Origin of the sequence: Streptomyces sp. NPDC059743 (assembly GCF_042732975.1) — a bacterium.
Lineage (GTDB): Bacteria > Actinomycetota > Actinomycetes > Streptomycetales > Streptomycetaceae > Streptomyces.
On sequence record NZ_JBHWGS010000002.1, the window covers coordinates 283,007 to 448,010 of the forward strand.

A 165,004-nucleotide genomic window follows, 5' to 3' on the forward strand; every position below is an offset into this window, starting at 1 on the left:
TGCTGCGGGCCACCGCCGAACGCATGGATCCCGGAGGCAAGGGCGTCAATGTCTCGCGGGCCGTCGCCGCGGCCGGCCGGCGCACCGTCGCCGTACTGCCGCTGGGCGGTGCGCCGGGCGCGCTCGTCGCCGAACTGCTCGCCGGGCAGGGCATCGAGGTCGCGCCGGTGCCGGTCGCGGGCGCGACCCGCTCCAATATCGCCCTCGCCGAACCCGACGGCACTCTGACGAAGATCAACGCGCCGGGTCCCGAGCTGACCTCCGTGGAGTCGCAGTCGCTGCTCTCCATGATCCGTACGCATGCTGGCGCCGCCGCGTGGATCGCCTGCTGCGGCAGCCTGCCACGCGGGCTCGCGCCCGAGTGGTACGCCGAACTGGTCGCCCGCGCGCATCTCGCCGGGGCCAGGATCGCGCTGGACACCTCGGGGCCCTCCCTGCTGGCGGCGCTGCGCGAGCGGCCCGATGTCGTCAAGCCGAACGCCGAGGAGCTGGCCCAGGCCGTCGGACGCCCTCTCGCCACGGTCGGCGACGCCGTCAAGGCGGCGGAGGAACTGCGTACGTACGGTGCCAGGACTGTCCTCGCCAGCCTGGGCGCCGACGGCCAGCTTCTGGTCTCGGACGCGGGGACCTGGTTCGGCTTCGCCGCCGTCACCGCTGTCCGCAGTAACGTCGGTGCGGGCGACGCCTCGCTGGCCGGCTTTCTGGTGGCGGGCGGCGAAGGCCCGGAGGCGCTGGCGTCCGCCGTGGCGCACGGCGCGGCGGCCGTACGGCTACCGGGGAGCGTGATGCCCTCGCCCTCGGACCTGGACCCGTCGGCGGTCACGGTGACCGCCGACATACCGGTGGACCGCCCACTCACGGAGCCCGCCTCATGAGCCGTCTGTCGTGTCTTCCCTTTCCCTTCCCCTCTCCCTGCCTTCCCTGTGTCTCCGAGCAGACAGTCCAGAAGCAGACAGTCCCCAACCAGACAGCCCAGCAGACAGTTCTCAAGCAGATATGCGAGCGAAGGAGCCCGCGATGAGCGAGATGATCACCGCGGACCTGGTCGACCTCGACCTGGCCGCCGAGACGAAGGAAGCCGCGGCCCGCTCGCTGGCCGAACGGATGGTGAGCCTGGGCCGGATCACCGACCTGGACGGCTTCCTGGCCGACGTGGCCGCGCGTGAGGCACAGATGCCCACCGGCCTCGACGGCGGGATCGGCATACCGCACTGCCGGAGCGCCCATGTGACGGAAGCCACCCTGGCCTTCGGCCGCTCGGCGCGAGGCATCGACTTCGGTGCTCCGGACGGTCCGGCGGATCTGATCTTCCTGATCGCGGCGTCGGCCGGTGCCGACGACGCCCATCTCACGATCCTCTCGGCCCTGGCCCGCCGTCTGATGGACGAGGACTTCACGACCACGCTGCGCACGGCCGAGGACGCGACCACGGCGGCAGCCCTGATCCAGGGCGATGCCGAGTCCGGTGACGCCGAGTCCGGTGACGCCGAGCCGGAGCCCGCACCGGCCTCGCCCGCCGAGCCTGCCGCAGCGCTGACCGGACCGGACTCCGAACGAGGGAGCGGCCCGGACGAGCCCGCCATCGGCCCGGACACTCCGGTCGCTGAGCCGGGCGCAGCCGTCGCCGAGCCGGACGCCCTCGCCGCCGATCGCGTCTTCCGGATTGTCGCCGTCACCTCCTGTCCCACCGGTATCGCGCACACCTATATGGCCGCCGAGGCCCTGGAGAAGGCCGGACAGCAACAGGCCGACGTCGAGGTGGTTGTCGAGCCACAGGGATCCGCCGGTTTCAGTCGGCTCGATCCCGCCGTCATCGCCGCCGCCGACGGCGTGATCTTCGCGCACGATGTGCCGGTACGGGAGAAGGAACGGTTCGCTGGAAAGCCCACCGTCGATGTCGGCGTCAAGGCCGGTATCAACCGGCCCGCCGAACTGATCGCCGAGGTCCGCGCCAAGGCCGACCGCGGCGAGATCACCGCCTCGGCCACCGGCACCGGAGCGGACGCCGGTTCCGGAGGCTCGTACGCCACGCCCGTGGACGGCTCCGGCGAGCCCGGTGAGGGCTACGGCACCAAGCTCCGCAAATGGCTGATGTCCGGTGTCAGTTACATGGTCCCGTTCGTGGCCGCGGGCGGGCTCCTGATCGCCCTCGGCTTCGCCATCGGCGGCTACACCGTCAACACGGCGCCCTCCGTCGCCGAGCACTTCGTCTGGACGGACCACACAAGCTGGGCGGCCCTGCTCTTCCAGGTCGGCGGTCTGGCGTTCACCTTCCTCCTGCCCGTCCTCGCGGGCTATATCGCGTACGGCATGGCCGACCGTCCCGGTCTGGTGCCGGGCTTCGTCGGCGGCTCCATCGCCCTCACCATCAACGCGGGCTTCCTCGGCGGTCTGGCCGCCGGTCTGATCGCCGGCGGCACCGTGATGGCCATCCAGCGGGTGCGGGTGCCCGCTCCGCTGCGCGGGATCATGCCGGTCGTCGTGATCCCGCTGATCTCCTCGGCGGTCGTCGGCTTTCTGATGTTCCTGGTGGTCGGCAAGCCCATCGCCTCGCTCCAGAAGGCGCTCACCGACTGGCTGTCCGGCCTCTCCGGGGCCAACGCGATCATCCTCGGTGTCGTACTCGGCCTGATGATGTGCTTCGACCTGGGCGGCCCGCTCAACAAGGTCGCTTACGCCTTCGCCGTCGGCGGACTCGCCAACCCCAACGAGGGCAGCCTCAAGGTCATGGCCGCCGTGATGGCCGCGGGAATGGTCCCGCCGCTCGCGATGGCCCTGGCCACGGCCGTACGCGGCAAGCTGTTCACCCGTACCGAACGGGAGAACGGCAAGGCCGCCTGGGTGCTCGGTGCCTCCTTCATCACCGAGGGCGCGATTCCCTTCGCCGCAGCCGATCCGCTACGGGCGATCCCGTCGGCGATGGTGGGCGGCGCGGTCACCGGCGGGCTGTCGATGCTCTTCGAGTGCACCCTGCGGGCACCGCACGGCGGCATCTTCGTGATCCTGCTGATCGGCAATCCGGTCCTCTATCTGATCGCCATCGCGGTCGGTACGGCGGTGAGCACCGGGTTGGTCGTTCTGCTCAAGGCAGCCCGGAAGACGGGCCGCCCGGACCAGGGCGAGGACGCCGCCCGAGCCGAGGACGGTACGGCCGGTGGAGCCGGGGCGGAGGCCAAGGTCCCGGTGGCTGTCTGAGCCGGCTCCGTACGCTCGTACGGCCCTCCTCAGCCGCCTCGACAGCTACTGCGGCTCACCGGGCTCCGCCGGATCACGTTCCATTCCTCACGCCCTCTCCACGCCGTCTCACAGCACCCGCGCGCGAAGCTCCATGGCTTCGCGCGCGGCGCTTTCCGCCTCGTACACCTCGCACATGTGCCGGCCGTCCGGCGTCGCGGTGTGCTCCACCTCCCAGAGGCTCATCTCGCTGCCGTCGATCAGCAGGAAGGCGTGCTCGTAGAGCGTGAATCCGGCGTCCTTGCCGCCCTCGACCTGGCACTGCCGCCCGAAGACCTGTGTGATGTGGTGCGCGAAGGCCGTCCGAAGCAGTCGCGCGGTCTCCTCGCGGGGCCGGTCGGCGTTCTCCGCCCGGCGCAGCACCCGGCGCGCGTGGTCGGGGGAGTTGTCCGGGAAATATCTGCGGGGCCGACGCACCGGAGGCAGCGCGCGCAGCCCACGGAGCAGGGCGAGATGGGCATCGATCTCGGCCGTGCGCTCGGACTCCAGCTCCGCGAGCAGACCGGCCGCGACATCGTCCATGGACGTTCTGTCGCCGGGCGGTACAGCCTCCGGTCCTGCTGCCATCGGCGGTAACCCATCGGGTCCGTCGACGGCGAGCCGCTCCGCCTCCGGACTGCTGGGACGGCAGAGCCGGGTGGCGGCGAGCCGCACCTCGGACTCTTCTCCGTACAGCTCGTGCAGCCGCGCGCCGTCCCGGCCGGTGTTGTGCACCAGCTCCCACAGGGTCAGCGAACTGCCGTCGTTGAGCAGATAGGTGTGCCGGTAGGTCTCGCGGTGCAGCCCCGCACTGTGGTGCGCGGAACACAGCGAGCTGGCGTGCGCCAGCGCACTGTCGAGCTTTTCGACCAGTGCGTCGGGCAGGTCGAAGGAGTTGAGTGCCCGACCCAGGAGTCGCTCGAGGTGCGTCTCGGTTGTCTCGTAGGGATCGTTCAAGATGGGTCTCCAGGCCGTCGCCACATGTCACTTGGTGATTGCATAACGTAGCGCCTAGGGCTGACATCGCGTCCCAGGTTTGGGAAAACGAAGGGGGCGTACGTGAAGTTCCCGCGCGCCCCCTATCAACTCGGCCTCTGCGCCCGTCAGTCGAGCCCGTACAGCTCGTCGTACGAAGGGAACGTCCCACCGGGTCCCCGGACACTCTTCGCAGTCTGTACGGCCCGCACGATTGCCCTGGTCACCACGTCCGCGCCCGCCGCCAGCACCTCGTTGAGGGCCAGCGGATCCTCCTTGGCGAGAGCCCGCCGTCCCGTCGAGAGGGCGAAGACGGTGTCCCCGTCGTTGAGGAGATGCACAGGACGGACGGCGCGCGCGATACCGTCGTGCGCCGTCCCCGCGAGCTTCTGCGCCTGGGCGCGGGAGAGTTCGGCATCGGTGGCGACGACGGCGAGCGTGGTGTTGAGCGGCGCCGGACCGTTCTGCTCGCGCAGCTCGGCCAGCCGGAGCTGGGCGGCCACATGGACGTCGGGTCTCGGATACTCCGTACGACCGCTGAAGTAGCGCCCGTACAGCACGCCCGTCAGCGGATCGACCGCCGAGCCCGCCGCGTTGGCCACCACCAGGGCCGCGACGGTCACTCCGGAGTCCAGGACCGTGCTCGCCGTTCCGATCCCGCCCTTGAGCGGCCCGACGACGGCGCCCGTACCCGCGCCCACGCTGCCCTCGGCGACCGGTGCCCCGCTCGCCGTGAAGGCCGCCGCCTCCACCGCCGCACGGCCCGTCGCGGCGTCCGGGCGTATCCGCCAGTCACCGCCGCGCCCCAGGTCGAAGACACCGGCCGCCGGGACGACCGGCACCACCTGGGCCGGATCGGGACCGACCCGGACGCCGCGCTTGCGCTCCTCCAGCCAGGCCACCACTCCGGACGCCGCGTCGAGTCCGTACGCGCTGCCGCCCGTCAGCACGATGGCATCGATGCGCTCGACGATATTGCGCGGGTCGAGAGCATCCGTCTCCCGGGTGGCCGGGCCCCCGCCTCGCACGTCCACGGCGGCCACCACTCCGCCCTGCGGGGCGAGGACGACCGTGGTGCCGGTGAGCGCACGGCCCCCAGCGACACGGGCGTGTCCGACCCGCAGGCCCGCCACATCGGTCAGTGCGTCATTGATTGCCATGAACCCCATCCGTACCACGCGTCCCTCGGGAGGCCGCGAGTGTCACTCCGACCGCCACCATCACCGTCGCCACCAGCCCCGCGACGATAAATCGTCCAGGACCCGACGAACGTACATGCGATGGACGCCACCACCGATACCGGCCGCGCGAGTTGCCTCGCTTTCCGGTCCTGAAGTGACGCACAGGCGGCAACCGGACCGTGCGGGCCACCGGACCGTGGTTGGGGGCGCCCTGGCGCGCCGGCCGATATCAGGGACCCGGCGGACTGGAGGGACGGGCGGCGGGCCGGCGGGGCGCGCGCCGTGCCTCCGGGGACCGGCTGCCCGGCCCGCCCTCGCAGGAGCCTCGGTGCGGACCGCACGCCCGTACTCTGGAGGTATGAGCACCGCCTCCACCCCCGAGCCGCGCGCCGCGGAGCAGTCCTCGCCGCCACGTCCACCCGGCCCGCCCCGGCCGCATCCGGCGTTGATCTTCGACGATCCGCTGGACCAGCAGTCCTCGGACGACACGGACGGCGGCTGGGGAGAGCGGCCCGCCGGGAGCGGTGACAGCGCCGCCGATCTGGCCCGTTTCCTGGACGAGAAGCCGCCCCACCACCTCTGACCGCCACCGCCGGCCCCGGCCGTCAGGCCCTGGAAGGCCGGGCCCTGTCCGGCCGGTCTTCGCGGGTCTACGAGGAGCTCTGCCCGGACCCGCCGCGCTGGGCGACCAGAGCGTCCCTGATCTCCTTGAGCACCTCCAGCTCGCTGACCTCCATGACCTCCTTGACTTCTTCCTTGGCGGCCTGCTGCCTGGCCCGCCTGGCGAGATACCTGGCCATCGGCAGGACCATCAGGAAGTACACGACGGCCGCCGTGATCACAAAGGTGAGGACCGCGCTCAGCACCGTGCCCCACATGATCGGAATTCCGGTGACCACCTCGCCCGCGGCGTTCGTCTCGCAGGGCGATTGGATGCACGAGCTGTACTTGTTCAGATCCTTGGTGCCGAACGCGCCGACCACCGGGTTGATGATGCCCTTGACGACCGAGTTCACGACATTGGTGAACGCCGCGCCGATGACAACGGCGACCGCGAGGTCGATCACATTGCCGCGCATCAGGAAGGCCTTGAAGCCCGCCAGCACGCTCTCCTTCTCCTTGCTCACGAGTGAGCCTTTCTTCACATGGGCGGTTCGAGTGACAATCTGCTCCGCAACCTAAGGCAGCGCGTGCCCACGCTGTCCAATCCGCCCACGCGATCAGGCGACGCCACAGCTCGCCAGTGCGACTCAACAGGCCCCGGCCCGGCACCGGATGGCTTCGCCCCCGCCAACTCAGCACACCGCCACCGCCAGCCGCGAGGTGGCGCTCGCCGCTGCCAGCACCGCGGCGGTCGCACGCGGCACGGACAGCACGACCAGTGCTCCACCGTCCGAAGAGAATTCCCGCGTCTTCGGGATCTCTGCCACCCGGACTCCCGTCGCCACTACCCGGGCCTCGGGCTCGCCGTCCATCACTCCCGCCGGCCCCGGCGCGATCGCGGCTGCCGCGATCACATCGACCCGGTCGCCACGCCGCAGCAGCCGGACCGTCTCCGCATCCGCGATGCGCACCGCCGTGGACACCAACTCGCTTGATCGACCGGCGGGTTCTCGCCCGGACGACGAGGGCGGCGATGCGGCCACGGTGTCGCCCGCAGGTCGCGCACGCCCTTCCGTATCGGCCGAGGCACCGACCGCGCCGCTCGCTCCGGTGGCGGCCAGCGCGGCGGCCGTCATCGCCAGACCGGCCGCTGTCGTGCGCCGCCGCCTCAGCAGCGCCCAGCGCAGCCGCTGTTGGGAGCCGCGCACCCGCAGCGGACCGAACGGCGGCACACCGCGAGGCTCCGGCGCGGAGGGTGGAGGAAGAGGGAGTGGCAGGGAAAGGGCAGGGCGAGAGGCTGGGGCAGCGGCGCGGACAGCGGGAGGAAGGGACGGATCACACGAGCCATGCGAGTCGTGGGAGTCGTGCGAGAAGGAATGGGACATGGCAACCACCGCCTGACGTGAGGAGTTTCGCGATCGCTCCTCACGATCCACGGTCCGCCACGATCCCGCCGAGGCCTGTGGACGGTCCGCCGATTGTGGACAAGTCCGCCACCCGCACGGGTGGTTGCCGCCCTCGCCCGCCCGAATCCGGTTCCTCCGCGCATGGTTCGCGGAGGACCGGGGCAACTCGGGATCAGGGCAGTTTGAGCCCGGTGTCGATCCCGTCCAGCGCATGCGAGCAGAGACAGTCCCGCGTCTCACTCGGCTGCAGTCCGCCCACCGCGTCGAAGAGCACGGTGCGCAGCCGGTCGACATTGGCGGCGAAGACCTGGAGGACCTCCTCGTGGGAGACCCCCTCGCCGGTCTCCGCTCCCGCGTCCAGATCCGTCACGAGCGTCATGGAGGTGTAGCACAGGCCCAGTTCACGAGCGAGCACGGCCTCGGGATGACCGGTCATCCCGACGACCGACCAGCCCATCGCCGCATGCCACTGAGACTCCGCCCGAGTCGAGAACCGCGGCCCTTCGATGACCACGAGCGTCCCGCCGTCCACCGGCTCCCAGTCGTGCGCCCGCGCCGCCGCGAGCGCCGCCCGGCGGCCTTCGGGACAGTAGGGGTCGGCGAGCGAGATATGGACGACCTTGGACGCGCTGCCGTCCGGCAGCGGCACTCCGTCGTAGTAGGTCTGTGTCCGTGCCTTCGTACGGTCCACGAGCTGATCGGGTACGAGCAGCGTGCCCGGCCCGTACTCCGTGCGCAGCCCGCCCACCGCGCACGGGCCCAGCACCTGCTTCACACCGACGGAGCGCAGCGCCCACAGGTTGGCGCGGTAGTTGATGCGATGCGGAGCAAGGCCGTGCGAGCGGCCATGACGAGGCAGGAACGCCACCTGTCGGCCGGCGATCTCGCCGAGGAAGAGAGAGTCGCTGGGCGGTCCGTACGGAGTGTCCACCTGGACCTCGGTCACGTCCTCCAGAAAGGAGTAGAAACCTGAGCCACCGATCACACCGATCTCTGCGTTCGCCATCCGATCACAGTAGCGGCCCCGTCACAGGCATACGCGAAGGACCCCGGCCGTAGGAGAACGGCGGGGTCCCGGCGAAGAGAGGAAACGACGCGAAAGGCAGGACGCGGATCAGGCGGCGGAGGAGCCGCTGGAGCTGCTGCTCGACGTCGAGGAGCTGGAGCCCGAGCTCGATCCTGAGCCGGTGCTCGAACCGGACGCGGAGGAACCGGAGGTCGAGGAGGAGGCCGCCGCCGCGGCCTTGGACTCGGACGACGACTTCGTACTCGCGGAGGCCGAGCCCGACGAGTTCGCCGAAGCGGGCGCGCTGCTCGACGACGAGCCACGGCTGTCGTTGCGGTAGAAGCCCGAGCCCTTGAAGACAATGCCGACCGCGGAGAACACCTTCTTCAGGCGTCCCTGGCAATTCGGGCATACGGTCAGGGCGTCATCGGTGAATTTCTGCACCGCTTCAAGGCCCTGGCCGCACTCGGTGCACTGGTACTGATAGGTCGGCACTTGCTCCTCCTGGCACTCTCACTCAATGAGTGCTAACGACGCTCCATAGTGACGTATTCCGCGCGATCAGTCCACTGCCACCGGCTCGCGGTGACTCATCCCACGCGCGGCGACTCGTCCTAAGGCCTTCGGGGCCAGTCGGGAGCGGAGTACCACCAGGGTGGCGAGCGCCAGCACCGTACCAACCAGCGGCACCATGAATCCGGCGCTCGCGCCATGTGCGTCGGCGAGCCGACCCGCGGCGGTCACGGCCGCGGCCTGGCCCAGCGCTACCGCGCCGGTCAGCCAGGTGAACGCCTCGGTACGGGCCGAGGCGGGCACCAGCGACTCGACCAGTGTGTAGCCCGTGATCAGCGCGGGCGCGATACAGAGCCCGACCAGCAGTCCGAGCCCGGCGAGCAGCGGCGCCGAGTTCACGGCCCACAGAGTGGAGGCGACCAGAGTCAGTCCCGTGTATCCGAACAGCAGCCTGCGCCGCGGGCCGGCCTTCCAGGCGGCGGCGCCGCAGACGATCCCGGCGAGCATATTGCCGGCGGCGAAGATTCCGTACAGCACACCGTTCACTCCGGGGGCACCGATCTCCTCGGCGAACGCGGTGAGGGAGACCTGCATTCCGCCGAAGACCGAGCCGATGCCCAGGAAGGCCACGACCAGTACCCGTATCCCGGGCACGGACAGCGCGGACGTACGCGGCTCTCCCGGGGCTTCGGCGCCGCGTCGGCCGGTCCGAGGTTGCGTTCCGCGCTGGGCGGCGAAGAGCAGGCCGCCGACCAGGGTGAGCGCGGCTTCGGCGATCAGTCCGGCCGCCGGGTGTATGCCGGTGCACAGTGCGGTCGCGAGCACGGGCCCGATGACAAAGGTGAACTCGTCCGTCACGGATTCGAAGGCGGTGGCGGTCGGCAGCAGGGAGGAGGTTCCCGATGTACCACTGAGCAGGGCGGCCCAGCGTGATCGCACCATGGGGCCGATCTGCGGGACGGAGGCGCCGGTGGGCACGGCGGCGATGAACAGCGCCCACAGAGGAGCGTCCGCCAGCGCGAGCACGATCAGCGCGGCAGCGGAGACGGTGTGCGTCAGCACGCCCGGTACCAGTACCGCGCGCTGCCCGAACCGGTCCGCGAGCCTGCCGCTCTGCGGGGCGAAGACGGCCATGGAGACACCGGTGACGGCGGCGACGGCCCCGGCGGTGCCGTACGAACCGGTGGTGTGCTGGACGAGCAGGACGATACCGATCGTCAGCATCGCGAAGGGCTGTCGAGCGGCGAAGCCGGGCAGCAGGAATGTCCAGGCACCGGGCGCACGCAGGAGCCGCCCGTACCCGGGACGGCGCGGAGCGTTCCGCGTGCGCCGCGTGAGTCGCGTCTTACGGGGTATGGCGGGCTCGTCGGTGCCGACCGTGTTGCGGGACACGGTCCTTGCCTTTCTGCCGCCTGGTAGCGCGCCCCCGCGGTCACGGGGGCAGCCGAGAGCTGTCCTCTTGCGCGGAACTGCGGTAGATACCAGGGCCCACTACGGGAAGCGCCACGGCCGCCATACGGTCGCGCCAGCACTGCGTCAGGCAGAGGTGGTCGATCAGTCAGGTGCGCCTTCACCATACAGGTACGAGCATCACGCGCCCTCGGAATCCCCAATTACCGGCCACCCGCGCCTGCGATTGCACGAGCTCACTCCCACGCCCGCCACTCATAGGCCACCCACCACTCACCCGCCATTCGCCCACCACTCACCCGCGATGACGACAGCCCCGCCCGGTCATCCCGACCTTCCGCCGATCCCCGCGCCGGTTCCCGCACCCGTACCCGAGCCGTTCCCGCCGCCCGTACCACCGCCCGGACCCATGCCCGTACCGGAAGACGTCCCCGTCCCCAGCCAGCCGGCCAGCTTGCCGCCCTGCGCCACCGCCCGCAGCCGCCGTTCCGCCGCGTCCCGTACCGGATCCGTGGCCACCACCAGCAGCTCGTCACCACGGCGCAGCACGGTCGCGGGCGACGGCACGAAGCTCTTGCCGTCCCGTACGACCAGCGTCACCGCCGATCCCGAGGGCATCCGCAGCTCGCCCACCTCCACACCGTGCATCTTCGACCGCTCCGGGATCGCCACGGAGAGCAGATGGCCGCGCAGCCGCTCCAGCGGAGCCGACTCGATGCCCAGATCGGAGGCCGCGGCGGTGCTGCCGAGCCGCAGCGCCTTCGCCAGCCAGGGCAGCGTCGGGCCCTGCACCAGCGTGTAGACCACGACCAGGATGAAGACGATATTGAAGATCCGCAGGCTGCCCTCGATCTGCGACACCATGGGGATCGTCGCCAGAATGATGGGCACCGCGCCACGCAGCCCGGCCCATGACATCAGCGCCTGTTCCTGCCAGGGAATACGGAACGGCAGCAGGCTGATCAGCACGGACAGCGGCCGTGCCACCACGGTCAGTACGAGTCCGACGATCAGCGCGGGCAGGAAGTCGTCGCCCAGTTCATGCGGTGTCACCAGCAGCCCGAGCAGGACGAACATACCGATCTGCGCGATCCAGCCGAGCCCTTCCGCGAAGCCGCGGTTGGCCGGGGCGTGCGGCAGTTTGGAGTTGCCGAGGATCATCGAGGCGACATAGACGGCGAGGAAGCCGCTGCCGTGTGCCGTGGCGCCGAGCGCGTACGCCGACACTGCGATGGCCATCACCGCGATCGGATAGAGCCCGGAGGCCGGCAGGGCGACATGCCGCAGCCCGAAGGCGCCCGCGAAGCCCACCGCCAGCCCGATGCACGCGCCGATGGCAAGTTCGAGGGCGATCACGCCGACGAGTACGTACCAGTGCTCGACCGGACCGGACGCGGAGAGCGCGACCACGATGATCACCACAGGCGCGTCGTTGAAGCCCGACTCCGCCTCCAGCGCTCCGGCCACCCTGGCCGGCAGCGGCACCTTGCGCAGTACGGAGAAGACCGCCGCGGCGTCCGTCGAGGAGACGACCGCGCCGATGATCAGCGCCTGCCGCCACTCCAGGCCGACCAGATAGTGCGCGGCAGCGGCCGTCACGCCGACGCTCACACCGACACCGACGGTCGACAGCGCGGCGGCGGCGGGCAGCGCCGGCCTCACTTCTTTCCACTTCGTGCCGAGACCGCCCTCGGCGAGGATCACCACAAGCGCGGCATAGCCGATGACTTGGGTCAGTCCCGCGTTGTCGAATTTGACATGGAAGATGCCGTCCTGCCCTATGACGACCCCGATGCCGAGGTACAGAAGCAGGCTGGGGAGGCCGCTCCGGGACGAGATCCGTACGGCCGCGACCGCGATCAGCAGCACGAGTGAGCTGACGAGCAGGAGTTCATTGAGCTGGTGGACAGTCAGCGGCCGATCCTTCCCCTCGCGCACGCCGGATCGTTCCTCCGGCGGCCAGTACTTCGTTACCTTACCTAATCTTTAACGTTTTCTTGACGCGTTCGATCGCCTGTGCGAGCGCGGATGTGATCCGAGTCGCCATAGCGCGCGAATTCCGGCAAGATCCCGGCCGGAACCCTGTAGGAATCCCGCTTGTATCCCTGTGTGGTCGTCCGATGAGTCGCACTACATGACACCGCGTCGGGGGCAGGGAACGCCTGCGCCTATGGTTGCTCCAGCATTCCAGGACCACCCTGCCCCTCGAAGGACAGCGATGCCCGCCAACACAGCCCCCCCTTCCGTCAAAAAGAAGGGGCGACGCGCCCGTCTGATCGTGATCGTCCTGGTGCTGGCGCTTGTCGCGGGTGTCGGCTACGGCGCGTACTGGGGCGTCGGCACGGTCCGTGCCTCCTTCCCCCAGACCACGGGATCGATCCAGCTCAAGGGCCTCTCCGGACCCGTGGACGTACGGCGGGACAGCTACGGCATCCCGCAGATCTACGCGAACTCCGACGAGGACCTCTTCCGCGCCCAGGGCTTCGTCCAGGCGCAGGACCGCTTCTGGGAGATGGACGTCCGCCGCCATATGACCGCGGGCCGGCTCTCCGAGATGTTCGGCTCGGGACAGGTCAAGACCGACGCCTTCCTGCGCACCCTCGACTGGCGCGGAGTGGCCCAGCGCGAGTACGACACCGAGCTCTCGGACGAGACCAAGAAGAACCTCCAGTCGTACGCGGACGGCGTCAACGCCTATCTCGAAGGCCGCGACGGCAAGGACATCTCGGTCGAGTACGCCGCGCTGAACCTCACCAACGACTACAAGCCCGCGAAGTGGACGCCGGTCGACTCGGTGGCCTGGCTCAAGGCGATGGCCTGGGATCTGCGCGGCAATATGCAGGACGAGATCGACCGCTCACTGCTGACGAGCCGGCTGAGCGAGAAGCAGATAGACGAGCTGTACCCGTCGTACCCGTACGACCGGAACAAGCCCATCGTCAGCGAGGGCGGGATCGACCCGATAACCGGAAAGTACGACCCGAAGGCCGAGCCCAGCGCCACGGCGCCGGGCAGCACGACCGACGGCACAGGCACGAGCGCAGGCACAGGCACAGATCCGGGCATCGGCACAGGCACCGGTACGGGAACAGGGACCGGTACGGGCACCGGCACCGGCAGCTCCGTAGGCACCGCCCTGAACAGCGTCAGTGACACGAGCGCGACCGGCGACAGCGCGACCGCCACCAGCGCCGCCGGCGCCACCGCGAACTTCAACTCCCAGCTCGCGGCCCTCTCCGGCACCCTCGACGAGATCCCCGCCCTGCTCGGCCCGAGCGGCAACGGCATCGGCTCCAACTCCTGGGTCGTCTCCGGCACGTACACGACCACCGGGAAGCCGCTGCTCGCCAACGATCCGCACCTGGCCCCGCAGCTCCCTTCGCTCTGGTACCAGATGGGCCTGCACTGCCGCAGCGTCTCGGAGACCTGCCAGTACGACGTCGCGGGCTACACCTTCTCCGGAATGCCCGGCGTCATCATCGGCCACAACCAGGACATCGCCTGGGGCTTCACCAACCTCGGCGCCGATGTGACCGACCTCTATCTGGAGAAGGTCGACGGCGGCTCGTACCAGTACGGCGACAGCGAGAAGCCGTTCAAGCTCCGCGAGGAGACCATCAAGGTCGCGGGCGGCAAGAGCAAGAAGATCACCGTCCGCTCCACCGACCGCGGTCCGGTGGTCTCCGACCGCGACACCGAGCTGGCGAAGGTCGGCGAGAAGGCGCCGGTCGGCGATGTCGCTCCCGACCGCGGCGACGGATACGCCGTCTCGCTCCAGTGGACCGCGCTCCAGCCGGGCAAGTCCATGGACGCGGTCTTCGAGATCAACAAGGCCAAGGACTTCACCCAGTTCCGCAAGGCGGCCGAGCACTTCGACGTTCCCTCGCAGAACCTGATCTACGCCGACACCAAGGGCAACATCGGCTACCAGGCGCCCGGACGCATCCCGATCCGCGCCGAGGGCGACGGCCGGATGCCGGCTCCCGGCTGGGACCCGAAGTACCAGTGGAAGGGATACATCCCCTTCGACCAGCTCCCGTACGAGTACAACCCGCAGCGCGGCTACATCGTCACCGCCAACCAGGCCGTCGTCGACGCCAAGAAGTACCCGTACCCGCTGACCGAGGACTGGGGCTACGGCGCCCGCAGCCAGCGGATCAACGACCTGATCGAGTCGAAGATCAAGGACGGCGGGAAGATCTCCACCGCCGACATGCAGACCATGCAGATGGACAACAGCAGCCAGATCGCCAAGCTGCTGGCGCCGATCCTGGTCAAGCTCGATGTCAAGGACCCGGCCGTACGCGAGGCGCAGAAGCTCCTCGAAGGCTGGGACTACACCCAGGAGCCCGACTCGGGAGCCGCCGCCTACTTCAATGCCGTCTGGCGCAATGTCCTCAAGCTCGCCTTCGGCAACAAGCTGCCCAAGGAGGTACGCGTCAAGGGCCAGTGCCTCAGCGTCCGTCCCGCCGACAGCACGGGCCCGCTGGACGATCTCGACCAGCGCGTGAGGGAGTGCGGCCAGCGCGATCGGGACCTGGCGCAGCCGGACGGCGGGGACCGCTGGTACGAGGTGGTGCGGCGCATCATCGACGACGAGGACAATCCCTGGTGGAGCATCCCGGCCAGCCGCAGGGACTCGGCCGGCACGACCCGCGACGAACTGCTCCAGCGCGCCATGGCCGATGCCCGCTGGGAGCTGACCGCCAAGCTCGGCAAGGACGTGTCGAGCTGGACCTGGGGCCGACTGCACCAGCTCACACTGGACAACCAGACGCTCGGCACCAGCGGGCCCGGCTTCCTCAAGCAGATACTCAACCGCGGTCCGTGGAATCTCGGCGGCGGCGAGGCTGCGGTCAACGCGACGGGCTGGAACGCGGCGGGCGGCTACGAGGTCATATGGGTGCCGTCGATGCGGATGGTCGTCAATGTCGGTGACTGGGACAAGTCCCGCTGGATCAATCTGACGGGCGCCTCGGGGCACGCGTACAGCGCGCACTACACCGACCAGACGAGCAAGTGGGCCAGAGGCGAGCTGCTCGACTGGTCCTACGGCGTCAACGCGGTGGAGCGCACCACGACCGACACTCTGACGCTGACGCCCTAGCGGTGACAGCGTGAGTCCCGGCGTGAACGTGAGCTCCTGCGTGAACGTGAGCCCAGGCGTGAGCGCGAACTCCCGCGTGACGGGCGCTGGGCGGTGTCAGCCTCCGTGCCGGCGCTGCCCGTCGCGTGTCCGTCCGTCCCGTGTCTGCCCGTCCCGTATCGGTGCGGACCGTATCTGCCCGTCCCGCATCCGTATGGACCGTACGTCGAAGCGCAGGACGCCTCCCGGCGTCACCACCGCCTGTACGGGACGGTCGTGCGGCTCCTCCGGGACCCGCGCGACCACCTCGTTGTCGTACAGCAGGACGGCCAGGGCCGGCTCGGCGCCCGCCTCGGCCAGCCGGCCCAGCACCCGGTCGTACGAGCCGCCACCGCGTCCCAGCCGCATACCGCGCCGGTCCACCGCGAGGCCGGGCAGCAGGACGACCTCCGCGTCCAGTACGGCGTCGGGACCGAGCCGTACACCGTCCGGCTCCAGCAGTCCCCGCCGCGCGCGTACCAGCCGCTCCGCGCCCTCGTACGGCGCCCAGTCCAGGTCGTTGTCCGCCATCAGCACCGGCAGCAGGACCCGTACGCCCCGCGCGCGCAGCGCGTCGAGCAGCGCGCGCGTCCCGGGCTCGCGCCCTACCGACACATACGCGGCGACGGTGCGGGCACGGGCCAGCTCCGGCAGCTCCAGGGCGCGCTCCGCGAGAACCGCCGCGGCTCTGCGCGCGTCTTCATCGGACAGCAGCTTCCTCGCGGCGAGAAGTTCGCTCCGCAGCGCGTCCTTTCCGGGCATGTCATCCCCCATCAGACATCACAAACCTCTCGTATGAGTACGGAAGAGGCGAAAGTTAACCAGAGCATCATCTTCCGCCCATACGCAGCAGATAGTGTGTTCGGCATGACTCAGTCGCCCTCCCGGGCCAGCTCCGCCAGGATCAGCAAGGCTGTCATCCCTGCCGCCGGCCTAGGCACCCGGTTCCTGCCCGCCACCAAGGCAACTCCTAAGGAGATGCTGCCGGTCGTCGACAAGCCGGCGATCCAGTATGTGGTCGAGGAGGCCGTGGCAGCCGGTCTCTCCGACGTGCTCATGGTGACCGGTCGCAACAAGCGTCCTCTTGAGGACCACTTCGACCGGAACTACGAGCTGGAAGAGGCGCTCACCCGCAAGGGAGACCTCGAACGCCTCGCCAAGGTCCAGGAGTCCAGCGACCTCGCCACCATGCACTATGTGCGTCAGGGCGATCCCAGAGGCCTCGGCCACGCCGTCCTCTGCGCGGCTCCGCACGTCGGCGACCAGCCCTTCGCGGTCCTGCTCGGCGACGACCTGATCGATCCGCGCGATCCGCTGCTGGCCCGGATGGTCGAGGTCCAGGAGCGTGAGGGCGGCAGTGTCATCGCCCTCATGGAGGTCGATCCGTCGCAGATCCATCTCTACGGATGCGCCGCGGTCGAGCCCACGCGCGACGCCGATGTGGTCAAGGTGCACGATCTGGTCGAGAAGCCCGACGCCGCCGACGCGCCCAGCAATTACGCGATCATCGGCCGCTATGTCCTCGATCCCGCCGTCTTCGGGATACTGCGCAAGACCGCGCCGGGCCGTGGCGGCGAGATCCAGCTCACGGACGCGCTTCAGCAGCTCTCCGCGGACGAGAAGGTCGGCGGGCCGGTCCACGGCGTGGTCTTCAAGGGCCGCCGCTATGACACCGGTGACCGCGGCGACTATCTCCGTGCCATTGTCAGACTCGCATGCGAACGTGAAGACCTGGGCCCGGACTTCCGGACCTGGCTCCGCGGTTATGTCGCGGAGGAGATGTAGCACTTGATGTAGCACTTGACGAGGAGATACGGCACTTGAGCAGCACGGCGGAATCGGCACCGGCGGCCTACGGCCACGAGCGGCTCTGGTCGGTGGACGACCATCTCGCGGACATTCTCGCGGCGGTGCACCCGCTCGATCCCATCGAGCTGCAACTTCTCGATGCGCAGGGCTGTGTCCTCGTGGAGGACATCACGGTGCCGGTGGCGCTGCCGCCGTTCGACAACAGCTCCATGGACGGCTACGCGGTCCGTACGGTCGATGTCGCGGGCGCCACCGAGGAGTTTCCCGCCGTGCTGACCGTCGTCGGCGATGTCGCGGCGGGCAGCGGCGCCCTGCCCGAGGTCGGCCCCGGGCAGACCGCCCGGATCATGACCGGCGCCGCGCTGCCGCCGGGCACCGAGGCCGTCGTTCCGGTGGAGTGGACCGACGGCGGTACGGGCGGCGGCGCGGCCACCTCGATGCGCCCGGCCGGCGAGGCGCCGGACGGCGCGAGCGGCGAGGTGCGGGTGTACCGCCCGGTTGAGGCCGGCGGCCATGTACGCGCGCGCGGCAGCGATGTGCAGGCGGGCGATCTGGCCCTGGAGGCCGGTACGGTCCTGGGCCCGCCGCAGATCGGGCTGCTGGCCGCCATCGGCCGCGGTTCGGTACGGGTCCGCCCGCGCCCGCGCGTGGTCGTGCTCTCCACCGGCAGCGAGCTCGTCCAGCCCGACGAGCAGCTCGGCGACGGCCAGATCTACGACTCGAACAGCTTCGCGCTCACCGCGGCGGCCAGGGACGCGGGCGCCATCGCGTACCGGGTGGGCGCCGTCACCGATGACGCGGACACCCTGCGCGCCACCATCGAGGACCAGCTCATCCGCGCCGACATGGTGGTCACCACGGGCGGCGTCAGCGTCGGCGCGTACGACGTCGTCAAGGAGGCGCTCTCCTCCGTAGGAGACGAGGACGAGGACGGCGGAGGAGTCGATTTCCGCAAGCTCGCGATGCAGCCGGGCAAGCCGCAGGGCTTTGGTTCGATCGGCCGGGAGCACACTCCGCTGCTCGCCCTTCCCGGGAATCCGGTCTCGTCGTACGTCTCCTTCGAGCTGTTCGTACGTCCCGCGATCCGCAGGCTGATGGGCCTGGAGGAGGTGCACCGCCCGAAGGTCCGCGCCACGCTCGCGGCGGACAAACCGCTCTCGTCGCCGGCCGGCCGCCGTCAGTTCCTGCGTGCCGCGTACGACGCCGAGGCGCGCTCGATCACTCCGGTCGGCGGCGCCGGATCGCATCTTGTCGCCGCACTTGCCCATGCCGACGCGCTGATCGTCGTCCCGGAGGACGCGGTCTCGGTCGAGCCCGGTACGGACGTCGATGTGGTCCTGATCGGCTGATGCGCCCGTGTGGCGGTACCGTGTCTGCCCACACAGGCCCTGACGGGCCCGGACCGGGAGCGCCACAGCGAATGACTGTGTTTTCCCGGGGGGAGACCCCCGGACCCTCTCAGCAGGGCGGCTTGACCCATGTCGACGAGTCGGGCGCGGCCCGTATGGTCGATGTCTCGGCGAAGGAGATCACCGCGCGCACCGCACGCGCGAGCGGCCGGGTGCTGGTGTCGCCGCGCGTCGTCGAACTGCTCAGGGGCGGAGGAGTACCCAAGGGCGACGCGCTCGCCACCGCCCGTATCGCGGGCATCATGGGCGCGAAACGGACTCCGGAGCTGATTCCGCTCTGCCATCCGCTGGCCGTCTCGGGCGTCACGGTCGACCTCGCGGTCACGGACGACGCCGTCGAGATCCTCGCCACGGTCAAGACCACGGACCGTACGGGCGTCGAGATGGAGGCGCTGACGGCTGTGTCGGTGGCCGCGCTTACCCTCGTGGACATGGTGAAGGCGGTCGACAAGGGCGCGGTCATCACGGACGTACGGGTCGAGGAGAAGACCGGCGGCAGGTCGGGCCACTGGACCCGCCGCCCGGAGCCACCGGGCGCCGCGACGCAGGGCGAGGCGGACGGGGCGGAGTCATGAGCGCGCGGGCGGGTGAGAGCCCGGAGAACGCTGTCCCGGGAGGCGTATCCGGCGCCGCATCCGACGCCGGTGAGCCGGTGGTACGGAGGCCGTCGGCCACGGCGCCGGAACCGACGGCCACGCAGCCGACGCGTCGGAGGACCTATCGCGCGCTCGTCGTCACCGCGTCGAATCGCGCCGCCGCCGGTGTCTACGCCGACACGGGCGGCCCGATCCTCGCCGAGGGCCTCACCGCGCTGGGCTTCTCCGTCGACGGACCGGAGGTCGTCCCTGACGGAGAGCCCGTCGAGCGGGCCCTGCGCGCGGGCGTCGCCGCCGCGTACGACGTCATCCTGACCACCGGCGGTACGGGCATCTCGCCCACGGACCGCACCGCCGATGTCACCCGGCGCGTGATCGACTACGAGATCCCGGGCATCCCCGAGGCGATCCGCGCCGAGGGCGCCGTGAAGGTTCCGACCGCCGCGCTCTCGCGTGGCCTGGCCGGTGTGGCCGGGCGGACCTTGATCGTGAACCTGCCGGGCTCGACGGGCGGCGTACGCGACGGTCTCGCCGTGCTGAACCGGCTGCTCGTCCACGCCGTGGACCAGATCCACGGCGGCGATCACCCTCGTACCGATCAGCACCGTACCGATCAGCCTCGTACCGATCACTCCGGTACCGATCGCCCCCGTACCGATCAACTTGGTACCGATCAGCTCAGCACCGATCACCCCCGTACCTCCGGATGAACCCGTCGTGGCCCGTGACGCTGGTGGACGGCGATATCGCCCTCCGCCCGATAAGGCTGCGCGACCAGCGCGCGTGGCGTGAGGTGAACCGGCGGAACCGCGACTGGCTGCGGCCCTGGGAGGCGACGATCCCGCCGCCGCCACCGGGCGGCCCGGTCGCCCAGCGTCCCACCTACCGTCAGATGGTCCGCCATCTGCGCGCCGAGGCCGGCGCGGGCCGGATGCTGCCGTTCGTGGTCGAGTACCAGGGACGGCTCGTCGGCCAGCTCACCGTCGCCGGGATCACCTGGGGATCGATGTGCTCGGGACATGTCGGCTACTGGGTGGACCGCGAGGTCGCGGGCCGTGGCGTGATGCCGACCGCCGTTGCGCTCGCCGTCGACCACTGTTTCCGTATGGTCGGACTACACCGTGTGGAGATCTGCATCCGCCCGGAGAACGGGCCCAGCCGCCGGGTGGTCGAGAAACTCGGATTCCGCGAGGAGGGACTGCGCCCGCGCTATCTGCATATCGACGGGGCGTGGCGGGACCATCTCGTGTTCGTGCTCACGGCCGAGGAGGTGCCCGAGGGACTGCTGCGCCGGTGGCGGCAGGCACGACCGGGAACGCATAGAAAATGAAATACTTGTTCGATAGTGATCGACATATGGCTATAAACTGATCTGAACAGTCACAAAAAAAGTCCGTGATATCAGCCAGATCGTGCGACACACCGGCTCAATTGGCCGATGCCCTGATGCGAACCCCTCTACGGTGTGAACCGTGAGCAGCAGCGGCCTCATCTACGCAGTCATCGTCGGGGCCTGGGCCGCCTACTTGGTGCCGATGTGGCTCCGCAGGCAGGACGAGCTCAATGAGGCACGTCCGACGGAGCGCTTCAGTACCGCCATCCGGCTGCTGTCCGGAAGGGCGGCCATGGAGCGCCGTTACGCCAAGGAGCTTCAAGGGCGCGCCGCCGAGGAGGCGGGGTCCGACGGGGAAACGGACGCCGGCACGGAGTCGATGAGCTCCGTCGACGTCCGGGCCTTCGCCGCGCCTCCGGCCCGTACGGAAGCCCGGATGGAGATCCGCGCGGACGTCCCCGCACCGGCCAGGTCCGTACCCGCACCGTCGCGCAAGGCATCCAGGCCCGCACCGGCACGTCCGGCGCGCGCCTCCGCGCCTGCCCGGCGCGCGCGCCCTTCGGGAGCCGCGGCCGAACGCGCCCGGCGCGCGCAGCGCTTGCAGGTCCTGGCGCGCCGACGGCGTACCACCGTGGTCCTCTTCCTGACCTTCACGTTCGGCACGATCGTCGCGGCGGTCGGCGGACTCGGCTTCCTCTGGGCGCCGGCGGTCCCGGCCGTACTGCTGAGTACGTACATCGTGCATCTGCGCGCCCAGGAGCGGAGGCGCTTCGCGTTCACGATGGACCGGCGCAGGGCCGAGGCCGCGGCGCAGCGGCTCCGCGAGAACCGTCCGCGCCGCCATCTGCCCTCGACGGCGGCCGTGGGCGAGCCCGACGAGGAGCCCGAACCCTGCCCCGAACCGGAACCGGCGCCCACGGTCTCGCCGCAGGAGGCGGGCCGCCGCGCCCTGGTGGAGCAGACCGACCACGCGGAGTGGGTGGACCAGCAGCGCGAACGCGGCCCGGCGAGCGGCGAGAGCTGGGAACCGGTCCCGGTCCCGCTCCCCACCTATGTCACGGCCCCGGTCGCCCCACGCGCCACCAGCGGCGTCGAGGTCGGCGACCCGGAGACCTGGAGCGCGGCCCGCTCGTCCACCGCGGAACCGACCCCGGACACCACGGCCCCACCCCGCACCCCGCCACCCCGCCGCTCCCGCGACCGAGGCAGAACCCCTCTCTTCGACCAGTACGACGAAGACACCCGCCCCCGCGCCGCCAACGAGTAACCCGGCCCCGCCCCCACCCGTGACCAGCCCCCCAACGGATTTCCGAGCACGGCGACGGGAGTGCTAAGGTTTCACTCGTTGCAAGGGCCTGTGGCGCAGACTGGTAGCGCACCTCGTTCGCATCGAGGGGGTCAGGGGTTCAAATCCCCTCAGGTCCACAACAAGGGCCGTTCACGAGTCAGCTCGTAAACGGTTGACGGGATCCCGTCCGATCACTTCGATCGGGCGGGATCTCTGCGTTCTCACCCATGCCGTGCAGCGACTTGAGGACCGTGACTTCCGGAACAGCGACGAATGGGCCGACTCCAGCGGCGGCACTATGAGTCGGCGGTGCTCTCCCAGGCGGCGGTGACGCACCCTTCCTCCCAGTGCCACCATCCCTTCGCCGCGCCGTGTTCCAGAAGCTTGCGGATCTGCGGCAGGTCCGCCTCCGGCGGGACGTCCAGCGCCACCATCCGGTACCGCTCGATGCCCTCGCCCGTCGTGCCGAGTTTGTGGAAGATCTCCAGCACGCTCTGCCGGGCAGCGGCCGAGCCACCGTCCTTGAGAACGATCAGCCGGATCGTGCAGTTCTGCGAGGCCTGAACCGTCTTTCCAGCCCAGCGGACGCCTTCGTCGTCGATCTCCACTCGGATGATGTCGTCGCTGGCGACTCCGCGCACAAACCACGGAGTGTTGTCCAACCGCACCGTTCCATCGCCGAGGTCGATCGCCCACAGGCTCTCAACGCTCGCCGGCGGCCAGCCATCCTCGTCCACGTCCATCCGGAAGTGGACCTTCACATGGTCATCAGTAATACCCGTCACGGGACCATCATCCTCACTGCCCCGCTCCCGGAAGGCCGGATGATCACATCCGATGAAGGTGACGGCGACATGCAGCCACTGTGGCTGAGCGACACCCCGGCTTCTGCCGAGCTGTGGGCTCGTCTGCTCGCCGAGCACAGCACCTCAGGCCTTTGGCCTCTTCTTCTCGACGCCTATGCCCCAGGCGACGCCGAATTCCGGCCCTGGGCGTCCGGCGAACTGTTTCCTGAGAGCATGTCCTCTCCCCACGCGCACGACCCGGCCGATCTCCTGGCGCTGTGGTGGAGCGCGTACACGAAGACCGACGAGCACTATGACCTACTGACGCTGGACGAACGTCTTGCCGTCATCGCACCGTTCGGGCGGACCTTGCCAAGTCCAGTGCTCAGCCACGAGCCCGTGATGGGTGCTGATGAGATGGCCACAGAGTATGCGCGGGTCTTCGCCGACCAGCATCCCCAGTCGCGCCTCGGGCTCGTCGCCGCTGCCTGCGGCGCGGACGCCCTCACCGCTGCCGGCTGGGGCGGTCCCGCCAACTACGACAACGACACGGCCAAATTCTCCGCCGTCGTACGAGACTGGGAGCGCCGCTTCGGCGCACGCGTCGTAGCCGTCGGCTTCGACACCCTCCACCTCAGCGTCGTGGCACCCCCGATGAGCGCCGAGGGCGCCCTCCTGGTCGCTGCCGAGCACTTCGCCTTCTGCCCGGACAACATCTGGCAGGGCTCCCGTCCCCACACCCTGGACGCCTACGCGGAGCGCATCGTCGGGATGAACAGCTGGGACTTCTGGTGGGACTGACCCCCACGGCGGGAGCGCAGGGAACGATCACCTGAGCCCCGGCTTTTGAGGGATCTCCGGTGATGTCAACCCAGTTCGCGGGCACCTGGCAACGCGGCGCATGCGTCCACCAAGGTGTCAGCCCGGAGTCGGAGTTCGAGGGACTCCACCCCTACGACGATGACGCACACCTCGTCGCCGCCCACGGCCCGGGCCAGCCGCACCTCGACAGACGCTTCCGTACCGATCAGGGGATACGAATACCAGCGATCTGGCTTCTCGTCGTCGGTCTCCCCGACCCCGAGGCCGATCGTCTCCCAGTCTGTCTCGTCGAAGGCGTACCCCACGTAGTGCGACAGCAGTCCCAGGAAACCGCGCAGGTTGTGACCCCAGATCCACCCAGAGACCGGCTCTGCCATCCCCACCCCACCCCTCCGCCGACGACAGCATCGCAGACCTCGCCGACCAGCCGGCGCAGAGTGCGGGCGACGTTGGTCACGGCACCTGGGGTTCGTCAATCACAGCGGCTACGGCTAATGCCACGAGATGGTCCGTCCAGCAGTCGGACTCCTTGGTTGCGACCTCCGCACCGCACCCGCTGCATATGAGATTGGGGCCGTCCTGGCCGGAGAGTCCGCAGCAACCAGCGAGGCGCCGATGATCGGGATGGCGCTCCGTCCCGGGAACGTCATCCGGGTGAAGGATCAGAAGGCTGGCATCGAAATTGACCTTGAAGGTTCCCGGGGCCATCCGCGGCGAGACGACCTCGTGGACCGTCGGCCGCTGTGAACCCCGCAGCGGTTCTCCCGGTTCCAGCTCATTTGTCAGAACCTGCCGACAGTTGACGCAGCGAAAAATGGTCACGCGGCCATTCTCCGCTCCCTTGCACCCAGCGAGATCCGGCCGATGGCTCGCGGTCTCGCCCATATCGGACTTCAAGGGTAACGATCACTTCGCACACGCGGAACGATCTCCAACACGTCGCATTGACCCTGATCAGGCCCACTCGTGAACACCCCACAGCACGGCAGTTCATGAGATCCCGGTCAGACGGTCACCGTCGGGCCGGGATTTTTTGTGTCCGGAGCCGGGCGGCGGGGCGGCTGGGGTGGTGCGCCCCCTTGTGCGCCTGGGGGTGTTTCTTTGCGCCGGGGGGTTGAGGGGGATTCGGCTTTGCGAGGTGTGTGAGGCGCGGGACAGTGAGGGGATCAAAGGGGGAACAATATGACTACTCCGCCTGTGGATGACGGCAAGGGTGTCGGGGAAGACGGTGCGCCGCGTGTGCCGCGGCAGTTGGGAGAGCCGGAGGATTCGGTTGGGGGGCCGACGCCGCGGGTAGGGGAGGATCAGAACGCCGCCACCCGTTATATGTGCACCGGAGTGCGCCTCTACGAGGGCTTCGCGCGCACCGTGATGAACGAGATGAGCCAGGAGCGGATCAAGGCGCGGGCTCCTTCGTACGGAGTCGATCTCGACCAGGTGCGCGAGCACGCCGAGGACTCGCTGCGTGACCTGCGGGAACGGGACCGGTATGTCGCCGCGGCGTTTGTGCTCTCCCTGGTGCTGGCACCTGCGGCCACCGTCATCTACGGCCTCATGTCGGGAGTCATGGGTGGCGGCCTTCAGCAGCGTCTGCCGCTGAAGGGCCGCCTTCCGGCAGGCTCGGCGGGCCACGCGTATCTGACCAAGCCCTCGGACTCGGTGGTCACGACCGTTCTGCGTCCGCTGGTCTTCCAGCTCCTGATGCTGTTCATCGCCTGCTTGATCGGCCAGAACGTGCTGTGGGTGGTGCCGAACCTCGTCATGTCGTACCTGCTGGGCCTGGTACTGCTGGTCGGCTGTCCCTGGTACTTCACCTACCGGCAGCGCGACGCGGCCTGGAAGGTGGTCAGGGAATGGCTGCGGCCCGGTTCCGCACTCATCGGCAGCGAGGCCGCCGATGACACCAATCTGATCGTCTACAGCGGTTTCACGCCGTTCGTCGGGGCCGGAGTGCAGTCCAGCTCATGGTCGTTCGCGACCCGACTGGTGCCGAAGGGCTCGACGCCGGGCAGCGCCGTGAAGCCGCCTCCGGTGCCGTTCGGATCGTCCGAGCTGGTGGAGCGGCTCGGCGCCGATCTGCTGGAGCTGCGCGCGCAGTCCCCGGTCTCGTCGGACGGCATCGCGGGCATGCAGATCCGCGAGAAGGTCTTTGTGCACGGCTCGGAACTGCTGAACACCAAGCTGCTCCGCCGCGCCGAGATCTGGCCCGGCCGAGGCGCGGGAGCGGGCAGGAAGCGGCCCACCGGCCAACTCCCGCAGGAGACGGTCGAGTCCGTACGCGGACGCATCGACGGACCGGTCAGGCACTGTCTGTCCGTACAGATCCGGAGCTGGGGTACGGATCTGGTCCTCACCGTCTTCGTCCAGATCGCGGTGAACGGCGGGACGCTCTATCTCCAGACGGACACCAGGGTGCTGCCTCCGGTCAAGGAGGAGTTCCGGGTGGCCGACTCGCTCAGCGCGGTGGAGAGCGACGAGGAGAAGTGGCGCAGGATCGGCGACGCGCTGCTCGCCGCCGGCTCCGTGTCGCTGGCCTCCATGCCTCATGTCATCGCGGAACTGCGCGCCGGCCGGAGGCTGGAGCGGTGGGAGGAGGCCCAGCGCTGGGCCATCCGCCACGACGCGCGGTACGACTACGGCGCGCGCCTCAGTCTGCGCGAGGCCGCCGCGTCGCCCAACTACCGCAACTTCTTCCAGTTCGTGGATGTGACCAGGGCGGGCAAGCAGGTCGAGCTCCAAGTGCTCGGCTCCGTCATGAACTTCCTCGCGGACCACGGCCTGGACACCAGCGATCTGGACGCCCGCAGAACGATGATCCTGAACAACGGCGTGATGATGTACGGCGGTTCCGTGACCGGCAGTATCGCCGCCGGAGCCGGCGCGGCTGCCACGAGCACCGGTCTCGCGGGCGGCGGACACGGCGCGGCGGGCCCGGCCGGCGCGGTCGGCGCGACGGGCTGATGAGACAGCCGGAAAGGGAAGGATTTCCATGGGCGAGGGCCCGCAGGTCAACGAAGGCATTGTGCTGAGCGGGAACGCGCAGGTGCGTGACAGCGCTCTGGCGGCGGGCCGGGGAGCGACGGCGACCACACACAACACGGGCGCGGACGCGGCCACCGTGAGCGCCGAGGCCGTACGCGCGGCTCTGGAGACGATCGCCGAGCTGAAGCGCCGTCTGGACGAGCCAGCTCCGGGCGCGGGTACGGGCGGCGCGAGTACAGGCAGCGCGGGTACGGGTACGGGCGCGGCGGCGGACGTGGAGCTCTCCGCCGAGCGGAGGCAGGAGGCCAGGGCGGCGGCGGACGCGCTGGAGGAGGAGCTCGCGGCCGGTGAGGTCGACCAGGAGCGTGTCACCGGGCGCCTGGAGCGGCTGCGTACCGCCGTGGGCAACGCGACGGCGCTGCTCGGCCTGGTGGCCTCCGCGCAGGAGAGCATCCGGGCGATCGCGGGCGGCTGATCACGGATCGCTGACTATGGGCCGCTGACGACCGGCGGCTTCACGGACGGTCCGGGCCGGTCGGTTCCGTACGGGCTACGAGCCCGGCCCGGCCCGTACGGAACCGACCGGAACCGACCGCCCAGGCACAGGCAGCCATCCGCAGGGACGGCCGCCACGGGCCGGTCGGCTCCGTACGGGCCGGCTCCGCCCGGAGATATCGATAAGTCTCGTACTGAGGAACGAAATTGATGAGGTAATGGCCCGAAGAAGCCACCGTATTCGCCCACTTGGGTGACGCGGACTCACGGAATTTCTCCATGGGCCACTACTGTGCCGGAACATGACCTCTGCCAATACCGCGTCGGGCCGCGCCCAATATGCGGCGCTTCTGGGCACCCTCTCGGTGATTCCCTGGACCAGCGATCCCTCCAGCAGCGAGCGCAACGCACCTTTTCTGCTTGCCTATTCGCTCGGTGACGGCCGTGGCGGTCCTGAGGCTGGAGAAGAGGCGATGCGCGCGGTTCTCCATGAGGTCGGGCTGGATCCCGGTGGCGATCTGGTCGATGTCGCGGACGCGCCTCATGTCTCGATCAAGCTGTTGGTGGAGGCCGGGCGGGCCGTTCTGACGATGCCGTATCTGAACGCGCAGTGCCCTGTCCCACCGGAATGGGAGCGGGACGCGCGGCAGCACGGACAGGTCTATTTCCTGGTCGCCACCCGTCCCTGGGCGGACGGTACGCCGGGCAGGCCGATGACCGAGGAGCGGTTGCGCGCCTTTGTCGGAGACGCGGACACGCTCGCGGGCGCCGCGCACTGTCTCGTACCGATCAGCAGTCTGCGCGGCTGAGGCGGAGCGGCCATCATGACGACTGTATTGGCCCGTGGCCATGGCTCATCGGTCGAGGAGACGGCCGACCGCACCGACGAGGTATGGGGCGGCACCCGGGCGTTCGCGCTGTTGCTGGTGATCACCGGTGGTGCGGGACTGCTGGCCGCATGGGTCATCACTCTGGACAAGTTCAAGCTGCTCGAAGACCCGAACTTCACGCCGGGATGCAGTCTCAATCCCGTGGTCTCCTGCGGCAACATCATGAAGAGCGAGCAGGCGTCGGTCTTCGGCTTCCCGAATCCGATGCTCGGGCTGGTCGCTTACGCCGTGGTGATCGCCATCGGTGCCGGGCTGCTGGCCGGAGCGCGTTACCGGCGCTGGTTCTGGCTCGGAATGAACGCGGGCACGCTCTTTGGTGTCGGGTTCTGCACCTGGCTCCAGTACCAGTCCTTGTACAGCATCAACTCGCTCTGCCTGTGGTGCTCTCTGGCCTGGATCGCCACCATCGTGATGTTCTGCTACGTCACCGTGCACAACGTCGAGCACCGGATCCTGCCCGCTCCCGCCGGTCTGCGCGGTGCGCTGAGCGAGTTCCACTGGGCGCCGCCCGTGCTGTGGATCGGCGTCATCGGGATGCTCATCCTGACGCGCTGGTGGGACTTCTGGACAAGCTGAGCACGTAGGCAAGTTGAGTGGAAGTCCGGGCCCTCGCGGGCCCGGCAGCATCCGGCAGAAAGGCGCTACGGAGGGCTCACCGGAGGGCTCAGAAGGCCCAACGGACGTCGAGAGCCCAACGGACGGCCCTACGGAGTCACTTGCCGAGCGAGAGCCCGCCGAGCAGCTTGCCCGCGCCCGCAACCGCGCCCGCTCCCTTGTCCGTTGACTTGGCGGCTCCCTTGCCCTTGCTCGCCCCCTTGCCCTTGCCGGCGCCCTTCCCCTTCCCCGTGCCCTTCTTGTTCAGCCCGTCCGTGGTCTTCTTCACCGCGTTGATGACCGAGCCCTCGTTCTCCGTGTCCAGCGCATTGGTCTTGAGCGGCGATCCGTCACGCAGTCCGTTGCTGGCCACGGCGTCCAGAGCGCCGTTCAGGCTGGACGGAGTGAGTGGGGCATCGGCGGCGAAGGCCGGGGCGGCGGCACCCAGGGCCATGACGGAACCGGCGACGACCGCGGCGATCTTCATGGGCTTCATATCGGGAATCCTTCTCTCAGCGGTGTCGGATGACGGAACAACTCTCGTTTCGCACAGGCCTCTTGGGAGTTTTCCCGAGGCGGCCTCGTCATGAGTAACGATTCCTCGGCGCGGCGGAAACTCCGTCAGGTGCGAATTCTGGACGGGCCACCCGAATGAAGGGGACCCGACTGTTCCTCGTATCGAATGTGCCTCCGCGTCGTTGAGGGCGGAGATCCTCGGCGAAGGTCCTCGGAGGCAAAGCAGAAGAGCCGCTCCGTCCCCGAAGGGACGAGCGGCTCTCGCGTGTGACGTCTCAGGCGACGGCGAATCCGGTCACTTGTTGAGGCAGACGTTCCCGAAGGTCGGGTTGAGCAGACCGATGATGTCGATGGTGTTGCCGCAGAGGTTCAGGGGCACGTGGACCGGAATCTGGATGATGTTGCCGGACAGAACGCCCGGGGAGCCGACAGCCGCGGCCTGCGCGTCGGCGTCGGCGAAGGCGACGCCGGAGGTGCCGGCGACAGCGGCGGCGGCCGCGGTGGAGAGAACAACAGCCTTGGCGATACGCGACATGGAGAAGCGCTCCTCGGTACGTAATGAGATGGCATAAACGCCGGGCGCGTTTGCCCGACTTATGCATCAACGTCTGACTGGACCATCGGTTGCGCACCCGAATGAGTGACGCTCCCCCAGGAGCGCGCCCGCGTCTGGTACCGGAGGCGTACCCCGGCGACCGTACTCCGGAGTGTTCTTGTACGGTCAGCACCTTTCAGCGCGTCTGACGTGATTTTCACTCCGCCCTCTGTAAAGGTGCCTTCTTGTTTCGGTCTTCGAGACGGAGAGCACATATGCGGAATTCGGCGGTTCTTGCTGTGAGACGTGGCTGGGTATGCGGTCTGCTCTTTCTCGCGGTGTCGGCGGTGGCTTTTTCCGCCGCACCGGTGACCGGGGCCGGGGCCGAGGAGGAATCCCGTATTCCCTTCGGTCGGCGCTATCACGTGGTGCAGCACGGAGGTATCGCGCGGGCGGCCAATTCGGCTGTCTCCTGCCGGACCGTGACGGCGAAAACTCCTCGGGCCTGTGTATCCGCCCGCGCCGGTGCCGCCGCGGCCAATCAGCGCTTCGAGATGTTCTACGCGGATGTCGACAAGGACCCGAACACCTACAACTCCACGCGGGCCAGGCTCCGGCTGCCCGCGGGCTCCCGGGTCAGTTACGCGCGGCTGTACTGGGGCGGGAATCTGCTGGTCGGAGAGCAGAAGCCGGCCAGGGACAACGGCCAGGTGCTGCTCGCGGAACCGGGCGGGCAGTACAAGTGGGTACGCGCGGACTCGGTGGTCGGGCACCGTACGGGCGATGGCGCGGATGCCTTTCAGGCATCTGCGGATGTGACGCCTCTCGTCAGGACCAGCGGTCCCGGGATGTACACCGTGGCGCAGATCAATGTGGCCATGGGACGTTCCGAGGTCGGTGCCTGGGGCGGCTGGAGCCTGGTCGTCGCCTATGAGAAGGACGACGCCCCGCTGCGTCATCTCTCGCTCTGGGACGGATTCGAATCGGTCGGCACGGACAGTACGGACCGCACGGACAGTACGGACAGTACGGACCGCACGGACGGGACGGACAGTACGAACCGGACGCAGCTACGTATCGATGTCGGTTCGCTGCGTGTGCCGGCGCGAGCGGCCGGACGGCTGGGAGTCGTCGCGTACGACGGCGACCGCGGAATCCGCGGCGATTCGCTGACCGCGCAAACCGATCGCGGCAAGCGAGTGACGCTCTCCAACAAAGCTAATCCATCAGATGATGTGATGAATTCCAGTATTACGGAGTTCGGTGCGTCAGTGAAGGAAAGACAACCCTCTTATGTGAACACTCTTGGCTATGACGCGGACGTGTTCGACCTGCGTGGTGCTTTTGTCTCTGGCGGTGATCGGCTTAGCGTTCGATTCAGCAGTAAGCGTGACTCCGTCTGGCTGGGTGCGTTTTTCGTAGAGGCGGATGCACGGAGTTGACGCCGGGCGACTCCAGCCCGCTCCAGAGATCGCTTTTCTGTAGTGACGAGTGGAAAGAGTTGCGCGTGCAGGCACAACGGCACCGTTCCGGGACCGGCTTCACAGCACTCCATCTCGTTCAGCCGGTCGACGGCGGAGTGGCCCGTGTGGTCCTCGATCTGGTCGGCGCCCAGGTGGGCGCCGGAGTCCGCGTCGCCGTCGCCTGTCCGGCGGAGGGCCCGCTCGCCGAGGCGGCGGGCCGCCGAGGCGCCGAGGTCCATGTCTGGCGGGCCGGCCGCAGCCCCGGGCCGGGACTGCTGGACGAAGTACGGCAGGCCGGGCGGCTGGTGGAGCTGATCCGACCGGATCTGCTCCACGCCCACAGCGCCAAGGCCGGCCTCGCGGGACGGCTGGCCGTCCGGGGCCGGGTGCCTACCGTCTTCCAGCCGCACGCCTGGTCGTTCGAGGCGGTCGGCGGAGTGACCGGCCGGCTGGCCAGGCACTGGGAACGGTGGGCGGTCCGCTGGACCGACCGTGTCGTCTGCGTCAGCGAGGCCGAGCGGCGCACCGGTGAGCGCGCCGGAATCCACGCCTCCTGGTCCGTCGTCCACAACGGAGTCGACGTCGGACGGTTCGCAGGCTCGTACGGAAGCGCCTACAGCGCGGCGGCCCGTGCCTCCCTTCCTCTGCTCGCCGCGCTGGAGCCGACCGCTCCCGTCGTGGTGTGCGTAGGACGGCTGTGCAGGCAGAAAGGGCAGGACATCCTCCTGCGGGCCTGGCAGCCGGTCGTACGGCAGGTGCCGCAGGCGCGGCTCGTGCTCGTCGGCGACGGTCCCGACGCCGACGAACTGCGCGCCACGGCTCCGCCGTCGGTTCTCTTCGCCGGCGCCGTACCGGACACCGCGCCCTGGTACCGCGCGGCCGATCTGGTCGTCCTGCCGTCCCGCTGGGAGGGCATGGCGGTGGCGCCGCTGGAGGCCATGGCCAGCGGCAGGCCCGTCGTCCTCAGCGATGTGGACGGTGCCCGCGAGAGCCTGCCGCCCGGCCGTGAAACCCTCTGTCTCACCCCGCCCGAGGACCCGCCCGCGCTGGCCGCCGCCGTGAGCACCCTGCTCCGCGACGGCTCACTGCGCGAAACCATCGGCCGCCAGGGCCGGCAGCACGTACTCAGCACCTATGACGTGCGGCAGACCGCGCAGGCCATCGCGGACGTGTACCGCGAAGTCGCCGCCGTGCCGCGCCCCGAGCGCAGGGAGCCGATCCCCCAGTGACCACGGAAAGCACCAGCGTGCCGCCGCCCTCCGGGCCCGTCAGGGCTACGGGACAGCGCATCGGGCGCGTCTCCGTCGCCCCTCCCCGGGACACCTCCGACCGCGTCGCGCCACCGCCGCGGCGCCCCGCGAGCAGACCGCCCGGCTCCGGGCCGCTGCCGCTGCTCGTGGTGGACGCGCTCGCCGCCGTACTGTCCGCCGCCGTCCTCGGCGACGAGCGGCGCGACGCCGTCCTCGCCGTCCAGCTCGTCGTCTCGGTGACCGCGCTGAACGCGCTCGGCGGGCTCTACCGGCCCGGCGTCGTCCTCTCGGCGCTCGACCAACTGCCCGCGCTGGCCGCCCGTATCGCCGCCTCGTGGTGCGCCGCCGCGGCCGTGCTCGCCGCGTTTCTGCCCGCCCGCGCCCTGGGCATCACGGCACTGCTCGGCGGAGCCTTCGTACAGCTCGCCCTGACATGCGGCGGACGCTCGCTCGTTCACGCACGCCGGCGCGCGACGGCGCGCAACCGGCTGCGGTCCGCGCTGGTCGTCGGTACGGGCCTGGCGGCGCGGCGGCTGACGGCGCTGCTCGTCCAGCATCCCGAGTACGGACTGCGGCCCGTCGGGATTGTCGCTCCGACCCGGGACGACGGCCCGAACGGCGGTCGCGGCGGCGGTGGTACGGACGCTCCCGCGCTGCCGGTGCTGACCTCCGCCGAGGGCATCCACCGGGCCGTCATCCAGAACGGCGTCCAGGAAGCGCTGTTCATCGACTCCGGCCACGGAGACGCCGGTTCGGGCCCGGGCTCCGGTCCCGGTGTCGGTGCCGCTCCGGGCGTCGGTCCCGGCGACTATCTCGACGCCGAGTTCCGCGATCAGACCTTCGCGAGGCCCGGGTTCGGCGGCTCGCGCGAGAGTACGGACCGGTCCGCCCTGGTCGCGCTCTTCCACGAGTACGGCTGCGCCACCTCGTTCATCGGCGCGGGACCCTGGGACACCACCGCTCCGGCGCCCGGCATGGGCCGGCATCTGTGGGGATTCGCCTGGCGCCGGGTGGAGCCGCCGGCCGCGCGCCGCCGCGGCACGGTCGCCAAACGCCTGCTGGACGTGGCGATCGCGGTGCCCGTCCTGCTGGCGATCTCGCCGGTGCTGCTGATCTGCGCCCTGGTCGTACGGTTCGGCGACGGTCCCGGTGTGCTCTTCCGCCAGGAACGGATCGGGCAGAACGGGCGGCCCTTCACGCTGCTGAAGTTCCGTACCCTGCGTCCGGCCGACGACCACGAGGCCGCCACCCGCTGGAACATCGCCAACGACCTGCGACTGAGCCCGGTGGGCGGCTTTCTGCGCCGTACGTCGCTGGACGAGCTCCCGCAGCTCTGGAACGTACTGCGCGGTGACATGAGCCTCGTAGGCCCCCGGCCGGAACGGCCCTTCTTCGTCGCCAACTTCAGCAAGACCCATCCCGGCTACGCGGCCCGGCACCGGATGCCCGTCGGTATCACCGGGCTGGCACAGGTCCACGGACTGCGCGGCGACACCTCCATCGAGGACCGGTCCCGGTTCGACAACCACTACATCGACCACTGGTCGCTCTGGCAGGACGTGTGCATCCTGCTGCGGACCGCGGCCTCCCTGGTCCGTCCGGCGGGAAGCTGATGGCCGCCGACGCCCTCGGCGTCCTGCTGCCGGCCGCGCGCCGGCCGCGATCCGCCGCCCAGACGGGTCCGGTGGGCGCGGCGGGTCGGGCGGGCGCGGCGGCTGCGGCCGGCTTGTGGTGGAGGTTCTCGCGCCGGTACGCGCCGGTGCTGCCGGCCGTGGCGGTCGTCGCGCTCATCGCCGTACCGGCGGCTCCGGCGGGCGACGGCTCCGCCGGATCGGGCAGCGTCGCGGACGCGGCCTCCGCGCTGCTCGTCCTGTACTGCCTGGTACGAGTACTGCGCGAGCGGGCCCGGCCGTTGACCAGGACCGCCGCGCTGGTGCTGGGACTTCCGGTGCTGGGAGTGACCGTCGCCGCCCTCACCTCGCACGAGCCAGCGGCCACCCTGCCCGGTCTGGCGCGCTATCTCCAGATCTTCGTACTGGTGCCGGGCGCGCTGCTGCTGCTGATCCGCGACCGCGCGGACTTCCGGCTCGTCGCCGGTGCCGTCGTCGCTCTGGCGCTGGTGCAGGGCTCGATCGGCGTGACGCAGTATCTGACCGGCACCGGCGCCTCGTACATGGGCGAGAACATCCGCGCGGTCGGCACCTTCGGAGCGACCGATGTGATGGGCATGGCGACCGTCGTGGCGTACGGACTGGTCATCGCGGTCGGATTCGCGCTGGCTCCGGTGCGCGGCGTACAGGGCCACGGAGTACAGCGCCACGGCGTACGCGGTCCCGGTCGGCAGCGGGCCGTCGCGCTGGTCTGCGCCGGGCTGCTGACCGTACCGCTCGCACTGTCCTTCAGCCGTGGCGCCTGGATCGCCACGGCTGTCGCCGTCGTTCTCCAGCTCACGCTCTCCGGAGTGCGCAGGGCCGCCGTGGCCGCGCTCGCCGCCGGAGCGCTCGGCGTGGTCCTCGTCGGCGGACTCGGTATCGGCTCGCAGATGATCGGCGAGCGTCTCGACAGCATCACCCAGGTCACCGACGCGCCCGACCAGTCCGTCGCCGACCGGTACATGATGTGGGCCGCCGCCGCCGACATGTGGCGGGAGCGGCCGGTCACCGGCGTCGGGCTGAAGGGCTTTCCCGCCTACCGCGACAGCCATGCCTCCCTGGGACTGTCCTCGGGCAGCGACACGGCGGGCGCGGGCCTCGGCTTCCAGCGCCAGCCGCTGCTCTCCCCGCACAACATGTATCTGCTGGTGCTCAGCGAGCAGGGCCTCCTGGGGATCACGGCGCTGGCGGGAAGCTGGGCCGCGCTGCTCGTCCTCGCGCTGCGCCGGCTGCCCGGTCCGCGCCACTCGCGGGCGGGACACCGCGGCGGCGACTGCGCGCTCGCCGTCACCGGACTGCTGGTCTGGCAGCTCGTGGACTTCGGCTACGCGGACATCGGCGGGCCGTCCACCGTACTGACGGCCTTGATGTTCGGGCTGGCCGCGTGGTGGGCACTGGGGCCTGCCCGAGGCAGGGACCGTGACCGTGAGACCGGGAGCGGGGCTGCCTCCGCGTGACCGATACGAGGAAGCCTCTGCCCGCGGTGCCCCCGCCCGCATCTCCGCCGTCCCCGTCCTCCTCCTCCGCGGGACCTCCTCCGCAGGCCTCCCCGCCGGAGTCCGCACCGATCATGCCGCCGGTCGCGCCACCTGCCGTGCCGGACAAAGCCGAGCAGCGTCCCGGCGCTCGCGGTGCCTTCTCCTCCGGGCGGTTCCTGGCACGGGCCGCGTTCCTCACCGCCCTGCTGACCGCCGCCGGAGCCCTCCTCGGTCTCCTCCGCGACCAGACCATCGCCCATCTCTACGGTGCCGGCCCCGACACCGACGCCTTCCTCGTCGCCTGGACCGTCCCCGAGGTCGCCGCCACGCTCCTCATCGAGGACGCCATGGCCCTGATCCTCGTACCGGCCTTCAGTCTGGCGCTGGCCCGCAGGGTCACCGAACCGCCGCCCGAGCAGGATCCCGTACTGCTTCTCATGCGGACGACCCTGCCCCGGCTCTGTCTCGCCCTCAGCGCGGGCGCGGCCCTGCTGATCGCCGCCGCGCCCTGGGTGGTGGCCGTCCTCGCGCCCGGTCTGCCCGAACCGCGGCTGGCCGTCGACTGCACCCGGGCGACGGCGACCTGCGCCTTCACCTTCGGCATGGCTGGATACTGCAGCGCGGCACTGCGCGCGCACGGCAGCTTTCTCGCGCCCGCGATGATCTACGCCGTCTACAACACCGCCATCATCACGACGATGCTGGTGGTCACCGACCGCTGGGGAGTACGGGCCGCCGCCGCCGGTGTCGCGTTCGGCGGAGTGCTGATGGTGCTGGTCCAAGTGCCGTTCCTGTGGCGCAGGCTGACGGAGCGCCGGCCGGTCGCCGACAGCGGTACGAAGGACGGCGGAAGCGGACCGCCCGTCGCGCTCGCGCTGCTCGCGCCCGTCGTCGTCTTCGCGCTCAGCAGGCAGTCGCAGGTCCTCATCGAGCGTTTTCTCGCCGCGCCGCTGCCCGCCGGAGCCATCTCGCATCTCAACTACGCGCAGAAGGTCGCGCAGATCCCGATGACGCTTTCCATGATGCTGTGCACCGTCACGTTCCCGGTGATCGCCCGTGCGATGGCGGCGGGCGAGACCGACCGGGCGCGGCGCCGTGTCGAGCGCGATCTCGCACTGGCCGGGATGATCGTGCTGGTCGGAGCCGCCACCGTGATCGCCTGTGCGCCGCAGATCATCGAAGTGCTCTTCCAGCGCGGCGCCTTCGACCGGGCCGACACGGCGGCGACCGCCGATGTGATGCGCGTCTACGCACTCGGTCTGCTCGGCCACACGCTCGTCGGCGCGCTGGTGCGCTGCTACTTCTCCGCCGCGCGCCCGCTCTGGTTCCCGGCGCTCGCCATGCTCACCGGGCTCGCCCTGACCACGGGCGCGGGCGCCCTGCTGGTCGAGGTCTGGGGCGTGCTCGGTATCGCCGCGGCCAACGCCCTCGGTATCTCCCTCACCGCCGCCCTGATGCTGCACGGCGTCGGCCGCCACAGCGTGCCCGTCGACATCCGCGCCATGAGCGGCGGCCTTGTCAAGCTCAGCTCCGCCGCCGCGGCGGCCACCGGCTCCGGCTGGCTCTGCGGAAACCTCATTCCCTCGCCCGTACTGGGCGCCACGGCGGCCTGTGCGGCCGTCGCCGCCGTGTTCCTCGTCATCGCCCGCGCCCTTCAGGCGCCCGAGATCGACACCATCCTCCGCCCTCTCACACGAAAGCTCGCACATGCCCGCTGACACGGTGTCCCCAGGCCCCTTGTGGGCAGCCATGTACCACTCCGTCGCCGACACCGCCGACGACCCCTATCAGGTGACCGTCTCACCGGCCCGGCTCGAACGGCAGTTGCGCTGGCTGAGCCGGCGCGGACTGACCGGCGTCGGCATGGAGCGGCTGCTGCGCGCACACGCCGAGGGCCGCGGCGCCGGACTCGTCGGACTCACCTTCGACGACGGATACGCGGACTTCCTGGAGCGTGCCGTACCGCTGCTGCGCGGATACGGCTTCACCGCCACGGTCTTCGTCCTGCCCGGCCGGCTCGGCGGTACGAACGAATGGGACAGCCTCGGCCCTCGTAAACCTCTGCTCACCGCGGACGGTATCCGCGAAGCCGCAGCGGCCGGTATGGAGATCGGCTCCCACGGACTGCGCCACACCGATCTCACCAGGGCCGACGACGAGCTGCTCGCCGCCGAGACCGCGCGGAGCAGGGAGCTCCTGCGGGCCCTGACCGGTGCCGAGGTGGCCGGCTTCTGCTATCCGTACGGCACGGTCGACGCCCGTGTCATCAGCGCCGTACGGGCCGCCGGCTACACCTACGCCTGCGCCATCAGTCCCGGGCCGCTGACCGGGATGCTCGCCCTGCCGCGCGTCCATGTCGGCGAGAAGGACACCGGACCGCGGCTGTATCTCAAACGGCGGCTGCACCGCTGGCGCCGCGAGCCCGTACCGGCCGCGGAGTACGCCGCGTACACCGACGCCCTGGTCGGCACGGGCGGGAGGACGGCACCGTGAGAGTGCTGCACATCATCACCGGCCTCGGAATCGGCGGCGCCGAGCAGCAACTGCGGCTGCTGCTGAGCCGGCTGCCGACCGAGAGCGAGGTCGTCACCCTCACCAATCCCGGTCCGGTCGCCGAGGGCATCGTCGCCGACGGCGTGCCCGTCACGGATCTCGCCATGACCGGCAACAAGGACCTCGGCGCGCTGCCCAGACTGACCAAGCTGGTCAAGCAGGGGCGGTACGACCTGGTGCACACGCATCTCTACCGGGCCTGTCTGTACGGGCGGTTCGCGGCCCGGCTCGCGGGCGTACGGACCATCGTGGCCACCGAACACTCCCTGGGCGCCGTCCAGATCGAGGGCAGACAGCTCTCCACGGGCGCCCGCGCGCTCTATCTCGCGGGCGAGCGCCTCGGCACCACGACGGTCGCCGTCTCCGCCACCGTCGCGCGCCGACTGGAGCGCTGGGGAGTGCGCCACGACCGGATCCATGTCGTACCCAACGGCATCGACGTCGGGCGCTTCGCCTACGACGAGAACGCACGGCGCGCCGCGCGGAGCCGTCTCGGGCTGCCGCTGGACGCCTTCGTGGTGGGCGGTGTCGGACGGCTGACTCCCAGCAAACGCTTCGACACGCTCGTACGGGCCGTCGCCGAACTGCCGCGCGCCCGGCTCCTGCTGGTGGGCGACGGACCGGAGCGGGAGCGGCTGCGACGGCTGGCGCGGCGCTGGGGAGCGGCCCACCGGATCCTGCTGCACGGCGCGTGCGAGGATCCGCCGCGGGCCGTTCCCGGGCCGTTGCCGGGCGGTCCGTCGAGCGGTCCGTCGGGCGATCCGCCGGACGGACTGTCAGGCGAGCTGTCGGACGTGCTGTCGGACGGGCCCTCGGCAGAGCCCGCCCACGCGCCCGATCTGCCCTCGCTGCTCGCCGCCATGGACGTCTTCGTGTCCACCTCCTACGACGAGGCCTTCGGGCTCGCCGTGGTGGAGGCCCTCGCGGCCGGGCTGCCGGTCCTCCATGTCACCTGTCCCGCGCTGCACGACCTGCCCGCCGACGATGCGCCGGGAGCGCGGCAGATCAGCGGTTCCTTGCCCGAACTGGTCGCCGAGCTGCGGCAGTTCGAGGAGGCGTTTCCGCGTCGGCTGCCCGTGCCCAGGGCGGCGCGTCACTACGACATCTCCCACAGTGCCGAACAACTGATGACGGTGTACGGGCATGCCGTGCGCGGTACGGCCCCCACCCGAGAGGTGAGTTGCCCATGAACCAGTCGAGTCCTCCGCGGCGCCGGGCCGCGCGGCGCATCCCGGTGTCGGCGAGGCTGAAGGCGCTGCCCGTCTGGGGGATCGTGCCGGCGGCGGCGCTGAGCGGCGCGCTGGCCGGAGGCGCGTACGGACTGCTCCGTACGCCCGAGTACACGGCCACCAGCTATGTCCTGGTCGTACCGACGCAGAAGTCCGATCCGGCCGCGGCTCTCGGCTTCGCGACGGCGTACGGACGGATCGCCTCCCAGGTGGCGCTGCTCGGTGACGCGCCGGTCTGGTCCGGTGTATCGGCGGAGATCCTCAAGAAGAGTGTGCGGACGGCCACTTCGCCGGACGCTCCGATGATCTCCGTGACGGCGACCTCGTCCGAGGCGTCGACCGCCGTGAACATGGCGGACGGCGTCGCGCGCTCCCTGGTCGTCAACGGCACGCACTTGCAGGGCAGTACGAACGTACGAGTGCTCCAGTTCTCCCGGGCGGTCGAGCCGACCAGTCCGGTCTCGGCGTCCGCGTCCCTGGCGGCCCTGGTCGGCGCGAGCGCGGGCGGGCTGCTCGGCGGGCTCGGGCTGCTGGTGCGGCCGAGGCGGCGGGCCGAGCAGGTCCAGGTGACCGTCCCGGGCCCGGCGACGGCATCCCAACCACAGCCGGAGACAGTCTGATGCACACCGAATCGAGACGGGCAACCGGTATGCCCTCGTCGGCGGCCCGCACGCGCTCCGCCGCCGCGTCGCCGGCGTCCTCCGGGTCCCCGGCGTCCGCTGCGTCCGTCGCGTCCTCTGCGTCCTCCGTATCTTCCGTTTCCTCCGTGTCCCTCACCTCCTCCTCACCTTCGGCACCATCCGCCTCGTCCGTCTCCGGGTCCGTGTTCACCACGGAGGTATGCCGGGACTTCGGCCGCTTCACCGCGCTCGCGCCGGACTGGCACGCGCTGCACCGCCGTTCCCGTAACGCCACTCCGTTCCAGAACCACGCCTGGCTGCGCTCCTGGTGGGTGTCGTACGGCACGCCCGGACGGCTGCGGATCGTTCTCGTACGCCGGGCCGGGCAGTTGGTGGCGGCGGCGCCGCTGATGCTGGTCCACCGTCCCGTTCCCGTCCTCGTACCGCTCGGCGGGACCATCTCCGACTTCTCCGACGTCCTGCTCGACGACCGCTGCTCCGAGGCCGCAGCCGCCGCGCTGGCCAGGGCGCTGCGCGAGGTGGCCCGTACGTCGGTGATCGATCTGCGGGAGGTACGGCCGGGCGCCGCCGCCGAGCGTGTGGTCGCCTGCTGGAGCGGGCCGCGCCGACGGCTGGCCGACTCGGTCTGTCTCGAACTGCCCGCCGTTCCCATGGACGAACTGCTCGGCAGGCTCGCCTCCTCGCGCGCCCAGCGCTTCCGCGCGAAGCTGCGCAAGCTGGACTCGCTCGGTATCGACGAGCGGGTGGTGCCCGAGGACGAGATCCCGCTCGCGGTCGCCCGGCTGCTGGAACTGCACCGGCTCCAGTGGCAGGGCCGCGGTGTCACCGCCGAGCACCTCAGTACGCGCTTCGCGGAGCATCTCAGCCGGTCGGTACGGGCGATGGCCGGGTCCGGCGATGCGCGCGTGACCGAGTTCCTGCTGGCCGGAGAGGTGCTGGCGGCGGATCTCACCCTGATGTCGGGGACGCTGGCGGGCGGCTATCTGTACGGGGCCGATCCCGGGCTGCGCGCCAGAAAGGTGGATGTGGCCACCATGCTGCTGCGGAGCGGCGCACGGCAGATCAGCGGGAGCGGGCGCACCACGCTGAGCATGCTGCGCGGCAACGAGCCGTACAAGCACCACTGGCGCCCGGAGACCGTGCGCAATCAGCGGTATCTGCTCTCCCGGCCCTGTCTGGAGCCTTCGCTGCGGCTGCTGATCGGACACGCGGCGGCCCGGGGACGGGCCGCCGCGCTGGTCAAGCGGATGCGGCGGAACTGAGTCTCGGAGCCGTGGGACCGAGGTTCAGGAGCCGAGTCTGCGCCACCAGGTGAGTGGGATGCAGACCTTGCCGCCGAGCCATCTCTCGATCCAGGGACCGAAGTGCATCGGCGTACAGGCCGGCGGACGAGCGGGCGCCGGGGCCGGTGCGGGTGCCGGAGCCGGAGCGGCTACGGGCGCGGCTGCCGCAGTGGGCGTCGGGGTGGGCGTCGGAGTGGGCGTCGGAGCCGGCGCGGGCTCCGGCGCCGGCGTCTCTTCGGCCGTCGGAGTCGGCGTCTGAGTGGGTGTGGGTGCCGGAGTGGGTGTCGGTGTGGGTGTCGGCGCCGGTTCCGGCACCCGGCCGTAGAGCATGGACCGGTACACCTTCGACGACTCGGGATTCTCGTCGCACTGCCACACGCCGTGCGGACAGTAGTCGGTGACGGTGTTGTAGAGCGGTTTGTATGTGTCGATCCACTGGAGCATGCGTCGCATGTACTCGGGGTTGTCACCGTTACGGAAGAGGCCCCATTCCGGATAGGAGATCACCTTTCCATGCGCGGCGGCGAAGTTCACATGGTGCCGGAGTCCGAAGGGCTCCTCGACCTGTTCGTCGAAGGTCCGGCCCGGCGGCTGGTCGTACGAATCCATGCCCATGATGTCCACGTAGTCGTCGCCCGGGTAACACGCGGTCCAGGGAATGTCGTCCAGTCCACGGTTGGGCGCGAAGTCGAAACGGAATTTCTGCCCGGGGACCGCGCGCATGGCGGTGACGATGCGCTGCCAGTATCTCTTCCACGCCATCGGCGCGGGCCCGCAGCGGTGGGTGTAGGTGTTTCCGTTCATCTCCCAGCCGAGCACGATCACCGTGTCCGGGACACCGAGGCCGACCAGGCGCCGCGCCAAGGTCCTGAAGTGCTCGTCGTACAGGCCCGCCGCGCCCATGAACAGCTCACGGCGGACCTGCGCGTCACGGACACGGCCCTCGGTGCGCTCCAGCATCGGGACATTGAGCACGAACAGCCGGTCGTCCCGCGCCTTTCGCCATTCGGCCCAGTCCGCCAGGAATTCCGGCGCGCCCTCGATGTTGGACCACACGTCCCCGGGCAGATAGCTGTGCCCGACGCGCAGTTCCGTACCGCCCAGCCATTTCTGCATGGCGGCCATGCGCTCGACGCCCTTCGGGCCGAAGTCGAGATACGCGCCGGTCGCGGGAGCGGGTGCCTGCGGAGGCTTGTGCGTGGCCGCCGTGTCCGGATCTTTCGCGTCACTCGGAGCGGACAGCGCCGCGCCCGAGGAAAGGAGACCGGCCATGACCACACCCAGACACGTGGCGGTCAGCCGTCGACGTCGATGGGACATATAGAAGCTCCTTGCGAGTTGAGCTCTTTTCCGTGGCCGCGAGCCGTGGTCACGCTCCTTCAAAAGTACTAATAAGCCGAACGAGAACCCGGCCTGGCGTTCTATTAGTCCGTTCGTGAATTTCATCCCCCGCTTGGGCCATCGAATTGGGCCATCGAATGAAGGACACCACTGTGCCGAGCTTTGACACCCGCGTTCCCGCCGTACTCATGAGGCTCGACCAGAATCCTTTCCACCATGGGACGCTGGGCGCCGTCCGGTCTCTCGGCCGGGCCGGGATCGAGGTGCACACGGTGGTCGAGGCCGCGCGCGGTCCCGTCGGCCACTCCCGCTATCTGCGCCGTACCCACCCAAGACCCGACGGCTGCCGGGATCTGGCGGAGATTCAGCGACTGCTGCTCCAGGTCTCCGACCGGCTCGGCACACCGGCCGTGCTGATTCCCATGGACGATCTGAGCGCCATCACCGTCGGACAGCTCCAGTCCCGTCTGACCGGCCGTTATCTGCTGCCTGAACAGCCGTCAGGACTGCCGGAGCGCGTCGCGGACAAGGCGGAGCTGGTCGGTATCTGCCAGGAGCTCGGGATTCCGCATCCGCGTACGGTGATTCCCGGCTGCGCGACGGAGGCGGCGGACGCCACCGGTGCGCTCGGGCTGCCGTTGGTGGCGAAGTGGAGCAGACCGTGGCTCCTTCCCGAGGCGGCCGGGCTGCGCAGCACCGTGCTCGTACGCTCCGCCGACGAGGCCCGTGAGCTGTACGGACGCAGCGCCGAGGCGGGCAGCAGACTGCTGCTCCAGGAGTTCCTGCCGCACGGCCGAGGCCTGGACTGGTTTTTCCACGGATACAGCGGCGCCGGCGGCGAGTGCCTGGTCGGAGCGGCCGGCCGCAAGGAGCGGTCCTGGCCGGTCGGAGCCGGGCTGACGGCGGTGGGCACCTGGCTGCCCAATCCGGCCGTGGAGCGGACGGCCCGTCAGATGGTCTCGGCGCTCGGCTACCGAGGGATCCTCGATCTCGACTTCCGCCGTGACACCGCGACGGGCGCCTACCATCTCCTCGACTTCAATCCCAGGCCCGGCGCGCAGTTCCGGCTCTTCACCGACCGGTCCGGCACCGATGTCGTACGGGCGCTGCATCTCGATCTCACCGGCCGGGCCGTGCCCGTACAGGCCACGGCGCACGGCAGGACCTTCGTGGTGGAGAACTACGCGCTGCTGTCGGCGCTCTCCGTCCTGCCCTCGGCCCGCGCGCGGCGCGCCGATCGCGCCGCCGCACACGCGGATGGGCGGTCCGGCGCGGCGGACCGGTCCATGGCGATGGAAGCCGCGTGGTTCGCACTGGACGATCCGCGGCCCGCGTACGCCATGGCCGTCGCCTGGGGTCTGCACGCGGTACGCAGAGGACGGCGCGGACTCGGGCGTCTGCTCGGAGGAATCGCGACCGACCGGCGCAGAGGCGACTTCGGGCGCCACGATCCCGCGCTGCCGAGGACGACTCCGGTGCTCAGGCGCGGACGCAGCCCAGCCGCCACCGCGCAGGGCGTCCCGGTGTCGCACCGGCCCTGACGACCGGGACGGCCTGCCACCGAGCGCCTTCTCGACGGACCGTCACCTACCGCACAGCAGACCCGACCGATCACCACGACTGACCATCCCGGCACAGAGAGCGGAACACATTGATGTACGACCTGGTAGTGGTGGGCGCAGGCCCCTATGGACTCTCCATCGCCGCGCACGCCGCCGCGGCCGGACTCGATCTACGGGTCTTCGGCAGGCCGATGGCCTCATGGCGGGACCATATGCCGCCCGGGATGTATCTGAAATCCGAACCGTGGGCGTCGAATCTCTGCGATCCGCAGGGCACGTTCGGTCTGGCCGACTACGCCGCCACCCAGGGAGTGGAGGTACGGCACGGCGTTCCGCTGCCCGTCGGCTTCTTCGCCTCGTACGGACTGTGGTTCGCGGAGCGCGCGGCGCCGCCCGTCGACGAACGTATGGTCACGGCCGTCCAGCCCGTCCTGGGCGGATTCCGGCTCTCCACCGAGGACGGCGAGAGCGTGCTCGCCCGTACGGTGGCGCTCGCGATCGGTGTGATGCCCTTCATCGACATTCCCGCGCCGCTGCACGCGCTGACACGGGAGCAGGTGACGCACAGCAGCCACCACGCGGATCTGACGCGCTTCGTGGGACGGGACGTGACCGTCATCGGCGCGGGCCAGGCGGCCCTGGAGACCGCCGCGCTCCTCGCCGAACAGGGCACCGCCGTCAGGGTGGTGGCCCGGTCGGGCAGGCTCAACTGGAACACGCTGCCGCCGCCGCTGGACCGCCCGGTCAGGGAGACGGTCCGTATGCCGCACACCGGACTGGGCTGCGGATGGAAGAACTGGCTCTACGCGGAGACTCCGGGCCTCTTCCGCAGGCTTCCCGCGCAGACGCGGGCGCGTGTCTTCACCTCGGCGCTGGGACCGGCGGGCGCGTGGTGGCTGAGGGAGCGGTTCGAGTCGGCGGTGGACGTCCGGCTGAGTGAGAGTCTGGCGAGCGCGGACCCGATGGACAACGGCGGCGTACGGCTCGAACTGGTCGCCACGACGGGCCGGGTGCAGACCGTGGAGACGGACCATGTCATCGCCGCCACCGGCTTCACTCCGGGACTGGAACGGCTCGGTCTCCTCGACGGCGGACTGCGGGCCGGGCTGGCGACGGTCTCGCCCAGCACCGCGCCCGAGGCGAGCCCGCTCTTCGAGTCCTCGCATCCGGGACTCTTCGTCGCCGGGCTGCTGAGCGCGCCCTCGTTCGGCCCGTCGATGCGCTTTGTGTACGGGGCCACGTACACGGCCGAGCGGCTGGTACGGGGAGTACGGCGACGGCTCGGATCGCGGGGCGGATCGCTCGGTACGGTCCGGCAGCGGCAGGCGTCGCCCGCTTCGGAGCCGATGCCGGCAACGGCCGGGAAGTCGCTGCTGAGCTGACGTGGTGTCAGAAACTGGTGCCAGAACCTGCGCGCCCTGGTCCGTCGGCCGGGAGGATCCGCCGCGATTCTCCCGGCCGGCCGGATACGTCGGTCGTCCGCAGTCGGCTGCGGTCAGCCGCTGTTGGCCGCGGTCAGCGGCGGGCGCGCGCGGTGCTGCGGCGGTACAGGATTCCGCCGCCGAGCATCAGACCCGCGCTCAGCGCCGCCATGCCGAGCAGACCGGCGTCACTGCCGGTGGAGGCGAGCTCCGCGACCGGCGCGGGAGAGTCGGGCCGGGAGTGCGTGGCGGGAGTGACCGTGTCAGGAATGGCCTTGTCGCCCGGCGGTGTACCGGGCACGGGCGGTGTCCTGTCCGTACCGTCGCCCGGCTCGTTGCCCGGCTCGTCGCCTCCGGGAGTGCCGGGAGTCTCGGGTGTTCCGGGAACCTCGGGCGCTCCGGGAGTCTCCGGGAACTGCGGCTCCTCATGGACGTCGGGGAGCGCCACCGGCGAGCCGTTCGCGCACCGGTTGCCGAACGCCGGGTTGAGGACGCCGACCAGATCGACGGAGTTGCCGCAGACGTTCAGCGGGATGTCGATCGGCGCCTGGGCGATATTGCCCGAGCCCACGCCCGGCGATCCCTTGGCGATGGCAGTCGCCTTGGCGCCGGTGGACTCCTTGTGCGGGTGCGCCTGTTGGTGCGGGTGCGTCTCGTGGCGCTGCGGGGCGTGAGCGGGCGCGTCCTCCGGCGGGGCCACCGGAGCGTGGTCCGGCCCTTCGGGGACGGAAGGCGCCCGGTCGTCGTGCCGCGCAGGAGCCCGGTGCTCCTGATGCGACGAGGATCGCTCGTGCGCCGCCGAATGTCCCGGCCGGCCCGACGTATTGACACAGCCGTTGCCGAAGGCGGGATTGCCCACTCCGACGACGTCCACGGTGTTCCCGCAGACATTGACCGGGACCTCAATGGGTGCCTGGACACTGTTGCCCGACAGCACACCCGGTGATCCGGCGGCCACCCCGTCGCTCTCCACCGCGATGGCGTAGCCACCGCCCAGGGACAGCACGCTCGACGCCGCCGCGGCGGCGAGCAGCCCTTTGCTGATGAGGTCTCGCATTTCTCTCTTCTCCTCCTGCTGTGACATCGGGGCCTGCTGAGACCGGTCCCGAAGCAGGGAGAACCCCACGCTTCGGGACCGGACGGCGCAGCGTCAGTCGGCGTTGATACAGGTGTTGCCGAAGGTGGGGTTCAACAGGGCGAGGATGTCGATGGTGTTACCGCAGAGGTTGATGGGAATTTCGACGGGCACCTGGACGACATTGCCCGAGAGGACACCCGGGGAGCCGACAGCGACTGCCTCGGCCTCGGCGTCGGCCATGGCCGGGGCGGCGGCGCCCATCGTCATGAGCAGACCTGCGACGATGGTTGCGGCCTTCTTGCACTTCATCGTGAGCCCTTTCCGCAGCGGCGAATCCGTCCGCACGACTGTCGTGGCACGCGGGCATCGTTTTCTCAGCCCTCACGTCCGCTGCTGGAACACCAACGATGAGGCGCGCGGCAAGGAAACTGTCCTGTTTTATGGCTTTCTCTGGTTCACTCGATTGCCCCGTGAATGGATTCGGGATTTTCGTTTAGGCATAAGAAGAGGCTTTTCGTGGAATACGGCGACGGGCCGGCCGGGGCCCCATTGCCCCGGCCGGCCCGTCGGCCCGGAACGCTCTCCGGGCGGTGGTGCGCGGTGCCGGTCAGCTGTTGCCCGCGCCGTTGCCGGACAGGACCGGGATGTCGTCCAGGATGTGCGACAGCGGCTCGTCGCCCTTGGCCTGCGTGGAGTTCTCCGCGCACTGCTGGTTCTGCGGCGAGGCCAGGACGTTGACGTCCTGCACGGTGATCGGAATGGCACCGACGAGAGAGCCCAGATTGGCCTTGATCGGCGCACCGACACAGAGCTTGTTGAGCGAGCCCTGGACCAGTTCGAGCTGCGGGCTCATCTTGCCCTTGGTGGAGGAGTTGCCGAAGGCCTGCTTGGCACCGTTGCCGCTGAACGACGTGGTGCCGTGGTCGTCGCCGATGGCGAGCGCGGTGGGCGCCGCCGCAGCCGACATGCCGACCACGGAGGCGGCGACGGCGGCGCCGGCCATAATCTTCTTGATCACGATGGGGTCCTTTTCTCAGGAAATGCAGGTGGGGCGACCTGGACAACCGCATGTCAGCGGTTTGGTTCCGCTGCTTCACTCGATCGGCTAGTTGATCGTCGGTAATAGACCATTGGGGTGAAGGGCCAGAACCAAACACACGGTGGGAAGTTGCTCAGGGGGCCCCGGAGTCTTGGGGCATCCGTCAGAATGGGGACTCATCGTGATGATCAAGAAGGTCGTGGCCGGCGCGGCCGTCGCCGCCTCCGTCGTCGGCGTTTCGGCCGCCGCCGCTCCGCAGGCGCTCGCCGTCGGCAATGACACCGGCACCACCTCCCTCAGCGGCAACGGCGCCTGGCAGGCCTACGGCAACTCGGCGACGTACGGCCACATGAGCCCGCAGATGGCGCTCATCCAGGGCTCGCTGAACAAGCCCTGTATCGGTCTGCCCGCCAAGCTGAACGCCGGCTCCCTGCTGGGAGTTGTGCCGATCTCGGTCCAGGACATCAATGTGCTGTCGTCGCCGCAGAACCAGCAGTGTGTCGAGAACTCGACGCAGGCCAAGGGCGACGAGCCGCTCTCGCACATCCTGGACAACATCCCGATCCTGTCCGGCAATGGCACGGGCAACAACTGAGAAATCGGCCGGCCGACCGGACCGCCGCTGAAATCCCGCGGCGGTCCGGTCTTTTTCTCTGTTTCTCAGTTAATGCGGTACGCCGTTCGAGGGAACGGCCGCAACTATTCCGTCCTTCGGCGGTTGAGCAGTCGGACTCCACCGGTGGAGTCCGACTTTCCGGAAAGGCATTTACATGAAGAAGCTGTGGGCAACCGCCGCTGTAGCGGCCACGATCGTCGGGGCGTCCGCCGCCGCCGTGTCGCCGGCCCTCGCGGTCGGTGACGACCAGGGCACCACGTCGTTCAGCGGCAACGGTGCCGAGCAGGCCTTCGGCAACTCCGTTACCAAGGGCGACATGAGCCCGCAGCTCGGCCTGGTCCAGGGCTCGCTGAACAAGCCCTGCATCGGTCTGCCGCTCAAGGCCAACGTGGGCTCTCTCGTCGGTCTCATCCCGGTCACGGTCCAGGACATCAACGTCCTGTCGTCGCCGCAGAACCAGCAGTGTGTCGAGAACTCGACGCAGGCGAAGGGCGACGAGCCGCTGTCGCACATCCTGGACGACATCCCGGTCCTGTCCGGGAACGGTGTCGGCAACAACTGACGCCCTCGGAGGCCCGGTCCGGCAGTACGCCGGACCGGGCCTCCGTCATGAGGTGGGTAGGGTGCCGGAGTGCTCACTGTGACATCCGTGAATGTGAATGGCCTCCGCGCCGCCGCCAAGAAGGGTTTCGTGGAGTGGCTGGCGGAGACCTCCGCCGATGTGGTCTGCCTCCAGGAGGTACGGGCCGAGCCGGGCCAGTTGCCCGAGGCCGTCCGGGAGCCGGAGGGCTGGCACGTCCTGCACGCTCCGGCGGCGGCCAAGGGCCACGCGGGTGTCTCGCTCCTCTCGCGCCGGGAGCCGGAGCGTACGCGGACCGGATTCGGCAGCGCCGAGTTCGACACGAGCGGGCGGTACGCCGAGATCGAGCTGCCGGGTACCACGGTGGCCAGCCTCTATCTGCCGTCGGGCGAGGTGGGCACCGAGCGGCAGGACGAGAAGGTCCGGTTCATGGACGAGTTCCTGCCGTATCTGGCGCAGCTGAGGAAGCGCGCCGCCGCCGACGGCCGTGAGGTGCTGGTCTGCGGAGACTGGAACATCGCCCACCAGGAGGCCGACCTCAAGAACTGGCGCGCCAACAGGAAGTCCTCCGGATTCCTGCCCGAGGAGCGCGCCTGGCTGACCCGGCTGTACGAGGAGACCGGCTGTACGGATGTGATGCGCGCCCTCCATCCCGGCCAGGAGGGACCGTACACCTGGTGGTCCTACCGCGGCCGTGCCTTCGACAACGACTCGGGCTGGCGTATCGACTTGCAGGTCGCCACGCCCGGTCTGGCCGGGCGTGCCGTCAAGGGCTGGGTGGAGCGCGCGGCGGCGCACGAGGAGCGGTGGAGCGATCATGCGCCGGTGACGGTGGTCTACGAGAGCTGAGGTCCGGCGTCGGCGCGCAGCCGGCGGTCCAGGGCCATCGAGAACTCCGCCTCGACGATGCTCTTGGCCAGCGGGCGGAGTTTGGCGGAGTCCGCCGCGGTGGTGTGGGCGGTGAGGACCGCGCTGAAGAGCTCCGCCAGGGCGTCCGCGTGGGCGCGGACCTCGCGGGCGGTCTCCAGGATCGCGGCGAGCGGCACTCCCTCACGGACCAGGGCCGCGGAGACTTCCAGCAGCCTGCGGCTGATGTGGACGATCTCGTCGCCGTCGGTGGCCAGATAGCCGAGGGCGAGTGAGGCGGCGAGATTCTCGGCGGTGGCCTCGCCCTCGAAGTAGTCCGCGAGTTCCTCGGGCGAGAGCCGTACCGGAGTCTCCTCGGTGGGTTCACCGAGGCCCAGAACCTCGCCCACATCGCGTCCGCTCTCGAAGGCGGTGGCCAGGTCGGCGATGCCGGTCAAGGTGTGGCCGCGCTCCAGCAAGGCCGCGATCGTACGGAGCCGGGCCAGATGGTGGTCGTCGTACCAGGCGATCCTGCCCTCGCGGCGCGGTGGCTGTATCAGTCCGCGCTCACGGTAGAAGCGCACGGTGCGGACGGTGATGCCCGCCTCACGTGCCAGCTCCTCCATGCGGTACTCCATACCGGGCAGCTTATGTCGTACCGCCGGTAACTTGTTTCCGTCGGCCCCCTACCCATGAGTACGGAGCTGCTCTACGCTCCGGATTGCGCCAGTGATCGCTGGCGTGGTTCGTGAATGTCCGGCGGCAGGAGGCGGTATGGGCCAGCACGTACGCGTGGCGGTGGTCGGATCCGGATTCGGTGGCCTCGGGGCGGCGGTCCGGCTGCGCAGAGAAGGGATAACCGACTTCGTCGTACTGGAGCGGGCGGGCTCGGTCGGCGGGACGTGGCGGGACAACAGCTATCCGGGATGTGCGTGCGATGTGCCGTCGCACCTCTACTCGTTCTCGTTCGCGCCCAATCCCGACTGGCCGCGCGCCTTCTCCGGGCAGCGGCACATAAGGGCCTATCTGGAGCGGATCGCCGACGCCTTCGGACTGCGTCCGCATCTGCGGCTGCACCACGAGGTCCGGCTGATGCGCTGGGACAACGACGCCCTGCACTGGGAGATGGAGACCTCGCGAGGAACGTTCACCGCGGAGGTGGTGGTCTCCGCGGCCGGGCCGCTGTCGGATTCCCGGATCCCGGAGATTCCCGGACTCGCCGGATTCCCGGGCAAGGTCTTCCACTCGGCGCGCTGGGACCACGACTACGAGCTGCGCGGCAAGCGCGTCGCCGTGATCGGCACCGGTGCCTCCGCGGTCCAGATCGTTCCCGCGATCCAGCCCGACGCCGGCAGGCTGACGCTCTTTCAGCGGACGCCGCCCTGGGTGATGCCGCGCGCGGACCGCGCGATATCCACGGCCGAGCGCCGACTGCACCGGGCACTGCCCTTCACCGGGACCGTACGGCGCAAACTGCTCTGGGGCATCAGGGAGTTGCAGGTCCAGGCCTTCACCAAGCGGCCGAATGAACTCGGGCTCGTCGAGGCCCTCGCCAGGGCCAATATCGCGAAGGCGATCAAGGATCCCGCGCTACGGGCCGCGTTGACGCCCTCGTACCGCATCGGATGCAAGCGCATCCTGCTCTCCAGCACCTACTATCCGGCGCTCGCGCAGCCCAATGTCGAGGTGGTCACCTCGGGCCTCGCCGAGGTGCGCGGCTCGACGCTGGTCGCCGCGGACGGTACGGAGTGCGAGGCGGACGCGATCATCTTCGGGACCGGCTTCCATGTGACGGACATGCCGATCGCCGAGCGGGTCGTCGGCGCCGACGGGCGCACGCTCGCCGAGAGCTGGCAGGACGGTATGGAGTCGCTGCGCGGCGCGACCACGGCCGGCTTTCCCAACTGGATGACGATCATCGGCCCCAACACCGGCCTCGGGAACTCCTCGATGATTCTGATGATCGAGGCCCAGCTCACCTATATGGCCGACTATCTGCGGCAGCTCGACGGCCTCGGCGCCGTCGGCGGGCGCGCGGCGCTGGCGGCCAGGCCCGCGGCCGTACGCGCCTGGAACCACCGGGTGCAGGAGCGGATGCGGCGGACCGTGTGGAACACCGGTGGCTGCACGAGCTGGTATCTGGACGCCAACGGCCGCAACACCACCATCTGGCCCGGTACGACAGCGGAGTTCCGCAGGGCCACGCGCCGCGTCGATCTCTCGGAGTACGAGGTGATCCGCGCCGCGGGACCGCATATGGACGTCGCGGCGCGCACCGGCGGGACCGGCGCGCGGGAGGCCGTCCGATGAGCGCGACCGAGGTGACCGCCGTCTCCGCCGACGGATCCCGTGTCCATGCCGAGGTGTTCGGCGCCGAGGGCCGACCCGCCGTCGTACTGGCCCATGGCTGGACCTGCTCCATCCGCTTCTGGGCCGCGCAGATCGAGGACCTCTCCGCCGACCACCGGGTGATCGCCTACGACCAGCGCGGACACGGCCGTACGCCGCTGCCGGGCCGGAGCGGATACTCCACCGAGGCGCTCGCCGACGATCTGGAGGCGGTGCTCGCCGCCACGCTGGCGCCGGGCGAACAGGCCGTGTTCGCAGGGCACTCGATGGGCGGGATGACGCTGATGGCCGCCGCGCGCAGGCCCGTTTTCCGGGAGCACGCCGCCGCCGCGCTGCTGTGCAGCACGGGCAGTTCGCGGCTGGTCGCCGAGGCGCTGGTGGTGCCGATGCGCGCCGGGCGCGTACGGACGAGGCTCACCCGGCTCGTCCTCGGCGCCCGCGCGCCGCTGGGCCCCGTCACACCGCTGTCCAAGCGGATCCTGCGCTACGGGACGATGGGCCCGGGAGCCGCGCCCGAGCGGATCACGCGGTGCGCGAGGATCGTGCACGCCTGTCCGCGCGTCTCCCGGGTCGCCTGGTCGCGGGTGCTCGGCGAGCTCGATCTCGACGCGGACGTAAGGGAGTTGACGGTGCCCACCGCCGTACTGGTGGGCACCGCGGACCGGCTGACTCCGCCGGTCCAGTCACGGGCGCTGGCCGCCGCGCTGCCCGACTGCCTCGGTCTGACCGAGCTGACCGGGACCGGACATATGACACCGGTGGAGGCGCCGGAGGCCGTCACGGCCAGGATCCGTGAGCTGGCCGCCGCCTATGTCGGAACGAATGTCCCCACGAAGGAGGACGCGGCATGAGCCGGGGCCGGGACCTCGAAGGGCAGGTCACGGTGGTCACCGGCGCGGCGCGCGGTGTCGGCTGTCTGTCCTGGACGGACACCGACATGGTGCGCGGCGCCGGCCCGCAGTCGGTACGGGGCTGTCTGCCGGGCCTTGTCGCGGCGGTCGGCGTGCGGGAGACGAGGCGCGTCGGACCTCGTATGGCCGCGGTGCGCAAGGGACTTGTGGGTGCGGGCGGCGCGGCCGACGAGCGTGAGCGCACACAGCGTGACTGATCGAAATGCGCGGAATGTCGTGGCATGTAAGTCTGGTCGAGGCCCCACCCCACACCCCCCACCTCTACCAGGAGTTGAAATTCCATGGGTATTTCCGACCAGTTCAAGGACAAGGCGCAAGAGCTCGGAGACCGGGCGAAGGCGCAGATGGGCGACAACCAGCGGGACGACCAGTCGGCGCGTTCACAGCAGGGCCGTCAGGGCCAGCAGGGCCAGGGCCAGGGCCAGGGTCAGGGTCAGGGGAACCGGCACGGGCAGCAGCCGGGCCAGCCGGGCCAGCACGGTCAGTCGGGCCAGCGCAACCCGCAGGGCAATGACCGTGCCCAGGACCGCGACAACCAGCCGCCCCGCAGGGCGCAGGACGCGCACGACGACCTCGACGACCACGACCGCTTCGACGCCTGAGCGATTGGCCTGAGGGCCTGAGGGCCTGACAAGAGGCGCATCCGGTTCACCGGGTGCGCCTCCTGTCTGTGCGCCTGCTGTTTCTCGGGTTCTGCGCTCCCGCTGTTCCTCGGGCTCTGTGTTCCCGCTTCTGTGCTCCCGCCGTTCCTCGGGCGGCGGTCAGCCGGTCCTGCGCGGTGGCAGCGGAGGGCGGCGCAGATCGGGCACGGCTCCGTATCCCGGCGGTGCCGAGGCCGGATGTCCCGCCAGCAGATCCAGCGCCACCCACACCGCGTCGTCGAGCTGGGCGTGCCGGCCCTCCGCCCAGTCGAGAGGCGTGCGCAGCGCCTCGATGTCGGGCTCCACACCGTGGTTCTCGACGGACCAGCCGTACGCGTCGAACCAGGCCGCGTTCATCGGCACCGTGATCACCGTGCCGTCGGCGAGGCGGTGGCGTCCCGTGATGCCGACCACTCCGCCCCAGGTCCGCTGGCCCACCACCGGGCCCAGATTCAGCAGCCGGAAGGCGGCGGTGATCATGTCGCCGTCGGAGGAGGTCGCCTCGTCGGCGAGCGCGACGACCGGGCCGCGCGGCGCGTTGGAGGCGTACGAGACGGGCTGGGCGTCCCGCGTCAGATCCCAGCCGATGATCTTGCGGCTGAGCTTCTCCACCACCAGCTCGCTGATATGGCCGCCCGCGTTGCCCCGTACGTCCACGATCAGCGCGGGCCGTGAGACCTCAAGACGCAGATCGCGGTTGAACTGCGCCCAGCCCGAGCCGCCCATGTCGGGGATATGCAGATAGCCGCACTTGCCGCCGCTGATCTCCCGTACCACCGCACGGCGTTTGGCCACCCAGTCCTGGTAGCGCAGCGGGCGTTCGTCGATGAGCGGTACGACCGCCACGCGGCGGGAAGGGCCCTTGCGCCCGGCAGGCTGGAAGGTCAGCTCGACCGTGGTGCCTCCGGCGGCGGCGAGCAGCGGATAGGGACCCGCCACCGGATCGACGGGCCGGCCGTCGACATGGGTGAGGACCGCGCCCGCGCGGATACCCGTACCGGCGAGCGGTGAGCGGGCCTTGGAGTCGGAGGAGTCGCCGGGCAGGATCCGTTTGACCACCCAGGCGCCGTCCCGGCAGACCAGATTGGCGCCGAGCAGTCCGATCGGGCGCTGGTAGTGCGGCGGGCCCTCGTTGCGGCGGGCGGGTGTGACATACGCATGGGAGGTGCCCAGCTCGCCGAGGACCTCGCGGAGCAGATCCGCGAACTCGTCGGGAGAGGCGACCCGTTCGACCAGTGGACGGTACTGGGCGAGGACACCGTCCCAGTCGATACCGCACATCTCCGGCTCCCAGAAGTACGCGCGGATGATGCGGCCCGCCTCGTCGAACGCCTGGCGCCACTCCGCGCCGGGATCGACGTCGTGCAGGATCCGGCGCAGATCGAGGAAGACCGTCGAGTCGCTGTCGCCGGGCTCGGTGGCGGGCACGGCCCGTAGCTCGCCCTCGTCCACGACCACCAGCCTGGTGCCGTCACCGCTGACGGCGAACCAGTCCAGATGGCCTACGAGTTCGCTCTTACGGGCCTTGACGATGTCGAAGTGTTCCAGGGTGGGACGGCCCGACAAGTCCGCGGGATTGGCGAAGGTCTCACCGAGCGCGCCCGAGATCGGCCAGCGCAGCCAGACCAGCCCGCCGCCGCTGACCGGGCGCAGCGCCGAGTACTTGGACGCGGTGACCGGGAACGGTGTGACCCGGTCCGCCAGGCCCTCGACCTCGACCGTGACCGTACCGTCGCCGGACTCGCCGTCCGCCGGATCGAGCCCGCCGGCGGCCGGGCGGCCCTCCGGGGAGAGCGCGAAGGGCGACGGAGTCGCGGAGGAGAGCGGTACGAGATAAGGACGGCAGCCGAGCGGGAAGGAGAGGTCGCCGGTGTGCACGTCGTACACCGGGTCGAAGCCGCGCCAGGACAGGAAGGCGAGATAGCGGCCGTCGCTGGTGAAGACCGGATTCTCGTCCTCGAAGCGGCCGTTGGTGACGTCCACGATCGTACGGGCGAAACTTCCGGCGATCTTGGCGAGCTTGATCTGGCGCAGGGAGCGGCCGATGCCGGGATGGGACCAGGTGAGCCAGTCGCCGTCGGGCGAGAAGGCGAGATCGGCGACGGGGCCGTTGACGGAGTGGATGAGCTCGGTGACGCGGGCGGGTGCCGGGGCGGGTGTGGGTGGGGGTGTGGGTGCCGGGTCCGGTGCGGTGTTTTCTGCGGGGTCCGGGGTGGGTGCCGGTGGCGGTGTCGACTCGGCGTTGTGGTCCGGGGCGGGAGTCCCCTCGGGGGGTGTGGGCGAGGTGTCCGCCGCTTCGGCCTCGGGTGGCTCCTCCTCTTCCTCCGTGACATCTATGAGCAGCAGCCTCCCGTCGTGGGAGGCGATCGCTATCCGCCCGCCCTCCGGGTCGGCGACCATCTCCAGCACGCGGCCGAGCTGTCCGGACGCCAGTCGGCGCGGCGGCCGGTCGCCGCTCGCGCGTGGCAGATACGCGATCTCTACGGCGTCCTCGCCGTCCGCGTCGGTGATGTACGCGACCTGGCCGCCGCTGCCGAGCATCTCGGGGAATCTGACGCGTACGCCATGGGTGTCGGCGATCGTACGGGCCGGGCCGTCGCGGTGCGTGAGCCAGTACAGGCTGCCGCGTACGGAGACGGCGCTCGCCCGGCCCGTCGTGTCCACGGATATCCCGTTCACATGACTGGCCGCGGGAACCTGGTAGCCCCGGCGTCCCGCGCGCTGCCCGCCGAGCCGTACGTCCAGCTTGCGCGGCACCGAGTCGGCGGTCAGCGAGTCGACCAGCCAGAGATCGCCCGCGCACTGGTAGACCACCCGGTGGCCGTCGGACGACGCGTGACGTGCGTAGAAGGCGTCGTGATCGGTGTGGCGGAGCAGATCGGTGCCGTCGGGACGGCAGGAGTAGAGATTGCCGACGCCCTCGTGGTCGGAGAGGAACGCGATACGTCCGCCGACGAACATCGGGCAGTCGAGATGGCCTCGGAGATCCGCGAGCAGCCGCTTGCCGTGCAGCCAGAGCCGGCCCGTCGCGCCGCCGCGGTACCGCTTCCAGGCGGCCGGCTCGTGCGGTGGCTTGCCGGTGAGCAGGAGCGTACGGTGCTCGCCGTCGATGTCCGCGACGGCGATGTCGTTGACCGGGCCCCAGGGCAGCGCGCCGCCGGGAGAGCCGTCCGTGGGGAGGCCGTAGGCCCAGGCGAAGTACGAGAACGGCTGGCCGTGCGAGGAGACGGCGAGGATCTGGGATTCGCCGTCGTCGTCGGGAGGCGTCCAGCCGCAGACGCGGGTGTCGGTGGCGCCCCAGTAGGTGAGCCGACGGGCCGGACCGCCGTCCACCGGGGCGAGATATATCTCCGGGTCGAGGCTGCGCCAGGTCGTGTAGGCGATGCGGCGGCCGTCGGGCGAGAAGCGGGGATGACCGACTCTGGTGCGGTCGACGGTCACGCGCCAGGCGCGTTCGGGCCGGTGCCCGGCCGGTGCGAGGGGAGCGACCCAGAGGTCGTCCTCGGCGGCGAAGCACAGCAAGTCGTCGTGCAGGTGCGGGAAGCGAAGATACGCGACGTCGTCACTCACCCCCCAATGCTGCCCTGTTTGGCCCCGTTCCGCCTCTGCGCCTCTGCGCCTTCCGGCTGGGGGTCGTGGTTCTGGGGTGCGTTTCGGCGCGGACCGGTTTTTGTGTGCGGGTTGTCGGTCGCTGCCGTTCAGGATGCGCCTGCGGCGCGGGGTGCGGTGGGTGGGTGGTGCGGGTGCCGGGGCACTCCGGAGGTGCATGTCCGGACGGCATGATTTACGCCGCGTGCGGGTCGGTTGTTGGGTGCGGGTTTCGTGTGCGGCACAAATCACGCTTTAGTGTCCGGACACGCACCTCCTCCGACCCCGACCCCCTCCCGCCCGGCCCCCGGCTTTCCGTTTGGTCCGGGCCGCCTATCCAGCCCGTCCGGCGTTTGAGGACGGAACGGCCAACCCCGGCACCGGGTTCCCAGACGGTGGGGCCAAAATCCAGCCCGTCCGGCGTTTGAGGACTGTGGCGGAGGCCACAAGCGAAACGGGTTCGTTTCGGTGGGGGGCGGGTTATCTTCGTACTGTACGAAACCGTTTCGTTCGGGAGGTTGGGCATGGCACGCAGCAGGCTTACGCCAGAGCGCGAAGCCGAGCTGTACGGCGCCGTGCTCGATCTGTTGCGCGAGGTGGGTTATGACGCCCTCACCATGGACGCCGTAGCCAGCCGTACCCGGTCCAGCAAGGCCACCCTCTACCGCCAGTGGGGGAGCAAGCCCGAGCTGGTCGTCCGTGCCATGCGGCACAACAAGCCGGTCAGTCTCGAACAGGTTGACACCGGTTCGCTCCGCGGCGATTTCCACGCGCTGCTGGCGGCCAACGACGACTGCCGGATGGAGCAGGACTCCGCGCTGATGCGAGGCCTGTTCCATGCCGTCCACAACAACCCCGATCTCCACCAGGCGCTCCGCGAGCTGCTGATCGAGCCCGAGATCAACGGACTCCATACGCTGCTGCGACGCGCCGTGGACCGTGGCGAGGTCGCCGCGGACAACCCCGCGATGAAGTACGTCACGCACATGCTGGTCGGCGCTTTCGTCGTCCGGCAGTTGGTCGAGGACCGGTCGCCGGACCGGAGCTTCATCAGTTCGTATCTCGACGCCGTGGTCCTCCCCTCCCTCGGCGTCTGACCGTCCCCAGCAGGACCCTCCCCTCACCTGACGAGTGCCGCTCTCGCCGTCGGGCCGGCTCCCCATGCCCTGATCCGTCGATAGACCCGGGAGTACGCCCTCGTGGCCACGTTTCTCTACAAGCTCGGACGGCTCGCCTTCCGGCGCCGCCACTATGTCGCCCTGCTGTGGGTGGCGCTGCTGGCGGTCGCCGGAGTCGGTGCCGCCTCCGCGTCGACACCCACGTCCAGTTCCTTCTCCATTCCGGGAACGGAGGCCCAGAAGGCCTTCGACCTGCTGGAACAGCGCTTCCCCGGAGGCAGCGCCGACGGCGCCACCGCCCGGGTCGTCTTCAAGGCGCCCGCGAACGAGAAGATGACCGACGCCGGCCACAAGGCCGAGGTCCGCGCGATCGTGGACGAGCTGTCGGGCGGTTCCGACCAGGTCTCCTCGGTGACCGATCCGTACACCGCGAACGCCGTCTCGAAGGACGGATCGACGGCGTATGTGTCGGTCTCGTACAAGGTCGCCTCGATGGAGCTGACCGACGAGACCCGCACGGCACTGGAGGAGACCGGCGCCGACGCGCGGGCGCAAGGGCTCGCGGTGGAGATCGGCGGTGACGCGCTCCAGGCGGCCCCGGAGACCGGTGCCACCGAGATCATCGGTGTGGCCATCGCCGCGGTGGTGCTCGTCATCACGTTCGGTTCGCTGATCGCGGCCGGGCTTCCGCTGCTCACCGCGCTCATCGGCGTCGGCGTCGGTATCTCGACGATCACCGCGCTCGCCAATGTGCTGGACCTGGGCTCCACCACCTCGACTCTGGCGATGATGATCGGTCTCGCGGTCGGTATCGACTACGCGCTGTTCATCGTCTCGCGCTACCGCGCCGAACTGGCCGAGGGCAGAGAGCGTGAGGAGGCGGCAGGACGGGCCGTGGGCACCGCCGGGTCCGCCGTGGTCTTCGCCGGGCTGACGGTCGTCATCGCGCTGGTCGGTCTCGCCGTGGTCAATATCCCGATGCTCAGCAAGATGGGCTTCGCCGCCGCCGGTACGGTCGTGATCGCCGTCCTCATCGCGCTCACCCTGATCCCGGCGCTGCTCGGCTTCGCGGGCAAGCGGGTGCACGGCCGCAAGGCACGCAAGTCGCTGGAGAGCGGGCACCACGAGCACAAGGCCAACATGGGCACCCGCTGGGCGCGGTTCGTACTGCGCCGGCCCGTGACCGTACTGATCACGGCCGTCCTCGGGCTCGGAGCGATCGCCCTTCCGGCCACCTCGCTGGAGCTGGGCCTGCCGGACGACGGTTCGCAGCCGGTCAGCACCACTCAGCGCAAGGCGTACGACCTGCTGTCCGACGGCTTCGGTCCCGGCTTCAACGGGCCGCTGATGGTCGTGGTCGACGGCAAGGCCAACGACAACGCCAAGGCGGCGGCCACCGAGGTCGCCGACACCGTGAAGAAGATGGACGGCGTCGCCGTCGTCACTCCGTCCACCCTCAACAAGGCGGGCGACACCGCGACCATCACGGTGATCCCCAAGGACCGTCCGTCCTCGGTCGAGACCGAGAATCTGGTCCACTCCATCCGTGACACGGGCGGGCGGGTCACGGCCGACAGCGGCGCCGAGGTCCTGGTCACCGGCGCCACCGCGATGAACATCGACTTCTCGCAGAAGATGAACGACGCGCTGATCCCGTATCTCGCGCTCGTCGTCGGCCTGGCGTTCCTGCTGCTGATGCTGGTCTTCCGGTCGGTGCTCGTACCGCTCAAGGCGGCGCTGGGCTTTCTGCTCTCCGTCGTGGCCGCGCTCGGCGCGGTGGTCGCGGTCTTCCAGTGGGGCTGGCTGGGCGGGCTGCTGGGAGTCGAGCAGACCGGTCCTGTGATGTCGATGATGCCGATCTTCATGGTGGGCGTGGTGTTCGGGCTGGCCATGGACTACGAGGTCTTCCTGGTCACGCGGATGCGCGAGGCGTATGTGCACGGCGAGCGGCCCGGCGAGGCGATCGTCACCGGCTTCCGGCACGGTGCCCGCGTGGTCTCGGCCGCGGCGGTGATCATGATCGCCGTCTTCGCGGGCTTCATCGGCTCCAGCGAGTCGATGATCAAGATGATCGGCTTCGGTCTCGCGATCGCCGTCTTCTTCGACGCGTTCGTGGTCCGGATGGCGATCGTGCCGGCGGTGCTCGCGCTGCTCGGCAGGAAGGCCTGGTGGCTGCCGCGCTGGCTGGACCGGGCGCTGCCCAATGTGGACGTCGAGGGCGAGGCGCTGCGCAAGCGGCTCGGGGGCACGGCGGGCTCGGACGGCGGTCCGGGCGGTCCGGGCTCCGAGCGTGAGCTGGTGAGCGTCTGAGACGACGCGTCTGAGGCACGTCGACGACGCGTCTGAGGCCGGCGACGGTCTCAGCCTGTACGCCGGGACCTCGGCGTGAGCGGCGCATGGTCCCGGTACGCACCGGCAGCCGTGGGGACGGGAGCCGGAGCGGTGCACGCGGCCCGGTCGTCCACCTCCTGGGTGAGGTGGAGGACCGGGCCGCCGTGCTGTGCCCGTGGATTCCCGGGACGCTCGCGGATCTTTTACGTGCTCGCGGATCTCTTACGTTCGGTGGAGCAGCCGGCCCAGTTCGTTCTCGACCTGAAGGTCGTGGCGCTCCTCGCCCGCGGGGATCATCGCGTACGAACTCCGCAGGAACCGGCGCAGCGGCGCGGAGTCGAACTGCACCATCGCCACACCTTCCGGCGAGTGGAACTCCAGCACCGTCTGGGCCCGGCCGCACGGCCAGACCTGTACGTCGCCGTCGCCGGAGGGAATGCGCAGTCCCTCGTCGAGGAGATCCCGGGCGAAGGCCCAGACGACCTCCTTGTCGTCGAGGGAGACCTCGACCGGGAAGACGATACGGATGGCGAGGGGATCATCGCCGTCATAGCGGAGGGTGACCGGGACGGCCTTGGAGTAGGGGGCGTCCGTGATGAGACGGCATTTGGCGGGCTGCTCGACGACGGGTGACATCGCTGGGACCTCCTCCATTTGAGAGAGGTTTAATGCTTAATCCTACAAAGGATGTGCATTTATCACTAATTGTGGCTGAAGCGACATTCTTCGATCATCGGTACGGCAACTCGCGTACAACCTGCTCTTGCGAACCGTTCGCAACAGGGCTCTACTATCGAACGGCTTGCCCACCAGCAGGAAGCGGAGCCCGCTCATGCATGTCCCCGACGGATTCATCGATGTACCCGTTTCGGTCGCCGCCGGCGTCGTCGCCGCGGGTGCCGTGGCGGTCAGTCTGCGCGGCGCGCGCCGTGAGCTGGACGAGCGCACCGCGCCGCTCGCCGGACTCGTCGCCGCCTTCATCTTCGCCGTGCAGATGCTCAACTTTCCCGTGGCGGCCGGTACGAGCGGCCATCTGCTGGGCGGAGCGCTCGCGGCGATACTCGTCGGTCCGTTCACCGGCGTCCTCTGTATCTCCGTCGTCCTGCTGATGCAGGGCATTCTCTTCGCGGACGGCGGGCTCACCGCGCTCGGTGTGAACATCACCGTCATGGGCGTGGTGACGACCGTCGTCTCGTACGCGCTCTTCCGCGGCCTGGTCAAGGTGCTGCCGCGCACGCGCCGCTCCGTGACCGTCTCCTCGTTCGTCGCCGCGCTGGTCTCCGTACCGGCCGCGGCCCTCGTCTTCACCGGTATCTACGCCGTCGGAGGGACGACGGACGTACCGATCGGGAAGGTGCTGACCGCGATGGTCGGCGTCCATGTGCTGATCGGGATCGGCGAGGCCGTGATCACCGCGCTGACGGTCGGCGCGGTCATTGCCGTACGGCCCGATCTGGTGCACGGTGCCCGAGGGCTGTCCGCGCCGCTGAAGCTGCGGGTGGGCGGCGAGCTGGTGGATGCCGCGCCGGCCACTGCTCCTGCCGCGGCCTCGCCTTCCTCGGCCGCGCTTCCTGTGGCCGCCCGTTCGAGCCGTCCGCTCCTGGTCACGGGCCTGGTCACCGCCCTCGTCCTGGCCGGCTTCGTCTCCTTCTACGCCTCCGCCAACCCCGACGGTCTGGAGAAGGTCGCCGCCGACCACGGCATCGACAAGAAGACCGAGGAGCACGCCTCCGCCGACTCGCCGCTCGCCGACTACGGCGTCAAGGACATCTCCGACGCCCGGCTCTCCGGCGGTCTCGCCGGAGTGATCGGAGTGAGCGCCACGGTCGTCGTGGGCAGCGGTGTCTTCTGGGCGGTGCGCCGTCGCCGTAGCGAGACCACCGCGTCGCCGTCCGCCGGGTCCGCCGTCGGCGGGAGCGTCTGACATGGGCGCGGGCCACGCCCACAAGCTCTACCGGCACGGGCACTCGCCGGTCCACGAGCTGCCTCCGCACTGCAAGCTCGCCGCCGTCTTCTGCTTTGTGATCGTGGTGGTCTCCACTCCGCGCGAGGCGGTCTGGGCGTTCGCGCTGTACGGAGTGCTGCTCGCGGCGGTCGCCGGAGTGGCCCGTATCCCGGCCGGCTTTCTGCTGCGCAGGCTGCTGATCGAGATCCCGTTCGTCGCGTTCGCGGTGCTCATGCCGTTCGTGGTCCCGGGTGACCAGGTCCGGTTCCTGGGACTGTCGTTGAGCGTGCCGGGCCTCTGGGGCGCCTGGAACGTACTCGCCAAGGGCACGCTGGGCGTGGCCGCGTCCGTGATCCTCGCCTCCACGACCGAGCTGCGCTCCCTGCTGCTCGGTCTCCAGCGGCTGCGGCTGCCGCCGCTGCTCGTCCAGATCGCCTCCTTCATGATCCGTTACGGCGATGTCATCACCGACGAGATGCGCCGGATGTCGATCGCCCGGCGCTCGCGCGGTTTCGAGGCGCGAGGCGTACGGCACTGGGGCGTGCTTGCCAAGTCCGCCGGCGCGCTCTTCATCCGCTCCTACGAGCGAGGCGAGCGCGTACATCTGGCGATGGTGAGCCGGGGATACGCGGGCACCATGCCGGTCATCGACGAGGTGACCGCGTCCCGGGCGCAGTGGAGCTACGCAGCCGCCCTCCCGCTGTCGGCGCTCGCCGTCTGTCTGCTTGGCTGGACCCTATGACCGTCTTTGGCTGGACCCTATGACCGTTCCTCCTGCCGTACCCGGATCCGTTCCGGTTTCCGCGCCTGCCTCGCTTGAGGTCAGCGGGCTCGCATACGCCTATCCGGACGGCCATCAGGCCCTCTTCGGCGTCGATCTGACCGTCGGGCGCGGTGAGCGGGTGGCACTGCTCGGTCCCAACGGCGCCGGCAAGACCACGCTGGTCCTGCATCTCAACGGGATCCTCGCGGCCGGCGCCGGTTCGGTCGCGGTCGCCGGGCTGCCGGTGGCCAAGCGGAATCTGGCCGAGATCCGGCGCCGCGTGGGCATCGTCTTCCAGGACCCGGACGACCAGCTGTTCATGCCGACGGTACGGGAGGACGTGGCCTTCGGACCGGCCGCCGCCGGGCTGCGCGGGCCGGAGCTGGAGGCACGCGTCGTCACCGCGCTCGGCCGGGTCGGGATGACCGAGTACGCGAACCGGCCGCCGCACCATCTCTCCTTCGGGCAGCGGCGCCGGGTCGCCGTGGCGACCGTACTGGCGATGGAGCCGGAGATCCTCGTCCTCGACGAGCCCTCGTCCAATCTCGATCCGGCGTCGCGGCGTGAACTCGCCGATATCTTGCGCTCGCTGGACATCACCGTGCTGATGGTCACGCACGATCTGCCGTACGCGCTCGAACTCTGCCCACGTGCGGTGATCCTCAGCGACGGTGTCATCGTGGCGGACGGGCCCACGCACCGGCTGCTCGGCGACGAGGAACTGATGGCCGCGCACCGGCTGGAGCTGCCGTTCGGATTCGACCCGCGTTCCGTGTCGCCCGGACACGTTGCACCATAGAGGGGGTCGCGCCGTCGGGGCGTGGCGCTATGACGGGGTGGGTGGCGCGGGCGTGGACGTCCAGGGCACGGTGGCGGCGGGCTTCGAGCCGGTCAGGGACGCTTTCGTAAGGAACTTCGAGCGGCTCGGTGAACGGGGCGCGGCGGTCGCCGTGTTCCAGGACGGGCGCAAGGTCGTGGACCTGTGGGCGGGGACACGCGATGTGGACGGAGCGGAGCGTGCGGCGGGGGTCGGAGCCGGGGCGGGTTCGGGTGTGGCTGGTTCGGGCGTGGGTACGGGGCCGGACGCGGGTGCTTCGGATTACGTTCCGGAGGATCGCGTCTCGGGGGATTACGTTTCCGATCCGGCGCCGTGGGCCGTGGACACCGCTCAGATCGTCCGCTCGGCGACGAAAGGGATCGCCGCCGCCGTACCGCTCCTGCTGCACCAGCGCGGACAGATCGATCTCGACGCGCCGGTCGGTACGTACTGGCCCGAGTTCAAGGCCGCGGGCAAGGAGCGTGTGCTCGTACGGCATCTTCTCTCGCACCGCGCGGGCGTACCCGTACTCGACCGGCCGCTGACTCCGGCCGAGGCGCTCGACGGCGAGTCGGGCGCGCGGGCGCTGGCCGCCCAGCGGCCCGTCTGGGAGCCGGGCACGGACCATGGCTACCACGCGCACACCTACAGCTGGCTGATCGCCGAACTGGTCCGACGGGTCACCGGGCGGAGCGTCGGCCGGTGGATCGCCGAGGAGATCGCCCGTCCGCTTGGGCTGGACTTCTGGGTCGGGCTGCCGGCCGAGGAGGCCCACCGGGTCGGACGGATCGGACGGCTGACGGAGCCCACAGAGCTTTCGGCGGCCGGCGGCGCGCTGCGGCTGCGGCCCAAGCGGTCGGTCTCCGAGGCGTACCGGGACACGGGATCGCTGACCCGCCGTGCGTTCGGTGTGATCGATCCGCGGCCCGACGAGAACGATCCGGCGTACCGTGCCGCCGTACTCCCGGGCTCCGGCGGTATCTCGACGGCGCGTGCCCTGGCGCGGTGCTACGCCGCGATGATCGGCCCGGTGGACGGCCACCGGCTCTTCGCGCCCGCCACGCTGACCTTGGCGCGTACGGAGGAGTCGGCGGGCCCGGACCGGGTCCTGGTCGTCGCCACCCGCTTCGGCCTGGGCTATATGCTGCACGGCCCTGCGGCGCCGCTGCTCGGCCCGGGCTCTTTCGGGCATCCGGGGCGCGGCGGTTCGCTGGGCTTCGCGGATCCCGAGTCGGGAATCGCGTTCGGGTATGTGACGAACGGTATGCGCAAGGGAGTTACGGCGGATCCCCGCGCGCAGGCCCTGGTGCGGGCGGTGCGTTCGGTGGCGTCCGTACGGTCGGAGGCGTGACGGGCGGACAGTCGGCGATGTGACGGCCGGATGACCTGGGTCTTCCGCGGTCGTCCTACGTGGGCGCTTGCTCCGGCTCGATCGGTACGACGTTGGTGGCGTCCACCGCGGGACGCAGGGCCTTGGCGAGTTCGACGGCGTCGTCCACGGCCCACAAGTGGGTGAAGAACAGGCGCGGTTCCTCCCTGAGGCCGTGGTTGTGGACCTCGACGAGACTGATCCCGCCGCGCCGCAGGGTCGTGAGGACGTCCTGGACCTCGTCGGCGACCATGACGAAGTCGCCGTTGAGCGCGGCCCGGCCACCGCCCAGTGGCTGGAAGTTGAAGGCCGAGGTCGCGCCCAGGCCCTGAGGAAGGACCATGCCGCGGTCGATGATGGGCTCTTGGCGCGCGAAGACGGACTTGTAGATCCCGCCGTCGTTGGTGCCCTTGACTCCCATCACGGCCTCGATTCCCGCGAGGTCCAGATCGATGCGCGGCGGCGCCTTCGGAGGCTTGGCGGGCGGGCTGGAGGTCCGGCCGATCACCGCGCGGACACCGCGGGCCAGCGTTACCGCGTCGTGCCCGTGTCCATGGATATGGGTCCACCAGACGTCGGGGGAGTGGGAGAGCAGATGCTTGTGGAGGGCGGTCACGGCGATTCCGTGCTCCGTCAGGGCGTCGATCACCTTCTGGAGCTCGTCCTCGGTGACATTCAGATCGCCCATGGCCAGGACGCTGTGGTCGGTGTACCGGACGAACGCCACATGCGAACCCAGGGCCAGTCCGGGAGACACTTTGACGCCGTAGGAGACCACGTTCAGGTCCGAGCGCGGGAAAGCGGTGTGGTAGAAGAGCCCGCGCACCATGTTGCCCGGACGGCCCAGTGCGTGGGCGACCTCTTTCCAGTCCGCCAGCGTCGTGGGCACCGGTTTGACGGGCCCGTGGCCGCCACCGCCCTTGGCAGCCTCGGTCGTCTCGCCGGGCTCGGCCAGGGCGGCGACTGTTCCCACGCCGGCCAGCACCGGCGCCAGCGCCGCCGCGACGAGCAGCCGCCGTCGCGGCTGTGTGCCCGAGGTGGCCGCGGCGCCCGTGTCGTTGTCGTGTGTGTCGCTTTCCTGCCGCGATTCTCCGCTCATCACGTTTGTACCTCCGTAACGAGATCAAAACATGATCTGTCGGGGCGCGCGATCCACGGAACCATGCCCGAGGTGGGCCGGGAGAGCCATCGCGGCCCGCTGCCGACGGTGGCTCAACACGCCCTCGCCGTAGTGCCGCTGGGGCGGTTGTTGCGTTCGGTCATCCGGGGCGGAGGGGATGTGTCCGGGGCACGCGTCCGGGCGTCCGGGGCGCGCGTCGGGTCATGGCCGGATCACGGGCCCTGGTGCGGGCGGTGCGGTCGGCGACATGATCGGCCGATGAGACGTTTCGAGGGATACGGCGTACTGATCACCGGAGCCGGGCGCGGCATCGGCGAGGCGATCGCGCGCCGGCTGGCGCAGGAGGGCGCGCGCGTCCTGGTCACGGACCTGGACGAGAAGCGGGCGGCACGGGCGGCGGAGACCATCCCGGACGCGGTGGCGTACGGGTGCGACGTGGCCGACCGCTCGTCGGTGGAGGCGGCGGTCGCGTACGCCGTGGAGCGCTTCGGCGCTCTGGACGTACTGGTCAACAACGCCTACGCGTGCGCACCGGACGCTCCGCTCTTCGAGGACGAACCGGACGAGGTCTGGGCGCGGGATCTCGACATCACGCTCACGGGCGCGTTCCGCTGCGCCCGCGCGGCGCTTCCGCATCTCGTGGACTCGGGCCGGGGCGCGATCGTCACGGTCGGTTCCGTCAACGGCGAGCAGGACTTCGGCAATCACGCCTACAGCGCGGCCAAGGCGGGCCTGGCGAGCCTGACCCGTACGCTGGCCGGCCACGCGGCGCCGCGAGGTGTCCGCGTCAACCTCGTCGCTCCGGGCACGATCGCCACGGACGCCTGGACGGGCCGGGAGGCGCAGTTGGACCGCGCGGCGCCGCACTACCCGATGGGCCGGGTGGGCACACCGGCCGATGTGGCGTCGGCGGTCGCGTTCCTGGCCTCCCAGGACGCCGCATGGATCACGGGCGTGACACTCCCGGTGGACGGCGGGCTGCTGACGAGCAACGTGGGCCTGCGGCGGGCGCTGGGCTCGGAGGCGTGAGGGTGCAGGAGCTGAGGGTGCGGCGCGGTTCCGGCTCTCACCCGGTGGTGTGCAGCATCAGCCCGATACCCACCACCATCAGCCCCGCCGCCGCGATCCTCGGAGTCCCGAAGCGCTCCTTGAAGAAGAGCGCGCCGATCGCCACGCCCACAATGATGGAGGACTCGCGCAGGGCCGCGACCGGAGCGAGCGGGGCGCGGGACTGGGCCCACAGGACCAGCCCGTAGGCCAGCATGGAGAGGGCCGCGCCGAGAAGCCCGAGGACGGCGTGGGGGCGGAGCTGGGCGAACAGCCGGGCGCGGCGGGTGCGCAGGGCGTACGCCGGGATCAGGGCGCCCTCCAGGATCATCAGCCAGGCGATGTAGCCGATCGGCGAGCCCGAGTTCCGTACGCCCACGCCGTCCACGACGGTGTACGCGGCGATCGACAGCCCGGTCGCGAGTGCGGCCAGCAGCGCGGGCCAGTGAGGTCCGTTCCGCGTCGCGCCCTTCGTTCCCCGTATCCCCCACAGCGCGACGCCCAGCAGTCCCGCCGAGGCGACCGCCACACCCGCCGCCTGCCAGATGTCCAGGGACTCATCCACGAAGACCGCCGCCAGCACGGTGACCACCAGAGGCGCCGTGCCGCGCGCGATCGGATACATCTGGCCGAAGTCACCGAGGCTGAACGAGCGCATGAGCAGCGCTTGGTAGCCGATGTGCAGCAGCGCCGAGACGAGCAGGTACGGCCAGGCCGCCGGGCGTGGCAGTGGCGCGAAGCAGGCGATCACCGCACCGATCACCGCCGCGCCGCCGCCGATCAGCGTGAACGCGGCAAGCTGGTCCTTGATGGTGTGTCCCAACACTCCGTTCTAGCAGTTCTGGAGTGGGCCCATGGTGGCATCGACGCTGGTCAAGCGGGGTAGCGGGAATCCTTCGGTCCCTACAGGAGGTATGACCAGCACACCCCGAAACCCTCTCGCGGGCACGGTCTTCGAAACCGAGACCCTTCGGGGGGTGCGGTGCGTACGCCTGTCCGTGCTGACCGACGAGACCACCAGCCCCGAGCGTCAGCGCGAAGCAGACGACATAGCAGCGGCAGCACTCGGCATCGATTTTGGCGAGGGTGATGGGCTCCGCGAGGCCGTAGACCTTGATGTGAGCGCGTCCGCGTTCGGCCCGTTCGACCGTCCGCAGCTTGGCGGGTGGCTTACCCGCCCTGATGACTTTGACGCGCTGGTGTGGTGGCGCTTTGACCGCGCCATCCGGTCCATGGCGCACATGCACGAGCTTGCGAAGTGGGCCCGCGAGCACCGGAAGATGCTCGTCTTTGCCGAGGGCATCGGCGGGGGTCGTCTCGTTTTCGACTTCCGCAACCCGATGGACCCCATGAGTGAACTCATGATGCTCATGCTGGCTTTCGCGGCTCAGGTGGAGTCGCAGAGCATCAGCGACCGGGTTTCCGGAGCCATGGGCGCCATGCGGAAAATGCCCCTTCGATGGCGAGGCGGGCGGCCCGCGTACGGCTACATGCCCGCCCCGATGCCCAAAGAACACGGCGGGATCGGTTTGACCCTGATTCCGGACCCGGACGCCGTAAAGATAATTGAGAGAATCGTCCGGGAACTTTTGGAAGGTAGGGCTGCTAGCGCTATTGCTGTAGACCTCAACAGTGACGGTGTCCTGAGTCCACGCGACCACTGGGCCGTGAAAAATTAAGCGAACACGCGGCGGAAAGGTCGGCAGTGTCAAGGGGCTCACCCGCGAGGCGTTTAAGTGGACGTCAACGGTCGTAAGGAACATTCTCACAAACCCCGCGCTAATCGGCTGGAAGACACACAATGGGCAGCCGGTACGGGACGCCGCAGGAGTACCGGTCATGATGACCGAGCAACCCATCATGGACAGGGCAGAGTTCGATGCGGTTAACGCTCTCTTTGAATCCCGGTCGATCAAAAAGGCCGAGCGGCGCGACACTTCTGCACTCCAAAAGGGTGTCATCCACTGTGCGGAATTCCAGTGCCGCATGTACCTACAGCGGAAAGCAAGCAAGCCCAATACAGCACCGGTCTACCGCTGTAGCTCGAAAGCGCGCGGCGTTCCCTGCGATTCTCGAACGCACATCCGTGCGGACTGGACCGACGAATATGTGACCGCCGCGTTCCTGCGATTGGTCGGCTCTGTCCAGACGACGCACGTTGTCGAGATTCCCGGGTACGACCCCGAGCCCGAGCTACGCGCCACCCTCGCCGAGTTCAACGAGCACCAGGAACAGAAGGGGCGCCAGAAGTCCCGGCACGCACGGCAGGCATGGCAGGAACGCGCGGACGCACTCGACAACCGCATAGCTGATCTGGAAACCCGCGAAAAGGTCGAGCCGCAACACGTCGTCACCCCGACCGGCCGCACGTTCGCGGAGGAGTGGGCCGAGAAGGACACGGCGGGCCGACGGGCCATGCTCATAGAAGCAGGGGTGCGGCTGGACATATGGTGCGGTACCCGTGGCGGATGGCGGAAGCTCGACATACGGCGCGTGGACTTCACCATGCGGGGTGAGCTGGACCCCGCAGCGGAAGCCGTGGCCGTGGTCGCTGCGGACGTGGAAGCGGAACCCCGGGGCGACGTGACCCCCGCTCCGGGCAGCAAGATCCGTGCTGCCGAGTCCGCCCCCGCGCCCGCCGAGCCTGTGCGCGTACTGGTCGCCGTGTAACGGCCTTCTAGGGCCCGAGACAGCCCCGGCCAGTCCCCTTTTTTGGACCACCGGGGCTGTCTGCTGCCCGCAGACGGCCTCTGGGCGGGTTGCCGACAGCGAGAGGGAAGGTGGTGAGAGATGACGAAGTGACGATTCTTGCTGTCTTTTGGGAAGAACCAGAAAAACCTAAAGAGAAGAGAGAAGGAGGCTCCATCCGTCATCTCGTCATCGCACCGCTCCCGCTGCCCTCGCCTGCCCCAGGGAGACAGAAGAGGCCGAGCCGTGTCGGGCACGGGAAACCTCCGCTCTCCCTAAGAATTGAGAGAAAGCCGCAAGGCTGGATCCGCCACCGTGAACAAGCGAGGAGCCAATGGACACCACACAACACCTTCAAGTCCGCGCGCTGCTGCGGCACGCAGAGAACGCCGCACAAGCGGCACTGAACGGCGACCAGGACGCCGCCCGCGCAACACTCCGCCTCGTTGCCGACGCACGGCACCGCGCCGAGGAAACAGGCTCCGGGACCTGTGCACACCCGGACTGCTCCAACGAACTGTCCTACGGGGGCCGGGGGCGTCCGCCCCGGTTCTGCTCGCCGTACTGCCGCACGGACGTGTACCGGGCCACGCAGATTGCCGCGCGGGCGCTGCTGAAGTCCTCGGCGATTACGCCGATGCAGGACTGACATACACCCATCAGGCAATGCCCTGACCTCTGTTCCTCCCCTGACGTGATGCACGCAGGGGATTTTTCATGCCCGAACACACAGCAAGGAAGAACACATGAGTGACACTCTCGGCCGAGTTAACTTCCTGGACGGATTCCCAGAAAAGGACCAGCGGCGCGCGGACGACTTCAAGTGGGATGAGCGCATGGAAGAACTCGCCGCACTGCGCGACTCCCGCCCCGAGGTATTCGAGCGGATGGGCCCCACGGTCCGAATCGGCCTCGGCTACTACGAGAACGACAAGAAGAACGCTGCCGCACACGGCATCGATGTGACGAAGGAGAGCAACTGATTATGACGACCGACATCGAGAAGGCTGCGGAGCGCGTTGCCAAGCTCCAAGCACAGGCGGAAAAGCTGTCCGCTCCGCTCGCTGACGCACAGGCCCAGTTGGAAGCAGCGCAGGAAGCCGAAGCGGCCCGCAGGGCGGAGCGCGGGGCGGTTTATGACCGCCAGTTCGCCAACACCTGGGATGAGCGAGCGAATGAGGCAGCCCACTCCGGTGACGAAGCCCGCGAGCGGTTCATGGAGGCCCTGTCGGCCGAACCGTGGTTTGCCGCTTACGTCGAATACCGTGCTGCCCGCCATCGGCGCAGACACGTTCTGGATGAGGCGCAGCGCGCACAGAGAGCACTTCGGGAAGTGGTCACCGTGCCGGAACAGCGCTACTACCCGATAGCACTCCTTGACGAAATCGTCTCCCATGCCGAAAAGAAGGCAGAGGAAAATGCCGCAGCATTCGCCCGTGAACTGCGGGAAACGCGGGACGGCTTCTTGGAAGGAACTGGCTGACAGTGGCCGTTGATGCCCTCGACCCCGGACCGGATGGGGATTACCCGTATTTCCCTCGTGACACTGACGGACACCCTATGTGGTCCGATTCGTCAAGCGGGAACCTGGACGGCGGGACCACGATGCCGCGAGGGATTCAGCAGGTGCGAGACCCTGCCACTGGCCGGCTCGTGGTCGTGGATATCACGCCGCGCCTTCCGGACGGGTCCGCCATTGATCCCCCGGTCATTCCGCCGAATGGCCCCGAGACCGCGTAAGCCTCCGTGCCCCGTACCCGACTGCGCCGAGCCGACGACGGGCACGGTGGACGTGGGCCATGTGCAGTGCATTGGTCAGCGGCTTGTCCACCAGGCGGCGCCTGCTCCGGTTGCTGTGGTGATGACGGTGATTAGCCACGCGGGCACGCGTTGAATTGTCAAGTGCAGTCCTCCACAGCGCAATTCAAATTGCGGCTGCCGCTTGCTTCTCTCCGTGGCACGAGTCATGTACCCCAGTGCAGCACACAAAACCCAGCCTTGGGCACGCCGGTGTTAAGGCCCAATCCGTGGTTGCACTGCCTTCCCGGAGTTGTGAGCGGCCTACCTGTTCCTTCGTTTCCCTTACGCGACTTTCGTGACCCAATTTCAGCCAATGTTTGGCTCATTCTTGACCCTTTATGCTGCCGAAACCCTGCCGGGAGAGAGTGATCCCCCATGCCCCGAAGACCCCGTCCTCCTTGCAGCGTCCCGGGGTGTCCCAACCTGACCTGCACTGGTGGGCGCTGCGAGCGGCACAAGCGCGAGGCGAACAGGGAGCGTGCGTCGCGTGGTGGCTCGGTCTACTCGACTCGGTGGCAGCGCGTACGCAAGGCGTACCTGTATCGGAACCCGTGGTGTCTGCTGTGCGGTCGCACGGCCACGGTCGCCGACCATTTCCCTTTGTCTCGACGTGAGTTGGCGGCGCAAGGGGTCGCCGATCCTGACGCGTTCAACCGTCTCCGTCCGCTGTGCACGCAGTGTCATAACCGCGAGACCGCTAAGCGGCAACCGGGCGGTTGGGCTGCTGCAAATGCGAAGCCAATTCGGTCATAGCGCACGGCTTGACCAGGGGGGTGGCCCCCTCCCCTCCCGCTCCAGAACGGCAGGGAGGCAAAAAACTCTCCCCGGAGCTGTAGACGTTTTTGGACGCACTATTTGAACCCTCAGCAGGAAGCGAGAATTCATGGCCGACCGATACAGGCCCACGTCTGCTGTCCAGCGAGCACGTGAGGGAAACCCGTCAAAGGCACCGATCAAAGAGGGGGTGGTAATCCCTCACGCGATCCTTGCCGAGCCGGACTGGAGCGAAGTATTCAAATCTTCACCTGATCCTGCCATTGAAACCGCGAATGAGCGTTGTCGGAATGTGGCGTCCACTGAATGGCGACGCGTAGTACCCGTATTGGAAGTGGCTGCCGGTATTGGTGAAGTGGACCATGCGACCGTCAAGGATCTGTGCGTGTGCGTGGCCCGTATCGACCAGGCGGAGCGGGACCTTTCAGAGCGTGGACTCGTGGTGACTGCCGAGCGGGGAACGGTGAAGAACGGTGCGGCAACCATCGCAACGCAGTACCGGACCCAACTCAGCCGCTACATAAGGGAGTTGGGCCTCTCGCCCAGCGCCCGCACAGCCATCACGGCTCCCGAGCCCGACGATGACGACTCGGACGTGTGGGACTGACCCCACGCCACCACAGAGCCCCCGCGCTCGTCACCCACACCAGGGCGGCGGGCGCGGGGGCTTTCGCGTATCCGGGAATGACAAGGCAGCAGAGGCCTTGCAGCTACGGACGGGAACCAAGGCAGCCGCAACGAGATCCGCATCTTGATCACACAAAGTAAAGCCGTAGCGCCCGGCACGTCCGTTTCACCCCAGAGATTTTTTGCCGGCGAGCCCTCAAATTTTTACAGAGGGTAGCAAGAAGCCCCGTCGCTCCGGGGGAGGGTGACGGGGCTCTGTAGGTGTCCGGCGGCCGGTCAGGAAGCGTCGAAACGGCCCTGCCGGACAGCCCCGACGAAGGCCGCGAAGGCACCGACCGGGAAGACCAGGACAGGGCCCTGGGGATGCTTGGAGTCACGGACAGGAACAACGGCATGTATCTCCGCGGCCTCAGGTGCCCACTCGATGCACTGGCCACCTTCGCCACCGCTGTACGTGCTCTTGACCCACGCCAATGCAGGGGCGGCAGGGTCAGGGGTGCTGCTCATCTGGTGTGTTCCTCCGCAATCTCTCGGAACAGGCTTACGGACTTCTCGGGCGAACGGGCAGCAGCGCGAAGGCGTTCGTATGTCGCCTGAGCGCTGCCTACCGCAGCAGCCGAGTCGATCACATGTCCCTGGTCCCTGGTCTCCGAGTACAGGACTGTTGCCCCGTCGTCTGGCGTAAGCAGGGTAAACGGTAGGGACGATGCGGGAGCACCCGCTTTGTAGCGCAGCACTTGTAGCGTGATGTGGGGGCTCGCTGCCTCACTGATCAGGTGGTCGAGCTGGGCCACCATGACGGCCGGACTACCGACGACGGTTCGTAGCACCGCCTCATGCAGGATGACCCATAGCAGGGGCGGAGCTTCCCGGCGCATGACCTCATAGCGGCGTAGGCGGGCCTCCACTCTTACCTTGATCTGGTCGTCAGTCTCGCGCGGGTGGACGGCCCGGAAGGTCGCTTCCGCGTACTCAGCCGTCTGCAACATGCCCATGACGAAGGCATTGGAGTAGTCCTCAACCCTGGTCGCGTCCTTCTCTAAGTTCAGGTATGGGATGAACCAGCCAGGGTGCCCGCGCTTGCTCAGTCGCTCCCTAAGTCGGGCATAGACCCCCGGCGTACGGCACAGCCGGTCAAGCCCAGCGGCGTACTCCTCACTGGCGAACTGGATGCCCCGCTCCACCTTGCTCACGTATGGCTGCTGATAGTGCAGCTCCGATGCCAACGCCACTTGAGACAGCCCCAGTGCCTCGCGGGCGAACTGCGCCTCACGTCCGAAATACGCTGCCGCGTCCTGAGGCTCAGCGGCCCCGTCCGATTCGATCACCCGTGCAACTCCCAGTTATTCCAGTCTGTTTGGAATCGCTTTTCCCCTGTTGAGAGTACGCGCGAACTCCCAACCTGGAACCCCGGCAAGCACGGCGCGGACAGGGAAGGGCGCGGACGATGACAGGCACTACGGCACCACCGGCAGCCACCTACGCGGACGAGCTGTACGCGCTGATAGCGGCTGGTGGCTACTGGGGGCTCGCCCCGGACTGGGTGCCCCGCCTTGGGTGGGCCGCGCTTACTCGGGCCGTTCTGCTCCGGATCGAGACCGGGCTCATGATCAAGTGCGCGCCGCTGGTGGGTGAGGAGCGGTGAGCGCCCGCAGCCTTCCGATCCTCACAGGACCGGACCTTGAGCCCGTGGCCTGGCCCGAGTGCCTCATCTGCTCTGCGGCCGACCTGAGTCGGGCCAGGGCGTACGTGATGGCCAGCGTGGTCAGCGTTCGGAATGCCTGCGACATCATCCGGCAGCATCCGCACCGCCGGGCGACCGACGAGGGGGCGGAGGAGTGAATAGCGACCTTCCCGAGGGCGGAGAGTTCCCGCTCCGGTCCGGTCTCGAATTCCCAGTGTGCGGCTGCCCCATGTGCCTTCACCGCCCCCGGGAATCGACGGACGACAGTCCGGCCATGGCACAGCTCATGTCCCGCCTTCAGCAGGACACGGCCCAGCGTCACCGTGAAATCAACATCCTGGGGCGGCGGCTGTGACCGACAAGTCCGCCCCGTACGACGGAAGCGATAGCACATCTTGTCCCGCCAAGATCACCACCCGGGCTGCTTTGCATGTCATTGGCCCGTCAAGCCGGATGAGCCCCATCGCACGGCTTATTGGGACGCCCCATCCGGCCTCGGCTGGTACGTGCCCGTACATGACGACTGCTTCGAAGCGATGGATGACGAACAGCGCAGCATATTTCTGGGAAGGAGCGGTCATGAAGCGAAACCGTGAATTCGGCACAGGTCAGAAAAGTCGGGGTCGGCGGTAAGACCTCAAAGGCTCCTCACGGGGCTGACCCTTTGTAGCTCAGTCAGGAAGAGCCTGGAACTATTGATCCAGGGACCCCGGTTCGAGTCCGGGCAAGGGGACTCCGCCCGACTGCGAGCGCCTGTTCCAAGGAGAAGTACAGGCACCCGTGGTCGGGCGGGCGCAAGACCTCCTAAGCGGGGAAAAGCACATTCCGCTCAGGGGAAGGTCCGTCCGGCTACTTCGTGCGTGAAGCAGCCGGACGAGGCAGTACACGCATTGCACCACTCCATGCACAGGAGGGAAGCAGCAATGACAACAGCAGTGTCGAGCGATCAGAGGACAGGTCGGTCACTGATCAGTGGCGACGTGTTCGCCAGCATCGTCGCATTCGTCGTGCACCACGAAAAGCGTGACCTTGAAACGGCGGAGCGGATTACTGACCAGGCCCTTGCCTTTGTGGCAACGGCGGCGGAGTCCACCCTTCCCATGGTCCCCAGTGACGACGTGGACATGGGGCTCCACGCGTTCATCCTGCACACCCGGGAGTACCGGGAGTTCTGCCAGCAGTACGCGGGCCGGTTCCTGGACCACAACGCACGGCCCGGGACCCCTCGCAAGGTCGAGGACGTTACTGCGTCGGCCCATGCCATCAAGGCAGCGGGGTTCGTCGTCTTCGATGGCCTGTGGTCCGTGAACGGGGAGAACGCGGCTCAGTGTGACAGCGACTGCGGACGGCCGTACGGCGCAAGCTAACGGCCGGTAGTCTCCGACTCGCCGCAAGCGTGGGGCCGACTCTCCGAAAGAGAGAGGGTCGGCCCCGTGCCGGGAAGGAATGAGAAATGAACGACACTCCCCACGACTTGCCCAAGAGCATCGTGGACACGATCCAGCCGTTCTCACAGAAACTCGTACTGCATCGACGCGGATCAACGGTCTGGAAAGTGGACACCGACCAGGGGAAGTTTGCCGTAAAGCTTGGATGGCCCATCCTGGCGACGGAGCAGTGGCCTGCTCAGGAGTGGACTGCCCGCGCCCCCGCCCGCGAAGGGGCCATATTGCAGCAACTTGGTCCCGAGCGGGTAAGCCACGGGGTCTGGGAAGGGGGCACCTGGAATATCCAGCCTTGGCGGCCCGGGGTTGACCTTTGGAAGCTTTGGGAGCATCACCGTTCCGGCGAACCTCCGTTGCCGCCGACAATGCCCAATCTCGACGACGCGCTCTCATGTGCCGAAGCCCTTGAGCTATTGCATCAAAAAAGGATCGTGCACGGGGACGTCCAGCCTGCCCATTTCATCCTCGGCCGGACCGGTACATTCCTCATTGACTTAGCTCTCGCTCAGGGTGCGGAAATCCCCGACGAATACGACTTCCCGTACCGTGGCTGTCTCGTCCACTACGAGGCTCCTGAGATCTCGCGCAGCGTCCTTGAGAACGGTACGGCTACGCCGTCCATGGCATCAGACATGTACGCGCTTGGGGCCGCGCTGTTCATCAGCGCTACCGGGTGGCGGCACGTTGAATATCCCGATGACGCGTCACGGCCGGAGCAGCGCAAGGCCATTGCAGAGAAGCCTCACCGGCCGGTGACCGTGCCGGGTATTCTCGGCAAGCTCATTGAGGAAATGCTGCGCCCAAATCCGGGCGACCGGCCGACGTGTGCCGAAGTCTGCGCAGACCTGCGTAGCTAAAGGCAGCCGTTATGCGGCCCCGTCTGTCTGTTCCCCCTGACAGGTGGGCGGGGCGTGCCTGACACCCCGAATGCCGAATGATATGTTCGGCCCACAACATAAAAAGGTGGCCCCGGCGAGTGCTGGTAACACTCCCGAGGCCCGGACGACACCAAGTGATCTGAGGAGATCTGTCGCCGTGCGCAACTCTATCGCGCGCGCCCTCGTGGCGTGCCTGCGTTCCATCCTTGCCGTCTTTCTGCCCGCCGAGGGCAGGCATCGGACGGCCCCCGCTGAGACTGCTGAGCAGCCGTCTGCGACTCTTGTAGCGGCCCCTGTGCCCCGAAGTCCGTACGCGGAGTACAACGCCGACCCGACCCCGTTGACGGGGGAGGAGACACCACTCATCCGGCCGTTCGTCCTCGCGTATGAGGCGGCACTCAAAGCGCAACAGGACAGGGCCGCAGAGCACGAAGCCCAGCGACAGCGGCGCGTTGAGCTTGCCGCCGCTCTGGACGGTGTTGACGTCGGTTCCGACGTGATCCACGGGGTACGCGTGCCGATGTCCAGCTAGCGTCTCTCAGCCTCTCCCGAGCCCCGTCCGGCCACCAACCGGGCGGGGCTTCTGTGTTCGCTGACGTGCGCGTACCCTCAGAACTGGTAGTTAGAAGTGTTGGGGTGCGCGATGGCGTTCCAGCTCGCGTGGGTGAGGGCGACGACGAGGACCGCGGCGGCGACGAGCGGTGTCACGCCTCGCGCTCACGTACGTCCACCAGGGTGCCGCCCGCGTGTGTGATCAGGGAGGCCGGGTCCATGGGGAACACCGAGTGCGGTGTGCCCGCAGCCGCCCAGACCACGGCGTGTGCGAGCAGCCCTCGGTCGGCCAGTACGCGGGTCTTCGTACGGTGTCCGAAGGGCGGGACGCCTCCGATGGCGTAGCCGGTGGTCTCCCGTACGGCGTCGGCGCCGGCCCGCTTCACGGCCGCCGCGCCCAACTCCTGTCGTACCCGCTCCACATCGACCCGTGAGGCGCCGTCCATCAGGACCAGTACGGGCACTCCGTCGGCCTCGAAGACCAGCGACTTCACGATCTCGCCGAGACCGCAGCCGATCGCGGCGGCGGCCTCCGCGGCGGTGCGGGTGGCGTCGGGGAAGCGGCGGATCCGCCCGGTGACCGCGTCGAGGCCCAGCTCACGCAGGGCCTCGGCGAAACGCGGGTGGGCGGCGGAGGCGGCGGTGTCGGAAGTGCTCATGCGTCGCACGCTAGCGGCCACGGGCCGGGCCGTACCACCTGCTTTCCTCCGGGCCGTGCGGAGCCTTCGTGCGCGTGAGTGTGTCCGCCACCGTGGTGCAGGCGATACGGACGACGGCGCGCAGGTCGGCGAGCGGAGTGCCGACGCGGCTCAGTACGGCCAGCGACTGGATGACGGCGACGACGTATGTGGCGAGGTCGTCCAGCTCTTCGGGTTCGCTCCCGCCGCCTTCGGGGCCGGAGGCCGACAGCGCGGTGCGAACTCTCTTCCGCTGCTTGCCGAGCAGTTCGTGCACGCGGCTGCGGCTCTCCGCGTTCAGCGTCGGCGACTGTGCGGCCGACTGCGCCAGGAGGCATCCGTCCGGCACCGACGGATCGGCGATACGGTCCAGGACGACACCGAAGATCGCCTCCACCGCGCGGACCGGATCGTCCGGATGCGCCGCGAGCGCCTGGTCGTGCCGGGCGCCGTAGACGGCGGCGTAGTGGTCGAGGCACCGGCGGAACAGGTCGTCCTTGCCGCCGAAGGCTCCGTAGAGCGAGCCGCGGCCGAGTCCGGTGGCGGAGCCGAGCAGATCGAGTGAGGTGTCCGCGTACCCGCGCTCCCAGAAGACATGCATCGACCGCCGCACGGCCTCATCGACGTCGAACTGCTTTCGGCCTGCCATGGCGTACCTCTCCGTCCTCCGTGCGCCGTGTCCGGTCTTGTGCCTGTACCGGCGAGCCTAACGTGTTCTTTGACTGATCAGTCCAACATGCTGTTACGGTGATGCTCTCCGGCCGTCGCCGCGCTGAAGCCGTCGCTCTGCTGAACAGGACCGTCATGGAATCGACCACGACCACAAGCACAACGCACACTCCTTTCCCGGCCGATGGCCCCGGCTCGGTCTCCCAGGTGCCGCACCTTCCGCCGGGCTTCGCCGACATCTTCACCAGCCGGTACGTCGACACCGGCGAGCTCCGTCTGCATGCCGTCACCGGCGGCGAGGGACCGCCTCTGCTGCTGGTGCACGGCTGGCCGCAGACCTGGTACGCCTGGCGTCTTCTCATGCCCGCGCTGGCCAGGGACTTCCAGGTCGTCGCGGTGGAGCAGCGCGGCGTCGGACTCTCCGACAAGCCGTTGGACGGCTACGACACGGGCACGCTCGCCGATGACCTGGTGGCGCTGATGGCCGCGCTCGGGCACCGGCGCTTCGCGATGGTCGGCCACGACGTCGGGATGTGGACCGGCTACGCGCTGGCCGCGGACCACCCGGACCGGCTCGAACGGCTGGCCGTCGCCGAGGCCGCGATCCCGGGCCTGTCACCGTCCCCGCCGCTGTTCGGGACCCGGGAGGCCAACGACCGGCTCTGGCACTTCGGCTTCAACCGGCTCACCGAGATGAACGAACTGCTGGTCAGAGGACGCGAACGCCTCTACTTCGGCCATCAGTTCGCCTCGAAGGCCGCGAGTCCGGGACTGCCGGAGCATGCCGTCCAGGTCTATGTCGACGCTCTCTCGGCCGGTCCCGAGGCGCTGCGCTCCAGCTTCGAGTTCTACCGCGCACTCGACACGACGATGGAGCAGAACATCCGCCGCAGGCGCCGACGGCTGACACTGCCGGTTCTGACGATCGCGGGAGCGGAATGCTCGGCCGAACTGGTCGAGAGCACCATGAAGTTGGCCGCCGACGACCTGGAAAGCGTGATCCTCCCGGACTGCGGCCACTACCCGGCCGAGGAAGCCCCCGAGGCGATGCTGGCGGCACTGACGGGCTTCCTGGCTCCGTACCGGGACGCCGCCTGAGGCGCGTACGAGGGCAGGTGCGCGGACAGGTCGGCTGCCGCGAGCGGGACGGACGGCTACGGCGAGCGCCACGCGGTCGGACGTGGCGACCACCGTCCCGATGTACGGAACCGTACGGAACCGGTACGGAACCGCGGTCACTCGTCGGCCGCGTCGAGGAGGATCCGCGCCAGTTCGCCCGGCCGGGAGAACATCGGCCAGTGGCCGGTGTCCATCTCGACCAGCCGCCAGTTCTTGCTGGTCAGCAACCGGGCCACGTCCTCGCTCGGCTCCGCGCCGTCGAGCAGGCACTTGATGTACGTCGCCGGAAGCTCGCCGAGCGGCCGGGCCAGCACGGCCGGCTCGGCCAGCGAGGCGCCCGGATGCGGTGTCGAGCCGCTCACGATCCGGGTGATCTGCTCATCGGTGAGGCCCTGCCCGGCGTAGTCGGCCGCGGTCAGCGGCGCCCAGAAGCCGCCGTTCGCGGCGATCGCGGCCTCCAGCTTTGCCGGGCCCTCCCACCAGGCGGAGACGAACGACTCTCCGTCGGTCGGCACATTGGAGTCGACAAAGACCACGCGGGCCAGCTGGTCGCCGATCCGCTCGGCGGCCTGGCCGACCGGGATGCCCGAATAGCTGTGTCCGACCAGGACGACATCGCGCAAGTCGTGGCGTTCGATCTCGCCGACGATGTCCTGGACATGGGTCTGCTGCCCGGCCGACACGCCCTGTTTCTCCGCGAGACCGGACAGCGTCAACGGGTGGGTGCCGTGGCCGGCCGTACGCAGCAACGGCACCACTTCATCCCATGCCCACGAGCCGAGCCACGCGCCTGCGACGAGTACGAATTGCGTCATGTCGGCAACGTAGCGGAGAGGTCCGACAACGGCCCCGGAACCATCCTCGGCACGCCCTGGGCAGGCCTTTCCGGCCTCAGTGGCCTCCGCCGTCGGCGTGGATGACCTCTCCGGTGATCCAGGCGGCGTCGTCGGAGGCGAGGAACGCCGCCACCGTACCGATGTCCTCGGGACGGCCGAGCCTGCCCAGAGGAGTGGAGGCGATCAGCTCGGTCGCCATGTCGCTGCCGATCACACCGAGGGAACGGGCGCCTTCGGTGTCAGTGGCTCCGGGAGCGAGGGCGTTGACACGGATGCCTCGTCCGGCCAGTTCCTTCGCGGCGATCCTGGTCATGGTCGTCAGCGCGCTCTTGGTCGAGGTGTAGAGAGCGGATCCCGGGTTGTTGTGCGCGATGCCGGAGGTCGTCACGTTGATGATCGTCGCCTTTTCGGCGGGAGCCTGTTCGGTGAACGCCTGCATGGTCAGGACCGGACCGAGGACATTCGTTCCGTACTGCCGGTGGAACTCCTCCTGGGTGATTTCCGTCATCTGTTGGAAGGAGAAGACGGCCGCGTTGTTGACGAGGATGTGTACGGGGCCGAACTTCTGTGCCGTACGGGCGAAGAGATCGCCGACCTGGTCGGCACGGGAGACATCCGCGCGCACCGCCAGTGCCCGGCCGCCGCGTCCTTCGATCTCGGCGACCGCGTCCTTGGCGGCCTGGTCGTCCCGGCTGTAGGCGATGGCCACGGAGGCGCCCTCGGCGGCCAGCGCCAGGGCGATTCCGCGGCCGATGCCTTTGGAGCCGCCGGTGACCACGGCGGTACGGGATACGAGCTTGCCCACGAGAGGTCCTTTGCGGGGGGTGAGGGGAAGGGACCGGCCGAATGGCGGCCGTTGGGTTCTCTTCCACTCTGTTCAACCCCGGCAATTGCTTCAAGAGGGAACAAAAAGGTGCCCTGGTTCCCTCGCTGACACCACCCGGCCGGGCCCGGGCCTCAGCTGGAGGGCGGTGAGGGGGAGGCGGCGTCGTAGGCCGCCCGGGAGGTTTCGATGTAGGAGAGGTGCTCGTCGGTCCAGTCGACCAACTGGAACAGGACCGAGTGGAGGCTGCGCGCGACATCGGTCAGCGCGTACTCCACCTGCGGCGGAACGGTCGGTGTCACGGTCCTGCTGACCAGCCCGTCCCGCTCCAGCCGCCGCAGGGTGGCGCTCAGCATCCGCTGGGTGATGCCGTCGACCGACCGCTTCAGCTCATTGAAACGGCGCGGGCCTTCGCTGAGGCGGCAGATGACGATCACCGTCCACTTGTCGCCCAGCCGGGCCAGCACCTCACGCAGCATCACGGAGCGCGGCAGCGCGGTATCGGCGGGAGCCGGGGTGGTGGTCATAGTCGCCTCCGGTGGTCGCCGTCGTCGCCCTGGTATCCACCGTATACCACCCTGAGGTCGGACGGATCCGTTCACGCTCCGCCCTGTGCGCCCGGCACGAGCCGGCTCGTGAACCCTTCCCGCTTGAGCCGCTCGTAGGCCGCCCTGACGTCCTTGGGGAGTGGCTGGCTGATCATGAATCCCTGCTCGGGATAGATCAGCAGCCGTTGCACTGCTCCGACGAGCATGTCGAACACAAGATGTGCGTCCTGGAGCGAATCCACGTACTCCTCAAGGGACATGGGCGTGGACGCGCTCACGATCTCGACCTCGGGCCAGAGCTTGCGCGCGGTGGCGTACGCCCGCCGTTCCTCGTACGGCTTGCTGATCAGGAGTACGGACGACACGTCGACGTCGGCCTCTTCGAGCACCGCCCGTGAGAAGCGGATGTTCTCGCCCGTGTTACGGGCCCGAGGCTCCACGAGCACGGCGGCCCCGGGAACCCCGAGCTCAAGCGCCCGCTCCCGATAGTGCACCGCCTCCCCACGCGGCATCCGCTCACGCGTCGTACGGCTGGTCGCGCCGGTGAAGACGATGAGCGGCATCATGCCGCGCCGATAGAGACCAACCGCCGTATCGGCCACCCCGAGGTCATGACTACCGAGCCCGACCGCGACGGAACACGCCCGCGCCTCATGCCCCATCCGCTGAAATCCCCACAACCGCCGCGCGTCATCCCACGCCCGCGCCGAAATCATGTCCGCTCCTGTCCGCTCCTGTCCGTCCGACCGGCGCGACATCTCGTCAACGCCAGCCGTCAAGAGAAACCTCCGGCCCGCCGGTGAGGTAACGCCGGAGGGCGCTGGCGGTGGTGTCCACGAACTCCTCAGGAATGGCGTCGACGCCGACCCAGCGGACCTGGGCGTGCTTGTGCGGTTCACGGTTCTCGGGCTCACCGGTCCATTCGTGGGCGGCGAAGACGACGGTGAGGAAGCCGTTGGGGGCCTCGACGCCCCAGGCGCCATGGATGATGTGAGCGACCTTCAGGGACTCCGGCTTCACGGTCAGCCCCGTCTCTTCGTACAACTCGCGCACAGCGGTCTCGGTGACGGGCTCGCCAGGTTCGTTCTTGCCGACGGGAAGGTCCCACAAGCCGCGGGCGAACTTGGCGTGCTCGCTGCGCTGGAGAAGGAGGATGCGGTTGGTGGCCCTGTCGTGGACGATGACGGCGGCGACCAGCAAGGTCATGGATTCGAGGGCGGGCTTGAGGCCGGGATTGAGGGCCGGAGAACGGTCATCGGTCTGCTGACCGCTCACAGGATCGGGAAGCCGTCGGCCTTGACCACTGTCACGAACGACGTCCAGGCGACCGCGTCGAAGACGATCCGGGGTCCAGCAGGTGCCTTGCTGTCCCGCACGGGTACGGCGCCCGGGAGACCGTCGCCCACCTCGACGCATTGGCCGTTTCCGCTGCTGTAGCTGCTCTTCCGCCAGCGAGTGACCTGCTTGTCGCGGCTCATGCTGGTACCTCCTGGTTGGTGGTCTGCCCGGGAGAGATCAGGCAGTGAGGGTCTCATCTTTGACGGCGGTGAGGAATGACGACCAGCTGCCAGTGGGGAAGCGCAGAGCGGGGCTGGTGGGAGCTTTGCTGTCACGGACGGCGAGGCCACTACCGGGAGTGCTCGCTACTTCCAGGCAGTTGCCCTGATCGCCGCTGTAGCTGCTCTTGTACCAAGTGGGCTGGGTGAGTTGGGTGAGGTTGCGCTGCATACGAACACCTCCTGTGCGCCGGGCACTGCCCGTTCAAGCCGGGAGTTTGACTCCGCTGATGAAGTCCGCCCATGCCTGGCGCGCGAAAGGCAAGGTGGGCCCGTTGGGGTTCTTGCTGTCACGGACGGCGAGGCGGCTATCAGCGGTGCTCGCTACTTCCGAGCAGTCGCCTTGGTCGCCGCTGTGGCTGCTCTTCCGCCGGCGAGTGACCTGCTTGCTGCTGCTCATGCTGGTGCCTCCTGGTCGGCGGCCCGCCCGAGAGGATCAGGCGGCGAGCGTCTCATCCTTGACTGCGGCGATGAATGACGACCAGCCGCCAGTGGAGAAGCACAGAGCGGGGCTGGTGGGAGCTTTGCTGTCACGGACAGCAGCCACGGCGTCCAGCAGGGCGGTCTCGACGCAGTTGCTGTCGGCTCCGCTGTAGCTGGACTTGCGCCACTCGACGTTCAACGTGGAAGCGTTCGAGATGAACGTGCTCACTGGAGGGCATCCTTCTTGCTGACAATCAGGGACAGCGACTGATCGAACGGCAGGGCGGATGCGGTGAGTCGCTCGTACGCTTCGACGTACCGTTCCACTCCTTCGAGCTGTTCGATGTAAAGACTACTTTCCAGGTGCTCCAACAGCACTACGTCGAGGCCCGGTTGGCCGAACCCGAGCACCGTGAAGCCTCCGGCCGTTCCGGGGTGCAACTCGGCATCCAGAGGTAACACTTGGATTCTCACGTGTGGATACGTGGCCACATCCAGGAGCCTCTGCAACTGGTCACGCATCACGCCGGCATCCGGTGTGCGAGCGGACAGGGCCGCTTCATGGATGATGGCCCGGAGCTTCAGCGGTCTTGGCCTGCTCAGGACCGACTGCCGAGCCAGCCGAACCTCGACCCGAGGCGTGATCTCCTCCGCTGTCGCGTTCATCATGATCGCTCCAACGGCTGCGCGGGCATACGCGGCAGTCTGAAGGAGGCCAGGAACGAGCAACGGCTCGAAGGTACTTACCGAGGTGGCATCAGCTTCCAGGCTGATCAGGTCGGCGTAGACGGGTGAGAGATCGTAGGTCTGCCACCAGCCGCGCTTTCCGCCGTCTCTGGCGAGTACGAGAAGGAAGGCGACGACGTCGCTGTCTTCCACGCCGTAGATGTCAAGGAGTCGCTCCACATCGGTCGGGCGAGCTCCTCGGGTGGCGCTCTCGATTCGAGAGACCTTTGAGGCGCTGAAGCCGGAGTGGGCCACGACATCGTCCAGAGTCAACTCGGCTTTGTCCCGCAGGCGTTTCAGCTCCAGCCCGAGTCTGCGTCGCCGCACGGTAGGTGCTGTCATGGTCGGCCGCCGCTCCTCACTGTCCTGGTCAGAGCCTGATTCTCCTGCCTCCCTCAAGGCCGGCTACATGCTCGCACAGGTGATGGCTCGCCATGTCGCGAGGTATGGCAAGTTTGCCAATTCGTCTGTGGAGCTTGCCAACTGATTGGCATCGCGCCATTCTTGTTGCGTTGAGTGCATGGGTAATCGCCGTGTGTGACTCCCGTGGTCTCTGGCGTCTGAAAGTGGCTTCGTGTGTGGCTCACTACGGACGCAGCACAGAAGAGCCCCCGCGACCGCGCGAACGGTCCGGGGGTGTGGCCAACGCTTAGCCAAGGAGCGTCGACGTGTTGCAGCTTATTGCCCGTCTCCTCGATCCGCCGTTGCGGCTCTTGTTCCCGGCCGTAGGGCGTCATCGCTTACGTGCGGTGCGCTCAAGTCCGTTGGGGGTGGCTGGGTGACGCGGAGCCAAACCGACCGCTCCGTTGTCCTTCGGTGGAGTCGGCATCCCAGTTGTGTGGGGCTCGCGCGGGTGGAGTTGCGTAAGGCGCTGGTGAGTTGGGGGCTGAGTGAGCTGGAGGACTCGGCTGCTCTCGTCCTCTCCGAGTTGCTGACCAATGCCCGGCGGCACGCTCGCGTCTCTCCCGGGCGGGAGATCGAGACCCGTTATGTGCCGACGATGCGTGGTCTGCGTATCGAGGTGCATGACGCCTCCGTCGAGCGGCCTGAGTTGCGGGTGCCCGACGCCGACGCGTGTGATGGGCGGGGGCTTGTGCTGGTGGCCGCTCTGGCGGATGCGTGGGGTGTCCGGGAGCGCGACGAGGGCGGCGGCCGGCCGGGCAAGGTCGTCTGGGCCGAGCTGTCCACCGGAGGTGCTCGTTGACGGGGGCGGGGGCGGGGGCGCTCGCGCGGCCGGATGTCGTGCCGTACATCGCGCGGTGGACGTCGGAGGAGTGTCCGCCCACCGTCGTCGTGGCCAATGGCCGGGGCATCGGGTACGCGCGGGAGACGCCGTACGACCGGGATGCCGACGGCGTCCTGTGGAAGCGCATCGGGTGGAGTCCGGGGAAGGGGCGGCCCGTGTTCGGACAGGTGCACTTTCTGCGGCAACGGCGGGCGATACGCCGGATGTTGTGCCAGGTGTGCGGTGGGCCGGCCGATCGTGACGAGGACGGGGTGCTGTGGCTCGTGGGTGAGGGCCCGGACGAGCGGGAGGCGTCGGCTGCCGAGTTGACCACCACGCTTCCGCCGGTCTGTGTGCCCTGCGCCGTGACCGCCGTACGGTCGTGTCCGCATCTGCGCATGCGCTATGTGGCGTTGCGGGTGGGGCTGGTGACCGTCGCCGGGGTCCGGGGAGAGTTGTACCGGCCCGGTGGGCTCTTTCCGGAGGCGTACGACGCCGACGGAGTCGCCTGGGACGACTGGCGCGTCCGCTGGATCCTGGCGGCCCAACTGGTCATCGAGTTACATCACTTCACCGTGGCGGATCTGGAGGACCTGGCGGAGGGGTGCGCTGCCGCGTGATGTGGGCGGGGCGGCGGCGCGGGTTCGCCCCGTACCGCCGCCCCATACCGCCGCCCCGTGGGTGAAGTGTGCTCAGCCCGCCCTGAGTACCGCCGCCACCACCGGGCCCGCCGCGTCTCCGCCGTGGCCGCCCGACTGGACCACCGCCGCGGCGGCCACGTCGTTCTGGAAGCCGGTGAACCAACTGTTCGACGTGGCCTGGCCGTCCACCTCCGCCGAGCCCGTCTTCGCGCCCTTGTCGCCGCCGAGTCCGGACATCGCGTTGGCCGCCGTACCGCTCGTCGCCGTGAGCCGCATCATGTCGCGGAGCTGCTGCGCCACGGAGTACGGGAGCGAGCGCGCCGCGGTGGCCAGGGCGCGGTCGTCCAGCGAGCGCGGCACGATGATGGGCTGCTTGAACGTGCCGTTCTTCGCGGTGGCGGTGATGGACGCCATGTTGAGCACGTTCATCTGGACCGTGCCCTGCCCGATGTACTGCGCCGCCGCCTCGCCGCCCGCCGCCGACGGCACGCTTCCGTCGAAGGAGGCGATCCCGGTCTTCCAGTTGTCGAGGCCGATGCCGAAGACCTCCTCGGCCTCGCTCTTCAGCGCCGAGTCGTCGTGGGTGTCATCGATCAGCTTGATGAAGGCGGTGTTGCAGGAACGGGCGAAGCTCTGCGCGAACGTGCCGTTCTGGATCGAGAAACCGTCCAGGTTCTGGAACGTACGGCCCTGGTACATCGCGGTCGCCGGACACTCGGCGGGACGGTTGGCGTCGGCCAGGCCCTTCTCCAGCAGCATCGCCGCCGTCACGATCTTCATCGTGGAGCCGGGCGCCTGCTTGCCGAGCATCGCCGCGTTGAAGCCGTCCTTGCGGTTGTTGGCGACCGCCAGGATCTCGCCCGTACTGGGCTTGACCGCCGCGACCGACGCCTCGCTGAACTTCTTCACCGCCTGCTCGGCTGCGGCCTGCACATTCGCGTCCAGCGTGGTGCGCAGTGTGCCCTCCTTGCCCTTGGCGAGGGTGAGCAGGGTCTGTCCGGGCACGCTGTCGCCGTCGCTCTTCAGCGACAGCTCGATGCCCGGCGAGCCGCCCGCGTCGCTGCCGTACCGCTCCCGGAGCTGGTCCAGGACGGATCCGAGCGACGGGTACTTCGCCTTCGTCAGCTCCACGCCGTTGCGGTCCACCGCCTTGATCGGCGGGACCTTCGCCTCGGAGGTCTCCAGATGCGTGGTGTCCGTCAGCTCGGGATGGATCACGGACGGCGCCCAGTCGACCAGCGGACGCCCGGTGGTCAGCCCGCGTACGACGGTCAGCTCGGAGCTGTACGACCACGGCTTGCTCTCGCCGCCGAACGCCACCGTGGCCTTGACGGTGAACGGCACCTTCGCGCCCACCGCCCGGCCCGGAGTGATCACCGCGTCGGTGACATGGGCCTGGTCTCGGTAGCCGTCGATGACGGGCGCCGCGGCGGTCGGGTCGTTGGTGAGCTGGGCGACGCTCGCGCCGTCGCTTCCGTCGGCCCATCCGGCGAGGAAGTCCTTCGCGGCCTTGTCGATCTCGTCGGCGCTCAGCGGCCCGGTCTTGACCTCTTGCGTCTCGGATGTGGTGGTGGTGTCCGTGTTCCCGCCGGTGAGCCCGCTGTACACGTTGTACGCGCCGTACCCCACCCCGCCGGCGACCACGGCGAACACGCCGCCGACTATCGCGACCTTCGCTCCACTGCGCATCTGTGCAGTCCCCCTCCCCAGGAGCCTCCTGGAACATCTGAACATGTTCAAGGAAGTATCGGACCGAACTCTACGGGACGGGTGTGTCAAGGGAGGAGTGCGTTATAGGACTGGGACGATCCCCTCCCAGCCACCCTCCGCCCGCGCCCCGGCCGCGCTCCGACCGAGCTACACCCACGTGTCGAACCACATCCGCGAGCGCCAGGAGTCGATCGGGATCGGGGTGCCCGTGTACAGCGGCCAGAAGTAGATGAAGTTCCAGATGATCAGCAGGACCAGCACGCCCGCGCCGACCGCGCCGATCGTTCTGCGGCGTTCGTCGGAGCCCGGGGGGCCGATGAGGGCGCCGGCCAGCATGGTTACCGCGAGGCAGAGGTACGGGACGAAGACGACCGCGTAGAAGAGGAAGATCGTCCGTTCCTGGTAGAAGAGCCAGGGCACCCAGCCCGCCGCGACGGCGCAGGCGATCGCGCCCGCGCGCCAGTCGCGGCGGAAGAACCAGCGCCACAGCACGTAGCAGAGCGCCAGGCCGCCCGCCCACCAGAGCAGAGGCGTGCCGATCGCCAGTACCTCACGGGCACAGTTGCCCGGTGTGCCCGCCGGGCAGCCGTCGGTGCCGGCCTTCGGGTCCTCGTAGAAGTACGAGACCGGGCGGCCCAGGACGATCCAGCTCCACGGGTTCGACTGGTAGGTGTGGCCGGAGGTCAGATTGATGTGGAACTGGTAGACCTCGTTCTCGTAGTGCCACAGGCTGCGCAGCCAGTCCGGCAGCCAGGTGAAGTGGCCGCCCTTGCCCTGCGTCGTGGCCCAGTTCCTGAAGTAGCCCTTGTCGGTGACGATCCAGCCGGTCCAGGAGACGACGTACGTGACGATCGCGACCGGCACCGTCGAGACGAACGCCGGCACGATGTCCCGGCGGAGCACCGCTACGTACGGCCGTACCGCGCCCGCCGTGCGCCGGGCGCCCACGTCCCACAGGACGGCCATGACCGCGAAGGCGGCCAGGATGTAGAGCCCGTTCCACTTCGTCGCGAAGGCCAGGCCCAGCATCAGTCCGGCCGCGATACGCCACGGCCGCCAGCCCAGCCGCAGCCGTTCTGCGACCTCGACGTCCGGGCGCAGCAGGCCCTCCTCGTCCACCGGGAGCGCCGCTGCCAGCCGGCGCCGCGCCCAGTCGCGGTCGGTCACCAGACAGCCGAAGGCGGCCAGGACGAAGAACATCAGCACCAGATCGAGGAGCGCGGTACGGCTCATCACGAAGTGCAGACCGTCGACGGCGAGCAGTCCGCCCGCCAGACACCCGAGGAACGTGGAACGGAACAGCCGCCGCCCGATCCGGCACAGCATCAGCACCGAGAGCGTGCCGAGCACCGCCACCATGAAGCGCCAGCCGAAGGGCGTGAACCCGAAGAGCTGCTCGCCGAGGCCGATGACCCACTTGCCCACCGGTGGATGGACGACATATCCCGGGTCCGTCGGCAGCGGCACCTTCGACGGATCGGCCAGGATCTGCTTGTCGATGTCCTTGGGCCAGCTTCCCTCGTAGCCCTGGTTGACGAGCGCCCAGGCGTCCTTCGCGTAGTACGTCTCGTCGAATATCACCGCCTTGGGGCTGCCCAGGTTCCAGAAGCGCAGCACTCCCGCCACCGCCGCCACCAGCAGCGGCCCGCCCCAGGCGGACCAGCGGACCAGCCGGTCCGCCCAGGCCGGCGGCACGGCGAGCACGGCCCAGAGCCGCTCCGAGGGCCGGGTGTACGGCGGCACCAGCCGCTCGCGCAGCCCGGTCACCGGCCGCGGCACATGGCCGAATCGGCGCAGCCGCTGAGGCCATGAGGGCGGCGTTTCGCCGGCGTCGTGCCCCTGGAGGGCTTCAGGCGCAGTACTGGTCACCGCGCCATCGTAGGGAACGCCGCTGTGCGTGGGGTGCTCCGCGCCCTGCGAGGATGGCGGGATGGTGCGCGAGGACGGCGGGACGGCGGACGGGATGGCGAACGGAACGGCGGGCGGGACGGCGGATGGGATGGTGGGCGGGACCGCGGGCGGGCTGGCGGACGAGGCGCGGATGAACGGCACGCTGGTACTCGCGGGAACGCCCATCGGCGATGTGACGGACGCGCCGCCGAGGCTCGCGGCCGAGCTGGCGACCGCGGATGTGATCGCCGCCGAGGACACCCGTCGGCTGCGCAGGCTCACCCAGGCGCTCGGTGTGCAGACGCGTGGCCGGGTCGTCTCGTACTTCGAGGGCAACGAGTCCCAGCGGACGCCCGAGCTGGTCGAGGCGCTGACGGGCGGCGCCCGGGTGCTGCTGGTCACCGACGCGGGCATGCCGTCCGTCTCCGATCCCGGCTACCGGCTGGTGGCGGCGGCCGTCGAGCATGAGATCCGGGTCACGGCCGTACCGGGGCCCTCCGCCGTACTGACCGCGCTCGCGCTCTCCGGGCTGCCCGTGGACCGTTTCTGCTTCGAGGGCTTCCTGCCGCGCAAGGCGGGCGAGCGGCTCAGCCGGCTGCGGGAGGTTGCCGACGAGCGGCGCACGCTCGTCTACTTCGAGGCGCCGCACCGGCTCGACGACACGCTCGCCGCGATGGCCGAGGTCTTCGGCGCCGGGCGCAGGGCGGCGGTCTGCCGTGAGCTGACCAAGACGTACGAGGAGGTCAGGCGCGGCGGTCTCGGTGAGCTGGCGGCCTGGGCGGCCGAGGGCGTACGCGGCGAGATCACCGTGGTCGTGGAGGGCGCGCCGGCGCCGGGGCCCGGCGATGTCGGCGCGGAGGAGCTGGTGCGGCGGGTACGGGTGAGGGAGGAGGCGGGCGAGCGGCGCAAGGAGGCGATCGCGGCCGTGGCCGCCGAGGCCGGGGTGCCCAAGCGCGAGGTGTTCGACGCGGTGGTGGCGGCGAAGAACGAGGCGAAGAACAACGAGGCGGAGAACGGGGCGCGTACGGGGTCGGCGCCGTCGCGTACGTCGTCGTAGAGGCGCGTAAGGGCGTGCACGCTGTCGTCGTAAGGGCGCGCGTACGCCTCGTCCCAGAACCGGCGCACGCCCCGTCGGGGAGCAAAGGACTATCGTGAAATGTAAAGCGCAGACCGCGAGTCGGGCCTTTTGGGCATGAGAAGGCCAAGACCAATCCATTAATCGACAGGGGCTGATGCGCTCCCGCCGGCATAGGCGTCCACTGGGTCAGTGGAGAGGAGCTGGCATGAGTGAGATCACGGGCACCGCCGTCGCACACGAGGCATATGCCTTTTGCTGTATGCGCTGTGGGCACGGCTGGGAGCAGGCATACGACATAGAGCATCACGTCGACGGCTCGGGCCGGAATTACGTCGTCTACAAGGCGGACGGGATACGGGTCCCTTCGCCGTTGTCCAGCCCGTCCTGCACCAACTGCGGCGGGCATGTCGTACGCATCATGCGTTCGGGACAGGTCTCGTCGGTGCGGGCGCTGATGATGGAGCAGTACCACCCGGCGAAGAGCAAGCGGGGCGCGACGGCGGACGCCGCGACGGCGGGCACGGCGGGCACGGCAGGAGGAACAGAGCCCGAGGAGATACCCGCCGGATCCGCAGAGGAGATACCCGTCGGAGCCGCGCAGGGCAGCACAACGACAGGGCAGGCGACCGGGCATCACCACTGGCATCTCTCGGACCTGCTGCACCCGTTCCACCACCGCAAGTGAGCCACCTGTTCGACCCGTACCACCCGTACCACCCGTACCACCTGGTCCAGACCCGTACCACCTGGTCCACCCGCCGACTGTGTGCGTGAGCGCACGCGGGTGAGGCCACGGACGCGGCCCTCCGTAGGATCGCGTCCATGAGTTCGAAGCAAGCTCCGCCACCGCTGCCCGAGCCCCTGCGGGTACCGGTCACGGATTCGCACACCCATCTGGACATGCAGGACGGCACCGTCGAGGAGGGCCTGCGCAAGGCCGCCTCCGTCGGTGTGACGACGGTGATCCAGGTGGGGTGCGACCTCAAGGGCTCCCGCTGGGCCGCCGAGACGGCCGCGGCGTACGAGAACGTCCACGCGGCGGTCGCCCTGCATCCCAACGAGGCGCCACGGATCGTCCATGGCGACGCCGACGGCTGGTCGCGGCAGGGCGCGCGCGAGGGCGGCGGCGACACGGCGCTGGACGACGCCCTGGCCGAGATCGACCGGCTGGCCGCCCTGCCGCAGGTGCGCGCCGTCGGCGAGACAGGGCTCGACTATTTCCGGACAGGGCCCGAGGGCGTGGCCGCGCAGGAGCGTTCCTTCCGCGCGCACATCGAGATCGCCAAACGCCATGGAAAGGCGCTGGTCATCCATGACCGGGACGCGCATGCCGATGTGCTGCGTATCCTCACGGAGGAAGGCGCTCCGGAACGTACGGTGTTCCATTGCTATTCCGGCGACGCGAAAATGGCCGAAGTGTGCGCGGCGGCTGGTTACTACATGTCCTTCGCCGGCAATGTGACTTTCAAAAACGCTCAACCGTTGCGCGACGCGCTCACCATAGCGCCGCTGGAGCTTGTTCTCGTCGAGACGGACGCGCCCTTTCTCACTCCTGCGCCCTACCGCGGACGGCCTAATGCGCCGTATCTCATTCCGGTCACCTTGCGGGCGATGGCCGAGGTGCGCGGGATCGGCGAGGACGCCATGGCGGAGGCGATCGCGGGCAATACGGCCCGCGCGTTCGGCTACTGACGTACCACGGCCCGCCGCTGACGTGTCGCGGCCTTCGCGACACCGCGTAGTCGAGCCGCTTTGGAGAGTAACCGTCACTCCGCTAGTGTCCGGGCCCGCCCCGCCTTCGTGGCGGGCGGAGCGCACCGGACCGGATCTTGTGGAGCGTCGTGAGCAATACGCAGGGCAGTCACCGCGCGGCACGCGGCGCGCGCCGTGACACCGAGATCAGCCGCACGAACGAGATCAGCTGCACGGACGAGACCAGCAGCACGGATGAGACCAGCCGCATTGACGAGACCAGCCGTATCGGCGAGATCAGCCGCGGCTGGCGCCGCGGCGCCAGCCAGGAGTCGCACTGGCCCGAGCTGCGCCGGCTGCTGCCCCGGGCCCTCGTCGTCGCCTTCCTCGCCGGCGGCACCTCGGCCTTCCTCGCCGGCGACAAGGCCGTCGAGCTGAGCGTCGACGGCGTACCGCGCACCATGCACACCTTCGCCGGTGATGTGGCGGAGCTGTTGGCTGACGAGGGAGTGGCCGTCGGCGCGCACGACATCGTCGCTCCCGCGCCCGGCGCCGGTCTCGTCAGCGGCGACCAGGTCGTCGTACGTCACGGCAGGCCCGTACTCCTCACTCTCGACGGACACCGGCGCCAGGTCTGGACGACGGCCCGTACGGTCGACGGCGCACTGCGCCGGCTAGGAGTGCGCGCCGAGGGCGCGGCCCTCTCCGTTTCGCGCTCCTCCGCGATCTCGCGCCGGGGGCTTGCGCTGGACGTACGGACCGAGCGAGCCGTGACCTTCGTGGCCGACGGCCGTGAGCGGACCGTCCGTACCAACGCGGCGACCGTGGACGAGGCGCTCACGGAGGCGGGCATCGCGCTGCACGAGGACGACACCACGTCCGTACCGCGCGACAGCTTCCCGCGCGACGGCCAGACCATCGGCGTGCAGCGCATCACGTCCCGTGAGCAGGTGCGCGAGGAGGTCGTCCCGTACGACACCGTGCGCACCGAGGACGCCACTCTCTTCCGGGGCACGGAGGTCATCGACCAGCAGGGCCGGCCGGGACTGCGCCGGGTCACCTACGGTCTGCGTACGATCGACGGCGTCCAGCAGGAGCCGCGCGTACTCCACGAAGAGATGGTGCGGGCGCCGGTCACGCAGCGGGTCCGGGTCGGTACGAAGGAGCTGCCGACGTCGATGGCCGGAGTGGACGATCTGAACTGGAAGGGGCTCGCGGCCTGTGAATCGAGCGGCCGGCCCAACGCGGTGGATCCGTCGGGCAAGTACGGAGGGCTCTACCAGTTCGACGTCGCGACCTGGCGCTCCGTCGGCGGGCGAGGCCGCCCGCAGGACGCCACGCCGGAGGAGCAGACGTATCGCGCGAAGAAGCTGTACATGCAGCGGGGGGCGAGTCCGTGGCCGTACTGCGGCCGTAGGCTGACCGGGTGAGCACCACTGAGCCCGACGCCCGACATGCCCCGCGCGCGCCAGACGCCTTGGACGACGCAGAGGCCTCGGCCGTCAGCACCTCCGGCACCTCCGGCACCTCCGGCGCCCTTCTCGGGCCTGCGGACATCCGTGAGCTGGCCGCGGCCCTGGGCGTACGTCCCACGAAACAGCGCGGGCAGAACTTCGTCATCGACGCCAACACCGTCCGCAGGATCGTCCGTACCGCTGATGTGCGCCCGGACGACATCGTCGTGGAGGTCGGCCCCGGGCTCGGCTCGCTGACGCTGGCGCTGCTGGAGGCGGCGGACCGCGTGATCGCCGTGGAGATCGACGATGTCCTGGCCGCCGCCCTGCCCGCGACGATCGAGGCCAGGATGCCCGCGCGCGCCGGGCACTTCTCGCTGGTGCACTCGGACGCGCTGCGCGTGACGGAGCTGCCGGGTCCGGCGCCGACCGCGCTGGTCGCGAACCTCCCGTACAACGTCGCCGTACCGGTCCTGCTGCACATGCTGGAACGCTTCCCCACCATCGAGCGGACGCTGGTGATGGTCCAGGCCGAGGTCGCCGACCGGCTGGCCGCCGCGCCGGGGAACAAGGTGTACGGAGTGCCGTCGGTGAAGGCCAACTGGTACGCGGAGGTCAGACGGGCCGGCGCGATCGGCCGTACGGTCTTCTGGCCCGCGCCCAATGTGGACTCCGGGCTGGTCTCGCTGGTGCGCAGGGCGGAGCCGGTGAGGACGACGGCTTCCAGGGCGGAGGTCTTCGCGGTCGTGGACGCGGCCTTCGCGCAGCGCCGCAAGACTCTGCGGGCGGCGCTCGCGGGATGGGCGGGCTCGGCTCCGGCGGCGGAGGCGGCCCTGGTCGCGGCGGGAGTCTCGCCGCAGGCGCGCGGTGAGGCGCTGACGGTGGAAGAGTTCGCGCGGATCGCGGAATCGAAGGGGGCGGGCGCGTGAGCGTCGAGGGACAGACACAGACGTACCGACGTACGGCGACCTCGGTACGCGTACGGGTACCGGCCAAGGTCAACGCGCAGCTGGCCGTGGGCGCCGCCCGTTCCGACGGCTTCCACGACCTGGCGAATGTCTTTCTGGCGGTGGGCCTGTACGACGAGATCACCGTGACGCGCGCGGACGAACTGCGCGTCACCTGCTCGGGCCCGGACGCGGACCAGGTCCCGCTGGACACCACGAACCTCGCGGCGCGGGCGGCTCTCGCGCTGGCGGAACGGCACGGCATCGAGCCGCGCGTCCATATCCATATCGACAAGGACATCCCGGTCGCGGGCGGGATGGCGGGTGGCAGCGCGGACGGCGCGGGCGCCCTGCTGGCCTGTGACACGCTCTGGTCGCTCGGCTCCTCGCGCGACGAGTTGCTGGCGATCTGCGCCGAACTGGGCAGCGATGTGCCGTTCAGCCTGATCGGCGGCGCGGCGCTGGGCACCGGCCGGGGCGAGCGGCTCACGCCTCTCGGCGTCGGCGGTGTCTTCCACTGGGTGTTCGCGGTCGCCGACGGCGGACTGTCGACGCCGACGGTGTTCCGGGAGTTCGACCGGCTGACCGAGGGCACGGACGTACCGTTCCCGCTCGCCGATCCCGCGCTGCTGGAGGCCCTGCGTACGGGCGACACCGCCGCGCTCGCGAGCACCCTGGCCAACGACCTCCAGCCCGCGGCCCTGGCCCTCCGCCCATCCCTGACGGACACCCTGACGGCAGGCACGCAGGCCGGCGCCCTGGCCGCACTGGTCTCCGGCTCAGGCCCGACGACAGCGTTCCTGGCCAAGGACCCGGCGTCGGCGTCCCACATCGCGCAGGCGCTACGTGCCTCAGGCACCTGCCGCACAACCCGAATCGCCACGGCCCCGGCTCCGGGCGCGACGGTCCTGGAGCACACGGCTCCATGACCGTTGGGTATGTGATGGAGGCCCTCCGGCGCTGCCGGAGGGCCTCCATCACATACGGCGCGGTTCAGCGGCGCTAGCCAGGAACATCCGCCAAGGCCCGGGCCTGAAGTACAGGGACGGCCGGGCCCGGTCCTTACTGTCCCGTACGGCGCGGCCTCCGTCGGCGGTGGGGGCCACCTCGACGCAGTTGTTGTTCTGGCCTGAGTAGGACGACGTCCGGTATGGACCTACAACTTCGGGCGTCACGACTGGTCTTTCTTGGTTGCCGTCAGGAAGGTCTGCCACCCGGCCGGGCTGAAGTGGAGGGACGGCCGGGCCCGGTCCTTGGTGTCCCGTACGGCACGGCCTCCGTCGGCGGTAGGAGCCACCTCGACGCAGTTGTTGTTCTGGCCTGAGTAGGAGGACGTCCGGTAAGGGCCCACAACTTCACGTGTCACGACGCTTCTTCCTTGCTGCTCCGCAGGACATGCCGGATGAGCCGGGCGCTCGCATCCGGTGACAGAGCTTCCGATCGTAGTTGGTCGAACGCATGGGTGTAAGCCGTCAGATCGTCAGCCGCCTCAAGGACCGAGGCTCCCCGCAGATTGTCAATGGCGACTGCTTCCACGGTGGGCTGGCCGTCGAAAGAGAACGAGGAGAACGGATAGGTGATCCCTGCCTTCACTCCTGCTGACACAGGGAGTACCTGAAGGGAGACATTCCCCCGCTTGCCCACCTTGAGGAGATGCTCCAACTGCTCCTGGTGCACTGCGCCAGGAACCAGCGGGAGGGTCACAACCGGCTCCCAGACGATCGCCGCGTAGCCGGTACCGCCTCTCGCGATCTTGGCTTGCCGCTCCTCTCGTACCTTGACGAACTGGGCCACCACGTCGGGCGGGAAGCGGTTGGGCCCCACTGCGGAGGCCTGCTCGGCGTACGCCGCCGTTTGCAGAAGCCCCGGGATCAGTACTGTCTGCCACTCGCGGATGAAGGTGGCGTCGTCCTCCAGGGAGATGTGGTTGCGGTAACCCTCCGACAGCTCGGGGAAGTTGAGCCACCATCCTCGATGGCCGGAGTTCTTCGCCAGCCACACCAGATGGCCGCGCTCGGTCTCGTCCGTGACGCCGTAGCGGTCCAGCAGCAGAAGAACTTCGGCGGGCTTGGCCGTGGTGATGCCGTCTTCCATGCGGCTGATCTTGGATCTCGATCCGTGGATGAACTCCGCCGCCTGCGACTGGTCGAATCCCGCACCAACCCTGTGCCGCTGCATCCTGTGGCCGAAACGTCTACTGCGCACAGTCGGCTTACCACCTGCGGGCATCGTGTTGCCTTCCTCTCTTTCTCGCCCCAAGTCTGCATGCCTGAAGGCTTCGTGGGGCCGCGTCACACGATAGAGGTAATGATGCACGCGTGCATCAGATGCGGGTTGTGGAAGTTGCTCATCTCGCTCTAGCCTCAGGGACGCACCGTCGGCGTCCCGCTACACGGTGTGAAAACGACCGTGCGTCAGCTTGGGGGTAAGTCATGCCCGCAGCCCTTACGGCGGAGCCGCTCCGCGACACCTTCCGCGTTCCGAAACGCAAGAGACATGTGCCGGCCGTACGGGCGTGGGTCAGAGCGACCCTGGTGAAGTGGGGGTTCGACCACCTCGTCCCGGACGTCGAGTTGGCCGCCTGCGAACTCGTCGCCAACGCCGTCGTCCACTGTCGTGTGACCCTCGCCCGGATCGAAGTCACTGTCCAAGTCGACGGCGACGAACTGCTGTTGGAGGTCGTCGATCCCGACCGGGACAGGCGTCCGCTCCTGCGGTCGGGTTGTGCCGAGGATGAGGAGGGTGGGCGCGGTCTGCTCCTCGTGGCGGCGTTGTCCGCCGACTGGGGGTGCAGGGAACTGGATTACGGCAAATGTGTGTGGGCGCGATTTCCGGTGGCGCCGGAATGAGCTGTCGCGGCCGGCAGGGCCGGGCGGAAGGCCGGGGCGCGTGGACGGGCTGACGTTCGGGATGGCCGTCTACGACCGCGCGTACGAGATGCCCGGACGCGTCACGGGCTTCGCGGGGGACCTGGTCCGCTTGGCACGTCCCACCGGACTGACGTGGGCCGCGCGCCGAAACTCCGTACGGCCTGCGAACGCCTGGGAGAGGCGGCAACTCGTCGCCCTGGCCAAACTCCACGGCCAACACCGGCCCTTGGCGCGGCGATTCACCGTATGCGAAACCTGCCAGGGCAACCAACTGCTCCGCGCCCTGCACCACGGCAGAGCCGTACTCATCCCCTGCCGCGCCTGCCGAGCGACCGGCCGGACCCTGCTCCCGTAACGCCCCAACTGGCCGAGGCGCTCATGGAGGCCAGCAGGCATGCGGAGCCCTCGGCCACCGGGATGAGCCCCGGCCGCCGACCGGGGCTCCTGCCGTCAGTCCCGCGTTACGCCGACTGCCGTCCGGAACTGGCGCGCAGTACCGAGAGCTTGTCCTTGTACAGCGGGCCGGCGTGGTAGGCGGCTTCGTCGTGGGACGGTGCGGACTCCTCGATCAGGTGATGGGCCGCGGCCTTGAGATCAGCGGCCCAGAGCAGCACATGCTGCTGCGCACTCTGCCCGCACTCCTGTGGTTCTCCCGGGAGGCACAGCGGAAGATCACGCACGCTGAGCTTGTTGTAGGCGTGGCGCACGTACATTGCGGTCCGCTGCCATTGCTCGTCCGTCCGCGACATGCCGCCTCCTATGATCCGATCTGTCCGGAAATCTCGATCGTAGCCGCCTGGGGTGCGCACGGTGAGCATGGTCCGCACCAAGGGAGACACTGCGGTGGTGTGCACGATCGTGCGGGCTCCGGCCGGTGAACGGCCTCGATCTCGGCACGTGCCTGCCTGGTAGCCGGGCCCGCCCAGATGTTTGCCAGCGTGGCCGTCAGGACGTTCCCGATGCTGAGGAACCGCCCAATGACTCAGGGCCACACATCCCCGTCGGGGTCGATCGCGAGCTTCCCCCGGGCGCACTGCCCACACAGATCGGCGGCGGTGGGCTGGACGCCCCGGCTGCCCCGTCCGAACCGCCGCGTGTGGTCCCCGCCCACGATCGTCAGGCCACTGCTGCGGGGTGAAGTCAGACCACCGTGGCGCGGGGTACGTGCGTGCTTTCCTCATGGAGCAGGCTTTCGGCCTGTTCCATGAGGGCGGGATCGTTCAGGGTGAAGCGGCCGACGTGCAGCCGGTCGTGTCCGTACATCGGCTGTTTCAGCTCCGTGGTCCGGTCCAACTCCAGTGACCAGGACGCCGCTTGGAACTCCAGGGTGCGGGGTTTGGGTACGCTGCGTCCGCTCCAGCCGACACAGATCAGCCAGCAGGCTTCGGCGAAGGCGCTGCCGCCGGAGGAGCCGTACACACGCGTGGGCTGATGCCGGGCGGCGATGTCCATGAGCGCCACGTCCGGCAGTTGTGGCACCGGCAGCCGGCCGATGACTGCGGTCTGCCCGAAGTCCCCGGTGGTCGCGTACGCGATGACGTCGTACCGGTCCGGCCACGTGTGCAGCAGCGGCAGCACGGTCACCCTGCTCTCGCCGCTCAAGGTTCTTGCCACGTTCCTCTTTCCCTGTCGGACGGTTACGCCCCGCTCGGGTCAACTCCGAGCGGAGCGGCCCGCGTTCTTGCTCAGGCGGTGCAGCCGCCGTTGTCGCCGCAGCCGGTCGGCGGATTGGAGCCGCCGCCGTCTCCGTCTTCGATGTCGGTGTTGTCCTCGTCTCCCTGGACAACCGCTCGACGCTGTGGGTGGATGCTGGTCATGTGCCGTGCCCTTCTTCTCGATGGGCGGTGCATGGACCCGCTTCGACCGCTGTCCTGCCAGGGAATGGGCGGTCGGAGCGGGGATCAGTGAGGGTCAGTGGGGCCGTGCGCGAGCTGTGGGCAAGCAGCGGCGGCAGGCGCAGGGCGGGAACTCGAGCGACTCCGGAAGACGCTCGGGATCGCCTGTGGGCACGGTGACCGTGGGCCGCACCGTCTTTCTCTGTCCCGTCGCGGTCGCGCGGTACACCTTGATCGTCATCACAGGTCTTCCCCTGCCGGGTGAGGTGCCTCGGTTTCACGACGCTAGGGGGCTCCGGGCGCGCGCCACTATCGATGTGCAGATGTGTGCATGGCTATCCCACTTCCGTGTAGTGGCTGGCTCATGCCCTTGACGTCACGGTCGCGATGGCTGACTGTGGTGCACACAGATGCACAAACCGTGACCGGAGGTGGCCATGTCATTACTGTTCATTGGAATCGATCCCGAGACCGGCGACGACGAGAGTCCCACTGTGTGGGTCGACCGCGACGCACAAGAACTCGTCTTGCAGGGATGGAAGCCCAGCGCGGACCTCGAAGCGGAGTGTGCGGCGACCGAGGTCCCCGGGCATGGGAAAGGGATTCCGGACGGGGGCAGTGATTCGAATTCCCGCCAGGATGGTGCACATGATCAGGGAGGCGTGCGATGCGGTTGAGCGTCCCGACGTTCGATGAGCTGATTGCCGGCTGCACACGCTCCGCCGTGCATCTGGAGATGCGTGACTCCTACGCGGTGGACTACGAGAAGGGACCGTTCGCGGACTGGCGTGCGGGCGTTCGTCTCGATCCGGCTGACAAGGCGTCCTGGTGGCGGCCCTGGCTCGACCTCATCTCCGGGACCGTGGCGCGCGGCGTTGTTGTGCGTCGGGCCCGGATCGTGTCGGAGCCTGTCAGCGACTACATTCGCTACGAGCATTCCGGTACGTTCACCAACGTGGCCGCCGGTGAACAGGTCCGGTGGCTGCCTCGTCGTCAGGCCTCGGACATCGCTCTGCCCGGCAATGATTTCTGGCTCTTCGATGACCGCTGGATCCGCTGGAATCACTTCGCGGGTGACGGCTCCTCCATGGGTGGGGAGATCTCGGACGACCCGGCCGCCGCGAAGCTGTGTACCGAGGCGTTCGAGGCGGTCTGGGCGCGAGGCGTCCCGCACGATCAGTACGAGATCCACTGACAGGAAGCACCGGTAAATCCGCACATGCCCAGCTCTCCGTCGTCGTCCGCCCAGGCTGCCCGTGAAACGGTCGCGCGGCGGCTCGGTGATCTGCGGAAGAGGGCTGGGCTGACCGTCACCGAGCTGGCCGACCGGTGCGGCTGGCATCACGCGAAGACATCTCGCATCGAGAACGCCCGCACCGCGCCCTCCGCCAAGGACATACGTCTGTGGTGCCGGGCGTGCGGCGCCGACGACCAGGCGGGCGATCTCATCGCGCAGTCGCTCAGCGCGGAGTCGATGTACCGGGAGTGGCGTCTTCAGGTGCGCGGCGGGCTCAAGCGGTTGCAGGAGAGCTTGGTGCAGTTCTTCCACGAGACCGAGCTGTTCCGGGTGTACTCGTCCACCATGGTGCCCGGCCTGCTTCAGACCGAGGGATACGCGGCGGCGCTGCTGAGTGCCATCGCGGATTTCCGGGAGATCCCTACGAACGACGGGCCGGAGGCGGCAGTGGCCCGGGTCGAGCGCTCCCGCGTCATCCATGAACCCGGGCACCGGTTCGTCTTCCTTGTCGAAGAGGCAGTGCTGTACTACCGGCTGGGGGACGCGCAGGCCATGGCCGCTCAGCTCGGCCATCTGCTGACCGCAGGAGCCCTGCCGGCCGTTTCACTGGGAATCATTCCGATGGCGCTGCGTGAGCGCGGGATGTGGCCGCACGAGACGTTCCACGTGTATGACGACTCGCTCGTGTCGGTCGAGTTGACGTCGGCGCAGCTACGCATCACGCAGCCCAGCGAGGTTGCCCTGTATCTGAAGGCCTTCGAGGAGCTGCAAGGCATGGCCGTGTACGGCGGCGACGCCCGCGCGCTGATCGTCAAGGCCATCGACGCGCTCGGCTGACGGGCGGCTGCCTGACGGCGGCCCGGCCGGGCCGCCGCGTACCGCTCGCAGGGTCGTTCCTGCCCGGTCGGCGGACGGCCCGTCGGGGTGTCCGTGGTGGCGACTACGCTGGGACGGCGATCGATCCCCCCTGTACAGGAGAAAAATGGCCGTCAATCTGGTCAATGTCGAGGCAGTCACCAAGGTGTACGGCACCCGTGCGCTGCTCGACGGTGTCTCTCTCGGCGTCTCCGAGGGAGACCGGATCGGCGTCGTGGGACGCAACGGCGACGGTAAGACGACCCTGATCAGGGTGCTGAGCCGGCTGGAGGAGACCGACACCGGCCGTGTCACGCACAGTGGCGGGCTGCGGCTCGGAGTGCTCACCCAGCATGATTCGCTCGATCCCGAGGCCACGGTCCGGCACGAGGTGATCGGTGATCTTGCCGACCACGAGTGGGCCGGCAACGCGAAGATCCGCGATGTGCTCACCGGGCTCTTCGGCGGGCTCGATCTGCCCGGCTTCCCGCAGGGCCTCGACACCGTCATCGCGCCGCTCTCCGGTGGCGAGCGGCGCCGGATCGCGCTCGCCAAGCTGCTCATCGGCGAGCCGGATCTGATCGTGCTGGACGAGCCCACCAACCATCTCGACGTCGAGGGCATCGCCTGGCTGGCCCAGCATCTGCGGACCCGGCGCTCCGCGCTCGTCTGTGTCACGCACGACCGGTGGTTCCTGGACCAGGTCTGTACGCGGATGTGGGACGTCCAGCGCGGCGCGGTGCACGAGTACGAGGGCGGCTACTCCGACTATGTCTTCGCCCGCGCCGAGCGCGAGCGCATCGCGGCGACGGAGGAGGTCAAGCGGCAGAACCTGGTCCGCAAGGAGCTGGCGTGGCTGCGGCGCGGCGCTCCCGCCCGTACGTCCAAGCCCCGCTTCCGCGTCGAGGCGGCCAACGAGCTGATCGCGGACGTACCGCCGCCACGGGACACCTCGGAGCTGATGAAGTTCGCCAACGCGCGGCTCGGCAGGACGGTCTTCGACCTGGAGGACGTGACGGTCCAGGCGGGCCCGAAGGTGCTGCTCGACCATCTCACCTGGCAGCTCGGTCCCGGCGACCGGATCGGGCTGGTCGGCGTGAACGGCGCGGGCAAGACCTCGCTGCTGCGCGCGCTCGCCGAGGCCGCCCGCAGCCAGGGCGATGTCCAGCCCGTCGGCGGGAAGATCGTGGTCGGCAGGACCGTCAGGCTCGCGTATCTCTCCCAGGAGGTCACCGAGCTCGATCCGGCGCTGCGGGTGCTGGAGGCGGTCCAGCGGGTACGGGACCGGGTCGATCTCGGCAAGGGCCGGGAGATGACCGCGGGCCAGCTCTGCGAGCAGTTCGGCTTCACCAAGGAGAAGCAGTGGACACCGGTCGGCGATCTCTCCGGCGGTGAGCGGCGCAGGCTCCAGCTGCTGCGGCTGCTGATGGACGAGCCGAACGTCCTCTTCCTTGACGAGCCCACCAACGATCTCGACATCGAGACGCTCAACCAGCTGGAGGATCTGCTCGACGGCTGGCCCGGATCGATGGTGGTCATCTCGCACGACCGGTTCTTCATCGAGCGCACCACGGACAAGGTGATGGCGCTGCTCGGCGACGCGGCGCTGCGGATGCTGCCGCGCGGGATCGACGAGTATCTGGAACGGCGGCGCAGGCTGGTCGAGTCGACGGCGTCGAAGCCCGCGGCTCCGAAGTCCGCGGCGAGCGCCGCTCCCACGGCCGCGACCACCGCCTCATCCACCGCTACCGCCGCCGAGGAGCGGCCCGCGGCGGCCGTGTCGGCGAAGGACGGCCGCGCGGCGAAGAAGGAGCTCCAGAAGATCGAGCGTCAGCTCGACAAGATCGCCGGCCGGGAGACCACACTCCATCAGCAGATCGCCGACAACGCCACGGACTTCGAGAAGGTGGCGAAACTCGATGCCGAACTGCGTGAACTCGGCGGTGAACGTGATGAGTTGGAAATGCGGTGGCTGGAGCTGGCGGAGGACGCGTAGAGACGGTGTGCGGAGCGCGTAACGGGCGCATCACGGGCCGGTTCTCCCTTGGGAACAGGGGCAGGACCGGCCCGTCCCGTACGAGTGTCCGAGTGATAGAAAGAAGCCCCGCTCGACCGGTGTGACGATGCGGAATCCATACCCGAACCGCTCCGTACGACGGGGCCGGCCACCAGAATCGCGGGGGAGACCGACCGGGTAGCGGACCGTATGGATGTAAAAGGGGGAAAGCGCTGATGAGCCAGCCACCCGGCCAGCAGCCGCCGCAGGGAGGCTTCGGCGCTCCGCAGGACCCGCAGCAGGGAGTTCCACAGCAGGGAGTCCCGCAACCGCCCGCGCAACCGCCCGCGCAACCGCCCGTACAACCTCAACCGCCCGCGCAGCCGCCCCAGTCGCCGCCCGCTCAGCCGCCGCAGGTGCCGCCCTCCGCGCCGCCGCCCGGTTACGGCTATCCGCAAGGGCCAGGCCCGTACAACCCCGGTCCGGGACCGTACGGTCAGCAGCCCGGCCCGTACAACTCCCCACCGCAGCCCGGCGGATACGGCCAGCCCAATCCGTACGGTCAGCAGCCGGGACCGTACGGCCGGCAGCCCGGTCCCTATCAGCCGCAGCCCGGGCCCTACGGCGGCTACGGCTACCCGCCTCAGCAGTTCCCCGGAGCGCCCGTCCCGCCACCCAGTGGCGGCAGGAACTTCTTCAGGTCCACGCCCGGCATCGTCACCGCAGCCGCCGTCGCGCTGCTGCTGATAGGCGGCGGCGCGTGGTTCGCCCTCGGCAGCGGCGACGGCGGTGACACCAAGCCCACCGCCGGCAAGAGCGAGGACGCCAAGCCGAGCGCGCCGGACGGCGTCGACCAGGGCGACGGCACCGGCGGAGGCCGCGAGGAACAGGACGATCTCAACGCCGGGCGCAAGGACGGCGAGTCCAAGGTGCTCTGGCTCCAGACCAACGATGTGGATCTGCCTCGCAACGGCGCGGACGTATACGGTCCCTGGTTCGTCGGCGACACCGTCGTCAAAGCCATGTACCGGCAGATCGTGGGCTACTCCGCCGCCGACGGCAAGAAGAAGTGGACGCTTCCGCTGCCCGCCGAGGTGTGCTCCTCGCCCGTCGCGCCCACGGCCGACGGCAAGATCGTCATCGGGATCAAGGACGGCACGACCGACAAGAGCCTCTGCAACCAGCTCCAGATGGTCGATCTGAAGACCGGCAAGGGCGGCTGGAAGAAGGAGGTCCAGGAGTCCGGGACGTTCGACATCCTGACCGACATCACGCTGGCGATCAGCGGCAACACCGTCACCGCCGCACGCACCGGCAACTCCAACGCCTACCGGATGAGCGACGGCAAGGACCTGTTCGGCAAGCTGCCGGGCGAGTGCCAGCCGTACGCGTTCGCCGGCGGCGCCAAGCTGATCGCCGCCGAGAGCTGCCCGACCGGCGACTACGAGACCACGCAGAACCAGATCCAGGAGCTCGATCCGGCCACCGGTACGGTCCGATGGACCTACAAGCTCGCCAAGAACTGGGAAGTGGACAAGGTCTACTCGATCGACCCGCTGGTCATCTCCGCCAAGAACGACGACGAGAAGTCCTGGAGCGTCTTCGCGCTCAACGCGAACGGCACCCTGCGCTCGCAACTCGCGGGCGGCAAGGACAAGTTCGCGCCGCGCTGCGGCGGCGGCTTCGTCGTCTTCGGCAGCAATCTGGAGGGCTGTGTCGGAGTGGCCGCCGACGCGAGCACCTTCTACATGGCGACCGAGGCCGAGACGAGCGGTACCGAGCGCACGAACAAGGTCGTCGCCTTCAGCCTCGACACCGGCAAGGCCAAGTGGCGTGCCGACGCGCCCGCCGGGCGGCAGATGACGCCGCTGCGGATGGAGGGCGGCAAGGTGCTGGTGTATCTGGACCCGACGTACGACAAGGGCGGCGCGGTCGCGACGGTCGCGGCGAGCGGCGGCGCACCCACGGTGCTCCAGCAGCATCCGGCGTCGACGGCCCGGATCGAGAGCTCCTTCTACTCGGCGGAACTGGACTATGTGGACGGCCGGTTCTTTGTGACCAGCGGCCGGGTCAGCGCGAGCAACGACGAAGAGGAAATGAAGACGTCGACCATGATGGCGTTCGGTGAGTGACGCCGACCGGACCCGCTGGGATCTGGGACTTACGCGTCCAGCCACTCCGTACGCCACCGACTTCCCGCCCCCGAGCCCTTCCGACGAGGTACGTACGCCATGACGCAGCCGCCCCAGCCGCCTCAGCAGCCGCAGTCGCCCCAACAGCCGGTCCAGCCTCAGCCGTCTCAGCCCTCCCAGCAGCCGCCCGACGAGCCGCCGCAGGGAGAGTTCGGAGCCCCGCAGGAGCCTCCGGCCGGTGGCTTCGGCGCTCCGCAGGAACCGCCGCCCGGCGGCTACGGGTCCGGCGGCTACGGGTACGGTGCTCCGACGCCGCCCGCGCAGAACGTTCCGTACGGTTATCCGCACCAGCAGCCCCAGCTCCAGCCGCAGTCGCCGCAGGGCGCTCCAGGAGCACCCGGCACTCCGCCGGGCTACGGCTATCCCGCGCCGCCCGGTTACGGCTATCCCGCCCAGCCGGGCCAGCCCGGTCAGCCCTCGTACGGCTATCCGACACAGCCCATGGGCCCGCAGGGCCCGTACCAACAGCCCCCGCAAGCAGGCGGCAGCGCTGGCAGCGGCGGCAGGAACAAGAAGCTGTCCACCCAGACGCAGATCATCATCGCCGCGGCCGTCGCCGTGGTGCTGATCATCGGCGGTGGCATCTGGTTCGCCTCGTCCGGCGGTGACGGCAAGGAGAACGAGTCCAAGGGCACCTCGTCCGGCGCCACCGAGGGCGCCACGGGCGGCAAGGACGGCAAGGCCGGCGACGAGGCCATCGGCGGCGGTGGCACGGAGAAGGTGCCCGCCAACGTCAGGTCCAAGTCCGGATTCCAGCTCCCGACGCCCAAGGTCACCGATGTCACCGGCGTCAGCGGCTCCTGGATCACCGACACCGCCTATGTGAAGACGGGCATCAACGAGATCGTCGGATTCGACCTCGACAAGGGCAACCAGATCTGGACGATCCCGCTGCCCGGCCAGGTGTGCGCGGCGACGAAGCATGTCACCGAGGACAACAAGACCGCGATCGCCTTCGAGCCCGCCAAGCGCACCGCCGCCGAGAAGTACCGGAAGTGCACCGAGGTCGGCGCGATCGACCTGGAGGCCGGAGAGCTCCTCTGGACCAAGTCGGTCACGGGCTCCAACGCCGGTGACGAGAAGGTCCGGTTCGACGAGATCACGCTCAGCGGTACGACGGTCGCGGCCGGCGGCACGGACGGCGGCGCGGCCTTCGACCTCACCAATGGCGCGGTCCGCTGGAAGCCCGAGGTCAGCGCCGACGGTTGCTACGACATGGGATACGGCGGCGGCGCCGGTCTGGTCGCCGCCCGTAAGTGTGGTTCGTACGACGATCCGCAGATCTCCATCGACACTCTGAATCCGGTCACCGGCGCTCCGCTCTCCTCCTTCAAGATGCCGGTCGGTGTCGCCTACGCGAGCATCGTCTCCAGCAAGCCTCTGGTGGTGGCCGCCGACGTCGGTGACACGGCGGGCGACGGCAGCGGTATCTCGGACTTCTTCTCGATCGACGAGAAGACCGGCAAGCTGCTCGCCAAGATCCCGGCCGACGCCGACAGATACGCGGCGCGGTGCGGTTCGACGGAGGTCGAGTCCTGCCAGAAGCTCGTGGTGGGCAACGGCAGGCTCTATCTGCCGACCGAGGGACACGAGGGCGGCGGCGAGTACGGCGACACGAACGAGATCGTCTCCTTCGACCTCACCACCGGCAAGGGCACCTCGGACCGCGCCGACGCGGGCGACCGCTACACGATGTTCCCGCTGCGCATGGACGGCGGCAACATCATCGCGTACAAGGTGCCGCCGTACGACAAGGGTGGCCAGATCATCTCCATCGACGGCGGCACGTTCAAGGAGACGGTGCTGATGGAGAATCCGACCGACAAGGCGGTCAGGGACGCGGAGACCAGCTTCTCCGCGGACTACGCCGAGATCCTCTACGGGGACGGCCGGATGTTCCTCTCCGAGACCATGCTGAGCAAGCCGTCGAACTCGTCGCTGGACGACACGTCGTATCTCGCGGTGTCGTTCACCACGAAGTAGCGCGGTGGGTGGCGGTGCGGCGAGCGGTGGGCCTCGGTCCGTGGGTTGTGGACGCCATGGACCGGGGCCCGTTTCGTACGGTCGTGGCGCGTCCCATAGCGGCCTTCGTCGCCGACTAGTCCTGAATGGCCGGGAATTCGGCAATCCGGGGGGCTTCTGAACAGTAGGGGGCGCGCGATCTCGAACAAGCGTGTAGCTTGCCGGGTCAGGAGGCCGGGGGGCCAGTTTTCTGCGGTGATGGGGGCTTTCTCTATGGGTGTTCGGCTCATGGTGGTCGACGACCACCGACTGCTCGCCGAGGCGCTCGCCTCGGCACTGAAACTGCGTGGGCACCGGGTGCTCGCGGCGGCGGCGCCCACGGCGGGCGTCGCCGATCTGGTGGTGAGCAGGGCGCCGGAAGTGTGCCTGCTGGGCACGGCGGCGCCGGCCGAGCCGGGCGCCTTCGACCCGATCGTACGGATCAAACGGGAGCGGCCGCAGGTGGCCGTGGTGGTGCTCGGTCCCGTACCGAACCCGCGCGGGATCGCCGCGGCCTTCGCGGCGGGCGCCTCCGGCTATGTGCGCCACGACGAGCGCATCGAGGGCGTGGAACGGGCCATGATCAAGGCGCGGGCGGGCGAGGCGGCGGTGGCGCCGCAGTTGCTCCAGGGCGCCTTCACCGAGCTGCTCAATCCGGCGGCCCAGCCGGACGACGAGGGACAGCGGCTGCTGCGGATGCTCACTCCGCGCGAGATCGAGGTGCTGGTGCGGGTCGCGGAGGGCGAGGACACCCGGCTGATCGCCGCCGGGATGGGCATCGCGCCGAGTACGGCCAGGACGCATGTGCAGCGGGTGCTGATGAAGCTGGGCGTGGGCTCCCGGCTGGAGGCGGCGGCGCTGGCGGCGCGTACGGGCCTGCTGGACCGCGCGACGCCGGCTGATCCGCGACGGCCCGACGCCCGCGATCACTGAGGGCGCGCGGCGTACGAGGCGCTGTGTACGGGGCGCTGTGTACGGGTCGCTGCGTACGGGTACGGGTACGGGGCCGTCAGCCCACGCCCGGCTCACCGGCTCGCCCGGCTCACGCATCCCTGCCCACCTGCTCACACGTCCTTCCCGCATTGACGCTGCTGTTGGTTTGTGATTTGTTGTGTTCGGTTCTGTTGAACGGTGTGGGCAATGTGGGTGACGTAGGCGAGAGGGCGACCGATGAAGAAGACGGTGACGCGGCTCGCCGACGGCCGTGAGCTGATCTACTACGACTCCCGCGACGACGCCGTACGGAACGCCGTCGACCGCAGGCCTCTCGGTCCCGTCGCCACCGCCTCCGAGATCCGCCATGACCCGCTGCTCGGCGACTCGGTCGCCATCGCCTCGCACCGTCAGGCCCGTACGTACCACCCGCCCGCCGACGAGTGCCCGCTCTGCCCTTCCCGGGACGGCCGGCTCAGCGAGATCCCGGACTCCGACTACGACGTCGCCGTCTTCGAGAACCGCTTCCCTTCCCTCGCGGGCGACTCCGGACGCTGCGAAGTCGTCTGTTTCACCGCCGACCATGACGCCTCGTTCGCCGACCTCTCCGAGGAACGGGCCGCTCTGGTGCTGGACGCCTGGACCGACCGTACGGCGGAGCTGGCCGCGCTGCCGCAGGTCGAGCAGGTCTTCGCGTTCGAGAACCGAGGCGTGGAGATCGGTGTGACGCTCGGCCATCCGCACGGGCAGATCTACGCGTATCCGTTCGTCACGCCGCGCTCCGTGCTGATGCTCCGCTCCGCCCGCGAGCACCGGGCCGCGACCGGCCGTAACCTCTTCGATGATCTGGTCGAGCGCGAGCGGTCCGAGGGCGGGCGTACGCAGCGGACCGACGGCGACCGAGTAGTGCTGACGGGCGAGCACTGGGTGGCGTTCGTGCCGTACGCCGCGCACTGGCCGTACGAGGTGCATCTCTATCCGATCCGCCGCGTCCCGGATCTGCGGGCGCTGGACGACGCGGCCCGCGCGGAGTTCCCACAGGTCTATCTGGAACTCTTGAAGCGCTTCGACCGGATCTTCGGCGAAGGTGAACCGCCCACGCCCTATATCGCCGCCTGGCACCAGGCGCCGTTCCGGGCCGCCGGGCGCGATGACTTCGCGCTCCACCTGGAGCTTTTCACCGTGCGCCGCACTTCGGGCAAGCTGAAGTTCCTCGCGGGCTCCGAATCCGGCATGAGCGTGTTCATCAATGACGTGCCACCGGAGGCCGCGGCCGAGCGACTGCGAGAGGTAGCGAGCGAGTGAGCAAGAAGTACCTGGTCACGGGCGGTGCGGGATATGTCGGCAGCGTGGTCGCGGCCCATCTGCTGAAGGCCGGGCACGAGGTGACCGTGCTGGACGATCTCTCCACCGGTTTCCGGGAGGCGGTCCCGGCGGGCGCCGTGTTCATCGAGGGCCGGATCCAGGACTCCGCCGAGTGGCTGGACTCCTCGTACGACGCGGTGCTGCACTTCGCCGCGTCCTCACAGGTCGGCGAGTCCGTCGCCAAGCCCGAGAAGTACTGGGACAACAATGTCGGCGGCTCCATGGCGCTGCTCGCCGCGATGCGCTCGGCCGGCGTGCGCAAGCTGGTCTTCTCGTCCACCGCGGCGACCTACGGCGAGCCGGTCTCCACGCCGATCACGGAGTCCGACCCGACGGCTCCGACCAGCCCGTACGGCGCGTCGAAGCTCGCCGTCGACCATATGATCGGCGGCGAGTGCGTGGCGCACGGTCTCGCGGCCGTCTCGCTGCGCTACTTCAATGTCGCGGGCGCGTACGGCAGTTGCGGTGAGCGCCACGATCCCGAGTCGCATCTCATCCCGCTCGTCCTTCAAGTCGCGCTCGGCCAGCGCGAGTCGATCTCCGTCTTCGGCGAGGACTATCCGACGCCGGACGGCACGTGCGTACGCGACTACATCCATGTCGCGGATCTCGCCGAGGCGCATCTGCGCGCGCTGGACGCGGCGGCCGAGGGCGAGCATCTGATCTGCAACCTCGGCAACGGCAACGGCTTCTCCGTACGCGAGGTCATCGAGACCGTACGCAAGGTCACCGGGCATCCGATCCCCGAGGTCGTGGCGGCGCGCCGTGGCGGCGATCCGGCCGTACTCGTCGCGTCCGCCGAGACGGCGCACGAGCGTCTCGGCTGGACGCCGAGCCGCGCCGATCTGGCGGGCATCGTGGCGGACGCGTGGGCGTTCGCGCGGCGCGGGGAGACCGAGGCGATTCACGAATGAGCGGGACCGAGTGAGGGAGACCCAGGAGTGAGCGAGAGCGGCATCGCCGTCGACACCGTGGCCGAGGAGTTCCGGGTGGCCGAGGAGTTCCGGCGGCTCTACGGAGCCGGGCCTGAGGGCGTGTGGGCGGCTCCCGGCCGGGTGAATCTGATCGGTGAGTACACCGACTTCAACGACGGTTTCGTGATGCCGCTGGCGCTGCCGCACCGGGCGGTCGCCGCGGTCTCCCGCCGTATGGACCAGGTCCTGCGCCTGCACTCCGCGGATGTCGCCCAGGGCGTGGTCCAGCTCGACATCGCCGCTCTCGAACCGCGCTCCGACACCGGCTGGGCCGCCTATCCGGCCGGTGTCGTCTGGGCGCTGCGCGCGGCCGGGCATCCGGTGACCGGCGCCGACATCCATCTCGCCTCGACGGTGCCGACCGGCGCGGGACTGTCGTCCTCGGCCGCGCTGGAGGTCGTCACCGCTCTCGCCCTGAACGATCTGTACGGTCTCGGCCTGACGCGGCCCGAACTGGCGGTGCTCGCGCAGTGCGCCGAGAACGCGTTCGTGGGCGTGCCGTGCGGAATCATGGACCAGATGGCCTCGGCGTGCTGCACCGAGGGCCACGCGCTGTATCTGGACACCCGTGATCTCTCCCAGCGCCAGGTGCCGTTCGATCTGGCCACCCAAGGGCTCCGGCTGCTGGTCGTGGACACCCGCGTGAAGCACGCGCTCGGCGACGGCGCGTACGCCGCACGGCGCGCGGCGTGCGAGACGGGCGCGCGGGCGCTCGGCGTACGCGCGCTGCGCGACATCCCGTACGCGCATCTGCCCGCGGCGCTGGACCGGCTGGCCGCAGCCGGACAGAGCGAGGAGGTCCGCCGCTGTGTCCGCCATGTGGTGAGCGACGACCACCGCGTCGAGCGGACCATCGCGCTGCTGGACGCGGGCGACCTCCGCGCGGTCGGCCCCGTCCTGACCGAGGGCCACGCCTCGCTCCGCGACGACCTGCGCGTCTCCTGCCCGGAACTCGACCTGGCGGTCACCACAGCCATCACCTCCGGCGCCCTGGGCGCCCGCATGACGGGCGGCGGCTTCGGCGGCTCCGCGATAGTCCTGGCCGAGGAGCCCGACACGGAAGCCATCACCAAGGCCATCACAGAAGCCTTCACAACCTCAGGCTTCACGCCCCCACGCACCTTCCCGGCCATCCCTTCCACCGGCGCACGCCAGGTCCGCCTTTGAATGCCTGTGAGGCAGCTATGGAAGCAACCCGTCGATACAACGTGCACGAGGCGAAGACGCATTTCTCGCGCATCCTGGAGCAGGTTGCGACCGGCGAAGAGGTCGTGATCAGCAAGGCGGGGGTGCCGGTTGCGAAGGTCATACCGCTGAGGCCCGAGGTGAAGCGCACAGGGCGCGGCTCACTCAAGGGGCGGATTCGCATGGCCGACGACTTCGACGAACTGCCCGACGACATCGCCGATGTCTTCGGGATGCGTTGATGAGGCTGCTGCTCGACACTCACGTGCCCGGGACAGTCAGTTCACGCCGTTGCCGGTCACGGCGGGGCACGGTGTCCGCGCGGGCAGGCTGCCCGGGCACCACCGGGATCCGTTCGACCGGCTGCTCGTCGCCCAGGCACAGATCGAGGGCATGACTCTTCTGACCCGGGACAAATGGATTCCGCATTACGACGTGCAGATCATGCCCGTGTAGAAGTCGGCACACGAGGACATCCGAGGGCCCGTCCCGCAGCGTCCGGCCGACGAGTTCTGTCAAATTCCTTCCGCTCCGGGCCGACGGCCGTACGCTGATGCACAGCACCGGTGGGGGCCGGTGCTGATCAGGGGTGGAGTCAAGTCGGGTACGACGCCCGGGGTGGGGTAGCGGTCAACACACGGCGGCGGCCGTGCCACTGACGTACCACCGCACACCGGGCGCCGTGCCCGCGCTGTCCGCTCCCCGCCTTTCAGGGGGTGTCCATTGGTACGTATCCGGGTTCTGGTGGTGGACGACCACCGCATCTTCGCCGAGTCGCTCGCCGCCGCGCTCGCGGCCGAGCCCGATGTGGACGTCGCGGCGGCAGGCAGTGGTCCTGCCGCGCTGCGCTGTCTGGATCGGGGAGCGGCCGAAGGGCGCAGATTCGATGTGATGCTCGTCGACGCCGACCTCGGCACGGTCGCGGGAGCGGCCGGAAGCACGGCTGCGGGACCGGTTCAGGTGCCGGTCGCGCGCGCCGTGCCGGACGACGGCGAGGCGGTGCCGGTCGACGGTATCTCGCTGGTCGCCGGAGTCCGCTCCGGCCAGCCGTCCGTCCGTACGGTCGTGCTCGCCGAGAAGGACGATCCGCGCCGCGCCGCGCTGGCGCTCCAGGCGGGCGCGTCCGGCTGGGTCGCGAAGGACTGTTCGCTCCAACGGCTGCTCGCCGTGATGCGCGGCGTCCTGCGGGACGAGACGCATCTGCCGCCCGCCCTGCTCACGGGCGTGCTGCGGGAGCTGACGGCCGCGCGCAAGCACCGTACGGAGAGCGAACGGCTGGTCGAGTCGCTCACTCCGCGCGAGCGCGAGGTGCTGCGGTGCATGGTCGCGGGCCTGGGCCGCAAGGCAGTCGCCGAGCGGCTCTTCCTCTCTCCGCACACCGTTCGCACGCATATGCAGAACGTGCTGGGGAAGCTGGGCGTGCACTCGACGCTGGCCGCCGTGGCACTGGCGCGCAGGGCCGGTGTGGGCCCGGTGAGCCTGGCGGCCCAGCCCGCCACGTCAACAGGCTGACCGACGGCGTCCGGCCGCCGCCGGCACGCCGCTGAACCGGTCGAACCGCCATCGCCGGGAGGGCGGGCGCGGAAATCTGCCTGCTCGTCCGGCGAAGGGCGCCGGTGCGGGTAGCCGGTGCGTACGGTTGCGACGGTACGTACCGGACCTGGCCAGGACTCACTCCGCGCCGTGGCGGACGGACTCACCGGACTCACCGCCTTGAAGCGCGGCCGGTGTCCCCATGGCTGAGGCGAGGAGCGCCAGTTTGTCGGCGTCGTCGGTGCCGGGGTCCGGGTGGTAGACGACGAGCGTCTGGCCTGCCGTACCGCTGATGCCCAGCCTCTCCCGGTTCAGCCGCAGGCCACCAACCTGGGGATGGTCGATCTGCTTGGGTGTGCCTTCGCACGCCTCTACGTCATGGCGGGCCCAGAGCCGGCTGAAGCGCGGGCTGACGAGGGAGAGTTCGCCGACGAGCTCGATGAATCGAGGGTCGTCCGTGTCGGTGCCGACGGACTCGCGGAAGCCGGCGACCATGCCCGCGGTGGCGTTCTCCCAGTCCGGGTAGAGGGCCTGCTCGGCGGGGTCGAGGAACAGGTCCCGCAGGCGGTTGCCTCCCGCCGCGAGGCGCGGTGACAGAGCGGTCGCCAAGGCGTTGGCGGCGAGGACGTCGAAGTAGCGGCCCTCGACCAACGCGGGCAGCGGGAGCGCGGCGACGAGCTTGGCGATGCCCGGAGGGACGGTCTCCTTCCGGGGCCGGCGCCGTTGCCGTTGCCGTCGAGGTTTGTCGGCGCCGAGGCGCAGCAGGTGCGCCGTCGCGTCGTCGTCGAGCCGCAGCACACGGGCGAGGGACTCAAGGACCTGTACGGAGGGGTTGCGGTCGCGGCCCTGCTCCAGACGCAGGTAGTAGTCGGCGCTGATGCCGGCGAGCATCGCGACCTCTTCCCGGCGCAGGCCCGGCACGCGCCGTACGCCCAGAACGGGGATACCGACCTGTTCAGGAGTGACGAGTTCGCGGCGGGCGCGCACGTACTCGCCCAGCAGGTTCGGTTCGTCGGTCATCTCTGCACTGTAATTCGCGCGGCTGCGCGCGTGCCTGGTCCTGTCACCCCCAGGACCGCGGGGGCCCTGGCTGGGCCGGAGTCCGGGCGGCAGCGTGGTCAATGGCCTGGTCAGCGGCCCGGCCCACGCAGCGCGGACAAGCACAGCAAGGAGCGAAACCATGTCAACGTATCTGCTGGTACACGGTGCCTGGCACAGCGGACAGTGCTGGGAGCGGGTGATCCCGCTGCTGACGTCGGCCGGACACCGGGTGATCGCGCCGTCACTGACCGGCCACGGCGACAAGGCGCATCTGCTCAGCCGCGAGGTAGGGCTCGACACGCACGTCGACGACATCGTCAGGCTGATCATCGAGGAAGACCTCACCGAGGTGGTGCTCGTGGGACACAGCTACGCCGGGCTGGTCATTTCGTCCGCGGCCAACCAGGTCCCGGAGCGGATCGCACGTCTGGTCTACCTGGACGCGATGGTCCCGGAGGACGGCGAGACCGCGGCCGATGTCATGCCCGTGACCCAGGTCCTGATCGACCTCGCCGCGAAGTCCGACACCGGCTGGCGGGTTCCGCCGCTCCCCGAGTCGCCGCCGCCCTCGGGCCTGTTCGGCGTCACCGACCCGGCGGACGCCGCCTGGCTGCGCACGATGCTGTCGGATCAGTCGGTGCGCTGCCTCCAGCAACCGGTCCGACTGGACAACCCGGCCGTGAACACGATCCCGCGGACGCACATCCACTGCGTCGTTGGCGAGCCGGAAGGCATTGTCCGGCGACCTGTCCCCGCGATACAGCCCAACGGGACGCCGGCACAGGTATGGGAACTGCCGACCGGCCACGACTGCATGATCACCATGCCGGCCGAGCTCGCCGAACTACTGCTGAAGGTCGGCTGACCGCTGTTGCCGGGCGGCCGGACAGGGCCTAGCTGGGGACGTTGTCGAACGGCGCCGTCAACTGCCGGAGCAGCCCTGCCAGTTCGGCCCGCTGCGCGCGGGACAGTTCCGCGAGGATCGCGCGTTCCTGGGCCAGCAGCCCGGCGAGCGCCTGGTCCGCGCGGTCCCGGCCCTCCGCGGTCAGCCGGACCAGCACTCCGCGCCGGTCGCTGGGATCGGGCAGCCGCTCGACCAGGCCCTTCTGCGCCAGCCGGTCGATACGGTTCGTCATCGTGCCGGAGGTGACCAAGGTCTGGGTCAACAGTTGTCCGGGAGAGAGCTGATACGGGGCGCCGGCGCGCCGCAGCGAGGTCAGTACGTCGAACTCCCACGGCTCCAGCGCATGCTCCGAGAACGCGATCCGGCGCGCGCGGTCGAGATGGCGGGCCAGCCTGCTGACACGGCTGAGGACCTCGAGCGGTTCCACGTCGAGGTCGGGGCGCTCTCGGCGCCATGCCGCTACCAGTCGGTCGACCTCGTCCTCCATGACGATCAGTGTAGAGGGTCCCTCGACATGAAGTCTCTTGACGTCAAGATATATCCGGGTGCAGGCTGGGAGCCGAACCGCCGCAGGCCGCTCCGGCAGGCCGGCCGACCCGTAACCGCGATGGGGGCCTGACCATGCACTCCGTACCGTCCGAACCGTCCGCAGCGTCCGTACCTCCCGTACCTCCGGCGCTGTCCGTACCTCCCGCACCTCCCGCGCCGACCTGGGATCCGGCCCAGTACCTCAGGCACGCAGGCCACCGCAGCCGCCCGTTCCTGGACCTGCTGGCCCGCGTTCCCGAACCGCCCGCCGCCGAGTCCGCTGAGTCCGCGGGGTCTGCCGGGCCTGCCGGATCTACCGGGCCTCTCAGGATCGCCGACCTCGGCTGCGGCCCGGGCAATGTCACCGCGCTGATCGCCGACCGCTGGCCGGCCGCCCGTATCACCGGCTTCGACAACTCGCCGGAGATGCTCGACCGGGCGAGGAAGGAGTACGCCGGCGCCACGCCGGGCGGTGGCGCGATGGACTTCCGGTCCGCCGACCTCACGCACTGGACGCCCGCCGAACCGTACGGTCTGATCGTCTCCAACGCCGCTCTCCAATGGGTTCCCGGCCACGCCGACTCCTTCGCCCGATGGCTCGACGGCCTCGCGCCCGGCGGCATCTTCGCCTTCCAGGTGCCCGGCAACTTCAGCTCGCCGAGCCATGCGCTCCTCGCCGAGCTGTGTGAATCCCCGCGCTGGCGCGACCGGCTGGCCCGTCCCGACCGGCGCGTCAACGCCGTACTGGAACCCGCCGACTATCTCGCGCGCCTGACGGACCTCGGCTGCACGGCGGACGTCTGGGAGACCACCTACGTCCAGCAGCTCACCGGCGAGGACCCGGTCCTCGACTGGGTGAAGGGAACGGCGCTACGGCCCGTCCTCACCGCGCTCGACGGCGACGCGCGGGCAACGATGGATTTCACCGCCGAGTACCGCGCCCTGCTCCGCGAGGCCTACCCACCGGGCCCTCACGGCACGGTCTTCCCCTTCCGCCGCATCTTCGCCGTCGCCCACAAGAAGCCCTGAGCCGTGATCACCGCCGTCGAGGCCTACGCACAACGCCTCAAAGCCCTGGGCGCCCCGGTCACCTGGGACGACAATCTCCCAGGCCACCAACGCTTCTACTCACGCGACCCGGTAGGCAACCGCCTGGAATTCCTGGAACCGTCGATCTGACCCATCCGCGTGCGGACCGTCTGACACGGCCGACCCGAGGCCGCGCTCACGGCGCGCCGAGTGCCCGGCGTGCGCGCGTGATGATGCGGTGGGCGTCGGCGTCGTAGACCGCGGATTCGCGCAGGGTGTCCCACACCCTGATGTACGTCGCGATGCCGACGGGATCGTCGATCCACAGCTCGGCGTGCCAGTCCTCCGTAATGACGAGGCGGTTATCGAAGATCCAGAAACCATTTGCGGGCGGGATCTTGAGCGAGGCGTTGAGGGGGACGATCCCCAACTCCACGGTGTCCATGCCGATCACGCCGGTCAACCTGTCGAGTTGCGCGGCGAGTACCGGGGGCGGGCACACCAGAGGATGCAGAGCCGCTTCCCACATGATGATCCTGTGCTTCTTGCCCGTCTCGTAGAGACTCGCTTGGCGCTTCATCCGAGCCCGGACCGCGGCCTCCGTATCACGGGGAGACCGGTGCAGGTCGGCATAGCGGATGAAGATGTGCCGTGCGTAATCGGCGGTCTGGAGCGAGCCCACGACCATTGATCCCGACCAGGCACGGAAGGTTCTCGTCCGGTCGAACTCCGCGTTCAGCGTGTCCTGTACGGCCTTGTGCCCGGAGGCGAGTTGGCGACGCCATGAGCGCGTGTGGGATTCGAGACCCGCCAGACGCGAGGTCAGCTCCTCGCCCGCCTCGGGCTGCTCTGTCGCCTTGGCCCATTCCCGCAAGTCCTCGGCCGTGGCGGTCTGCTTGCCGTTCTCAAGCTTGCTGACCTTGGACTGTGGCCAGCCAAGGCGGTCCGCGAGCTGAGTGCCCGTGAGCGACTTCGAGGTGCGCAGCTCACGCAGCCTGATGCCGAGAGCCACCCGAGCCTGCTGAAAGTCGCTCACAGGCACTCTTCTCTACTCCGTGGGCGGGATACCCGTGGCGTTCTCCTGGTACGGGACGGCATAGTGCCAGGCGGCGTCGCGCGCCTGGGCGTAGCGCAGCACGGTGGCCGGTTCGGTGATCAGCTCTACATCAAGGAGCTGGTCGTCATCGTCGAATCGGAGCAGGGCGACCAGCCGCGAGTCGAAGAGCCAGAAATCCTCTTCAGGCAGGCGCAGCCTGTCGGCCTCGCCTCGTGTCAGGGTGTGGATGACTTCGCCTACCGCGCTGTTCCGGCGCGCGTTGTCCAGGAGGTACAACTGCCCGGTGGTTGGAGGGTTGTCCAGAATCCTCACCCGCTCGAAGCGCTTACCGAGGGCGACCTGCTCGCGGCGCCCGGCGCACCACTCGGCGTCGACCCCGTCCCATTGTACGGGCTCACCTCGCGTGAACTGCGCGTATGTCTCCGTGAGTTCGTCCGATCCGTACCGGCGGCGGGACTCCAGCCGCCATGCCGTGTGCTTGAAGGACGTGAAGAGCTGAGCGAATGCGTCCAGTCCGATGATGTGTGGCATGCGGTCCTTCGGCGCGAAGTCCGTGAGGAGTTCGCGCGGTACGACGATGGCGGTCTCACCGTCGGAGAGGTGCTGGAGCTGGGCGATGTCCTCGGGAGCGGTCAGGGGCGGGCCGTGAACGATGACCTCTCCCGTGTCCAGGTCTTCGTGGACGGACGGGCATCCGTCCAATCCTGAGCCCGTCCCGTTGAAACGCAGGCGTCGTGCCATGACCGGTGTCCCTTCGCGTGCGGAGAGTGATCAACTCAGCATGGTTGGGCTGCCACTCGTGCGCCATAGGGTGCACCCCTGCCTCGTGAGAATGAAGGTGAATCGCCTCACTCCTTGTGCGAATAGACGCGAATATTCCGCAGCGACCACGTCGTTCTGTCCCTAGCGTCCCGTTCATGACCAGTCTCCGCGAGCCCCTGATCCAGGTCACCGATCCCGGCGCGGCAGTGACGAAGCTTCGTGCCGCCCTTACGCGCGTGGGGATCGTCCTGCCGTCCCTGGGCGTCGACGATGCCTCTCCCGGACTCGCTCTGATCGAACTCGGCAGAGTGCGTGCGGATGTGGCGGAAAGGCTCGCGGAAGCGATCGGCCGCGGCGCGCCGGATGAGTGAGTACACGGTGCCGGGCGTCGGCGCGTGGGTGGTGGACACCGAGCGGGACGCCATCGGGGAGGTGCTGGCACGCCGCAGCGCATACGTCCAGCTCAGAGCCCCGGGCGGCGGAACCGAGTGGGACGCCGATCCCGCTTGCCTCCGGGCGGCCAACCGTAGTGAAGAGCTGTTGGCCCGCGTTATAGAGCGCAACCGCAGAACACGTCTGTGACGAGCGCGTGCGTGCGGATGCCGACCTCCGTATCGCCGTAGGCGCGCTGGCGCGCAAACGCCGTACCTGGGATCCCCGCTCCGACGCCACCTCGTGACGGACGCCGCGACGCCGCGCCTGATCAGGCCCCTATCAGACGAAGGAGTCAGACTCATGTCCCTCTTACGCCCCACATTCGCATGGCTGGAGATCACCGGCCTGTGCAACGAGAAGTGCCGTCACTGCTACGCGAGTTCATCGCCGCAGGGTGATCACGGCAGCATGACGGATGCCGACTGGCGCCGCGTTGTCGGCCAATTGAAAGGTATGGGCGTCAGGCACGTGCAGTTCATCGGCGGAGAGCCGACACTCCATCCGGCGCTGCCCGAACTCATCCGGTACGCGCTCGCGAGCGGAATGCTGATCGAGGTGTTCTCCAACCTGACGCATATCACGGACTCCGTCTGGGACGCGCTGAAACTGCGCGGAGTCCGGCTGGCATTCAGCTACTACAGCGACAACGCCGACGACCACGATGATGTGACCATGGCGCGTGGCTCCCATGCCAGGACCCGTGCCAATGTCGCGAAGGCTCGACGGCTCGGCATTCCTCTGCGTGGCAGCGTCATCGGAGTACTCGAAGGCCAGCGGGCCGAGCAGGCCCGTGGCGATCTCTTGGGGCTGGGGATCCGTGATGTGCGCCGGGATCGCATCCGCCCCTTCGGACGCGGTGCGGACGGTAAGGATCCTCGCATGGACAAGCTCTGTGGCCGATGCGGCAGAGGAAAGTTCGCGATCAGCCCTGACGGCGAGGTCTGGCCGTGCGTCTTCGCCCGGTGGATGGCTCTCGGCAACGTCCATGAGCAGAGCCTCGAAGAGATCTACATGGGGATCCCCATGCGCGCTGCTCGTGCGGAACTCCAGTCACTGTTCCCGGACACAGGTGTGTCGATGTCCCCGACGTGTCTGCCGGATTGCAATCCGGCATTCGAGTCGTGCAGTCCGCAGACGGTATGTGCTCCCGATGCGTCATGTGGCCCCACGAACGGCGGCAGCGGCGGTGGTGAGGGTGGAAAACAGTTCCACGGCCCTTTGGGCGCACCTGGGAGATCGGTCCGATACTACAATCCGGGGATCTCCGATACGGACTGCTGATCCGGCACACGGGAATCGCGTCACTCGTGGGGAAAATTTCCCGGTTCGGAGGCGATCACGCAGTGGCGCCGATAGCGTCGGCGGCGCACGATCCGGACATGAACACGGAGCCCGCATGACGAGTGACATCCTGTACCTGGCACGACGCGACGCGTATGCCGCGTTTCTGACCGCGGCGGACGCCGAATCCAATGTCGCCTGGCACCGGGTCGACGGGCGGTTCGCCGACGACGGTCAGGTGGTCGCCGCGATCGATGCGGCGTACGCGGCCACTCGTGGCGCCTTCAATCTCATCGATGTCGAAGGTGTCGGTCCGGTCAAGGAGGCCCGCACTCTGCTGGAGCAGCTGGCGGCGCTGAACAAGGACGGCAATGAGCGGCCGGACTGGAAGAACTACAAGGCAGCGCGGGAACTGTTCGTCGAAGCGGCCTCTGCGTATCTGCGGGGAATGGCCCGGGAACTCGGCTGAGGAGCCACACGACACGGCCCAGGTGCGCTGCCGTCCTGGCCGACCGGTGACATGGCGATGACAGTCCTCGGATATAACGGGCACGCAGGGTGGTGAACCGGCGGTTGATGGGCGTACGTCCTCTCACATGGTCCCGGGCGGTCCGGGAGCAGGTGGGGGGAGTTGGACCGATGCGTTCCGAGAGTCGTACAGCCAGACGTGTCCGTAACCGTCTTGTCGTCGCGGCCACGGCCGCCGCTCTGGTGTTCGCCGTCACCGGGTGCGAGGAGACCACGTCGGCCGGTGGCGCGGGTGCGCCTGCCGAGGTTGCGACGGCGGACCCGACGGCGGCGGCGGGCGATCCCAGTGCTTCCGGCGAAACCTCGGCGGCCGGCAGTGACAGCCCGGCGAGCGGCGAACCGACGGCGGCGGACACGCCAACGGAGGACTCGGCGGGCACGCCCGCAGGCGCGGCCTCGGGTACGCCGACGCGTTTTCTCAAGCTCACCGAGGGCTACCCCATGCCGAACGATGTGCTGATCAGCGTCACCGATGTCATGGCGGCCGATCGCTCGGGCGGTGTGGCCGCGCCCGCGGGCTCGCAGCGCAAGTATGTGGCCGTCCAGATCACCAACGAGGGCACGCGACCGCTGAAGGTGGACGGCCGGGTCCAGGTCACCGTCAAGCGGCACGACAACGGCAAGGCCATGAAGCAGGTCGACTGGTTTCCCGAGGAGGACTCCGAAGGCGCCGGATTCTTCGTCCTCGACGTGGAGCCGGGCGCACAGGAGGACGCGCGCGGATTCGCCTTCGAGGACTCGGGATTCGACGCGGGCTACGAGATCTACGTAACGCTGGACCAGCCCGGAAGCCCCGCCTACCCGGCGAAATTCCTGTACGCGCCCCCGCCCGCGTCATAAGCCATGACCAGAGGCCGGCGGGCCCCGGGCCCCGGAAGCCGTGAACGCCGTGCAGGTGGCATCCCCTGTACGGCGTTCACGTACGGCGTTCGCGCACCGCGCTCACGCGGATCAGATCTTGCGGTGGCCTATCAGCCGCGGCTTCGGCTCCAGTCCCTCCAGACCGTGCCACGCCAGGTTCACCAGATGCGCCGCCACCTCGGCCTTCTTCGGCCGCCGTGTGTCCACCCACCACTGGCCGGTCAGCGCCACCATGCCCACCAGCGCCTGCGCGTACAGCGGCGCCAGCTTCGGGTCGAAGCCGCGTGCCTTGAACTCCATACCGAGAATGTCCTCGACCTGAGTGGCGATATCGCTGATCAGCGACGCGAAGGTGCCCGTGGACTGCGCGACCGGGGAGTCACGGACCAGGATGCGGAAGCCGTCCGTATACGTCTCGATATAGTCGAGCAGCGCGAACGCGGCCTGTTCCAGCAGCTCACGAGGGTGCCCGGCGGTCAGCGCACCGGTCACCATGTCCAGGAGCTGACGCATCTCGCGGTCCACGACCACCGCGTACAGCCCTTCCTTGCCGCCGAAGTGCTCGTACACGACGGGCTTGGACACGCCGGCCTTCGCCGCGATCTCCTCCACCGACGTGGCCTCGAAGCCCTTCTCGGCGAAGACCGTACGGCCGATGTCCAGCAGCTGCTCACGGCGTTCCGCACCGGTCATCCGGACCCGGCGGGCGCGTCGGCTCCCGGTGGTCCGGCCCTTCTCGGTGCTGCCCTGCTTGCTGGTACTGCCGTCGATCGCCACGGTGCCCATCATGCCTTGGCAGGTGCGTTCTTGCGGCGGGAGTCCACACGGGAAGCGCTGGGCCAGCGCACGTCCGACGCCCAGCCCAGCAGCTCGAACCAGCGGATGATCCTGGCACTGGAATCGACCTGGCCCCGGAGCACGCCGTGCCGCGCGCTGGTCGGGTCCGCGTGGTGCAGGTTGTGCCACGACTCGCCGCAGGACAGGACCGCGAGCCACCACACATTGCCCGAACGGTCACGCGACTTGAAGGGACGCTTGCCGACCGCGTGACAGATCGAATTGATCGACCAGGTGACATGGTGCAGCAGCGCCACCCGGACCAGAGAGCCCCAGAAGAACGCCGTGAAGGCGCCCCACCAGGACATCGTCACCAGCCCGCCGACCAGCGGCGGAAGCGCCAGCGAGACGACCGTCCACAGCGCGAACTGCCGGGAGATCGAGCGGATGGCCGGATCCTTGATCAGATCAGGCGCGTACTTGTGCTGCGGTGTCTGCTCCTCGTCGAACAGCCAGCCGATATGCGCCCACCACAGTCCCTTGAGCAGGGCCGGCAGCGTCTCGCCGAAGCGCCAGGGCGAGTGGGGATCACCCTCGGCGTCCGAGTACTTGTGATGCTTGCGGTGGTCCGCCACCCAGCGGACCAGCGGGCCCTCCACGGCGAGTGAACCGGCCACGGCGAGCGCGATCCGCAGCGGGCGGCTCGCCTTGAAGGAACCATGCGTGAAGTAACGGTGATAGCCGATCGTGACGCCATGGCAGCCGATGTAGTACATGACCACCATCAGGCCCAGATCGAGCCAGCTCACCCCTCCCCACATCCAGGCCAGCGGCACCGCCGCGAGCAGGGCGAGAAAAGGGATGGCGATGAAGAGCAGCAGAGCGATCTGCTCGATGGTCCCCTTGTTGTCCCCGCCGAGCGTGGCGGAGGGCAGCGGAGCACCGTCGGCGGGCTGGGGAGGAAGGGAGGAATCTTCGATCACATCGGGGGGTGTGGTCATTGGGGGTCCCCTGGGGTGAGGAATGGGCCTGGGGTGAGGAATGGGGCGAAACTGGAGCGGAAACCTCGATACGGGTGCGTAACCTACGGCATCGTAAGTATGGCAGCGCCGAACGCCGCGACAAGAGGCCTGTGGATAACACCAGGCGAAGGACACCTATCCTTGTGGTCGTCGGACAGCGCGGTCCGCAAAGTCTCCAGAACCCTCCAGACGTGCTCAAACACTGCAAGGAGCCGCACCTGTGAGCAGTGCCGACCAGACCTCATCCGCCAGCGCGGTGACACCGTCCGCCAGCGCGGAACTGCGCTCAGACATCCGCCGTCTAGGTGACCTGCTGGGCGAGACACTCGTACGCCAGGAAGGCCCGGAGCTTCTCGACCTGGTCGAGCGCGTACGCGCGTTGACACGCGAGAACGGCGAGGCCGCGGCCGAACTCCTCGGCGACACCGACCTGGAGACCGCGGCCAAGCTGGTACGCGCCTTCTCCACCTACTTCCATCTCGCCAATGTCACCGAACAGGTGCACCGCGGCCGGGAGATGCGCGAACGGCGCGCGGCCGAGGGCGGGCTGCTGGCCCGTACGGCCGACCGGCTCAAGGACGCCGATCCGGAGCATCTGCGCGAGACCGTCAAGAACCTCAACGTACGGCCCGTGTTCACCGCGCACCCGACCGAGGCCGCGCGCCGCTCCGTACTGAACAAGCTCCGCCGCGTCGCCGAACTGCTGGAGGCACCGGTCATCGCCTCCGACCGGCGCCGCCACGATCTGCGGCTCGCCGAGTCCATCGACCTGATCTGGCAGACCGACGAACTCCGCGTCGTACGGCCCGAGCCCGTCGACGAGGCGCGCAACGCCATCTACTACCTGGACGAGCTGCACGTCGGCGCCGTCGGCGACGTCCTGGAGGACCTCGTCGGCGAGCTGGAGCGCGTCGGCGTCGAACTGCCGCCGGGCACCCGCCCGCTCACCTTCGGCACCTGGATCGGCGGCGACCGCGACGGCAATCCCAATGTCACTCCCCAGGTCACCCGCGAGGTGCTGATCCTCCAGCACGAGCACGGCATCACCGACGCGCTGGGACTGATCGACCAGCTCCGCGGCCAGCTCTCCAACTCCATCCGCTACACCGGCGCCACCGAGGAACTGCTCACCTCCCTGCGGACCGATCTGGAACGGCTCCCCGAGATCAGCCCCCGCTACAAGCGGCTCAACGCCGAGGAGCCCTACCGCCTCAAGGCGACCTGCATCCGCCAGAAGCTCGTCAACACTCGCGAGCGCCTCGCCAAGGGCACACCGCACGACGACGGCCGCGACTACCTCGGCACCGCCGAACTGCTCGACGACCTCACCCTCATCCAGACCTCCCTGCGCGAGCACCGCGGCGGCCTCTTCGCCGACGGCCGCATGGACCGTACGATCCGTACGCTCGCCGCCTTCGGCCTCCAGCTCGCCACCATGGACGTACGGGAACACGCCGACGCCCACCACCATGCGCTCGGACAGCTCTTCGACCGGCTCGGCGAGGAGTCCTGGCGCTACAGCGACATGCCGCGCGAGTACCGGCAGAAGCTGCTCGCCAAGGAACTGCGCTCCCGCCGCCCGCTCGCACCGAGCCCGGCGCCTCTCGACGCCGCGGGACACAAGACGCTCGGTGTCTTCCTCACCGTCAAGGAAGCCTTCGAGCGCTTCGGTCCCGAGGTCATCGAGTCGTACATCATCTCCATGTGCCAGGGCGCCGACGATGTCTTCGCCGCCGCCGTACTGGCCCGCGAGGCCGGACTGATCGATCTGCACGGCGGCTGGGCGAAGATCGGCATCGTGCCGCTGCTGGAGACCACCGACGAGCTGCGCGCCGCCGATGTCATTCTTGATGAAATGCTCGCCGATCCCTCCTACCGCAGACTCGTCTCACTGCGCGGCGACGTCCAGGAGGTCATGCTCGGCTACTCCGACTCCTCCAAGTTCGGCGGCATCACCACCTCCCAGTGGGAGATCCACCGCGCCCAGCGCCGGCTGCGCGACGTCGCCCACCGCCATGGCGTACGGCTGAGGCTCTTCCACGGCCGCGGCGGCACCGTCGGCCGTGGCGGCGGGCCCTCGCACGACGCGATCCTCGCCCAGCCCTGGGGCACGCTGGAGGGCGAGATCAAGGTGACCGAACAGGGCGAGGTCATCTCCGACAAGTATCTGATCCCGTCCCTGGCCAGGGAGAACCTCGAACTGACCGTCGCCGCCACCCTCCAGGCCTCGGCTCTGCACACCGCGCCGCGCCAGTCCGGCGAGGCACTGGCCCGCTGGGACGCGGCGATGGACATCGTCTCCGACGCCGCGCACGCCGCGTACCGCAGGCTGGTCGAGGATCCCGACCTGCCCGCGTATTTCTTCGCCTCCACGCCCGTCGACCAGCTCGCCGACCTCCACCTCGGCTCCCGTCCCTCCCGCCGGCCCGACTCCGGCGCCGGTCTCGACGGACTGCGGGCCATCCCATGGGTCTTCGGCTGGACCCAGTCACGGCAGATCGTGCCGGGCTGGTACGGCGTCGGCTCCGGACTGAAGGCGCTGCGCGAGGCCGGGCCGGACACCGTGCTGGACGAGATGTACGAGCACTGGCACTTCTTCCGGAACTTCCTCGCGAACGTCGAGATGACACTCGCCAAGACGGACCTGCGGATCGCCCGCCACTACGTGGACACACTGGTGCCGGACGAGCTGAAGCATGTCTTCGCGGACATCGAGACGGAGCACGCGCTCACCGTGGCGGAGGTGCTGCGGATCACCGGCGGCGAGAAGCTCCTCGACTCCAACCCGGCGCTCCAGCAGACCTTCGCGATCCGGGACGCCTATCTCGACCCGATCTCCTATCTCCAGGTCTCGCTGCTGGCACGCCAGCGCGCGGCGGCCGAGCGCCAGGAGAGCCCGGATCCGCTGCTCGCGCGGGCGCTGCTGCTGACGGTCAACGGGGTCGCGGCGGGACTGCGCAACACGGGCTGACCAGGGTTTGGCTACGGGACCGTCCCGCTCCGGGCTTCCGGAGCGGGACGGTTTCAGTTTGTACGTTTGTACGGGTACGGTGCGCGCGGCCGGTCAGACCGCGAAGAACGCGGCCAGCAGCAGCGCGCCGCCCGCCAGCGCCGTCCCCCAGGCCGTACGGGTCAGTCCCAGCCCGCCGCCGATGATCAGGGAAGCCAGCAGCAGCGCTCCGCCGAGCGGGACCCACGCGTACAGCAGACCGGGCGTACCCGTACGCACCAACTCGTCCGTATCGGGCTTCACCACGACCGGGAACCGCTCGCCCTTCTTCACGGCCACCGACTGCTCGATCGTCATCCCGGCGCGCGGACCCTGCGGTCCGTCCGGATCGTAGGGCCCGGTGCAGCTCTGGTCCGCGCAGCGCTCCACCGTCAGCGTGCCGTGCTCACGGCCCTTGGCGAGCACCACATGCTGGGCCGAGGTCCAGGACGACCAGACGCCCGCGACCAGGAGCAGCAGGGCGACACAGGCCATCGCCGCCCGGCGGCCGAACGACAGCATGCGGTCGGAATTGCTCCGCTTCCCCTTCATAGGGCGGGATCTTTGGCCATGGGCGCACGCCTGGTCAACTTCCGGCCGCGGAACGACAGGGAATGCGGAGGTTGTCAGGAGTTGTACGTGCTCAGGACGGGCGTGCGCGGGACATGCTCAGGAGCTGTGCGTGCTCACGAGAGGCCCGCTCAATACGCGCTCAGGAGTTGTATGTGCTCTGGGCGCGCTCCAGGCCCTCCAGCACCAGCGCCTCCACCGCGTCCGCCGCCCGGTCCACGAAGTAGTCCAGTTCCTTGCGCTCCGTCGACGAGAAGTCCTTCAGCACGAAGTCGGCCACCTGCATCCGGCCCGGCGGCCGGCCGATCCCGAACCGCACGCGGTGGTAGCCGGGACCCATCGCCTTCGTCATCGACTTCAGCCCGTTGTGGCCGTTGTCCCCGCCGCCCAGCTTCAGCCGCAGCGTGCCGTAGTCGATGTCCAGCTCGTCATGGACCGCGACGATCCGCTCCGTCGGCACCTTGTAGAAGTCACGCAGCCCGACGACCGGGCCACCGGAGAGATTCATGTACGAGGTGGGCTTGGCCAGCACGACACGGCGGCCCGCGGGACCGGGCGGACCGATACGGCCCTCGACCACCGTGGCCTGCGCCTTCTGCGCCCGCCGGAACGAGCCGCCGATACGGGCCGCCAGCAGATCGGCCACCATGAACCCGACATTGTGCCGGTTGGCCGCATAGCCGGGACCCGGGTTGCCCAGGCCCACGACCAGCCAGGGGGCATTGGCATCTGTCGTCATCCGCGCTGCGTCTCCTCGCATACGTATACGGGTGGTGCGTCAGGTGCTCCGTACAGGCGAACGGGGTGGCAGGGCCGTCGGCGGCCCTGCCACCCCGTGGGGCACAGCGTACGGATCAGGCCTCGGCGCCCTCGGCGGCGCCCTCGCCCTCCGCGGCCGGCTCCTCGGCCTGCGCGGCCAGGATCTGGATGACGACCGCGTCCTCGTCCGTGACCAGCGTGGTGCCGGACGGCAGCGGGACATCCTTGGCCACGATCGAGTCACCGGCGCCCAGTCCCGCGACGGAGACCGTGACGGACTCCGGGATGTGGGTGGCCTCGGCCTCGACGGTCAGGGTGTTGAGCACGTTCTCCAGCAGGTTGGCGCCCGGCGCCAGCTCGCCCTCGGTGTGCACCGCGACCTCGACGGTGACCTTCTCGCCGCGCTTCACCGCGAGCAGGTCGACATGCTCGATGAAGCCCTTGATCGCGTTGCGCTGCACAGCCTTCGGGATCACCAGCTCCTGGCGGCCCTCGATGTCCAGACCGAGCAGCGCGTTCGCGGTCTTCAGCGCCATCATCAGGTCGTGGCCCGGCAGGGTCACATGGACGGTGTCGGCGCCGTGGCCGTAGATGACCGCGGGAACCCTGTTGGCGCGACGCGTACGGCGGGCGGCGCCCTTGCCGAACTCGGTACGGATCTCGGCGCTGATCTTGACTTCAGCCATGGCTGCACTCCTCGTAGAAACGGGCGGAAGGTGACCGGAATCGGCCGTCACCCGGCCACGACAGGCCTGCTACGAAGAGCGCGTCGATAACGGACCGCCGCACCGGAACAGTGCGGCCTCCCTCGCCGAGCAACTCGCTGAGTCTACCCGGCGGGGAGGCCGCCTCAGAAATCGATCTACGGGCACCGGTCAAGGGCCGGGCGCGGAGGTGCTGCGCCTCTTGTGATTACGCCTGCCGTGCTACGCCTGCTCCTCGAAGAGGCTCGTCACCGAGCCGTCCTCGAAGACCTCACGGACCGCACGGGCGATCGTCGGCGCGATCGACAGAACCGTGATCTTGTCCAGATCCAGATTGCCCGGATCCGGCAGTGAATTCGTGAACACGAACTCGCTCACCTGCGAGTTCTTCAGCCGGTCGGCCGCCGGACCCGACAGCACGCCGTGCGTCGCCGTCACGATCACATCCTCCGCGCCATGCGCGAACAGCGCCTCCGCCGCGGCGCAGATCGTGCCACCCGTGTCGATCATGTCGTCGACCAGGACACAGACCCGGCCCGCCACATTGCCGACCACCTCGTGGACCGTCACCTGATTCGCGACGTCCTTGTCGCGCCGCTTGTGGACGATCGCCAGCGGCGCGCCCAGCCGGTCGCACCAGCGGTCCGCGACCCGCACCCGGCCCGCGTCCGGAGAGACCACCGTCAGCTTCGACCGGTCCACCTTCCCCGCCACATAGTCCGCCAGGACCGGCAGCGCGAAGAGATGGTCCACCGGACCGTCGAAGAAGCCCTGGATCTGGTCCGTGTGCAGATCCACGGTCAGGATCCGGTCGGCGCCCGCGGTCTTCATCAGATCCGCCACCAGCCTGGCCGAGATCGGCTCCCGGCCGCGGTGCTTCTTGTCCTGACGGGCATAGCCGTAGAAGGGAACGATCACCGTGATGCTCCGGGCCGAGGCCCGCTTCAGAGCATCGATCATGATGAGCTGTTCCATGATCCACTTATTGATCGGAGCCGTATGGCTCTGGATCAAGAAGCAGTCCGCACCGCGCGCCGACTCCTGATACCGGACATAGATCTCACCGTTGGCGAAATCAAATGCCTTGGTGGGGACAATCCCCACACCCAGTTGATGGGCAACCTCCTCGGCCAGCTCGGGGTGGGCGCGGCCGGAAAAGAGCATCAGCTTCTTCTCGCCGGTCGTCTTGATCCCGGTCACAGCACTGTCTCCTCAGACGTGTTGATGGCCGCTGTGCCCGCGTGTCGCCTTGCGAGCCAGCCGAATCGTGCAGATATCACGGTACGCCGAGATCGGCGCATCTGTTTCCGGTCAGCTTCCGGAGCTTCCGGTCAGCTCTCGTTCTCGGCGCTCTCCGGTGCCGTACGAGCCGCCTCGGCCGCCTGCGCCGCGGCGCTCCCCGGACGCTTGCGGGCCACCCAGCCCTCGATATTCCGCTGCTGGCCCCGGGCGACGGCCAGCGCACCGGCCGGAACGTCCTTCGTGATCACCGAACCGGCCGCGGTGTACACACCGTCCCCAACCGTGACGGGCGCCACAAACATATTGTCCGACCCGGTCCGGCAGTGAGAGCCGATCGTCGTGTGGTGCTTGCGCACACCGTCGTAGTTCACAAAGACACTCGCGGCACCGATGTTCGTGTGCTCGCCGATCGTCGCGTCCCCCACATACGACAGATGCGGCACCTTCGTGCCCTCACCGATCGTCGCGTTCTTCATCTCCACATACGTACCGGCCTTCGACCGCACCCCGAGCCGCGTACCCGGCCGCAGATAGGCGTACGGACCGACCATCGCCGCCTCGCCCACCACCGCGCCGTCCGCGACCGTGTTGTCCACCCGGGCGCCCGCGCCGACCTGCGTATCCCGCAGCCGCGAATTCGGCCCCACCTCGGCGCCCTCGGCCAGATGCGTCGACCCGAGAAGCTGGGTGCCCGGATGCACCACCACGTCCGGCTCGAACGTGACCGTCACATCCACGAACACCGACGCCGGATCGACCACCGTCACTCCCGCCAGCATCGCCCGCTCCAGCAGCCGCTCATTCAGCAGCCGACGCGCCTCCGCGAGCTGCACCCGGTTGTTGATCCCCAGGATCTCCCGGTGATCGACCGCGACCGACGCGCCCACCCGGTGCCCGGCCTCCCGCAGAATGCCCAGCACATCCGTGAGGTACTCCTCGCCCTGGCTGTTGTCCGTACGGACCTTGCCCAGCGCGTCCGCGAGAAGCTGCCCGTCGAAGGCGAAGACGCCCGAATTGATCTCCCGGATCGCGCGCTGCGCCTCGGTGGCGTCCTTGTGCTCCACGATCGCGGTGACCGCGCCGCTGACGCCGTCCCGGACGATCCGCCCGTAGCCGGTCGAGTCCGGGACCTCGGCGGTCAGTACGGTCACGGCGTTGCCGTCGGCGGCATGGGTCGCGGCGAGCGCCCTGAGCGTCTCGCCGGTCAGCAGCGGCGTGTCACCGCATACGACGACCACGGTCCCGTCGGGCGTCCCGCCCAGCTCCTGAAGCCCGATCCGCACGGCATGCCCGGTGCCGTTCTGCTCGGCCTGATAGGCGGTGCGCACGCCCTCGTACACGGCGGAGAGATGCCCCTCGACCTGCTCCCGCGCATGCCCCACAACAACGACAAGCTGCTCGGGCCCCAGCTCACGGGCCGCGGCCACGACATGTCCGACGAGCGAACGCCCGCAGACCTCATGCAGAACCTTGGGAGTCTTCGACTTCATGCGGGTCCCTTCACCCGCTGCGAGAACGACGACGGCTGCCGGGCGGTTGGCGCTCACGGGAATGCCCTTCGGCTTTCGGGTGGTGGACAACCGCAGGATACCGGGGGGTTTCGCCCCGGAAACGAGGACGGGTCCCGACCGGTGAGGTCGGGACCCGAACTGAGCAGCTCCCGGGGAAGGAATCGAACCCTCATTCAATGGACCAAAACCATTTGTCCTGCCTTTAGACGACCCGGGATAGTTTGTCGCCTATGCCCGATTTGAGACATCAGGCTTGAGTGCAGCCCCTACTATGCCGTACCACCAGCCCTCGATGCGACGGTAAAGGTCGGCGCTTTGCAGTACTCGAATGGTGAGGCACCCGGTCGCGGTTTGTGGTGGGGCGGTCGCCGGAAAATGAGGTGCGGGCGCCCGTAGGGTGGGAGACATGACCACAACGGGGGCGCATCAGGACGCCGCGGGAGTGACTCCCCGCGGTTTGTGGTGGTGGGGGCGGTGGCGCAGTGCCGTGCTGGATGTGGGGCTGGCGCTGGTGTCGGCGCTGGAGTGCGCGCTGGAGGGCGTCCGGTTCGCGGACACCGCCGCGCTGCCGGTGCCGCTCGGGGTGCTGTTCGGGCTGTTCGCCGGGGCTGTGCTGCTGGTGCGGCGGCGGTGGCCGTTCGCCGTGGTGCTGGTCTCGATCGCGATCACGCCGGCGGAGATGGGCTATCTGATGGGGCTGGTCGGGCTGTACACGCTCGCCGCCTCGGAGGCGCCGCGCCGGATCATCGGCGCGCTGGCCGGTATGTCGCTCGTGGGGACGCTGATCGTCACGTTCGTAAGGACCCGGCAGAACGTGATGGACACGGCGTTCGGCTCGACGGGCTGGTATGTGCCCGTGGTCGCGGTTCTGATGTCGGTGGGGCTGACCGCGCCGCCTGTGCTGTTCGGGCTCTATGTCGGCGCGAGACGGCGGCTGATGGAGAGCCTGCGGGAGCGGGCGGACAGTCTGGAGCAGGAGCTCTCGCTGCTCGCCGACCGTGCCGAGCAGCGCGCGGAGTGGGCGCGTACGGAGGAGCGGACGCGGATCGCGCGTGAGATGCATGACGTGGTGGCGCACCGGGTGAGCCTGATGGTGGTGCACGCGGCGGCGTTGCAGGCGGTGGCGTTGAAGGATCCGCCGAAGGCGGTGAAGAACGCCGCACTGGTGGGTGACATGGGTCGGCAGGCGCTGACGGAGCTGCGGGAGATGCTCGGGGTGCTGCGGGCCGGTGAGCAGGTGGCGGCTCGTAAGGCGGCGGACGGTTCGCCTGGTTCGCCGGAGGCGCCGTTCTCGCCGGCGGTTCCGCTGGCGGCTGTGGGACGGGCTGCTGCCGCGGCTGCCGCCGCCGCGGCCGAGGACGGTCCCGGCATGCCCGGTATGGGGGACATAGAGGCGCTGGTGGGCCAGTCCCGGGAGACGGGCATGGTGGTGGAGCTTTCGGTGCAGGGCGAGTCGCGTTCGTATGCGCCGGAGGTGGAGCAGACGGCGTACCGCGTGGTGCAGGAGGCGCTGACGAATGTGCTGAAGCACGCGGCGGGCGCGAAGGTGATGGTCCGCCTGGCGCACCGGGAGGCGGAGGTCGCGATGCAGGTGGAGAACGGGCCTTCGGACGGTGGCGCGCAGGACGCCGGGCTGCCGAGCGGCGGGAACGGTCTGGTGGGGATGCGGGAGCGGGTGCTGGCGCTGGGCGGCGTGTTCGTGTCGGGGGAGACGGACGCGGGCGGTTTCCGGGTGTCGGCGGTGCTGCCGGACCGGGCGCCGGCGTAGGGCGTTGCTTCGGTTCGGGTCCGCGTGAGGTGTTGCTGCGTAAGCCCGCCGGTTCGTGGGTCCCGTAAGCCCGTCGGCCCGTAAGCCCGGGCCCGCCGGCTGGCCGGTTCGTAAGCCCGCCAGCCCGCTCGGCGGCCCGCGAGCTCGCTCGTTCGTAAGCCCGCCCGTTCCCGGTCAGCCCGAGGTCAGTCTCGACGGTTCCATGCCCGTGAGCAGTGTGCCCAGTGCCTGGTCGAGGTCCGGGCCCAGGTACCAGTCGCCGGTGTGGTCGATGCTGAAGACGCGGCCGGTGGCGTCGATGGCGAGGACCGCCTGGCCGTCGTTCTCCTCGCCGAGCGGGCTGATCTCGGTGTCCAGGGACCGGCCGAGGTCCGCGAGCGTACGGGCGAGATGGAGGCCCGCCAGCGGGTCGATCAGTACGGAGGCGGGAGCTATCTGGCGGCCCGGTCCCGGCGCGGTGAGGCGCAGTCCGCCGAATTCCGCCCAGGCCTCGACGGCGGCGGGAAAGACGCTGAGCCGGTGTCCCGCGGGCGTGATGTGGGCGCGCAGGGCGTCGGCCCACTCCTCGGCCTGCCGCATGTCCCGGCGTCCCGGCTGCCAGCCCGCCTCGCGCAGCGCGGCGTCTACGGGCACGGGAAAGCGGGTGGTGTCGAGGTCGGGCATGCTCAGCCGTTCTGGGTCGGGTCGACGGGACGTACGCCGAAGTGGGCGAGCAGCGCCGAGCAGGAGCGGCAGGGTGGCGCGTAGCTGCCGTGGAGCGGGTCGCCGTCCTCGCGGATACGACGGGCCGTCAGTTTGGAGTGTTTGAGCGTTCGGCGTGCTTCGCCGTGGGTGAGAGGTTTGCGCCGGGCCCGTTTGGAGCGGTCGGCCTCGGCCGCGGTGAGGTGGCGGGAGAGCAGGATCGCTTCGGGACAGCGTCCGGTGAAACGTTCCCTTTGGCCACTGGTGAGGGTGTCGAGGAAGTCCTGTACGAGCGGATGGAGCTCGGGCGGCTGGTCGGCCTTGCCTCCGGTGCAGGTGAGGGTGGTCCGGCCGCGTACGGAGAGCGCGGCGGCGACGGCGGGCAGGATGCCGTCACGGCGCCTGTGGAGCACGGGCGGACGGTGTGGTTCGGTGGTGCTCCAGCCGAGGCGTGGGTCGCCGGATGCGTCTGTTGCTGCGGTGTGCAAGTGCTGTCCCCTCCCCGCGCCCGCGGCTGGTAGCCGCTGGTGTCACGCCCCCGGTTGTGTGGACAGACTGCCAAATGCGCCGGGCGGTCGGGAAGCTGGGGCGTGAATCATGGCGTGGCGTCGGCGCTGGGTCACGCGCCTGTGACCGTTGGTCACCGGTCCGAAGGACGGTTGGTGGCCGGTGCGGTGAATGGGTGGTGGCCGGTCCCGGGGACGGACGGTGGTCGGTTCCGGGGACGGTTGGTGGCCGGGGTGAACACGGGAAGGATTGCAGGGATGGGCGTGGCGGGGATTATCAGATTGGCCCTGTGGAGGAGCGCGGAGCCTCTCCTGTCCCACCGCATAGGCTGTGCGGAATCAGGGCTGTGGAACCAGCCGGAAGCAGCAGGGGGCAACCGCCATGACGACAGGTCGGCTCGGGCAGCAAGCCGCGCCACCGAACGCGGCCTACGCCGGGCAGGTCGTGCATTTCCCGGACCCGGTCCGGGCTTCCCGGCATCCCAGAGGGGTGCGGGTGGATGAGTCCGGCTATCCGGATTTCTCGCCGTACGCGCGCGCGGCGGCGGAGATAGCCGAGCCCCCGCAGGGGTTCGGTGTGGACGAGCTGCGGCTCACGGACTATGTGTCGGCCAATGCCGCGCTGCATGCCGCTGGGCATGAGCTGTGGGACACGATCCCTTCGGTGGCGACTCCGCACGGCTGGACCTGGCATCACCTTCCGGCCTCGCGTCGGCTGGTGCTGGTGCCGGTCGAGGTGAAGGCGCTGCTGCGGCATCACGGCGGGCTCGCGACGACGGCCGTGGACCATGGCAAGCGCGGCACGCGTCCGCTCCAGGAGACCCGTCCGGTGCACTTCGGGCTGCCGAAGGGCGCGGTGTCGGTCAGCGAGCAGCAACTGCAAGGTGTCGAGGAGGATCTGGGCTATCGGCTGCCCGGCCCGTATCGCGCGTTCCTGAAGGCGGCGGGCGGCTGCGCGCCGGTGGGCGCGGCGCTCGATCCGGAGCTGGGGCTGCTGGTGGACCAGCCGTTCTTCACGGTGCGCGAGGAGGCCGCGGTCAATGACCTGGTGTATGTCAACAAGTGCCTGCGGGACCACCTGACCAAGGACTATCTGGGTGTCGCCTTTGTCCAGGGCGGCATTCTCGCGGTGAAGGTGCGGGGCGACCGGGTGGGTTCGGTCTGGTTCTGCGCGTACGACGACGCCAGGGACCGGGACGGCTGGAGCGTGCAGGAGCGGGTGGAGCGGCTGCTGTTGCCCTGCGGTGAGGACTTCGACGCCTTTCTGCTGAGGCTGGCGGGCAGTCCGCCGGAGCTGGAGACCGTGGCGAACCTGATGGTGGACGGCGGCTTCGCGCGCGCCGTCCCGGTGGAGGGATGAGCGCGATGGTGACCTTCGCGCAGGCGCAGGAGCGCGCGGAAGAGTGGGTCAACGGCGATCTGCCCGGATATCAGCATCGGGAGGTCCGGGTAAGGGAGTTCGAGCTGGGCTTCGTGGTCTGGGCGGAGGACCGTGAGGCCGGGCCCAGGTCGGACGGCGGCCGGCAGCGGCTGGTCATCGCGCGGGACAGCGGCGAGGCCACGCTGTGGCCCGGGCTGCCGGTGGGCGAGGTGATCCGACGGTACGAGGAGGAGTACGGAGTGCCGGAGGCGCCGCCGGCCGCGCCGGAGCCGCCGCAGCGTATCGATCTGAATCAGACGTCGTTCCTGTTGAGCCCGCCGGAGTGGCTCCAGGAGGCGGCGGACAGACAGGCGCCTTCGGATCCTTCCTCGGCGGTGACGCGGTTGGCGGTTCCGGGCGCCGGACTGGCTTCCGGGCCCCCGGCCTCGCCTGTGGCGCCGTCCGCGGTGCCGCCTCAGTCCACGCCCTCGTCCTCGTTCTCGTCGCAGGGTGGCGGTTACAGCGGTGGCGCCGGCCATGCATACGAGCCCGCCGGGGCCACGCCCTGGGCCGGGACGGACACCAATGCCGCGGGCTCGGCCGACGAAGGTTCCGTACCGCTGCCCGCGACGGTCTTCGCGCCGCCGCTCTCCGGCTCGGACGACGACGACACTCCGCCGCCCGTCGTGGGCGCCGACGCACCGACCGCGCTGATGTCGGGAGGCAGCCAACTGCCGCCCACGGCGGTGAATCCGAGGCCGGGCAGGGACGGTGCCGGTGTCGGCGGCGAGCGCGGCGAAGCGGCGGCCGGCAGGGCTTCCGCAGCGCGGCCCGGTGGGCAGCACGGCGGGCAAGGCGGTGGCGCGGAGACTCCGCCGCCGACCGGCGCGCCCGGTGTTCCGGGTGCACGGCCGTCGGGCGGAGCGCCGTCGCAGTCGGGGCCGGGCGCGCCCGGTGCTCCGGCGGGCGGTTATCTGCCCACGCAGTTGGTCTCGAACACCGGTCCCGAGGGAGCACGGCCGCCCGGTCCGCCCTCGCCGCCCGGTCCGCCCGCTCCTCCTGGGCCGCCCGGTGCTCCGGGTGCGCCTTCCGAGGGAGCGCACCTGGCCGAGACGATGCTCGCCGGGCCGGGCCCGTCGGGGCCCGGCGCACCGAGGCCGCCCGGTCCTCCTGGTCCGCCCGGCCCGCCGGGACCTCCCGGTGGTCCTGGTACGCCTCCGGGCGGAGTGCAGCACGCGGAGACGGTGCTCGCCGATTCGCACCACGGCGGTCCAGGCGCCCCGCAGCCTCCTGGCCCACCCGGTCCGCCCGGCGCTCCGGGCACGCCTGCCCAGCCGCCCGGCCCTCCTGGTGCGCCCGGTGTGCCGCCCGGTGGAGGGCACCATGTCGCGGCGATGCCGGCAGGACCCGGCCAGGCCGGTCCCGTACCGCCGTCGGCTCCGCAGCCTCCTGGTCCGCCCGGTCCGCCCGGTCCGCTCGGGGCTCCTGGCGTACCGCCGGGCGTACCCGGTCACGTACCGCCGTCGGCACAGCCTCCGGCTGCGGCTGCGGCGTACGGCTATCCGCAGCAGCCGCCGTCCGGTCTGCCGACCGTCGGGCCCGGCTATCAGGCCGTGCTGCGCTATCGCGCGCCCGACGGCTCGGAGGCCCAGCTCATCCGGCGCTCCGCGCCCGGCACTCCGCATCCCGAGTGGCAGATCCTGCATGAGCTGCGCGCGCTGAACGTGCCGCCGCAGCAGGTGCTCGAACTGCACACGGAGCTGGAGTCGTGCGAGCTGCCCGGCGGTTACTGCGCACGGATGATCCGGGAGACCTGGCCGCAGGTGCGGATCACCAGTGTCGCGCCGTACGGTCAGGATCACGCGAGCCGGCAGCAGGGCATGCGTCATTTGCTGACTCATCAGGGCGAGTTGCATCAGGTGGCGGACGGGCCCGCGCGGCCCGCGCCGGTGCGTGCTCCGCTGCCGCAGTTGGCGCCCGCGCCGCCGGTTCCGCCGGAGGGAGTTGCGCAGGAGCTGATGGGTGCGTTCGGTCCGCAGGGCATCTGCCGGTTCGACCAGCGGGCGGTGTCCCGTCAGGGCGTACCGGAGATCGTGGCGCGCACGCTGGTATGGGCGGGACTGCCGGCCGACTTCGGGCCGTTCTTCTGGGCGCAGCCTCCGCAGCCGGTGGTGCCGACGCTGGCCGAGCTGGCCGCGCAGCGGCAGGTGCAGGCGGCGCCGGACGCGGGCTCGTATCTGGTGGTGGGCAGCGATTTCGGGCGCGCGCTCTGTGTCCAGTACGGCACGGCGCACATCATGGCGGTGCCGGTGGAGGCGGGCCCGGGCGGGCAGTCGGTGCCGCCGCAGTTCGTGAACACCGGACTGCCGGAGTTCACACGGTCGTTGGCGCTGCTGGGCCGGATGTGGCGGCTGCGCTTCGGGCTCAACCCGGAGCAGGCGGGCCGCTGGACGGTCGACTTCCAGGCACAGCTCATATCGCTGGACGCGGCGGCGCTGTCGTCGCCGGAGAACTGGTGGTCGGTGCTGCTGGAGCAGATGTGGGACGGGCTGCTGTGAGGCCTGTCTGAGCGGTGCGGTGCGCCTTCCGCGCGTGGGAGGCGCACCGCGACCGACCGTAAACCTCGACAGCCTCAGCGGCCTCCCGGCCCGGGCGGCTTCACGCGCGTCGGCGGCTTCACGCGCCTCACGGGAAGCTGAGCGTGCGGGCGAACAGCGTGACCAGGATCAGCACCACGGGGAAGCACACCAGGAACATGGCGAACGTATAGCCCATGATGTCGCGCGCCTTGAGGCCGAGGATCGTCAGCGTGGGCAGCATCCAGAACGGCTGGAGCAGATTGGCGCTGGCCTCGCCGAGGTCGTAGACCACGACCACCCAGCCCTGATTGACATGGAGCTGGTTGGCCGCGTCCAGGACGTACGGCGCCTCGATGACCCACTTGCTGCCGCCGCTGGGCACGAAGACTCCGAGGACGGCGCTGTAGATCGCGATGAGGGCCGGATAGAAGAACTCGTTCGAGACCGACACCAGCCAGCCGGCGATGGTCTTGCTCAGTCCGGTGAAGGCGATCATCCCGAAGATCCCGCCGTACAGCGGGAATTGAAGCAGCACACCTGAGGCGGCTGGTGTGCCGTCCTTGACGGCCTGCGCCAGCCGTACCGGCCGCCAGTGCAGGATGAGCGCCAGCAGGATGAGGATGAGATTGACGGTGTTCAGATCGAGGGCGTTGAGGGCGCTGCCCTCCGCGCGGGCGAAGTGGCGTGCCAGGTACCACACACCGAGTGCGAACAGCAGGATCGCGAAGACCGGGCTGTACTCGATCCACTCGCCGGGCCGGTTGCGCCGCAGCGGTGAGCGCTGCTCGGCCACACTGGGACCCAGGTCTATGCCGAGCTGTTCTGCGGTCTTCGCGCGCTCCGGCGAGGGCGAGAGGAACCAGGCCATGCCCACGGCGATGACGAAGATGATCGCCGTGGCCACGATGCCCTGCCACAGGAAGATGGTCTCCGTCAGCGGGATGAGTCCGCTGCCGCGTCCCTCCTTGATGACCTCCTGGACGGCGGGCGGGCTCGACGCGGCGCTGGCGACCTGGAGCGCCGCCGATCCCGACAGGCCCTGGGCCCAGACGGTGCCGAGTCCGAGGAAGGCCGTCGCGCCCAGGGCCCGGTAGTCCACGCCTGTGACCCTGCGGGCTATCTCCTTGGCGAGGATCGCCGTGAAGATCAGGCTGAAGGCCCAGTTCAGATAGGACGTCACCATCGCCACGGCGGCGGTGAACGCGACGGCTCCGCGCGGTGTCCGTGGCACGAGCGCAATCCTGGCGATCAGCCGGCCGACCGGCGGTGAGACCGCGACCGCGTATCCGGCGATAATGATCATCGCCATTTGCAGAGTGAAGGTGATCAGGGACCAGAATCCCTGGCCCCATGCGTCCACCAGTCCGTATCCGGTCGTCGCCGCCGGATCCGAGGGCGCGCCGTACAGGCTCTCGCCGGTCGCGAGGCCGAGGGCGAAGACCGCGAAGGTGCCCACCAGTACGAAGCCCAGCGCGTCGGGCAGCCATTTCTCGGAGAAGGCGGTGAAGCGCAGTGCCATCCGCGCGGGCCAGGGCTCCCGGCCGGTCGTCGTGCCCGGCTCCGGTCGCGGCTCCTGTGGGGGTGCCGTGGTCATGGGGTGTCCTCACTGTGGGGGCCCAGGTGTGCGGTGCCGAGGATCTTCGGCGGCGGGTGACCGGAGCACAATGGGGACGGGCCATATACCTCCGGGCCTTCTCATAGGGACCGGTCACGTGCGGGACCGGTCACGTGCGGGACGATCCGCGTCCGGAGGTTCGTAGTCCGGAGGTTCGTACGACTACGGGCGGCGCGCTCAGTCGGTGTCCTTCTCGGCGATGACCGGGAAGCGTTTCGGGGCCAGTACGAGCAGTACGAGCAGGGCCAGCGCCGCCGCGACCGCCGCGCCCAGATAGACGCGGTCCACCGCCGCGTCGACCGCCCGGCGCAGATACTCCAGGGCTTCGGCGGTGAGCGCGGCCGGATTCTCCAGGGCGGTCGAGACCGAGTCCAGATCGCGGGGGAGTCCTGGCGAGGGCGGATCGGCGAGACGGGAGGCGAGCACGCTGTTGGCGACCGCGCCGAACACCGCGGCTCCCACGCTCTGTCCGACCTGGCGGCAGAAGAGGATCGACGCGGTCGCCGTTCCCCGCTCCGACCAGCCGACCGTCGCCTGCACTCCGATGATCAGCGGAAGCTGGAACAGCCCGAGTGCGCCGCCGAGCAGCAGCATGATCAGCGCCGGCTGCCAGGCCTGCCCGGGGAACGGGAGGAGAGGGAAGGCGAGCAGGATCAGCATCGCGAGGAAGATCCCGATGACGGCGGTCTGCCGGAAACCGACGCGGTTGTAGACACGGTTGGACAGGGCGGCGCTGACCGGCCAGCTCAGTGTCATCGCGGAGAGTACGAAGCCGGCGGCGATCGGCCCGAGGCCGAGCACGGACTGCGCGTACGTCGGGAGGAAGACAGTCGGCGCGACCATGAGCAGTCCGAGTGCGCCGAGCGCCAGATTGACGGCCGCGATGGTACGGCGACGCCAGACCCAGCCCGGAATGATCGGTTCCGCGGCTCGTCGTTCGATGACGACCGTAACCGCGGCGAGGACGGCGCTGCCGCCGAGGAAGGCGAAGGAGGGCGCGGAGAGCCAGGGCCAGGCGACACCGCCCTGGACGAGCGCGGTGAGCAGGAGCGCGCCGGTGGCGAAGACGGCGAGCGCGCCCGCCCAGTCGACCCGGTGCCGGAGCGCGGAGGCGGTACGCGCGCCCGGGGACGCCGGTGTCGTACGGCCGGGTGCCCTGCGGCCGGGCCGCGTGCCCTGCGCTGTCGTACGGCTCGGTGTCGTACGGCCCGGTTCGCGCAGGTATCTGACGATCAGCCAGAGCGCCACCACGCCCACCGGCAGATTGACGAGAAAGATCCAGCGCCAGTCCGCGTATCCCGCGAGCAGTCCGCCCAGGGCCGGTCCCGCGACCGAGGAGGTGGCCCAGACCGTCGACAACTTGGCCTGGATCCTGGGCCGTTCCTTGAGCGGGTAGAGATCGGCGGCGATGGTCTGCACCGTGCCCTGGAGCGCGCCGCCGCCGAGGCCCTGGACGACACGGAAGGCGATCAGGGAGGCCATGCTCCACGCGGTGGCGCAGAGCAGTGAGCCGACGAGAAAGACGACGATGCCCGCGATCAGTACGGGCTTGCGGCCGAAGGTGTCGGAGAGCTTTCCGTACACCGGCAGCGTGACCGTCACGGCGAGCAGATAGCCGGAGAACAGCCAGGAGAAGACGGCGAATCCGCCGAGGTCGCCCACGATCTGAGGGACGGCCGTGGAGACGATGGTGCCGTCGAGGGCGGCGAGCGCCATGCCCAGCATCAGGGCGGCGACCACCGGGCCTCGGCCGCGCTCACGCGCTCCGGCAGACGAGCCTGATGACGGTCCGGGCACGGGCCCGGCGGACGGTCCGGACGGCGGTCCGGGCGCGGGCCCGGCAGGCGGTCCGGACGGCGGCCTGAGCGCGGGCCCGGCAGATGCCCCGGCAGACGGTGACGGTCCGGATGACGGTCTCGACGGCGGCACGGACGGTCGGGTCTGGTTCGGCCCCGGCGGCGGACTGGCGCCCACCGGCGGGGCTTCGGGTATCGCTTCGGTACGTCCGGTGTCCTCGGTACTGTCGCCGGCGCCGCTCACGGGATCCCTTCCCTATGCATGTATCTCGTCGGGAGACACCTTCTCACCCGTACCTCCCGCGGCGGGAGGGCGCGATCCGCTCCATGCGCCGCCTCCACCGGTCTCCACCGTCCGCCTCCACCGGTCTCCACCGTCTCCACCCAGGGTCTCCGTCCGAAGGTGGAGACCCTTAGGGGGTTCTCCTTACATCCGGCCAGGGACGGTTCGTCCCGATGGAGGACGAGAAGCCCGGCCCGCGTTCCTTACCTTGGTCTTACGCCACGGAGAGCGCACGAGGGGGGCTCTCCGTAGCACGGGGGTGGGGAAAACCTCAGGCGAAGACTGCGCTGGGCACCAGCGCGCCGGGGCCCTGAAACGAACAGACTTGAAGCACGAGCTCACGAAGCCATCGGTGAACCGACCACACCGATGTGCCCCAGTGATGCACCAGCACCGACGCACCCGCACCGCACCGACGCACTGACTGTCGATCAACTGACTTAGGAGACATACCGTGACAACGGCTGTAACGATCCCCAAGCACGGGGGCACGGGAGGGCGTACGGCCGTCGCGGCGCGAGCGCGGCAGGTCGTCAAGGCGTACGGCTCGGGCGAGACTCGGGTCGTCGCGCTGGACCATGTCGATGTGGACATCGCCCGTGGCCAGTTCACCGCGATCATGGGCCCGTCCGGCTCCGGCAAGTCGACGCTGATGCACTGCCTCGCCGGTCTGGACACCGTGACCTCGGGCGAGATCCATCTCGACGAGACCGAGATCACCAAGCTCAAGGACAAGCACCTCACCCAGCTCCGCCGGGACCGGATCGGCTTTATCTTCCAGGCGTTCAATCTGCTGCCGACGCTCAACGCCCTGGAGAACATCACGCTGCCCATGGACATCGCCGGCCGTAAGCCGGACGGCCCGTGGCTCCAGCGGGTGGTGGAGACGGTGGGCCTCGCCGACCGGCTCAAGCACCGGCCGACCCAGCTCTCGGGCGGTCAGCAGCAGCGGGTCGCGGTGGCCAGGGCGCTCGCCGCCCGTCCCGAGATCATCTTCGGTGACGAGCCGACCGGCAATCTGGACTCGCGGGCGGGCGCCGAGGTGCTGGGCTTTCTGCGCAGGTCCGTGGATGAGCTGGGCCAGACGATCGTGATGGTCACCCATGACCCGGTGGCCGCGTCGTACGCGGACCGGGTGCTGTATCTGGCGGACGGCAGGATCGTGGACGAGATGTTCCGGCCGACGGCCGACGCCGTACTCGACCGTATGAAGGACTTCGACGCCCGGGGGCGTACGTCGTGACCGTGTTCAAGACCTCGATGCGCAACTTCTTCGCGCACAAGGGACGGATGGCGCTCTCCGCCGTCGCGGTCCTGCTGTCGGTCGCCTTCGTCTCGGGCACGCTCGTGTTCACGGACACGATGAACACAACGTTCGACAAGCTTTTCGCCGCGACCTCCTCGGATGTCACGGTCAGTCCCAAGGCCGCCAAGGGCGGTGACGAGATATCGCAGACCGGCAAGCCCGAGACGCTGCCCGCCTCTCTTGTGGAGACCGTACGGAAGGCGGACGGCGTCAAGTCCGCCGAGGGCGCGGTCAGCAGCATGAGCGTGACCGTCGTCGACGCCGACAACAAGAACGTGGGCGCGACCAGCGGCGCTCCGACGATCGCCGGCAACTGGACCCGTAACGACCTCCGTTCGATGGAGATCACCTCGGGCCATGCTCCGCGCGGTCCCACCGAGATGATGGTCGACGCCGACACCGCCGAGAAGCACCATCTCGCGATCGGTGACGAACTGCGCACCATCGCGGTCACGGGCGACCTCACGGCGAAGATCTCCGGGATCGCCACCTTCACCGTCACCAACCCGGGCGCGGCCGTCGTCTACTTCGACACCGCGACCTCCCAGCGTGAACTGCTCGGCGGCACCGGCCTGTTCACCCATGTCAATGTCACCGCCGAGCCGGGCGTCAGCGACGATGTCCTCAAGCGGGACGTGGCCGCGCTGCTCGCGGGCGGACCGTACAAGCTCCAGACGCAGCAGGAGGCCGCGGACGCCAACCGCGCGGACGTCGGCTCGTTCCTCGATGTGATGAAGTACGCGATGCTCGGCTTTGCCGGGATCGCCTTCCTCGTCGGGATCTTCCTGATCGTCAACACCTTCTCCATGCTGGTCGCCCAGCGGACCCGGGAGATCGGGCTGATGCGGGCGCTGGGCTCCAGCCGTCAGCAGGTCAACCGCTCGGTGCTGCTGGAGGCCGTGCTGCTCGGGATCTTCGGCTCGGTCGCCGGAGTCGCCGCCGGAGTGGGGCTCGCGGTCGGGCTGATGCAGATCATGTCCTCCGTGGGGATGGAGCTGTCCACCCAGGATCTGACGGTGAAGTGGACGACTCCGGTGGTCGGGCTGGTGCTCGGCATCGTGGTCACCGTCGTCTCGGCGTACATACCGGCGCGGCGGGCCGGGAAGATCTCGCCGATGGCCGCGCTGCGCGACGCCGGTACGCCCTCCGACGGACGGGCCGGTCTGATCAGGGCGATCATCGGACTGGTGCTCACGGGCGCCGGCGCCGCCGCGCTGCTCGTCTCGACGCGAGCCGAGGAGGCGGGCGAGGGCTCGCTCTTCCTCGGTGTGGGCGTGGTCTTCACGCTGATCGGATTCGTTGTCATCGGTCCGCTGCTCGCGGGCGGACTGATCCGGGTGCTGAGCACGTTCGTCCTGCGGATGTTCGGCCCGGTCGGCCGGATGGCCGAGCGCAACGCGCTGCGCAATCCACGGCGTACGGGAGCGACGGGCGCCGCCCTGATGATCGGGCTCGCGCTGGTGGCCTGTCTCTCGGTGGTCGGTTCCTCGATGGTCGCCTCGGCGACGGACGAGCTGGACAAGTCGGTCGGCGCGGACTTCATCATCCAGTCGAGCAACGGCCAGCCGGTCATGCCGCAGGCCCAGGCGGCGCTGGAAAAGGCGCCGGACATCGAGCATGTCACCGAGTACAAGTCGGTCGAGATCAAGCTGACCGCCCCGGACGGGCGGACCGACTGGGAGGACATCGTCGCCGCGGACCCGACGTACGCCCAGGACCTGCGTCGCGAGACCACCGCCGGCGAGCTGTCCGCGGCGTACGGCAAGGACGCGATGTCGGTCGGCGACGCGTACGCCACGGAGCACGGAGTGAAGGTCGGCGACGAGATGTCGGTGGTATTCCCGGGCGGGCGGACCGGAAAGCTGAAGGTCGCGGCGATCACCTCGGACGACACGAATGTCGACAAGGGCGCGATGTACACCAACATCACGACCGCCGAGGAGTATGTGCCGACCGACAAGATGCCCAAGAACATGATCATGTTCGCGTCGGCCGTGGACGGCAAGGAGAAGGAGGCGTACGCGGCCCTCAAGGACTCGCTCGCCGCCTATCCGCAGTACAAGGTGCAGAACCAGACCGACTTCAAGCAGGACCTGAAGGACCAGATCGGCCAGCTCCTCAATATCGTCTATGGTCTGCTGGCCCTGGCGATCATCGTCGCGGTGCTGGGTGTGGTGAACACCCTGGCCCTGTCGGTGGTGGAGCGCACCCGCGAGATCGGCCTGCTGCGCGCGATAGGCCTCTCCCGCCGCCAGCTGCGCCGCATGATCCGCCTGGAGTCGGTGGTCATCGCCCTCTTCGGCGCCCTGCTCGGCCTGGGCCTGGGTATGGGCTGGGGCACGGCGGCCCAGAAGCTGCTGGCCCTGGAGGGCCTCGGCGTCCTGGAGATCCCCTGGCCGACGATCCTCACGGTCTTCGTCGCCTCGGCCTTCGTGGGCCTCTTCGCCGCCCTGGTCCCGGCGTTCCGCGCGGGCCGGATGAACGTACTGAACGCGATCGCCACGGAGTAGGACGAGCAGGGACGATAAGGTAAGCCTCACGGCCTCGGTGGGTGCCCTCCAACACCCACCGGGGCCGGAGCCATGCCGTACCACCTATGGACCTACCGGCCTGTCGTTGTCGCCGGGCAGGACAGGGATTCACAGGCTTGCGAGCACCTTGGCAACCAGTTGGCGTGCCGCGTGGCCGTAGACGGCCTCCCGTTGCAGCTGCTTGAACATCGCAACGTAGAGCGCGATTTCCTGCGGCCTGGTGACCTTGATCGCTGCGGTGGGCGTTTCCAGGGCGACGGCGTTGTTGTCGAAGATCCAGAAACCGATGGTGCCGATGGCCCGGCGCTGTGCGTCGGCCGGGATGACGCCGACGGATACGAACGGAAGGCGCATGAGCGACAGCAGGTGGGCGAGTTGGTCGGCGTGGTCGGAGGCTGTGCCTCGGCGGGTGCGGAGCGCTTGTTCGCCGAGGACCACCATGATGCGTTTGGACGGGCTCAACGCGATGGCGGTGCGTTCTGCTTTCATGGCCACGGTGTCGTCGGCGTCGTCGGGCGCGTTCAGGAACGCGTACCAGACCGCGAGCATCTGGCGGATGTACGTCTCCGTCTGGAAGATACCGGGCATCACGATGGGTTCGTGGATGCGGAAAGTCGAGGTCTGCCGGTAGGTGGCGACGGAGTGCAGGTCGCCGAGGCGTCTCATGCCCGCCCGGGACTGTCTGGACCACTCCAGATACGAGGACTCGACCGACCGGGAAGTCGCGATCAGCTCGGGTATCTGGTCTTCGGCGCCACACACGACACACCAGTCGCGGATATTGCGCTCGGTGGGTGCCTGGGCACCGTTTTCGATGCGGCTCACACGGGTGACATGTTGACCCGTGGCGTCGGCCACCGCCTTGCCGGTCAGCTCCGCCGATCTTCGGAGCTGACGCAGTCGGCCGCCCAGTTCCTTGCGTGCCTGGACAACTGAGCTAAGCGGGTCGGTATTCACGGAACGGTGTCGCCAGCTCCCAGACGGATTCAAAGGCAAGCCGGCATGTTCGCACCGTCCGCGTGTCCTCGGTGATCTCGAACGAGGCGTTCGTCCCGTTGCCCGCGTAGTGGAGAAACAGGACGAGTTCGTCGTCGAAGACATAGAAGTCGCCGCTTCCGGGCAGCGGGACCGTCGCCAGCTTCGGACGGGGAAGGTAACGGATGTCCTCGCCCGCGTCGATGAACACCTCGGCATGGCTCATCGTCCACCGCTGATAGTCACTCACCGGCTCGGACACGATCCGGGCCCGGCGGCACGTCCGGCCGACGGCGCGGTGGCCACGTAGCATCTCCAGCCACCAGCCGAGCCAGGCGAAGTCGTCGGGCTCGCCCCGGCGCCACTTCGCCATGTGCGGCAGTTCGACTTCGGTGCCGTAGGCGTCCCGGGTCTCCAGATGCACGAACGACTTCTTGATGCTCTTGCACAAGTCGTTGAGCTCCTGGTAGTTGACCGGACGCATCACTGCTGCTGCCGGAAGAAAGGGATCATCCGATCGGGGATCTCCACGCATGTCTCGCCTTCAGGAATCGTCATCGCCGCGAGTGCGTCGGGGTCGGTCACCACCCAGCCCTGGATCACCCATGACCCTCGGTCGGTTCGGTAAAGCGTCGGCGAGCCACTGGGCTCCGAATCGGGATCTTTCGCAATGAGGGTGAGTTCCACGTCCGCCTCCTTGGTGAGACCTTGCGGAAACTTGTGGTGACGCCATCCTTACGGAGGGTATCGAAGAAGACCAAGCCGAAGACCAGTTTGGACGGTACTCCAGACGAAGGAAGTGACCAGAGCGGTGACACCGACTGATGGTCCATGACATGGATGAGCCGTGCGTACTGATCGTCAGTGCGATGGACGACGTCACCGCCGACCTGGTCATTCAGAAGCTGAACGCCCGCGCAGTTCCGGTGGTCCGGCTGGACCCCGGCGACTTCCCTGCCACCGTCGTGGTGAACGCGGCCCTGGACGCGGACGGCCTCGGCGGGAGTGTGCGTACGGCGACCCGTACCATCGACCTGGGCCGGATACGTTCGGTTTACTGGCGTCGGCCGAGTGCCTATGCAGCCACTGAAGGCCTGGCCGAGCAGGACGCTCGCTGGTGTCTCGACCAGGCCCGGTACGGGCTCGGCGGCGTCCTTGGCGCGCTTCCCGGCGCTCACTATGTCAACCACCCCTGGCGCAACCGTGACGCCGAGTACAAGCCCGCCCAGCTCGCCACCGCTGCTCGGTGCGGGCTCACCATCCCGCCGACTCTGGTCACCAACGATGTCGAACAGGCGCGTCAGTTCGCCAGGGACCATGGACCGGTGGTCTACAAGCCTGTCCGGAACAGCGACTACCCCGGTCAGGACGCCGACGGGCTCACTGTGTGGGTCGAGGAGGTGAATCCGTCGGACATCGGCGCAGGCGTCGCGCACACGATCCATTTGTTCCAGGAACGTGTGAACAAGGTGGCTGACGTTCGTCTGACCGTGGTGGACGACGCACTGTTCGCGGTGCGTATCGACGGGGCTTCCGGCCTGGACTGGCGCCGGGACTATGACACGTTGTCCTACACCCTGATCGAGACACCCTCGGAAGTGGCCAAGGGGGCGAGGGCTTATATGGACGCCTTCGGGCTTGTTTTCGGGGCCTTCGACTTCGGGCTTGACGACCGGGGCCGCTGGTGGATGTACGAGTGCAACCCGAACGGCCAGTGGGCCTGGTTCCCCGATCCCATCACTGATCGGATCGCTGTCGCTCTCGCCGATCAACTCCACCACTCAGGAAGGCGCCATGACTGCTGAAGCCGCGGAACTCCGCCGTATCCTCGCCGACCGGATCAGCGAGAACGGATCGCTGACCGACCCCGCATGGCGCGCGGCGGTGGAGGCTGTGCGCCGTGATGTCTTTCTGGGGGAGGACTTCTACCGGGTCAATGGGTCGGTGTGGGAACCCGTACACCGTGCCGAGGTCGGTGAGGAGGCGTGGCTGCGGCTCGCGTACTCCGACACCACATGGGTGACCCAGGTGGATGGAGTGGACGCCGCTGATGCGCCCGGTCCACTGGCCGGCAGGCCTACGTCTTCGTCCACCCTTCCCTCTCTGGTCGTACGGATGCTTGAAGTCGCGGGTATCCGCGACGGAGACAAGGTGCTGGAAGTGGGTACGGGGACCGGCTACTCCACCGCGATCCTCTGCCACCGCCTGGGCGAGGGGAACGTGACGTCGGTCGAGTACGACGCCGGTCTCGCGAAGAGCGCCGCGGAGCATCTGCGCGCGGTCGGTTGCTCTCCGACCCTGGTCACGGGCGACGGGCTCCAGGGATACCGCGAGGGGGCCGAGTACGACGCCGTGGTCGCCACCTGCGCTGTACGGCACATTCCCCACTCCTGGCTGTGGCAGATCCGCGACGGCGGCACCATCACCACCACTCTCAGCGGGTGGATGACAGCCTCCGGGCTGATCCGTCTCACTCTCGACGACGAGGGCGTGGCAACCGGCCGCTTCATCGGGGACACCATCTCGTACATGCTGGCCCGGCCCCATGAACGTCCGCCCCGCCCGACTCTGGTCCCCCGTGCGGGCGAAGCCCGTGCCAGTCGTGTCGATCCCGGCCTCTTCGATGACTGGACCGGTCACTTCGTCGCCCAACTCGCGGCGCCTTCGGCCGAGTTCGTGACCATGGCCGACAGCGTGGTCCTCGTGGACGTGGCCACCGGATCCCAGGCCTGGACCGAACCTGCTGGAGCCGGCTGGACGATTCATCAGAGCGGGCCGTTGCGGCTGTGGGACCAGGTGGAGGCAGCTCTGCTGACATGGCAGGCGGCAGGATCGCCGGACCAGAACGCCTTCGGTATGACCGTCACCGACGAGACGCAGACCGTTTGGCTGGGCAACCCGGACGGGCCGAGCTGGCGGCTGCCGATGTGATCCGCCGTTTGTTCAGATGGGGGATGGTGCCGGTTCGTACCATGAGATGCCGTGCCGATGGTTTTCGAAGCACCCGGCGCCCGGCATGGCAAGGGACAGGAGGAGCGGGCGTTGACATCACGTCGGGCGGGGGAGCGGGCTTGCTGCGCAAGTCACCGTGTCCTGGTGGACGACGCGGTGGGGGCGGAGATCGCGCGGCATGAGTGGGAGACGTACAAGTGCGGCTGCGGACGCTCCGCAAGCCATCTCGTTTCGACCTTGCGGGACGCGGCCGAGGGACATCCGGCCGCGTTTCACGCGCTGGACGACCACATCTTCATCCAGTCGAACCTCCAGCCCCCTGCACCGGCGGTGTGCGCGGTGCTGATGGCCATATGGTTCGCGAGCCCGCCACGTCAGGCGACCCGCGAGGCGTTGCTGTGGACCTTGTCCGCCGTCCTCGGCTGCGAGGAGGACGAGCGCCCCGGCCGTACCTTGTACGGCGAGTGCGCCGCGATCATCCGTACAGGCATTGACCTGGCGCGCCACGAGCGCACCGCGGACCCGACCTCCCTGTCCGCCGCGCACGCCGCGGACATTTTGGAGGCCCTCGGCTAGGACCGCGCGTCAGGAGGCTTGCTCGGGCGACGCGGTGTCCGGAGCGGTGTCGGTGACGAAGTGGTCGAACTCGCCTGCTTTGACGCCGAGGATGAAGGCGCGGAGCTTTTCGGGGCTGGTCGTGACGATGGTGTCCGGGTCGTCGCTCTCGCGGAGCTTGATCGTGCCGTCGTCGGCCGTAGCGATGTAGACACAGCCGTTCGCGTTGGGGCTGAAGGAGGACTTCTGCCACTGGAGGGCGGACACGTGGATTCCCTTTCTCACAAATCTGCCGCGATTTGGTGGATCAGATCGCGGGACTTCGTCGCTTTGAGCGTACAGCCCTCCATGCGGTCCAGAACGGTCCGATACCTGATCAAGTGCGGTTGGGCGTCGAGGAATGTGGCGCCATGTTCCGTGTCGAGTTGGACTGTGTCGAGCGCCGGGACCACTCCAGCCATGTAGTAGATGCTCGCCCCAGCAACGGGGAAGGTGCCCGCGCCGAACGGGATCACCAGGATGGTGACGTGTTCCAACTCGCTTGCGTCGAGAAGGTGCTTCAGTTGCCCGCGGGCCACCTCGGGGCCGCCGAAACCCATGCGCAGGGCGGCTTCATGGATGACCGCCGTCAGCGGCGTCGGATTCTCTCCGTACAACACCACCTGCCGTTTGATCCGGTACGAGACACGGTGTTCCACCTCGTGCGGTGCGAGTACTGGTACCGCATCACTCATGAGCGCGTGGGCATGGGCTCTGGTCTGGAGCAGGCCCGGCAGATGAATCACCGACGCTGTACGCATCGACGTGGCGTGATGCTCCAGTTCGGCCAGATCGAGGGTGTCTGGAGGCAGCATCTCGCGGTACTCGTCCCACCAGCCGCGCGTCCGGCCGCCGGTCATCTCGGTGAGTGCCTCGATATACGCCTCATCCGTACAGGAGTAGCTCCGGGCCAGCGCTCGGACCCGGTCCGCGCCCACCGCGTAACGGCCCGACTCGATGCTGCTGATGCGGGGTTGGGAAGAGCCGTCGAGCACACCGGCCTGGGCCGTGGTCAGGTCCGCCTGCTGGCGGAGTCTGCGGAGTTCGGAGCCGAGGCGCCGTTGCCGCACCGTGGCCGGAAGATTCTTGGGGCGCATCCTTCTCCCTCACTCGTCTGGATGTCTCACGTCGGAGTAGGTAGATGAATCATAGCGGAAGGGCTACGGTGTGAGTCAGGCCACTCCAACTGGCCGCGCCGCAAGGCGCCTTCACATCGCCATGCCCGGCCTCGGCGGGCAGGTGCCGCCCTCTTCCGACAGGGGAATCCCATGACCGTATTGCCGCAGGACCCTGCCCTGGAGCCGTTCGACTTCGGGCGAGAGCTGTACCAATTGGTACGTGACACCGCACCCCGGCTCTTCGCCGTCGTCATCGAGTACTGCGCCGACACGGACGACGCGGACGCCATGGTCGTCGCGTGGGGGTTGGCGTACGAGGACGGGAAGGCCGAGGTCACTCAGATCGAGAGCGGACGGCGGTGGCAGCTCACGGCGCCGGATCATGCCGTGCGGTACTTCCCGCGGTCGAAGGAGTGTTCCCCACGCCTGGTATGGCTCGCGCCGCCGGGCGTTGACGTACACGACCAGGCCCAGGCGGCCTGACGTCGCCCCGAAGGGGCCCTGCTCGCCCTATCTGGGCAGTTCGGCGGATGGATGGCGAGTGACGGGGTACCCGATCTCGAACTCGTCGGAGGACATACGGGTGTCGTTGACTTCCAGTCCTCTGCCGTCGGGGCTGGAGGTGGTGCGGACAATCCGCAGCAGCGGGACGCCCTTGGGCAGGCCGAGCCGGGCGGTCTCGGTCGGGGTGGGCATGCGGGAGTTGACTGTTTCCTCCCAGACCAGAGGGCCATGGCCCATGTCTTCGAGGAGGTCGTAGATGCCGCCGGGGCCGGTGTCACGCTCGGCGAGCCTGGTCCCGCGAGCGATCGCGGCTGGCAGGAAACTGGTCGCCAGCTGTATCGGCCGGTGCGTGTCGGGATCGCCCATGATCCGGTCGCGGATCAGCACGTCCTCGCCCGCCTCTACGCTGAGGGCCACGGCGACGTCGCGTGGAGCCGGGCCCCAGCCAACGGTAGGTGTCTCCAGTGCGGCCCAGGGTTGGGAAGCCGGGTCGAAGTAATACCCGCGTTCGTCGCGGAACACCTGTCGGGCGCGGGTGAGGCGGCGCTTCACCTGGCGGACGCGGACGATGGTGCCGCGACGCCGGATGACTTCCACCAGCCCTTCGGTCTCCAGCTCTGCGATCGCCTCGCGGGCGGTCTGCTTGGCGATGCCGTGCTCGCGTGCGATGTCGGTGATCTTCGGGAGCGCGGTCCCTTCGGGGTACCTCCCTTGCTCGATGGCCGCCCGGAGGCCGAGGGCGACCTGCCGATAGGCGGGGTGGTTCATCAACGTCCTCCTCGGGCACTTGACCTGTCCTCGGACAACTTACCCCTAGCCCTATTGACGAGAGCGCGTACCCCCTTCGAATATAGCCCTAGGACTAATGCCCTTTCAGGGGTGTGATGTCCAGCCCGCTCGGGATGCCCCGGGCGGGAGCCGTCTGCGCGGGTTTTCCGCAGCCGCGCGACCTCTCGGGGAGGGTTTTGTGTCCACCAAGTCCACACCTGGCGACGGACAGCACGGCAAGGGCAGCAAAGGGCTGCCGTCCGGTGCCGCCCGGCAGCGAACCTGGGCGTTCACCAGGGATCTGTTCCAAGGGCTGAAGACGCTTCGGCGCCGGTGAATCTCCACCCGTTGTTCGAGGACGGGGCCGGAGCACGGTCAGTGAATCCGCCGGCCCTCGCCGGCCCTGTTCCTGTTGTCGACTTATCGGCGCTCGCACTGCTGCTGGCCCCGCCGGCGATGCTGGGCGAGTTCGCGCCCGCCGCACCTTGGCGAGGCATTCGCCGCATCCCTTACACACCGCCCTCTTCTTGTGCCCACTGGCTGCCGGAGGCTTTCGCGGCGGCGGTCGCCGAGCAGATCAAGCACACCGAGGCGGTCGGAGTGCTGGTTTCCGGCGGCCTGGACTCGCTTGCGGTCCTTGTCCACGGACTCCAGGCGGCCGAGGGCCGCCGGGTGATCGCACTGACCACCAACCTCGTGGACGACACCGGCCGCGGCGCCGCCGAGGTCGTCCGCGCTCTCCTGCGCGACCTGGACCTGCGTGCCGAGTTGGTGGTGCTCGATCCGGCACGGGACCGCGCCGAGCCGGTATGGTCACCGGTCGGCCCTCGCCTGGACGCGCTGCCGGAAGCGAACGCGGCATCGGCTGTCCGGGCCGCTGATCTCGGCGCCGGGGTGTTGCTCTCGGGCGACGGCGCCGACGAGTTACTGGGCATTCCCCGCTTCGCCACCGCGGCCGTCGCCCGCCGCCGTGGATTGAAGGCGGCAGGCCGTTACGCGGCAGACGTCGCTTCCTCGGGGCCGGGCCTGCCCGGCGAGCTTGCGGCGCTGGCCGCCCGGCTGCTTCCCCGTAAGGCCCGGACCCGGGCCTACTGGGCTGCGAACTGGACGGCCTGGGCCGATCCGGTTGCCCCGGCTGTCCTGGCCGAGCCCTACCGGCAGTTGGCCACCGACTGGGGCCGACGATGGGTGGACGCACGGATCGCCGCACATGCGGAGGCCGACCGAAGCTGGTCGGAGGCTGACGCGTACGACGCGGTCTTCCCTCGCGAGGCGATCCTGCCCTCCGGGCTCCTGCCCGAAGGCTCCCCTTTTCTGACCGAGCATTTTCTCGCTGCGGCGCTCGCTCTGCCTGTCGGCGACCGCTACGATCCCGGCCTGCCCACCGCCTACCTGCGCTGCAAGGCCCAAGTTGTCCGGCTTCTGCCCCGGCACGCGCTCGGCGTGCTGCCGCGACGCAAGCAGTACTTCACCACTGCTCTGGCCAGGCAGGCCGTGACCGGACGGACCGCTCCGGTCTGCGCCGAGGCCGGACTGATCGACCGAGCCGCGCTCGCCGTCGAGACCGACCCCGCTGTCCTTCTGGTCGTTGCCGCACTCGAACACTGGCTCGTCGGGGCACTCCGACACGGCGCCGCGATCGGCTGACCTCAAGGGCGGCGGGTGAAGGAGAACAGCCGGTCGATCTCGACCAGGCCGGCGCGGTCGTACATACGGTTGGCTGCTGCGCGGCTGCGTTCCGGGTGGTCGGCGGGGGCGTCGTCATCGACGAACAGGATCACTTCGCGGGCACCGAGGTCGTGCAGCAGGTCGAAGCTGGACTTCAGGAGGGCTTGGCCCAGTCCTCGCCGCCGAGCGGTGGGCGCGACGCTGATCCACCAGAGCACGCCGATGCCGTCCACGGGCCGGCCGATGGTTGCCTCGGCGGCCAGGGTGCCGCTGTCCCTGATCTCCAGGCGTTTGCCCGGCGGATCCTCGCAGTCGGTCACCTGGCAGTTGACGGTATGGGGCAGGCCAGTGAGTGGCAGCCCAGCATGCATGTAACGCCAGAGGTCCCGGCCCTCGAATCCTGCCGCTGTCAGCGCTTTGTGAGTTACGGGGCGGTGGCGCGACGGCAGGCCCTCCAGCCCCAGCGACAGGGCCGAGGCGAACTCGAACGCCGAGATCGTCCGCCGAGGCCCCAGCGCGGCGAGCGCGTGTGCGATCAGGGCGCTGACGATGTCCGGGTTCTCGCGTCCGTGGAGCCACAGGATGAAGCCGACATCGTCCGTCGGCCTCACTGCGTAGGACACAACGCCCAGGACCGCTCCGGAGGTGTCGTGGACCACCTCCGTGACCGGAGAGCCGAGTTCGGCCCACCAACCGGAGTCGACCGGCGAGCGCCCGGCCAGGGCCTCGTTCAGCATCGCCGCCGTCGTTTCCAGCTGCCCGGCGATCCGGTCGGCGTTGACCAGGGCGAGCACAGCGGCCTCGTCCCGGGGCTCGTACCGACGGACCAGCAGACCAGCCTTCAAGCTCGACACAGACAGCGCCTCCTTGCGAAATCACGCCCCGGACAAGCCTGCCCGCACAGGCTTCTGGACGCCAATTTCACGAGGCGGCCTGACTCGCGCTCGGCGGAGCGCCGGCGCTTTCGGGGCTACGCGTCCTGCCGGTTGAGGCGTTCGCGTACAGCCGTTGCCCGTGGGTCCTCGTACGGGGCGATCAGTTGCAGCGCCTGGGACCTGTGCCGGTGCGCTGCGGCAGGGTCCGTGTCGGTCAGGGCTGCCGCCAGCGCCTCCAGGGCCAGTGCTTCGTTCCAGGCGTCGGCGAGGTCGTGGTGGGCGGCGGCGGTCCGTCGGTGGAAGTGGGCCGCTTCCTCCGGTCTGCCGAGTGCGCGGTACGTTTCGCCCGCACCCAGCCAGGACATCGCTTCGCGACTGCGGTTGCCGAGGCGCCGGTGCAGATCGGCGGAGCGCTGGTACGAGGCGAGCGCGTCCGCGAGGCGGCCAAGTTCACGCTGGGCGTCGCCGAGAGCGAGGAGCCAATAGCCTTCGTAGATCTGGTCACGCAGGGCGAGGGCGATGTCCAGGGCCTGTTCGGCTGAACGAAGGGCCGGCTCCAACTCGCCCTGTTCGCGCTGCAAACAGCTCAGTATGCGCAGTGCGTTGCCTTCGCCACCTGGATTCCCGATTGCGCGGTGAGCGGTCAGAGCTTCATGGACATAGGCAGAAGCCTCCGGCAGGCGCCCGGCGTTGTAGTGCGTCGTGGCCAGGTTCGACAGGGCGGAGGCCGCCCAGCGCTCGGAGCCCGCCGCCTGCCAGAGCGCCGCTGCCTGCTCGAAATGAGATGCGGCGGCATCCAGTTGACGGCGGCGCAGCTCGATGAGACCGATCAGGTTCAGCGAATCCGCTTCGCCCCAGCGGTCGCTGTTGGCGCGGCGGATCGACAGTGCCTGCCGGTGGCAGTCCAGGCTCTCGTCCCATTGATTGATCCGGTGGTGTGCCAGACCCAGGCAGGTGAGCAGGTGGGCCTCGGCGGCAGAGTCGTTCACCCGGCGGGCAGCGGCCAGTCCCGTGGCGCCTACGGCCAGCCAGTCGGTCATGGACGCGGCCGGCGGCTGCACGTACCAGAGGACCAGCGCCAACTTCCATGCCAGTACGTCGTGTTCACCGGCAGCGGCGGTCACTGTCCGCAGCAGGTTGGTGTGTTCGCGCTCCGCCCAGTCCATCGCCGTGTCGTAGTCCGCGAAATCCACTGGTGGCGCGGCCTCGTCGGGCGGCTCGGGGAGAGGCGTTCGTTCCACGGCGGGTGCGAGCTTGCCTCGTGCTGCCTCGGCGGTGCACAGATACCAGCTCAGCACACGGTGAAGAGCGGCCTGTGCTTCGTCCGAAGGCCCTTCCTGCTGCGCGAGTTCGGCGGCGTACGCGCGGAGCAGGTCATGGAACTGGTAGCGGTCGGGTCCCGTCTGCTCCAGAAGATGCGCACCCACGAGGGAGTCGAGCAACTGCCGCGTCTTGACGACGGGCAGCGCGGCCAGCGCGGCGGCGGCGCGCAGGCCGAACTCCGGCCCGGGATGCAGACCGAGCCGCCGGAAGAGCGTCGCGCCTGGTTCGGGCAGGGCGCGATAGGACCACGCGAATACGGTACGGACGGCCTCGGCCTCTTCGGCATCCCCGATGCTGAGCGCGTCCCAGAGGACGGATTCGTCGCGCAGCTCGGCGATCAGATCGGCCAGACGCAGATGTGGGCTGCTCGCGGCGCGTTCCCCGGCGATGCGCAGGGCCAGCGGCAGTGCGGCGCACAGCCTGGCGAGTTCGGTGAACTCAAGGAGATCGTCGTCGGCCCGATAGTCAGCGGTCACTGCGCGAAGGAGAGCCACGGCTTCCGGCTCGGGCAGTGTGCCGAGTGTCAGTCGGCGCGCTCCGTCCCGTACCGCGAGCCCTGACAGCCTGCTGCGGCTCGTGACCACCGTCAGGCAGCGCGTGCTGCCGGGCAGCAGTGGACGGACCTGGGCGACGCTGGCCGCGTTGTCCAGGATGATCAGCATGGTGCGGTCGGCCAGCAAGGAGCGGTAGTACGCGCTGGCCGCTTCGGGATCCTGCGGTACTGAGTCGGCGTGCGCACCGAGAGCCGACAGGAATCCGCGCAGGGCCTCTTGCGCGCTCAATGGCTGACCCGGGTCGTAGCCGCGCAGGTTGACGTACAACTGCCCGTCTGGGAAGCGGTCACGGACCTGATGGGCCCAGTGCAGTACGAGCGAGGTCTTGCCCGCACCGGCGGTGCCCGCGACGACGCAGACCGGGGTGGTGACGGGGTCGCCGTCCTCGGCGGGCAGGACAGCGTTCAGCCGGTCCAGTTCGGTGGTGCGGTTGATGAAACGAGAATTGTCGCCCGGCAACTGCCGTGGCACGGGGCCTTCGCGCCTGGTCGGGGCCCCTCCGGGCGTTCCATGCCGATGGAAGTGGACCCCGCCGGTGACGCTCCCGGCCTGGACGACGTCATGGGACGCCCCCGACAGGTCGTTGCGGGATCTGCTGGGCACGTCTGATGCACTGTTCGACGGATCGCTGTGCTCGTCGATGATTCACTCCGGCTACGGGACGGGCGCGGGCAGAGGGGCGATTTCGCGTGCGAAGTACGAGGCGATGTCCTCACCCACCTTGTAGAGCGATTGAATGTAGTGCTCCCAGGAACGGACCTGCTGCTGGTCGGTGAAACGGATCGCCCCCATGGGCTGTCCATTGTCGGAGTAGATGACGTTGTACAGGGTCTGGCTGCCGAGGACCACGATTTCAGGAAGCTGCTGCGCCTTCTCGGCGTCCGCCACTTGTTCCGCGGTGACGATCCGTACGCGGTTTCCGCCTAGCTCGTCCTGTTGTACCAGCGAATACAGTTCCCACTGCACATAAGGCGTGACAGGCTGCTCCACAATGCGTACACGGTGAAAGGTGTACCGGCGACGGTCGTACTCCCGTGCCTTGGCCATGATGGCGTCCCGGGTCTCGGCGAAGAGGCGTAGCACTTCCTGCCAGTCACCACGAGTGAGCGCGTCCCGGCTGGGGCTGTTCTGTTCCTCGAAGTACTGCCGACGCTCCAGTTTCCACGAGGCGCCGTCGTGGATGACTGCCTGACGTTCCCTGAAGTCGCGCTTGTAGTCCTTGCTGACGAGCCGCACACCCAACTCAGGGTCGATCGTCGGCACATTCAGATCAAGCATCCGGAATATCCACTTTCGCCGCACTGAGCATGTTGCCGGGGATTACCACAAGGCGTTCATCCGCCGCCAGAGAGACTCCGGCAGGCAACCTCGCCGAATAGACTGCCGTGAGATCTCGGCCTATGACCACGACATCGCCATTGTCGAGCTGCCAGATGTCCGGGCAGTCTTCCTCGTCCTGCGAATTTCCGAGTTCCTGCGCCGTCCTGCCGAGGCGCCGTTCGAATAACGCGGAAGGATCTGCTTCCCAGGGACGGTTCATTGCTGCCTCCGGTGAGGAGCCCGGCGTATGAGTGTCACAGATTTTACGGGGACTGATTACGCAAAGCAACGTCGCATGTGGGCGGGTTCGCGCCATCGTCCTTCACGGCCGGCGCTTCGGCGTCCCGGCGCGGGCGTGGGTGCTCGGACGTAAGTGCCAGTCTCAGGGCCAGGTTTGGGGGCAAATCTGTCCATTACACTCCGCTCTGGATTCGCTACGAACGGTAGTGAACCGAGAGTGCAGGAGGATGCGTCATGGTCAAGGGCATGCGCAGGAACGTGGGGATGGCGGCCGTCGCGGCGGCCGGGTGTGTTGCTGTGGTGGTGGGCTCGTTGAGTCCGGCGGTTGCCGGTGGTGCGGAGGAGTCGGGCTCGCCGCGCGCCGTTACGGTCGAGCAGATCACGCTGCGGCTGGCGAGTGACCCGGGGCAGGTCGCGAACGTACGGGGGAACTCCTCGGAGAACGGGGCCGACATCATCCAGTGGCCTCTGTCCCGCGCGGCCAATGAGCGCTGGGAGCCGGAGAGCACGGGTGGCGGCTACTACCGCTTCAGGTCGCTCACCAGCGGCAAGTGCGTCAACGTCAAGGGCGGCGGCTCGGCCGACGGCACGCCGGTCATCCAGTACACATGCGGCACCGCCGCCAATGAGCAGTGGCGGCTGGTCCCCAAGGGCCGGGGCTACCAGCTCGTGGCCCGGTCCAGTGGCAAGTGTCTGAACGTCAAGGGCGGCGTGGGCCAGGGCAACCAGCTCATCCAGTACCGGTGCACCGACGCCGGTGCCGCCAATGACGTATGGCTCCTCTCGTGGGAGACCCGCCTGGCCTGAGCGGCCGTGCGCGCGGGGGCGTCCCACCTGGGGCGCCCCCGCCTGCGCGTGGTCCCGGCCCTGCGCGTGGTCCCGGCCGCAGCCAGGCGGTCCCGTCCGTCCCCGCCCGGCCGCCCCGTCCCCCGGTGTCCGTCGCGCGTCGTACGCTGGAGAACCCCCGGCCCGTGCGACGTGTCGGGTCCTTCGCGTTGCCCACCGCCTGGATGGAACCCCTTCATGAGCCTGCACGGTCTGCTCGACGCCGTTGTCCGTGATCCGGCGCTCGCCGAAGCGGTGAAGGCCGCCACCGCCGGTCACCGTAGGCATGTCGACCTGGTCGGACCGCCCGCCGCGCGGCCCTTCGCCGTGGCCGCGCTGGCGCGCGAGGCCGGGCGGCCCGTGCTGGCCGTGACCGCCACCGGGCGGGAGGCCGAGGATCTCGCGGCGGCCCTGCGGTCCCTGCTGGACCCGGACACCGTTGTGGAGTACCCGTCCTGGGAGACCCTGCCGCACGAGCGGCTCTCCCCGCGCTCCGACACCGTCGGCCGCCGGCTCGCCGTGCTGCGCCGGCTTGCGCATCCCGCGAAGGACGATCCGACGGCCGGCCCGGTCAGCGTGGTGGTCTCGCCCGTACGGTCGGTGCTCCAGCCGCAGGTCAAAGGGCTCGGCGATCTGGAGCCGGTGGCGCTGCGCTCAGGGCAGAGCGCCGATCTGAACGCGGTGACGGAGGCGCTGGCGGCAGCCGCGTACGCCCGGGTCGAGCTGGTCGAGAAGCGCGGCGAGTTCGCGGTGCGCGGCGGCATCCTGGATGTCTTCCCGCCCACCGAGGAGCATCCCCTGCGGGTGGAGTTCTGGGGCGACGACGTCGAGGAGATCCGCTACTTCAAGGTCGCCGACCAGCGCTCCCTGGAGGTCGCCGAGCACGGACTGTGGGCGCCGCCCTGTCGTGAGCTGCTGCTCACTCCGCAGGTACGGGAGCGGGCCGCCGCGCTCGCCGAGGAGCATCCCGAGCTGGGCGAGCTGCTCGGCAAGATCGCGGAAGGGATCGCGGTCGAGGGCATGGAGTCCCTCGCTCCCGTCCTCGTGGACGACATGGAGCTGCTGCTCGACGTGCTGCCGGCCGGCGCGATGGCCCTGGTCTGCGATCCCGAGCGGGTCAGGACGAGGGCCGCGGACCTGGTGGCGACCAGCCAGGAGTTCCTCCAGGCGTCCTGGGCCGCCACCGCGGGCGGCGGCGAGGCCCCGATCGATGTCGGCGCGGCCTCGCTCTGGGGCATCGCGGACGTCCGGGAGCGGGCGCGCGAGCTGGGCATGATGTGGTGGTCGGTGTCCCCGTTCGCCGTTGACGAGGACCTCACCGAGGAGTCCATCACGCTCGGGATGCACGCGCCCGAGTCGTACCGCGGTGACACCGCCCGCGCGCTCGCCGACACCAAGGGCTGGCTCGCCGACGGCTGGCGCACCGTCTTCGTCACGGAGGGCCATGGCACGGCCTCCCGTACGGTCGAGGTGCTGAGCGGCGAGGGCATCCCGGCCCGGCTCGACATCCCGGCCCGGCTCGACACCCCGGGGGCGCGCGGCGTACGTGGTCTGGCCGAGATCACTCCGGCCGTCGTCCATGTCGCCACCGGCTCGATCGACTACGGATTCGTCGATCCTGACCTCAAGCTGGCCGTGCTCACCGAGACCGATCTCTCCGGCCAGAAGGCGGCCGGCAAGGACGGCGCCCGGATGCCGGCCAAGCGCCGCAAGACCATCGATCCGCTCACGCTGGAGGCGGGCGACTACATCGTGCACGAGCAGCACGGCGTGGGCCGCTATGTGGAGATGGTGCAGCGCACGGTGCAGGGCGCGACGCGTGAGTATCTGCTGGTCGAGTACGCGCCGGCCAAGCGCGGCCAGCCCGGCGACCGTCTCTACATCCCCACCGACCAGCTCGAACAGGTCACCAAGTACGTCGGCGGCGAGGCCCCGACGCTGCACCGCCTCGGCGGCGCGGACTGGACGAAGACCAAGCAGCGCGCCAAGAAGGCCGTCAAGGAGATCGCCGCCGATCTGATCAAGCTCTACTCGGCGCGCATGGCCGCTCCCGGCCATGCCTTCGGCCCGGACACACCCTGGCAGCGGGAGCTGGAGGACGCCTTCCCTTACGTGGAGACGCCCGACCAGCTCTCCACCATCGCCGAGGTCAAGGAGGACATGGAGAAGACGGTCCCGATGGACCGGCTGATCTGCGGCGATGTCGGCTACGGCAAGACGGAGATCGCCGTACGGGCGGCCTTCAAGGCGGTCCAGGACGGTAAGCAGGTCGCGGTCCTGGTGCCGACGACACTGCTGGTGCAGCAGCACTTCGGTACGTTCTCCGAGCGGTACGCGCAGTTTCCGGTCTCCGTGAAGGCCCTGTCCCGCTTCCAGTCGGACGCGGAGGCGAAGGCCACGCTCCAAGGGCTGCGCGAGGGCGCGGTCGATGTCGTCATCGGTACGCACCGGCTGTTCTCGGCCGAGACCAAGTTCAAGGATCTGGGCCTGGTCATCGTGGACGAGGAGCAGCGCTTCGGCGTGGAGCACAAGGAGCAGCTCAAGAAGCTCCGCGCCAATGTGGATGTGCTGACCATGTCCGCGACGCCCATTCCCCGTACGTTGGAGATGGCCGTCACCGGTATCCGCGAGATGTCGACCATCACGACACCGCCGGAGGAGCGGCATCCGGTGCTGACGTTCGTCGGACCGTACGAGGAGAAGCAGATCGGCGCGGCCGTACGGCGCGAGCTGCTGCGCGAGGGCCAGGTCTTCTACATCCACAACCGGGTGGAGTCGATCGACCGGGCCGCGGCCCGGCTGCGCGAGATCGTGCCCGAGGCGCGGATCGCGACGGCGCACGGACAGATGGGCGAGAACGCGCTGGAGCAGGTGGTGGTGGACTTCTGGGAGAAGAGGTTCGACGTCCTGGTCTCCACGACGATCGTGGAGTCCGGAATCGACATCTCCAACGCCAACACCCTGATCGTGGAGCGCGGTGACAACTTCGGTCTCTCGCAGCTCCATCAGCTCCGCGGCCGGGTCGGGCGAGGGCGGGAGCGCGGATACTCGTACTTCCTGTATCCGCCGGAGAAGCCGCTGACCGAGACCGCGCACGAGCGGCTCGCGACGATCGCCCAGCACACGGAGATGGGCGCGGGCATGTATGTCGCCATGAAGGACCTGGAGATCCGCGGCGCGGGCAATCTGCTCGGCGGCGAGCAGTCCGGGCATATCGCGGGCGTCGGCTTCGACCTGTACGTACGGATGGTGGGCGAGGCGGTCGCGGACTACCGGGCGTCGGTCGACGGCTCGGTGGAGGAGGAGCCGCCGCTGGAGGTCAAGATCGAGCTCCCGGTGGACGCGCATGTCCCGCACGACTACGCGCCGGGCGAGCGGCTGCGGCTCCAGGCGTACCGCGCGATCGCCTCCGCCAACACCGAGGCGGACATTACGGCGGTCCGCGAGGAGCTGACCGACCGCTACGGCAAGCTCCCGGAGCCGGTGGAGAATCTGCTGCTGGTGGCGGGCCTGCGGATGCTCGCGCGGGCGTGCGGCGTGGGCGAGATCGTGCTCCAGGGCCAGAACATCCGCTTCGCGCCGGTGGAGCTGAGGGAGTCGCAGGAGCTCCGCCTCAAGCGGCTCCATCCTCGTACGGTCATCAAACCGGCCGTCCACCAGATCCTGGTCCCGCGCCCGACGACGGGCAAGATCGGCGGAAAGCCGGTGGTGGGCCGGGAACTGCTGGCGTGGACGGGCGAGTTCTTGGCGACGATCCTGGGCTCGTAGGCACCGTCCGGTACGGGACACCTTCCGGTACGGGCGTGGGGGGGGGGCGGGCGGGCAACCCCCCCCCGGGGGGCCCGGGACCGAGCGCAAACCAGAGACAGCCCCGTGCAAGAGGTACGCAACCGTAAGACGAGAGCGCC

161 protein-coding genes, 3 tRNA genes and 4 pseudogenes (1 of these 168 only partly in view) are annotated in these 165,004 nt (G+C 69.1%); 97 read left to right on the forward strand and 71 right to left on the reverse strand.

What is annotated here, in order from left to right; genetic code table 11:
- Positions 1 to 875, forward strand: partial view of a 1-phosphofructokinase gene (pfkB, locus tag ACFV6H_RS04380; RefSeq protein ID WP_385538511.1) — the 3' portion only. 73 nt of this gene lie to the left of the window's left edge; 875 of the gene's 948 nt are visible here — the last part of the coding sequence; its start codon lies beyond the left edge, outside the window; the stop codon is at positions 873 to 875.
- Between the two features lie 142 nt (positions 876 to 1,017).
- Positions 1,018 to 3,195 (forward strand): fructose-specific PTS transporter subunit EIIC, encoded by a 2,178-nt coding sequence (locus ACFV6H_RS04385; protein ID WP_385538514.1) that lies wholly within the window; start codon positions 1,018 to 1,020, stop codon positions 3,193 to 3,195.
- 108 nt (positions 3,196 to 3,303) lie between these two features.
- Here the strand turns inward: ACFV6H_RS04385 and ACFV6H_RS04390 are convergent, their stop codons facing one another.
- Positions 3,304 to 4,170 carry a DUF6227 family protein gene (locus ACFV6H_RS04390; RefSeq protein ID WP_385538517.1) on the reverse strand — a complete coding sequence of 289 codons (867 nt, stop codon included), beginning with the start codon at positions 4,168 to 4,170 and terminating at the stop codon, positions 3,304 to 3,306.
- 146 nt (positions 4,171 to 4,316) lie between these two features.
- Entirely contained in the window at positions 4,317 to 5,348 is a 1,032-nt protein-coding gene (locus ACFV6H_RS04395) for a P1 family peptidase (protein WP_385538520.1), read from the reverse strand.
- Positions 5,349 to 5,727: 379 nt separating this feature from the next.
- Here ACFV6H_RS04395 and ACFV6H_RS04400 point away from each other — a divergent pair, with 379 nt between their 5' ends.
- Positions 5,728 to 5,952 (forward strand): hypothetical protein, encoded by a 225-nt coding sequence (locus tag ACFV6H_RS04400; RefSeq protein ID WP_384779548.1) that lies wholly within the window; start codon positions 5,728 to 5,730, stop codon positions 5,950 to 5,952.
- A gap of 67 nt (positions 5,953 to 6,019) precedes the next feature.
- On the opposite strand, the gene mscL is transcribed toward ACFV6H_RS04400, so the two are convergent.
- From mscL to ACFV6H_RS04430, 6 genes are all read right to left on the reverse strand, one after another.
- Positions 6,020 to 6,496 (reverse strand): large conductance mechanosensitive channel protein MscL, encoded by a 477-nt coding sequence (mscL, locus tag ACFV6H_RS04405; protein ID WP_385538523.1) that lies wholly within the window; start codon positions 6,494 to 6,496, stop codon positions 6,020 to 6,022.
- Positions 6,497 to 6,664: 168 nt separating this feature from the next.
- Entirely contained in the window at positions 6,665 to 7,204 is a 540-nt protein-coding gene (locus tag ACFV6H_RS04410) for a hypothetical protein (protein ID WP_385538526.1), read from the reverse strand.
- Positions 7,205 to 7,550: 346 nt separating this feature from the next.
- Positions 7,551 to 8,384 (reverse strand): S-methyl-5'-thioadenosine phosphorylase, encoded by an 834-nt coding sequence (locus ACFV6H_RS04415; RefSeq protein WP_384779557.1) that lies wholly within the window; start codon positions 8,382 to 8,384, stop codon positions 7,551 to 7,553.
- A 108-nt stretch (positions 8,385 to 8,492) separates the two neighbouring features.
- Positions 8,493 to 8,879, reverse strand: coding sequence for an FmdB family zinc ribbon protein (locus ACFV6H_RS04420; protein ID WP_385538530.1), 387 nt, complete (start codon positions 8,877 to 8,879; stop codon positions 8,493 to 8,495).
- A gap of 66 nt (positions 8,880 to 8,945) precedes the next feature.
- A complete protein-coding gene (locus ACFV6H_RS04425) occupies positions 8,946 to 10,253 on the reverse strand; it encodes an MFS transporter (RefSeq protein WP_385538957.1) in 1,308 nt (435 codons plus the stop codon).
- A gap of 378 nt (positions 10,254 to 10,631) precedes the next feature.
- A complete protein-coding gene (locus tag ACFV6H_RS04430) occupies positions 10,632 to 12,245 on the reverse strand; it encodes a potassium/proton antiporter (RefSeq protein WP_384977109.1) in 1,614 nt (537 codons plus the stop codon).
- Between the two features lie 280 nt (positions 12,246 to 12,525).
- Between ACFV6H_RS04430 and ACFV6H_RS04435 the strand changes: the two genes are divergently transcribed.
- Positions 12,526 to 15,414, forward strand: a complete 2,889-nt coding sequence (locus ACFV6H_RS04435) for a penicillin acylase family protein (protein ID WP_385538533.1) — start codon at positions 12,526 to 12,528, stop codon at positions 15,412 to 15,414.
- A gap of 201 nt (positions 15,415 to 15,615) precedes the next feature.
- Here the strand turns inward: ACFV6H_RS04435 and ACFV6H_RS04440 are convergent.
- A pseudogene (locus tag ACFV6H_RS04440) lies at positions 15,616 to 16,206 on the reverse strand (5-formyltetrahydrofolate cyclo-ligase); the annotation flags it as partial.
- Positions 16,207 to 16,299: 93 nt separating this feature from the next.
- Between ACFV6H_RS04440 and galU the strand changes: the two are divergent.
- The 7 genes from galU to ACFV6H_RS04475 all read left to right on the forward strand — a co-directional run bounded on the left by galU (position 16,300) and on the right by ACFV6H_RS04475 (position 22,004).
- A complete protein-coding gene (gene galU, locus ACFV6H_RS04445) occupies positions 16,300 to 17,217 on the forward strand; it encodes a UTP--glucose-1-phosphate uridylyltransferase GalU (RefSeq protein ID WP_093600126.1) in 918 nt (305 codons plus the stop codon).
- Between the two features lie 35 nt (positions 17,218 to 17,252).
- A complete protein-coding gene (gene glp, locus ACFV6H_RS04450) occupies positions 17,253 to 18,590 on the forward strand; it encodes a gephyrin-like molybdotransferase Glp (protein WP_385538535.1) in 1,338 nt (445 codons plus the stop codon).
- 71 nt (positions 18,591 to 18,661) lie between these two features.
- Positions 18,662 to 19,225: a cyclic pyranopterin monophosphate synthase MoaC gene (gene moaC / locus ACFV6H_RS04455; RefSeq protein WP_384779577.1), complete on the forward strand. Its 564-nt coding sequence runs from the start codon at positions 18,662 to 18,664 to the stop codon at positions 19,223 to 19,225.
- Between the two features lie 77 nt (positions 19,226 to 19,302).
- Positions 19,303 to 19,956 carry a molybdenum cofactor biosynthesis protein B gene (locus ACFV6H_RS04460; RefSeq protein WP_385538959.1) on the forward strand — a complete coding sequence of 218 codons (654 nt, stop codon included), beginning with the start codon at positions 19,303 to 19,305 and terminating at the stop codon, positions 19,954 to 19,956.
- Positions 19,953 to 20,576: a GNAT family N-acetyltransferase gene (locus tag ACFV6H_RS04465; protein WP_384977117.1), complete on the forward strand. Its 624-nt coding sequence runs from the start codon at positions 19,953 to 19,955 to the stop codon at positions 20,574 to 20,576. Before ACFV6H_RS04460 ends, ACFV6H_RS04465 begins: the two co-directional genes overlap by 4 nt.
- Before the next feature lie 142 nt (positions 20,577 to 20,718).
- Positions 20,719 to 21,846 carry a gephyrin-like molybdotransferase receptor GlpR gene (gene glpR, locus ACFV6H_RS04470; RefSeq protein ID WP_384977119.1) on the forward strand — a complete coding sequence of 376 codons (1,128 nt, stop codon included), beginning with the start codon at positions 20,719 to 20,721 and terminating at the stop codon, positions 21,844 to 21,846.
- 84 nt (positions 21,847 to 21,930) lie between these two features.
- Positions 21,931 to 22,004, forward strand: a tRNA-Ala gene (locus ACFV6H_RS04475).
- Between the two features lie 159 nt (positions 22,005 to 22,163).
- Here ACFV6H_RS04475 and ACFV6H_RS04480 read toward each other — a convergent pair.
- Positions 22,164 to 22,652, reverse strand: coding sequence for a DUF4265 domain-containing protein (locus tag ACFV6H_RS04480; RefSeq protein ID WP_384977121.1), 489 nt, complete (start codon positions 22,650 to 22,652; stop codon positions 22,164 to 22,166).
- 69 nt (positions 22,653 to 22,721) lie between these two features.
- Between ACFV6H_RS04480 and ACFV6H_RS04485 the strand changes: the two genes are divergently transcribed.
- Complete coding sequence (locus ACFV6H_RS04485; protein ID WP_385538539.1) at positions 22,722 to 23,453, forward strand: DUF4253 domain-containing protein; 732 nt, start codon at positions 22,722 to 22,724, stop codon at positions 23,451 to 23,453.
- Between the two features lie 65 nt (positions 23,454 to 23,518).
- Here the strand turns inward: ACFV6H_RS04485 and ACFV6H_RS04490 are convergent, their stop codons facing one another.
- Positions 23,519 to 23,851 carry a hypothetical protein gene (locus ACFV6H_RS04490; protein ID WP_384977127.1) on the reverse strand — a complete coding sequence of 111 codons (333 nt, stop codon included), beginning with the start codon at positions 23,849 to 23,851 and terminating at the stop codon, positions 23,519 to 23,521.
- A 76-nt stretch (positions 23,852 to 23,927) separates the two neighbouring features.
- Positions 23,928 to 24,296 (reverse strand): hypothetical protein, encoded by a 369-nt coding sequence (locus ACFV6H_RS04495; protein WP_384977129.1) that lies wholly within the window; start codon positions 24,294 to 24,296, stop codon positions 23,928 to 23,930.
- 504 nt (positions 24,297 to 24,800) lie between these two features.
- On the opposite strand from ACFV6H_RS04495, the gene ACFV6H_RS04500 reads away from it, so the two are divergent.
- The 4 genes from ACFV6H_RS04500 (at position 24,801) to ACFV6H_RS04515 (ending at position 28,417) form a co-directional block, all read left to right on the forward strand.
- Complete coding sequence (locus tag ACFV6H_RS04500; protein WP_385538542.1) at positions 24,801 to 26,435, forward strand: hypothetical protein; 1,635 nt, start codon at positions 24,801 to 24,803, stop codon at positions 26,433 to 26,435.
- A gap of 28 nt (positions 26,436 to 26,463) precedes the next feature.
- Positions 26,464 to 26,931 carry a hypothetical protein gene (locus ACFV6H_RS04505; RefSeq protein WP_385538544.1) on the forward strand — a complete coding sequence of 156 codons (468 nt, stop codon included), beginning with the start codon at positions 26,464 to 26,466 and terminating at the stop codon, positions 26,929 to 26,931.
- A gap of 322 nt (positions 26,932 to 27,253) precedes the next feature.
- Entirely contained in the window at positions 27,254 to 27,760 is a 507-nt protein-coding gene (locus ACFV6H_RS04510; RefSeq protein WP_176732772.1) for a DUF5949 family protein, read from the forward strand.
- Between the two features lie 15 nt (positions 27,761 to 27,775).
- Positions 27,776 to 28,417: a vitamin K epoxide reductase family protein gene (locus ACFV6H_RS04515; RefSeq protein WP_385538547.1), complete on the forward strand. Its 642-nt coding sequence runs from the start codon at positions 27,776 to 27,778 to the stop codon at positions 28,415 to 28,417.
- A 136-nt stretch (positions 28,418 to 28,553) separates the two neighbouring features.
- Here ACFV6H_RS04515 and ACFV6H_RS04520 read toward each other — a convergent pair whose 3' ends face one another.
- A complete protein-coding gene (locus tag ACFV6H_RS04520) occupies positions 28,554 to 28,931 on the reverse strand; it encodes a hypothetical protein (RefSeq protein WP_384779645.1) in 378 nt (125 codons plus the stop codon).
- Positions 28,932 to 29,246: 315 nt separating this feature from the next.
- On the reverse strand, positions 29,247 to 29,486 hold the full coding sequence (locus ACFV6H_RS04525) for a chaplin (RefSeq protein WP_384977137.1): 240 nt from the start codon (positions 29,484 to 29,486) through the stop codon (positions 29,247 to 29,249).
- 482 nt (positions 29,487 to 29,968) lie between these two features.
- Here ACFV6H_RS04525 and ACFV6H_RS04530 point away from each other — a divergent pair, with 482 nt between their 5' ends.
- The 9 genes from ACFV6H_RS04530 (at position 29,969) to ACFV6H_RS04570 (ending at position 41,014) form a co-directional block, all read left to right on the forward strand.
- Positions 29,969 to 30,928, forward strand: coding sequence for a DUF3344 domain-containing protein (locus tag ACFV6H_RS04530; RefSeq protein ID WP_385538550.1), 960 nt, complete (start codon positions 29,969 to 29,971; stop codon positions 30,926 to 30,928).
- 65 nt (positions 30,929 to 30,993) lie between these two features.
- Entirely contained in the window at positions 30,994 to 32,178 is a 1,185-nt protein-coding gene (locus ACFV6H_RS04535) for a glycosyltransferase (RefSeq protein WP_385538552.1), read from the forward strand.
- On the forward strand, positions 32,175 to 33,812 hold the full coding sequence (locus ACFV6H_RS04540) for a sugar transferase (RefSeq protein ID WP_385538554.1): 1,638 nt from the start codon (positions 32,175 to 32,177) through the stop codon (positions 33,810 to 33,812). Before ACFV6H_RS04535 ends, ACFV6H_RS04540 begins: the two co-directional genes overlap by 4 nt.
- Complete coding sequence (locus ACFV6H_RS04545; protein ID WP_385538556.1) at positions 33,812 to 35,308, forward strand: O-antigen ligase family protein; 1,497 nt, start codon at positions 33,812 to 33,814, stop codon at positions 35,306 to 35,308. The genes ACFV6H_RS04540 and ACFV6H_RS04545 overlap by 1 nt, the downstream gene beginning before the upstream one ends.
- Positions 35,309 to 35,421: 113 nt before the next feature.
- Positions 35,422 to 37,047 carry a lipid II flippase MurJ gene (locus tag ACFV6H_RS04550; RefSeq protein ID WP_385538558.1) on the forward strand — a complete coding sequence of 542 codons (1,626 nt, stop codon included), beginning with the start codon at positions 35,422 to 35,424 and terminating at the stop codon, positions 37,045 to 37,047.
- Positions 37,037 to 37,822, forward strand: a complete 786-nt coding sequence (locus tag ACFV6H_RS04555; protein ID WP_385538560.1) for a polysaccharide deacetylase family protein — start codon at positions 37,037 to 37,039, stop codon at positions 37,820 to 37,822. The genes ACFV6H_RS04550 and ACFV6H_RS04555 overlap by 11 nt, the downstream gene beginning before the upstream one ends.
- Positions 37,819 to 39,072 carry a glycosyltransferase gene (locus ACFV6H_RS04560; protein WP_385538562.1) on the forward strand — a complete coding sequence of 418 codons (1,254 nt, stop codon included), beginning with the start codon at positions 37,819 to 37,821 and terminating at the stop codon, positions 39,070 to 39,072. Before ACFV6H_RS04555 ends, ACFV6H_RS04560 begins: the two co-directional genes overlap by 4 nt.
- Complete coding sequence (locus ACFV6H_RS04565; RefSeq protein WP_384977152.1) at positions 39,069 to 39,731, forward strand: lipopolysaccharide biosynthesis protein; 663 nt, start codon at positions 39,069 to 39,071, stop codon at positions 39,729 to 39,731. Before ACFV6H_RS04560 ends, ACFV6H_RS04565 begins: the two co-directional genes overlap by 4 nt.
- 146 nt (positions 39,732 to 39,877) lie before the next feature.
- A complete protein-coding gene (locus tag ACFV6H_RS04570) occupies positions 39,878 to 41,014 on the forward strand; it encodes a GNAT family N-acetyltransferase (protein ID WP_385538565.1) in 1,137 nt (378 codons plus the stop codon).
- A 24-nt stretch (positions 41,015 to 41,038) separates the two neighbouring features.
- On the opposite strand, the gene ACFV6H_RS04575 is transcribed toward ACFV6H_RS04570, so the two are convergent.
- Positions 41,039 to 42,355, reverse strand: a complete 1,317-nt coding sequence (locus tag ACFV6H_RS04575) for a glycoside hydrolase family 26 protein (RefSeq protein WP_385538567.1) — start codon at positions 42,353 to 42,355, stop codon at positions 41,039 to 41,041.
- Positions 42,356 to 42,528: 173 nt separating this feature from the next.
- On the opposite strand from ACFV6H_RS04575, the gene ACFV6H_RS04580 reads away from it, so the two are divergent.
- Positions 42,529 to 43,917: an ATP-grasp domain-containing protein gene (locus ACFV6H_RS04580; protein ID WP_385538569.1), complete on the forward strand. Its 1,389-nt coding sequence runs from the start codon at positions 42,529 to 42,531 to the stop codon at positions 43,915 to 43,917.
- Positions 43,918 to 44,030: 113 nt separating this feature from the next.
- Positions 44,031 to 45,320, forward strand: a complete 1,290-nt coding sequence (locus ACFV6H_RS04585) for an NAD(P)-binding domain-containing protein (RefSeq protein WP_385538571.1) — start codon at positions 44,031 to 44,033, stop codon at positions 45,318 to 45,320.
- Between the two features lie 133 nt (positions 45,321 to 45,453).
- On the opposite strand, the gene ACFV6H_RS04590 is transcribed toward ACFV6H_RS04585, so the two are convergent.
- The 3 genes from ACFV6H_RS04590 to ACFV6H_RS04600 all read right to left on the reverse strand — a co-directional run bounded on the left by ACFV6H_RS04590 (position 45,454) and on the right by ACFV6H_RS04600 (position 47,452).
- Positions 45,454 to 46,416: a chaplin family protein gene (locus ACFV6H_RS04590; protein ID WP_385538573.1), complete on the reverse strand. Its 963-nt coding sequence runs from the start codon at positions 46,414 to 46,416 to the stop codon at positions 45,454 to 45,456.
- A gap of 93 nt (positions 46,417 to 46,509) precedes the next feature.
- Positions 46,510 to 46,746 carry a chaplin gene (locus ACFV6H_RS04595; RefSeq protein ID WP_384977162.1) on the reverse strand — a complete coding sequence of 79 codons (237 nt, stop codon included), beginning with the start codon at positions 46,744 to 46,746 and terminating at the stop codon, positions 46,510 to 46,512.
- A 298-nt stretch (positions 46,747 to 47,044) separates the two neighbouring features.
- Positions 47,045 to 47,452, reverse strand: coding sequence for a rodlin (locus ACFV6H_RS04600; protein ID WP_385538961.1), 408 nt, complete (start codon positions 47,450 to 47,452; stop codon positions 47,045 to 47,047).
- A 208-nt stretch (positions 47,453 to 47,660) separates the two neighbouring features.
- On the opposite strand from ACFV6H_RS04600, the gene ACFV6H_RS04605 reads away from it, so the two are divergent.
- From ACFV6H_RS04605 to ACFV6H_RS04615, 3 genes are all read left to right on the forward strand, one after another.
- The gene (locus tag ACFV6H_RS04605; RefSeq protein WP_385538963.1) at positions 47,661 to 48,071 is read left to right on the forward strand and encodes a rodlin; all 411 of its coding nucleotides are present in this window, start codon (positions 47,661 to 47,663) and stop codon (positions 48,069 to 48,071) included.
- Between the two features lie 175 nt (positions 48,072 to 48,246).
- Positions 48,247 to 48,654 (forward strand): rodlin, encoded by a 408-nt coding sequence (locus tag ACFV6H_RS04610; protein ID WP_384977164.1) that lies wholly within the window; start codon positions 48,247 to 48,249, stop codon positions 48,652 to 48,654.
- A gap of 69 nt (positions 48,655 to 48,723) precedes the next feature.
- Positions 48,724 to 49,521, forward strand: coding sequence for an exodeoxyribonuclease III (locus tag ACFV6H_RS04615; protein WP_385538576.1), 798 nt, complete (start codon positions 48,724 to 48,726; stop codon positions 49,519 to 49,521).
- On the opposite strand, the gene ACFV6H_RS04620 is transcribed toward ACFV6H_RS04615, so the two are convergent.
- Positions 49,509 to 50,144, reverse strand: a complete 636-nt coding sequence (locus ACFV6H_RS04620; protein ID WP_385538965.1) for a MerR family transcriptional regulator — start codon at positions 50,142 to 50,144, stop codon at positions 49,509 to 49,511. The genes ACFV6H_RS04615 and ACFV6H_RS04620 overlap by 13 nt on opposite strands.
- A 148-nt stretch (positions 50,145 to 50,292) precedes the next feature.
- Here ACFV6H_RS04620 and ACFV6H_RS04625 point away from each other — a divergent pair, with 148 nt between their 5' ends.
- The 4 genes and pseudogenes from ACFV6H_RS04625 to ACFV6H_RS04640 all read left to right on the forward strand — a co-directional run bounded on the left by ACFV6H_RS04625 (position 50,293) and on the right by ACFV6H_RS04640 (position 53,380).
- Positions 50,293 to 51,828 carry a flavin-containing monooxygenase gene (locus ACFV6H_RS04625; RefSeq protein ID WP_385538578.1) on the forward strand — a complete coding sequence of 512 codons (1,536 nt, stop codon included), beginning with the start codon at positions 50,293 to 50,295 and terminating at the stop codon, positions 51,826 to 51,828.
- Positions 51,825 to 52,718, forward strand: coding sequence for an alpha/beta fold hydrolase (locus ACFV6H_RS04630; protein ID WP_385538580.1), 894 nt, complete (start codon positions 51,825 to 51,827; stop codon positions 52,716 to 52,718). Before ACFV6H_RS04625 ends, ACFV6H_RS04630 begins: the two co-directional genes overlap by 4 nt.
- Positions 52,719 to 52,759: 41 nt before the next feature.
- A pseudogene (locus ACFV6H_RS04635) lies at positions 52,760 to 52,975 on the forward strand (short-chain dehydrogenase); the annotation flags it as partial.
- Positions 52,976 to 53,059: 84 nt separating this feature from the next.
- Positions 53,060 to 53,380, forward strand: coding sequence for a hypothetical protein (locus ACFV6H_RS04640; protein ID WP_385538582.1), 321 nt, complete (start codon positions 53,060 to 53,062; stop codon positions 53,378 to 53,380).
- Between the two features lie 159 nt (positions 53,381 to 53,539).
- Here ACFV6H_RS04640 and ACFV6H_RS04645 read toward each other — a convergent pair whose 3' ends face one another.
- A complete protein-coding gene (locus ACFV6H_RS04645; protein ID WP_385538584.1) occupies positions 53,540 to 56,989 on the reverse strand; it encodes a S41 family peptidase in 3,450 nt (1,149 codons plus the stop codon).
- Positions 56,990 to 57,531: 542 nt separating this feature from the next.
- Here ACFV6H_RS04645 and ACFV6H_RS04650 point away from each other — a divergent pair.
- Complete coding sequence (locus ACFV6H_RS04650; RefSeq protein WP_385538586.1) at positions 57,532 to 58,104, forward strand: TetR/AcrR family transcriptional regulator; 573 nt, start codon at positions 57,532 to 57,534, stop codon at positions 58,102 to 58,104.
- 102 nt (positions 58,105 to 58,206) lie between these two features.
- On the forward strand, positions 58,207 to 60,435 hold the full coding sequence (locus tag ACFV6H_RS04655) for an MMPL family transporter (protein ID WP_385538588.1): 2,229 nt from the start codon (positions 58,207 to 58,209) through the stop codon (positions 60,433 to 60,435).
- A 243-nt stretch (positions 60,436 to 60,678) separates the two neighbouring features.
- On the opposite strand, the gene ACFV6H_RS04660 is transcribed toward ACFV6H_RS04655, so the two are convergent.
- Positions 60,679 to 61,092, reverse strand: coding sequence for an SsgA family sporulation/cell division regulator (locus tag ACFV6H_RS04660; RefSeq protein WP_384779716.1), 414 nt, complete (start codon positions 61,090 to 61,092; stop codon positions 60,679 to 60,681).
- A 196-nt stretch (positions 61,093 to 61,288) separates the two neighbouring features.
- Between ACFV6H_RS04660 and ACFV6H_RS04665 the strand changes: the two genes are divergently transcribed.
- Genes ACFV6H_RS04665 through ACFV6H_RS04680 form a run of 4 tightly spaced genes read left to right on the forward strand, consistent with a single transcriptional unit; the run spans position 61,289 to position 65,332 of the window.
- Complete coding sequence (locus tag ACFV6H_RS04665; RefSeq protein WP_385538967.1) at positions 61,289 to 62,380, forward strand: energy-coupling factor ABC transporter permease; 1,092 nt, start codon at positions 61,289 to 61,291, stop codon at positions 62,378 to 62,380.
- Between the two features lies 1 nt (position 62,381).
- Positions 62,382 to 63,143, forward strand: a complete 762-nt coding sequence (gene cbiQ / locus ACFV6H_RS04670; protein WP_385538591.1) for a cobalt ECF transporter T component CbiQ — start codon at positions 62,382 to 62,384, stop codon at positions 63,141 to 63,143.
- A 19-nt stretch (positions 63,144 to 63,162) separates the two neighbouring features.
- Complete coding sequence (locus ACFV6H_RS04675; protein WP_385538593.1) at positions 63,163 to 63,963, forward strand: energy-coupling factor ABC transporter ATP-binding protein; 801 nt, start codon at positions 63,163 to 63,165, stop codon at positions 63,961 to 63,963.
- A 52-nt stretch (positions 63,964 to 64,015) separates the two neighbouring features.
- Positions 64,016 to 65,332, forward strand: coding sequence for a serine hydrolase domain-containing protein (locus ACFV6H_RS04680; protein WP_385538595.1), 1,317 nt, complete (start codon positions 64,016 to 64,018; stop codon positions 65,330 to 65,332).
- Positions 65,333 to 65,387: 55 nt separating this feature from the next.
- Here the strand turns inward: ACFV6H_RS04680 and ACFV6H_RS04685 are convergent, their stop codons facing one another.
- Entirely contained in the window at positions 65,388 to 66,449 is a 1,062-nt protein-coding gene (locus tag ACFV6H_RS04685) for a DUF1259 domain-containing protein (protein WP_385538597.1), read from the reverse strand.
- 279 nt (positions 66,450 to 66,728) lie between these two features.
- Here ACFV6H_RS04685 and ACFV6H_RS04690 point away from each other — a divergent pair, with 279 nt between their 5' ends.
- Positions 66,729 to 67,499: an SDR family NAD(P)-dependent oxidoreductase gene (locus ACFV6H_RS04690; protein WP_385538599.1), complete on the forward strand. Its 771-nt coding sequence runs from the start codon at positions 66,729 to 66,731 to the stop codon at positions 67,497 to 67,499.
- Between the two features lie 37 nt (positions 67,500 to 67,536).
- Here ACFV6H_RS04690 and ACFV6H_RS04695 read toward each other — a convergent pair whose 3' ends face one another.
- A complete protein-coding gene (locus ACFV6H_RS04695; protein ID WP_385538602.1) occupies positions 67,537 to 68,340 on the reverse strand; it encodes an EamA family transporter in 804 nt (267 codons plus the stop codon).
- 91 nt (positions 68,341 to 68,431) lie between these two features.
- Between ACFV6H_RS04695 and ACFV6H_RS04700 the strand changes: the two genes are divergently transcribed.
- From ACFV6H_RS04700 to ACFV6H_RS04725, 6 genes are all read left to right on the forward strand, one after another.
- Positions 68,432 to 69,196, forward strand: a complete 765-nt coding sequence (locus ACFV6H_RS04700; RefSeq protein WP_385538604.1) for a recombinase family protein — start codon at positions 68,432 to 68,434, stop codon at positions 69,194 to 69,196.
- A gap of 82 nt (positions 69,197 to 69,278) precedes the next feature.
- Entirely contained in the window at positions 69,279 to 70,187 is a 909-nt protein-coding gene (locus ACFV6H_RS04705; RefSeq protein ID WP_385538969.1) for a recombinase zinc beta ribbon domain-containing protein, read from the forward strand.
- 352 nt (positions 70,188 to 70,539) lie between these two features.
- The gene (locus ACFV6H_RS04710; RefSeq protein WP_385538606.1) at positions 70,540 to 70,854 is read left to right on the forward strand and encodes a hypothetical protein; all 315 of its coding nucleotides are present in this window, start codon (positions 70,540 to 70,542) and stop codon (positions 70,852 to 70,854) included.
- 97 nt (positions 70,855 to 70,951) lie between these two features.
- The gene (locus tag ACFV6H_RS04715) at positions 70,952 to 71,188 is read left to right on the forward strand and encodes a hypothetical protein (RefSeq protein ID WP_385538608.1); all 237 of its coding nucleotides are present in this window, start codon (positions 70,952 to 70,954) and stop codon (positions 71,186 to 71,188) included.
- A gap of 2 nt (positions 71,189 to 71,190) precedes the next feature.
- On the forward strand, positions 71,191 to 71,688 hold the full coding sequence (locus ACFV6H_RS04720; protein WP_385538610.1) for a hypothetical protein: 498 nt from the start codon (positions 71,191 to 71,193) through the stop codon (positions 71,686 to 71,688).
- 1,200 nt (positions 71,689 to 72,888) lie between these two features.
- The gene (locus ACFV6H_RS04725; protein ID WP_385538612.1) at positions 72,889 to 73,386 is read left to right on the forward strand and encodes a phage terminase small subunit P27 family; all 498 of its coding nucleotides are present in this window, start codon (positions 72,889 to 72,891) and stop codon (positions 73,384 to 73,386) included.
- A 296-nt stretch (positions 73,387 to 73,682) separates the two neighbouring features.
- Here ACFV6H_RS04725 and ACFV6H_RS04730 read toward each other — a convergent pair whose 3' ends face one another.
- Both ACFV6H_RS04730 and ACFV6H_RS04735 read right to left on the reverse strand, forming a co-directional pair.
- Entirely contained in the window at positions 73,683 to 73,913 is a 231-nt protein-coding gene (locus ACFV6H_RS04730; RefSeq protein ID WP_385538614.1) for a DUF397 domain-containing protein, read from the reverse strand.
- Positions 73,910 to 74,734 carry a Scr1 family TA system antitoxin-like transcriptional regulator gene (locus ACFV6H_RS04735; RefSeq protein WP_382856003.1) on the reverse strand — a complete coding sequence of 275 codons (825 nt, stop codon included), beginning with the start codon at positions 74,732 to 74,734 and terminating at the stop codon, positions 73,910 to 73,912. The genes ACFV6H_RS04730 and ACFV6H_RS04735 overlap by 4 nt, the downstream gene beginning before the upstream one ends.
- A gap of 119 nt (positions 74,735 to 74,853) precedes the next feature.
- Between ACFV6H_RS04735 and ACFV6H_RS04740 the strand changes: the two genes are divergently transcribed.
- From ACFV6H_RS04740 to ACFV6H_RS04755, 4 genes are all read left to right on the forward strand, one after another.
- Positions 74,854 to 75,051 (forward strand): hypothetical protein, encoded by a 198-nt coding sequence (locus ACFV6H_RS04740; RefSeq protein WP_385538617.1) that lies wholly within the window; start codon positions 74,854 to 74,856, stop codon positions 75,049 to 75,051.
- Positions 75,052 to 75,750: 699 nt separating this feature from the next.
- A tRNA-Asn gene (locus ACFV6H_RS04745) sits at positions 75,751 to 75,823 on the forward strand.
- A 190-nt stretch (positions 75,824 to 76,013) separates the two neighbouring features.
- Positions 76,014 to 76,457, forward strand: coding sequence for a glycine-rich domain-containing protein (locus tag ACFV6H_RS04750; protein WP_385538619.1), 444 nt, complete (start codon positions 76,014 to 76,016; stop codon positions 76,455 to 76,457).
- Positions 76,458 to 76,543: 86 nt separating this feature from the next.
- The gene (locus tag ACFV6H_RS04755) at positions 76,544 to 77,392 is read left to right on the forward strand and encodes a protein kinase (RefSeq protein WP_385538621.1); all 849 of its coding nucleotides are present in this window, start codon (positions 76,544 to 76,546) and stop codon (positions 77,390 to 77,392) included.
- Between the two features lie 725 nt (positions 77,393 to 78,117).
- Here ACFV6H_RS04755 and ACFV6H_RS04760 read toward each other — a convergent pair.
- Positions 78,118 to 78,624 (reverse strand): YbaK/EbsC family protein, encoded by a 507-nt coding sequence (locus ACFV6H_RS04760; protein WP_385538623.1) that lies wholly within the window; start codon positions 78,622 to 78,624, stop codon positions 78,118 to 78,120.
- Between the two features lie 10 nt (positions 78,625 to 78,634).
- On the reverse strand, positions 78,635 to 79,291 hold the full coding sequence (locus tag ACFV6H_RS04765; protein WP_385538626.1) for a TetR/AcrR family transcriptional regulator: 657 nt from the start codon (positions 79,289 to 79,291) through the stop codon (positions 78,635 to 78,637).
- 155 nt (positions 79,292 to 79,446) lie between these two features.
- On the opposite strand from ACFV6H_RS04765, the gene ACFV6H_RS04770 reads away from it, so the two are divergent.
- On the forward strand, positions 79,447 to 80,409 hold the full coding sequence (locus ACFV6H_RS04770) for an alpha/beta fold hydrolase (protein WP_385538628.1): 963 nt from the start codon (positions 79,447 to 79,449) through the stop codon (positions 80,407 to 80,409).
- A 137-nt stretch (positions 80,410 to 80,546) separates the two neighbouring features.
- Here the strand turns inward: ACFV6H_RS04770 and ACFV6H_RS04775 are convergent, their stop codons facing one another.
- The 10 genes from ACFV6H_RS04775 to ACFV6H_RS04820 all read right to left on the reverse strand — a co-directional run bounded on the left by ACFV6H_RS04775 (position 80,547) and on the right by ACFV6H_RS04820 (position 85,684).
- Positions 80,547 to 81,245 (reverse strand): alpha/beta fold hydrolase, encoded by a 699-nt coding sequence (locus ACFV6H_RS04775; protein ID WP_385538631.1) that lies wholly within the window; start codon positions 81,243 to 81,245, stop codon positions 80,547 to 80,549.
- Between the two features lie 76 nt (positions 81,246 to 81,321).
- Positions 81,322 to 82,071, reverse strand: a complete 750-nt coding sequence (locus tag ACFV6H_RS04780) for an SDR family NAD(P)-dependent oxidoreductase (RefSeq protein WP_385538633.1) — start codon at positions 82,069 to 82,071, stop codon at positions 81,322 to 81,324.
- A 152-nt stretch (positions 82,072 to 82,223) separates the two neighbouring features.
- Positions 82,224 to 82,616, reverse strand: a complete 393-nt coding sequence (locus tag ACFV6H_RS04785) for a winged helix-turn-helix transcriptional regulator (protein WP_384977200.1) — start codon at positions 82,614 to 82,616, stop codon at positions 82,224 to 82,226.
- A 71-nt stretch (positions 82,617 to 82,687) separates the two neighbouring features.
- Positions 82,688 to 83,353 carry a YdcF family protein gene (locus ACFV6H_RS04790; RefSeq protein ID WP_385538636.1) on the reverse strand — a complete coding sequence of 222 codons (666 nt, stop codon included), beginning with the start codon at positions 83,351 to 83,353 and terminating at the stop codon, positions 82,688 to 82,690.
- Between the two features lie 46 nt (positions 83,354 to 83,399).
- Positions 83,400 to 83,912, reverse strand: coding sequence for an NUDIX domain-containing protein (locus ACFV6H_RS04795; protein ID WP_385538638.1), 513 nt, complete (start codon positions 83,910 to 83,912; stop codon positions 83,400 to 83,402).
- The gene (locus tag ACFV6H_RS04800; RefSeq protein WP_385538640.1) at positions 83,909 to 84,115 is read right to left on the reverse strand and encodes a DUF397 domain-containing protein; all 207 of its coding nucleotides are present in this window, start codon (positions 84,113 to 84,115) and stop codon (positions 83,909 to 83,911) included. Before ACFV6H_RS04800 ends, ACFV6H_RS04795 begins: the two co-directional genes overlap by 4 nt.
- A gap of 37 nt (positions 84,116 to 84,152) precedes the next feature.
- A complete protein-coding gene (locus tag ACFV6H_RS04805; RefSeq protein WP_384977206.1) occupies positions 84,153 to 84,365 on the reverse strand; it encodes a DUF397 domain-containing protein in 213 nt (70 codons plus the stop codon).
- Positions 84,366 to 84,398: 33 nt separating this feature from the next.
- Positions 84,399 to 84,593: a DUF397 domain-containing protein gene (locus ACFV6H_RS04810; protein ID WP_384977208.1), complete on the reverse strand. Its 195-nt coding sequence runs from the start codon at positions 84,591 to 84,593 to the stop codon at positions 84,399 to 84,401.
- A gap of 36 nt (positions 84,594 to 84,629) precedes the next feature.
- Positions 84,630 to 84,845 carry a DUF397 domain-containing protein gene (locus ACFV6H_RS04815; RefSeq protein WP_385538643.1) on the reverse strand — a complete coding sequence of 72 codons (216 nt, stop codon included), beginning with the start codon at positions 84,843 to 84,845 and terminating at the stop codon, positions 84,630 to 84,632.
- Positions 84,842 to 85,684 carry a helix-turn-helix domain-containing protein gene (locus tag ACFV6H_RS04820; protein WP_385538645.1) on the reverse strand — a complete coding sequence of 281 codons (843 nt, stop codon included), beginning with the start codon at positions 85,682 to 85,684 and terminating at the stop codon, positions 84,842 to 84,844. The genes ACFV6H_RS04815 and ACFV6H_RS04820 overlap by 4 nt, the downstream gene beginning before the upstream one ends.
- A gap of 496 nt (positions 85,685 to 86,180) precedes the next feature.
- Here ACFV6H_RS04820 and ACFV6H_RS04825 point away from each other — a divergent pair, with 496 nt between their 5' ends.
- Both ACFV6H_RS04825 and ACFV6H_RS04830 read left to right on the forward strand, forming a co-directional pair.
- Positions 86,181 to 86,546 (forward strand): ATP-binding protein, encoded by a 366-nt coding sequence (locus ACFV6H_RS04825; protein ID WP_385538647.1) that lies wholly within the window; start codon positions 86,181 to 86,183, stop codon positions 86,544 to 86,546.
- A 293-nt stretch (positions 86,547 to 86,839) separates the two neighbouring features.
- Positions 86,840 to 87,187, forward strand: coding sequence for a hypothetical protein (locus ACFV6H_RS04830; RefSeq protein WP_385538648.1), 348 nt, complete (start codon positions 86,840 to 86,842; stop codon positions 87,185 to 87,187).
- Between the two features lie 72 nt (positions 87,188 to 87,259).
- Here the strand turns inward: ACFV6H_RS04830 and ACFV6H_RS04835 are convergent, their stop codons facing one another.
- Entirely contained in the window at positions 87,260 to 88,897 is a 1,638-nt protein-coding gene (locus tag ACFV6H_RS04835) for a penicillin-binding transpeptidase domain-containing protein (RefSeq protein WP_384977218.1), read from the reverse strand.
- A 168-nt stretch (positions 88,898 to 89,065) separates the two neighbouring features.
- A complete protein-coding gene (locus ACFV6H_RS04840; RefSeq protein WP_385538650.1) occupies positions 89,066 to 90,787 on the reverse strand; it encodes a dolichyl-phosphate-mannose--protein mannosyltransferase in 1,722 nt (573 codons plus the stop codon).
- 172 nt (positions 90,788 to 90,959) lie between these two features.
- Between ACFV6H_RS04840 and rsmI the strand changes: the two genes are divergently transcribed.
- From rsmI to ACFV6H_RS04870, 6 genes are all read left to right on the forward strand, one after another.
- Entirely contained in the window at positions 90,960 to 91,865 is a 906-nt protein-coding gene (gene rsmI / locus ACFV6H_RS04845) for a 16S rRNA (cytidine(1402)-2'-O)-methyltransferase (protein WP_385538970.1), read from the forward strand.
- A 226-nt stretch (positions 91,866 to 92,091) separates the two neighbouring features.
- Entirely contained in the window at positions 92,092 to 92,571 is a 480-nt protein-coding gene (locus ACFV6H_RS04850; RefSeq protein WP_385538652.1) for a hypothetical protein, read from the forward strand.
- A gap of 137 nt (positions 92,572 to 92,708) precedes the next feature.
- Complete coding sequence (locus ACFV6H_RS04855) at positions 92,709 to 93,578, forward strand: TatD family hydrolase (RefSeq protein ID WP_385538654.1); 870 nt, start codon at positions 92,709 to 92,711, stop codon at positions 93,576 to 93,578.
- Between the two features lie 149 nt (positions 93,579 to 93,727).
- Entirely contained in the window at positions 93,728 to 95,008 is a 1,281-nt protein-coding gene (locus tag ACFV6H_RS04860; RefSeq protein ID WP_385538657.1) for a ubiquitin-like domain-containing protein, read from the forward strand.
- Positions 95,009 to 95,055: 47 nt separating this feature from the next.
- Positions 95,056 to 95,961, forward strand: coding sequence for a 16S rRNA (adenine(1518)-N(6)/adenine(1519)-N(6))-dimethyltransferase RsmA (gene rsmA / locus ACFV6H_RS04865; RefSeq protein WP_385538972.1), 906 nt, complete (start codon positions 95,056 to 95,058; stop codon positions 95,959 to 95,961).
- Positions 95,958 to 96,908: a 4-(cytidine 5'-diphospho)-2-C-methyl-D-erythritol kinase gene (locus ACFV6H_RS04870; protein WP_385538659.1), complete on the forward strand. Its 951-nt coding sequence runs from the start codon at positions 95,958 to 95,960 to the stop codon at positions 96,906 to 96,908. Before rsmA ends, ACFV6H_RS04870 begins: the two co-directional genes overlap by 4 nt.
- A 48-nt stretch (positions 96,909 to 96,956) precedes the next feature.
- Here the strand turns inward: ACFV6H_RS04870 and ACFV6H_RS04875 are convergent, their stop codons facing one another.
- From ACFV6H_RS04875 to ACFV6H_RS04885, 3 genes are read right to left on the reverse strand one after another with little or no spacing between them, the layout of a single operon-like run.
- On the reverse strand, positions 96,957 to 97,193 hold the full coding sequence (locus tag ACFV6H_RS04875) for a DUF397 domain-containing protein (protein ID WP_385538661.1): 237 nt from the start codon (positions 97,191 to 97,193) through the stop codon (positions 96,957 to 96,959).
- Positions 97,151 to 97,345 (reverse strand): DUF397 domain-containing protein, encoded by a 195-nt coding sequence (locus ACFV6H_RS04880; protein ID WP_385538662.1) that lies wholly within the window; start codon positions 97,343 to 97,345, stop codon positions 97,151 to 97,153. Before ACFV6H_RS04880 ends, ACFV6H_RS04875 begins: the two co-directional genes overlap by 43 nt.
- Positions 97,342 to 98,295: a helix-turn-helix domain-containing protein gene (locus ACFV6H_RS04885; RefSeq protein ID WP_384977233.1), complete on the reverse strand. Its 954-nt coding sequence runs from the start codon at positions 98,293 to 98,295 to the stop codon at positions 97,342 to 97,344. Before ACFV6H_RS04885 ends, ACFV6H_RS04880 begins: the two co-directional genes overlap by 4 nt.
- 116 nt (positions 98,296 to 98,411) lie before the next feature.
- On the opposite strand from ACFV6H_RS04885, the gene ACFV6H_RS04890 reads away from it, so the two are divergent.
- Entirely contained in the window at positions 98,412 to 98,828 is a 417-nt protein-coding gene (locus ACFV6H_RS04890; protein WP_385538665.1) for an ATP-binding protein, read from the forward strand.
- Positions 98,829 to 98,868: 40 nt separating this feature from the next.
- Positions 98,869 to 99,204 (forward strand): hypothetical protein, encoded by a 336-nt coding sequence (locus ACFV6H_RS04895; protein ID WP_385538667.1) that lies wholly within the window; start codon positions 98,869 to 98,871, stop codon positions 99,202 to 99,204.
- Positions 99,205 to 99,310: 106 nt separating this feature from the next.
- Here the strand turns inward: ACFV6H_RS04895 and ACFV6H_RS04900 are convergent, their stop codons facing one another.
- The 3 genes from ACFV6H_RS04900 to ACFV6H_RS04910 form a co-directional block, all read right to left on the reverse strand.
- Positions 99,311 to 99,598, reverse strand: coding sequence for a hypothetical protein (locus ACFV6H_RS04900; protein WP_385538669.1), 288 nt, complete (start codon positions 99,596 to 99,598; stop codon positions 99,311 to 99,313).
- 391 nt (positions 99,599 to 99,989) lie between these two features.
- On the reverse strand, positions 99,990 to 100,463 hold the full coding sequence (locus tag ACFV6H_RS04905) for a hypothetical protein (RefSeq protein ID WP_384977241.1): 474 nt from the start codon (positions 100,461 to 100,463) through the stop codon (positions 99,990 to 99,992).
- Between the two features lie 71 nt (positions 100,464 to 100,534).
- Entirely contained in the window at positions 100,535 to 100,666 is a 132-nt protein-coding gene (locus tag ACFV6H_RS04910) for a hypothetical protein (protein WP_384977243.1), read from the reverse strand.
- 455 nt (positions 100,667 to 101,121) lie between these two features.
- On the opposite strand from ACFV6H_RS04910, the pseudogene ACFV6H_RS04915 reads away from it, so the two are divergent.
- The 13 genes and pseudogenes from ACFV6H_RS04915 (at position 101,122) to ACFV6H_RS04975 (ending at position 114,934) form a co-directional block, all read left to right on the forward strand.
- Positions 101,122 to 101,380 (forward strand): annotated as a pseudogene (locus tag ACFV6H_RS04915) (hypothetical protein).
- Entirely contained in the window at positions 101,352 to 101,879 is a 528-nt protein-coding gene (locus ACFV6H_RS04920; RefSeq protein ID WP_385538672.1) for a DUF6879 family protein, read from the forward strand. Before ACFV6H_RS04915 ends, ACFV6H_RS04920 begins: the two are co-directional and overlap by 29 nt.
- Before the next feature lie 24 nt (positions 101,880 to 101,903).
- On the forward strand, positions 101,904 to 102,758 hold the full coding sequence (locus ACFV6H_RS04925; RefSeq protein WP_385538674.1) for a helix-turn-helix domain-containing protein: 855 nt from the start codon (positions 101,904 to 101,906) through the stop codon (positions 102,756 to 102,758).
- A gap of 145 nt (positions 102,759 to 102,903) precedes the next feature.
- Positions 102,904 to 104,772: an ABC-F family ATP-binding cassette domain-containing protein gene (locus ACFV6H_RS04930; protein ID WP_385538676.1), complete on the forward strand. Its 1,869-nt coding sequence runs from the start codon at positions 102,904 to 102,906 to the stop codon at positions 104,770 to 104,772.
- A 236-nt stretch (positions 104,773 to 105,008) separates the two neighbouring features.
- Entirely contained in the window at positions 105,009 to 106,904 is a 1,896-nt protein-coding gene (locus tag ACFV6H_RS04935) for a PQQ-binding-like beta-propeller repeat protein (RefSeq protein ID WP_385538678.1), read from the forward strand.
- A 99-nt stretch (positions 106,905 to 107,003) separates the two neighbouring features.
- Complete coding sequence (locus ACFV6H_RS04940) at positions 107,004 to 108,947, forward strand: PQQ-binding-like beta-propeller repeat protein (RefSeq protein WP_385538680.1); 1,944 nt, start codon at positions 107,004 to 107,006, stop codon at positions 108,945 to 108,947.
- Positions 108,948 to 109,199: 252 nt separating this feature from the next.
- Positions 109,200 to 109,898 (forward strand): LuxR C-terminal-related transcriptional regulator, encoded by a 699-nt coding sequence (locus ACFV6H_RS04945; protein ID WP_384977254.1) that lies wholly within the window; start codon positions 109,200 to 109,202, stop codon positions 109,896 to 109,898.
- 237 nt (positions 109,899 to 110,135) lie between these two features.
- Positions 110,136 to 111,203: a galactose-1-phosphate uridylyltransferase gene (gene galT / locus ACFV6H_RS04950; protein ID WP_385538683.1), complete on the forward strand. Its 1,068-nt coding sequence runs from the start codon at positions 110,136 to 110,138 to the stop codon at positions 111,201 to 111,203.
- Positions 111,200 to 112,177 (forward strand): UDP-glucose 4-epimerase GalE, encoded by a 978-nt coding sequence (gene galE, locus ACFV6H_RS04955; RefSeq protein WP_385538685.1) that lies wholly within the window; start codon positions 111,200 to 111,202, stop codon positions 112,175 to 112,177. The genes galT and galE overlap by 4 nt, the downstream gene beginning before the upstream one ends.
- Positions 112,178 to 112,204: 27 nt before the next feature.
- A complete protein-coding gene (galK, locus tag ACFV6H_RS04960; protein WP_385538687.1) occupies positions 112,205 to 113,404 on the forward strand; it encodes a galactokinase in 1,200 nt (399 codons plus the stop codon).
- Positions 113,405 to 113,421: 17 nt separating this feature from the next.
- Positions 113,422 to 113,664, forward strand: a complete 243-nt coding sequence (locus ACFV6H_RS04965; RefSeq protein ID WP_384977260.1) for a type II toxin-antitoxin system Phd/YefM family antitoxin — start codon at positions 113,422 to 113,424, stop codon at positions 113,662 to 113,664.
- 49 nt (positions 113,665 to 113,713) lie between these two features.
- Complete coding sequence (locus ACFV6H_RS04970; RefSeq protein WP_385538689.1) at positions 113,714 to 113,878, forward strand: type II toxin-antitoxin system VapC family toxin; 165 nt, start codon at positions 113,714 to 113,716, stop codon at positions 113,876 to 113,878.
- A 267-nt stretch (positions 113,879 to 114,145) separates the two neighbouring features.
- Complete coding sequence (locus tag ACFV6H_RS04975; protein ID WP_066948460.1) at positions 114,146 to 114,934, forward strand: response regulator transcription factor; 789 nt, start codon at positions 114,146 to 114,148, stop codon at positions 114,932 to 114,934.
- Between the two features lie 159 nt (positions 114,935 to 115,093).
- On the opposite strand, the gene ACFV6H_RS04980 is transcribed toward ACFV6H_RS04975, so the two are convergent.
- Positions 115,094 to 115,975 (reverse strand): helix-turn-helix domain-containing protein, encoded by an 882-nt coding sequence (locus tag ACFV6H_RS04980; RefSeq protein WP_385538692.1) that lies wholly within the window; start codon positions 115,973 to 115,975, stop codon positions 115,094 to 115,096.
- Positions 115,976 to 116,135: 160 nt separating this feature from the next.
- Between ACFV6H_RS04980 and ACFV6H_RS04985 the strand changes: the two genes are divergently transcribed.
- Positions 116,136 to 116,861, forward strand: coding sequence for an alpha/beta hydrolase (locus ACFV6H_RS04985; protein WP_385538694.1), 726 nt, complete (start codon positions 116,136 to 116,138; stop codon positions 116,859 to 116,861).
- A 28-nt stretch (positions 116,862 to 116,889) separates the two neighbouring features.
- On the opposite strand, the gene ACFV6H_RS04990 is transcribed toward ACFV6H_RS04985, so the two are convergent.
- Positions 116,890 to 117,387 carry a MarR family winged helix-turn-helix transcriptional regulator gene (locus ACFV6H_RS04990; RefSeq protein WP_385538696.1) on the reverse strand — a complete coding sequence of 166 codons (498 nt, stop codon included), beginning with the start codon at positions 117,385 to 117,387 and terminating at the stop codon, positions 116,890 to 116,892.
- 134 nt (positions 117,388 to 117,521) lie between these two features.
- Here ACFV6H_RS04990 and ACFV6H_RS04995 point away from each other — a divergent pair, with 134 nt between their 5' ends.
- Positions 117,522 to 118,457 (forward strand): trans-aconitate 2-methyltransferase, encoded by a 936-nt coding sequence (locus tag ACFV6H_RS04995; protein WP_385538698.1) that lies wholly within the window; start codon positions 117,522 to 117,524, stop codon positions 118,455 to 118,457.
- Positions 118,458 to 118,463: 6 nt separating this feature from the next.
- Positions 118,464 to 118,607, forward strand: a pseudogene (locus tag ACFV6H_RS05000) (glyoxalase); the annotation flags it as partial.
- Positions 118,608 to 118,653: 46 nt separating this feature from the next.
- Here the strand turns inward: ACFV6H_RS05000 and ACFV6H_RS05005 are convergent.
- The gene (locus ACFV6H_RS05005; protein WP_385538700.1) at positions 118,654 to 119,493 is read right to left on the reverse strand and encodes a helix-turn-helix domain-containing protein; all 840 of its coding nucleotides are present in this window, start codon (positions 119,491 to 119,493) and stop codon (positions 118,654 to 118,656) included.
- Between the two features lie 12 nt (positions 119,494 to 119,505).
- Positions 119,506 to 120,255, reverse strand: a complete 750-nt coding sequence (locus ACFV6H_RS05010; protein WP_385538702.1) for a DUF6879 family protein — start codon at positions 120,253 to 120,255, stop codon at positions 119,506 to 119,508.
- A 176-nt stretch (positions 120,256 to 120,431) separates the two neighbouring features.
- On the opposite strand from ACFV6H_RS05010, the gene ACFV6H_RS05015 reads away from it, so the two are divergent.
- The 5 genes from ACFV6H_RS05015 (at position 120,432) to ACFV6H_RS05035 (ending at position 123,360) form a co-directional block, all read left to right on the forward strand.
- Positions 120,432 to 120,647 (forward strand): hypothetical protein, encoded by a 216-nt coding sequence (locus ACFV6H_RS05015; RefSeq protein ID WP_385538704.1) that lies wholly within the window; start codon positions 120,432 to 120,434, stop codon positions 120,645 to 120,647.
- Positions 120,640 to 120,858: a hypothetical protein gene (locus ACFV6H_RS05020; RefSeq protein WP_385538705.1), complete on the forward strand. Its 219-nt coding sequence runs from the start codon at positions 120,640 to 120,642 to the stop codon at positions 120,856 to 120,858. Before ACFV6H_RS05015 ends, ACFV6H_RS05020 begins: the two co-directional genes overlap by 8 nt.
- A gap of 153 nt (positions 120,859 to 121,011) precedes the next feature.
- Positions 121,012 to 121,992 (forward strand): radical SAM/SPASM domain-containing protein, encoded by a 981-nt coding sequence (locus tag ACFV6H_RS05025; protein WP_385538707.1) that lies wholly within the window; start codon positions 121,012 to 121,014, stop codon positions 121,990 to 121,992.
- Between the two features lie 115 nt (positions 121,993 to 122,107).
- Positions 122,108 to 122,461 (forward strand): hypothetical protein, encoded by a 354-nt coding sequence (locus ACFV6H_RS05030; protein WP_384977284.1) that lies wholly within the window; start codon positions 122,108 to 122,110, stop codon positions 122,459 to 122,461.
- A gap of 170 nt (positions 122,462 to 122,631) precedes the next feature.
- Positions 122,632 to 123,360 (forward strand): hypothetical protein, encoded by a 729-nt coding sequence (locus tag ACFV6H_RS05035; RefSeq protein WP_385538710.1) that lies wholly within the window; start codon positions 122,632 to 122,634, stop codon positions 123,358 to 123,360.
- A gap of 111 nt (positions 123,361 to 123,471) precedes the next feature.
- On the opposite strand, the gene ACFV6H_RS05040 is transcribed toward ACFV6H_RS05035, so the two are convergent.
- A complete protein-coding gene (locus ACFV6H_RS05040; RefSeq protein WP_365901573.1) occupies positions 123,472 to 124,167 on the reverse strand; it encodes a TetR/AcrR family transcriptional regulator in 696 nt (231 codons plus the stop codon).
- Positions 124,167 to 125,159, reverse strand: coding sequence for an acyl-CoA desaturase (locus ACFV6H_RS05045; protein ID WP_384793316.1), 993 nt, complete (start codon positions 125,157 to 125,159; stop codon positions 124,167 to 124,169). The genes ACFV6H_RS05040 and ACFV6H_RS05045 overlap by 1 nt, the downstream gene beginning before the upstream one ends.
- Positions 125,160 to 125,400: 241 nt before the next feature.
- On the opposite strand from ACFV6H_RS05045, the gene ppc reads away from it, so the two are divergent.
- The gene (gene ppc, locus ACFV6H_RS05050) at positions 125,401 to 128,151 is read left to right on the forward strand and encodes a phosphoenolpyruvate carboxylase (RefSeq protein WP_384793318.1); all 2,751 of its coding nucleotides are present in this window, start codon (positions 125,401 to 125,403) and stop codon (positions 128,149 to 128,151) included.
- Between the two features lie 93 nt (positions 128,152 to 128,244).
- Here the strand turns inward: ppc and ACFV6H_RS05055 are convergent, their stop codons facing one another.
- The 6 genes from ACFV6H_RS05055 to ACFV6H_RS05080 all read right to left on the reverse strand — a co-directional run bounded on the left by ACFV6H_RS05055 (position 128,245) and on the right by ACFV6H_RS05080 (position 133,172).
- Positions 128,245 to 128,721 (reverse strand): hypothetical protein, encoded by a 477-nt coding sequence (locus ACFV6H_RS05055; RefSeq protein ID WP_093590124.1) that lies wholly within the window; start codon positions 128,719 to 128,721, stop codon positions 128,245 to 128,247.
- Positions 128,722 to 128,881: 160 nt separating this feature from the next.
- On the reverse strand, positions 128,882 to 129,478 hold the full coding sequence (pth, locus tag ACFV6H_RS05060) for an aminoacyl-tRNA hydrolase (protein ID WP_384793321.1): 597 nt from the start codon (positions 129,476 to 129,478) through the stop codon (positions 128,882 to 128,884).
- A 115-nt stretch (positions 129,479 to 129,593) separates the two neighbouring features.
- On the reverse strand, positions 129,594 to 130,184 hold the full coding sequence (locus tag ACFV6H_RS05065; protein WP_384785277.1) for a 50S ribosomal protein L25/general stress protein Ctc: 591 nt from the start codon (positions 130,182 to 130,184) through the stop codon (positions 129,594 to 129,596).
- 240 nt (positions 130,185 to 130,424) lie between these two features.
- Complete coding sequence (locus ACFV6H_RS05070) at positions 130,425 to 131,402, reverse strand: ribose-phosphate diphosphokinase (RefSeq protein WP_093590133.1); 978 nt, start codon at positions 131,400 to 131,402, stop codon at positions 130,425 to 130,427.
- Positions 131,403 to 131,533: 131 nt separating this feature from the next.
- Positions 131,534 to 132,991 (reverse strand): bifunctional UDP-N-acetylglucosamine diphosphorylase/glucosamine-1-phosphate N-acetyltransferase GlmU, encoded by a 1,458-nt coding sequence (gene glmU, locus ACFV6H_RS05075; RefSeq protein ID WP_385538975.1) that lies wholly within the window; start codon positions 132,989 to 132,991, stop codon positions 131,534 to 131,536.
- Positions 132,992 to 133,101: 110 nt separating this feature from the next.
- Positions 133,102 to 133,172: transfer RNA gene (locus ACFV6H_RS05080), tRNA-Gln, on the reverse strand.
- A 189-nt stretch (positions 133,173 to 133,361) separates the two neighbouring features.
- Between ACFV6H_RS05080 and ACFV6H_RS05085 the strand changes: the two genes are divergently transcribed.
- Positions 133,362 to 134,723: a sensor histidine kinase gene (locus tag ACFV6H_RS05085; RefSeq protein WP_385538715.1), complete on the forward strand. Its 1,362-nt coding sequence runs from the start codon at positions 133,362 to 133,364 to the stop codon at positions 134,721 to 134,723.
- Between the two features lie 174 nt (positions 134,724 to 134,897).
- Here ACFV6H_RS05085 and ACFV6H_RS05090 read toward each other — a convergent pair whose 3' ends face one another.
- Complete coding sequence (locus ACFV6H_RS05090) at positions 134,898 to 135,386, reverse strand: SUKH-3 domain-containing protein (RefSeq protein ID WP_384785283.1); 489 nt, start codon at positions 135,384 to 135,386, stop codon at positions 134,898 to 134,900.
- A gap of 2 nt (positions 135,387 to 135,388) precedes the next feature.
- A complete protein-coding gene (locus tag ACFV6H_RS05095; RefSeq protein WP_093604244.1) occupies positions 135,389 to 135,892 on the reverse strand; it encodes a YwqJ-related putative deaminase in 504 nt (167 codons plus the stop codon).
- A gap of 400 nt (positions 135,893 to 136,292) precedes the next feature.
- On the opposite strand from ACFV6H_RS05095, the gene ACFV6H_RS05100 reads away from it, so the two are divergent.
- Both ACFV6H_RS05100 and ACFV6H_RS05105 read left to right on the forward strand, forming a co-directional pair.
- Positions 136,293 to 137,270 carry an SMI1/KNR4 family protein gene (locus tag ACFV6H_RS05100; RefSeq protein ID WP_385538718.1) on the forward strand — a complete coding sequence of 326 codons (978 nt, stop codon included), beginning with the start codon at positions 136,293 to 136,295 and terminating at the stop codon, positions 137,268 to 137,270.
- The gene (locus tag ACFV6H_RS05105) at positions 137,267 to 139,828 is read left to right on the forward strand and encodes an SUKH-4 family immunity protein (protein WP_385538720.1); all 2,562 of its coding nucleotides are present in this window, start codon (positions 137,267 to 137,269) and stop codon (positions 139,826 to 139,828) included. Before ACFV6H_RS05100 ends, ACFV6H_RS05105 begins: the two co-directional genes overlap by 4 nt.
- Before the next feature lie 127 nt (positions 139,829 to 139,955).
- On the opposite strand, the gene ACFV6H_RS05110 is transcribed toward ACFV6H_RS05105, so the two are convergent.
- Positions 139,956 to 141,443, reverse strand: coding sequence for a short-chain fatty acid transporter (locus ACFV6H_RS05110; RefSeq protein WP_385538722.1), 1,488 nt, complete (start codon positions 141,441 to 141,443; stop codon positions 139,956 to 139,958).
- Between the two features lie 198 nt (positions 141,444 to 141,641).
- On the reverse strand, positions 141,642 to 143,261 hold the full coding sequence (locus ACFV6H_RS05115; protein WP_385538724.1) for an MFS transporter: 1,620 nt from the start codon (positions 143,259 to 143,261) through the stop codon (positions 141,642 to 141,644).
- Between the two features lie 736 nt (positions 143,262 to 143,997).
- Between ACFV6H_RS05115 and ACFV6H_RS05120 the strand changes: the two genes are divergently transcribed.
- Both ACFV6H_RS05120 and ACFV6H_RS05125 read left to right on the forward strand, forming a co-directional pair.
- A complete protein-coding gene (locus ACFV6H_RS05120) occupies positions 143,998 to 144,786 on the forward strand; it encodes an ABC transporter ATP-binding protein (RefSeq protein WP_093602106.1) in 789 nt (262 codons plus the stop codon).
- Positions 144,783 to 147,359, forward strand: a complete 2,577-nt coding sequence (locus ACFV6H_RS05125; RefSeq protein WP_385538727.1) for an ABC transporter permease — start codon at positions 144,783 to 144,785, stop codon at positions 147,357 to 147,359. The genes ACFV6H_RS05120 and ACFV6H_RS05125 overlap by 4 nt, the downstream gene beginning before the upstream one ends.
- Positions 147,360 to 147,488: 129 nt before the next feature.
- On the opposite strand, the gene ACFV6H_RS05130 is transcribed toward ACFV6H_RS05125, so the two are convergent.
- From ACFV6H_RS05130 to ACFV6H_RS05140, 3 genes are read right to left on the reverse strand one after another with little or no spacing between them, the layout of a single operon-like run.
- Positions 147,489 to 148,337 (reverse strand): helix-turn-helix domain-containing protein, encoded by an 849-nt coding sequence (locus tag ACFV6H_RS05130; RefSeq protein WP_385538729.1) that lies wholly within the window; start codon positions 148,335 to 148,337, stop codon positions 147,489 to 147,491.
- Complete coding sequence (locus ACFV6H_RS05135; RefSeq protein WP_385538731.1) at positions 148,318 to 148,839, reverse strand: DUF6879 family protein; 522 nt, start codon at positions 148,837 to 148,839, stop codon at positions 148,318 to 148,320. The genes ACFV6H_RS05130 and ACFV6H_RS05135 overlap by 20 nt, the downstream gene beginning before the upstream one ends.
- Positions 148,839 to 149,042 carry a hypothetical protein gene (locus tag ACFV6H_RS05140; RefSeq protein WP_384785302.1) on the reverse strand — a complete coding sequence of 68 codons (204 nt, stop codon included), beginning with the start codon at positions 149,040 to 149,042 and terminating at the stop codon, positions 148,839 to 148,841. The genes ACFV6H_RS05135 and ACFV6H_RS05140 overlap by 1 nt, the downstream gene beginning before the upstream one ends.
- A 149-nt stretch (positions 149,043 to 149,191) precedes the next feature.
- Here ACFV6H_RS05140 and tgmB point away from each other — a divergent pair, with 149 nt between their 5' ends.
- From tgmB to ACFV6H_RS05155, 3 genes are all read left to right on the forward strand, one after another.
- Positions 149,192 to 150,160 (forward strand): ATP-grasp ribosomal peptide maturase, encoded by a 969-nt coding sequence (gene tgmB, locus ACFV6H_RS05145; protein ID WP_385538733.1) that lies wholly within the window; start codon positions 149,192 to 149,194, stop codon positions 150,158 to 150,160.
- Positions 150,150 to 151,286, forward strand: coding sequence for an ATP-grasp peptide maturase system methyltransferase (gene tgmC / locus ACFV6H_RS05150; RefSeq protein ID WP_385538735.1), 1,137 nt, complete (start codon positions 150,150 to 150,152; stop codon positions 151,284 to 151,286). The genes tgmB and tgmC overlap by 11 nt, the downstream gene beginning before the upstream one ends.
- Positions 151,287 to 151,451: 165 nt before the next feature.
- Entirely contained in the window at positions 151,452 to 151,883 is a 432-nt protein-coding gene (locus ACFV6H_RS05155) for a hypothetical protein (protein ID WP_385538737.1), read from the forward strand.
- A gap of 9 nt (positions 151,884 to 151,892) precedes the next feature.
- Here ACFV6H_RS05155 and ACFV6H_RS05160 read toward each other — a convergent pair whose 3' ends face one another.
- Positions 151,893 to 152,129, reverse strand: a complete 237-nt coding sequence (locus ACFV6H_RS05160; protein WP_385538739.1) for a DUF397 domain-containing protein — start codon at positions 152,127 to 152,129, stop codon at positions 151,893 to 151,895.
- Positions 152,130 to 152,143: 14 nt separating this feature from the next.
- A complete protein-coding gene (locus ACFV6H_RS05165; protein ID WP_384977334.1) occupies positions 152,144 to 152,998 on the reverse strand; it encodes a helix-turn-helix domain-containing protein in 855 nt (284 codons plus the stop codon).
- Positions 152,999 to 153,169: 171 nt separating this feature from the next.
- On the opposite strand from ACFV6H_RS05165, the gene ACFV6H_RS05170 reads away from it, so the two are divergent.
- Positions 153,170 to 153,502, forward strand: a complete 333-nt coding sequence (locus tag ACFV6H_RS05170; RefSeq protein WP_385538741.1) for a hypothetical protein — start codon at positions 153,170 to 153,172, stop codon at positions 153,500 to 153,502.
- A 27-nt stretch (positions 153,503 to 153,529) separates the two neighbouring features.
- Here the strand turns inward: ACFV6H_RS05170 and ACFV6H_RS05175 are convergent, their stop codons facing one another.
- Positions 153,530 to 154,291, reverse strand: coding sequence for a GntR family transcriptional regulator (locus tag ACFV6H_RS05175; RefSeq protein WP_385538743.1), 762 nt, complete (start codon positions 154,289 to 154,291; stop codon positions 153,530 to 153,532).
- 199 nt (positions 154,292 to 154,490) lie between these two features.
- Here ACFV6H_RS05175 and ACFV6H_RS05180 point away from each other — a divergent pair, with 199 nt between their 5' ends.
- Both ACFV6H_RS05180 and ACFV6H_RS05185 read left to right on the forward strand, forming a co-directional pair.
- A complete protein-coding gene (locus tag ACFV6H_RS05180) occupies positions 154,491 to 154,628 on the forward strand; it encodes a hypothetical protein (RefSeq protein WP_384785331.1) in 138 nt (45 codons plus the stop codon).
- A 41-nt stretch (positions 154,629 to 154,669) separates the two neighbouring features.
- Complete coding sequence (locus tag ACFV6H_RS05185) at positions 154,670 to 155,938, forward strand: asparagine synthase-related protein (RefSeq protein ID WP_385538746.1); 1,269 nt, start codon at positions 154,670 to 154,672, stop codon at positions 155,936 to 155,938.
- A gap of 2 nt (positions 155,939 to 155,940) precedes the next feature.
- On the opposite strand, the gene ACFV6H_RS05190 is transcribed toward ACFV6H_RS05185, so the two are convergent.
- The 4 genes from ACFV6H_RS05190 to ACFV6H_RS05205 all read right to left on the reverse strand — a co-directional run bounded on the left by ACFV6H_RS05190 (position 155,941) and on the right by ACFV6H_RS05205 (position 160,251).
- Positions 155,941 to 156,813 (reverse strand): GNAT family N-acetyltransferase, encoded by an 873-nt coding sequence (locus tag ACFV6H_RS05190; RefSeq protein WP_385538749.1) that lies wholly within the window; start codon positions 156,811 to 156,813, stop codon positions 155,941 to 155,943.
- A gap of 116 nt (positions 156,814 to 156,929) precedes the next feature.
- Complete coding sequence (locus tag ACFV6H_RS05195) at positions 156,930 to 159,182, reverse strand: ATP-binding protein (protein WP_385538751.1); 2,253 nt, start codon at positions 159,180 to 159,182, stop codon at positions 156,930 to 156,932.
- A 183-nt stretch (positions 159,183 to 159,365) separates the two neighbouring features.
- On the reverse strand, positions 159,366 to 159,974 hold the full coding sequence (locus ACFV6H_RS05200) for a DUF6879 family protein (protein WP_385538753.1): 609 nt from the start codon (positions 159,972 to 159,974) through the stop codon (positions 159,366 to 159,368).
- A gap of 7 nt (positions 159,975 to 159,981) precedes the next feature.
- Positions 159,982 to 160,251, reverse strand: a complete 270-nt coding sequence (locus tag ACFV6H_RS05205) for a hypothetical protein (protein WP_384977353.1) — start codon at positions 160,249 to 160,251, stop codon at positions 159,982 to 159,984.
- Between the two features lie 266 nt (positions 160,252 to 160,517).
- On the opposite strand from ACFV6H_RS05205, the gene ACFV6H_RS05210 reads away from it, so the two are divergent.
- Both ACFV6H_RS05210 and mfd read left to right on the forward strand, forming a co-directional pair.
- Positions 160,518 to 161,078: an RICIN domain-containing protein gene (locus ACFV6H_RS05210; protein ID WP_385538755.1), complete on the forward strand. Its 561-nt coding sequence runs from the start codon at positions 160,518 to 160,520 to the stop codon at positions 161,076 to 161,078.
- 216 nt (positions 161,079 to 161,294) lie between these two features.
- Positions 161,295 to 164,864, forward strand: coding sequence for a transcription-repair coupling factor (gene mfd / locus ACFV6H_RS05215; protein WP_385538757.1), 3,570 nt, complete (start codon positions 161,295 to 161,297; stop codon positions 164,862 to 164,864).
- Positions 164,865 to 165,004 lie beyond the last annotated feature (140 nt).

Bases quoted from the DNA above. Each gene is read 5' to 3' on its own strand.
- ACFV6H_RS04385 (WP_385538514.1), top strand. From the start codon at position 1,018: ATGAGCGAGATGATCACCGCGGACCTGGTCGACCTCGACCTGGCCGCC.
- ACFV6H_RS04395 (WP_385538520.1), bottom strand. From the start codon at position 5,348: ATGGCAATCAATGACGCACTGACCGATGTGGCGGGCCTGCGGGTCGGA.
- ACFV6H_RS04400 (WP_384779548.1), top strand. From the start codon at position 5,728: ATGAGCACCGCCTCCACCCCCGAGCCGCGCGCCGCGGAGCAGTCCTCG.
- ACFV6H_RS04415 (WP_384779557.1), bottom strand. From the start codon at position 8,384: ATGGCGAACGCAGAGATCGGTGTGATCGGTGGCTCAGGTTTCTACTCC.
- ACFV6H_RS04435 (WP_385538533.1), top strand. From the start codon at position 12,526: ATGCCCGCCAACACAGCCCCCCCTTCCGTCAAAAAGAAGGGGCGACGC.
- galU (WP_093600126.1), top strand. From the start codon at position 16,300: ATGACTCAGTCGCCCTCCCGGGCCAGCTCCGCCAGGATCAGCAAGGCT.
- moaC (WP_384779577.1), top strand. From the start codon at position 18,662: ATGACTGTGTTTTCCCGGGGGGAGACCCCCGGACCCTCTCAGCAGGGC.
- ACFV6H_RS04465 (WP_384977117.1), top strand. From the start codon at position 19,953: ATGAACCCGTCGTGGCCCGTGACGCTGGTGGACGGCGATATCGCCCTC.
- ACFV6H_RS04485 (WP_385538539.1), top strand. From the start codon at position 22,722: ATGCAGCCACTGTGGCTGAGCGACACCCCGGCTTCTGCCGAGCTGTGG.
- ACFV6H_RS04490 (WP_384977127.1), bottom strand. From the start codon at position 23,851: ATGGCAGAGCCGGTCTCTGGGTGGATCTGGGGTCACAACCTGCGCGGT.
- ACFV6H_RS04500 (WP_385538542.1), top strand. From the start codon at position 24,801: ATGTGCACCGGAGTGCGCCTCTACGAGGGCTTCGCGCGCACCGTGATG.
- ACFV6H_RS04505 (WP_385538544.1), top strand. From the start codon at position 26,464: ATGGGCGAGGGCCCGCAGGTCAACGAAGGCATTGTGCTGAGCGGGAAC.
- ACFV6H_RS04510 (WP_176732772.1), top strand. From the start codon at position 27,254: ATGACCTCTGCCAATACCGCGTCGGGCCGCGCCCAATATGCGGCGCTT.
- ACFV6H_RS04515 (WP_385538547.1), top strand. From the start codon at position 27,776: ATGACGACTGTATTGGCCCGTGGCCATGGCTCATCGGTCGAGGAGACG.
- ACFV6H_RS04520 (WP_384779645.1), bottom strand. From the start codon at position 28,931: ATGAAGCCCATGAAGATCGCCGCGGTCGTCGCCGGTTCCGTCATGGCC.
- ACFV6H_RS04525 (WP_384977137.1), bottom strand. From the start codon at position 29,486: ATGTCGCGTATCGCCAAGGCTGTTGTTCTCTCCACCGCGGCCGCCGCC.
- ACFV6H_RS04545 (WP_385538556.1), top strand. From the start codon at position 33,812: ATGGCCGCCGACGCCCTCGGCGTCCTGCTGCCGGCCGCGCGCCGGCCG.
- ACFV6H_RS04550 (WP_385538558.1), top strand. From the start codon at position 35,422: ATGCCGCCGGTCGCGCCACCTGCCGTGCCGGACAAAGCCGAGCAGCGT.
- ACFV6H_RS04555 (WP_385538560.1), top strand. From the start codon at position 37,037: ATGCCCGCTGACACGGTGTCCCCAGGCCCCTTGTGGGCAGCCATGTAC.
- ACFV6H_RS04565 (WP_384977152.1), top strand. From the start codon at position 39,069: ATGAACCAGTCGAGTCCTCCGCGGCGCCGGGCCGCGCGGCGCATCCCG.
- ACFV6H_RS04575 (WP_385538567.1), bottom strand. From the start codon at position 42,355: ATGTCCCATCGACGTCGACGGCTGACCGCCACGTGTCTGGGTGTGGTC.
- ACFV6H_RS04585 (WP_385538571.1), top strand. From the start codon at position 44,031: ATGTACGACCTGGTAGTGGTGGGCGCAGGCCCCTATGGACTCTCCATC.
- ACFV6H_RS04590 (WP_385538573.1), bottom strand. From the start codon at position 46,416: ATGCGAGACCTCATCAGCAAAGGGCTGCTCGCCGCCGCGGCGGCGTCG.
- ACFV6H_RS04595 (WP_384977162.1), bottom strand. From the start codon at position 46,746: ATGAAGTGCAAGAAGGCCGCAACCATCGTCGCAGGTCTGCTCATGACG.
- ACFV6H_RS04605 (WP_385538963.1), top strand. From the start codon at position 47,661: ATGATCAAGAAGGTCGTGGCCGGCGCGGCCGTCGCCGCCTCCGTCGTC.
- ACFV6H_RS04610 (WP_384977164.1), top strand. From the start codon at position 48,247: ATGAAGAAGCTGTGGGCAACCGCCGCTGTAGCGGCCACGATCGTCGGG.
- ACFV6H_RS04620 (WP_385538965.1), bottom strand. From the start codon at position 50,144: ATGGAGGAGCTGGCACGTGAGGCGGGCATCACCGTCCGCACCGTGCGC.
- ACFV6H_RS04625 (WP_385538578.1), top strand. From the start codon at position 50,293: ATGGGCCAGCACGTACGCGTGGCGGTGGTCGGATCCGGATTCGGTGGC.
- ACFV6H_RS04630 (WP_385538580.1), top strand. From the start codon at position 51,825: ATGAGCGCGACCGAGGTGACCGCCGTCTCCGCCGACGGATCCCGTGTC.
- ACFV6H_RS04640 (WP_385538582.1), top strand. From the start codon at position 53,060: ATGGGTATTTCCGACCAGTTCAAGGACAAGGCGCAAGAGCTCGGAGAC.
- ACFV6H_RS04650 (WP_385538586.1), top strand. From the start codon at position 57,532: ATGGCACGCAGCAGGCTTACGCCAGAGCGCGAAGCCGAGCTGTACGGC.
- ACFV6H_RS04660 (WP_384779716.1), bottom strand. From the start codon at position 61,092: ATGTCACCCGTCGTCGAGCAGCCCGCCAAATGCCGTCTCATCACGGAC.
- ACFV6H_RS04665 (WP_385538967.1), top strand. From the start codon at position 61,289: ATGCATGTCCCCGACGGATTCATCGATGTACCCGTTTCGGTCGCCGCC.
- cbiQ (WP_385538591.1), top strand. From the start codon at position 62,382: ATGGGCGCGGGCCACGCCCACAAGCTCTACCGGCACGGGCACTCGCCG.
- ACFV6H_RS04675 (WP_385538593.1), top strand. From the start codon at position 63,163: ATGACCGTTCCTCCTGCCGTACCCGGATCCGTTCCGGTTTCCGCGCCT.
- ACFV6H_RS04685 (WP_385538597.1), bottom strand. From the start codon at position 66,449: ATGAGCGGAGAATCGCGGCAGGAAAGCGACACACACGACAACGACACG.
- ACFV6H_RS04690 (WP_385538599.1), top strand. From the start codon at position 66,729: ATGAGACGTTTCGAGGGATACGGCGTACTGATCACCGGAGCCGGGCGC.
- ACFV6H_RS04700 (WP_385538604.1), top strand. From the start codon at position 68,432: ATGACCAGCACACCCCGAAACCCTCTCGCGGGCACGGTCTTCGAAACC.
- ACFV6H_RS04710 (WP_385538606.1), top strand. From the start codon at position 70,540: ATGGACACCACACAACACCTTCAAGTCCGCGCGCTGCTGCGGCACGCA.
- ACFV6H_RS04715 (WP_385538608.1), top strand. From the start codon at position 70,952: ATGAGTGACACTCTCGGCCGAGTTAACTTCCTGGACGGATTCCCAGAA.
- ACFV6H_RS04720 (WP_385538610.1), top strand. From the start codon at position 71,191: ATGACGACCGACATCGAGAAGGCTGCGGAGCGCGTTGCCAAGCTCCAA.
- ACFV6H_RS04725 (WP_385538612.1), top strand. From the start codon at position 72,889: ATGGCCGACCGATACAGGCCCACGTCTGCTGTCCAGCGAGCACGTGAG.
- ACFV6H_RS04730 (WP_385538614.1), bottom strand. From the start codon at position 73,913: ATGAGCAGCACCCCTGACCCTGCCGCCCCTGCATTGGCGTGGGTCAAG.
- ACFV6H_RS04740 (WP_385538617.1), top strand. From the start codon at position 74,854: ATGACAGGCACTACGGCACCACCGGCAGCCACCTACGCGGACGAGCTG.
- ACFV6H_RS04750 (WP_385538619.1), top strand. From the start codon at position 76,014: ATGACAACAGCAGTGTCGAGCGATCAGAGGACAGGTCGGTCACTGATC.
- ACFV6H_RS04755 (WP_385538621.1), top strand. From the start codon at position 76,544: ATGAACGACACTCCCCACGACTTGCCCAAGAGCATCGTGGACACGATC.
- ACFV6H_RS04760 (WP_385538623.1), bottom strand. From the start codon at position 78,624: ATGAGCACTTCCGACACCGCCGCCTCCGCCGCCCACCCGCGTTTCGCC.
- ACFV6H_RS04765 (WP_385538626.1), bottom strand. From the start codon at position 79,291: ATGGCAGGCCGAAAGCAGTTCGACGTCGATGAGGCCGTGCGGCGGTCG.
- ACFV6H_RS04770 (WP_385538628.1), top strand. From the start codon at position 79,447: ATGGAATCGACCACGACCACAAGCACAACGCACACTCCTTTCCCGGCC.
- ACFV6H_RS04775 (WP_385538631.1), bottom strand. From the start codon at position 81,245: ATGACGCAATTCGTACTCGTCGCAGGCGCGTGGCTCGGCTCGTGGGCA.
- ACFV6H_RS04785 (WP_384977200.1), bottom strand. From the start codon at position 82,616: ATGACCACCACCCCGGCTCCCGCCGATACCGCGCTGCCGCGCTCCGTG.
- ACFV6H_RS04790 (WP_385538636.1), bottom strand. From the start codon at position 83,353: ATGATTTCGGCGCGGGCGTGGGATGACGCGCGGCGGTTGTGGGGATTT.
- ACFV6H_RS04800 (WP_385538640.1), bottom strand. From the start codon at position 84,115: ATGAGCCGCGACAAGCAGGTCACTCGCTGGCGGAAGAGCAGCTACAGC.
- ACFV6H_RS04805 (WP_384977206.1), bottom strand. From the start codon at position 84,365: ATGCAGCGCAACCTCACCCAACTCACCCAGCCCACTTGGTACAAGAGC.
- ACFV6H_RS04810 (WP_384977208.1), bottom strand. From the start codon at position 84,593: ATGAGCAGCAGCAAGCAGGTCACTCGCCGGCGGAAGAGCAGCCACAGC.
- ACFV6H_RS04820 (WP_385538645.1), bottom strand. From the start codon at position 85,684: ATGACAGCACCTACCGTGCGGCGACGCAGACTCGGGCTGGAGCTGAAA.
- ACFV6H_RS04835 (WP_384977218.1), bottom strand. From the start codon at position 88,897: ATGCGCAGTGGAGCGAAGGTCGCGATAGTCGGCGGCGTGTTCGCCGTG.
- rsmI (WP_385538970.1), top strand. From the start codon at position 90,960: ATGAACGGCACGCTGGTACTCGCGGGAACGCCCATCGGCGATGTGACG.
- ACFV6H_RS04850 (WP_385538652.1), top strand. From the start codon at position 92,092: ATGAGTGAGATCACGGGCACCGCCGTCGCACACGAGGCATATGCCTTT.
- ACFV6H_RS04855 (WP_385538654.1), top strand. From the start codon at position 92,709: ATGAGTTCGAAGCAAGCTCCGCCACCGCTGCCCGAGCCCCTGCGGGTA.
- ACFV6H_RS04890 (WP_385538665.1), top strand. From the start codon at position 98,412: ATGCCCGCAGCCCTTACGGCGGAGCCGCTCCGCGACACCTTCCGCGTT.
- ACFV6H_RS04900 (WP_385538669.1), bottom strand. From the start codon at position 99,598: ATGTCGCGGACGGACGAGCAATGGCAGCGGACCGCAATGTACGTGCGC.
- ACFV6H_RS04910 (WP_384977243.1), bottom strand. From the start codon at position 100,666: ATGACCAGCATCCACCCACAGCGTCGAGCGGTTGTCCAGGGAGACGAG.
- ACFV6H_RS04920 (WP_385538672.1), top strand. From the start codon at position 101,352: ATGCGGTTGAGCGTCCCGACGTTCGATGAGCTGATTGCCGGCTGCACA.
- ACFV6H_RS04925 (WP_385538674.1), top strand. From the start codon at position 101,904: ATGCCCAGCTCTCCGTCGTCGTCCGCCCAGGCTGCCCGTGAAACGGTC.
- ACFV6H_RS04930 (WP_385538676.1), top strand. From the start codon at position 102,904: ATGGCCGTCAATCTGGTCAATGTCGAGGCAGTCACCAAGGTGTACGGC.
- ACFV6H_RS04935 (WP_385538678.1), top strand. From the start codon at position 105,009: ATGAGCCAGCCACCCGGCCAGCAGCCGCCGCAGGGAGGCTTCGGCGCT.
- ACFV6H_RS04940 (WP_385538680.1), top strand. From the start codon at position 107,004: ATGACGCAGCCGCCCCAGCCGCCTCAGCAGCCGCAGTCGCCCCAACAG.
- ACFV6H_RS04945 (WP_384977254.1), top strand. From the start codon at position 109,200: ATGGGTGTTCGGCTCATGGTGGTCGACGACCACCGACTGCTCGCCGAG.
- galT (WP_385538683.1), top strand. From the start codon at position 110,136: ATGAAGAAGACGGTGACGCGGCTCGCCGACGGCCGTGAGCTGATCTAC.
- ACFV6H_RS04965 (WP_384977260.1), top strand. From the start codon at position 113,422: ATGGAAGCAACCCGTCGATACAACGTGCACGAGGCGAAGACGCATTTC.
- ACFV6H_RS04980 (WP_385538692.1), bottom strand. From the start codon at position 115,975: ATGACCGACGAACCGAACCTGCTGGGCGAGTACGTGCGCGCCCGCCGC.
- ACFV6H_RS04985 (WP_385538694.1), top strand. From the start codon at position 116,136: ATGTCAACGTATCTGCTGGTACACGGTGCCTGGCACAGCGGACAGTGC.
- ACFV6H_RS04990 (WP_385538696.1), bottom strand. From the start codon at position 117,387: ATGGAGGACGAGGTCGACCGACTGGTAGCGGCATGGCGCCGAGAGCGC.
- ACFV6H_RS04995 (WP_385538698.1), top strand. From the start codon at position 117,522: ATGCACTCCGTACCGTCCGAACCGTCCGCAGCGTCCGTACCTCCCGTA.
- ACFV6H_RS05010 (WP_385538702.1), bottom strand. From the start codon at position 120,255: ATGGCACGACGCCTGCGTTTCAACGGGACGGGCTCAGGATTGGACGGA.
- ACFV6H_RS05015 (WP_385538704.1), top strand. From the start codon at position 120,432: ATGACCAGTCTCCGCGAGCCCCTGATCCAGGTCACCGATCCCGGCGCG.
- ACFV6H_RS05020 (WP_385538705.1), top strand. From the start codon at position 120,640: ATGAGTGAGTACACGGTGCCGGGCGTCGGCGCGTGGGTGGTGGACACC.
- ACFV6H_RS05025 (WP_385538707.1), top strand. From the start codon at position 121,012: ATGTCCCTCTTACGCCCCACATTCGCATGGCTGGAGATCACCGGCCTG.
- ACFV6H_RS05030 (WP_384977284.1), top strand. From the start codon at position 122,108: ATGACGAGTGACATCCTGTACCTGGCACGACGCGACGCGTATGCCGCG.
- ACFV6H_RS05035 (WP_385538710.1), top strand. From the start codon at position 122,632: ATGCGTTCCGAGAGTCGTACAGCCAGACGTGTCCGTAACCGTCTTGTC.
- ACFV6H_RS05040 (WP_365901573.1), bottom strand. From the start codon at position 124,167: ATGGGCACCGTGGCGATCGACGGCAGTACCAGCAAGCAGGGCAGCACC.
- ACFV6H_RS05045 (WP_384793316.1), bottom strand. From the start codon at position 125,159: ATGACCACACCCCCCGATGTGATCGAAGATTCCTCCCTTCCTCCCCAG.
- ACFV6H_RS05055 (WP_093590124.1), bottom strand. From the start codon at position 128,721: ATGAAGGGGAAGCGGAGCAATTCCGACCGCATGCTGTCGTTCGGCCGC.
- pth (WP_384793321.1), bottom strand. From the start codon at position 129,478: ATGACGACAGATGCCAATGCCCCCTGGCTGGTCGTGGGCCTGGGCAAC.
- ACFV6H_RS05065 (WP_384785277.1), bottom strand. From the start codon at position 130,184: ATGGCTGAAGTCAAGATCAGCGCCGAGATCCGTACCGAGTTCGGCAAG.
- ACFV6H_RS05085 (WP_385538715.1), top strand. From the start codon at position 133,362: ATGACCACAACGGGGGCGCATCAGGACGCCGCGGGAGTGACTCCCCGC.
- ACFV6H_RS05090 (WP_384785283.1), bottom strand. From the start codon at position 135,386: ATGCCCGACCTCGACACCACCCGCTTTCCCGTGCCCGTAGACGCCGCG.
- ACFV6H_RS05100 (WP_385538718.1), top strand. From the start codon at position 136,293: ATGACGACAGGTCGGCTCGGGCAGCAAGCCGCGCCACCGAACGCGGCC.
- ACFV6H_RS05105 (WP_385538720.1), top strand. From the start codon at position 137,267: ATGAGCGCGATGGTGACCTTCGCGCAGGCGCAGGAGCGCGCGGAAGAG.
- ACFV6H_RS05110 (WP_385538722.1), bottom strand. From the start codon at position 141,443: ATGACCACGGCACCCCCACAGGAGCCGCGACCGGAGCCGGGCACGACG.
- ACFV6H_RS05135 (WP_385538731.1), bottom strand. From the start codon at position 148,839: ATGCGTCCGGTCAACTACCAGGAGCTCAACGACTTGTGCAAGAGCATC.
- tgmB (WP_385538733.1), top strand. From the start codon at position 149,192: ATGGATGAGCCGTGCGTACTGATCGTCAGTGCGATGGACGACGTCACC.
- tgmC (WP_385538735.1), top strand. From the start codon at position 150,150: ATGACTGCTGAAGCCGCGGAACTCCGCCGTATCCTCGCCGACCGGATC.
- ACFV6H_RS05165 (WP_384977334.1), bottom strand. From the start codon at position 152,998: ATGCGCCCCAAGAATCTTCCGGCCACGGTGCGGCAACGGCGCCTCGGC.
- ACFV6H_RS05170 (WP_385538741.1), top strand. From the start codon at position 153,170: ATGACCGTATTGCCGCAGGACCCTGCCCTGGAGCCGTTCGACTTCGGG.
- ACFV6H_RS05175 (WP_385538743.1), bottom strand. From the start codon at position 154,291: ATGAACCACCCCGCCTATCGGCAGGTCGCCCTCGGCCTCCGGGCGGCC.
- ACFV6H_RS05205 (WP_384977353.1), bottom strand. From the start codon at position 160,251: ATGAACCGTCCCTGGGAAGCAGATCCTTCCGCGTTATTCGAACGGCGC.
- ACFV6H_RS05210 (WP_385538755.1), top strand. From the start codon at position 160,518: ATGCGCAGGAACGTGGGGATGGCGGCCGTCGCGGCGGCCGGGTGTGTT.
- mfd (WP_385538757.1), top strand. From the start codon at position 161,295: ATGAGCCTGCACGGTCTGCTCGACGCCGTTGTCCGTGATCCGGCGCTC.